Below are 230,686 nucleotides of genomic sequence, written 5' to 3'. Positions count from 1 at the left end.
ATCCGAAACCGATTGTCGTCTTCACTTCAATAAGTGTAGGTTTGTCTGTACTTTGTTTGGCTTTTTCAATGGCAGCCGTCACTTCGTCAATGTTATTGCCGTCTTTTACATAAAGAACTTCCCAATTCATCGCTTCAAAACGATTCTTCACATTTTCAGAGAAAGAACGATCGAGGTCGCCATCTAAAGAAATGTCGTTTGAATCATAAAGAACAATTAAACGGCCTAAGCCTAAATGACCAGCAAGTGAAGCAGCTTCAGAGGAAATGCCCTCCATTAAGTCTCCATCTCCGCAAATGCTGTATGTATAGTGATCCACAACATTAAAGTTGTCTTTGTTATACGTTTCTGCAAGATGTCTTTCTGCAAGTGCCATTCCTACAGCCATCGCAATCCCTTGTCCTAAAGGACCTGTTGTCGCATCTACGCCCTCAGTATGTCCAAACTCAGGATGTCCAGGTGTTTTGCTTCCCCATTGGCGGAATTGTTTTAAATCTTCGATGCTCAGATTGTATCCGCTTAAATGAAGCATGCTATATAAAAGCATAGAGCCATGTCCCGCAGATAACACAAAACGGTCTCTGTTAAACCAATTTGGATTTTGCGGACTTACGTTTAAGTGATTCGTCCATAAAGCGTATGCCATTGGTGCAGCGCCCATCGGCATTCCAGGGTGACCGGAATTCGCTTTTTCAATTGCGTCTATGGAGAGAGTACGTATTGTTGCAATAGATTTCAATTCAATCGTTTCCATATAAATCCCCTTCCGTATCTTGTGTACACCATTATCATAAATCTACTGTCCTTTTTTCACAACTATTTCACGCCGAAAAAGAAGGATTTTGTCACATTTAGTTTATCGATCACCTAAAAACTTATACAAATATGAAAAAAGATGAGAATATTCCTCCCATCTTTTCAAAAATCAAGAAATGATGACCTTTAATGAAGATTCTGGTCTCTTTCTCTTTTTAATTTTTCTGGTGTGACATCGTTTCCTTCTGGATCGACGATTTTCACGGTTTTAAGTGTATTTTTCATAGAAGAACGAAAAGCCTTTAAATATTCCTCTCTTAATTGCTTTTGTTCTGTTTTCTCAGCGTCCGACAAACCGGCCTCTTTCGACTTTTTTGAAAGCTCATTGATTCTTGCAAGCTGTTCTTTAGAAATCATGACAAACTCCTTTAAAACATTTTCTCTACATACTACTAAATATCAGTCATTTTTACAACAAATCACGCTTTAAGTCGCAAGCCCTTTTTCATATTCTTGGTACCTTCTATGGACGGTTGCTTTTGAAATGTCAAAACCAAGTGCCTGCAATGTCACTGCAATTTCAGCGAATGTCATGTTATTTTTTCTTAATCGAACAATTTCAGAAATCGGTACTTCAATACGTTCGCGGCCAGGCGCCTGTTCTTGGTGTTTTAAATTCAGTTCGGGTTGATACCCTCGCTCAACAGCTTTTTTCATCCCACGCTTAATTTTCAAATTATGAATTTTCCGCTGATACTCTTCTACAACGCCTACAATTTCAATGACCATTTCGTCTGCTTCTGAAAGCTCAAGCTCTCCTCTATGAAATACGCTGTACACCTTGACTTTCTCTTTAAACAGACAATGAAGAAGAGCGATTTTCGCCTGCCCTCTTCCAAGGCGTGTCTCATCTTGAATGAGAACAGCATCGATTTCTTCCTCTTTCAGCGTAGCCAGCATGTCAAAAACACCGTCACGATCAAGATCGTATCCACTCGCTTTTTCTTTAATCACTTTGACTACATTCATCTTGTGCGCTGCAGCTAAAGCAAGCAGTTCTTCTTCTTGTCTTTTAAGCGAGGTTTCTTGCTCTTCTTTGGCAGTACTTACTCTCGCATAAATGATTGCATTCATGTCTTCAATCGACCTTTCTACTGTACTGTTGCAAGTTGATATACGACTGGATGCTCTTTTTTAACTGGAATCACAAGGATATCTCCCGGCTGGATGTCAGTTGAAGCGAGATCATTGTGTTCAGTTACCCAGTCAATAAAAGCATTTTTATCGATCGATTTACTGTCGTTTACTTGATCAGCTAATCCCCAAAGAGTATCACCTGATTGAACCTCTATTTTAACATATTGATTTGGATCATTATGGCTAGTGACTGCAATAAGTGAGAGAAATATGCCAACGATGAATGAGAATAGCCCAATAAAAATAATAGATTCCTTTAACCTCATAATGTCATCTCTCCTAATAGAATGTGTGTTCGTTCTTTATGACACTCATTATAAATACGAACAAACGTTTCTGTCAAACGTTTTTTTCGAACCTATGTTTGTACTGTTAGGAAAAACATGCTATAATTTCTTTAAAATTGACGTTTTGAGGTGCAAAAGATGACGAAGCTATCAAAAAGACAACTCGATATCCTGAAATTCATAAAAGAAGAAGTAAAAAGCAAGGGTTATCCCCCATCCGTTCGTGAAATTGGCGAAGCTGTCGGTCTAGCATCAAGTTCAACTGTCCATGGACATTTAGCTAGACTAGAAACGAAAGGTTTAATTAGAAGAGACCCAACGAAACCTAGAGCGATCGAAGTACTAGATGAAGAGGAAATGAATATTCCAAAGAGCGCTGTAATGAATGTTCCAGTCATCGGAAAAGTCACAGCAGGCTTGCCTATCACGGCTGTTGAGAATGTAGAAGAATATTTCCCACTTCCAGAAACTTTTGCAGCGCCAGATGAACAAGTATTTATGCTTGAAATTATGGGAGAAAGTATGATCGATGCAGGTATTTTGGACAAAGACTACGTCATTGTGCGTCAACAAAGCACTGCCAACAATGGAGATATTGTGGTGGCTATGACAGAAGAAGATGAAGCAACAGTGAAACGTTTTTATAAGGAAGATACACACTTTAGATTACAGCCCGAGAATCCATCAATGGAACCGATTATTTTACAGAATGTGAGTATACTAGGTAAAGTGATTGGCGTATTTAGAAATATTCATTAAAAAAAGCCGGTATTTCATCAACGTTTGATGAGAGCCGGCTTTTTCTTTTATGAACAAGAATATGCAAGAATACTAGAGCTTGGGAACGAGCCAAATGTAAAGTTCGGCCATATGAAACCCGTTGTACGGCCAAAAGGCTGCGAGGAAAGAACATACATGAGAAATACTTGACCGTTTCTAAGGAACACAATGGTCCACCTTCTATTACATCCAGCTGCAAATTGAACCGTTTGCTGGCTTCCGCCTACACTCTGCCCTGCAATGAGCGGCTGCATACTTTGAGGCTGAGAAACTGCTTGTTGATATTGCGAGATGATATGCTGCGGCGGGGCTGGCGGGACCGACTGTCCTCCTGCACCTTGCCCTTGCCCAGTCCCTCCGAATGGCAAGCCGGGAAATCCTCCAACTTGAGAAATAGGAAACGCTGGCATGCTTTGTACCTGCCGATCGTACAAGTATCCATTCCACGTACCTTCATATGGATTATACATACTAAACACCACTTTCTTAGACATTCATCACGACAGTATATGTCATACATAAAAAAAGAGTGTTGAGGAGACAAATAGAAATCTTTCCAAAAGACGTTTTATTCTCCTTTAGAACGGTTAAATACTAATGAGGAAGAAAAAAATAAAAAAATGAAAACTTTTTGTCTCCCTCAAACGTTATATAGATAGAAAGAAAAGAAATAAAAAACATTTAGATTTAATACTTGTAATATCTCTGTAACTATTGTAACATTTGTAACATAAGAAGTTTTCATTGAGAAAAGGAGGCAATCGCCTTGAAAAAATTATTTGTTTTATTAACCGCTATTATGCTTATGATCTCATTACAAACAACAACACTGGCCGCTTCCAAAAAATCAGCCGCTTTGACAAATAAAGAAGCGTTACATATTGCCCTTGATGCAAGAGAACACTTTTGGAGTGCGATGTCAGGCTACAACATTAAAGAGCATTCAGATTACAAATTAAAATCATTTACTTATAAAGATATGACTTACAACTACCTGTCTAAAACATTTGACACAAAGAAAAAACTAAACAGCTATCTATCTCAAGTTTTCACAAAAGATGCCATTACTCACGGTTTAAAAGACTATCAGTTCATCGTTCATAAAGGAAAAATGGCTGTGCCAGTTGGTGACGGAGACAATATGCTTAATTGGGATAAGGCAACACCTAAACTCGTCTCTAAGAAAAGTACAATCCGCACATACGAATTCACAGTTCCAACACTTGATGGACGCAAAGTAAAACGTACTGTCACTTTCGAGAAAGTACAAAACGAGTGGAAAGTAACAAAAATTGACGCTGTGATCTAAATAAAAACCAGGCCGTTCACTAGGCCTGGTTTTTATATGGATGAAAATTCAGTCATACGATCTAAAGCGTGAGCAAGTGATGAAGCCGTTTGAAATTCATTAAAAGGAAGTCCAAGCTGTACAGCCGTTTGAGCAATTTCTGGTCTAATGCCTGAAATGGTCGTATCAACCCCAATTAACCGAAGTGACGTGACAAGATCAAAGATTTGATGTGCTACCATCGTATCAATGATGACGACACCTGATAAATCAATACATAAATGTTGAACACCTTTTTGCGAACACTGTTTTAATGTATTTTCTAAGATAATCTTTGCTCGCGCAGTGTCAATATCTCCAACTAAAGGCAATAAGGCAACATGACTTTTTAACACAATGACTGGGGAACTCAGCTCATAAATCATGTCTCTTTGTGCAACGAGTTTTTTGGTGGTATTTTTCACATATTGCTGAATAAAGACATGAATTGAAATGTTAAATGCCTCAGATATCAAATCATACCAATAAAATATTCGGTCAATGTCAATATCACCTTGATGCTGTTTTATAAACTCTTTTAAGTAATGAAGAACCACTCTTTGATTGGACATATATTCTCTCACGACGTAATCTAATGGTGTGTTCAAGTGCTTCGGATCACTTGCTAAGTCTTCAGACCATTTTTTAAATTTCGTATGTAAATACGTCTTGTCTTCAATAAGTGCGCGGATAAAATGCTGATAATAATCTTGATTTTGCCGTTTTAGCTCTGCTATGATGCTGGAATCTGTTGAACGATAAATGGATTCTGGATCATCATCCTCAATTGATTCATACCATGTTTCAGTCAGTTTCTCTGCATGTTGCATGAAAAAATCGTATAATGCACGGTTCTTTTCCATAAGCATATGTCCCTTCACATTTTCTACTTGTCAGTCTTTGTACCTGATGGATTGATTGTACCACTGAATCTTTTGTACCTGCTAGCTCGAATACGCTCCTGTTGAACAAAAAAAGCCCCCTCAAGGAGCCTCTTGTCTATGTTTATTTGACAATAAATAAAATTCGTTTCCCGTCAGGATACCCGCTGATTTGATGCCCGACCCATGAACCAGCGCCTCTATTATCTGATGGACTGACATATTGAACGCTCGCCCCCTTTCCTCCTTCAAGACACACTGCCATCGGCCATTCATCCCGGTCAAAACCAGGTTTTGTGGGAATTCCTTTTAATGATTCTTGTCTGCGGGCATCTGCCCCATTTCGGTCAATGGTACACACATCTGAGTGCCCTTTTCGAATAGCTTCTTGAATATGACTGCCTGTTTCAGGATACCGTTCCTTAGGAAATTGAATCACATGATCATAACGATCTGCCCCTTTTGCGGAACGATCCTCTCCAAAACCACCTAATAACGCACCCATCCAAATGACAAAACAAAGAACGACAGCAGCGATCCAGCCTTTTCTCATCTTCAAAAGCTCGTGACCTCCTCATACTTTTGATGAAATGATGTTGACTTGAAGGAAATGAGTCATTTTTAATGTATGAGTGGCTGCGTGATGACATGTGAAAAACATGAGCTGAATCTGCCTAGCAAAAGATTCATAAGAAAAAGCGAATGATTTCTTCATCATTCGCCTTGTTCTACTTAAGATATTTCATCTACTCTATATAATGTTTCGTTTTGTGAAGACATCTTGGACGGCATCCCCTCTTCAGCTGATGAGGATCGTTTATATTCTTTAGATGAGATGACTGTACCATGTGATTTAATCCAGCTCACCAATTTGCTGTTAGCTGATGACTGATTGTCTGGTAATAAAAAGTATTTCACCTTTCCTTGTTGAATAAGTGCTTTTAATTTGTTGACATTCAAAATAGGATCTGTCCCATTAAAACCGCCTAAGGCCATGACATTCTCATCTTCATCAATGATATATGGCGCTGCGGTAACAGTCGTAAGCGTTGCAAATAAATACGTTTCTCCTGTTTGATGCGCCTTTAAATAAGTGAGTAAGCCTTGATCGACACTAGATGTAAACATGTTCCCTCCTCGTGAACTAGCCAGCTGTACACCTGCCTCTGGAAGAACAGCATTTCCACCATATATGATTGGGGTGGCGGACCAAAAACCTGGAAACAGTAACAGCGTTGTCAAAGCAGTGATGAGCAGTCGTTTCATGATCAATTGTTTTTCTCTATACATCAGCAATAGGATAGCAATACTTGTTCCCGCAATCGCAATGGCATACATCCAAATACTACTGATTTGAGTCGTATAGTTACTCAAAATATACCCTTGGAAGATGGCTGTAACAGCGATTGCTGCTGGAAGCAAATACGCAGATACTCCTTTGTTAGCCTTAAATAACTCTCCCAGCTTCTTAGCTCCTATGCCGCATAGTGCTGCAATAGGCGGGGCAAGCATAATGAGATAGTAATGGTGAAAGAAACTCGCAATACTAAAGAATCCGGCAGCAGGAATCAGCCATGCTGTCCAAAACATCGTTTGTTTCCATTCATTTAATTGAGCTTTTCTCTCCTTCCACCAACTGATGATCATCCCTAAAAGCCCAAACAAAGCAAACGGCAGCATCCAGCTGATTTGACCTGACAATGCAGATTGAAATAAACGAAATATACCGGGATTCCCCGTGCCATACATATTCATACTTTGTTGACCTACAGCACTTCCAGGCGGAGAACCACCATCTGGACCATGTTGAGGTGGCGTCATTTGATTTTGGGGTGGCGGCGGCTGATTTCTGTTTGACTGATCCTCTGACGAATCGCCTAATCCAGAATTGTCTGGCATCACCATACCTGCTTGCTGGTTCATGTCACCAAAGGATTTCCCTGTCGTCTGACCAAGCAGCCGTTCCGTGCCGTTATACCCAAAGGCAAGTTCTAACACTGAATTTGTTTGACTGCTTCCCACATAAGGGCGCTCACTTTCAGCTGTCATATCTACAGTAACTGCCCACGATAGAGATAAGCAGGCTAATACGACGATCGAGCATAAGAGCGAGAAAATTTTCTTTTTTAACGGTACGCGAGCAGCAATAAAATAGTAGAAAATAAATGCTGGAACGACCATAAACGCTTGCAGCATCTTCATATTAAATCCTACCGCTACCAAAGCGAAGGCCATAAGAAGCCAGCGCATCTTTCCGCTTTTTACAGCACGCATTAAGAAATACGTACCCGCAAGTAATGTGAAGACGAGCATACTGTCTATATTGTTTGTTCTGCTCACAGCTGCGGCAATTGGCGTGAGAGCCATAACGGCCGCTGACACCCTTGCAGCACCTTGACCGAAAGCCGGTTTTATCATGAGATAAAGAAGAAGAACAGATCCCACTCCAGCAAGTGCCTGCGGCAATATCACACTCCATGTATGAAAACCAAAAATAAGTGCACTGATGGTTTGAATCCATAAAACGACGGGTGGTTTATCAATTGATACGAATCCAGCTGCATCAAATGAGGCATAAAAAAAGTGATGGAAGCTTTTGGACATACTTTTGACTGCAGCTAAATAATATTGATTGGCACTGTCATTCTGCCAAATTTGATAAGTGTAGAGAAAAGCTGCAATCAATAAAATCAACAACAATATCATATCTATTTTTTTATTTTTCACTCATATCTCTTCTTTCTTTATCATTTATTTCATTCAGCATAGCTTTTAAATATGAAATAGTGATGAACAAAAAAAGAAACTTTTCTGCATTTGACGATAAAAAAAGCCTGTCCCCTGTAAAGGAAACAAGCTGATTGTTCTATTTTTATTGCGCCTTCGCATAGTTGATAAATTCAACAAAGGCAGCAGTCGCTTTTGGTCCGCCGTTGATCGTTCCGTTTGAATAACCCGCATTATGGACCCCGACGATTTGTTGGTTCTGATCTAGCATCGCAGAGCCAGAGTTTCCGCTAAATGTATCGATCGTATAGTATGCGAGATTCGTATCTTCTCTCGTGACTGGACCTGACATTTCCCATTGTGACACTTTGCCAGTCGATCTCATTTTATCACCTGGATATCCAGAAATTTTAATCGTTGTACCTGTTAGATTTGTCACTTGACGAATAGAGCGATAGCCGACCGTATTTCCAATGTTCGTATCTGTTTTAATGACGGCAAAATCATATTGACTCGCCCCCGTGTTGATATATCCACTTGGTACATAGAATTCGGTCATGTTTGCTGAGCCGTTCACGGCCGTGCTGTCATTCATGCCTGGGTAGACAGACCCTTTTGCACTATAGCTTCTTGTGGCTGTATTGTAGACGCAGTGTCCGTTTGTCAATATTTTGTTTGGAGCAATGAGTGTTCCTGTGCAGCTAGATCCACCAAATGTAATATAAGCAATAGAATTATAGGGTGCTACTCTTGTATTCGTCACTTTTGTTCTACCATCGTCTCCAATGACTACTTTTGTTTGAAAGTCTTTTAAATATTTTGTGAGTGGTTTTACTTTTTCGCCAATAGTAGAAGAGAGATCATCCACTTTGTCAAAGGATGAGGGGGTTTTCAAATCGTTGTGGAAGTCAGCTGAAGAAATCACCTTTCCGTCAGAAGTCACCATGTCATAATCAGACGTAAGTACTGAATCAGATGCTGCATGGGCAAAACTAGGCACACTTAAAGCACCAAAAACGAGTAGAGAAGGGATTAATTTTTTCACCTTTTTCATCATATTCCTCCTTTATGTCCTATATCAAAAATGATACGATTGTTTCATATTGGAGTAAATGAGAGAATATTCTTATTTTTTACAAAATATTTCATTTGTAAATTAGGTGTTTCGTATCTTCCAAATATTTATTCTAGCGATCTCTCTATAAAAAAAGAAAAACCGCCAAAGTGGCGGTTTTAAGATTGTTGACAAAGGGCTAAAATGTGATTTATTTTAGCCCTTTGTCTTCTTTTCAGCGTGATCAGCTCCATACATCTTTTACATATCTGTTGTCATTGGCTAGAGATGTCAGCCATTGTTCAGCTGTTTCTTTCGCACACTGTTTCTCAGTCTGATACAGTTCAATAAGTGTTGCCTCGACATCTGGTGCCATGACCTTTCCATCCCCGCAAATATACAGGTAGGCGCCTTTGTCGAGCAATTCAATGAGCTTGGCTCCATCATTTTTAATGAAGTGCTGGACATACACTTTTTGCTCCTCGTAGCGAGAGTAAGCACGGTGGATGGTGACGACTCCTTTTTGTTCTGCAAGCTGCATTTCGTCATAATACAGATCATCTTCATGCGGGTGGCGGCAGCCAAAATAAAGATCGGCTTCACCTAACGGCTTCCCTTCATTTTGCCATGTTTCCCTTGCCTGAATGAACCCTCTAAACGGGGCGATACCTGTTCCTGGTCCAATCATGATCATTGGTATTTCAGGAGAAGGCGGCAATCCGAATCCTGCTTGAGCTTCATGAAGGAAGCAGGCCACTTCATCTCCTTCTTGCAGTCCGCATAAATAGTTTGAAGCGACACCTGCGTATTCACCGCGTCCGCTCCATGATTTTCCTTTCACAACAGCTACTGTGATACTAAGCCTCTTTTCATCCACCTTTGGCGAACTGGAGATCGAGTAATAACGAGGCTTCAATCCTGGTAAAAGGGCTAAAAAATGAGCAAATGGCAGTTCACATGCTTCGTATTGTTCTAGTAAATCAAGCATGGTCACACGCTTCTTTAATATAGCTTCTTGATAAATTTCTCCCGCCATTTGTTCAAGTTCAATACGATGAGGTGGGCATACCGTATATTTTGCAAGATCTCTTAGCTGAGTACGTGTCACAGGCTCTTGTAGCTCTACATGTGACGCCAGCAATTCTCCGACTTGAATTGGCTGATTTAATGGTAAATGACTTGCTTCTTTTTCCGAAGAGAGTATCATGTGCTGCTTGGGATCCAGCTTAAAACGATCGGTCACTCGCTGAACGAGTGTTGCACTATTTTTTGGCACGATTCCGATATGATCTCCTTCTTTATAGTGCTTGCCTTCAGGTAATTGAAGTTCGATATGCCTTGTTTGGCGGGTACTTTTTTCAGATTGTAATTCTTGATTTTTCAATACAACAGCTGAAAAGGCACCGTATGTTTTAGCTACAGGACGTTCCACTAGTTCATTCGTATATGCAATGGATAGGTTTGGCTTTTCTTGGCGTTTCTCCTGCAAGGTTAAATTGAATTCTTTTGCAAGCTCATCGAAGACTGTCTTCTGGAATGTTTCTTTATCTTCATCCATATCACCGCCCGCATCGCCTTCACCAATATCCGTTACACGCTTCGCCCCTTTTCTTTCAAGTGCTTCATCAATCAGACGAGGAATACGCTGATACGTGCTCGCCCAATTTCGATCCCCGCACCCAAAGACTGCAAATGTCACGTTTGATAGATCTTGCTCCTCATCCTGCGTCACCCAATCCACAAACTGTTTCGCATGGTCAGGCGGATGACCGTTGTATGAAGCCGTTACAATTAAAACTGCGCCTGACTCTGGTAACTTTCGAGTATAATCATCAAGGGGTGCCGTTGTCACGTCAAACCCTTTTGCTTTTCCGTCTTCAGCAAATTCGTTTGCCATCTGCTTTGCTGTGCCCAGATTTGATCCGTACAAGACCAATAGCGGTGTTCCATGACTCGCTATTTTTGCTTCAGCAGAGGCCGTGCTTTTTGTTGGTTCTTCTTTCGGAGGCGCCATAAAGAATTGCTGCTTTCTTGGCCGCACTTTGATTTTAAAATCATTCGGCTTAATCGTCAGGGATTCTTTTAAATCCAGTTCATACGACGTATGGTCAATCAGTTCAAGGTTGTGCAGAACCATCGCCAGAACCATCGTGGCTTCATGAAGGGCAAATTGCATCCCAATACATGCACGCTGGCCATTTCCGAACGGTTTATAGGCATGCTGTGGAATCTTTTCAGGATGCATAAAACGTTCAGGCTTGAATTCTTCTGCATCCTCCCCCCAAACCGCTTGATCCCGATGTAATTTAGGAAGCAGCACATTGACACTTTGGTTTTTTTTGATCGGATATTTCCCTCCAATGACTGTATCCTCTTTCGCATAAAGAGAGAACGTAGGCGCCGTCGGCCAGAGGCGAAGTGCTTCATTTAAGACCATACGCGTATAACTTAGTTTTTGAACCTGCTTAAATGTCGGCAGTTCGCCTTGTAGCACGTCGTCTGCTTCTTGTACGGCTTTTTTTAATTTGTCTGGATTCTTTAGTAAAAAATAAATCGCAAATGACAACAATCCACTTGTTGTTTCATGACCTGCTATTAAGAAGGTAATGATTTGATAACGGATATTTTCATCTGACAGGCGTTCACCTGTTTCAGGATCCTTTGCATGTAGCATGAGAGACAGTAAATCATTGCCCGTTTTATCTTGTTTTTTCCGTTCTTGAATAATGTCATCTACTAATTGCTTCATAAAATCAACATTTTGTTCAAATTCTTTTCTTCTTTTGATCATTAATTTATCTGCGACCGGCAATCTACTTGCTTGATCCATCGCTTCATTTAAACCATTCAGCATGCTTTCAATAAATGGATGCTGATTTTCTTTGTAAAAGCTGTTAAATCGAAAATCAAAACCGCATAGCCCGATCGTATCTAAAGTGAGCTTTGTCATATCTTCTGCTACTTCAATTTCTTCATCACGGCCCGTTCTTTGCCATTTTTGTACAAGCTGTGTGGCAATATCGAGCATCATCTCATGATAGCCCTTCATGGCCTGCTGGCTAAACGCCGGCATCAAGATGTGATGAGCCTTTCTCCAATTCGGCTCTTCTGTCCAACTTGTGAATAACCCATCCCCTGAAAATGTTCTCACTTTATTGAGACTGCTTCCAATGAATTTATCAAAACGCCTCTCATCAAATACTTCTTTAGCAAGTTCATGGCTGGAAACAAAAATACTTGTTGCTTTTGAAAATTCAAACTGAAAGATCGGCCCTAATTCATCTGCCAGCCGCCAAAAGGTTTGAGAAAGCTCTCCTTTTTTGATATGAGGAATATTTTTTAAAGGTCCGTATGTTTTTGGTTTTGGAATGATTGATGTTTGTTGCATGTGCCCACTCCCTTTATTTCTTTATGATGCAACGCTAATGGCACGCCATAAGCATTGCTCAATATCTTCTAAAAATTCAATCGTTGGTTCAATTTCCTCTGCTAGAATCTGTTTATGAAGCTGAACGAACGCTCCAAATACAATGGATAAAATCGTTCTCCCTGAAAGATTTGGATGAATTCCATCCTTTTTGCCTTCTTCAAAAATATGAAATAGCTCATTTAATAGCTGCTGCATCTTCTCTTTACTTTTCTCATCTAAATAGTGTGAGCGTTTGTCAATTTCTAAGAAGTACAGACCACTTGGATTCTCTTTTGTAAAGAGCACTAAGCAATAAAAGACATGTTTGAAATAAGCCCTAATGCTTGCTTTAGGGTCTGGACTGTTTGTATTCACCTTGTCGATAAATGCAGTCAGGCTTCGCTGGTATAAAATGTTCACAAGAGCCTCTTTACTATCAAAATAACGATAAATGGTTCCTGCTCCAACATTGGCTCTTTTCGAAATCATCGGCATCGTTGTACCGTCAAAACCCCGTTCAATAAATAAGTCCAGAGAAGCCTTCATAATCTGCTCCTGTTTATCAGTAGTTGCTGCGGGCATTTCATCCTCTCCTTTCGTTTTATCAGGAATGAATATTCATTCCGCTTGGTGTATATTATATTAATATTTTAAATTCTTCTATTTATACTTAAACATACTTATTTTTCTCCGTCACTACATTTTCTGAAAATAATAATAATTGAGAAATGATACCTAGATAGATGACATCCAAACGACTTATAAATATTGGCAGTTCTGTGACGCGCGGGTGTCGTCTGAACTATATGTTCATTCTTGGTCAATTGGAGAATGGATGTGATCGTCATATGTATCAATATATAAACTGCCATTACTTGAACGAACCGCATAAACAATGTCTTTTAAAGACAGCTGCCTTTTTTGAATTTCTTCATATATCCACTGCTCCGTTAATTGGTTTTCATGAAGGTTTTTCAAAATGAGCTTTCCGTCCATAATGACTTCAATGGGCATGTAACGCTCTGCCTGCATCCATAGGTTAAGATCTTTTCGCGTGACATAATCAAATGAAGGGTATTTTTTCACCGACATATGCCCATCTGTTTCAATCATTGCAAATTCAACTTCACTAATGTCAAACACATTCTTTTCTCTGAGCTGTTGATTTAAATAATCAAGTGTATACCTCATTCCTTTCATATTCTCTTCAAGGATTTTGCCATTTTGAATCACAAGCGTTGGTTTACCGGCCATAAAACCTCTCACCTTCCGGCTTCTTAAAGCAAGTAAAGAAATCACATAAATAATGATCACAAGTGTAATAAAAGAAATGGTTGTGTGATGAAGCGGAAGCGTAGTATTAAACGCCAAGTTCGCCGCAATTGAACCTAGACTGATCGCCGCAATGAAATCAAAAATATTCATTTGTGCAATGGTTTGCTTTCCAAGAAGACGGGCACCGCCGAATAAAATAGCAAAAGCAAATATGGTTCGAAGTATGACTTCAATATGATCTGGCATTTCAGCTTCCACCTTTCGATTTCATGAAAAAAAGCCTTTTCTCTAGAAAAGACTCTTTGTTAGACTATGCATTTATTCCGTCATTATTCAAATGGCCCGCTTCCGTTTGCTCAAATTGTGAACGCAGCTCAATGATTGAGCTGTTTCTCACGTTTACTGGATCTTGCTCGAGTAGCCATGTATAAAATCTTGCTTGCTCTGCTGTTTGCAAAGCCTGCATATATTTTTGGGTGGAGCGCTTATCTGCAACACGCTGTTTAATGGATCGCATTTGCTTCCAAAATTGATAATAAGGAAGCTTTAACTTGGTCATAAAGCCGCTATTATCCTCAATGACATAGCCTTCTTCTTTGATTGTGTCATCATGTGATACAGATTGATACCATTTATAGAAAGAGGTCCAATCATGAAACACTGCCACTTGCTGTTTGCACCGCATGCCAAGCTGTTCACTGAGCCTTTTCACTTCAGCAAATGGTTCTTTTTCATAGCTCAGCTGACGCTTCACGATATCAAGTAAAATGAGTTGATCATGATCATATGTGATAATATGCGGATCTTTCCCTGGCAAAATGACTTCAAATACAAGGGATACATGGTTGTCGCGTACGTATGATTTGATGTAATCGACCTGCACATCGTCAAAGGTCGCATAAAATAGCTCTTCGACCCAAGCAGCATGCTGATTTTGCTTCACATGTGACGTATACGATTTGGACGTAAACACCAGCTCATCTTTTATGTCGTTAAACCCAACCGTGCCTAAGTATCCATTTGCTTTATCAAAGACCGTCACAGGAAATTGAAGATGATTCACTAAATGCTGCATTCTGGTTTCAGGACGTTCATCAATATTAAAGAACTTATTATAACTTCTAGACACAATCTGCTTTGAAGTCATATTGATAAACAACCCTCTTGCTTTGACATTTATTTCATCCCATTGTCTTTCACTAAATGCTTTTTTGGTGAAATTAAAAGATGAAATATCGTGTGGCAGCTTTAATTCCTGTACATATTCATGCTGATCTAAATGGGCTAAAAAATCATCCAGCGTCACATTGGGCTGAACAAAGACCGGTTGCTTGTTTTCAGAAGCTCTGTAGACAGGATTGTCAATTTCATGTGTCTCAATCCCGCCTGCTGTGATTTTTAACACACGCAGCTGTCCGCCAAATTCAACCTGACCTTCGAGATTATAAGATCTATCCGCCGCTTGGATAGGCAGTCTATATAAATTGCGATGACCATGAATTTGAATGATATCTAATCCAGAAGTGTTTTGCACAAATAAGTGGTCAATGTCATCTGAATATTCACCTACTCCGTGAATAAGCTGCTGCGTTGAGACATGCAGAAGCTCTTCTGGCAAATGAGCAAGCCCACCATGGGTGACAAGAAATGTCTGACCATGATACGTAAAATAGGTGAGCTGATGAAATGTTCTGACAAACTTCCTTAATTCTTTTAGGTCAAAACCTGCTTCCGCAATTTCAGGCGCAGTATGACGGTTAAACATATTACTTCTCACTTTTTCTTCATGTGCATATTTGTAAAGATGCTGATCATGATTTCCTTCAATGACGATCACATTGCGGCATTCTCTATGTGCCAGCATCCATTCTAACACTTCCTTGTTTTCTATTCCTCTATCAAGCAAATCACCTGCAAAGATATAAAGCTCGTTTTCTTTCAAGTCTCCTTGCAAATAAGTATTTAGAGCTGTGTAACAGCCGTGAATATCACCGAAGACGTGAATGGCTTCATACTGATCAAAAGACCTAGGCTGATACGTCATAATGACTGGATATTCCTCAGGCGTCAAAACGGTTACCCATGAAGGCACCTTCTCTGTATTTAACCGTTCATTCATTTGATATAACACAGATTCCTTCACTACTTTGTGCGGCTCTCGACCGCGATTTTGCAGCAGGGCTGTTTCAAGAGGCACTTGCGTAAAATCGACGACATACACTCTATAGCGATATGAAGTAGCTAATGATTTATACTGCGAAATGGACTTACTTGTGACATGTGTTGCATCAATGACAGTAAAGTCTCCTCGTTCCATTCGGGCTGTGAGGAGTTCAAATAATAAAGACCAGACTTTATGATCATGTTTGCTTGAAATTTCCGGCTTCCCATTGACTGATAACTGCGGAGGCTGGGTTAACAGACGGATCTGATCCGCTGATAATGTATATGGTTCTAAGCCTTGTTCTTTGATCCAAGTTGATTTACCTGCACCTGGGAGACCTCGTAAAAGGACTAAAGTTCTCATAATGGTTCTCCTTTAATGAGTGATATTTTACCTATTATAGATAAATTATGGATAAATCTCAATCTTTTATTGATGATGGTAATATATAGATATAAGGAGGGTTACACATGCCTAAAGAAGCGAATACTGCATTCAACATTGGGGATATCGTATTTCAAGTATTTTCTCTTCTATTCATTGCATTGATCGTGACCATCGTTGTCATCGCGATTCGAATGATAAGAAGAAAACAAGTGGAATTAAAGAAAGTAGAGGCTAGATTAAACAAAGTGGTTGAAAAAAATCATTTAAAAGAGTAAAAAAATCCGGGAGTTAACCGGATTTTTTTGTTTTCATCACGATTCCTTGTCGCTGCTGCATCAAAAAGAAAAAGACACCTAAAAGGACAAGAAGACCACCGAACATTTGCAGCAGCGTGACTTTCTCTCCAAGCAGTAAAACAGCGAGTATCGTTGCCCCAACAGGTTCGCCTAGAATACTCATTGAAATAGTTGTCGCATTCACATAGGTTAACAGCCAGTTGTTAATGACATGGGACATGGTAGGGATAATGGCGAGCAGTAAGAAAATCCCCCATTCTTTACCCGAATAGCCTACAAAAGGCGTTTGCTGTATAAGGTTAAATAAAATTAAAAAAAGGCCGGCAAAACCAAATACACAAAAACTATAAATCCAATGAGATATCTTTCTCACAGCTTGTTGACCGATTAATAAATAACAAACAACAGCGATTACACTGAAAAAGGATAAAATGTCTCCTATAAAGGCGTCTTGGTTATGTCCAATATCCCCCCATCCAATCATGAGCGCACCAACAATCGCCGCACACATTGTGAAAATGGCTGACTTCGTTGTTCGTTCACGAAAAATGAGAAATCCGCCTAATAATGACACCATCGGTTGAAGTGCAATGATGATTGTAGAGCTCGCCACTGTGGTGAGCTTCAATGAGCCGAACCACAAAACAAAATGGAGCCCTAAAAAGAAACCTGACATACATAAGAAAAACCAGTCTCTCCGCTTTAACGAGACAAACTCTTTTTGACGCGGCAGAATAAAGGGAAGCATCAAAACCGCCGCAAATATCATTCGATACATACTTAAAATAGCAGCAGGCGCACTTGACCACTTCACAATAATGGCCGAAAACGAAATCGCAATGATGGAGATCACAAGCGGCACCGCAATCGACTTCTTTGGAGCATTTGTCTTCATTTCCATTAGCAGCTTCCTTTACATCAGCAGTAGATGAGCTTCTCACCTTGTATGACGTCATCTTACTATGACCATTCGCCTAGAGGCAAGATGAATTTTAAGAATGTTTACATAAAAAAGGCTTTCTTCACGAAAGCCCCAGATTGTTGACAAAGGGCTAAAATGAACTTGATTTTAGCCCTTTGTCTTCTTTTCAGCGTGATAGAAAACCTTTGCAGTCCTAGGAAGGACGAGCATCGGCGCGGAGCGAATTTAACATTCGTGAGCACCGAAGCGCAGGACTGACACCGAATGCGAGGGTTTGCCTACACGCTGAAGCTTTCTTCACGAAAGCCCTTATTCATCATCTATTAATACATAAACAGCCCGCACCGGCCCATGAACACCAACGACTAAATTCATTTCAATATCGGCAGAATTACTTGGACCTGATATAAAATGAATGGCGCCTTTCGTCTGCTCTCCTTCTTCTACTAGGCGATGAAGAGCTGAAACAGCATGAATCATCCGCGGGACAATTGTGCTTTTTTCAATACATACGATATACATCATCGGTAAAAAATGAAGTGCTCTCCCTTGACCTTGATGGGAGGAAAGAACAACGGTTCCGGATTCTGCAAGTGTGTAATCGCTGAATACCACTGCATATTTCGCTTGTTCTGCCTGCCTTATATTTTCTTCTCTTGATGTATCTACATTCCAGCTAGTGACTGAGATTCCTTCTTTCTGCAAGGCTTGAAACATTGGATGACATTCATATTGTGCAAAACGCCTATCGCTCGAAGTCATCACAGGACCTTCTCCATACTCTTTCATCAATAGTCGTAACGTTGAGGGTGCTTCTTTTGGCGTTGTTTCTACCACTCTCGTATGAATTTGCTGACATTGCACCTTCAATTGCTCTACCAATTCTTCTTTCGACAGACCTTCATTTGTTTCCCAATTGACTCGATGCTTCCAAACCGGACGCCGAATAGATGCAGGCTTGGAGGAGCTTTTGCCTAATTGTTGCTGGATATGTGCTAAAAATGGATCTCGATGAGAAATGGTTCCTTTCATTGCCGCTCCTCCTTTTGTTTCTTTTTAAACCAATCCCGAAACCTTTCTTTGCTTGGCGCTGGGAGGTCACGAATTTCTGTCCAATTCTTTAAAGGACCCGCACCTTTTGAAATCTGTCCGTTTGAAGCCATACGTTTCAAGAGCACAGGGGCTGCTTTTGTTCCAAATCGATACATTCTAGGAGTGGATGCGCCCATTCCGAACATTTTCATTGCCATCATTTCCGCTTTAGGCGCTCTCCCCTCTTTTTCAACGATGACTTGTCGATGTTTGATTAATAATTCGTGAAGTGGAATTTTCACTGGACAAGCATCTGTACAGGCTGCGCACAAACTTGAGGCGAAAGGAAGCTCTTGGTAGTCGTCATATCCTCCAAGTAGCGGCGAAAGAACAGCGCCAATCGGACCCGGGTAAATTGATCCGTACGAATGACCGCCAACATGCCGATAAACGGGGCACACATTGATACAGGCTGCACACCGAATACATTGCAAAACTGGCTGAAATTCCGTCCCTAATATGTTTGACCGTCCGTTATCCACAATGACCAAATGGAACTCTTCTGGCCCATCAACTTCTTCTTCTCCTTTTGGCCCCACGACAGAGATATAGCTTGTTAACTTTTGACCTACTGCGCTTCTGCACAATAGACCGACAAGGACATCGAGCTCCTCCATCGTTGGTACAAGCCGCTCCATCCCCATGACTGCGATATGTGTCTTTGGAATAGACGTGACAAGATCCGCATTCCCTTCATTCGTCACAAGACAAATCGATCCTGTGTCAGCCACAGCAAAGTTACAGCCCGTCACACCAATATCTGCTTCAAGAAATTTTTCTCGTAACAAAGCTCTTACAAATTTGGTCATTTCTTCAGGAGTCTCTGACATATCATATCCAAGCTTTTCGTGAAAAACTTCCCGTATTTGTTCTTTCGTCATATGAAGGGCTGGTGCCACGATATGTGAAGGTGGTTCATGGTCATCAACTTGAAGAATATATTCTCCAAGATCGCTTTCAACTACCTCGCAGCCAATCTCTTCTAGCGCTTCATTCATTTCAATTTCTTCTGTGACCATTGATTTTGATTTCACGATCTTTTTTGCTGCTTTTTTTTGTGCGACATCTTGAATGTACGCCGATGCCTCTTCCTTTGTTTTTGCAAAAAACACATGACCTCCACGTCTGCTCACGCTCTCACTTAATTGATATAAGTAGTCATCAAGGTGGGCAAGTGTATGCTGCCTAATGTCCTCTCCAAGTTCACGCCACTTTTCCCAGTTTCCAAGCACTTCACTTGCAGTCATCCGTCTTTTATACAGACGCTCTTGTGCAGAGGAAACAGCTCCTCTCATCACAGCGTCTTCTAATCCTTCGCCGATCCGCTCTTTAAAAGCCTTCTCTCCAATTTTCATACTCATCTGCCGTTCCCCCTCTTAGCTTCAGCGGCTATTCAACACTTCTGCGATATGCATCACTTTAACTGGCTTATGAAGACGATTCAGCCTTCCTCCGATATTGAGCAGACAGCCACAGTCAGCACCAATGATATATTCAGCGCCTGTCTCCTCTATGCTTTGTACTTTTTCATCGACCATCTGCTCAGAAATGGGTGTCATTTTGATTGAAAAAGTTCCTCCAAATCCGCAGCAATTTTCAGCGCGAGGCAATGGTTCCATCACCAAATCTTTGACATTTGACAACAGTGTGAAAGGCGCTTCCTTAATTCTAAGCAGTCTCGTCATATGGCAGGAGGTATGATAGGTGGCTTTTCCTTTCAGACTCGCACCTACATCTGTTACATGTAATATATCAACAATAAATTCCGTTAATTCATATGTTTTCGCAGCAAGTGCCTGAGCACGGGCGAACCACGCTCGGTCTTCTTTAAAAAGGTGCGGATATTCTAAAAACATGGCCTTACAAGAACCTGATGGTGTGACGACATATTCAGCTGATTCAAAGGCTTTCATCATATTTTTGGCCGCTTTGATTGTTTCTTTTGTATAACCGCTGTTAAAGGCGGGCTGCCCGCAGCACACTTGTGCTTCAGGGAATTCCACTTCAACACCAAGCCGCTCTAACACCTCAACAGTCGCCTTTCCTACATGTGGCTGCATAGTGTCAATTAAACAGGTGACAAATAAACTGACTCTCATCGGCGAACTTCCTTTCTTTTGCTGCACCTTGATTTATGTCCGGTCATCTGATGACTGAATAATGGACCTTCATTTCATTTTAATCCCAAATTTCTGAAATTTCAACGAACGGATTTGTCTAAAATTTGGACATCATGCTTGTGTAGATACATGAAAAAAACGCCCTTTTACAGGGCGTTTGAGAACATTCATGTTTCTATTTCTTCATACTACCGAGGGAAATGTCGTTCACACAAACCGCCTTCACTTCATGATTTTCTTTATGTGATGAATTCGTTTTCCAAAAGAAGGATGACTTTCACGCCATTCAGATTTTCTTCCGTCCTCTCCATCTTCTTCAATCAAATGACTTAATTTTATCAAAGTATTGAGGTATAGAGTTTGATTCTCAAGGTGGCGAACAGCAAAGTGATCCGCCTGAATCTCAAATAACCGACTCATTTTCTTTGGCAGCCACTCCGTCATAAATATCATGATCAATATCCCTGCTGGGAACAACAGAATATATTGCCACCAACCATTGGCAAGCATCACCTGTCTGGCATAATACATACTGATTCCCATAAGTAAGGTGACAATCACAGTGAGATAAATGGTGAAATGCGCATGTTTTAATTTTACATGTCCCATTTCATGGAATAAGATCGCACGAATTTCCTCTGTATCAAACTTATCTATTAACCCTTCCGTCACATATAGATTGACTTTTCTTCTAAATGGAAGTTGAAATGAATATATCCAGGCATTCACATCATGTTGTGAGTCTTTTTTTACCCATATATTTACCTTTTGGTTCGTTTTATGCTCAATATCTTTACAAATATTTATGAATTCGTCCGTCCGTAAGACTTCATACTTATTTATCATTTTTTGAATGAATGAGTAACCCATAATAAATAAGATGACTAGGGCGAAATACCAAGCACAAAATAGAAAAAGGTGATCCATAACCTTCGCTTGAAACGCCAAAGGCATGACTAAATAAGAGCCGAAATATATCAAGGATAATGTGATAGCACCAAATAAAACGGCTTGCTCCCTAACGTTCAGGAAGAATGAATTTCCTAAAGTGTCTTCATTTTCTCCTAATACATCAGAAGAATCTTTTGTCACATACTCAAATGAATAAGCTGTCAATAAGACTGACAGGAAACTAGGCAATAGTATAGAGAGAATCATACTCAACACATAAGATCCTGTAACTGATAGCACGTATCCCATTAAGAAATAATAATTTAATCCCAAGGGAAGAAAAATGGCTAGAACAAAGGGAATGAATAATGTGAATAGGTTTTTCATCGATTCATGAAGGTTAAAAAGGAAAAATAACAAAGCGGGCAAAAGAATTCCCATTAAAGTCATGAATGTAACAAATGTGGTGCTATACTTAAAGTTTGTGTTGATCTTAGTTGTTTCTGTTAGATTCGTTAGATTGTATGTAGAAAAGAAGGGATTTTGCGTTACCTGTTCCATCATGATCGTATCATCATGGATAGGTACAAAGCCTTTTCTTAGAAAAACCAATGCCTTATCATTCTTTATTTTGTCTGTTTCAATCTTACTGATTCCATTCGCAGATGGGATCTGTGTGAGATTTATGTACTTTCCACTTAATTGAAAGGATGCTTCTGAAGAGCCATTGAAAGAACCGTCTTGATAGGTTAATAAAACGTCACCCTGATATAGCGAATGAGCGACGAATACTTTTGGATTGCTTTCTTTGTTCGAATCAAGTAAAACAAATGGTGAAACAACGGCTGAACGAAAACCGAGTTCAATCATAATGACGATGATTGTGATTATACTGGCAGTGAGATAAGAGAGGAAGGCTTTGCGTAACATGTCATCACATCCTGCTGTTTAATAGGATTAAAACAAAATGAATATCTTGAATAATGTATTTCATAATAAAGTAAGCGTCATTCATTTGCTGGAATCGTCTCATAAAATTCTAACATCTACATACAAGAATATGTACGACAAAATGGACATTACACCTATATTTTCAAAATAACGGATCAACAAGGATAGAAAAAACGCCCTTTTTACAGGGCGTTGTTAATTGTTTAGTTTGACATCATTTCTCGTATTCTATCTTCAATAGGTGTTAAAGAGCGGCCTAATAGTTTTTCGAAATCATGGCTTTCGACTGCTAATGCCCCATCGCGGATTCCGCTTTGCATCGCTTTGACAAATGGAACAGCTTCTTTCGGTACACCATTTGACGCTAAAAATTCTCCAAATGTATCTACATCCATGTGCTCTACTTTGATTTCTTTCCCGCTCACTTTGCTGACCATTTGTGCAAGTTCAGTGTGTGTGCGAAGCGGTCCTGACAATTCATAGATTTCCTGATCATGTGCCGGCAGTGTTAACGCATTTGCTGCTGCTTCTGCATAGTCATTTCTTGTTGCCCAGCCGACTTTACCTTCACCAATTGGGCTGATAAACGGCGCTCCGTTGACTGATGCCAGAATCGTATCTTTTTCATTTTCCACATACCAATTGTTTCTTAGAAAAACATGAGGTATGCCAGAGGCCAAAATTGCTTCTTCTGTTTTTGCATGGTCATGTGCTAGGTTAAGCTGACTTTCTCTTGCATTGACAACACTTGTATAAGCAATAAATGACACATTCGCTGCTTTCGCTGCTTGGATGGCATTGATATGCTGCTTCACGCGGTCTCCATCCCCAGACGAAATGATCAAAAGGCGATCAATCCCTTGAAACGCTGATTGAAGTGTATCCGGCTGTGTGAAGTCTCCCTTGCGCACATCCACCCCAGCTTCCTTTAGATGGACTGCTTTTTGCGGATCTCGAACACTGACCGCCAATTGTTCAGCTGGTACTTTTGCGAGCAAATGTTTGACGACGAGCGATCCAAGTTGTCCTGTTGCACCTGTCACTAATAATGTCATTGATTTGACCTCCTCATTTTTCGTTCAACGGTGATGTTTCATGTATGAAGCAGCTGGTTTCTTGCATCAGATCATTCGTTATAATCAAAATGGTTACAACGAAGGGGTAAAAAAAGCTCTATGTATGAGCTTTTTCTACTCTGCCTCGATTAATAATTGCTTAATTGTCACTTGTTTAAGGTGATGCTCAAGTGCGGACTGTGCTTCTTTAAGTTCTTGCCGCAGTCTCGTATCCATGGCTTGACCAATTGGACATGCAATGACTGGTTGATGAAAGCTAAATAACTCTTCATCTGCGCTTACATCCACAGCCCGGTACACATCTAGTAGAGTAATGTCCTCTGCCGGCCTTTTTAAGGAAGCACCGCCAACTCCTCGGCGAATCTCAATGAGATCCGCCTTTTTGAGCATAGCCATCATTTTTCTGATAATGACTGGATTTGAATTGACACTTTCTGCAATAAAATCCCCTGTGCACTCTTTTGAAACACCCGCAATAAAAGACAAGATATGAACAGCAATGGTATACCTGCTGCTAATTTGTTTCACATTCCTTCACCACCGTTGTAATCAATATAGTTACAATAAGCGGTTTTGTCAATCAATAAACGGATGTTTCTTTCTTTCCCAATCTTCAAATGTCATCATCTCATGATGTTCTCCTGCATCAATTTCAAGCGGTGCAATGCATTCAAGCAAATTGCCATCTGGGTCAAGAAAGTAAATGGCGGCATGAAATTGTGGCGGATTATCAAGAACTAAAGGCTGCTGCTCTTCCGAAAAACCAAACATCGGATGAATGCTGATCCCTTTTTCTATCAGCCATTCTTTGATCTGGTCAATGCTGGATGTTTCTATTTGGAAGGCGACATGTCGCGTCGCTGGATGATATGGAACAGTGGACATATCAACCTTCCAAAGGCCGAGCCAGCTCTTTCCTTTCTCAATCCACAAAAAGGCCACTCGTTCATTTTCATGAGCAAGTGTTAATTCCAATTTTTCATAAAAAGAAATGGATGCCTTCAAATCACTCACAGGTAAATGTGCTTCATACAAGCCTTTCATCATCATTTCAATCACTCCTTTACTATCTTCTATTGTGCAGGAATTGAAAACATTCTTCCTCAGCAAAACGATGTATTTCAACCAAGCCATTGGATTGAGATGGTTAAATGTTTGATCCATTGCATATGGGGGAAGGTGTTCAAATAAAAGAAAGGAGCGTTCAATATGCCTTGGACAATGGAAGATTATCCAGCTTCATTCCAATCACTAGACAAAGTCATTCGAAAAAAAGCACTTGAGATTGCCAACAAAATGGTGCAGGAAGGCTATGAAGAAGGTAGAGCGATTCCAATTGCGATCAATCAAGCGAAAGAGTGGAAAAAGAATGCGACGGAAAAAGAAATGGAGGACTTTCACTCTCATGGTTCTGTGACTCCTTCTAAGAAAAGCAGCTCTGCACGACCTGAGCTCATGGATCATGCGCAGCATGTCGTGAAACATGATGAAGGCTGGGCGGTTCAAACTGAAAAAGCGAAGCGTGCAAGTGAGGTAAAAGAAACGAAACAGGAAGCCATCGACCGCGCGAAAGAGATTTCATCTAAAAAAGGAACAGCAGTTGTCATCCACCGAACAGACGGGACGATTCAGGATGTGGTGAAGCCCAAATAAGACCGCCCTTTGGGGAGCGGTCTTTTCTTTATGCATTCTTTTCTTTTTTAGCGGGTGCTTTTCTTTTCTTAGGTGCTGCTTTTTTCGTTTTTTCTGGTTTTGATCGATCGATAGAAGCCTGCAAAGCGGCCATCAAATCAGTGACATTGGATGAAGCCTCTTTTTTACCTGTCGTTGCTGGTTGAACGGTATGTTCTCCAGAAATTTTGTCTCCAATGACATTCATCAGCTGCTCTCTGTATTCATCCCGATATGCGGCTGGATCGAATGTGGTGGTCAGCTGCTCAATTAAAAGGAGCGCTGTGTCTAACTCTTTCTTCACGATGTTTTCCTCTTGCGGGATATTCGGGACGTCTGATACTTGCCTAATTTCGTCAGGAAAATGAATGGTTTCCATTAATAAAATATGTTCGTAGCACCTAACAATCGCTAATTGCTCCTTTGAGCGAATCATGATCTTGGCTACACCGATTTTCCCAGATTCTTGCAACGCTTTTCTTAATAATGAATAAGCCTTTGCTCCGCCGGTATCTGGAGATAGGAAATAACTTCTTTCATAATAGATGGGGTCGATTTCTTCTATCTTCACAAAATCAATGATTTCGACGGCTTTTTCTTCATTTTCTTTTCTCAGCCTTTCGAGTTCTTCCTCATCCAATTCAATGAATTTATTTTTGGCATACTCGTACGCTTTTACAATTTGCTCTGGCGCTACCTCCTCGCCGCAGTTAGCACAAACCTTTTTGTAGTTAATCGGCGTATGGCATTCTTTATGAAGCTGTCTTAATTTAATATCTTTGTTTTCTGTAGCGGTAAACAGCTTGACTGGAATATTCACCAGTCCGAAGCTAATGCCGCCCTTCCATACTGTATGCATCGTAACGCCTCCGTTCTTTTCTCCTTACTATGTAATGTTTTCATCAGAGTTATGTATGTTTATGAAAATTTCATCCCACCATAAGAACACATGATGTAAGGAAGTGAAAAACACAATGAAACCGATGCGTTTAACGTCTGCACATGATATTCCTGCTGGAGCAGACTGGCTGTATGAATTAAAATATGACGGCTTTAGGGCCATTCTTATTTGGGAAATAGACACCATCCATTTAGAGAGCAGAGCGGGAAAACGATTAAACAAACAATTTCCTGAAGTCATTGATCAGTGCCAGCAACTAACAAAGCAGCTTGCACCTTTTTTACCGCTGACCCTAGATGGAGAATTGGTCTTTTTACTGAGTGAACAAGAAAGCGACTTTACAAAGGTTCAGCAAAGAGGCCGCCTGAAAAACACAGAAACCATTCAACGCCAGGCTAAGCGGTTTCCATGTCATTTGATTGCATTTGATCTATTGAGATGCAAAGGGAAATCCCTCGTTGATTTACCGCTGATTGAAAGAAAAGCTGAGCTGCATGAGGTGTTCCAAGCAGCAAATCTTCCTCCCTCCGTTCAGCTGAATCACCCCTCTCTTCTTCAAATCATCCAAACCGATAGCAGCCCTGATGACATGAAAAAAATCATGCTGACCTATTTAGCGGAAGGATTAGTTGCTAAAAAGAAGATGAGTAAATGGCAGGAGCATACCCGCTCGAAAGAATGGCTCAAAATCAAAAATTGGCGGTATGTATCTGTCATCGTGACTCGTTTTGATAAAGACAATGGCTATTTTCAAGGATGTCTTTATCAAGAAACGAATCTCTTAGAGGTTGTCCAATTTAAGCATGGTTTTTCTAAAGAAGAAGAACAAACCCTGCGCACCTTATTTCTAACCAAAGGTCAAATGACTGGAGCATCACATTATGAAATCCCACCATCCATTGTCGCAAAGATTGCCTGTATCTCTTTTGATGGATCAGCCTTACGAGAGCCCCGGTTTTCTTCGTTTTTATTCGCTGCAGATCCAGCAACGTGTACCTTTCAACACATGCTCAAACAGCTTTATCCGCTCCCAGCTTTGATTGACGTCACCCACCCAGAGAAACCGGTTGTACCTGCCCTTCATATCACAAAGGCAGATTACTTACTTTATTTGAGGCAAGCCGCTCCCTATTTATTGCCCTTTTTACGTGAAAGACGTCTTACGTTAATACGCTTTCCTCATGGCACTGGTGGAGAATCTTTTTATCAAAAGGCAACGCCCGATTATGCGCCTGATTTTGTTGAGACAGATCAAGCGCACGATATGTCTTACACAATCTGTAATGATCCTAATACGTTGCTTTGGCTTGGTAACCAGCTGGCGATGGAATTTCATATTCCTTTTGAAACGAGAGATACAGATCGGCCTGTAGAAATTGTATTTGATTTAGATCCGCCTTCTGTTAAAGAGTTTCACCTAGCAATAGAAGCAGCCAAACGAATCAAGGCCATTTTAGATGGACTCTTTCTCACCGCATTTATTAAAACAAGTGGTGGGAAAGGGCTACAAGTTTATATCCCATTGAAGAAAAATGCCTTCACATATGAACAAACTAGACAATTCACTGCGTTCATCTGCCAATTTTTATGCGAACAAGCACCCGAGCTGTTTACGCTAGAGCGTCTAAAGAAAAACCGCGGCAACCGTTTATATTTAGACTACCTTCAACATGATGCTGGAAAAACAATCATCGCCCCGTATTCCCCGAGAGGAAACGAGCTCGGACTTGTTGCAACACCGATTGAATGGGAAGAATTAAATAGCGAAGACTGTCACCCTTCTTTATTTACGATGCCGGCTGTTATGAAACGTCTAAAGGAAAAAGGCGATCCATTCCGGAAAATGAGGCACCATGTGAATGATGATTCTTTTCGACAAGTTTTATATCAGCTGCAGGACATGTTACCAGCTCATAAAATGGACATACGCGGTCATTAAGCGTTACACTTATTCATTAGATAGGAAGAAAGGGATGACTATTTTGACCGCACACTCAATACGAAACATTGCCCTGATGTTCTTATGTCTTACCGCAGGAATAGTGGATGTTATTGGCTATTTAAGCCTGGGGCATGTGTTTACAGCAAATATGACGGGAAATATTGTACTGCTTGGCATTGCAGCAGGCAGTTCATTGCAGTTAACCGCTCTTCATTCCATCACGGCACTTAGCGGATTTGTTCTAGGTGTTTTACTAGCTGTTGTCATAGGTGGAAAACAAGAAAAAACATTTTGGCCAAAAGCCGTTACACGCATCTTTATCATAGAAGTCATCATCTTGCTTCTATTTGCTCTTATGACCATTTTTCCTTATACGCAAGGTGCTTATTTTATGCTGATTATCCTTTTAAGTATGGCGATGGGCATGCAAACGGCGGCCGCACGCAAATTAAATGTCGCTGGCATTTCTACAACAGTTTTAACGAGTACACTTGCTAACTTATTTGAAGATTTGGCGCAGCGCTTATCAAATCGGGAAAAAAGAAAAGCCCCTATTCAACATGTGAGCTTGCTGCGAATCGGTTCTATTGTCTTTTACTGCCTAGGAGCTGCTTTAGCAGCATACACAGATGCGTACGATCCGTTTATCATCATTTGGCTGCCTATTTGCATCCTAGGGGTTATCGTGATCACAGCTACATTTAAGCACTTTCACCAATTGAAATAGCCAATCTTAGATGGCTATTTCAACCACTGTGATAAAACATTAATAACTTCTTACATAAAAACCAGGAGGACGCCCCATAATGAATGTGGAGCCATATGGAGAATATCCAGAAAACGTCCCGAACCCTCCATATCCAGGGTAACCTCCTAAGCCCGAGAATACGCCAGGGCTCACATAATACCCGCCAAAGCCAATATGAGGGCCCACTGCACCTCCGCTAAAACCGCCGCCATGAAAGCCTCCATATACCCGAGGATCCATACAATCACCTGCCTTCAACTTACACTTCATCTCATCATATGCGTGACAAATGGAGCGGTGTTCCCACTTTTGTAACAATTTCTATGTACTATAGACCAATTTGATGAAATTTGAATGAAAAGTCCTGCAAAAAATTAAATTAAGCAAAGAAAGGTGACCTTTTTAACTTGTTGCTCTGCCCTATATTTATTTAGAATAATGGAGCAGGTAACAAATTTGCACACCCCCTTTGTTGCGAATTCTTCTTATTAAACGTTCTTGCAGCGTTTAATAAGAAGAGCCTATTTTCACACATATAAAAAACCCTTGCTGATCATCATCAACAAGGGCGAGAAATGATTGGGTGATTAACCACCAATGATTTTTTCTGCTACTTCGAAAGAACCCGCTACATTTTCAGTTAAAACAGCCGCAGCGACCGCTAAACCCACAACGAATAATACTTTTAATCCTGTTTTCATCTTATATCAACCCCATTCTTTTCATATGTAAATCCGCTTCTAAACTTTTATTCAAGTAAAAAACAGACTGCTCATAAAGTGCTTGCTTTTCACAATACTTTGCAGCAAAGTGAGAAAGCTCTTTCACTTCATGATATTCATTCTTTTCTTCTAACTTTCTTAATTTCTCATTAATTTGCTGAAATCTTTGTGGCACATTCGTTAAGTAAAGATCATGTACGATGCCTATTTTGAGCTGAAACACTTCATGAGAAGCTTCTTTCATTCGGGCATATGCAGCATCTATATACTGACTTGCACGCTGCTTTTCACCAATCACACAGAGTTCCCGGCTGATCAGATACGTAGAATGGAAAAAGAAATCTGAATCATAATACTCTTGATGAGACAATGCTTTTTCAAGATGTCGTATAGATTCTTTCGGTTTATTCCAAAATGAATATAAAATGGCGACATTATGATGGTGCTGAGCCAGCATAAAATCATCCTGTTCGCTCGTCAACACCTCTTCCGCCAAACGATAATTCTCAAGCGCTTCTTCGTACCTGCCAATCTCTGTAAGGTTGGCTGCAATAAGAGAATATGAAAGTGCAGTTCTTCTTTCATAGTGCTTGTGACGTTTATAGACGTGTAGAGCCCTGCGAATATAACTTAATGAAAGCATGATATGACTCAGGCGATAGTAAAGCCACGCGACCTTAAAATCGAAATCAGCGCGTTCGATTTCACTTGGAATTTTATCTAAGAGCTTTTCCGCACTTTGATACATCTGTAATGCAACCTCATAATTCCCCTGATGCTGTTCATACACACCCTCATAAAAATCAAAATAGTAAGCAAGGCGATTAGACAAATCATCATCTTTTTTCCCATAATGGCCTTCTTTACTTTTCGTTGAAACATTGCCTTTTTGCCCTCTTAAATTGTACATCAGAATATGATGCCTTTTCTCAAGAAGAGAATAATACATGAGGATGTCAGCATCATCAATTTCCTCTACTGCTTGTTTCGCTTTAGCAAATAGCCGTTCTGCCTCATCTGCATGATCTTTTTTGATTTCCATGTTCCAGTCATTTAATAGTGATGCCAATTCCGCCACAGGAACTTTGCTCATTCTACACCCCCAATCACCTTCAGCTACACCACATGATTTCACTAAATATGGAACTTCTATTAGCAATTGCTAATTCGTCCATTTGACATCATTTTAATATGAATCACTTGAATCTTCAATAACCGATTCCTTTGTTATTGCGTTTCTTTCTCCTAGTCAATGATGCATACACTAAAAAATCCGTCTTTTTTCTATTAAAGGACACGGTTGAATTGAAAAAAAGCCCTTATTGGGCTTTTTGGATTTATTCCAATCTGATAATGGTTAATGCCGCTCCAACAGATCCCCCGCCAAGTAATACTACGGTTGCGACTAAACCGAATATTTGAAGAGAAATTTGATTCCCTGCTGCAAGTGTTGTAATGAGAGATACATTGTAGGTAGATGTAGATAAAGCAGGTGTTAAAATAGACCCTGCTATGGGGGTTCCGTTGTTAATTACTCTTGTTCCTGCCAGAAGTGCAGCGTTTGTATTTACTTGATACGTGATGAAATATCGTCCTGAAACAGGTACAGTAAACACCGTATTACCACCACTTACGGTAAATCCATCTAAACTTTGGTTATTAGGCAGCGTCACTGCCGTTCCGCCCAAAACAACCAGCACCGTACTTCCCGACGTATTGGATGCGTACATCGAGTTAGTTGTTAAACTAGTACCGGTTGGACCTGTGTCACCTGTGGCTCCGGTTGGACCAGTTACTCCTGTTGGACCTGTGGCACCAGTTGTGCCCGTTGCACCGGTTGAACCCGTGGCTCCAGTCGGGCCGGTTATTCCTGTTGAACCCGTGGCTCCCGTTGGGCCAGTTACTCCCGTTGGGCCAGTTACTCCCGTTGGACCCGTCGATCCCGTTGAGCCCGTGGCTCCCGTTAAACCCGTCGATCCCGTTGAGCCCGTGGCTCCCGTTGGACCGGTTATTCCTGTTGAACCCGTGGCTCCCGTTGGGCCAGTTACTCCCGTTGAGCCCGTGGCTCCCGTTGGACCAGTTATTCCTGTTGAACCCGTGGCTCCCGTTGGACCAGTGACTCCGGTTGAACCCGTGGCTCCCGTTGGACCAGTGACTCCGGTTGAACCCGTGGCTCCCGTTGGGCCAGTGACTCCCGTTGAACCCGTGGCTCCCGTTGGACCAGTTATTCCTGTTGAACCCGTGGCTCCCGTTGGGCCGGTTACTCCCGTTGGACCCGTGACTCCGGTTGAACCCGTGGCTCCCGTTGGGCCAGTGTTGAACCCGTGGCTCCCGTTGGGCCCGTGGCTCCCGTTGGACCCGTGACTCCCGTTGGGCCAGTGACTCCCGTTGAACCCGTGGCTCCGGTTGAACCCGTGGCTCCCGTTGGGCCAGTTACTCCCGTTGAACCCGTGGCTCCGGTTGAACCCGTGGCTCCCGTTGGGCCGGTTACTCCCGTTGGACCCGTGACTCCGGTTGAACCCGTGGCTCCCGTTGGACCAGTTATTCCTGTTGAACCCGTGGCTCCCGTTGGGCCGGTTACTCCCGTTGGACCCGTGACTCCGGTTGAACCCGTGGCTCCCGTTGGGCCAGTTACTCCCGTTGAACCCGTGGCTCCGGTTGAGCCGGTTACCCCCGTTGGACCAGTTACTCCGGATGAACCCGTGGCTCCCGTTGGGCCAGTTGCACCGGTTGGACCGGTTACTCCGGTTGAACCCGTGGCTCCCGTTGGACCAGTTACTCCTGTTGAACCCGTGACTCCGGTTGAACCCGTGGCTCCCGTTGGGCCAGTTGCACCGGTTGGACCGGTTACTCCGGTTGAACCCGTGGCTCCCGTTGGACCAGTTACTCCTGTTGAACCCGTGGCTCCCGTTGGGCCAGTTACTCCCGTTGAGCCCGTTGCACCGGTTGGACCAGTTACTCCGGATGAACCCGTGGCTCCCGTTGGGCCAGTTACTCCCGTTGAACCCGTGGCCCCGGTTGGACCAGTTATTCCTCCACACATATTAAGTTGGGCGCACATGTCTCTCACTACTTTCAAACTGTGGAATCATCAAGACATACACACTAATACTGATAATTGAGAGAAAACGAAACGACAATACTTCCAGTCGAGGTTCCACCAGTAGCTAAAATCCCAATTGAGTTCAGATCACTGAGCGTAATGGATCGACTCTCTCCTGGCGGTACCGTGAAATCAGGAACAGCTGTACCGTTTACCTCTAAAGCCACGGTAGGTGCCACAGCCACAATCCCATTGTTTTCCACCATGATGGTTCCGTTTATGACATAAGGTGTTCCATCTGTCCAGACGACAACTGCATCAGCTGCTGCTGCTAAATCAAGTGTGAAGCATACTGCATCATTTACAAAGCCCGCTTGTTCATTACTACATCCGCCTAAAATAGCCATTTTAACCCTCCTTCAACCTAATCTTGATAGACTATGATCCATTGATATTGGATGATTGTGCGATTATCACAGCTTCAAAGCTTTATTTTTCTTCTTTGCACCATGTTGATTTGCATGTCTAATCGTGCTTGCACACTTTCAGTTGATGGAGATTTCAAGATAAATTTCACATCTTTCACAGTAATCGCACGACTTTCTCCTTTTTGGACAAGAAGATCATAACAAAATGTACCAGTTTGAATCCTAATTGCGACTGGTACATCCTGATGATCTTGATGATGCAACACAACAGTTGCCGTATTGAGAAATTTTGTTCCATTCCGCCATACTTCCACCGAACTGGACGATGTGGAAAAACAAAGAAAGATGTGGTGAGATTCTATGTTTTTTAAAATAAGCGCATCATATACAGGAAGCTCTACTTCAATCATTCCACATAAAAAAGAAAGATCGACAAGAATTTTCGAACTAGATCGATACAAAACTTTTTGACAGCATGTTGATCTATTGCAGCACGGTACAAGAAGTTCCAACAGCACACAATTTTGCTTTTCATTGATAGAGCTCAAAGAAAAATAGCAAGTCTTAAACACACTTCTTTCAAAAAACACCCATGAGTAAAAAGGTTCCCCATCTTCCATGGTGAGCAAAAAGGGAGAACTCATCGAACGTTTGTGAGTAAAGCCTTCTAATTTTGTTTGATTGTTTATCTCTTTTAGTTTACTCATCAACAGGTTTGTCACTTACAATCAGCCCAATTCCATGCTGTATACATAACTATATGGTCTTTTATCATATGTGCCTTTGACTATTTTGTGCGCGATTGGATTAGATGATGAGCATAGCTTTTCATTTTTCAAGTTTCTCTATATAATATGAACAAGAACTTCCGTGCCTCAGTAGCTCTAGAAGGGAAGAGCGCCGTAAAACAATTGTAGCTGGCGGGTCGCAAGGCAAGGGTTTCAGAAGCACCGAAAAGCAAATGAGCTGAGACAGGTGAAACTCCTGTCGGTGAAATTCCGTAGGGAAGCGTGTTGCCCCCTAGCCTATGCTTACGAAAGGAGTGCGGGTTCGAATCCCGTCTGAGGCTTGATGTATATGGAGGATGAAAACAATGCAGGTTTTTGAAGAATATGTAAGCAACATCGGTCATCCAGAGCTGAAACAGCGCATGCAAGACATCTTACAATGGATTTCAGACACATTCCCTCAATTAGAGCCCAGAATTGCTTGGAATCAGCCCATGTTCACAGATCATGGCACATTTATTATCGGATTTAGCGTCGCAAAACACCACATTTCTGTCGCACCAGAAGGAAAAGGGATTGATCACTTTTCAGCAGATATTGTACAAGCTGGTTATGACCATGGAAAAAAGATGTTTCGGATGAAGGAAAGCTTACCGATTGACTATCCTCTACTTAAAAAAATCATTGAATTTAACATTGAAGACAAAGCAGATTGTTCCACATTTTGGCGAAAATAATAAACACCCCGATCTGATTTCATAACAGATTGGGGTGTTTTTTCGTGGACTTACATTTTATTTGGTTCTCTCTCCTGCCCATTTCTGCTCCACCCATTCAAAGCACGACAGAAGCAGGCTAACGCCCTTTTGGAATAGCGGCAAATAAACAACCGTTACCGCCGTTAAACAAGCGATCACAGCACCTGCCAGCACATCAAATGGATAATGAACACCTACCCAAATCCTTGAAAATCCTACAGCGCAGGCAATGAAAAGCCAATAAATACGACGCTTGTGAAAAAGCCATAAGACTATACAAATGGAAAAAATAAAAATGGTGTGATCACTCGGAAAAGAGTTGTTCACTTCCTTTTCGATTAAAAGATTAACATGATTCAATTCTGCAAAGGGCTGCTGATTGGAATAAAAGAGCCCAGCGACTTTCCCTAACATCTCTGCCAAGATAAAGGTCAACCCAGCAGATATCATCATCCATCTGTTTCTTCTGCTCCGATTTTGAAACCACATGATCAAAAATATGATCGCAATGAACATCACTGAATATTCAGCCAATCCAATAAGAACTGGATTTAAGACATCGTGATTCATACTAAGTTGATTAATCGACCGAAATACCCGTTCATTAAACTCCTGCATCTCATTTCATTCCTTTTGCTTCGTTTAGGAAAAGGATAAATGAAAAAAGAAGACCGTGACATCGATCGAGCGAACAAAATAAAGGGATCATCTCACATTTTTGTTACTTCGTTGTCATTCGGATACCAAGAAACAAAGCACTATTTAGAATGATACTGCTCCCATTCTTTTTTCAGCAAAGCATATTGATAGGTGTTTTCATATTTGAGGGTGCCATCCTCATTTGTAGTAAATGAAACAAACTCAAGAAAGAAGCCTTCTTTCCTCATGCCTAAACGTTCGCATAATGTTTGAGATCGATCATTGTCATCCTCTACATATGCATATAAACGCCTTGCTCCTTGATTGACAAAAAGATATGACAAGAGCGCTTCAGCACTTTCACGGGCATATCCCTTTCCTTCATATGACGCATGAAAATTCCAGCCAATCGAATACGTATCCGGCTCATCTTTTAGATAAAACAGTTCACCGATAATCAACTGACTTTCTTTTAAACAAACCGCCATATAAGAGTGATCTGCTTTTCTTTTTTGCACCTTAGCTACCGCTTCTTCTAATGTAGAGATTTGATCATCCAGAAAACAATTCACTCTTGGTTGAGACAAGTATGCAAGCATTCCGGGTGCATCTTCATCACGAAATGGTCTAAGAATTAACCGATTTGTTTCTATTTTATCCATAAGACTCTCCTTACTACTTTTTCTTTATCTTTCACTATTTTAGATGTCATGGACTGTTTTTGCCAATTTGATCGTATGAACGTATCCATTTTTTTAAACATAATGTCATCAAAACTGATATAATAGAACATAAGTTTGCATTTTATTGAAAAGGGATGACTTGAAATGATCAAAACGGTAGAAGGCAATATCTTAGACGCAGAAGAAGACATCATCTGTCACCAAGTGAATTGTAAGGGTGTCATGGGAGCAGGGTTAGCAAAGCAGATCAAAAGCAAATATCCAAATGTGTATAAAGACTATAAACGGTTATGTGCAGAACAAGGAGATGATTTATTAAGCTCCGTTCAGCTCATCACAACGAGCGACGGAAAAACCATTGCCAACTTATTCGCCCAAGTTGGATACGGAAGAAAAACAAAACAAACAGATGACGACGCATTACGCAGCTGCTTTGAACATCTAAAACAGACAGTGACAAATCTAAATGAAGAGCATCCCCTTCATTCTATCGCCATTCCTTATGGGATCGGCTGCGGCTTGGCAGGCGGCGATTGGACGATTGTTCGAGAGATGATGGAAGAGGTTCTTGGCGATTGTGAAGTGACGGTTTATCGGTTTAAATAGGTGAAATGAGAAATTCTGATGAAAACAAATATTACAAAAACCCTCCTTCATTTATTTGGAGGGTCATTTGCTAATTGCTATTTGTTATTTTTCAAATAATTTAGCACAGCTTCTTTATCTTCCTCATCTTCAGGTAGAAATCCGAACGTTTCGTATTCCCAAACGGCTATTCTTTGTACATTGTCTATGCCTAATGAATAAACATCATCGTATCCATACTCAATAGAGAATTCCCCTTTATGATCTAATTGGAGGGTAGCTGTTGTCCAAGCACCTAAATCATTTTGTATATATGCCTTTTTCAATGCTTCAAAAATTTCACTAAGTTCGTATAATAAGTGGATGTATGTTGACTTATTTACACTATATTTATGAGGAATTTGATGTCCATTAACATATTCATTTCCATTTTGTTCTTTAAAATAAAACACTATCTCAGCCGAATCATCAAGTATTTCTGCATACATCCAAACTTTATCCCAATCACATGGTATTAATTCATTAATTGATTCTGCTATTTGTTTATAATTTTTTTCTAATTCTTCCATTGGGTTTTAACCTCCAGGTTGATTCTTAATAAATACTTGAGAATAACGTTCTCCAATTTTATACTCCACAGAGAAACTAACAGGTCGTAATGAATCTCCCTTATAGATAGGTTCAATGTTCACTGCTACTTGTTTAGGTGGGTTTGAATTCAAAGCTTTCAACCACCGTTGTTCCATGGTGTACCATTTCCCGCCGCTTCGATTAATCTGTGAATTCATCGGAAGTAGGTTATCAATATCCCCAGACCCTTTAAAAATAGATGCAATTAAATGCCCTCCATCATCATCCAGCAATCGATCCGGCTTACCTGAATTGGATTGAGCATATTGATTTCTTTTGACTTCTCCGTATTTTAAATCACTTGCTTCGACTTTGACAATGCGGCCATAGTGATCTGTTGTGTAGGTGTAACCTTGCTTTGTTGAATAAACGACATTCGGTTTTAATACCTTTTTGCGTTTCCATCGCACATAGTGCTCTCCGTAACTGACAACAGTCAGTGGTGATTTTGGTGCCGGTAAGCGTCTGCCTGTCTTAGAGATTCCGTATCCTGAGTTGTTGTCTAGACGCTTTGCCATGGAGAGGAGTTTATTTTTGAGATTTTCTCCGTCAAACACGTTATAAGGGAGTTTCCCTCCACCAGCCATTTGAAACTTTGGTGAGTATGGCAATAGATTCGGAATAGAGACTCTATCTATTGATTTTGCCCCTTGTTCAAGGCCTTTCTTCACTGTTGTTTTGGCAGCTGTTGTCCCTGTTTTTGTGATGGCTCCTGCCCCTTTAGAACCAAAGACAATTTCTGCAAGAGAACCAGTCGCATAGGCGAACCAGTGTGACCGTGAATACGCGTCACCATTTATGACTTCTTTTTGGAATGAGTCTGAAATCGATTTTCCAATCGCTTTCGATGTTTCAATTGGATGTGAAACAGCCGTTACAACTGATTCCACAGCCCCACCAGGGTCAGTGACAAGATCATAGATTCCGGTCACTGTATCTTTTGCCACATCATATAGACCAACTGCAGCACCTTTTACACTATCAATGAACACCTCCGATGCTTCTTCCTGTGCTTTGATGTGGAGAAGCTGACTGTAATACATTTTTTGATCATATGTGAGATTCTCATAACCGATCTCATCTACAATCTCAAAGTATTTCGCTTCTGATAGACACGAAGGATCATTGAGCTTTTCTTTCAGTTCTTTGATTCTTCTTTTTTCTTTTTCTTCTTTTTTCACCTTTAAATAGGCTTTCACTTGAGCATCAATCTGATCATGGTTCTTGTACACGTCTGTCTCATGAAATGCTTTTGCATCATAATACATTGGCTGAGCATTTTTTCCTTTTCCAGTAGCAGCCATCATCTTTGCATAAAAAGTGTTGAGGTGGTTCTCAACCGCTTCTGACTTTGCGTATTCCGTTTTTAAATCATTGTCTATTTGATGTAAAACTTCAATGGTCTCTTTTCTTTTTTTGTTCGCATCGTCTAAATGTTCATTGACCTCTTTACTTGAAAAAGTATGTAATTCAATTAAATCACTGATATCGTCAAAAATAGTGGAAAGTGCCTCTTTTTGTTCTTTGACCATATCTTTATTGTTCTGAATCCCTTGTTTCAATTGAGTGTCTAAAAAGTGCTCATCAATAAAAGTACTCCCGCCTAATGATTCATCATCAAGCTTTCCTTTCACCCCATCTAAAAAAGCTTTCTGCATATCGATAAAATCAAGATATGTGTCTGTGTACAGCGCAAGATCCTCATAAAAAGATTTGATATTGTCTGCACCTTTTCCAGTAAATTCATCACCTAAGCCCGACACACTTTTTAATGCTTTTTTCACAAGTTTCATTTCTTCTTGAAGCTCATGATAGGCCTTTGATCTCTGTTCTACAGCTGATAGTAAAGATGGAGCATCTAATATTTTCATATAAAAAAGACTCCTTTTATGGCATATTCTTTTACTAGAATACCATAAGGAGCCTGACACTTTAATCCACTTTATCGTTTTTTAACCAATTTTGAAGAATTTGAACATACTCATTGAATGAGATGCTGTTATCAATAGGAATTAATAAGGAATCCTAATAAAGAGAAGGGCTTCCCTCTTCTCTTATCTATCTCCATATACAAAGCTATATTCTGTAACTAAATCATCTCCCCAACTATCACTAAAACTTATTGAAGCTGGGCCAACACTAATGGAAATACCATTTATTGTTGCATAAGTGTGATGATATTTTGTGATAATATTTGCAGGATCTCCTTTTTTAGACTTTGGAACAAGTACATCTCTATCCATTGTTATAAATTGAGTATCTCCATAGCCAGGTGAAAGAATAACTCCATGACCATAATTTTTGTATGAGTCTGTATCAGCTGATAGTTGTTTATCTTCTGTTACATGTGTGAGGCCACCTTTACCATCAGCAACGGCCTTTTGTTGCTGCCAATACCCCTCAAAAGTACCTGATAAAGGGACTGCAGATGTATCCCAAGCTACTGCAAACGCATCTTTTTTATGGTTAACAGGCTTTTTAAACCATTCGGCATAAGAATGATATTGATATTTATAATTAGTTCCAGATGTACCTTTATAAAAAACTTGTTGAGAAATAAGCAGTTTGCTATTTGTTGCCGGATCGGTTGGCGGTAAAGATGATAAGGTATGTATTTTATCAGATTCTCCTAAATCACCATTATCTTTCAACCCTACATCTTCGTATGAAATACTTTTTCCTGTGAGCTTTTTATACTTCTTTATGTCCTCTAATTTTGTTTTTGCAATCCGCTTTTCATTCTCAGAATTATATTCAATTCGTTCTCCATCTAGTGAATTATAATATGTAGTAGACTTGACAACTTCAAGTTTGACTGAATGTTCTTGGCTTGTATTATCTTTAGTTTCCTTACTTTTTGCACTTGAAATACCCCCAAACATTGTCAATGAGAATACGAAAGCTAGTAAAATGAGTATGAACCTGATTTTCATCCCAAACACCTCCGCCCACACACTACCATATAAAGAAAAAATCGTAAATATCTCAAGTATGGTTTTTATTATTATAAGAAAATACAAAGATTAGAATTAACCAAAAAGACAATACTTCAAACAGTCCACTGTTGTATATTTTTGAAAAAGGTAAAATCAAAGTAAAATAAGTTAAAATGATGGCTCCTAACAACATATATAATGTGCGTTTCATTTACATCCCCCCAACAATTTTTTCTCAACGATATCATATTTTTTAAGACCTTTCAAAAATGATTTAGCAAAGTTGCTCTTATAGTCTACACTTCGGTAGGCAGTACTCACATAGATTACTTTCACGTTCAAACTCCATCACAACTTCATCAAATTATGATAGCAATCATTAAGACACTTATTAATTTTTTGCATCTCAAATCACTTGGGGTTGTAATGCCACCCTGTAATATTCTGTTTACCATTTATTTATTTTCACACCTACATAACTTTCTCCATCCCTTACTCCAAGTAAACACAAAGCTAAAAAAGGTGAAACTATACTCCACTAAAAAAAGAAAAACCCTATTATAAGAGTTTTTCTTTTTTGGAATCGTAGTCTTTAATAATATCAATTGGATCAATCGCATCATCATCTTGTGTATATTCCTCTACATAAGGAGTAATTAATTTCTCAAACTGCTTTTCATCATCCACTAGAGCAATACAAGTTTCATACCCTTCAAAATCAGATGGGTATAAATTTGCAACAGCACTACCATTTTTCAAAGCCTGATCTATCGCATTTTTTAATTCCAATAGACCCTTCCTGTTTCCTAAAATCAGTGCTTCTCTGTGATGAGTTTCTTGAGCATATATATTACACATCTCTAAAACATCATCATCATCCACTTGAATAGACATATAAAAGCACCTCCGAAGTTAAATTTAGTTCATTATATAATTCTTAATGTCAACATGCTAAAGAGCCATGACCTCAAACGTCTGATCCAAATAGTGATTGCGTACACCGCAAACAAAAATAGCTCAAACTACTTAACGGTACTTTACTCCTTTTTATATTTCATTACTTTTATAATTCTATAAACTATTACAGCAACATAGCACACAACTAAGGTAATCAGATATTCAAAAGGAAAATCTCTTTGTACACCTTGATAAAGAAAAATTGCCAAAAGGACTGTAAACAAAACTATTTGAAAAACTTCTTTTTTTATCATACAAATCCCCCGATATACTTTCACTTACGTTTTATACTTTTAATTACGTTATGTTACCGTGAAATTATAAAACAATCAGTCTTAACATTCTACAGTCAGTTCCATATTTAGGATTTAAGTAACAAAATTGAAAGTATGTACTATATTTGTTTTTACCTCCAATTGTTTTCTTCTCTTTCTTCATAAAAACATCCTGAAATTCTTCATACATTTTTTCAGCTTTTCAGAATCCCATACTTTATACAGCTCTCGCATATATACAGTGAAATTGGGTAATACCCAGATTCCTCTAACGGACACTGAAAGTTTCCTCTTTAAAAATCTTAAATAATTCATTTGTTTTTCTAGTATCTCTATACGCTACCATCAAAGCAAATGGAGCATCTAATATAAAAAAGACTCCTTTATGGCATATTCTTTTACCAGAATACCATAAGAAGTCTGACGCTTTAATCCACTTTATCGTTTTTTAACCAATTAACCTCCAGAGCTACCTCTTGATGCAACTGTTTGGACATCTTCATGTAGAGGTTGAGTCAAACCGTTTGTAAAGAAAAGTGTACCTAGAGCTATCACAACTAGTGAAAATGTAATAAAAACCGACTTCTTCAATTAATTCACTCCTTTTCCTACATACTGGCTTGCGAGTAAGGCTCTTTTATAGTAATTTAATGATTGTTTCAGCAAGCCTCTCCCCTCTAAATATTTCGCCACATCAACCAGAATTTCCTCTAAATCAACCCATATTCTTTTCTCTTCAAGCTCTAAACACAGATTGTTTATATTGTTCAATTGAGATTGATTTTTTTCATACAATAGTTCTTTTAACAATTTAAATTTTATTTGAAAAACGTTATGGTTGACTTGTTCTGATAAAGAAATGCCTAGATCAATCCATTCAATCGCGTCATTACTTTTACTGGAGATTTCTATTCTAGAAAGTTCATATAAACATCTCAGCTTCAATAAATCTTGATTTTCGATCTCTTTATAACTCAACGTGCGCCTAAATAGTGCTGATGCTTCTTCTAAATTTTCTTTTTTGCTTTCTAGAAAACCCATATTGTAATATAGATGAATGATTAAATGATTGTCATTAATACTTTCGATCATATTCTCAGCTTCACTAAAAAGAGCTCTTGCTTTATCATATTCAAATTGATCAATTAAGTTTAGCGCATGTAGCATCCTACAGTTAATCTGTCTTTTGATATATGTTTCATGCGCATTAAATGTGTCACACGCAATTTGTGCATGATATTTTGATAAAAAGGTCATTTTCAAATCATAAAATAGAACTGCGATTTTATAATGAAATTCAGCTTTTTCTATTTCATCATCAACATAAGCCAACTTTTTTTCAGCTATTCTGAAGTAACTTAATGCCTTATCATAATCTTGCAAGTAGTCATGATAGATCCCATTATAAAAGTAGAAGTAATATGACATGAGTTTATTTGTTTTTTCTTCTTTTTCGTCTGGAGCATTCCGCTGAAAGAATGGCTTATCTAAATTTCTGCTAATATTCTGAAGTTTCAGCTTAAGCCTAAAGCTCAAAAGTTGATAATACAAAAGAATATCTTGATTTTCTTCCATTAAATCAATTGCCCTGTCTATGTCATCTTGCATTTCTATAGCTGCCGATAAATCCCCTTTTTGTATCGCAAGATTCCAAGTGTTTAACATGTTCCCTACCTCCTGAGAGGCAATTAATCCTGACATTCCTTTACCCCCTTCTAAACAAATCCCTAGTATAATTCTAACACGCATTTTACAACATATGTAAAGTGAATCTGCTCATAATAGAAATTTTCGGTATCCCGCAAATATGATAATAATTGAATGGTATGCAATTATAAGAGTTGGTTAAAAGAGAGAGTAGCCAGAAAGGACTTGATACTTATTTCTTTTAGATTGACCACCTTCATTTTTTAAAAAGAAATTCACAAAATATTGTTTTGAAATTGATATAAAAAGACCTGACTGAGTTTCAGCCAGGTTCATGAAGGGATCAATCTAAATTATATTATAATGAAATCAAAACAAAACAGATAATTAAACATCCGTTCTCATTCACTCTTTGAAAATTCACCCTATACAGTACACTCTACATGCTCTAATTTTGCCTTAATCTAAAAAATCAATATTAACAGCGAAATTTCCAGCTGTTACAGTTATCTGAGGAATTTTAGTTTTTTCAAAAATGTCTACAATTTCAAATAATGTCTTTTTTATAATATCGTTACTTGGCATTGTATCTACTCTTAATATAAGGATTGTTTCAATGCTTCTAGCTACTTCAAAAAGAACGTCTTCTTCTTTAACAGATTCAATGTAGCTTTTTATTCTTTTAAAGAACCACTCTACTTCTTCTAAATCTTGTAACGGATATTTAGTAATTTGATGAATATCGGCTGGATTAGGTGCTTCTTTCTCTAAGATCGCTTCAAGTTCTGCTTTAGTTATATATTCCTCCTCCTCTTCTTCGTATTCACCCTCTGCTGCTTCCTCGTCAACACTGTACTCAACTGTATAAAGCCCCTCAATGAATTCATCAAAGGAATCTGCTAACTTAAAGTCTTCTTCCATCTCAACATCAAAATAATGAATTGTAGGATTCTCTTTCGTTTTTCGATAATCCATTGCTACCCAAGTATGTCCATCCCCGTTGATCAAAACAAGCCCTTCTGGCAGCTCCCACTCTTTTATTAAATAGGCACTATCCATAATTCCTTCATCTTCAGCAATTCCCAGCAGGTGATTAAATTGAATATGAGCCTCAGCCCATGAATTAGAGTGAGTGGTTGGAAAAGCATTATGAATGGTATAACCACCATTCTGTTCTAATATGAGCTTTTTATATGTATCTGGCAAAGTGACACCAAGTTTCTTTTCAGCTTTAGCTATTTCTGCTTCGTTGATCTTTTTTAACGTATAGTAACCTTCCTCGTCTATTTCCCAAAATGATTTCAAGATGAATGCCTCCTAGTAAATTATGCACATAAGTATACCACCTTACTGAGTATATTTAACAATTTAGGCAAAATAAAAGAAGAATATTAGTTACTTAGTCATTCACGCTGTCTATTTTTGTCGAAACGATAGTAAAAAGAAGGTACTTCATGTAAAATTTCCTTTGCATCTAAAAATCAGGAGGATCCAATATGAAGAAATTATCTATATTCATTTTTATTTGTTTAATGATGCTAACAGCTTGCAGTAGCGCAGCATCAAATGAAAAACAGCTCACGACAGCCAATATTATTGAAGCTTTTAAAAGTGCTGGGCTTGAAGCAGAAAAACCATCTGATCTTAAACAAAAAGAGTTTGGAAATATAAGAGAAGAAGGAAAAAGAATTCTCGTTCCTTCCTTAGGTGAAAATGCTGGTGGAAGGATTTTTAAATTCGGAAATGAAACTGATTTACAGCAGGCGAAATCCTATTATGATGAGTTAGGCAATGCTGGATCTATGTTCTTCTCTCACACCTATTCAAAGGGGAATTTTCTATTACAAATGAACGGTGAAATGAAAGATTCTGAATTTGAAAAGTATAAGAAAGTAATGGATGAGGAAATAAGATAATTTCATATATTTTTAAAAGAAGGAAGGTCAACAAATGTCATCATTTTGGCTGCTAACAGTTATTCTTACGATTGTTATACTGGGTGTTTCTTTGATCTTTAAAAGAAAGAATGCACCTTTACAGTATGGAATTCCATCAATTCTCATCTTCATCAGTATTATCTTATTATTAATCAGTTTTTTCGTAGGAAAGTGGGAAGGTTTAGGACTGGGTGCAATCAGTATATCTTTACTGGTTGCATCTGTGATCACTTTAATTATTAATAGTACCTTGAGTTATTTTAGTCATAAATAACATAGAGCCACTTCTGCATAAGAAGTGGCTCTTTCGATTAATTAAAAGTGAAATATGCATGAAAATATCACAAGACCAACTAATTAAATAAAATCCCCCTGAAGCCAATGGCTTCAAGGGGTTTCTTGATTAATACTGAGACATATACTGATCGCGTTCCCACGGATGTACTTGGGTTCTAAACATATCCCATTCGATTTCTTTTGATTCGATGAAGTGCTCGAATAAGTGATCGCCTAGTGCGTTGATCATGACTTCGTTTGACTTGAGCAGCTCAAGTGCTTCTGCAAGTGTTGCAGGTAAGTCAGCGATGCCGTTTTCAAGGCGCTCTTCTTTGTCCATGACATAGATGTTTCTGTCGATTGGCGCTGGTGCGTCTAGTTTGTTTTTGATTCCGTCTAGACCTGCTGCAAGTAATACGCTTAGTGCAAGGTATGGGTTTGCAGATGGGTCTACACTGCGTACTTCTACACGTGTGCTAATGCCGCGTGATGCTGGAATACGAATCAATGGGCTGCGGTTTTGTGCACTCCATGCTACGTAGCAAGGTGCTTCATAGCCAGGAACAAGACGTTTGTAAGAGTTCACCGTCGGGTTTGTGACCGCTGTGAAGCTTGTTGCGTGCTTCACAATACCTGCGATAAAGTGTCTAGCCGTCTCGCTTAATTGTAAGTCTGCTTTTTCATCAAAGAATGCGTTTTTACCATTTTTAAATAATGATAGGTTACAGTGCATACCAGATCCGTTTACACCGAACAATGGTTTTGGCATGAATGTCGCATGAAGTCCGTGCTTTCTCGCAATTGTTTTCACAACGAGTTTGAACGTTTGAATGTCATCACAAGAGCGGATGGCGCCTGCATATTTGAAGTCAATTTCATGCTGTCCAGGTGCTACTTCGTGGTGAGACGCTTCAATTTCAAAGCCCATTTCTTCAAGCTCAAGCACGATATCACGGCGGCAGTTTTCGCCTAGATCTGTTGGTGCAAGGTCAAAGTATCCACCTTTATCGTTTAGTTCGAGCGTTGGCTCGCCTTTTTCGTCTAATTTAAATAAGAAGAATTCTGGCTCAGGTCCAAGGTTGAAATCACTAAATCCTAGTTCTTCCATTTCCTTTAAGATACGCTTTAAGTTGTTACGAGGGTCTCCATCAAATGGTGTTCCGTCTGGCTTATAAATGTCACAAATAAAGCGTGCAACTTTACCTTTTTCTGCTGTCCAAGGGAAAATAACAAACGTGTTTAGATCTGGATATAGGTACATATCTGATTCTTCGATACGTACAAACCCTTCAATAGATGAACCATCAAACATACATTTGTTATCGAGAGCTTTTTCTAACTGGCTCACAGGAATCTCAACATTTTTAATTGTTCCGAGAATGTCTGTAAATTGCAGACGGATGTACTTTACGTTTTCCTCATTTACTAATTTTACGATATCTTCTCTTGTGTACTTTGCCATTTCGTAAAACTCCTCCCCTACAAAAGGTAAAATGTGTATAGCAATGCTTTTGCTAATTGGTTAACGGAAGAACCTTGACATATCCCCCTGCCTAAAGGTCGTTCCTTGTTGGAAACGTCCAGCCTGAATGAGTTCCTTCTTCAGTAGCTTCCTGAGTTCATCATCTGTCAAGTTGTGCTTCGCTGTGGTTTTCTCTTCTGTCTTTGTTTCAGACGATGGATTTTCTGCCTCAGCTTTGGCAAAAAGTTTTTTGATTCCTGCCATGTTTACACCTTGTTCGATGAGGTTTTTGATTTCTAGTAATTTATCAACATCATGGAAAGAAAATAATCGGCGATTCCCATCACTTCTCGCTGGAAATACTAAACCATTTTCCTCATAATAGCGAATTTGTCTTGCAGATAATTCTGTTAGCTGCATGACAATCCCAATTGGGAATAAAGGCATTGAGCGGCGAATGTTATCACTCATCTCAACTGTCTCCTCCTCTTTGCTTAAATTTATTATATGTCATGTTATATTATGTGTCAACGAAATGTTAGGAATATTAACATGGATTTTTTTATCGAGCAGGCACTTCAATAAAACCTTGCTCTAATAAGGCATCTACAGCACTGCAAATGGCATTTTTCACATGGGCATACGTGAGACCGCCCTGAACATAGGCTGTGTACGGCGGTCTGATCGGACCATCGGCTGATAATTCAATGCTGGCTCCTTGGACAAATGTGCCCGCTGCCATAATCACATCGTCCTCGTATCCCGGCATATAGCTTGCATGCGGTGTGACATGACTGTTAATCGGTGATGCATATTGAATCGCCTGACAAAATGCAATCATTTTTTTAGGGTCTCCAAATTCTACAGATTGAATCAAGTCGGTTCTTTTCGCATTCCACGATGGGTTTGTTTGGAACCCGAGTTTTTCAAGAAAACGCGCTGTAAACACGGCGCCTTTTAAACTTTGTGCAACAACATGCGGTGCTAAGAAAAATCCTTGATACATTTCTTGAAGCGCATACAGCGATGCACCCGCTTCACTGCCGATGCCTGGAGATGTCATTCGATAAGAGCAAGCTTCTACCCATTTTTCTTTTCCGACGATGTAGCCACCCGTTTTGGCAAGGCCGCCGCCTGGGTTTTTAATGAGAGAACCTGCCATAAGATCTGCGCCCACATGACACGGCTCTTGCAACTCAGTAAATTCACCATAACAGTTGTCAACAAACACAATGATGTCCTCATTGATGTCTTTCACAAATGAAATCATTTGTTCAATTTCTTCTATTGTAAAGGATGGTCTTGACGCATAGCCTTTAGAACGCTGAATCCCGATGACTTTTGTTTTTTGGGAAATAGATTCTTTGACTTTGTCGAAATCGACAGATCCATCTTGACGCAAATCAATGGCTTTGTAATCGATCTGAAAATCTTTTAATGAGCCTGTCCCTTCTTTGCCGCGAATCCCGACAATCTCTTCTAGGGTATCGTAAGGTTTCCCCGTCATGTAGATCAATTCATCACCAGGTCTTAGCACACCGAATAAGGCGATGGAAATGGCATGTGTTCCAGAAATGATCTGCGGGCGTACAAGACCGCTTTCCCCTCCAAATACATCCGCATAGATCTTTTCTAACGTGTCTCTTCCCATATCATCGTAGCCATAACCAGTTGTAGGGTTAAAATGAGAGTCACTGACTTTATGTTTCCGGTAGCTTTCAAGAACCCGCCACTCATTTTGTTCGCTCTTTCGATCAATTTGCTGATGTATTTGTGAAATGTCTTGTTCTGCTTCTGCTGCTATTTTTTCTAAAATGGTGCCATGTTTTAAAGTGTGAAACATCGTGATTTAATTCCTTTCCTACAACATATACTTCTTGATTTGTCCTAATATGGTTTGCTCTTCACCACTAAATCCAGTGATGTCATAAAGCTCTGCTTCCTTTTGAAATTCCAGTGATTCCACCAAGGTTTCTGACTTTAAGGCAGATATGAGTTTTCCTTCATATGCCGGAATCCTTACATGATATGGCTTTAAAAAATCTTTTTTCAGTTCAGCCATGATATCCGCTTTTAACCGCTTCACATCTTCCTCGCGCCTAGCACTGATTAAAATGTGGCGCTGCTTTGAGGAAGGGATAAAATCCGGCCGGATTTGGTCTTTTTTGTTATAGACTGTCAGCATCGGAATACGGTCAGCTTCTAATTCTTCTAAAAGCTTATGAACCGTTCGTTCATGCCCTTCATAATCCTCATTCGAAGAATCGATCACATGAAGCAAATAGTCTGCTTCTTTTACTTCTTCAAGAGTGGAACGAAATGCTGCAATCAGTGTGGTTGGAAGGTCTTGAATAAAACCAACTGTATCGGAAATCAGTACACTGTAGCCAGATTCAAGTGTCATTTTACGCGTCATTGGGTCAAGTGTGGCAAACAGCAAATCTTCTTCATGGCTATCCGCTTCTGTTAACTGGTTAAACAATGTTGATTTCCCGGCATTTGTGTACCCGACAATAGCGATTTGGAATACGCCATTTTTCTTCCGTCGTTCCCGGTATCTCGTGCGATGTTCTTTGACTGCAGACAGTTGTCCGTGAATTTCGTGTATGCGGTTTCGAATATGACGTCTGTCTGTTTCAAGTTTTGTTTCACCTGGACCTCTTGCGCCAATTCCGCCGCCTTGTCTTGAAAGGCTGATCCCTTGTCCACTCAGTCTCGGCAAGGCATACTGAAGCTGGGCAAGCTCTATTTGCAGCTTCCCCTCTCTTGTACGGGCTCTTTTGGCAAAGATGTCTAGAATCAATTGCGTACGGTCAATGATTTTCACATCTAAGGCAGTCGCCAAAGCTTTTAACTGGCTAGGCGAAAGCTCGTCGTTAAAAATAATAACATCACAGTCTAACTCGTCGCAAAGCACTTCAAGCTCTTCCACTTTCCCTTTCCCGATGTAAGTCGCGCTGTCTTGTCTATTTCTTTTTTGCGTCATGATGCTGACAGCTTCACCGCCAGCTGTTTTGGTTAAGGAAGCTAATTCTTCCATAGAATATTGAAAGCGTTCATCCGTTATATGCGGCAGTTGACAGCCGACAAGGATCGCTTTTTCGATCATTTCATGTTCATTCAACGTCAGTTGTTTCCTTTCTGTACTTAAGTTTCAGTAGTACCATCATACCAAACACACCACACGTATACCACCATTCGGAAGGTTTAATTTCTTATCTCTTTACAAAAAGGATACGCCATTTCAAGAAGGCGTATCCTCTTTCATTTGCAGATCATGGCTTTTAATCGTAAGTAAATCTTTTTTATCATAATGATCCACAAGAAGCAGCCTCATCGCCTGAGTTCGGATCGCTTTTTCAATGGTGTTTCGCACAAAACGGCCGTTGCTGAATTTGGCAGGACTCGTTGTGCTCTTGATGTGCATTAAATAGTCTCGCAGTTTCCATTCTGCCTCTTGGGTAAAGACATATTCCCGATCGGCCATCATTCGTTTTGCAATATCCATCAGCTGATCGACCGTATAATCAGGGAAGTTGATATTGATCGGAAATCTCGATTGCAGACCAGGATTTAGAGAAAGAAAATGATCCATTTCCTTGGAGTATCCAGCTAAGATGAGGATGAATTCATGCTGCTTATCCTCCATATGTTTTACAAGGGTATCAATGGCTTCTTTCCCGAAATCCTTCTCTCCTCCACGGGCAAGAGAATAGGCTTCATCGATGAACAAAATGCCGCCTAGTGATTTTTTAATCAAATCTCTTGTTTTTTGAGCTGTATGTCCAATGTACTCTCCAACCAGATCTCCTCGTTCTGCTTCAATTAAGTGCCCCTTTGAAAGAACATTCATTTCAAAGAAAAGCTTCCCGACAAGCCGTGCAACCGTTGTTTTCCCTGTGCCGGGATTTCCTTTAAACATCATATGAAGCGCTTGCTTTCCTACCTTTAATCCTTGTTCTTGTCTTTTTTGATTGACAAAAATCCAAGCATAAATTTCTTTTATGTTTCGTTTCATTTCATCCATCCCGACAAGGCTGTTCATTTCTCGTTCTATTTCTCGTAAGATGCTGTGTTTGGCCTCATTTTTTTGCAAGGCCTCTAAGTATTCTGCCTCTGAATCTGCATCAACCAATACTTGCTTCTGTCCATTAAGTATAATGTTGATTTGGCCGTTATTTTTATATGTGACAGCTCGCTCCAACGTATTCACCTCTCGCTCTTCTCTCTTTAATCTATTCGGGTGGAGCTGTAATCGTGACAATCGCCCGCACTAGCATCGGTTTACTGTCAAAATGACCCGAGATACCGGTTATTGTAGGGGATTGTGCGGTTTCCCAGGAAATGATGTGCTATTTCCATTGTATTCATCCATTTCGGGCGGACAAACCAACAATTTGTTTTTTCTTAGAAAAATGGCGCTTTTTCATCACAAATTGTGCAGAAAAGAGTCTCGATGATTTCCGCATTTTGTACAGGCAATTTTTCTATTTCCTCATAAAATAAAGACGAGGTGATGAATAGATGGTGAAAATTTTTATTGATCCTGGCCACGGAGGAACAGATTCTGGAGCTGCTGCTAATGGACTTTTGGAGAAAAATATCACACTGCAAATTGCGCTTTTTCTGAGGGATATGTTGATTAGTGAATATGATGGGGTTTCCGTCCGCTTAAGTCGTTCAATTGACCAATCCGTCACGTTATCCCAGCGTACGAATGCGGCAAACAGCTGGGGAGCTGACTATTTCGTGTCTATTCATATTAATGCTGGCGGAGGCACAGGTTTTGAAAGTTATGTGTACCCTGGCGTTTCAGCACCAACCACCACGTATCGCAATGCCCTTCATGATGAGATTGTCCGCTCCGTTGATTTTGCCGACCGCGGCAAGAAAACGGCGAACTTCCACGTTCTGCGGGAAACTTCTATGTCTGCCATTTTAACTGAAAACGGTTTCATCGATACGGTAGCTGATGCAAATAAGCTCCGTAACGCTACTTTCCTTCAAGGGATCGCTCGTGCTCATGCCACTGGATTAGAAAAAGCCCTTCAAATGAAAAAAAAAGCAAGTAACCTATATAAAGTGCAAGCAGGGGCTTTCAAGGTCAAAGCCAATGCGGATGAGCTAGCAGCTACACTCAGATCCAAAGGATTTGAAGCGCTGGTCGTACTGGATAGCGGCATGTACCGAGTCCAAGCTGGCGCTTTCCGTTCAAAGCAAAATGCAGATGACCTCGTCGCTCGATTAAAGCAGGCCGGTCACGACGCATTCGTTTTTCAATAATCTAAAAAACAAACCGGCTCAAGTCATCTTTAGAGCCGGTTTGTTGTCTATCCAATTATGCTAAAATGTTCACGACAAATTGAGACCATGTTTCAAGACGATCGAAGTACTCAGGCTTTTTCAAATCTGTTACTTTCATCCATTTGCCTGAGATTTGATCTGTTTCTTTTACTTCTACATGAGCACCCGGCGATAATTCAAGTGCTGATAACAGTCCGATGTGCACACGGCCGACACTATTGTCATCATCATTAATGAGTCCAAGGGTTTTCATCTCAAGTTTGTCTTCTTCTTGAATCGAAAGTTCCTCGTCCAGTTCACGATCGGTATTTTCTTTTAGAATCTCAGCAAATTTTTTTCCTTCAATGAAATTCATATGACCCCCAAAGCCAAGAGATAACTTATGATGTAAGCGAGTCTCTCCCCCGCCTTGAAGTCTTTCATATACATACACTTCGTCCTCACGCTTAATGACAACATATGGAATTGGCTGCTTAAAGTCAGGATTTTCTTCTGCATCGCCTCTTCGCATTTGCTCGAAGTGCTCTTCGATTTCTCTCATAATGGTGCTGATTGTTTTCTCTTCACTATTCACACCATTAAACGCAAGTGTTTCGTTTTGGAACACGCGTGCGCGCGGTGCAACTAAAATAATTTCGTCCATTTTTCCCATGTTCGGTAACCTCCAGTATGTAACACATTGTTAGAAATGGCAAAAAGCCAAAACGAGTGATGCGTTTTGACTTTTACGCTTTCCTTATGATTCATCTCCAAAGAAGAAATCATCATCTTTTAACGGCTCAACTGTTGCCTTTTTGTAGCCGTTCCCTTTCATTGAGAAGAAGTCATGTGACTTTGTTTTTGTATTGAGTCCGTTCAATACAATTGGGTTGATCTCTTCTTCTTCAAAGTAAGGGGCAAATCCAAGGTTCATTAACGCTTTATTGGCATTGTAACGAATGAACTTTTTCACATCATGCGATAAATTGACTTGGTCATAAATATCCTCAGTGTAATGAAGTTCATTTTCATAAAGCTCATTAAGCAGATCGATAGAGAAATCATAAAGCTCTTTTTGCACGTCAGGTGTTTGTTTGTTGTAAATTTCTTGTGCTAACAATCCAACATACACACCGTGAATCGCTTCATCGCGCAAAATCAAGTTAATGATTTCACCACTTTGCATGAGCTTTCCTTGACCGTAGAAATATAGCGGGTAGTAAAAGCCGCTATAGAATAGGAAGCTTTCTAAATACACTGAAGCAACCATTGCTTTAAATAAGGAAATCGGGTCATCCTTTTGAATGGAACGGTACAGACCTACAATCATATCTGCTTTCTTTTGCAAGAATTTATTTTTCTTGACCCATTCAAATACTTCACTAATCGTTTCAGTCGGTGCAAGCGTCATGAAGATATTTGAGTATGATTTTGCATGCACGGCATTTTCCATCATGGCCATAAAGTTTAACACGGCTTTACGCTGATGACCGTCCACATGTTCAGCCACTATCGGCATTCCTGTATTTCCTTGTTCTGTATCAAGTAACGTCAGTCCAGCCAGTACCTTCATGTACGTATCTCGCTCTTCTTCACCTAAATATTTCCATGTTAAGAGATCCCCGTTTAAGGAAATCTCTTCTGGAAGCCAGAATTGCTTGACGTTTTGGTTGTAAAACATTTGTGTAAAATCATCTTCGTGTTTTGACCAGTTGGCTGCATCATAAATTTTTGTCACGTTAAACTCTCCTTTAATCAAACAACACAAGAAAGACAGCCTTCCTGCCCTGTATCCTTCGTTCTTGCATAATAAAGTGTCTTAATGCCTTTATGGTGTGCATAAAGATCGATGCGGTTTAAGTCACGCGTTGTCATCGTATCTTTTAGGAATAATGTAAAGCTAATTCCTTGATCGACGTGCTGCTGAATGGTTGCGATCATATCGACTACTTTAAACATGTCCATATCGTATGCTTCTTTATAGAAGAACCAGTTTTGTGCTGAAAGTCCTGGCATTGGATAATACGTTTTGCTGTTTCCGTATGTTCTTTCTTCGATACGTTCCATAATTGGCATTACAGAAGCTGTTGCCGATTGAACATACGAAATAGAACCTGTTGGCGCAATACATAATCGATAGCTATGGTACATGCCATTTTCCGCTACAAAGTCTTTGAGTGCTGCCCAATCTTCTTTTGTTGGAATGTGCATGCCTTCAAATAGCGCAGCCGCTTTTTCTGTTTTTGGAGTGAAATCATTTTCTACGTATTTATTGAAGTACTCACCTGTTGCATAACCAGAGCCCTCATAACGGTGGAATGTTTCCCCTTTTTCTTTTGCAAGCTCACTTGAACGCTTAATGGAGTAATAGTTCACCATCATAAAGAACGTATTAGCAAAATCTCTTGCTTCTTCACTTTCATAAGCGATTTGGTTTTGAGCTAAATACCCATGAAGGTTCATCGCACCAAGTCCAATTGACTTCATCGCTTTGTTCGCTTTTCTAACAGCTGGTGCATTGCGGATATCTGTTGTTTCAGACACAAGTGTGAGTGAGTCCGTTGCAAGCTTAACTGTTTTTTCAATGGATTTGTTTTTCATCACGTTCATGATATTTAAAGAACCAAGGTTACAAGAAATATCAAGTCCGATCTCATCATCTTGATCATAGTCCGTGTAAGAAGAGACTTCTGAAGCTTGAAGTACTTCTGAGCAAAGGTTTGAGAATTTCACACGTGAAATATGGTTCAGAGCGTGCTCTCTATTCACATTATCTTGGAACATGATATATGGATAGCCTGATTCTGAGCGCAGAACAGCTAATTTTTCAAGAAGTTTTCTTGGATTGACTTTTTCTTTTTTGACTTTCGGGTTTTCTACAAGCTCGTCATACATTTCTTCCATATCCATCTCATCAAGATGCTGTCCATAAGTTTTATAAACTGTATGAGGATAGAATGTATAAGCTGTTTTATCTTCTCTAGCAAGCTCGATAAATTTATCTGGGATGACGACACCGATCGAAAGTGTTTTCACACGAACATCTTCATCCGCAGAGATTTTTTTCGTATCTAAGAAATCGTTAATATCTCTGTGGAAAATATTCAGGTACGCACTTCCTGAACCTTGTCTTTGTCCCATTTGATCTGCATATCGGAATGCATTATCAAGAAGTTTCATGACGCCTACGACACCTTTGGTCGCATTTTCTACATCTTTGATCGCTTCACCTTTCGCACGAAGCTTTGAAAGGTTCAAGCTGACGCCGCCGCCTAATTTAGACAGCTGCATGGAAATATCAATGGCTCTTGAGATATCGTTTAATGAGTCATTCACTTCAAGCAAGAAGCAGCTCACCAGCTCACCACGTCTTTTACGGCCTGCGTTTAAGAATGTTGGTGTACTTGGCTGATACTCTTGGTTGATCATCAGTTCCACAAACTCAAGTGCTTTCTTTTTGTCTCCGCCCGCAAAGAAAAGAGCCACAACTGAAATGCGGTCTTCATAGCGTTCAAGGATTTTCTTTTTGTCATTTGTTTTCAGTGCATAGTCATTGTAAAACTTAAACGCACTCATAAATGATGGGAATCTAAATTTCTTGGCATATGCAGCTTCAAATACTTCTTTAATATCTGACATGCTGTATTGTCTTAAAAATTCTTCCTCATAGTAGTCGTTTTCTATTAAGTAATCAATCTTCTCTTCTAGATTATGAAAGAAGACCGTGTTTTGATTAATATAATCTACGAAATAACTATGTACAGCTTCTTTGTCCTTGTCGAACTGAAACTTTCCTTCTTTTTGAATCATAATCTCGTTATTTAATTGTATCCACTTTGGAACCTGATTTTGTGACAATTCTTTCTACCTCCTGTGTAAACAATTCAACATCCCTTTTTGTTCCGCTTAGTTCAAAGGTGTGCAAAATAGGAACTTGATATTGTTTAGAAATCGTATCGGCGCTTTTGGCAAAGTTATCTCCCCACACTTTGTTCCCACTCACCGCTACACCTAGTAAAAGGTGCGCATTTTTCTCTAAAAATGACTGAGTGGTACCAGGGACTTGTCCAAATCCTGTCGTAAAGGTGACGAGAATAAACGGCGTATCCAAAAACTCTTCTCCAGTCAATTTTCGTTTGTCTGTAAAAGGGGTCTTGTCCAAAAAGCGTTGAACATTTCCTGTTTTTGAATCAAATACGATTTGAATCAATTCCATCACGACCTAGTTTTTAGTATTGTTGATCATTCCGCTATTCACTATATATAGTATACTATGTTTTTTCAAAACACAACATATAGATGCTCGAAACGAAAAAAATCAACCAACCCGGCCGAACATTCATAGCCGAACTCGTACGTTCAAATAAATAGAGCAGAGCAGGTTCTAAAAATAGACTGCCCTACTCCCTATTCAACTGAAACCGAAATCTATCATAACACGAAAAAAAATCGCTTAGTAGACTAGACTTTTTGTTTTATTTTTTGTAGGCATCGCACTGTAAATCTTCTGACACTTCTGTTATTTCCACTTCAACACCTAATTCTTTCAGCACCGCTTCAAGCGCAGAGACGATCGAGGCTTCTCTTACTAACTCTTTCCCGTTTACAGAAACGCTTGTTCCATATTCGAAACAGGAGTCATCTTCACAAGTTTGTTCCCAATGATTAATTTTAATTTTGTGTGTCATGAACTCATCCTTTTCTGTCTAGATGTCTGATGCATGTTTATAGTGTAGCGACTTCACATTCATTTGTAAATTTACGTGCTTACTCTTCATCAAAGTCTTCACTATCACCATCATCTTCATCCCATTCATCTATGTACTTTGTCGTAATGAGCGTCAGCTCTCCTTCTTTTTCATCAAACCGGTATACATGTACTTCATCATCTTTTACAACAGCAATGTGATTATTTTTTAGCGCAACAGATGATGGTAAAAGACCATCAACATGGCTCCCATCATGCTCACCAGAATGGTTATGCCAACTTTCTTGTCTCGTTTCGATGTTCGAGATGGCGCATGATCCAAATAAGACAACGATTCCAATCAAAAGAAGGATCACTCGAATCCTTCTCAATTCAAGCTCTGCATTTTCCATATAAATCCCCTCACCTTTTAAATGTCCAATAAGGATTTATACGCAACTTGGACAGAAAAGTTTCATGGCATGCAAAATAGCCCCTCTGCACTGACAAAAAACGTAGCGGGTTTCGGCCGGTTTATTCGCAGCTGCATGGGGCTATTGGTGAAAACGGGTGTTTATTCTAATTCAAGATTTACATTTTTTTGAGGTGCAAATGTTGAAATCGCATGTTTATAAATAAGCTGCTGCTTCCCTTCTGTCTCAAGCAGCACCGTGAAATTGTCAAATCCCTTTACTTGACCGCGAAGCTGAAAGCCATTCAGTAAAAATACTGTGACAAATGTATTGTCTTTGCGGATCTGATTCAAAAATTGGTCCTGAATATTAATCGGTTTCATGTTTCGTCCTCCTTGATTCTGATAACTACAGTTTCGCTTTAAGTCCAAGCTTTCCTGCTATATATGCGAAAATTTCCTCTTTTTTGTCCGAAAAGTGGCAAGGTGGTGTCATATCAAACCAGGTGACATCCATTTTATTACGGAACCACGTAAACTGACGCTTCGCATATCTGCGGGAATTTTGTTTTAATTGCTGGATGGCTTCATCAAGTGAGCAGTTGCCTTGAAAATAGGCATACAACTCTTTATAACCAATCGCTTGAACAGACTGACAATCTTTCAAACCAGATTGATAAAGTGCGCTCACTTCTTCAATTAAGCCTTCATCTAACATCATATCAATTCTTTGATGAATGCGCTCGTACAAAAGCTCTCGGTCCATTTTCAGCCCAATGAAGGCAGTGTCATACAGAGGAACTTCTTGATGCCCGTTTTGCATATCAGACATTTTCTGACCTGTTGTATGGATGATTTCAAGCGCTCTGATCACGCGGCGGACGTTATTCGGATGAATCGCTTTTGCAGCGTCAGGATCGGCTTCTTTTAGCTTTTCATACAGTTTGATCGGTCCATGCTGCTGCTTAAACAGCGTCATCTCTTCTCTAAAAGCAGGATCACTTTTCTCATCAGTAAACGTGTAATCATATAAAACAGACTGAATATATAGCCCAGTTCCACCAACAATCATGGGCGTTTTTCCTCTCGCAGCAATCTCTTTGATTTTTAAGCGGACAAGCTGCTGAAATTCAGCTGTAGAAAACGATTCATCCGGTTGTTTAATATCGATTAAATGGTGCGGAACGCCATTCATTTCTTCAGGGGTGATTTTCGCTGTACCAATATCCATCCCTTTATAGATCTGCATGGAATCCCCGCTGATAATTTCTCCATTAAATGCTTTCGCTATATCAATGCTCAGCTTTGTTTTTCCGACAGCCGTCGGACCTACTAATACAATCACTGGTTGTTTTTTCATAACATCACTCTCTTTTACAAACTGCCTACAGTATAGCATAACTTCTCTTTCTCTCCTATATCCTCCCGTCACCAGCCAAGTGGTTCATTCCCGACCACTTCATATGTCTTTCCTTTTAAACGGTGCTTATGCGTTGGCCTTTCTTCATCTGGACTGTAAACGACTCCCCCGTATGGAATCGGGACAGAGTCGATATAGGCAGAAAACGTGACTTCCTCAATTTCATGGTAGTGCGTCCCGTCCACTCTTGGGATAGCAGGTCCAGTGACGCCATAATATCTATGAAAATGCCCTCTTTCAAATGACGTGATCCCCCGGTAATAATGAGTATGTCTGTCGGTACTGCTTCCATTGACAGGCTGAGAAATACCTTCTATTAAATGATAATGTTCTTCGGTTACATCCGTTCGCGCTTTATAAGCATGTGCATGAGGTGGACATTTAGCCCAATCAGACGGATACAGGCCCATTTTTTACATTCCTCCTTATTTTAGGCATTCACCCAAACACAAGTGGGCCACTCGAATACACTGATGTCAGTTACAGTGATTTTATGTGAAAGGAGTCTTTTTTTATGAATTATTTTGACGCACCGTTTGTTCAAGATGAGATGAGAAGACCTTTTGGTTTTGGAAGACCTGGGTTTGGGTTTGGGCGCCCTGGTTTTGGCTATGGGAGACCTGGATTTTTTGGACCGCCATTTTTAGGTGGTTTTGCTGGTGGGCTTCTAGCTGGGTCGCTTCTTGCTCCAGGATATGGCTATGGTTATCCTTATCCACCCCCATACCCGCCATATGGACCATACCCTTATTATTAAATATGACGATTTAGTGAAAACATCCTCTTATAAAATGAATCGATTGACACGTTTGTTTTTCATAGGTTAACATTTACTTTACCGACCGTTCAGTAAAGTAGGTGTTTTTTTTATGTCTAAAACGAAAAAAGAACAAATTTTTGAGGCAGCAGCTCACACCATTCTAAAAGAAGGATTGAGTCAGCTCACCCTTCAGCAGGTGGCAGAACATGCAAATATGACCAAAGCTGGGCTACTGTATCATTTTTCAAGCAAGGAAGACCTGATCCAGCAAATGAATGAGCATGCGGTTGCCTCTTTTCGTCAGCAGCTTGACACGTATCAGGAAACATACAAAAACGAAAAGGCGCCCTATGTACGTGCCTATATATTGGCCACATTAAATGATCTTGATAGACAAAACACCACACAGCTATGTACAAGTATGCTGGCAACCATGTCATTTGATGAAGCGTTATTAAATCCTTGGCGTCATTTTTATGCGGAATTTAAAGAAAAAGCAGCCGAGGAAATCAATGACCCTGCACTTAGCCAATTGATCCGTCTTGCCTGTGATGGCATATGGTTTTCAGAAATGTTTCAGCTTGAACCATTGAATCGAAAGGAAAAAACCCTTTTACTTCATCGGATTTTACACATTTTAGAGGAGGGATGATGATGATCCTCGGATATCTTTTTTTGGCTATCGCCATTTTTTCAGAAGCGATTGGGGCAGCGATGCTGAAACTATCAAATGGTTTCACACGCTTTAAACCTAGCGCTGTCGTTGTCGCTGGCTATACACTTGCTTTTTACATGCTGTCATTGACCCTAAATATCATTCCACTTAGCATGTCTTACGCCACATGGTCTGGGGTAGGTACCGTCCTCACGGCTTTTTTTGGCGTGCTCTTTTTCAAAGAAACCTTGAACCGTCAAGCACTTATTGGAATGGCAATGCTTGTTTCAGGGGTCGTACTATTAAATATGTCTTAAAGGATGTGAAGTGATATGAAAGGAATGCTTTATTTAACAGGAGCCATTTTGACAGAGGTGTTTGGCAGTACGATGCTGAAGCTTTCGCAAGGTTTTACACAGGTGCTGCCGAGTATGGGGGTGCTGATCGGATTTGGGTGCGCCTTTACCTTTCTCAGTTTGGCACTCAAAACAATTGAGCTGTCATCTGCATATGCCACATGGTCTGGGGTCGGTACAGCACTTACTGCTCTTGTGGGCCTCGTACTATTTAACGAAACCATTCATATGAAAGGATTCATTGGTCTTGCACTTGTCATATGCGGCGTCATTGTCTTAAATCAATCCAAAAAACAAAAGAAAGAACCCTTCGATCAAACCGAATGGACGTCATAAAAAAAGTCATTTTCTCCATTAATCAAGAGAAAATGACTTTTTTATCTTAATAACCAGCTTTGATGGTTTCTTCTAAGGAAATATGGACATTCCCTTGCACAGCTCTAGAGATCATACATGAGCTTTCCGCTTTATGTGCCAGCTTACGAGCTCGTTCTATGTCCTGTGCTGTAGCAGACTCTTTGAGAATGATGACAGGACGGTGAATGATTTTCTCATATGTAAACACACCGTTTGTCACATCGACAACTGCCTCAGAGCTCATCGATAGATCCTCTTTCTCTAATTGACTCCGCTCCATCATGGCTGCAAGTGTAATGATATAACATGTGGCTGCTGCACCTAGGAGCATCTCATCTGGATTTGTTCCAATACCCGGTCCATCCATTTCTTTTGGAATGGAAATCTCCGTCTTTAACTGTGCACATTCGATTGTCCCCACATCGTTACGCAGACCAGGCCAGCTTGCCTGAAGATGAAAATGATGACGCGCCATATCTGTCTCTCCTTTTGTTATCACTTTTTATAGTGTAACAAGAATTCACCTTGCTGTCTTAAGATGTGCACCATCCTTACGTATATTCTTCATCCAGCACCGTGCGAATCGCCCTGACATACCGGTAGAACGTCTCGTTTTTTGTACTCGATCGATACCGAAAATCGAAACTGTCAAATAACGCTTCCCGTTGACTTCTACTAATCTCAAGCTGTACACTTTGCCCTGTTTTTGTAAGATTATTAATATTATGATTGCTCGTTCCGCTTAGGGTTGCGTGTGCAACTGCAAGTTCAGCAGAAAAACCGTTGCGCTCTAATGAGTTCACAATTTTTTCAGCACGGTCATAGTCTGTTCCGCCAACAAGGGTGTGGTCAATTCCCGGCTCCCCTTTATATCCATGAACAGCTAATACATAATCATGTGCTTTTGCCTGTGCGACTCCGATTGGTTCATCGAAGTTTGTACTTGTAATATGAAGTTCTGATGCATTTTCTCTAAAACCTTCAAATAAGTACGTAGAAAAATCGTTATCAAAAAAATGGACAATCTCACTAACGCCGCCTTCGATTCTCCCGCCATGAGGCGACATCACTAGAAGACGGCTGCCGGGCACTGGATTGGATGTGATTTGATAATGATCTGTTGATTCATTCTCTTCCAGTTCTTTAAAATTGCGATACATATCATTTGAACCGCTTTCGTCTTCTCCACCTGATGACACTGGCTCATCATGTTCCTGTGCTTGCATGGTATAATAGACGCCCCATCCGATGACAAGCAGGAGAAGCAAAGCAAAAAACTTCTTCATTCCCGTTCTCCTTTAACAGATTTCTAAGCCGTTTCTATGATTAATATTGAATCATCATTTCTTTTCATTTTTTCCACATTTTCTCTTCAAATTTGATCATAACACTCTAGATCATGAGATTCCTCAAAAATAAGATAATTGCATTTATATACACAGAAACGCCTTTCCTGATTGAAAACAGAGTTAGAATAGTATGACAAACAAATGAAGTTATGTTTAAAATGACCTAGTCCTACCCAGTCTGTTTTCTTTAATTCGTCTTTTTTTTATGCGAATTTGATTTTTTTCATCTGGAATGAATCACATTTGTATGAGCATTGACCCTGTCTAGAACCCCCCTTTTTTCTGCAGAATCCTCTGTTTTACTGGTTCTCTAAGAAGAACTCTCCCACCTATCATCGGCAGTTTTAATATGATTTCCACCTTTTTCTATTATTTTACAAAATGTAAGCGCTTTTCTTTTTAAAGGGAATGAGTCAGCCGCCAATATGAACAAAAGAAGGGACAAGAATCCGAACAAAGATGCTGTCATGTTCATAACGTAAGAGTGTACGAGAATGGATAGCTAGAATGGAGGGCATCACATGTTTGGATTTTCCATGGTACAAATGGTCAGAACACATGCTAGTAAATTGGATCAGCCTTTAAGAGAGACCGTCCTTCACCTCTATAAGCCTTTTAAGTGGACGCCTTGTTTTCTTCATCGTTTTTTTGAAGGAAGGTTAAAGAAGAGCAAGAAGCTTCGGGTCATCATTGAATTTAAAGAAGATGCAGTCGAAGCAGGTATTCAAAGCACAAAGCAGCTAATGAAAAAAAGCAGAAAAACAAACATCAAAAAACATTTTTCACATATTAACTGCTGCGCAGCTGATCTTACCCCTGCTGCTTTAGAGGAACTCTTAGCAAATGGGGAGCATATTCGCAAAATATATTTAGACAGACAGGTACATGCACTGCTGGATGTGGCGACACAATCAAGTCATGCGGATGAAGTCGTTCGAAATGGCACAACCTTAACCGGTGAAGGCATTACGGTAGCGGTCGTTGACACAGGCATATACCCACATGAGGACTTAGATGGAAGAATTCGCGACTTTGTAGATTTAGTCAAACAAAAAACGAAACCTTACGATGATAACGGTCATGGAACGCATTGCGCTGGGGATGTGGCTGGAGACGGAGCTGCCTCAGACGGCTTATACAAAGGACCCGCTCCAAAAGCCAATATCATTGGGGTAAAAGTGTTAAATAAACAAGGCGCTGGATCACTTTCTACTATTATAGAAGGTGTTGAATGGTGCATACAGTTCAACGAAGACCATCCTGATGATCCAATTCACATTATCAGTATGTCGCTAGGCGGCGATGCGCAGCGTTATGATGACGAACAAGACGATCCGATGGTGCGCGCTGTCAATGCAGCTTGGGATCAAGGGATTGTTGTATGCGTTGCTGCTGGGAACTCCGGTCCTAACAGTCAAACAATCGCAAGCCCTGCCGTGAGTCAAAAAGTCATTACGGTCGGAGCCTATGATGATCGAAATACGCCAGAATCAAGTGACGATGTCGTGGCACCATTTTCGAGCAGAGGTCCAACGGTCTACGGTGAAACAAAGCCCGACCTCCTCGCACCAGGAGTCAATATCGTCTCTCTTAGATCACCAAGATCATTCCTAGATAAACTAGATAAATCAAGTAGAGTCGATGATGATTATACGACGTTATCTGGCACTTCGATGGCGACACCCATTTGTGCCGGTATCTGCGCACTATTATTAGAGCATTCACCAGATTTAACACCTGATGAAGTCAAAGCCTTATTAAAAGAAAATACAAGCAAGTGGTCTGGAGAGGACCCAATGATTTACGGAGCAGGTGCCATCGACGCAGAAAAAGCCATCCAAGAATAAATAAAAAAGCCCTTTACGTTTTTCGTAAAGGGTGTTGTTTTGTCTGTTTTTATGTGTGAAGTCTTTCTTCTACTTGAGCAGCTGACATGTTATGCTTCGTTCTCATACATCTCATCTCCTTTTTGAATGTGCGTACGCGCTTCGATCACAATTTCAAAAAAAGTGGAAGATTCCTTGTACATGTCGCGTTCCTTATAATAATTAGCCGCATCAAGTGCCAATTCCTCTAAATCAGCAAACATTTTTTTGTTTCGTAGTCCCAAAAGGGCTGATCTCAATTGTTCAGAGCTGTCTGTTTCTATATAGAGTGCCTGTAAAAATTGGAATTTCAATTGATAAATTTCATCTCCCAATATAGATGCCTGATTCATGCCTTCCTTTATAGCCTCACTCGCTCGCTCCATATCTTCGAGTTTAAAACAAGTAAGAGCCAGTGAAAACAATGATTTGATCATCGTTGCAGCTTGATCTTTTTGATAAAGTGAAATGGCTTGTTCAAAGAAGACCGTCGCTGTATGATAGGTTCCCATACTATAATGACAAGTTCCTAAGTTATTGAGGGCCATCGCCTTAAAATAAGATGTGCATTCTTTTCTTTCCATTGCTTCACACACTTTTAAAGCTTTTTCTAAATACGGGAGCGCTTTTTGATGCTGACTTACATCAATCCAATTACCTGCCATCACAAAATCGCATTGAATGCTTCTTTTTCCATAAAGCTGATGTTTCTTATAGATGTCTCTCGCTTTTTTCGCATAATGCATAGAAAAATAGGTTTGTTTCATATGATAGTATACTTCAGCAATTTTATAATAAAATTCCGCTTTTTCGATCTCATCTGTCACTAAGATCAGCTGATGTTCCGCATGCTTATAATAGGAAATGGCTTCGATATACCGGTGCTGGGTAAATGCATACATTCCATGGAAAAAATGAAAGTAATAGCCCAATAAACCCGTCATCTCATCTTCTGCCTCTTCAATATCTTTTGGAAAAGAAACCGCTTGAAGCGATTCATTCCCTGCATGGACTGGCGTTAAGTGCTGAAGCATCATTTGATGGCGAAAATCCATGAGAGAATAATAGAGTAATAAATCTTGATCTTCTTCCATCTCATGAATGTCTTCTTCAACAAGGCGCTTCATATCGTTTGCCTGATCAACTTCAAATTTGCAAATATGTGTGTACCATTGATTGATTTTTACACCTACTTCGGAAGATGGTATTTTGTGTGCCATCCACTTCAGCCCCATTCTATCATATCAAACTGATAACTATTATTTTACATAATTTATGATTTTAAGGCAAATTGTCATTTATTTCATATTTTATGTTGATTTTGCACATTTCTATCTTTTTTACCAAGTTTAAAGAGAGTACTTTTGCCCATCAAAACCTTTTTTCTACGAAGAAGGGTCGAATTCTCTAAGCACTTCTTTTAAACCACTGACATAGCGACTAAATGCTTTTTTCTTTCCTTTTCTTGTATCAAAGTTGTCAAAAAAGGCTTTTCTCTGCGCCGTACTAATTTCTAATTGGACACTTTCGCCACTTGCATTTTGATTATTAATGTTGTTTGGATCCGTTCCAGAGAGGCGCTCGCCTTTTTGCACGAGCTCTGCGGAGAAGCCCCTGTCTTTTAGTTCTCGCACAACCGCTTCTTGCATTTTTTCGTTTGTCCCGCCCACAAGTGTATGTCTTCTATCACTTTTATAGCCGTGGATAGATATAGAAAAGGGATATGTTTTAATCATTTGAACCAAAATCGGTTCATCGAATTTTGTACTAGTGATATGCAAATCACGATTGTTGTCTTGTTTTGTCCCTTCAAATAAATACGTAGAGTACTTCTTTTCAAATGCTTCTACAATTTCACTTGTTCCTGGCTCAATTTCACCGCCGTGAGGAGAAAAGACAAGTAAGTCACTTCCTCCTTTTTCATGAAACTCTATCTCATAGCCGTCTCTTTCATGCCGTATAAGCTGTTTAAAACTTTCATATTGATCCCCTTTTTTTCGCTCTTTCTTATACTTTTCTACTTCTTCATAATGTTGTTTTTGCTCTTTATTTTCTTGGATAGAATGGCTGCATTTCACCATTAAAAGAGCACACAGGATGAGAAAGATGAATCCACTTATGAGTAGTCTTTTCATTTCACCGCTCCTTTTCATTCTCTTCGATGTCATCTTATCGCATTATTTTACTATCAATCGCTAAAAGAATTCAAAGAATGTCCGGCTCCTTTTCATGAATCAGGAGAACTTACCTGTTTTTTTATGGTGCCCTAGGTATTTTCGGCTTCTTTAAAACGGTTCTTGTCCAAGTAAAAACTAAATCCTATGACCTCATTTTAGTTTTAGTCAAAAACACCTACAAAATTGGGAATTTTCATCTTTTTTTCAAATAAAAAAGCTGTAAACAAAAGGAATATCTCCTTCTGTTTACAGCCAGTCTCTGTATATCCAGCATTAAACTCTTAATTCATTCTCTAATGCTGTCAGCACTTCATCTTGCGACATGCCTTGTGCAAGTGAAATTTCGCTCACTAACATGCCCCGTGCATCTTCAAGCATCTTCTTTTCACTAGAATTTAAGGCTTTTTTCTGATTACGTCTCATCAGATCTTTGACAACGTCTGCGCCATCTTCAATCGAACCTGTTTTTAGCTTTTTCAGATTTTCATCATATCTTTGCTTCCAAGTAAGCGTGTCGTCGTTTGTTTCTTCTGCAAAATTGTTCATCACAACTTTCAGCGTAGCTTGATCAGCTACCGGACGTATACCTAGTTGATTGATTCTGCCTTTTGGGACCATCATCTGCATATTCGGCATTTGAATCAGAAAATATTCCTGCGTCTTACCTAAAATCTCTTTTTCTTCCATTCCTTCAATCACACCGGCTCCATGCATTGGATAAACAATTTTATCACCTATTTGAAACAAATCCGCCACCTCCGAAAGTATTCACAATATCATTATAACACATTTCAGCAGAGGATAAAAATTTATATTTTATCATGTTAATTTAGCACTAGTCAATTCTTTTTATTTGAGTTTTTAAAGAATTAGCCTTTTTTTACAAAAGGAGCGCCACCATCCAGTCCTCGTACACCTTTCTTGCATATACTAGCATTGAGTCACATTTAGGAGGGATGACAATGTGCAAATGCAAGAGCAAACATTCCCACTCAAAATGCTATAAAAAGCATGACGATCATCACCATATGGATCCGTGTGAAAAAAAGAAGTTTTATCATAAAAAAGATGATTGGTTTGAGAGCGATTTTTGGGATACTTCAAGAAGCTACGATCCCCATTATTTTCCTAAAAGTGTCTGCAGCAGATGTAAGAAGCGTCGCAGAAAAAGACATAGCTTCTCATTTTAGTGTTTGACGCTACACCTGCTTTTTGTTTTCCCGGCTGAAAAGCCGGTTTTTTTGTTACATGTCGTTCTTTTCTTTCATATGGATAGGCTCATGAAACAGGTGCAGCTCATAGGATATGGCAACCTGAAAAAAAGGATGAGATACAAAATGAATAATATGAATAACCAAACCAACCATTACCATCAAGGAAATCCCTATCACACGTTTGAAAATGTGTATACAGCCAATCATGAGCATATGATCGCACCAAACATGCATGACCATATGAATATGCCAAATCATTATCATACCGGTAAAAAAGATGCTTATAGCGGACACCACCCGCATCATCATTCAGCCTATTCCCCTTTTACGAAGCAGTATGATCCCTATTCAAATGTACAGATGAACGATCACCATCACTTCGGTCACTACGGCGGTTATGGTATGGCTCCCCACCAGCCATACGGCTATCATGATATGCAGATGATGATGCCAGCAAATCATCATATGACAGGAAATGCTTACGGAATGAACCAACCAAATGCATTTCTACCCCGTTATTACTAAAAAACAAGCAAAATAAGGGTATAAAATACCATTTAATGACATATAGGAATATGGTAACCTTATAGGTAAATAATGGATGTAATCATCTATTATTTACCTATAATCAACCAAGGGGGAAGGAAGAAATGAAGAAAACATGGACAATCATTATGATGGGGATGCTTACATTGGTCATGGCACTCTCAGTACCGCTAGCCGCATCAGCTGAAGGGGCTAAAACAGAGGAAAGCAAAGCTTCAACGAATGCAAGGCCAGCTGCACTTTATGCAAAAATCACAGGAGCAAGTAAACAAGAATGGTCTTTTTCTGACATTGACCTGACTTACCGTCCAAATTCTGTTCTTAGTATTGGTGCAGTTGAATTTACTTTACCAGCAGGTTTTCAAGCCACAACAAAAGATATTATCAACGGAAAAGCTTTAAAAGACAGTTACATTTTGAACAATGGAAAAACTGTTCGCATTCCAGCTCGTTTCGATTTATTCGGAAGTTCCCAATATACATTACAACTTTCTCATAAAGTACTTCCTGCTGCAGGTACATATACGTTCCGCGCAGAAAATCGTGCGATCAGCATCGGTTCCACATTTTATGCAGAGGATACGATTGATATTAATAAACGGCCAGTTGTCGTCACACCGCCAAATCCTTGCGGATGCTAAACAAAAAAGCGCTCTTAGAGCGCTTTTTCTCATTTATTACATCTCTTGCCACTGTGCTTACTGCATTTTATATAATTGTTACACCATATCTCATGATGGTCTGTCATCATTAGTTGGCAAACCCATATATGGCGTTTTTTATTGTTATTTTTGCTCTTTTAGTTTTTTAAAAATCACAAATTGATATACGCCAAATAGTAAGGTTAGAATCATCATTGCGGTAAATAGTTGATCGACTGGAAGCAAAAAATATACGACAAAAAAAGATAAAAGCAAAACAAAGTAACCTATATTGAACGCTTTTTTAAATGTCATCATATTCCCTCCTTTTTACAATCATATCACGCTTCACCTAATCGTATAACCAAATAACAAAAACCCCTATCCATTTGAGGAAAGGGGTTATCCTTACAACATGACAGCGGATGTTTATCTTCACATCACAACAACAGGAACCAAACTATCGGATTGAAAAATTAATTGGTGGGCAAACCGATTCACCCACCAGCTAAAATCCTGCTACATCACCCGTTTAAACATCTTTTCCATTTCATAAGTGGAATGATGAATCATAATCGGCCGGCCATGCGGACATGTAAATGGGTCTTGTGTTTGCCGGAGTTCATCTAATAAGGCTTTGATTTCATCGTTACGCAAATGACGATTTGCTTTAATCGAGCCTTTACAGCTCATCATGATCGCCGCTTCTTCTCTCAGTTTCTTGATATCCACACGCTTTTCATCAAGTACTTGCTGAATGATTTCTTCGATGAGTTCAGCCTCTTCCCCTTTAGGAAACCACTGCGGATGCGATCGAACGATATAGCTACCTGATCCGAATGGCTCTAAGAAGACCCCTACTTTTGCTAAAATATCGATATGCTCTTCAATAATCAACATATCGTTTTTTGAGTAGTGAAAGGTTAATGGAACAAGCATTTCTTGCACTTCCTGTTCAATGTCTCCTACCTTTTCACGAAAGTACTCATACTTGATTCGCTCTTGGGCAGCGTGCTGATCGATGATATAAAGACCGCGTTCATTTTGGGCCAAAATATACGTTCCATGCATTTGTCCAATCGGATACATCACAGGGACACGTTCACTTTCAGCCTGATGCTGGGCTGCACTCTCTTCCAGTATCACTTCGTCATGTTGTTCATGCGAAGCTGCAGATTCCTCTACATATACATGGTCAAACGTTTCTTCAGACGATGCTGGTAAAGGCGCTTCCGTACTTTCCGGTTCACGCACCCCGTATGTGTCGTTCTGACTAGTCTCGTATACAGCCGATGCGAGTGAGTCCGGCTCATAGGAAACAGGTGTTTCCATTCGGCTTTTCATTGTTTGTTTAGAATCAAAAGATAAGGACTGTTGCTCATTTTTCACTGCTGGCATTGGTGCTTTTTTTGACACTGAAGCACTTGGAATGAGCTGTTGCTTTTGAAAGACGTCCTTAATCCCTTGTTTGATCAACTCATGAAGTTCTTGCTCTTTACTTAGTCTGACTTCAAGTTTAGAAGGATGTACGTTCACATCGACTAAAATGGGGTCCATCTTCATCTCAATAAATGTAATTGGATGGCGTCCGATCGGGAGCAGTGTATGGTATCCTTCATGAATGGCTTTCACCAGCGGGAAATGCTTGACATATCTACCGTTGACAACAGAAGACATATAATTACGTGATGCCCTTGTCACTTCTGGTAAGGAAATATAGCCTTTCACTTCAAAATCAAGTGATTGTACATGTAGTGGCAGCATTTTTTTGGCCACTGCCGTTCCATAAATGGCCGCAAGCACATGCCGCACATCTCCGTTTCCATTTGTTTGAAGCAGCACTTTTCCTTGATGTCGCAAACGAATCGACACTTCTGGATGAGCAAGTGCAATTCGGTTCACAACATCAGAAATGTTGCCAAGCTCCGTATGAACAGTTTTCATGTATTTTAGACGGGCTGGCGTATTATAAAATAAATTGGTGACCACAATTTCGGTGCCGCGACGGCCAGTGGTTTTTTTCTCCGAAATGATCTTCCCGCCTTGGAGAGCTAAGTGTGTTCCAGCACCTTCACCGGTACTTGTCTTCATTTCTAAGTGAGAGACGGAGGCAATACTTGGCAGCGCCTCCCCCCTGAAACCGAGCGTCCTGACACGAAACAGATCATTTTCATCTTTGATTTTACTCGTCGCATGACGCTGAAAGGCGAGCTTACAATCTTCAGCATCGATTCCCACCCCATTATCAATAATTCTAATAGAAGAAAGTCCTGCTTCTTCTACATCGATTTCAATGACAGTACTACTAGCATCGATCGCATTTTCCACGAGCTCCTTCACAACAGAAGCCGGGCGTTCGACCACTTCACCAGCTGCAATTTTATTTGATAGGTCATCGGATAACTGAATAATCTTTGCCATTTCTTGCTCACCTCACTTTACATTATAATTTCTTTTGCAATTCATATAGCTTTGTCATCGCTTCAAGCGGTGTCATATCCATTAAATTAAATGACTTCAATTCTTCGATCACTGCTTGATCTTTGTTTTTCAGCACAGGTTTTGTTTGCGGTTTTTCTTCCACTTCAAAGAAAGAAAGCTGCTGTTTTTCCTCAGCCATTTCTTTTTTCGGGGCTTTAGAGACGCTCGGAATCACTTCATGTGATCCGCTCTCAAGCTCCGTTAAGATGGTCTGGGCTCGATCAATGATCGCATCAGGCAGTTCAGCAAGCTGCGCTACATGGATGCCGTAGCTTTTATCCGCTGCACCTTCTTTGATTTGATGTAAGAAAACAACTGTTCCTTCATGCTCTTCAGCTCGCACGTGGACATTTTTCAGTTCGCTTAATTGGGATTCCAGTACCGTCAGTTCATGATAATGAGTGGAGAAAAGGGTTTTGGCACCAATATGATCATGCACAAATTCAATGATTGCCTGTGCAAGAGCCATTCCATCATAAGTGCTTGTCCCGCGTCCAATTTCATCAAATAAAATCAAACTGTTCTTTGTCGCATGTACCATCGCATTTTTTGCTTCAAGCATCTCTACCATAAAAGTACTTTGACCAGAAATCAAATCATCTGCTGCCCCAATACGTGTAAAGATTTGATCAAAAATCGGAAGGGTTGCCTTTGATGCTGGCACAAAACAGCCAATTTGCGCAAGAATCGAGATCAATGCCATTTGTCTCATATATGTGCTTTTCCCTGACATATTCGGACCAGTAATGAGCAAGGTTTGTCTCCCTTTGCCCATTTGGCAGTCATTCGGCACATACTCTTGATGATCCATCACTTTTTCAACAACAGGATGACGACCATCAATGACTTCCACTTCATCTGATGAAAATTCAGGGCGAACATAACGCCGTTTTTCACTCACAGTGGCAAAGCATTGCAGCGCATCAAGCTCACTCATTTGTTTTGCAAGCAACTGTAATCTAGGAATATAGGCTTTTACTTGTTCCCGAAGCGCAGAAAATAGTTCATATTCCAATTCACTAATATTTGATTCCGCCTCAAGAATAAGGGCTTCTTTTTCTTTCAATTCAGGTGTAATATACCGCTCTGCATTGGCAAGGGTTTGTTTTCTTTCATAACGGCCTTCTTCTAATAAATGCGTATTTGCACGGGTCACTTCGATATAGTAGCCAAACACTTTATTAAAGCCGACTTTCAACGATCGAATGCCTGTATATTCTCTTTCTTGCTGTTCAAGACGAGCGATCCAATCTTTCCCGTTTCGGCTCGCATCACGATATTCATCTAATTTTGCATTGTAGCCATCTTTAATCAAATTGCCTTCTTTTAACGTCATCGGCGGATTCTCATAAAGAGCATCTTCTAATAAATTAAGTAAATCACCGCATGGGTCAATGTCATTTGCTCTAGATTTCGCCATTTCCTCCGGGAGAGAATGGACAAGCTCTTTAATAGCCGGCACTTGCTTGAGAGATTCTTTCAATTGAATAAGATCTCGGGCATTCACATTTCCAAATGCCACACGGCCTGCTAGACGTTCAAGATCATACACTTGCTTTAAACGTTCTCGCAGATCCTCTCGCTCAAAGAAATGTTCCATCAAAATTTGCACCATTTCCTGGCGTTCTTTGATTTGTGAAAGGCGGATGAGCGGACGATCAATCCATTGCTTCAGCAATCTTCCGCCCATTGCCGTTTTTGTTTCATCTAAGAGCCATAATAAAGAACCCTTCTTGCTTTTTGAACGGATGGTTTCTGTTAATTCAAGGTTTCTTTTTGAGTAAAGATCAATTTTCATCGTTTGTTCAAGCTGAAACACTTGAACTTGCTGAAGATGATCAAGACTCCTTTTTTGCGTTCTTCTTAAGTATGCATAGAGTGTTAAAAATGCTATTTTCAGATGTTCGTCAAGATGAGCAACGAGTCGTTCAGCTTCATCTATTAATTCAGCGCTATCTTCGTATGAGATGGTCGCTTGGCAGCGTTCCTTCAGGGTTTTCACCGTTTCTTCATCAAGCTGCTTTGATACCACAATCTCTTTTGCACCGACAGAATAAATTTCAGACACAACTTCATCTAACCGTTCAATGAAAGCCGCCATGTTTTCACCTGTTGATAAATCGGAAAGCGCAAGACCGTAGCCATTTTGAAAGCTGGAAACAGACGCGATAAAGTTATTTTCGTTTTCATTCAGTCCTTTGCCGTCCATGACCGTACCTGGTGTAATCAGTTGAACGACCTCTCTTTTGACCACACCTTTTGCCGTTTTAGGGTCTTCCACCTGCTCACAAATGGCGACTTTATAGCCTTTTTCAATCAGTTGTTCTATGTATGCAGACGCAGAATGATATGGAACACCACACATTGGAATCGTGCCGCCATCCCTGCTTGTTAACGTAATTTCTAATTCTTGTGCTGCTTCTTTTGCATCATCAAAAAACATTTCGTAAAAATCGCCTAAGCGAAAAAATAAAAAGGCATCTTGGTAATCTGCCTTGATCTTTAAATATTGCTGTATCATGGGCGTATAACTTGCCATATTTCTAATCCCTCACTATATTACTTTCGAATTCATACCATCTTTCATTATAGCATAAAAATTCACCTTTTTTCCCTAGATCAAAGCACAAAAAAACTAGGGGGATATGCGCCCTAGTCATCAATTACTCTTCTGGATCACCCGCGAGGAATTCTGGATGAATATCTTCTAATTCCTCATCCACTTCTTCTTCCCATTCGTGATCATCTTTTTCTTTCCAGCTTGAATTGACTTCTACAACAATTTTGGTTTCCCCTACTACTTCAGCAATGAATTCACGCTCTGCTTGAACGACAATTTTATTGCCATTTGGAGAAATGGTGACTTCTAAGCAATTGGGCTGCTGTAAGACTTTCGCAATCACTTCGTGCTCATCATCAAGGAAGTTTTTATCTTTATATCTCAGTTTGATGATATCTACATATTTTACACGTTCTGTGACCACTTCGGTTTTCGTGTTGTCTGCGTAAGAATACCACACGTTAATATCAAATGTACCTTCAATCTCAACTGTTTTACCGACTTTTTCAGCATCGTACTTATGATTAATGATCCAACCGCCTAGGATGCTGGTTGGTTTTTGCGATGGAGAAATGGTGTGTGTGCTTTGGGTAAATTTCCTCCCTTTTGCGACCACCGCTTTTGTAATAATTTCTCTGTATTCAGACATTCCGGCATGCCTCCTTGTTCTTGATCGTTTTATCTTATGCTGGGCATTCGTCTAGTGTGTCACGATTTTGAGTCTCATGTTCAATTAAATTCATTTCTGTTTCAGTGTATGCATGGTCGCCCATAAACTTGCCTTGAAAATTGGAAAAGTTGGAGAATGAGAGATTGGGGTTGATGGAAGCTGAAGGAGAAAGAAGGTATGCAATTCTTACATCAGAAAACAAAAAACCCCGCATCTGCGGGGTTTTCTCATTTAATGGAGCAACTTGGGGATGAGTTTTTCACTTTTGAACCGGTTTCTCCTAATAAGAGGTCACCGCCGGTTGAAAGAATGATTTCATCCGTTACTTGATTAGAAATCGTGTGCGCTACAAGCTGAAGCAGGGAATTAACCTCTGTTTGTGATTCTTTGAATTCTTGAATCACTGGGATCTCATCCAGTTCTTCTTGCAGGGCATCAATTTTTTCTTCCACTTGTTTTAAGGCTTCATGTTTGCCATAATGCTTTAAATTCACAGCTTGCTTTTGAAGCGCCTTAATTTGATTAATGATCGCTGCAATTTTTGTATTTTCATTGATTTGCGCTTCTGCTTTTTTGAAGAAATCAACTTCTTCTGTTTCAGAAATCATTTTCGCGAGCTCTCTTGCGCGCTCGACAATCTCTTTCTTTGAATAAAGCGTCATTTTAATTCACCTCGATAGCTTCTCCAACCATTTCTCCGTCAAGAGACCAAGTTTTGGCTTGTGTGATTTTCACTTTGACGATGTTGCCAATCGCTTCTTTTGGTGCTTTAAAATTCACAAGCTTGCTTTTACTTGTATATCCGGCTAGGATCTCAGGGTTGTTTTTACTTTCACCCTCTACTAATACTTCGACAGTCTGCCCTTCATATTCCTTCATTTTTTTCGCAGAAATTTCATTTACGAGTGCATTCAGGCGCTGCAGACGTTCTTTTTTTACACGCATTGGCACGTTGTCTTTCATATTGGCTGCTGGTGTTCCTTCTCTTGGAGAGTAAATGAACGTATAAGCCGCATCAAACTCAACCTCACGATAGAGGGAAAGCGTCTCTTCAAACTGCTCATCTGTTTCATTTGGGAACCCAACGATAATGTCCGTTGTTAATGAAGCATTTGGCATTGCCTCTTTGATTTTGCGCACTAGGTCAAGGTAACGTTCACGGTCGTATTTTCTTGCCATGAGTTTCAGCACAGAAGAACTTCCTGATTGAACCGGCAAATGAATATGGTCGAGAAGGTTTCCGCCTTTGGCAAGCACTTCAATTAAGTGATCATCAAAGTCACGCGGGTGGCTTGTTGTAAAACGGATACGTGGAATATCGATTTTACGCAGCTCATCCATGAGGTGACCAAGACCATATTCCATGTCTTCAAAATCTTTTCCATACGCATTCACGTTTTGACCAAGAAGGGTAATTTCTTTATATCCTTCTGCTGCTAAGCGTCTGACCTCTTGAATAATTTCATCCGGACGGCGGCTTCTTTCCTTACCGCGCGTGTAAGGGACGATACAGTATGTACAGAATTTATCACAGCCGTACATAATATTCACCCACCCCTTAATTTTTCCTTGGCGGGCTCTCGGAAGATTTTCAATCACATCGCCTTCTTTAGACCAAACCTCAATGACCATTTCTTTTGAAAGGTAGCATTCAGATAATAGCTCTGGCAGGCGGTGAATGTTGTGGGTACCGAAAATCAAGTCAACAAATGGGTGTTTCTTTAAAATACGGTTAACGACAGATTCTTCTTGTGACATGCATCCGCAGACGCCTAAGATTAAATCTGGCTTTTCACGCTTTAATGCTTTTAAATGACCAAGCTCTCCAAACACTTTGTTTTCTGCATTCTCACGAATGGCACAAGTGTTTAATAAGATGACATTCGCATCTTCAGTCGAATTTGTTGGTTCATAACCAAGCGCCATAAAAATACCAGCCATCACTTCTGTGTCATGCTCATTCATTTGACAGCCATATGTGCGAATATAAAACTTGCGGCCGTTCCCTAACCCTTGAAACCGCTCGTCAATTTGAAATTGATTGTATTCGACTTCTTCTTTACCCCGTTTTTTTGCATCTTTTAAGGAAGGCGGAATGTACACAGCTTCAAAATATTGGCTGTAGTCCTTCTCGGATTTTTTGTCCGATGAACTTACTTGTCCGCTCGCTTTTCTCTGCTCTTCATTCATGAATTTGTACTCCTTTCAAACCAAGCTCCACCCTACAGTATAGACTATTTTGTCGTGAATTGAAAATAAATTCATATGTGTCCACACTTTTCAATCAACACGAATTTTACATGAATATTGAGTAGGCTTCAGATGGAGATCGTCTTTTCCTAAAGGATTTTGTATTTCTTTGACAATCTTCATCTGCTGTGTACCGACACTCTCAACTAAAGTAATTACATATGATTCTTTTTCTTCTTCTGCTACCATTCTTTCTTGTTCAGATAAGAAGAATGGAAAGTCATGGTGAGTCAGTTTAGATCCTTTTACTTCTATAAGCTTCTCTTTTCCATCGGGGTAATAAGATTTGATATCAAATCCGTGACCATCTTCTGTTTCAGCTACCCAAACGACAGCTTCCGCTAATTGTTCACTTCCCACTGCTTTTAATTGCTCTACTTCCTTATGATAAACAAATTGCTCTGCTATTCTACCCGTCTCTTCGTTTTGCTTTGATCTTTCTTCTCTTAATTGTTTATAAACATCTCTATGAATGATTCTTTTTCTTTTAAATTTATTCTGATGTTCCACTTTTGGAATAAGGTCCTGATCCAAATATACTTCGTAAACAAAATCATAAAAAAACTCATTTAAAGAATTGATATCTTGTATTAATTGGTGATGGTCAAAATGATCAATATTATACTTTTTAAAAACCAATGAGCTTGCTACATATTTTTTAGGTCTTAATGATTTACCTAAATGAAAATCACCTATATGAAAGCCATCTAGTCTTTTATGATGCTTTAATTCAGGCTGTAGCCTTTCCCTCCAAATGGCTGTCTCTTCCTTAATTTCAGATAGAGATAAATTTTCAGTTCCAGTTTCAATTGTTAAATAAAAATCTTCCCCGTTCTCAGCGAATAAAATAACAATAAATATTCCTTTTTGTGTCGTTGTTTTTTGGTAATTAGGATTTGTGGTTAATCTCTTGTCTAAAAGTGCAATCCAAAAACATTCTGCAACTTTTCCATTTCCTGTAGATGCTTTAATATCGATCCTATCCAAATTCCTCATATGGCGTTTTTCTAATTCATAACGAATGTTGTTTGGGATATCTTTATTAAACATGTTGTGAAAAGGGTGATTTTTATCTGTTCTCCCTTTGTTCTTATAATCTAAAAATTGTTCATGAAAATCTTCTTTATTAAATAACATTTGTCTCACCACTTACCTCAATAGATCTTTTTACATACATTATACATAACAAACGGTAGATTTGATGAAATATGGAAAGATTAGCGCAAAAGAAAAGAGAGCCTCAGCTCTCTCAATCAAGTATATTCAGTTTTTTTGCTTCTTCTTCGATGATTGTCAGTGCACGGTCAAGCTCTTCTTTTGTGTGCTCTGCTGTGATGATGGCTCTAATTCTCGCTTTTCCTTTCGCTACAGTTGGAAAAGCAATGCCTTGAGCGAAAACGCCACGCTCGATTAATGCTTTTGAAAAACGGAAAGTAAGTGCCTCGTCTCCAATCATCATTGGAATAATAGGCGTTTCTGTTGGTGCCACCTCAAATCCAAGACCGATGACTTTTTCTTTAAAATAGGCCGCGTTCTCCCAAAGTGTTTCAATGCGTTCCGGTTCGTCTAACAGCACTTCAATGGCTTCTTCACAGGCTCTTGTGACAGCCGGCGGATGTGAGGTGCTGAATAAAAACGGTCTTGCTTTATGCTTTAAGTAATCGATTAAAACGGCAGAACCAGCGACGTAACCGCCTAACACACCAACTGCCTTACTAAGTGTGCCAACCTGAATATGCACTCTGCCGTCAAGTTGAAAATGATTCACTGTTCCGCGCCCATTTTCACCAAGTACTCCAGACGCATGGGCATCGTCTACCATCACAAAGGCATCATATGTTTCTGCAAGTCTTACAATCTCAGGAAGCGGTGCAATATCTCCATCCATTGAGAACACACCATCTGTCACGATAAGACGGACGCGGTAATTCATCGATTTCTTTAAAATTTTCTCAAGCTCTTCCATATTAGAATGAGCATATACTTTTTTATCTGCCTTTGTTAAGCGAATCCCATCGATGATTGAGGCATGGTTCAGCTCATCTGAAATGACAATATCATCTTTTGTGAGAATACTGGATAAGACCCCTTGGTTGGTCGTAAAGCCTGATTGGAATACAAGGGCTGCCTCTGTCTTTTTAAAAGCTGCGAGCTTTTTTTCAAGCCGTTCATGCATTGTCATCGTTCCAGCAATGGTTCGTACAGATCCTGTTCCAGCACCGAATTCATCAATCGCCTCTTTTGCCGCTTTCATCAGCCTTGGATGTGAGGTGAGCCCTAAGTAGTTATTTGAAGAGAGTTGTATGACGGATTGTTCATTTAATGTCACCGTGGAAGATTGTTTGGAATCGATTTCTTTCAGTGTTTGATGGGTGCCTTGTTGCTTCATTGTGTCTAATTCATCTTGTAAATACGTAAATTCTTTCATCATTTCGTCCCCCTTTGATATGATGGCATGATCAGTACGACCTTCCCGCACGTACCATTTCTCATGAGTTCAAATCCCTTTTCAAAATCTTCAAATGGCAGCGTATGGGTGATAACCGGCTTTACATCAATGGTATTCGTTCTTAAAAGTTCAGATACTTGACGCCACGTCTCAAACATTTTTCTCCCCGTGATCCCTTGCACGGTTAATCCCCTAAAAACAATTTGATTCGTAATGTCAATGGTTACCGGCCGCTCTGGCAAACTTAGTATATTCACTTTCCCTCCATTTGCACAAGCTTCGAGTGCTTGATTAATCGCAACGGGATGTCCTGACATCTCACACATCACGTCTGCCCCTTCCATCCGCGTGAGCTGCTTGATCATGGCAACAGGATCATCTTTTCCGATATCCACGATATGATCTGCACCCATTTTACGGGCAAGATCCAGTCTGTATTCATTTTTATCAACAGCGAACACTTGGACAGCCCCGGAGGCTTTTGCAACCGCAATCGCCATTAAACCAATGGGACCGCAGCCAAAAATCGCCACTGACTTTCCGGAAACAGGTGTATGCAGAACTGTATGAACAGCATTTCCAAGCGGTTCTTGAATAGATGCAAGTTCCACTGGCATTTGAGCTGGATTATGCCACACATTTTGTTCTGGTACTTTGACATATTCAGCAAAACAGCCGTCAATGTCTACCCCTAAAATTTTCGTTTCGCTGCACAAATGCTGCTGACCCGTTAAACACATATAACACTGATTACAGACAATATGCGTCTCAGCCGATACAAAATCCCCTACTTTTGCTCGTGAGACTTGGTTCCCCGTTTTGACAACTTCCCCTGTGAATTCATGACCAAAAATGTACGGTGCTTTGACTCTCCCCTTCGCCCAATCATCCCAATTATAAATATGCACATCCGTTCCGCATATCGATGTAGCCTTTACCTGGATGAGCACTTCATGATCACTTATTTCTGGAATCGGCATTTCCATCATCGCCGCTCCGTAAGCGCTTTCTTTTTTAACAATCGCTTTCATCGTTCCACACATGACGTACAACCCCTTTGTTAAAAAACTTCTCCCAATCCGATCTTATCATGTCTTATTTTAGACGTAAATACCGCTGTCTTTCAGGAGAAGACAAATGAACACTCCACATATTTTTTTAGATATTTTTCTAAAAAAAAAGCAAATCTCCTTTTATTCGGAGATTTGCTTTTAAGTTGTCAGCGTTTTTTTGAAACGGCTACATATAAAGCCGGCACAATCAGTAGTGTCAGAATCGTTGAGAAAAAGACACCTGATACGATGCAGATCGCTAGCGGCTTAAAGAGTGGGTCATTACTTAAAGCAACGGGCATAAGAGCGACAAGTGCTGTAAATGCTGTCAGCAAAATAGGTCTAATCCTTGCTCTCCCCGCTTCAATCACAGCTGCCTGTTGATCGAGACCTTGCTTGCGCCTCTGTTCAATAAATTCAAACAAAACGACCGCATTTCGGACAACAATACCTGCCAATGAGACAATCCCCATTGTGGCCATAAAGCTAAACGGCGTTTGAGTGACAAATAGTCCAATAATGGCGCCGGATATCGCTAAGTAAACCGTTCCAAGAACTAAAAGCGGAAGCAGGAGTGAATTGAACTGGAAAGCGATGGTCACATAAATGAGCAGAAGGACTACCCCAAATAAGAGACTAATTTCAATAAAGAATTGAGTTTGATCTTCATTTTCTCCGCCCTGAGAAATGGTCAAATTCTTCGCCGCATCGCTTTTCCCAACTTCATTTACGACTTCCGTCATATCGTCTTTAAACGTATCTGATGCACCAGGATATGCCTTTAACGTGATCGTCGGCATCCCGTTTTCATGAGGAATGCTTTCAAATTGCTCTGTTTCTTTTTCTTTTACGTATCGGCTAAGCGGCTCAAGCTGAGGCATGCCCTCCTCATTTGCACTCACAGGCACCTTGATGTCTTTTAGCTTCAGTCCGTTTTGATGTGTGCTCATGTCTTGTTTCACTACGAGGTCGATGTCATCTGTTCCTTGTTTAAAGGTGCCTAATGGAATTCCTTCTGTAACAAGGCCGAGCTGTCTGCTGACAAACTGAGCAGTGAGCCCATCCTCTGCCATTCGGTCACGATTTAATTCAAATGAGATGGTTTTCACCGGCTGATTGACATCGTCTGTGATCAGGCTCGCTCCGCTTTCTTTCATTTCTTTTGTGAGCTTCTCTTTCACATCAACGAGTTTTGAAAATTGTTCTCCTGCAACAGTGACGGTCACAGGCGCTCCCGTTGGTGGTCCTTGAACAATGGTTTTCATAAAGATATCAGCATCTTTAAATTTCTTTCGCAATGGCTCTGTCATACGATCGATCAATGCCTTGCTTGTCATCTGCTCATTGTCTACTCTGACAACAACCTGACCCGTATGATCACTTGCGTTTGAGATACTTTCATTAAACAAGTTCGGCACTCCGCCGCCTGCAAAAATGGCCGTCTCTTCAATGCCTTTTTGCTGTTTGATCTCTTGTTCAATTTTCTCTAATGTTTCATTCGTTTTATCTAAGGTTATTTCACTTGGCAGTGTCACAGTGACAACCACCTCTTTCTTATTCGCCGCAGGGAAAAACTCAAATGGTGTGGCGAAAATAAGCAAAAAGGCAAGTGTGGCAACGAGCAAACCACTTAATCCAATGAGAAGTGGTCGCTTCACGATGTTTGTCAGTATTCGATCTGCATAAAAATCGGCTAATCTTTTTAATGGTTTGCCTAAAAAGCCCGGTTCTTTTTGAATCTTCTTGTTCTTTCTTTTTCGGTTTGCTGTATATTGATACACGGGCACAAGTGTCAATGAAATGACCATTGACGCAAGTACAGTTGTGACTAGAACAGACGGTAACGCTCGAATAAATGAACCGTTCGCACCAGAAAGGAAAACAAGCGGCAAGAAGGCAAAGACAACAGCCAGTGTTGACGTCAAAATGGATCCAGCCACTTCTTTTACACCTGCAATTGTTCCTTTAAGCGGACTTTCGTATTTTTTCATCTGCCTCAAAATATTATCGTTGACGACAATGGCGTCATCTACAAGTATCCCTAGCGCAATGATAAAGCCAATAATTGAAATTTGATTAAGGTCCACTTGTAAAAACGGTAGCGGGATGGTTCCGATCGTTATGGATAGCGGAATCGCAAGTGAAACGATAAACGCACCACCAATGGTTAGACCAAGTGTGGTGACGACAATGACGGCGATGACGGCCACGATCGCTTCTTTGATTAAATCGTTAAAAATGGCATCTACTTCACTTTTTTGTGAATAGTAGTCTATCCAATCCACACCATTTGGCAGCTCTTTCTCTTTTCCAATGACCGCACTGACTTTGTCATACATTTTAGGAATATCCAGTCCCGGCTTGATATTGACTGTAAATGAATAGGCTGGCTTTCCGTTATATGAAACGATATCACTTTTCTCTTTTTCTACTTCTTTTAAACGACCAAGCTGACCGATTGTAACAGGCTCTCGGCTCGTTTTTGAGAAAATCTCAATCTTTTTAATTTGATCTAAACGATCATAAGCATCAATGGACAGCTTGACCTTTTCTCCATCTGCCTGGACGTCACCTAGAGGGGATGTGCCAAATTCTTGATTGATGGCATTTGTGACATCGGTCACGTTTAACCCGTTATCCTCCAGTTTACTTGAATCCAAGTTCAATATTGCTTGTTTGTCATTGAATCCTTTGATGACAACTCCATCAACACCTTTGATGTCCTCCACTTTTTCTTTTAACGCACGCAGCGATTTATGACTTTTTGCTAAATCAGATGAGTTACTTGCTACAATCATATAAGAACCAACTGGCACATTGCCAAACTCATCCTTTACATCTGGCTCCATCACACCATCTGGAAAAGAAGAGGCGGCATTTGTGGTTTCACTCTTGATTTGACTTGCCACCTTTTGAAAATCGGCTTGATCATCAATTTCAAGCACAATATTTGAGAAACCAATAGCAGAAACAGAGCTTGTCTTCTCTACACCATTGATATCAGAAATGGCCGACTCGAGCTTATTGGTGACATCACTTTCTACCTGTTTTGCATCAGCACCAGGGAAAACAGTCGAAATGGTTACAATATTTGCTTGAAACTCTGGCAGTTCTCGTTTAGGAAGCTGTGTAAACAAATAACCTCCAGCAATGAGAACGATAAAAAATAAAATAAAAACAAGCTTTCCTCTTTTTAAAAAAGCTTCGATCATTATTTCACCTACTTAAATATTTATTTTTGATGAAGTATTTTCAACTTAATCTTAATTTATCATCATGGTGAAAAAATGCAAGCTCCAATATGTCATTTTCTATCTATTTTGTGAAAGAAATATGTTATATGAGAAATGTATAGCGGTAAACAAAAACAACCTGCTTACATGATGTAAGCAGGTTGAAAATAATAAAATTAGAATTATCGTGGTTCAACAATCAGTTTGATTGCTGTTCTTTCTTCTCCATCGATAAGAATGTCAGTAAAGGCTGGAATGCATATCAAATCCACTCCGCTAGGCGCAACAAATCCCCTTGCAATGGCGACAGCCTTGACCGCCTGATTCAGTGCTCCAGCGCCGATAGCCTGTATTTCCGCTGCACCGCGTTCACGTAAAACGCCGGCTAATGCTCCTGCTACTGAATTTGGATTTGACTTTGCTGAAACTTTTAAAATTTCCATTTTTGCTCCCCCTTAAATTTACAATGGATAAGTGAGTGTTCATTAGAACAATCTTTGTTAGATGTTGCTATTTTTTTGAAAATCCATCCCCAAAATGTTTTTCAAAAATAGCAGGCTACCTACCATTTTTACTATATTCACGATAGAGGGCGCATATTCCTTCTTTCTGATTAATATTTTTCTGAAATAAATATGTGAATATTTATTCAAAGAAAATATGGTCATCATTTATCAAAATTCGATCAATTTTGACAGCTTTTTTCGACGATTCGTCAATTTCTACGATCACTGCACTTAATGTCGTGCGGCCTTCTGCAATTTCAAAACGGACAGGAAGGCTCGTTTTAAATCGTTTAATAATCGTTTCCCGATCAACACCTAAAATACCGTCATAAGGACCAGTCATGCCAACATCCGAAATATAAGCAGTTCCTTTTGGCAATACACGGTTATCTGCTGTTTGAACATGTGTATGTGTTCCAACGACACATGATGCACGGCCATCTGTATACCAACCCATTGCTTGCTTTTCACTTGTGGCTTCACCATGAAAATCAATAAAAATAAACGGTGTACGTTTTGAAGCTTCTGCTATGAGCTCATCTACTTTTTGAAATGGGCAGTCAATCGGAGGTAAAAATGTGCGGCCTTGCAAGTTGATGACAGCTAGTTCTTTACCTTGTTTTTTAATAAAAGTAAGCCCTTTCCCTGGTGTACCTTGCGGGAAGTTTGCCGGACGAACAATATGGGGTGCATCATCGATGAAATCGAAAATGTCTCTTTTATCCCATGTATGGTTCCCCATCGTGAGCACATCAGCCCCAGCTTGAAGCAGCTCATGATAGATTTTTTCAGTAAGACCTTTCCCATGAGCCGCATTTTCTCCATTGACAATCGTAAAGTGTGGCTGATATTTTTTCTTTAGCTTTGGCAAGTATTCTTTCAGTGTATCTCTGCCAGGTGAACCAACGATATCTCCAACAAATAATATTTTCATACGTTTTGAACCCTTTCTCTTATAAAATGATCTTCTTATCAGTGTTGCATATTTACACAAAAAAATAAAGCGGCGCTAAGCGCACCGCTCTATTTTGCATACTCTACTGCGCGAGTTTCTCGAATAACTGTCACTTTAATGTGACCAGGATAATCGAGCTCGTCCTCAATCCGCTTACGAATATCCCTTGCTAGACGGTGAGCTTCAAGATCATTAATTGAATCTGGCTTCACCATAATACGCACTTCACGTCCAGCTTGTATCGCAAACGATTTTTCAACACCTTCATAAGATTCAGAGATGTCTTCTAATTTCTCAAGTCTCCGAATGTAATTTTCAAGCGTCTCACTTCTTGCACCAGGGCGTGCTGCAGATAATGCATCGGCTGCCGCAACAAGAACAGCGATAATAGATGTCGGTTCTTGGTCACCATGGTGAGATGCAATACTGTTGATGACAACAGGATGCTCTTTATATTTCGTCGCAAGCTCAACGCCAATTTCCACGTGGCTTCCTTCTACTTCATGATCAATGGCTTTTCCAATGTCATGCAGAAGACCTGCTCGTTTTGCAAGCTTTGCATCTTCTCCAAGCTCTGAAGCCATGAGACCTGCAAGATGTGCAACCTCAATTGAATGCTTCAGGACATTTTGTCCATAACTTGTACGGAATTTTAAGCGACCGAGAATTTTGATGAGATCCGGATGCAAACCGTGAACTCCGACTTCAAATGTCGTTTGCTCACCCATCTCGCGGATATAATCATCGACTTCACGGCGTGATTTTTCCACCATTTCTTCAATTCGTGCAGGATGAATACGTCCATCCTGGACTAGCTTGTCCAGAGCTATCCTCGCTGTTTCACGTCTTATCGGATCAAAGCCCGATAAGATGACAGCTTCAGGTGTATCATCAATGATCAGGTCAATACCTGTTAACGTTTCTAACGTACGGATATTTCGTCCCTCACGTCCGATAATACGACCTTTCATCTCATCATTTGGAAGATTGACTACAGATACTGTTGTTTCAGCTACATGATCAGCTGCACAACGCTGTAACGCAAGTGAAAGAATGTTTTTCGCTTTTTTATCAGCCTCTTCTTTCGCCCGGTTTTCAGATTCTTTCGTCATGACTGCAATGTCGTGGGAAAGCTCATTTTCAACTTGATCCAGAATGATTTGTTTCGCTTCATCTCGAGTTAGACTAGAAATACGCTCCAACTCAGCTTTCTGCAAACGAATCATATCATCCACTTTGCTTTCCATCTCTTCAATATGTTGTTGTCGTTCATTCAGAGAATGATCTCTCTTCTCTAACAGGGACTCCCGTTTATCTAAAGATTCGTCCTTGCGATCAAGGTTTTCCTCTTTTTGAAGTAAACGGTTTTCTTGTCTTTGAAGCTCATTACGTCTTTCACGAACTTCTTGCTCCGCCTCTACACGAAACGAATGAATTTCATCTTTCGCTTCTAAGAGTGCTTCTTTCTTCAATGCTTCCGCATCACGCTTTGCATCCTCAACAATTTGTTCGGCCATGTTTCTTGCGCCGGATATTTTTGCTTCTGCAATGGTTTTACGAACAAAGTAGCCAACAACTAAACAGATTAGGCTCAGCAAAATGGAGATGATCGTAAACATCGTAGGCGACATATTTTCACCTCCTCTTGCTATGAACTTGGTTTTACAAATAAAGTGTCGGCATGTACATTGTTTGGTGTCTCAACATACAGGGCCTTCACAGGGAATGAGATCCTCACTGCCCTTGTCAAGTTTAAATTAGTTATCAATCATGTTAAGAAAAACAAGTGATACATTCCCATTGTAATTGTGTCGGAAATACTTGTCAAGCTAGTCAGACTAAGGCGTAAGTCGTTATTTCAAGCAAAGACAGAACTTTTGACCCGCTAGCTGTTATGTAATTGTAAAAAAAAGACGCTTTTCAGCGTCTTTTTAGTCATTCAATTCCAATTCTTCTTGTCCTTCTTCGTCAGTTGATTTCACTCCGTTTGTATCCAAACCGTAGTGCTCCCTGATCTGCTCTTGAATCATAAGAAGAATGTCTTTATTCTCTTTTAGGAATTGCTTCGCATTTTCACGTCCTTGTCCAAGACGTTCCTCTTGATAAGAATACCAAGCCCCGCTCTTTTGTACGATATCTAGTTCGCTTCCAAGGTCGATGATTTCTCCCTCTTTCGAGATACCTTCACCGTACATAATGTCTACTTCGGCAATACGGAATGGCGGTGCCACTTTGTTTTTCACAACTTTAATTCTCGTTTTGTTCCCCATGATGTCGTTCCCTTGTTTCAACTGTTCAGCACGGCGTACTTCTAAACGAACAGATGAATAGAACTTAAGTGCACGTCCACCAGGCGTTGTTTCAGGATTACCAAACATAACCCCTACTTTTTCACGAATTTGGTTAATAAAGATCGCAATTGTTTTTGATTTGTTGATAGCACCAGATAGTTTACGAAGTGCTTGAGACATCAAACGTGCTTGAAGACCAACGTGTGAATCTCCCATGTCTCCTTCGATCTCTGCTTTTGGTACAAGAGCAGCTACTGAGTCAATGACAACAATATCAACTGCACCACTACGAACAAGTGCTTCTGCAATTTCAAGTGCTTGTTCTCCTGTATCCGGCTGAGAAAGCAATAACTCATCAATGTTGACACCTAATTTTTGAGCGTAAACTGGATCTAGCGCATGCTCCGCATCGATAAATGCAGCTTGTCCTCCCTGCTGCTGAACCTCAGCAATCGCATGAAGTGCTACTGTCGTTTTACCAGAACTCTCTGGACCATATACTTCAATAATACGGCCGCGAGGGTATCCACCTATTCCAAGCGCAGTATCAAGTGCTAACGAACCACTAGGTACTGTTGAAATACGTGTATCTGTTTGCTCTCCTAGTTTCATAATAGAGCCTTTACCAAACTGTTTTTCTATTTGTTTAAGAGCCATATCTAAGGCTGCTTGACGATCACTCATTCTATTGTTTCCTCCTTTATCAATTCCACTATCTATACTATACCTTGTTTTACGTCATTTGCCAAGAAAAAAACGAACACATATTCGATTTTTTCTTGGCAGATTATTTAAGAAAAGAGCTGTTTCTATTAGAAAAAACGCTCTTTTATAAAGGAGTAAACCTCATAAAAACCAAAATTAACTTTCTTTTAATAATTTGAGAAGGTGGTGCAAACCATATTTCACAGCACGCTTGCGAATGCCTGATCGACTGCCAGTAAACATCCATTCAAACACGTCTGTCTGATCTTTTGTCGATAGCCCGATAAATACTTTTCCAACCGGCTGTCCTTCATGTGGTTCAGGACCTGCCACACCTGTAAAGCTAATACCGATATCGCTTCCCGTCAGTTTTCTAACGCCTTCTGCGAGCTCTAACGCACACTCTTTGCTGACAGCACCATGAGAAGACAATGTTTCTTCACGGCAGCCCAGCACTTGCTGCTTGACTTGATTTGTGTAACAAACCACACTACCGTTTAAAATGGATGATGCCCCTTCGTGATCTGTCAGCCACTCTGAAAACATACCACCAGTCAGGCTTTCAGCCGCTGCTACTGTTTTCCCGTGTTCATGCAAGGCCTTTGAAGCTTCAAAGGCAAGAGATGTATCACCATATCCGTAGAAGTACTCGCCGACCCGTTCTAAAATTTGTGCTTCTGTTTCTTTTAACAGACGCTCTGTTTCTTTTTCATCCTCATGCTTGGCTGTCAGCCTTAGCGTCACTTCCCCGTCAGCTGCAAGCGGTGCAATCGTTGGATTGGTCTGTGCATCAATTAAATCTTCAAGATCTGTTTCCAGTTGAGATTCACCGATGCCAAAGAAACGCAAGACAACAGACACGATTTTTTCCTTTAGGCCAAGTTTTTCAGAAATAAGCGGCTTCGCTTCGTTTTCAAACATCGGGTGCAATTCACTTGGCGGTCCAGGGAGCAGAATGTAAAACGTATCTCCCTCTTGTATAAACATACCAGGTGCCATTCCGAAACGGTTTACGAGCACATCAGATCCCTCTAGAACGAGCGCCTGTTTACGGTTGTTCGGCGACATATCACGTCCGGTTTTACGGAAGTACTCTTGAATAGACTCAAATGCTTCTTCATTTAGCACAAGCTCTTTACCGAGCGTACTCGCAATGGTTTCTTTTGTTAAATCGTCTTTCGTTGGTCCAAGACCACCTGAGAAGATAATAAAATTCGATCTTTCCTGTGCCACTTGAATGGCCCTTTTTAAACGCTCTGGATTGTCACCAACTGCTGTGTGGTAATAAACATTCACACCAATTTCAGCTAGTTGTTTGCTGATGAATTGTGCATTCGTATTCGTAATTTGCCCTAGCAAAAGTTCGGAACCGACTGCAATAATTTCTGCTTTTCTCTCTGACTTCAAAGCGTACACGTCCTTTTTAGTTAGAATTCTTTAAGGCTTCCCAGTTTTTCGCAAAGTAATCCCAGCCTGAGACAACAGTGAAGAACACCGCTACCCACATAGCAAGATCACCAAATGGGAATGATACAAGTTCAAACGGCAGGTTATGCAAAAGAAGTGCCGAAATCGCAATGATTTGCGCCCACGTCTTCACTTTTCCAAGCATATTGGCTGCGACCACTTCACCGCCTCCAGCTAAGACAAGCCTTAGGCCTGTTACAGCAAATTCACGGCTAATGATCACAATTGCCATCCATGCCGGTGTGAGATTGTATTGAACAAGTATAATTAAAGCCGCTGAAACAAGCAATTTATCTGCAAGCGGATCTAAAAACTTACCAAAGTTTGTGACTAAATTGAGCTTACGTGCATAGTAACCATCAATCCAGTCGGTTGTCGAAGCGACAATAAACAAGATCGCTCCAACAAGGTGAGTGACTTCGATGCTGACGTCACCAAAGCGCGCAACACCCCAATCTAATGGAGCAAGCATAATCAACATAAACACAGGAATCAAGGCGATCCTAGAAAGAGTAATTTTATTCGGTAAGTTAAACATGAATTCCAATCCTCCAATAAAGCATTTTTTTATGTATATAATAGTAGGAACAAAAGAAAAGTCATCTACTTGCTTAAGATGACTTTTCCTTTCCTTTATTCACAATCACAATGTTTTGTGTCATGGTGTTTTTAGGGTCTAATTCGTACTTCAGCGTTTCGTCATTGACTTTAATATCGATTCCCGATGCATTTCCTAAGCGGATATCGACTTGGGAAAGATCAGTTAAGTCTGTTTTAAACGATTCGCCATCTTTCAATTCACCCATCTTCAGCACTTTTCCAGATTCGTCTCTCACACGAAGCCATGAAGCTTGTGAGGCAGAAATGGTTAGCTCCATCTCTTCTGCACCTGATACTTCATACGTTGTCGTAGAACCCTCTGTATTCGTCGCCTTCAAAGAAACATCTTTATCGTCTTTAGATGAATCCTTTGAGGAATCGTCTTTTTCAGATGATTTTTCTTGATCATCTGACGAAGCTTTTTCCTTTTTCTTTTGATCCTTTGCAAGCGATGAATCCTTAGACACTTCGTATTTTGATTCTGATTGCTGAGGAGCCGCCTGATTATTTTTCTGTCCGCTATCATGATTAATCGCTTGAACGATCACATAAATGATAGCGATCACCACAAGGATCCCTCCAATGATTAAAATCGTCGGAAGCAGCTCCAGTACCTTTGAGGCAGGCTTTGGCAGCTCTCGTTGCGGTTTAATATTTGATAATTTATCAGACACTTCATCGTTATACGTGCTTGGTACATCTTTACGAAACTCTTCGAACAATTGTTCAGGATTCAGTCCAACGGCTTCGGCATATTGTTTAATAAACGCTCTGACGTAAAATTTACCTGGAATGATATCATAGTTTCCTTGTTCTATTGCTAGCAAATAGCGCTTTTGGATTTTGGTAGCCGCCATCAAATCCTCCAGCGACATCCCTTTTTCCTCTCTGGCCTCAACGAGCCGTTTTCCCAATTCAGTCAAAACAAACACCTACCATTACCATATTAAAAATCGAAGCCAGAAAAACCAGAATGATCAAATACTTGTGGTTCTTCTGCGTGCTCGTATGTAATTTCTTCGTCTGCACTATTACGCAATTCAATGATGTAGTCGAAATCATCCATTGTATATTCTGAATTTTGAATAAAGATATCTGGATGCTCTACCACCTTTGTAGCAGGCAGTCTCATAATTTCTCTTAAAAGCTGCAAGTGCTTTTCAGAACCTCTTCTTGTCGACACAATCCCATCAATAATAAAGACGTTATCTGGGCTGTATTCATCTGCAATCAGCTGACTGCGAATGGTCTGTTTCAAAAGAGTCGACGATACAAACAGCCACCTCTTACTTGCACATACACTTGAAGCAACAATTGATTCTGTTTTTCCAACCCGCGGCATTCCGCGAATTCCAATCAATTTATGTCCTTCTTTTTTAAATAATTCAGCCATAAAATCGACAAGTAGACCAAGCTCGTCCCTTTCAAAACGGAACGTCTTTTTGTCATCCGCATCACGCTGAATGTATCTTCCATGACGAACAGCTAAACGGTCACGAAGTTTTGGCTGTCTTAGTTTCGTTACTTTTATCGTTTCCATTGTATTTAAAATTGATTCAAGCCGCTTAATTTGGTCTGTGTGGTCACATCGAAGAAGCATGCCGCGTCTTGATACATCAACACCATTAATTGTCACAATATTAATTGAAAGCATCCCCATTAAAGAAGAAATGTCTCCTAAAAGTCCGGGACGGTTCACCTGTATCTCATATTCAAAATACCATTCGAGCTTTGCCAAATGATATTACCCCCTTCATTGTGGCAAATTTTTACCTTCCTTTATCATAAAGCATTTTCACATTTTTAGAAAGCACAATGTTGCTAAACGGTTAAAATAAAAAGAGAGGCACAAACGACCTCTCTTTTTGTTTAGTGCGAGCTATTATTTTCAACTAGCTTGACCATCATGTTTGCAATGGCACGCTGCTCATCTTCTGATGCAACGCTCCAAAGGTCAGAAAGTACTCTTTCTTGCTCATTCTTTGCTTCAACTTCATTAGCCAGGTATCCGCCAATTTCATACGCAAGGTTATTGATGGTATCATCTGATAAACCTTTATCCTGTGCATGATTTAAACGGTCACCTAAAAAGTTTTTCCAATGGTCCCAGCTCTCAAGTACAGACATGTCGATTCCTCCATTCGAAAAGATGAATTACAGCCATAGCTTTTGTCATGGAGAGACGAATTATACACGTTTTTTAACAGTACCAGCCGCCATTGACAGATAAAATTTGACCTGTGATATAACTTGACTGCTTGGAGGCAAGAAACCAAATGGCATCGGCTATCTCTTCAGGTGCGGCAAGACGGCCTAGTGGAATCTCCTCTTCCATCATCGCAAGGTCTTCTTGTGTGAAGCTTTTCATCATATCAGTCTGAACCGCACCTGGTGAGACTGCATTTGCTCTAATTCCACTTGGGGCAAGCTCTTTGGCAAGCCCCTTAATGAAGGCATTTTGAGCACCCTTGACCATACTGTACAGTACTTCACACGAGGCACCCGTTTCCCCCCATATTGAGCTAACCGCAATAATATGTCCTGACTTTTTTTGAATCATGGCAGGCAAAATGGATTGGGTAAGCTCATATGGACTTGTCACATGAAGCTGCACCATGCTGGCTAGAACTTCTTTTTCAGTATCTGTCACTAAACCAACATGACTCTTTCCGCTATTTAAAACAAGAATATCTGGATCAAGCGGCAGGCGGCTGACAAGCTCTGCTGCTCCGCCTGTTTTCGCTAAATCAGCTTGAACGACGTACGTTTCTACTTGATATGTTTCTTTGAGATCGGCGGAAAGACGATTAGCCGCTTGTTCATTTTGATGATAATGGAGCATCAGATGGCAGCCTTCTTGGGCAAGCTTTTTGGCTGTCGCCTGCCCAATTCCGCCACTGGCACCAGTAATCAGTGCCCAACGACTCATACTTTGTTCCTACTTTCTTTATGGAATCCTTATTCTTTTCGTTTAAATGGGAACCAATTCGCTGATCCGAACAATTTGACCATCACAGGTACGAACAATGGTAGCACAACGAGTGCATACAATAAAAGTCCAGTTAGAACAAGTGTTGCAATTTGTAAGAGTGACAATACACCTGAAGGTAGCATCGCTGCAAATGTTCCTGCCAAAATGACGGCAGCAGACATAATAACAGATCCCATATTTTTCATTGATTCAGTCATGGCAAACTGGATGTCTTTTGTTTTGTATTCATTGAAACGTTCCATTAAGAAAATTGAATAATCGACTCCAAGCGCCATTAAGATGACAAAGCCAAAGAATGGAACAGCCCAGTTGATGCCCGGATATCCGAAGAAATGGGTGAAAATAAATTCGGTTATACCAATGGCGGTAAAGTACGTTAAAATCAGCGATCCAACTAAGTAAAGCGGCATCACGAGCGAACGGAAGAGAATCACTAGTATTAAGAAAATACCGATCATCATGTAAAGAACCGTCTTATTGAAGTCTTGGTCTGACAGCTGTTTTAAATCAGCGTTCATACTTGATACACCAGATACGCCAAATGAAACATCTTTTAGGTTTGTTTCAGGAAGTGCACGTTTGACCGAAGCTTCTACTTGTTTAATTGTTTTCATGGCGTCGTTTCCATATGGATTGTCTTCTAAAATGACGTCAATCTTTGTCATTTTGCGGTCATCCGACATATAGGAATCGAACACTTGCTTGAAAGCTTTATTTTTTAGGACATCTTTTGGAATAAACCAACCGGCCATGTCTTGATCTGGCGCGTTTTTCAGTTCATCTAAGTAGTCTCCTGCACCCATTAAGCCGTTTGAAATTTTCTCAAGTCCTTCGACACTTTTGTTTAGACCATCTGTCAGCTTGGTCAGATCGTCACCAAAGCCGCCAATTTTTTCTTTCATTTGTTTTTGACCATTAATGATGTCGCCGGCTCCATTTGCAAGTTTAGGCATACCATCAGCTAACTGCCCTTGGCCTTTAGACGTTTGATCTAGCCCGTTTTCAATGGCTTCTAAGCCAGCAATCAGCTCATCAATTTGATTTGTAAACACTTTTTGCTGCTCTGAAGCTTTTGCGATAAAAGCATCTGCTGCTTCAAGCTGTTTTTTTGCTTCTTTTGCTTGTTTTGCATAGCTGTCAGCCTGTTTGGCTCCTTCTTGCAAGGTAGTAGAAAGTTCCTTATATGAAGCTTTGATGGCTTGATATGATTGATTTTCTTTCACTTGCGGAATTTGCTCTTCAAGTGTACTGAACTGTTTATTCGCTTGACTGATCAAAGCTTTCACATCCGCTGCGGCAGAGGATGACGTATCGACTTGTGCCAATGCTGCTTTTAATTCTTTGGAAATGCTTTTATACAGTGCCACTTGCTGATTCACTTGTGCGACTTGATCTGTTAATTCCTTTTTCGCACCCTTTATTCTTTCTTTAATTTCAGAAACGCCTTTTTTGTTTTGATCGATATAGGTTTGCAGTTCTCTCATCGTTTTTTCGACGTTTTGAATACCTGATTTTACGGATTCGGTTCCAGAAATCAATTTGTTAATGCCTTTTCCTGATGCTTTAATTTGTGGTGTTTGATCCTCGATGGATTTACTCATGGTTGTAAGAGCATCTTGGATCTTTTTCAACCCTTCGTTACTTTTATCAAGCCCGCTATTTAGCTCTTTGGCTTGAGATTTCACGTACAGATCATTCAGCCCTTTACCAACAGGACGAGTGGCACTTCTCACTTTACTCACGCCATCTGTTTGTTCAATCGCACGGCTTAGTTTTTCAACAGCAATCAGACCTTCGTTATTGTCTAAAAGATCGGATGATTTCACGACAACGGTTGCTGGAAGAGCTTCACCTGGTCCAAATTTGTCAGAGATCGTATTAAATGCATTGACGGATTCGTATTTATTGCCGATTTCGTCTAGGTTGTTATATGAAAGTGTTCCTTTATACATAAGAATCGCTGGAAGGGTAATAATTGCAACGATTAGCAAGCTGAGAAGTGGTTTCTTAAATGAAAAACGACCGGCTGTTTCCCACATTTTCGATTGTGGGTGGGCAATATCGCCTTTGATCGGCCAAAATAACACTTTTCCTAAAACCGCCATAAAGAATGGAACGACAGTGAGCAGTGCCACAATTAACACGGCAACACCAACCGCCACGGCGACAGCTGATTTATACAGTTGGAATTCAGCTAAACCGATACATGTAAAACCAATGAGGACAGCAATTCCGCTGAATAAAACGGTTTTACCTGCCGTCTTATATGTTGTAATAATCGCCTCAATCTTATCTTTTCCGTGAGATAGTTCTTCTTTAAACCGGCTTAGCAACAGGATGCAGTAGTCGGTTCCAATCCCAAACATGATGGCGACCATAAAAATTTGGGTAAAGGTCGAGAGCGGAAAATCAACATACTTTACTAGGTAAGCCACAATGGATTGACTGACCAAATAGGAAAGCGCCACGGCCACTAAAGGAACGAACGGTGCCACTGCGGATCTAAAGACAAGCACAAGAACAATTAAAATAAACCCAATTGTAATGAATTCTGTTTTTTTCAGACCTTCTTGTGAGCTTGTGATGACATCATCGTCGATTAGCGGCTGCCCTGTCATTTCAAATTTCAGGTTCAGGCTCTTAAGCTTTTCATTGACTCTTTCTTTAAAATCGGATGCTTTGATTTTGTTCGAGTCGTATGTAACTGGAACAAGAAGTGTTGTTTGATCTTTAGAGAGCATCTGTTTTTTAATATCTTTGTTTGCATCAAAATAAGAAGTGATGTCTTCAACATGGAGATCTTGATCCTTTTCTAAAATCTCCATCGCTTTCTTTAAAGAGGCTTCTCTTTCTTTGACGATATCCTTACCTTGAAAGACAATGACGATCGATTTTTCCGTATCCCCATTTTCAGACATGTTCTTTAATAATTGATCGGCGTAGGAAGAAGGATAACCATCAGGAACAGAAATCTGCCCTTTTTCTTTTGTTAATTGCGCCATATTAGGAGCGGTGATTAATAATACAGCCGCTAGTACGACCCAAAGGATCGTGATCAGCCATCTACCCTTTATGATTGCTCTCATTACTATGTTGTGCCTCCTCTTCGATGATAATCTGATAAATCTTTTCATATGTTTGAATAAATGATTCGATTTCTTTTTCATCAAACTTTTCTAAATATGACCGAACAAGATCCTGAAGCTGCTTTTCCATTCGGCTGACCACGTCTTTTCCTTCGGGCGTCACATAGAGATGAACATTTCTTCGATCAGCTTGATCATGCTCACGATAAATATAATCTTTATTAAAAAGACGATTGGTCATAGATGTCACAGCACTTTTGTTGACATTACATTCGATGGCAAGGTCTGTTGATGTACATCCTGGGTGTAAATTGATGTATCGAAGCGAGTAATATTGATCAAGTGTCAGTTCTTTATCGAGCTTTTCCGTGATCATACTCGATACTTTTTTCTCCATCATGAGATAGACGTCCGCATATCTCTGGATGAGCTGGGCAATTTTATTTTGTACCATATGCTGCTCCTTTAGTTTGATTGTTTAACTATTAAAGAGTTTAACTAATACCCAAAACAATTGTCAATCAATATCTTCGCATATAAAGCGCTTTCTTTAGCTGGACACAAAAAAGACAAACTCTTATACGTTGAGTTTGTCTTTTTTTCATTTATTTTGCTTTCGGTACGACTTTAAAAACTGACATTCTTTCTTCATCAATTTCTTCGTCTAAGATTTGCTGAATATCTGTTAATTGGATTTGCTCCAGTACTGGCACGACATCAAATAAGCTCATTTCTAAGAATGCGTATCGAGTGAATTGATTGGCGATGTACTCCGGGGAGTTCATCGCTTTTAAAAAGCTGCCAATTTTTTTCTTGCGAGCAAGTTCAATCTTTTCTTCTGTGATCAGGCTTTTTGCTTGAAGAAGCGTTTCTTTTAATTCATCTGCGAGTTGATCAGGGTCATTTGTGTCTCCGCCAACTGAAGTGAAGCCAAAACCGCCTTCTTCCGTATAATCGTAACTGAATGTCTCATCAATCAAGCCTTTTTCATACATACGCTCATATTGCAGAGAACTTTTACCAAACAATGTCTCTAAAATAAGATTCATGCCAAGCTCATGTTTGAGGAGCTGTTTTCCTTTTTTATGCGGGTTTTTCGTTTTCAAACCAAACATACATTTAGAACCTTGTACATTCATTTTCAGTTCGTATTCTTTTCGGTATACACGATCAGGTTCATTGATCTCTTTCCGCTGAATATCCGGCTGATCGGTAAATGGTTTTTTTGCCTGATTCGCTCTTACTTGGTCTAAAATTTGCGCCGGATCAACAGGACCCACTACAAAAAGAAGCATATTGCTTGGGTGATAGAACGTTTCGTAGCATTCATATAAATGGTCTTTCGTAATTGGCGCAATGCTTTCAACGGTTCCAGCAATATCAATTCTCACTGGGTGCTCTTGATAGAGGTTTTCGATCAGACCAAAGAATAAACGCCAATCTGGATTGTCATCATACATGTTGATTTCTTGACCAATGATGCCTTTTTCTTTTTCGACCGTTTTTTCAGTAAAATAAGGCTCTTGCACAAAATCAATGAGTGTTTCAAGATTCTGTTCGACATTGGCCGTGCTTGAAAATAAGTATGCCGTTCTCGTAAACGTCGTAAATGCGTTTGCGGCTGCTCCCTGTTTACTAAATGTATGAAACACATCACCATCTTCTTTTTCAAACAGCTTATGCTCTAAGAAATGGGCAATTCCATCAGGCACTCGGATCATGTCTTCTTTGCCAAGCGGCACAAATTCATTGTCAACAGAGCCATATTTTGTTGTGAAGGTTGCATATGTTTTGTTAAACCCTTGTTTTGGCAGCACATAGACGTCAAGTCCGCTGTCCATTTTTTCGTGATACACCGTCTCTTGCAGCTGATCGAATTGAATTGTTTTCACTGTCATGAAGCACCCTCCGTTCCTTTAAGAAAATAGGTCGTATCCCATTCGATTTTTTGACCCACTTTGATGATGTCCTCTTTTGTCACTCTGTCTAACGCATCTAAAAAGGAATCGAGGCTCTCCCCTGTTGGCACGACGGCATGCTGATATAAGTATTCCGCTGTTCCATAAGACGTATCAATGGTTTCGAGCAACTGATTTTTGACGACAGCCTTTGTCTGTTCAATTGCTTCATCAGAAAAATCGCCTTTTTGCATGGCATCAAATTGTTCTTTGATAATGTCTACTGCCTGCTGATAGTTGCCGACTTCAATTCCTGACATGACCATCATCAAACCTTTAAAGCTCTCAAGTCTAGAGACAGCATAGTACGCAAGACTTGCTTTTTCCCGCACATTGATAAATAGCTTTGAATGAGAGAAGCCGCCGAATATGCCATTAAACAAATGCAGCGCCGGATAATCTTCATCCGCTATCGTTGTATGTGTGCGAAAGCCAATGTTCAGCTTTCCTTGTTTTACATCCTCTTCATCAATGACTTCTTTTGGCTCTATTTGTGATCTTGATGATTCGGTATTTTGTTTGACCGGCTCTCTTTCACTTGTTTTAAAGTATTGCGAGACCATTCGATTGATGTCTTGTTCATCAACGTCTCCCACAACATAGAGATCCAGCTGGTTGGACTGAAGTGCATGCTCGTATGCTTTAAAGAGCGCTTCTGACGTAATCGCTTCGACGTCTTCCATTTCACCATTGACGTGCAGTGCATATGGCTCACCTTTACACATTTCCTGCACAAGTCTTAAGTTTGAATAGCGCATTTTGTCATCATAAACGGCTTGAATGCGCTGTTTCAATGTTCGTTTTTCTTGCTCAACGTACAATTCATGAAATACCCCGTTTTCCACGTACGGGTGGAATAATAGTTCAGAAAGTAAGGCAATCCCTTTTTCTAGTAAAGGGGTTTGATCCTTTAAATATTTTTCATTCGCCATTTCTAGACGGAAGGTAATGATGTGATTTTCACCTTTTTTCGCCATGTCTGCGGAAACGGTCGCCCCATAGAGCTCGTCGAAATAAGCACGAAGCTCTCCCGTTTTCGGCATTTTTTCTGTTCCTCTTAATAGCACATGCGGGAAAAGAGAACGCATGGTGACGTCATCTTTGGATAAAGGCGCAAGCATTTTAAAAAGGATCGTCACGGTTTTAAATTTTTCTGTTTTGACAATATGAGTATGAAGACCAGGTGTATCAAATGTCTTCTCTTGTAAGTACGTCATGAGAAACCTCCTTTGTTCATCCTATTTATTATGTATTAGAACATAGCTGATATATACGTGAAACAGCCATTTAATAGTCATTATATCAATCAGAGGAAAGGATAGGAAATAAAAACGCCTCTGCTAAAAGCAGAGACGCAAGTTGTTATTTCATTCTAAACGGCCACCAATTCCATTTTCCAAAGATGCGAACCATGACCGGGATAAAGAGTGGTAGAACAACAAAAGCATATAATAAAAGTCCAATGAGTACGACCGTTGCAATTTCAACTAATGATAATACACCCGAGGGCAGCATCGCAGCAAAAGTACCCGCTAAAATAGCAACTGCTGAAATAATGACCGACCCCATATTTCTCATCGCTGATATCATGGATGCTTGAACATGCTCTCCCTTCCATTCATTAAAACGATCCATGAGGAAGATCGAATAATCAATGCCGAGGGTCACAAGGATCACAAAGCTGAAAAATGGAACAGCCCAGCTGACACCATCGTAGCCAAAGAATGTTTTGAAAATCCATTCTGTTAAGCCAATGGATGTAAAATACGTTAATATGAGTGACAGTGTTAAGTATATCGGCATGACGATTGATCTTAATAGTATAACTAAAATAATAAAGATACCAATTAACATGAAAATAACCGTTCTGATAAAGTCACCGTCTGACGTTTCTTTTAAGTCAACATTTAAACTGGAGATACCAGATACACCGTAGTTGGCGTTTTTCAAACCACTTACAGGTAAGTATTGATCAAGGGTTTCCTCGATTTTTGCAACACCTTTCATTGCTTCATTGCTGTATGGATTTACATTTAAAATCACTTCAAAGGTTGTTAATTTACGATCTGGGGACATATACGTATTAAATATTTTCTTAAACTCATGGCGTTTCAATACTTCTTCTGGTATAAACCAGCCCGTTACTTCTTCATCTGGTGCTTCCTGAAGCTGTTTTAAATAGCTGTCCGCCTCGGTAAAGCCGCTTTTTACTTGCTCAAGTCCGGAAATACTTTCATCTAATCCATCTGTTAATAGTGAGAGTTTAGATGATAGCTGGTTAAACCCTTTTTTCACGGCTTTTTGGCCATCTGTCAGCTGATCTGCGCCGTCTTCAATTTTAGGCATTTCTTTGATGAGCTGTTTTTGTCCTTTATTCGTTTCATCAAGACCATCATAAATTTGATCTAAACCTGTCATCAGCTCCTTTACTTGTTGTTTGATTTCTTTTTGCTTGTATGAGAACGTTTGAATGACTTGATCTGCTTTCTTGATCTTTTGTTTAAAGGCAGTTGCTTCCTCTTCATAGACGCTCATTTGCTCTCCAGCTTGATCGATCATTCCTTTTGTGTCTTTGAATACTTTTTTGATTTCTTTATATTCATTCATATCTTTGATTTCTGGAAGCCGGTTTTCAAGCCCTTCAAATGATACGTTTTCGTAGGATTGTTTCACTTTCTTAATCGTTGTCATCAGTTGCTCATTTGATGTTGCGTGACCTTCGAGTGTGCTTACGACTCGTTCAAGATCTTGAATCATGGTTTCACTTTTGCGATATTCTTGCTCTAATTCTTTTTTCGCTTGTTTGATTTCAGTGCGAATGGTTCCTACGCCCTCTTTACTGCGCCTCACACCATCCTCTAAAGAAATGAGTGATTTCCTCACTTCTCCGATCCCACCTTTGATGGCTTTTGTCCCATCAATCAATTGATCAATCCCTTTAGCGGATTCTTCAATTTTTGGTTTTTGTTTGAGAAGTGCTAAGTTTGTTTCGGTCAAGCCATCTGTAATTTTCCCGATGCCCTCATGACCTTTCCCAAGCTCTCCTCCCAGCTCTTTCGCTTGAGAGGTAACGTAGAGCTGACTTAACCCATCTCCAACTGGGCGAGTGACACTGCGAACCGCTTTTACTTCCTCAATGTCATTTAACTTACGGGTCAGTTTTTCAATCATGACAATCTTTTCTTGATTATCGAGCTCATTGTCACTTTCGACAAGCACATTCAGCGGCAGCGCTTCACCAAAGCCAAATTGCTCAGATATCGTATTAAATGCAGACACTGACTCATACTTTGTCCCAATCTCATTTAAACTATTATAAGAAAGAGTGCCGTCATACATCAGAATCGGAGGAACAGTGATGAGTGCAACTACACCTAAGCTGATGAGCGGTCTTTTAAATGAAAAGCGCCCAGCCCATTCCCAAATCTTACTTTGTGGATGACGAATGTTTTCTCTTTTAGACGGCCAAAAAAGGGATTTTCCGAAAACCGACATAAAAAAGGGAACGATTGTGACAAGTGCAATGAGCAGAATGCCAACGCCTACGGCAACGCTGACGGCTGATTGGTACAATTGGAATTTTGCGAAACCAATACTTGAGAAGCCGACTAACACAGCTAAGCCGCTGAAAAAGACCGTTTTCCCTGCACATTGATACGTGATGATAATCGATTCTTTGACATCACGCCCCTGACCAATCTCCTCTTTAAAACGGCTTAAAAGTAATATACAATAATCCGTTCCTATACCGAACATAATAGCTACCATAAAAATCTGAGTGAAATTAGACAGAGGAAATGGTGTATATTCTACGAGAAAAGCCACAATACACCGGCTGACAGCATAAGAAATGCCAATCGTAATAAGCGGGACAACAGGTGCCAGTATCGATCTGAATACAATTATTAAAATAAAGAAAATAAAAATCATCGTGATAAGTTCAGTTTTCTTCAGACCTTGTTGAGAGCTTTTAATGACATCTGAGTCCACAAATTTTTGACCTGTCATTTCATATGAAACGTTGTAGGGCTTTAAAACTTCCTCAATTCGTTCTTTAACCTTCACAGCTTTTGTTTCGTAGTGGTCGAATTTGAATGGAACAAGAAGTGTACTTTTATCCTTTGATAAAAGTTGTTTTTGAATGTCACGTTCTACATGAAAATACGAAGTAATTCCGTCAATGTGGAGTTCTGGGGCATGTGTCATGAGTGCAGCTAAAGCCTTTTTTAATTCCTGCTCTTTGGCAGGGAACAAATGTTGTTCGGAGAATACAATCACACCAGTATCTTTTTTCCCATTATGATCTGAAAGCTTATCCAATAAGTGAAGTGCCTCAGCTGTTGGTGTCCCCTCTGGAACCTTTAACTGCCCTTTTTCTCTTGTTAATTCCTCTAAATTGGGCGCAGTAATAAACAGAATCACAGCTGTTATCATCCACACCATTAATACAATCCATCTTGCTTTAATTATTTGCAACATAGCTGCTTCAAGCTCCTTCTAGTTCATCAATCAATTTGCTGTTTTTGAGCGTGTCTGAAGTGCTGACTTCGTCTCCATCAACGTGCTAATGGCAGGATGACCTATTCAATTGTCCTTTCGTGTTGAAGAAACGCATATCCATCATCAGCCACGAGCTCAATTTCTGACTTAAAACAAAGACAGAAAATGAATGTTTTTGAACACCTCCTATTTGGGATAATTTAAAAGATATTACTATACATTAGTTTAACTATCAAAATTTTACATGTCAATTTATAAAAAAGAAAAAAGATGGCAAAATACCGTCTTTTTTCTATGTTTAAACCGTTTTCAATTGTTCACTTTCATCCTTTTCATCTGGCTGGATAAAAAAGAGGACCAAAAATAATGAAATGAGACTACATATGGTCGATAGAATAAAAACGATGGAGTCTCCTTTATCCATAAGAAATGCGTAAATTGGAGGTCCTAAAGCAACACCGATAAACCGCATGCTGCTATAAAATGACGTAATGGTTCCGCACTGCTCTTTTTCAATACCTTCTGTTATCAACGCATCAAGTGCTGGAAGCACAATGCCAATCCCTACGCCACCAATACTTAAGCAGACAAACAACACGTAAAAACTGTGATTCCACCATAAAAATATATACGAAAGTGATAAAAGAGCCATACCAACGATGAGAAATATCCTCATTTTCCCCTTTTCTTTCCCGATTGTTTTCCCCGCAATATACGAGCTGATTGATAAGAAAAGGAGCGGGATGCTTAGCAGCAAGCCTTTTTTGACACCCGTTATTTGATACGCTGCTTCTAGGTTATCTGATAAATAAAAGAGCACGCCAAAAAGAAGAAACATAATAAAACCGCCAATAGCAAAAATGGCATAAAGCCAGCGCCCTTCATGCTTAAAAATCGTCTTTGTTGATTTTAAAAACTCCTTAAATGTAGGCGGATCTTCCTCTTTCTTTGCGGATTCAACCATAAACAGTACCATCACAAAGCTGATGATTGAAAAGAATGGAATGAACCAAAACGGTACAAACCAAAACCAAGAAGCGAGAAGTGCCCCAATAATAGGACTTAGTACCTTTCCAGCTGTATTAGAAGTTTCAATGGCTCCAAGTCCCGCACTTACCTCTTCATCATCATGAAACAAGTCGCCAATAAACGGCATAACGACAGGTGCTGCCCCAGCTGAGCCAACTCCTTGAAGGACCCTGCCAAATAAAATCCACATGTAGGGTTCTTTCATGATGGTTGAGGCAACAGCTGCCACAGCTCCTCCAAGTCCTGCGATTAAAAGGCACGGCAAAAGCACCTTTTTTCGCCCAATTCGGTCAGATAAATAACCGGCAATCGGAATACACAAAATCGCCACAACGGAGTATACCGTAATAATGAGTGACACTTGAAAGGAAGTGATTGAGAGTTTCTTTTCGATCTCTGGTAATACGGGGATTAGCATCGAGTTCCCAAGTGTCATGATTAGAGGCACTGATGATAATGCAATAATATTCTTTTTACTGACAGTTTTCTCGCCCAACATCATTCACCCAATTCTATATACTGTTACGTATTAGTGTGGCATGTTTCACGGGTTTTATGTATGGGCAAACAAAAAGCAACCGCCTATGGAAGCGACTGCTTTGTTAAAATCGTTTACGTATGACATGGAAGCTGAATTTATCCGCTCGAAAATAATTGAGCGAGTATAAGACCGGCTGATCATCTTGATCATAGTGCATTTGTTTCAGTAATAGTAAGGCTGTTTCTGGGTCACATTCTAGTATCGGTGAAACCTGATCGTGATAACCAATCGGTTCGATGTCTGCCACTGCATATTTAATTCCGCTGTGCGGTTCTCTGCCAAACAGCTCAAAAAGCGATTCTTCCTCATGAGTAAAAGAAGCGGGAAGATGTTTGACCGGAATTTTATCTAAACAATAGACGACTGGCTGTCCATCTGCTGTTCGAACGCGTTCCATTGAAAAAACCTTCTCGGATTCATCACACTGAAAACGAATGACATCATTCTCTGTCGGCTCTCCTTCTTGTGAGGACAAAAAGATGGTACCTGGCGTCATATTGACCTGTTCAATCATTTTTGTGACACTTGTCAGCTGTTCAATGCCAGTAGAAAAAAGCGGTCTTGAGTTGACGAAAGTTCCCACACCATGCCTTCTAATTAAATACTTCTCTTCTTCTAATATACGAAGGGCTTCACGAAGGGTCGCTCTGCTAACGCCTAAAAGCTTTGAGAGCTCAAACTCAGAAGGGAGCTTTTCTTTTTCGGCATATACACCTGTTTGAATATCTTCTTTAATACGGTCAATCACTTTCAAATATAAATGGCGATTGTCTGTTTTGGTCGACATGTTTTCCCTCCGTCTAATCAATGCAAATGATAAGATGAGAAATCTCTATTCCGAGATAAGATGAACATAACTATATCATGTTTTTGCAAATAAATAAATAGTCTGACAACCAGTTAACATAATCAATATATCGTTAACTTCATGTTATGAAAGCTCTCTTCGAATTATGAAGAGAGCTCGTCATGTTGTTCTTTTGAGAGGAGGACTTCTCTCGGTTTACTTCCTTCATATGGTCCGACAACCCCGCGCTCTTCCATTGCGTCAATAAGACGTGCAGCACGAGTATAACCAATGCGGAACCTCCTTTGCAGCATAGAAACAGAGGCCGTCTGCATGCCAATGATCAGTTCAACTGCTTCATCATATAAGTCGTCGTCCACAGCCCCAAGCTGATCTTGCGTTTCTTCACTCGGGATCATTTCTTCTTGATATTGTGCTTTTTGCTGCGTGATGACATGATCAACGACATGTTCCACTTCTTCATCTGATAAAAAGGCGCCTTGTACACGAACTGGTTTGTTCGCACCGACAGGTAAGAACAACATATCCCCTCTGCCCAGCAATTTTTCTGCGCCTCCCATATCAAGAATGGTCCTTGAATCGGTTTGTGACGATACGCTAAATGCAATGCGGGATGGAATATTGGCTTTAATGACACCTGTAATGACATCAACAGAAGGTCTTTGTGTAGCAATAATTAAATGAATCCCCGCAGCACGTGCCATTTGAGAAAGCCTTGTAATGGAATCTTCTACATCAGAGGAAGCAACCATCATTAAATCAGCAAGCTCGTCTACAATGACGACAATATAAGGGAGTTCTGGCTGCTTCGCCTCTTCTGATTGATTCATTCGTTTAATGTAATCATTGTACCCTTCAATATTTCTTGTGCCCGTATGAGAAAACAATTCGTAACGGCGCTCCATTTCACTAACCACTTTTTTAAGTGCCTGTGAGGCTTTTTTAGGATCGGTCACAACTGGAGCCAACAGATGCGGGATGCCGTTATAAACATTTAATTCAACCATTTTCGGGTCAATCATCATCATTTTTACTTCATGAGGTTTTGCTCTCATGAGAATGCTTGTGATAATACCATTGATACATACACTCTTTCCGCTTCCTGTCGAACCAGCCACAAGTAAATGCGGCATTTTGTTCATTTCAGCCAGCACAGCTTCACCAGAAATATTTCGGCCGAGTCCGATGAGTAGCTTGGCATTTGGGCGGTCATTTTGTTTCGATTCTAAAACCTCTTTTAAAGAAACCATCGCAATTTCTGCGTTGGGAACTTCAATTCCGATGGCGGATTTGCCAGGAATCGGCGCTTCAATTCGAATGTCTTTTGCTGCTAATGCAAGGGCTAGATCATCACTCAAGTTGACGATCTTACTTACCTTCACGCCGACATCAGGGTATACTTCATATTTTGTGACGGCCGGCCCTAAATGAACTTGTGTCACTTTTGCTTTTACACCAAAGCTTTGGAAGGTCTTTTCAAGCTTTCTTGCATTTTCATAAATATTCTTCTTATCTGTTTGCTGACCTGAATGCTGCGGCTCAGCTAAAATATCAAGCGATGGCAGCTCATAATCCTTGTTTTCAAGCTCCGTAAACGTCATAGGCGGAGCTTCTTTCGGTTCATCCCCTGTATCATGAGACGGAGTGCCTTGTACAGTTTCTTGAAGAGGATCTGGCTCATTGACCGGCTGATCTTTTTGAACTTGCTGTGTGAGCATGTCATCTCGATCAGCAAAACTTGAGATAATCGGCTGACGATTGTCAGAAGCTTGCTCTTCTTCCTCGATCAAGATATGATCATGATCTTCTTCGGTCTCTTCTTGCAACCGTGAACGTTTTTTCTTTTCACTTGTTTTCTGCGCAGGTGCATTCTTTTTCGCCTGCCTTATGCCTTTCATATCTTCAATAAATGCTTTCCACTGCTTCACCAAAAATTGTGATACAGGCAGCGTCACTTTTTTGACCATTTCTTGCAGTGACCGGTTTGTGATCAGCACAATTCCGATCAGCATTAGCACAATGGCCATGATTTGCGACCCTGCTTGTGCAAACAAGAAATAGGAGGCCGCAAATAATACAGCACCGATCATACCGCCTCCTAAATCGGGCGAGCCTGTCTCACCTTTCATATCCATTAAGAATAACTCAAACGTATTTCTGATTACACTTTGAGAACCTATCACGCCTGCAGCTGAAAGATGCTGAAAAAGCTTCACATGGGACAAAAGCAAGATACTCGCAATGATGCAGTATAAACCTGCTTTTCTTCTTGTCAGTAAATCAGGAATTTGTTTTTTCCAAAAGATCGTCACACCAAAAAGAAATAATCCGATAAGGCAGAGAATAAACCATTCACCTGCAAAGAATCGGAATAGATATACAAAGGTTTGTCCAACTACACCTAGCTGTAAAATGGCAATGATCGCTATGGCAATACAGACTAACCCATTTAGTTCATATTTCAGTTTTAGCTGTTTATTTTGTTTTTTTCTTGTTTTACGTTTTCTCTTTTTCGCCATACTCATCACCTTACTACAAAAGAAAATATAACCTACGAAAAGATCAGAAAGAAAGCAGCCTGGTTTTGGCTGCATCTTGTTGTAAGTTTTCCCTTTATTATAGCATAGAATCATTCATATGAGTCGGTTTGATTGGTGCCTAAATGTAACTTCAATCGCTTACCTGGTGCAAGCTCCTGATTCAAAAAATCCATTGGATTCGTACTCATTACTTGAACGATTTCCGCTTCATCTTCTTTCATTTCAACCATCACTGGCACGCCCTGAATGTATACCTGCTGGAGTTTGCGCTCTCCTTGTTCCTCAGCGTAAATGGCTTCATAAGGCATAGTTGTATATAAAATCATTGGATCAGCCCCTCGTTTTGTGCAGCCCGTTCGCCAATAAGCTCGTTCAGCTTTTTAATCGCTTGTCCAACGCCGCCGACTTCATGCATCAGTCCGTATTCAGCCGCCTCATGACCAACGACATTTGTCCCGATGTCTCTTGTTAAATTGCCTTTAGAGAACATAAGCTCTTTAAATTTCTCTTCTGTAATGTTTGAGTGACTCGTGACAAAATTAATGACTCTTTCCTGCATTTTATCTAAGTATTCAAAGGTTTGCGGAACACCAATGACTAGACCGGTTAAGCGTACAGGGTGAATGGTCATCGTTGCTGTTTCGGCAATGTATGAATAATCACACGATACGGCGATTGGGACCCCAATAGAGTGGCCGCCGCCAAGCACAATGGATACAGTCGGTTTGGATAAAGAAGCGAGCATTTCCGCAATGGCTAGTCCTGCTTCTACATCACCGCCGACTGTATTTAAAATGATTAGAAGTCCTTCAATTTTTGGGTTTTGTTCAACTGCTACGATTTGTGGAATGACATGTTCGTATTTGGTTGTTTTATTTTGTGGCGGCAGCTGCATGTGCCCTTCAATTTGTCCAATAATGGTGAGGCAATGTATGTTTGTATCTTGTGACAACTGCGGGACGGCTGTTTCACCAAGCTGTTGTATTTTGCTCATAATGCTATCTTTTTCTTCTGGTTTTCGCTCAGGCTGCTGTTCATTCTGTTCGTCCATTTGTCTCCATCCTTTCCTAAAAACTCTCCTCCTATTATGAACAAGATCGTCACATTCCATCCGCATTCATCATGTCACATTAAAAAACCCCAAAGAGCTTGTGCTCTTTGGGCTTTTCTCATCACACTTCCATAATAATTGGAATGATCATTGGCTTGCGTTTTGTTTTTTCATATAGGAATTGATTTAGTACATCGCGCATGGATTGTTTCAGTGTTGACCATTCAACAATTGAGTTTTCCGTTTGCTCTTTCACAATCCCTTTGACCATTTCTGTTGCTTTCACAATCAGCTCTTCGGATTCTCTTACATAAACAAATCCTCTTGTGATGATCTCAGGTCCAGAAATTAATTGTTTCTTTTGTTTATCGAGCGTAATGACCACAATTAAGATGCCATCTTGAGACAATAGGCGTCTATCACGTAAGACAATATTCCCAATATCACCAACACCAAGACCGTCGATCAAAATGTTCCCTTGATGCACTTTTTCACCGATTTTGACGTTTTGTCCTCTAAATTCTACAACATCGCCTTTATCAATTAAGAAAATGTCGCTTCGTTTCATTCCCACTTCTTCAGCAATACGAGAATGTGCTTTTTGCATGCGATATTCGCCGTTTACAGGAATTAAATACTTCGGCTTCAGTAAGTTCAGCATAAGCTTTAACTCTTCTTGACAGCCATGTCCAGATACATGCACACGTTTTTGAGCAAAAATCACTTGTGCTCCGCTTCTTGTAAGGAAATCCACCGTTTTTGAATAGGTGAGTTCTTGTCCTGGAAGAGGTGTAGAAGCAATCACAACCGTGTCATCTTTTTCAATATGAAGCTGTTTGTGATTTTGTTTCGCCATTTTTGTTAAAGCAGCGAGAGGCTCACCGTGGCTTCCTGCTGTGAGAATGACCACACTGTTTTTCGCCATTTTTTTCACTTCTTGGACTGGAACAAATAATTCTTCGTCTGCTGTCACATAACCAAGTTTGATCGCAAGCTGAAGAGTTGTCATCATATTTTTCCCTGCTACTGCAAGCTTACGGCCATTTTGGTTTGTGGCATTAATGATCTGCTGTACACGGTTAATATTTGATGAAGATACAGCGACAATCACACGATTTTCAGCATTGTACATCGCATTTGAGATTTCGTCTTGGACGAGCGCCTCAGAAGGTGTATAGCCTGGTTTTTCAGCATTTGCACTGTCTGAAAGAAGTGCTAAAACGCCATTGTTTCCAATTTTCGCAATCTCTCCGATGTCACAGGCTTGGTTAAGCGCTGGGGTTTGATCAAATTTAAAATCACCTGTGCATACGATTGAACCAAGAGATGTTTTGAAGCTGATTCCGACTGAATCAGGAATACTGTGATTCGTTCTAAAGAATGATACCTTTGTTGTTTCAAATGTAATGACTGACTTTGCATGAACCTCTCGCAAATCAGCTTTTTGATTGAAGCCGTATTGCTTTAACTTTTCTCGAAGTAACGCAAGGGTTAGCTTCGTGCCGTAAACTGGTACAGACAATTTGCTTAAGCAATGGAATACGCCTCCGATTGCTTCATCATGTCCGTGGGTAAGAAAAATTGCTTTCACCCGATCAGCTCGTTCTGTTAAATAAGAGATATCAGGAATGACCACGTCAATGCCTAGCATTTCGTTTTCTGGATGCATGAGTCCTGCATCTACAACATATATGTCGGAATCAATCTCAATGACATATAAGTTTTTCCCGATTTCTCCAACGCCTCCCAGTGCAATAATTCTTACGTTCTCTGTATTTTTCTTTTTCAAAATTCTTATCCTCCTAGTCTCAAGCCCGTCCATCATCGCTTAATGCTATTATAACTGAATCTAATTTTAGAAAACAAGATGAAGTCACATTTTAAGAAAGTGTTTATGTATAAAAAACGGTCATACTCAGGGACATCTGAGAATGACCGCTTACGAATTTTTTTGTTTTGATCAGCTGTTTAATACGCTGCTTAAATTCAGTCTCTCTTCTTCTGATAAAGGTAAAAGCGGGAGTCGAACAGATCCGACATCTAATCCTTTCAGCTGAAGAGCTGTTTTGACAGGCGTTGGATTTGGCGCTGAGAACAGCTGGTTCATGATCGGCACCAGCTTTTGATGAATCAATGCCGCATTCGCTGTTTGTCCTGAAGCGTAGCTTTTTAGCATTTGCTGCATATCAAGGCCTACGATATGAGAAGCCACAGAGACGACTCCTCTTGCACCAATCGCAACCGCAGGAAGCGTTAGGCTGTCGTCACCAGAGTAAACGTCAAAATCTTCTGGTGTCTCTGCAATGATTTTTGTCATGGCATCTAGATCACCGCTTGCTTCTTTGATTGCGACAATGTTCGGTATTTGCGCAAGCTTAATCGTTGTTTCTGGTGCTAATGAAGCAACCGTTCTTCCTGGTACATTGTAAAGCATGACAGGAAGAGATGTAGACTCGGCAATTGCTTTAAAGTGTGCATACATGCCTTCCTGTGATGGCTTGTTGTAGTAAGGTACGACAAGCATCACTGCATCAACGCCCGCTTCTTCTGCTTTTTTCGTTAGTTTAATAGACGCATTTGTGTTATTACTGCCTGTTCCTGCAATGATTTTACAACGACCATTTGCTAATTTCACCGATTGCTGAAAAAGAGCGACTTTTTCTTCAGTCGATAAAGTTGGCGATTCGCCTGTTGTCCCTGCAACGACTAAAGAGTCACTGCCGTTTTTTAACAAGTAATCAATGAGAATTGATAGCTTTTGGAAATCAATGTTGCCCTTTTTATCAAAAGGTGTAATCATAGCTGTTGCGATATTTCCGAAATTCATTTTTTTCACCTCATCATGATTCAATCACATTTATCTTGAAAGTTCAAACACTTCATGAAGGGCATTGACAGCCGCTCTCATGTTTTCTTCGTTCACTAACACCCAAATCGTCGTATGACTGTCAGCGGACTGTAAGATCGGAATATTTTGCTCAGATAGTGCAGATACAATTTTAGATGTGACACCTGGTACACCCATAATGCCTGCTCCAACAGCTGATACCTTTGCACAGTTTGTCGTGACAATCGGCGTATAGCCTAGATCTTTTAGGATCGCCGTTGCTTTTTCAGTCATTGCACCTGTCACCGTATAGACGATTTCGCTCGGTGTAATGTTGAAGAAATCGACACTGATTTGGGCATTTGCCATTGCTTTAAAGACTTCTGTTTGTACGCTGTACTGTCCCTCTTTAGCTGGGACTTTGATTTGTGTGACATCATTGACATGTGCAATACCCGTAATCAGGCGGTCGTACACATCATGACTCATTTTATCTGAGTAGTGTGATGTCACGAGTGTGCCCTCATCATCAGAGTATGTTGAACGGACCCTCATTGGTACTTTTGCTTGCATGGCAATTTCAACAGCTCTAGGGTGAATGACTTTTGCCCCTTGGTATGCGAGGTTACAAATTTCTGTGTATGTCACGACTCTCAGTGGTTTTGCATTTTCTACGATACGGGGATCTGCTGTCATGACCCCTTCTACATCTGTAAAAATATCGATGAAATCTGCCTGCAATGCAGCGCCTAACGCAGCAGCTGACGTATCACTGCCGCCTCGTCCGATTGTTGTCACGTCTCCATTTTTTGCAGCGCCTTGGAATCCAGCTACGACAACCACATCATGCTCTGAAAGTGCCGCCTCAAGACGTTCACACTTCATGTCAATAATTTTCGCATTTGTATGTTCTTTATCCGTCACAAAGCCTGCCTGTGATCCAGTCATCGCAACAGCCTTTAGCCCGTTTTCATTCAGCATACTTGAAAAAACAACAGCTGAAATATTTTCTCCGCAAGACACGAGTAAATCTTTTTCTCGGTTTGTCATATGCTGCGCACTGCCGTAAAGCAGACCTAGCAGTGTATCTGTCGCATAAGGATCGCCTTTTCGTCCCATCGCAGACACGACAACGACCGATTTATAGCCTTTCTCTTTTGCAGATAAGATATGTGCAAGTGCCCTTTTTCTCCCTTGATCATCTTTGACAGATGTACCGCCAAATTTTTGGACAATTATTTTCACTGTTTTCACTCCAAGTTCATTCTGACGTAACAGAAGAGAGCAGGCGAAAGATGCCTAACTCTCTTCTATTCGTCCTCATCATCCATTGAATGTTAAACTAATTTTAATGCTCGTAAGCTTTCTGCAATTTGAACGGAGTTCCATGCAGCGCCTTTTAGCAGGTTATCAGATACAATCCACATATGGAAGCCATTTGGACGATCCAAATCCTTCCGAATGCGGCCGACAAATACGTCGTTTTTACCAACAGCATCTGCAGGCATTGGATAAATTTGCTGAGACGGATCATCTTGTAATGTGATGCCTGGTGCATCTTTTAGGATAGACTTGATGTCATCAACCGTTGCGTCATTTGATTTAAGTTCAACGTAAACCGATTCTGAATGACCCGTTTCAATTGGCAGTCTCACACATGTTGCCGCTACTTCTAGCTCTGGCAAATGCATGATTTTTTTCGTTTCATTGATCATTTTCATTTCTTCAAATGTATAGCCATTATCTTGGAATTTATCAATTTGCGGAATCGCATTAAAGGCAATTTGATAAGGCATGACTTCTGGTTTCACATCTTCTTTATTTAAAATGGCTTGCGACTGGCTGTACAGTTCGTCTATGGCTTCATGTCCTGCACCTGATACTGCTTGGTAAGTAGACACAATGACTTTTTTCATGCCATACGCTTGACGAAGCGGTTCTAGCGCCGCCACCATTTGAATCGTTGAACAGTTAGGGTTTGCAATGATCCCTTGATGGTCATGCAAATCTTTTTCGTTTACCTCTGGTACGACAAGAGGGGTATTTTCGTCCATACGAAAAGCACTTGTATTATCGACAACAATTGCACCTCGTTTGACTGCTTCAGGAGCTAGCGCTTTGGAAACATTTCCTCCCGCACTGAATAGTGCAATATTGACCCCTTCAAAGCTTTCAGGTGTTGCTTCTTGAACGGTATACTCTTGACCTCTGAATGTCACTTTTGTTCCAGCAGAACGTTTTGAGGATAGTAGGGTAAGTGTATCCATTTCAAAATCTCTGTCAGCTAGTGTTTTTAACATTTGTTGACCGACAGCTCCAGTCGCTCCAACTACAGCTACATGCAATCCTCTTCCCATCAGTAAAACTCCTTCCGACCCATCCATGATTCTTTTCTTTCGGATGGCCATCCTATGACTTTTTACATTTTATTTTACCATAGAAAAGCAAGGCTTGAAGTACCTTTTTTGAATCTTTCATGATTTTCTAGTGAATCTATTATTCGTTTGCTCCAATTAAAATGGGCTGAATTTGTCTATGCTCGAGCGCCTCTTCTACCGTTTTCGTCAGTAGATCCATATGCGCTACCATGGAAGTCGGTTTTTTGAATGGATCATCTTGGCCGAATGGAATAAAGAAAATGTTCTTTGTCGACATGAGTCTCATGAGATTTGTACCATTTAAACCTAATGCATCATTGGTGGAAATGCCTAAAACGACAGGGCGGTGATTACGAATGGTCGCCTTAGCAGCCATTAAGACTGGACTGTCTGTCAGTGCATTTGCAAATTTCGCCATTGAATTGCCTGTTAAAGGCGCAATGACCATACAATCAAGTGGAAGTTTAGGCCCGAGTGGCTCTGCTTTGACGATTGAGTCAATCGCTTGAAATCCTGTCAGCTTCTCAATCCGCTCAATCCAGTCCGCTCCTTCTCCGAATCTCGTATTTGTATTTTGCACCGTATACGACACGACAGGACGCACTTCTGCCCCTTCTTTCACGAGTGATTCGATTTGCGGAAAAACGGCTTCGTACGTGCAGTGGGAACCTGTTAAACCAAAGCCGATTCTTTTCCCTTTTAGTGTTGTCATGATTCCATCCCCCTTTTTTCCTCCGCAAGTTCACATAAGAGCCCAGAAAGCACTTTTGCAATGATCTGCCCGGCTGTCTTTGGTGCCACAATTCCTGGAAGTCCTGGTGCAAGAAGCGCCTTCACTCCATGCTTTTGTGCAAAGTCAAAGTCTGTTCCACCTGGGCGGGAGGCGATATCCAAAATGAGTGTCTTTGGTGTCATGCTGACGATGACAGATGAATCTAATACTAAGCTTGGAATCGTATTGATGATGATGTCGACATCCGTTACTTCATCTTTTAAACGGTCCATTGAAAATGGATCAAGTCCCATCTCAAAGGCTCGCGCTAAATGGGCTGTATCCGCAGCACCAACTTTCACTTCCGCACCTAGCGCCCGAAATGTGCGGGCAATGGTGAGCCCTGTTCTACCAAGCCCGAGAACAGCGACATGTGACCCATGAATCGTATAATCCGTTTGCTGAATGGCCATCATGATAATCCCTTCAACTGTTGGAATAGAGTTATATATGGCAATATCATCTCGCTCAAACAGCTTCACAAGCTTCCGGTTCACCTGCTTTGCCATATTGTCTAAGTACATATTAGAAATACCTGAGTACAAGGTACAATGTGCAGGGGTTCTTTCTAAATATTTAGCTTCTAGCACGACCTTCTCATTTGAAAAAACGGTGGCAACGACCCCTTCGTCTGTAGCACCTGATACCGGAAGGATCATACTGTCTACCTGCTCAAATGGAAGCTCTGACATTTTCAGCTTTTCAGCACCAATAAATCCATGATCCAGCTGATCAAAACCGACCAAAAACACTTTGGCATGCTGCTGTGACAGCTTGCGAATGATTTCAAGCTGCCTAGCATCTCCCCCGATCACCGCAACCGTTAAACCGCTCAACATACTGACCGTTCACCTTCTTTATTTAAAAAAGTCTGTAATATTTTCCGAATCTCCCTTTCAGCATATGAGGAGAGGATTCAGCCTGTGAACAAATCGGGAAGAGAAAAGAAAAAGAGCACCCTTTTATGATGGGTGCTCTTTTTCTCCGTGCGGCTGAAGTTCTTCAGGCACATCGAGAATGATCATATCTGATCCTATTTTTTGAATGTGATTCCACGGAACGCGGATGTCATTTCCTTGTTTTCGAAAGCCAAACCATTTGACGGAAGGTATGATGAGTGCTGTAATTTGACCGTCCTGTTCATTTATTTCAAGGTCGGTTTGTCCAAGCACGCCAAGCCGCTCCGCTCTTTTAATATCGACGATCTCTTTTCCTGACAGCTCACTCAGCCTCAAAATCGCATCACTCCCCTTCCATATCATATATGCAGCACTGAGGGGGAATAGACCGGGCCATTCTATAGGTCACGAATGAAGCCTATCTACATACCAAACTGGTATAAGTTGAGTAAAACGATTATGGTCTGACAGTATTCTCTCCACTCGATTCACCATATCTTTTACATGTCCCGGATCATGGGATAACGTCCAAACAATAGAAGAAAAGCAACTCATAGCTGTATACATGGAAAAAAGAAGCCAAAAATTACGTGTTACCTGCGTGGTGCTTAAATAGGCATCCAATTGCCCGGCTGAAAATGGAATGCTGCTTTCTCGACTAAATAAAGACAGTTTATAAAAGTCATGAATCGGATCACCCCAGTCGGATTGATCAAAGTCGATCGCCCCAGCATATTGATGACGCTGTATAATGATATTCCCTAAATGAAAATCATCATGCTGGAACTGGTTTGGCCTCCCTTTTACCGCATCAGCATGTGACTGAATAAAATCTAATACGAACTGATCATGGGAAAAGGTCACTCCGCTTGATTGATAGGCATGTACATACCGTTCATGTTTCGCTAATACCTTCTTATCCCAGGGGGCTGCATAAAAAGGGGCATCGCATGTATGCATGATACTCAAGTCTCTGCCTGCCCGCCTTCCGATTTCATACTGCTCTTCTTCTGTGAGCAGATGAATAGATGCTCTAGCAATCTCTCCTTCGATAAATGGAAAAATACGAAAGGTACAGTTTTGTTCAGCACTCACTCCGACCTCCATCACTTCAGAACAAATAACGCCTCGATTTTTTAACTTCTGCTGAATGGACGCTTTCTTTTTCAAACTGGCATATTTCTGAATGTCTGATAGCTTGAGTACTAGCTTTTCACTAGGCGTTGTGACCAAAAAGGTGCGGTCTCCCGAAAATCCAGATGTCATCGGCCGGAAAGAGATGGCTTGTTTAAGAAGCGGAGATAGCTGTTTCAGTTTTTCGTGTTTCATGAACGCAGAGCCCCTTTCTTCTTGGTATACAATAAACGGCAGACCTCTTTAGAAGTCTGCCGTGTTGTTTACATTATGATGGCTGATCACCCGTTGGACTAATAAGCGAGAGAGCATAATCTTCTGTAAAGATTCTTTTCGATAAATTGTTCACGCCGTCTAATGAGACGCGATTGATTTCATCAATAATTTCATCAAGCGTACGATGTTTGCCAAGGAGTAATTCATTTTTACCATTTCGGCTCATCTTGCTGTTTGTGCTTTCAAGACTAAGCATGAGGTTGCCTTTCATTTGCTCCTTAGAGTTTTCAAGTTCTTTCTGCGTAATTCCCTCACGTTTTAAGACGTCTAATGTTTGTAAGATGGTTTCAGATAGCAGGTTCAGCTGCTTCGCTCCAGTTCCACCATAGATCGTCAGCATTCCGTTATCTGCAAATGAACTATGATAGCTGAATACAGAATACGCAAGTCCTTTATCTTCTCTTACGTCTTGGAACAACCGGCTGCTCATGCTACCGCCTAGAACATTATTTAAGACGATTAAGTCATAGATGCCCTGATCTCCAGCAGGAAGTCCGTTAAAGCCCATGCAAAGATGCGCCTGTTCTGTTTCCTTTTTGCGTGTCAGTTTGTCATAGTGGAATTGCGGGGCTTCGACAGGCTGCTTTTTCCCCTTTCCTTCATACGAGCCAAATAATGTTTCGACCTCACGAATGAAGGTGTCATCGACGTTCCCTGCAACAGAGATGACGACGCGATCTGGCGTATAGAATTCATCCATATATTTTCGAAGGGAATCACCGTTAAAAGTAGAGAGTGTTTCCTCTGTCCCTAAAATCGGATAACCTAATGAATGATCACCGTAAATGGCTTTACTTAACAAATCATGAACGATGTCATCAGGAGTATCTTCATACATTTTAATTTCTTCATAGACCACATTTTTTTCTTTCTTCAGCTCTTCTTCGTCAAAAGCAGAGTTGAAAAACATGTCACCCAACACATCGAGGGCATACCCAGCATGTGAATCAAGTACTTTTGCATAATAGCAAGTATATTCTTTTGACGTAAAGGCATTCACTTGACCACCAATGCGGTCAAAGGATTCTGCGATATCACGTGCAGATCTCGTCTTTGTTCCTTTAAAGAACATATGCTCTAAAAAGTGTGAGATCCCATTTACTTCTGGTGTCTCATGTCTAGAACCTGTTCCAATCCAGACGCCAATTGCGACAGACCTTACAGTGGGATTGTTTTCAAGTACAATTCTTACTCCGTTTTGGCATGTATACGTTTTGACCAAGTTTTGCTCCTCCTATTCAACAAACAGATCGCATCACGGATGTCTTTTTTCACTTAGGAGGTCAGAAACCGTTCCTAATTCATATCCTCTTTCTTTGATTTGAGTGATAAGTGCGTCAAGACTTCTCGCTGTTGCGTCTGTTGGATGCATTAATATCATCGCCCCATTGTGAATTTTCCCAAGCACTCGTTTTTGTAATACAGCTGGTGATGGTTTTTGCCAGTCGATCGTGTCTACTGTCCACATAATGGTTTCCATTCCTTCTTGTTTCGCAAGCTTTACTGTTTCTTCTTTAAAGCTGCCACTTGGAGGCGCAAACCATATCGGTTTTTTCCCAAGGGATTCTTCAATTTGGCGATTTGTTTTAATCATCTGCTCTAATGCTCGTTCTCTTGTCAGTGTGCGCATATCTGGGTGATTGTATGAATGATTTCCAATTTCATGACCATCTGCCACGATTTTTTTAGCAAGGTCTGGACTGTTTTTCACCCATTTGCCTTCTAAGAAAAAGGTTGCCTTCACTTGATGCTTTTCTAGTGTATTCAACATCTTTGTTAAATGCTCGTCGCCCCAAGCTACATTGATCAGGAATGCATTCATCTTTTTGTCTGGATGTCCCTTATAGATAGGTTCAGCACCAAGTTCATGTAAATGGACAGATGGTTTTGTTTCTTTAAAAACAAGCAGCTTTTCATCGAAAGAGCCCTGTTTTTTCATTTTTTCGTAAGAAGCATCGATATCGACTGTCTGTCCATTTAAACCAGGCATCTTTTTCCACACTTTATCAATCTTAGCATTTTGCGGCTTCTCTTCATAGTCAGAAGACTTCGATTCGATCTCTTGATACAGAATATGTTTTGAAACAGATGCTACCTCGGCGTGCTCTTTCATTGAATTCATATATGTAACAGCAGCCGGCTGCTTCATCGTTTGATATGACACGAGCAGTAAAAATACAAACACAAAGAATGGTATCGTTTTTTTCAATGGTTGTCCCTCCCCTTTACCACAAATTATGATGGGGAGAAACAAGCTAGAACTATAGTTACGCGCAAGAAAAGAAAGAAGCCTGGCACGGATACCTGGCTTCTAACACATTTTATTTGTTCTCATTAAGACTGCTTTTCTTCTTTTTCCTTTTCTTCACGTAAAACAGCTTTACGAGAAAGGTTCACACGGCCTTGTTTATCGATCTCAGTGACTTTGACGAGTAGCTCGTCACCAATCTTCACGACATCTTCTACTTTGCCAACACGTTCAAGTGCAAGCTCAGAAATATGAACAAGTCCATCTTTGCCGCTGAAGATTTCAAGGAAGGCACCGAATTTTTCAATTCGTTTTACTTTACCTAAGTAAAGTTGGCCAACTTCAACTTCTCTGACAAGATCTTCAATGATTTTCTTCGCTTTTTGGTTCATGTCTTCTTCAGTAGAAGAGATAAAGATTGTACCGTCTTGTTCAATATCAATTTTCACACCGGTATCTTCAATGATTTTATTGATTTGTTTACCGCTTGGTCCAATGACATCGCGAATTTTATCTGGATTGATTGTCATCGTTAAGATTTTTGGTGCATAACGCGACAATTCTCCTCTAGAAGCTGGAATCGTTGACAGCATGCTGTCTAAAATTTCCATTCTTCCTTTTTTCGCTTGTTGAAGTGCTTCTTCTAAAATGTCTTTTGATAGACCATCGATTTTAATGTCCATTTGAAGCGCTGTTACACCTTTAGATGTACCTGCTACTTTAAAGTCCATATCTCCAAGTGCATCTTCCATTCCTTGAATGTCTGTCAGCACTGTGTAGTATTCACCAGATTTAACAAGTCCCATTGCAATCCCTGCAACTGGTGCTTTAATTGGAACACCGGCATCCATCATCGCAAGTGTGCTCGCACAAATACTTGCTTGTGAAGTAGAACCGTTTGATTCTAACACCTCAGACACAAGGCGAACCGTATAAGGGAAATCTTTTTCAGATGGAATGACTGGCTCTAATGCACGTTCGCCTAGCGCACCATGTCCAATCTCACGACGGCCTGGACCACGCATTGGGCCGGTCTCACCAACACTGAATTGTGGGAAGTTATAATGGTGCATGAATCGCTTAGACTCTTCAACACCAAGACCATCAAGAATCTGTACATCACCAAGTGCACCTAATGTACAAATACTGAGTGCCTGTGTTTGGCCCCTTGTAAACAATCCTGAACCGTGAGTTCTTGGAAGAAGTCCTACTTCTGAAGAAAGTGGACGGATTTGATCGACGCCGCGTCCATCTGGACGTACTTTCTCTTCAGTAATAAGGCGGCGAACTTCGTTTTTCACAAGCTTGTTTAAGACATCCTTCGCTTGTTTAATCGTTGCTTCGTCACGCTCTTCTTCTTCAAATTTTTGAACGACAGCTTTTTTCACAGCACTGATGGCATCTTCACGAGCATGCTTCTCATGTACTTGAATCGCTTTCAGTAGATCCGCTTCAGCAAGTTGTTTTACTTCCTCTGCTAATGCTTGATCGACTTCATATAAAGGAATATCGATTTTTTCTTTACCGACAGCTTTTACAATTTCTTCTTGGAATTCGATTAAGCGTTTGATCTCTTGATGGCCGTACATGATAGCTTCAAGCATTGTTTCTTCTGGTACTTCATCAGCACCAGCTTCTACCATGTTGATTGCATCTTTTGTTCCAGCTACAACAAGGTTGATATCGCTTTGTTCAAGCTGCTCAACATTTGGGTTGATGATGAGTTTTCCATCTACTCGTCCTACTGTCACGCCAGCGATTGGTCCCTCAAATGGAATGTCAGACACACATAAAGCTAAAGATGAGCCAAACATTGCAGCCATTTCAGATGAACAATCTTGATCCACACTCATGACAATACTAATAACTTGTACTTCATTTCTAAATCCGTCTGCAAATAGTGGACGGATCGGTCTGTCAATTAAGCGGCTCGCAAGGATTGCTTTTTCACTTGGGCGGCCTTCTCTTTTAATGAAACCACCAGGAATTTTACCAACTGCATATAATCTTTCTTCGTAGTTTACAGTGAGCGGGAAAAAATCAAGTGGTTTTGGTTCTTTAGAAGCTGTTGCTGAGCTAAGCACAGCCGTATCTCCGTAGCGTACGAGAACCGCTCCGTTTGCTTGCTTTGCAAGCTGGCCAGTTTCAACTGTCAGTTGACGTCCAGCCCAGTCTATGGTGAAGACTTGTTTCTCTTGTCCCATTCTGTGATAAACTCCTCTCTTGTCGTAAAGTTTTTAGGTTATTTCTTATTATGAACAAAATGATTTTCACATATCAATGTGAAAGCTGTATGTAGAAGGGTTTTTGCCATTCTTTCAACATTTTAACCATAAAATATTAGTGATTATACGATAAAAAAGCGGGAATCCTCCCGCTTTTTACGATTATCGACGTAAGCCTAGTTTGTTAATTAACTCACGGTAACGAGTTACGTCTTTATTACGTAGATACGTAAGAAGATTACGACGTCTACCTACCATTTTCAAAAGACCGCGACGTGAGTGGTGATCTTTCTTATGAGTACGTAAATGCTCGTTCAAGTTGTTAATTGATTCTGTTAGGACAGCGATCTGAACTTCTGGAGATCCAGTATCAGATTCGTGTGTTTTGAACTCATTAATTAATTGAGTTTTACGCTCTTGAGTAATAGCCATCCTGTTTCACCTCCAAATCATGTTAGCCCCATCTACCTCGCAACCGTCGGTGAAGTCGGCCTGCCAAGTAAGTGGTTTTAAAGCTACAGGAATTATCATACTAAAAATATGCCGATTTTGCAAATGATAGAGCGGTTTTTCTGCGATTTTTTTGTTTAATGAAGATGATTTTGAAAAAACTGAATCGCTTCTTCTTTATCTTGACTAATTTGAGCCGTTAATTCTTGGATACCGTTAAATTTTTGTTCACTGCGAATCCGTTTGTACCACTGTAATTTAATCGGTTCACCATAAATTTCTTCGTTAAAATCAAAAAGGTTCACTTCAATCGCAGGCTGATCAGGACGTTTTTCATAAAATGTTGGTTTGTAGCCAACGTTACAAACACCGTCATACACCTTGCCTTTCACTTCCGCTCTCACTGCATATACGCCTGTTGGCGGGATGATGTATTCAGCAGATAAACCAACATTGGCGGTTGGAAAGCCAATCGTGCGTCCTCGTTTATCTCCATGAATCACAATGCCTCGCAGCTGATACGGTTTGCCTAAAAGCTCACTCACATATTCAACGTCTCCATTTTTCAATGCGGAACGTATCAGGGTCGAGCTGACTTTCCGGTCTTGGTTGGAAAGCTTAGGTACAATGGTCGCAGCAATCCGCCCTTTCCCGTATTCGTCAAACGTTTCCATTGTGCCTGCGCCAAACCGGCCGAATGTAAAATCGAAACCAGCGACTGCATGCTTCACATTCAGTTCGTCCAAATATTGATCGACAAAGTCTTGAGGAGACAGTGCTGCAAAGCTTTCGCTGAATTGCACAATGTATAAGTAGTCAGCACCTAATTGTTCGATAAAATCAATCTTATCCTCAAGCGGTGTGATTAAGTCTTTTGGTTCACGTGCTTTTTGCAGAACATGTGATGGATGCGGATGAAAAGTCATGACAGCTAGAGCTAAACCCTCTTTTTCCGCAATGTTTTTCGCTGCATCAATCACTTTTTGGTGTCCGAGGTGAACACCGTCAAAATACCCTAAAGCCATCACAGACGGGACTTGATCCTTTTGATTCAATGTATGTGGGTGTGAAATATGTATAGTCTTCACGAGATGGTCACCTTTTCTTTAAGATTGCTTGTCCTGTGATAAAATCTTCGCCGGCTTCATCAGGTTCTGTTTGGTCGGGTGCTTCATATAAATCGCCATACAATGGCCTGAAGGAGCAAAGACAGCGACACGATCTTCCTCTGCAAAATGAGCAAATTCATCAGGCATAGGTAGGACTGCACCGTTTTCCACTTTACTTGCTAATGTATCATTTATCTCCCATTTCGGCAAATGATTGAGCGCACGCTCGATCGGCACAAGATGTTCCTCAACCGTTCCTTTCTCGCTGATCTCCCGCAACTCATCAAGAGTGATACATTCATCTAACGTAAAGTCACCAGATCCTATGCGAATGAGGTGAGACATGTGGGCTGGAAACCCAAGTTTTTTTCCGATATCGACGGCTAACGTTCTCACATATGTGCCTTTTGAACACAGTACGGTGAATCTAAATGATACTTTACCATTTTCAAATGTGACAGGTGTTGTCCGCTCGATGCGATGAATGGTAATTTCACGGCTTGGACGTTCAATTTCAATGCCTTGCCTTGCATATTCATAGAGCTTTTTTCCGCCAATTTTCACAGCAGAAAACATCGGAGGGATCTGTTCAATGGTTCCTTCAAATTGTTTCAACGCAGCATCAATGTCATCTTCTGACATCGGTACCGGCACCTTTTTTTCTTCTACTACTTCACCTGTTTGGTCTTCTGTCGTTGTAGAAAATCCAATGGTGATTTCCGCATCATACGTTTTCGATTTATCTGTTAAGTACTCCACAATTTTTGTCGCTCGTCCAATACAAATAGGCAGAACACCTGAAACCTCTGGATCGAGTGTCCCTGTATGTCCCACTTTTTTTGTGTGTAAAATCTTTCTCACTTTAAACACACAGTCGTGAGAGGTCATGCCTCTTTCTTTATGTAATAAAAGAACACCGTTTTGCACCTGCGTTCTCTCCTTTCATAAACGATGAAAAAGGACAGACGATCATCGCCTATCCTTATTTCAACGTCTTATTCGTGATCTTTTGTGTTTAGTTCAGCAATCAGGCTTTCAATTCGGTTACCGTAATCTACAGACTCATCGAATTCAAAGTGAAGTTCTGGTGTTTTGCGAAGTCTGATTCGATTGCCAATTTCAGAGCGGATATACCCTTTCGCCTTTGCAAGGCCTTTTAAGGTTTCCTCTCTTTTCTTCTCGTCGCCAAGAACAGAAATATAGACTTTAGCAATTTGCAAATCACCGGATACTTCAACATCCGTTACAGTCAAAAAGCCGATTCTTGGATCTTTTAGCTTTCTGCCAAGGATGTCGCCTAATTCTTTTTTCATTTGCTCACCCACACGGGTTGCTCTCATACTCATGATCTTATCACCTCTAATTAAAACCACTCAGTTTTCGTGATCGTTCGTTCAATTTCCGGAAAAGAATCAATAAAGCTTAACACACGCTGAAGTTCCTTTTCCACTTGAACCCGGGAGGAGGAAATGACGGCGATTCCGATCGAAGTACGCTGCCATGTATCCTGATAGTCCATTTCAGCAATGGTCACATTGAATTTATGGCGCGTTCTTGTCATGATACGCTGCAGAACCGCACGTTTTTCCTTCAGTGAGGATGCATCATAGATCATACACTCACACTCGGTATAACCGATCATTTTCTTTCGATTTCTTGCATAACGAATGATTCCATGACATCACCTTCACGGATATCATTGTATTTCTTAATGGTAATACCACATTCATAGCCTTGTGAAACTTCTTTCACATCGTCTTTGAATCGTTTTAATACGTCGACTTCACCTTCAAAGATGACGACGCCATCACGAATTAAGCGGATACCACTGTCTCTAGTAATGGTACCTTCAGTGACATAGCCACCAGCAATTGTACCGATTTTTGATACTTTAAACGTTTGACGAACTTCAACTTGACCGATGACTTTTTCTTCATATTCAGGGTCAAGCATCCCTTTCATCGCAGCTTCAATTTCATCGATGACTTTGTAGATGATGCGGTGTAAGCGGATATCTACGTTTTCTGTTTCAGCTGTGCTCTTCGCATTGCCATCAGGACGTACGTTAAATCCGATCACAATCGCATTAGAAGCACTTGCTAAAATGATATCAGATTCTGTAATCGCTCCAACACCCGTATGGATAATTTTCACTTTTACGCCTTCTACTTCAATTTTTTGAAGAGCTGCCGTCAGTGCTTCAGCAGAACCTTGTACGTCTGCTTTTACGATTAAGTTGATATCTTTCACATCACCTTGTTTGATTTGCTCAAATAGGTCATCGAGAGATAATTTCGCTTTGTCTGAACGTTGTTCATCAAGTTGTTTAGATGCACGCGCCTCACCGACTTGACGAGCTGTTTTTTCATCTTTGAATACGAGGAACTGATCCCCTGCATGCGGTACATCATTTAAACCAGTGATTTCAACAGGTGTAGATGGTCCTGCTGTTTTCACGCGGCGTCCGATGTCATTGACCATTGCACGTACACGGCCAAATGTATTTCCGACAACGATTGGGTCACCTACTTGAAGTGTACCAGTTTGAACGAGAAGGGTTGCAACAGAACCTCTTCCTTTATCAAGCTCAGCCTCGATCACAGTTCCTTTTGCCGCACGATTTGGGTTGGCTTTTAGTTCTGCTACTTCGCTGACAAGAAGGATCATTTCGATCAATTCGTCAATGCCTTCGCCTGTTTTTGCAGATAAAGGAACGAAAATGGTTTCGCCGCCCCAAGCCTCAGGTACAAGACCATGCTCAGTTAATTCCTGCATCACGCGGTCAGGGTTCGCTGTTGGTTTGTCAATTTTATTGACAGCCACAATGATTGGCACCTCTGCCGCTTTTGCGTGGTTGATCGCTTCAATCGTTTGCGGCATGACACCATCATCTGCTGCAACGACCAAGATCGTCGTATCTGTTACTTCAGCACCGCGTGCTCGCATCGTAGTGAAAGCTGCGTGTCCTGGTGTATCAAGGAACGTGATTTTCTTACCGTTTTCTTCAATTTGGTATGCACCAATATGCTGCGTGATTCCACCCGCTTCGCCTTCAACAACTTTCGTTTTACGAATGCTGTCAAGAAGCGTTGTTTTCCCGTGGTCAACGTGTCCCATGATCGTTACGACTGGAGGGCGTACTTGCATATCTTCTTCTTTATCTTCAACTTCATACTTTTCAAGTTCAGTTTCTTCTAAAATGATGACTTCTTCTACTGGAACACCATATTCAGAAGCAATTAATTCGACTGTATCTTTATCGAGCTCTTGGTTGATCGTAGCCATGACACCAAGCATCATCAGTTTTTTGATGATTTCAGCAGTTTCTTTGCCAAGCTCGTCAGCAAGCTGGCCGACTGTCATTGAATTTGTAAATTCAATTTTTTCAGGAAGCTCTTTTTTCGGCTTCACAGGTCTTGCTTGCTGATGCTGCGCCTTGTTGTTGCCGCCGCGTTTATTTTTGTTTTTGTTTTGGTTGTTGTTTTTTTTGTTTTTATTAAATTGATTATTCTGCACGTCATTCTTCTTTCTATCATTGTTTTTGTTAGATGATTGTTTTTTTTGTTCTGCGGGTTTCTCGTTAGCTGTCTCTTTTGCTTTGGCTTTTTTATAGATAGCGTCTAGCTTTTTCACAGTGTCGTCTTCAAGCGTCGCCATGTGGTTGTTCACTTCCACGTTCATATCCTTAAGCGCTGCTATAATATCTTTACTTGAAACATCTATGGCTTTTGCGTATTCATATACTCTCACTTTAGCCATTCGTTCACCCCCAAATAAATTAATCGAGCAAGCTTATGAGCTTCTTAGCGAAGCCTTGGTCAGTGACAGCGACAACTACGCGAGCTTCCTTCCCTATAGAACGTCCGAGAACGGAACGGTCTTCAACTTTTCTAACCGGAACATTGTAAAATTTGCATTTGTCAGATACCTTTTTCTCTGTGTTGGATGAGGCATCTGCTGCAAGAAGAACCAGCTTAGCACGCGCATGTCTAATTTCTTTGATCACCAGATCTTCTCCTGACACGACTTTACGAGCTCGATTTGCTAGACCAAGCAAAGGATACCATTCAGATTCAGTCATTAGGTTTTTTCACCTTTTCAGCTAGTTCTAGTAATTCTTCAAAAATGTGTTCGTCAATCTGTGTCTGAAATTGCTGCTGTAAACTACGTTTGTTCTTCGCCGCAAGAATGGTTTCTTTATCGAGAGAAAGGTAAGCGCCGCGCCCGTTCATTTTTCCGGTTGCGTCAACAGACACTTCACCTTCTTTTGAACGAACAACGCGAATCAGTTCTTTCTTTGGTTTCATTTCTCCCGTCACGACGCATTTTCTAAGCGGGATTTTTTTTCGGCTTTTCACCTTTTATATCACCTCTTATTCGTCAGATTCCTCAGCTACTGGTTCAGCCTCTAAGAAAAGAGATTCAGAGTCTTCAGTTCTTGGGAAAATACCGAGTTCTCTTGCATCTGTTTCGCTTTTAATGTCAATCTTCCAGCTCGTTAATTTCGCTGCAAGACGCGCATTTTGACCTCTTTTACCAATGGCTAATGACAGCTGATAATCAGGGACAATGACAGTTGTCGCCTTATCTTCTTCATTTACAATGACATCAAGAACTTTTGATGGACTTAACGCATTGGCAACAAATTCAACCGGGTCATTCGACCAATGAACAATGTCAATTTTTTCGCCTTTCAGCTCATTGACAATTGCTTGTACACGCTGACCTTTAGGTCCAACACAAGAACCAACTGGATCAACATCAGGATCATCTGTACGAACAGATATTTTAGAACGGTCCCCTGCTTCTCTAGCGACAGATTTAAGCTCTACAGTACCATCATAAATTTCTGGCACTTCGATTTCAAATAAACGCTTTAAAAGACCTGGGTGTGTTCTTGATACATAAATTTGTGGTCCTTTTGTTGTTTTTTCTACTTTCGTAATGAACACTTTAATGCGGTCATGTGGTTTGTAGTCCTCATTTGGCATTTGTTCGTTGACCGGAAGAAGGGCTTCGATTTTGCCAAGTGACACGTAAATGAATTTACTGTCAATTCGCTGAACGATTCCCGTCATGATGTCTTCCTCACGATCGATAAACTCAGTGTAAATCACACCTCGCTCTGCTTCTCTCACTCGCTGCGTCACGACTTGTTTCGCTGTCTGAGCTGCAATGCGTCCGAAATCTTTTGGTGTGACTTCAATTTCAACCACGTCACCAACCATGTAATTCGGGTTGATATTTGCTGCATCATCTACAGAGATTTCAAGGCGAGAATCATACACTTCATCTACAACATCTTTTCTTGCGAATACGCGAATCGTTCCCGTTTCACGGTTTAAATCAACACGCACATTTTGTGCTTGATTAAAATTACGCTTGTATGCAGAAATGAGTGCAGCTTCTATCGCTTCAATAATAATTTCTTTACTAATGCCCTTCTCTTTCTCAAGAACAGTCAGGGCATCTAACAACTCACTACTCATTTTTATGGTTCCCCCTTATATCAATGAAAAGGTTAATTGAACGAAACTGCTAATCTTGCGTTAGCAATTTTTTCGTATGGAATATTGATCTCTTTCTTTCTTGTCTTGATCTTCACTGTCACTGTTGCAATCTCACCATCAAAGCTTGTAAGCTCACCTTCAAATGCCTTTTCACCATCAATTGGTTCGTATGTTTTCATGAAAACATTTTTTCCAAGTGCTTTTTCAAAATCAGCTTTTTTCTTTAATGGGCGCTCCGCTCCAGGAGAGGACACTTCAAGAAAGTAGTTTTGGCTAATTGGATCTGCCTCATCAAGCTTTTCGCTCAAGGCTTCGCTCACTTTGGCACACTCCTCGATATCGACGCCTTTATCAGAGTCAATAAATACGCGAAGGAACCAGTTTTGACCCTCTTTGACAAATTCAACATCAACGAGTTCAAGCTGTAAGCCATCTAAAATTGGCTGCACCATGTCGCTTACGATATCCACTACTTTTTTGCTCATTCTCTTCCTCCTTGTGCTTTCGATAAACGCTCTTATCAATCATTCTGCATAAAAACCCTGCTTTATTGTGAGCAGGGGGAGCAGAAAACGGATGAATAATGTCGAGACAAAAATTGCCTGTTCAATACAAAAGAGCGGGTTTCCCCACTCTTGTCTCGGTAATCGTTAGCATTTCCATAAAAACTATACCATATCCAATTTTTTTATGCAAATGAAGTTCCTTATAAACAGGCATTCTTCATCAGTTCTTTTCATTCATTCTTTTGGCGTGTTCACGAATAATTCCTGCCTCCCGGCTCTCCTTTAAAACTCGAAAACCATCATAATCCGGGTAGAGGGAATCATCGTCTTGAATGCTTGTTAAAATCCAAAATTGGCTACCTGCGCCTCCGAGCTGTTCAATTGTCTTCAGCCAGCTATCATATACATCAGGACGGGCTGCTTGATTTTGATAGCCAAACTCTTCTAATACAACAGGTTTTCCGATTGCGTTTCCTCGGGTGATATGATCTTTGATCCATTTCACTCCCCATGCAGCAGACTGATTCCAGTGATCTGGGTATAAATGATAGGTTCCATAATCAATATGAGGGAGAGCAGTCAAACGATCCCAATCAACACCTTCTCCTCCACTGTAAAACCAATCATCATGACCTGTCATGCGAAAGAACCCTTCGTCTCCTACAGCAACAAGATGATTCGAGTCGATTGATTTGATCCATGCACTCATTTCATCTGCCCAGTTTACTAGTATATCTCCCGAAGGGTCTGACTGAGCGCGCGGCTCATTGGCGAGCTCCCATGTCATAATAGCAGGATCATCTTTATATTGAACACCTGAGTACGTATTGGTTCTCTCTAATACATAGCGCACATAGTTTTTGTAAGCTGTTTTAATCCGAGGATCTGTATAAAAGTGATCATGTGACCCTGCCTGAAACCACTTCACATATTGATTCATCCCGCCAAAGTCATCCCAATTGTTCACGAGTGGGATGACCAGCTTGATTCCTTCCTGCCCTGCTTTATAAATCGCATAGTCTAGTTTTTGAAAACCGGATTCTTCATAAACACCTGGACGAGATTGTAAGACTGAGTTTTCTTGAGGGGTACCATCGTGAAATCCCCAAATACGAATAACCTTTAAATCCATTGCCTTCATATCGTCAAAAACAGCATCTACCATCTTTTTTGATTTGTAATGGAAATAATAATTATTTGTGCCAGCAAAGTAAAATGGGTGGTTGTTCAATACAAAATGTGTACCAGATGTTTGCACATAGGAGGAGGCCTTTACGGTCAGAGTGAACCAACCCGCCCATAAAGTGATCAGCAGCATAAAACAAGCCACCTGTTGAACCCATTTTTTCATTTCATTCTCCTCACAATCTCTTATTCTACTGGTACGATGATATCTAGTTGAAGCGGTGTTTGTTTAGTTGAATCAAGTTCAATCGTCTGCTGCTGCAACATTTTACTTTCTTCACCAATTCGAATCTCATACGTCCCGTGAAACGCTGGACATGTCACTTGGCCATTCGCATCTGTTTTTTCCACTCTTTGTGTCGTCCACTCCTGTAGAAGCTTTTCATAACGCCTGCCTGCTTCATTTAACGACCAATCATGATTCACGATGGCTGCGTGCTCACCTCTCCAATGAGCACCCGCCCAAAATCCCCACATCAGCACACCTTTTACGGCTGGATGACTAAAGGCAACCCGATATAAAGCTTCTAAGTTATCCGCTCGTCTATTGGCATCCGGATGAACAGAGTCATACTCTGTCACCCATATCGGTAGACCAAGCTCAGCAAGCACATCTAGTCTTTGTTTTACAACAACTGGATCCACTCGATCTTCAAAGTGACCTTGAACTCCAATGGCCTCAACTGGTGCCCCCAACTGACGAAGTTCATTGATATGTGCTTTATATGCGTGATGTTCGCCGTATGAGATTACATTATAATCATTGACAAACAGCAAGGCTTGAGGATCAATTTTTTTCGTTTCTTCATACATCCATTTCCAAATCTGTTTCCCAAACCGGTCTTTAAAAAATGAACCATGCATCATTTCGTTGTTTACATCCCAATGACGGAATTTCCCTTTGAAATGATTGCCTGCATGCTCAAGCCGCCTTTTCATGGCTTCATATACTTCATGATTCGGTAATGATTTCAGCCAGTTTGGATTGGCATCCTCTACCTCCCAAAATAAGGCGTGCCCCCTCACTGGAATTTGGTGTCTATTGGCAAAATTCAGCATGGCATCTGCTTTTTCGTAGGTTATTTTCCCTCTTTCAGGCTCATTTGCATACCATTTTGCCTCATTTTCAAACACAGCCCAATTAAAATGTTGAACAAAAAAATCAGCATACGTTTGATTGAATAGAACTTGGTCATTCATTGCTGAACCAAATGCAAATTCATGTCTGATTTGTTTTATTTCCACCTCTATTCCGGCAACTGGCTTTTGTTCCTTATTGATGACGTTTATGACAAGCTCTCTTTGTCTATGTTGTAAGATTCGATTATTTGCTTCTTTTCTCCAGCTTTGATTTTCTTGTTCCTGTGATCCGCCATTCGATGAATGATTCATAAATTCTTTCTTATTAACCATGATGACATCACCTTTGCTTTCATTTCATTTATCTTATTAGGAAACCGCCGACTAAAAAAGCCGGCAGCTGTACTACGTTCTATTCGTTTATGAGACGATGGTATTCTGCATAAGCCGTAGCCATATCAACTTGCGACCAGAAACGGTGATAGGTGAAACTTGGCGCTCCGTTTTCCCATTTGCCTGTTGCTTCATTAAAAGATGATTGATATTTACTCTCCAGGGCTGACCAAGCTGGGTCTTGCTTGATTTTCGGACGAAGATCTGCAAAGCTCGTATACACTCCGTTACCTCCTCGCTGCGGGTCAGAAGGAATGGTGCTGGAACCAGGAATCTGATTTCCTTGACCAAATGTTCCGTTCCAGCCATTTGGGAAGTACACTTCTTTTTTAAAGAAACGGTGGTAGTCTTCTCTGTCTTCCTCTGTCACAATCCCTACACCATCATTGTAATTCCAAGCGACCTCAAGGAGCTGTGCCGCTGTCTCTTTTGCTCTTATGCCAAGTGCTGTGTAGTTTCCTGTCTCTTTCTGTGTTGCAGCAGCAAAGAATGTGAGTGCTTTGATTAGACTGCCCAGTACACCAGTATCTTGAGTAGGATCTTTTGTAACTGCCGTTAAATTTGGATTACCTGTTGCAGATTGGAACCCGCTCCAAGTGTCAGGCTGGCCGCTCCATTCTATATTCCCAGGAATCCAAAAATCTCCAGGTGCACTCGTCGTAGCAACAGCAACATTTGTCCCCCCTAGAATCCTTTGACCCTGACCATCTAAAAAATACCCATCTTGATCCGACACAGGACGAGTGCCAATAAAAATATAATCTAGTGAATAGTTGACCCATTTTGTGATGACAGATTTGGCCATTTGGAAATTTTCAGATGTTTTGTCGCCATCTTTTGCAAAGATATAATAAAGCTCTGCTACACGCTCAATCGGCCATGCTTGCATTCCAAACCAGTTATTGGACGGAGGATCATGGTAAACAGGCGCATCTTCATAAGCCATATCATAAAATGTGCTTCTTCCTGCTGGATAAGCGCTATAGTCTCCATTCCAGCTGTTGGTAGCACCTCCTGCAATCGCTCCCTCTTTTGATTGAAGCCAGACGTAAAATTCAAGCTGTCTCTTTAACGTCTTTTCCCAATCACTTGCACCAGTCGGTGACGATGGCTTTAAGCCTCCCTTATCTGAGGATAAAGCGTAGGCAGCGACTGGGTTTTGATACCCTTGATGACAATGGCTCGCTCCGATACGCCATGACCAATTCGCATATTCTCCAAGTCCCCCGCCCCAAGAGGTATACCATGCCATTAAGTGATGACATGCACTTTTTCCATTTCCAGGATACGGATTACCTTGCTTGCCGCTTCCAATTGTTTGAAAATATTTATCGTACATTCCGTAACGAAGGAAATCCCCCATCTTTTTCGCTTTATCAAGATAGGCTGAACCATTATAGCCAAGTTCCTTTGCCCAATACATTGCCTGTATCGCACGTGCATCAGCGTCCGTCGCATTTGTGTAGCGCCACTGGGCGGCTGGCGCTTGATTTTCTTTTGTGAACAAGCTCATGAAACCTTCATTGGGCTTTCCGGCCGTTTTATCATCTTGTGATGGATGAGGGATGGCCTCCCATACGGATTCTTGCGGCCCCCGCTGGAATGTGTTTACATATGCGGCTGTATGTGATGGATTGAGCAAATTCCCATATTCATACCAGTTGTCTACATCAAGAAGCCAGTGCATTAAATACGTTTCATTCGTTCCGTAAGTTGACCTCAGTTCATGATCAATTGGATCTTGACCAGCAGGGCGAGCACCCGTCAACTGGCTCGGATATTGATCTGGATATGGTTTTTCTGAAGCGTATGTGGCTGGGCTAGATGGATTGTAAGAGCTCATATGCGGCTGTTCGTCATGTCCATCTTCGTTTACTGGAATGATAAACTTCTCCATATTATCCCAAGCCGCTTCTAGTTTGCTCCAATCGCCTGTGTAATGCCCATACAATACTTCAAGCCATAACCAGTAGCTGTAAGCTTCTGAAGTTGTCATATGCCCGTAATCAGGTGCCTCACAAATGAGTGTCTCAACGGAATGATACGGAATGCCTTCTTTTGAAAAATATCCATTCGTCTCGTTTTTCATTTGATGATAAAGCGCTAAAAACCGTTCTTTATTTGTCATGTCCTCACCCTTTATATTTATTTATTCGGAAGCGTACCAAATACTAAATCACCTTGATCAAAAACAGGAATTCTCGCTGTTTTTTGCATATTGGATGTTAATCCTTGAAAGGAATAATCATTTGAGGCATCCCATATATTCGCACCATTTGGCGCAGATAACCGGAACTGTATTTCCTTCTTATGAAGCGATTCGCCTCCTGGAAAAATAGCTACGCCAGTAAAATCGATTTCTGTAAAATAGATATGGGATGATGCGTCATACACCGTTAACGGAGATAAGGAAGCGCCTTCATTGTAGACAGCTGTCACTTGAATATCTTTATCAGTGAATCCCTTCGCAAATATCTCGCTCAGATTGACATAATATCTAAAAGAAAGTGATTGACTACTTCTTGCCGGCCAGCCTGATCGATTGTATAGAATGGCTTTGATCTGAGTAGATGTTGTATCGTTACTCATGACAGCTGCCTCTACAAAAAACTCATCTTCCACTTTTTCTTTAGGCGGAAAATTCGGCAGCTTTGACTGCCCCTGACCAAACAGCTGCACCATTTTGGCTACATTTCCAGTAAAGGCGGCATTATAGTCTGTTGCTACCTCGTTTGATACATAGTCAGAGATGTCATCGGTATACTGATCCTGTGCATTAGGCCCACCAACAAGCGCTCCATAAAGCGTGTGCCGATGAGAAGAAGGAGTTGTCAGCTGATTAGACCATGAGCCATGTGCAGTTCGATGGTGTGGATGCATCGGCGGATTTTTGCCAAACCCAACGACATAGCTTCTATTTTGCGGATTATCCCCTAACATATAGTGTGTTTGCCTGATCGCAAACGTTTGGTATCGATTCTTTTTTTCTTGATCAGAGACCCAATCTGCGTACACAAACGCTAAAAATGCAGCATTTGCTGTATAACGAAGTGAACCCCATTGATCTAACCACGCTAGTCCGCCAGGCGTATAAGTGATTCTTTCTACTTTTCCATTTTGAACAAAACCCGTCGACCAGTAATCGAGATTACGCTCCGTCGATTCGATAAACCTTTTCTCCTTTGTGATTCTCGCAAGTAAAATTTGCGAAGCAAAAAAGGTATTGTCCCACGACATCGTAAACGTATAGTCCCAATCCTTCGGCCATTCTTCTACTGCTTTTAGTGCTTTGTTTAAATAGGTCTGGTCATTTGTCGCCAAGTACAGCCATATTCCACCCCAAATGAGCTCATCCATATAGCCGCTCCAAGAGTTATAAAATGGCTGCGCATTGGTGACACAATCTGTATACTCACCGCGATATTGGTCAGCAAATGCATAAAGCTGCTTTGCATGGGTGAGAAGCTTTGCTGCATAAGGCGCATCAGTTTCTTTAAAAATAATTGAACCTGCTGCTAAAGCGGCTGCGGTTTGGGCGGCTACTTCTGTTCCTGGACAATGTTCATCAATTTTAAATGCCGGCCGGTTCATCGGCATCACTTCTGCTGGACCCCACCAGCCATGATCCGCGTTCCCATCGCCTACTTGTGCCCAAAATTCATTTGGACCTGTATGGGCTTTCAAAAAATAATCGGTTGCCCACTTGATTTGATCTAACATATCATCAAGCAGCTCTGCCTCTTCGTAAGCTTCTCGGTATTCATAGACTGTCCATGCAAGCACGGCTGCCGAGTAAGCCATCGGAAGTCCGAACTTCACATGATCACCAGCATCGTACCAGCCGCCTGTTAAATCATGACTAACATCTTTCCCATCCTCTAGTCCAGAATCCCCTCGCCAGTTAAGACGATTGCTTTCAGGAAGCTTTCCGGAACGCTGGGCTTCGTAAAACAAAATGGATTTTTGAAGCACCTCTACATAGTTGTAATCTGACATGTACCTACTTCTCACCCCTTCTTTTTTCTTAAACGTGAAACATTGAACAAAAAATGACCACCTCCTTGTCATTCCGTACGTGTTTTGTACAGTGTTGAAAAGAATCAAGCGTGTTTCAAAAATGTGCATAGTAAACAGCCATCAGCTTGACGCTCACCGAAGGTTTTCTCCTGATTCTTCATGTGACTGTACCCAAAATGATCATATGTCGTATGAGAACATTTCAGACGGCTAAATTCTCTTTTTTGCTCTATTTGGGTAGAAAGAATGACATACAATCTCTTCTCTCAAAACACGACGTTAAATCAAGATATATGAACCAACAAGAAAATAATTCCAGTTAAAATATTTTAGTTTACATAATAAATTTATTGTATATATAAAAAGAACGCCCTTTAAGGGCGCTCTTCATTTTTCACATTAGAACAAAGAAAGCTGGTTTTGATCAGGAAGTGCTTCTAAGCAGCCTTGACGATCCAAATACTCAAGGATGGTCTTAGACACTTTTCCTCGTTTTTGTAAATCTTCTTTTGAAAGGAATTCACCATCTTGGCGTGCGCGTACAATATTTAACGCAACGTTTGTTCCGAGTCCAGGGATGGAGTTGAATGGCGGGATTAGCCCGTCTCCATCAATGATAAACTCAGTGGCACTTGATCGGTATAGGTCTACTTTTTTAAAGTGATAGCCTCTTTCACACATTTCAAGTGCAAGCTCTAGTACAGTTAATAGGTTCTTCTCTTTCGGTGATGCATCAAGACCTTTTGAGTTAATATCGTCCATGACCGCTCGAATCGCATTCGATCCTTTTGTCATCGTTTCGATATCAAAATCATCAGCACGAACGGTAAAATAAGCCGCATAGTACAGAAGTGCATGGTGCACCTTGAAATAAGCAATCCGAACAGCCATTAATACATAAGCAGCCGCATGGGCTTTAGGGAACATGTATTTAATCTTTTTACAAGAATCAATGTACCAGTTCGGTACGTTATTATTCTTCATTTCTTCTTCCCATTCAGGAGGAAGTCCCTTCCCTTTACGAACAGATTCCATAATTTTAAAGGCAAGTGACGGCTCTAACCCTTGATAAATCAGATAGACCATAATATCATCACGACATCCAATCACTTCGCTTAGTTCACACGTTTTATTATGAATCAGCTCTTGGGCGTTGCCGAGCCATACATCTGTACCGTGAGATAGACCAGAGATCTGAACAAGCTCCGAGAAGGTGGTCGGTTTTGTATCTTCAAGCATCTGACGAACAAACCTTGTGCCAAACTCTGGGATCCCAAGTGTTCCCGTTTTACATCCAATTTGTTCTTCTGTGACCCCGAGAGGTTCCGTTCCTTGGAAGATTTTCATGACCTCAGGATCATCTGTCGGAATCGTTTTTGGGTCAATTCCGCTCAAGTCCTGAAGCATCCGAATGACCGTTGGATCATCGTGTCCAAGAATATCTAGTTTCAGCAAGTTATCATGGATTGAATGGAAATCAAAATGCGTCGTTTTCCAATCAGAACCTGTCGCATCTGCTGGATATTGAATTGGTGAGAAATCGTAAATGTCCATATAATCCGGCACGACGATAATACCGCCTGGATGTTGGCCCGTTGTCCGTTTGACGCCCGTACAGCCCTGTACGAGCCGGTCAATTTCAGCACCTCTCATATGAAGGTTATGATCTCCTGCGTAGCCTTTCACATAACCATATGCCGTTTTTTCTGCAACGGTACCGATTGTACCTGCGCGGTATACATACTCTTCACCAAACAGCTCTTTCGTATAGTTATGGGCAATCGGCTGATATTCTCCTGAGAAGTTCAAGTCGATATCGGGCACTTTATCTCCTTTAAAACCTAAGAACGTTTCAAACGGAATATCGTGTCCGTCTTTTTTATACGGTGTGCCGCATTCAGGACAGTCTTTATCAGGAAGGTCAAATCCTGAGCCAACCGATCCATCATTAAAGAACTCAGAGTGCTTGCAACTTGGACATACATAGTGCGGCGCAAGCGGGTTCACTTCTGTAATCTCTGTTAATGTTGCAACGAGGGATGAACCAACTGATCCCCTTGAACCAACTAGATATCCATCATCAAGTGATTTCTTAACAAGCTTATGAGAAATTAAATAAATAACAGCGAAACCGTGACCAATAATACTCTTTAATTCTTTCTCGATCCGGTCTTCTACAATTTTCGGTAAATCGTCACCGTAGATGCTGCGAGCCATGTTATAGCTCATTTCCCGAATTTCTTCATCTGCACCTTCGATTTTTGGTGTATAAAGATCGTCTTTGATTGGTTTAATACTTTCAACCATCTCAGATACTTTTTGCGTATTCGTCACGACAATCTCTTTCGCCTTCTCGTCTCCAAGAAAAGAGAAGGCTTCTAGCATTTCATCAGTTGTTCTAAAGTGAACTTTTGGCAGTTCATGACGATTGAGTGGATTCGCCCCGCCTTGTGATGAAATTAAGATTTTGCGATAAATTTTGTCTTCTGGATGCAGGTAGTGCACATTTCCAGTCGCCACGACTGGTTTATTCAGTTTTTCACCAAGTTTTACAATGTTTGTGATGATCTCTTTTAATGCACGTTCATCCCGAACAAGCTCCAGCTGGAGTAAATGCTGATACACTTCTGGCGGATGAACTTCTAAATAGTCGTAAAATGCGGCAATGTCTTCTACCTCATCAGGTGACTTCTGCATCATCCCTTCAAACACTTCACCCTTATCACAAGCAGACCCAACAATTAATCCTTCTCGATATTTCTCAAGCTGTGAGCGCGGGATACGCGGCACGCGGTAGAAATAATGAATATGGGAAAGTGAAACAAGCTTAAATAAATTCTTTAGACCCGTCTCATTTTGTGCAATCACCGTTGCATGGTAAGGACGTGAGCGCTGATACGCATTGGACTGCCCCATGTTTTCATTCAATTGATCGTGGTAGGCAATCTCTTTTTCAGCCGCATCTTTTAGCATCTTCAGCATGAGGTAACCAGTTGCTTCTGCATCATAAATCGCCCGGTGATGCTGCGTGAGTTCAATATCGAACTTTTTACACAGCGTGTTCAGCCGGTGATTTTTAAATTCAGGATAAAGGAATCGGCCGAGTTCTAGTGTATCAATGACAGGGTTTGACGCTTTATCTGTTTTTAACAGTCGCTTATATGCTGCATTTAAAAAGCCCATATCAAAGCTTGCATTGTGAGCAACAAGGATATCTTGTCCAATCCACTCTTTGAAATCCCGAACAACATCGACCACATCTGGTGCATCTCTCACCATGTCATCCGTGATACCGGTTAGTTCAATGGTTGTTGCTGATAACGGATGATGAGGGTTTGCAAATGCCTCAAAGCGGTCAATGATTTCCCCGCCTTTGATTTTCACGGCTGCAAGCTCAATGATCGTATCATACACAGCAGAGAGTCCTGTTGTCTCAACATCAAATACGACAAACGTCGCATCTTCTAACAAGCGGTGCTCTGGATTATACGCAATCGGTACCCCGTCGTCGACTAAATTGATTTCCACCCCGTACATCATTTTGATGCCATGCTTTTTACTTGCTGCATACGCATCTGGAAAGGATTGTACAACGGCGTGATCTGTCAGGGCAATGGCCTCATGCCCCCATTTTTTTGCTTGTTCAACAAGTTTACCGATGCCAGTGACAGCATCCATCTGGCTCATTGGCGAATGCAAATGAAGCTCAACACGCTTTTCTCCCTCAGGTGCAGTATCTTCTTTCAGCTGAGGTTTCATTTCATTGACGTCATTTGCGATCATGACAAGATCTCTCACAAACGTATCGTTTTGAATGCTTCCTCTTGCTTTGACCCACATCCCTTTTTTCAAGGATTTCATGAGCTGAGCATCTTCTTTTTCTCTCGCAAACATTTTGATCAAAATACTATTCGTATAATCGGTAATTTTAAAGATACAAAGGGTTCTACCGCTTTTTAGTTCGCGCGTTTCTGCATCGAACACGTACCCTTGGACGGTGATTCGTCTTTCTTCGTCCATAATACTATCAAGCGTACGTATTTCTTCATTGTCTTTGATTTGATAGCCAATCATCAGAGGGCCAGAAGGAGCTTCCTCTTGATCCTCACTTTCCTTCTTCTCCATCTCAACAAGGGCTTGCATGGCTCTTTCTTGATCTTCAGCAAGTTTTTGTTCTCTGAACTTCTGAATCTCTTGATCTGATACAAAAATTTCTGTATCAAATTGAAGTTCTGGAAAACCAACTTGTTTAAATGCAGCCTGAAGCATTGGGCTATATTTCTTCTTGATGGCTAGAGCCTCAGTTTCGCTTTTTGTTTTGATGATGATCTTATGTCCAGACAGCGCTGGTTTTTGCTGTTGAAGCAAGCTGATGATTGGGGGAGAAATCCCTTGAAGCTCTTCCACACAATGGGACCAATACGATTGAACGAGCTCTTCAGATATGTGCGGATCATTGACTTCAATCGTACAAGTAACTTGTGCAATATGAGAAAATGCATTTGTCAGCCTGCTTAAAAACATTGCATATACTTGGTAAGGCAAAAGTGCCTTAAATTTAAAAAGGAAATGCCACGTTTTTGCCGCCTTATGCACCGTCAATTTGACGATCTCGCCTTCTTCAAAGTAACGACTGAGGTCATCATCTGTCATTTGAATCTGATTGAGTAATATATGAAATTGCCGCCGGGTAATCGGTAATTGTTCATCCAAGACAGGACCCTCCTTTTGCAAATCAGAAAGGTACCTCTTTTTTGCAGGAGGTACCTTCATTTTTTTGTTCGTTTTTTATGCTTGGCGTATAAATGAAATCAGTTCATCAACAGATACTTCGTGTGATTCACCTGATTTTCTGAATTTCACTTCGACAATACCTTCTTCTGAACGTTTCCCGCAGCTAATGCGAATTGGCAGTCCAATTAAGTCACTGTCGGCAAATTTAACGCCTGCACGCTCTTGGCGGTCATCGAAAAGGACATCATAGCCCTCTTCCTGTAAACGCTCATACAGCGTTTCAGCCAGTTCCTTTTGTGCATCGTTTTTCATATTTAAGGCAAGTAGATGAAGATCATATGGCGCAACTGTTTCTGGCCAAATAATCCCCTTGTCATCATGATGCTGTTCAACAATCGCAGAAAGAGTTCTAGAAATTCCGATGCCATAGCAGCCCATGATCATTGGCTGCGCACGTCCATTTTCATCGAGGTATGTTGCATCCATTGCCTCTGAATAACGCGTGCCTAGTTTAAAGACTTGTCCTACTTCAATTCCTTTTGCGAACTGGATTGTGCCTTCACCATCTGGAGAAACGTCTCCTTCTTGAATCAAGCGAAGATCTGTATATTCCTTCACTGACAGATCACGAGCAGGATTAACATTGACATAGTGATAATCCGATTCATTTGCACCTACAACTGCGTTTGTCATTCCTTTTACAGCGTGGTCTGCATAAATCGTTACTTCCGCTTCAAGCTTCACTGGTCCAACAAATCCTGGTTCTGTTCCGATCACGTCTAGTACTTCCTCACGTGAAGCAAGCTCAACAAGCTGTGCTCCAACTAAGTTTTTCACTTTCACATCATTTACTTCATGATCGCCTCTTGTCAGGACAAGTACATACGCATCGTCCGCTTTAAACAAGACAGATTTGATACATGTAGAAGGAGCGACTTCTAAGAATGCCGCAACATCTTGTATCGTCTTTACCTGCGGCGTGTGTACTTTCTCAAGTTCTTTGAAGTCCGCAGGGTTTGCTTCTTCTCCGTGATACACAACCTCAGCCATTTCAATGTTCGCAGCGTAGGAAGATGTGTCAGAGTATGCGATTGTATCTTCTCCTACTTCTGACAGTGCCATAAACTCATGTGTATCTTTTCCTCCCATTGCCCCAGAATCGGCAATGACGGGTCTAAAGTTAAGACCTACTTTTGAAAAGACATTCGAGTAAGCTGTAAACATTTTGTTGTATGTGTCATCAAGGCTCTCTGGTGAAGAGTGGAATGAATAGGCGTCCTTCATAATAAATTCACGTCCGCGCAATAACCCAAAGCGAGGTCTTTGTTCATCACGGAATTTAGATTGGATTTGATATAGTGTCAAAGGAAGCTTTTTATACGATTTTACTTCACTGCGTACGAGTGATGTGATCACTTCTTCGTGTGTTGGGCCAAGTGCAAACTCGCGGCCGTGACGATCTTTCATACGCATGAGTTCTGGACCGTATGTATACCATCTTCCTGACTCTTGCCACATTTCTGCTTGCTGCAGCACTGGCATTAACAGTTCAGCTGCTCCCGCCTTTTCCATTTCCTTGCGAACAATGGATTGAATGTGCTGAATCACTTTATGTGCTAACGGCAAATAATGATAGATACCGCTCGTGTTTTGTCTAATAAATCCAGCTCTTACTAATAGCTGATGACTTTTTGCCTCAGCATCTGCCGGCACCTCTCGAAGAGTTGGAATGAAAGTCAGGGATTGTCTCATGTCGTTACACCTCATTTAAGAAATAGGACTTCTCACAAAAACTCTTGTTTCCCAGAATGAGAAACAAGAGAGAATGGTTTTTATAAAAATAATCGCTGGATGTCATTCCATGTCACTACTAGCATTAATAGCATGAGGAACGCAACACCAATGAAGACAACAAGTGCCTCTTTCTCACGATTAATTGGTTTGCCGCGAATGGCTTCAACGAATAGGAAAAGTAATCTTCCTCCGTCTAATGCAGGAATCGGTAATAAATTCACGATCCCTAAGTTGATACTAAGAAACGCAGCAAACTGCATTAATGTTAACACACCTTGTTTCGCTACTTCTCCTGTCATGTCATATATTCCAACAGGACCTGCAAGCATATCTAACGAAAATTGCCCTGTGACAATCTTTTGCAAGTTCGTTAAGATGAGACCTGCTGTAGATATCACTGTAGTGCCTGAGGATGAAATGACTTTGAGAAAGCCATTTTCCGTTGGCGGATAAGAGCCAAAACGGCCAATGGTTTTTCCTTCTGCCTTCACAGCTTCCGGTACAACCTGAATGGTGCTTTCTTTGCCATCTCGGTCAATGACGACATTCATTTTTTTATCTGGGTTTTTTTGAACCGTTTGAACAACGTCTGTCCAAGAATTCATTTTATCCCCGTTAATTGAAACGATATGATCTCCCTGCATAAGCCCAGCTTGCGCTGCCCGGCCGTCTTTTGTCAGCTTACCAAGTACAGGATCATCCACGGTTACACCTTGAATAAATCCTAAAGCCACAAGAATCACATATGCCAAGATAAAGTTCATAATCGGTCCAGCTGCAATGGCTTTAATGCGCTGCCATACTGTTTTTGAACCAAACTGACGGTTGTATGGTGCAATTTGAATTTCTTCACCATCTGCAATATAGAAGCTTGTTTGGCTTACATTGTAGCCAGTAAGGATGTCTTCATTTCCAGCCTCATATCCTGAAATTCTCATCGCATGATCTAAATCAATTTGTTCAACTTCAATGACAAGTGCATCAGGATATTTCTCTTTATCATTTAAAATGATTTTTTCTACTTCATTTTGCTCATTGAATAAGAGCCCCACTGTATGACCCGGTTTAATTTCAATGACTTCAGGATCTTCTCCAGCCATTTTAACAAATCCGCCGATTGGCAGAAGTCTGATGGTATAGACGGTTTCTTTTCGTTTAAAGGAGAAAATCTTCGGTCCAAAACCAATTGCGAACTCGCGGCATAAAATGCCTGCGCGCTGCGCCATAATTAAATGGCCAAGCTCGTGGAAAAAAACGAGCGTTCCAAAAATAATAATAAACGCAATCACTGTATTCACGAACATACCACCTTATGCGAGGATTGATTGAACAAAGTCTCGTGTATCTTTGTCCACTTCATGGATATCTTGCAAACTAGGCGTTGAAATCACATGATGTCTGTTCAGTGCCTTTTCAATCAATTCTTCAATTTGCAGGAACGTTACTTTGCCTTTTAGAAATGCATCAACAGCAATTTCATTGGCTGCATTAAGCACAGTAGGCATTGTCCCTCCTATTTTACCTGATTCATAAGCAAAATGTAAGCAGCGATACCTGTCAAAATCCGCTTTTTGGAAATTTAATTGTCCAATCTCCCAAAGGTTTAATGATTTCGCTTCTTTTAATGGCGCTCTATCAGGGTAAGTGAGCGCGTATTGAATCGGAACCCTCATGTCAGGTGTACCTAACTGAGCCATGACACTTTTGTCATGGAATTCCACCATGGAATGGATGATGCTCTCTTTATGTAACAGCACATCAATTTGATCGTATGGGATATCAAACAGCCAATGCGCCTCAATCACCTCAAGCCCCTTATTCATCATGGTCGCTGAATCAATCGTGATTTTTGCGCCCATGGACCAGTTTGGATGATTCAGCGCTTCTTCAACCGTGACACCTTCAAGCTCCGTGCGTTTTTTATCTCGGAAACTGCCGCCTGAAGCTGTGACGATTAAGCGTTCAATGTTTTTAGCTTGTTCACCTTGCAGGGATTGAAAAATAGCGGAGTGTTCACTATCGACAGGAAGTAATGGCACGTCATACTTTTTGGCGTACTCTTTTACTATATGACCAGCTGTCACAAGTGTTTCCTTATTTGCAAGTGCGATCGTCTTTTTTTGTTCAATGGCTTTTAATGTCGGCACAAGTCCGACACTTCCTACCAGTGCATTGACCACAACATCCACTGCATCATAGGTCGCTGCTTCGATGTTCGCTTCATCACCCGCAGCCATTTTGACATCGTATTGAAATGAATGACCTTTTAACGTGCGATAGGTCTCTTCGTCTACACATCCAACGAATTCAGGCTGAAATTGTTCAATGATAGGGATGGCCTTGTCTATATTTCGGCCAAACGTCATCGCTTTCAACTTGAATTTGTCTGGATGCTGCCTGATCACATCTAATGTTTGTTCTCCAATTGATCCTGTTGCGCCTAATAGCGAAATATATTTCAAATTGCCACTCCTTCTCTCGTTCAATTAGTTTCTATGAGGTTAGCTAGCAAACGTGGCCAGCAATAAATATAAAAACGGCAGAACGAATAAAAAGCTGTCAAACCTGTCCAAAATTCCGCCATGACCTGGGAGTATTGTCCCTGAATCCTTCACATGGTAATGACGCTTTAAAGCAGATTCCACAAGGTCGCCAAGCTGTCCAAAAATACTGAGCAAAAGAGTAATAAACATAACAAGCAGATATGATGGCAAAAATCCTGTAACCGCCTGGAACACAAGTGACAGCACAACCGCTGTGACGATTCCGCCGATAAATCCTTCTACTGTTTTGTTTGGGCTGATCTCTGGCCAAAGCTTTCGTTTCCCCATAGATTTCCCAATAAAATAGGCACCTGAGTCAGTGGACCAAATAATCACCGCTGCGAAGAAGATCGCACTCATGCCATACAAGCCTCTAATTTGAATAAAATAATAGAAACTAACGCCAATATATAATGTGGCTAATATAACAAAAGCAACCTCATCGAATGTGAAAGAGTTTTTGCTCAGAACTGTATAAGTTAAAAGGATTAAGACTGCAAATAAAGCAATCTGCATTTTTGATGCGTCTACGTTCGGGAAGAAGCTATTTTCTCCGCCCATTAAAAGCCAAAGCAATATTAAGCTGACAATGCCAGGAAAGCTGAAAATCGAAATCTTTTTCATTCTAAGAAGCTCAAAGAGAGCGACACTTCCCATTAAATAAATCAGCAGGGTAAATGGCATTTGTCCATAAATCACTGCAAGTAAAAACACTGCAGCTGCCAGAACACCCGTCAAAATTCTTTGTTTCATCTGCACCACCCTCTAAATTCCACCGAACCTCCGGCCGCGGCGCTGGTACTCTCCGATAGCGCCTATGAGATGCTCATCAGAAAAGTCAGGCCAAAGCACATCCGTAAAGACAAACTCGCTGTATGCAATTTGCCAAAGCATAAAGTTGCTTAATCTAATTTCTCCACTCGTGCGAATAAGCAAATCCGGATCTTGAAGAGATTCTGTCATTAAATAAGCTGAAAACATCTCTTCTGTGATGTCTTCTGCTCGAAGCTTGCCTTCTTTGACTTTTTCAGAAATTTGTCTGCATGCAGAAATAATTTCTGTCCGTCCTCCATAATTGAGCGCAAAATTTAAAATGAGTCCGTCATTATTCGCCGTACTCTTCACTGCGTTCTCTACCGCTTTTTTTGTATGTTGCGGGAGGCCGTCTGGATCACCTGTTAAACGTACACGGACATTTTCCTCGATGAGTTCAGGCAGATAGATGTTTAGAAACTCTTCAGGAAGCTTCATTAAAAAGTCTACTTCTAGTTTTGGACGTTTCCAATTTTCTGTAGAGAAAGCATACAAAGTCAGCACTTTGACATTCAGCTCATTTGCAAGCTTGGTCATGCGCTTGACAACTTTCATTCCTTCATGATGTCCTGCTACCCGTGGAAGCGCACGTTTCTTCGCCCATCTTCCATTCCCATCCATGATAATGGCGATATGTTCAGGAATTTCTCCATTTAATATGTCTTCTTTTGTCAGGCTTTCTAAGTTGGAAGCTGCTGTTTGCTGATTCTTCCAATTTTTGAGTATATTGAGCATGAGATTCCTCCATCACCCAAAAAGGTTGCGTTCCCGCTAATAATATAGTCCTCAACAGTATTAACAAAAAAACCCCCTGTAAACATGAAGAGGGTCTTTTCACTATTATCTATTGTACATAGTTTTTTCTTAAACTTCCATGATTTCTTTTTCTTTATCTTTTGTCACTTCATCAATTTTAGCGACATATTCATCTGTCAATTTTTGAACATCCTCTGTAGATGATCTTAATTCATCTTCAGTGATCTCCCCATTTTTCTCTAGCTTTTTCAATTCATCGTTTGCATCACGACGAACGTTACGAACAGCTACTTTTGCTTCTTCTGAGTATTTTCTCACAACTTTTACAAGTTCTTTACGTCTTTCTTCTGTTAGTGCTGGGATCGCAATACGGATCACGTTTCCGTCACTTGTTGGTGTGATACCAAGATCAGACTTTTGGATCGCCTTTTCGATATCACCGATCGCTGTTTTATCGTAAGGTGTGATAATCAGCATACGTGCTTCTGGCACTGTAATTGACGCAATTTGGTTTAGTGGTGTTTGCGCACCATAGTAATCCACTGTTACTTTGTCTAAAAGGGAAGCATTAGCTCTGCCCGCACGGACAGTTGCTAGTTCACGTCCGTATGCTTGAACGGCTTTTTCCATTTTTTCTTTTGTTTGGTTCAACACTTCTTTTGACACGTTATTTCCCCCTCACGATCGTTCCGATTGATTCGCCATTGACGGCACGTTTAATATTTCCTTCTTCCATAATAGAGAAGACGATTAATGGAATGTCATTGTCCATACATAATGAGGACGCAGTAGAATCCATTACAGCAAGCCCTTCTTTTAGTACATCAAGATATGAAAGCTTATCATATTTTACTGCATCCGCATCTGTACGAGGATCAGCACTGTAGACACCGTCTACATTGTTTTTCGCCATTAAAATGACATCTGCTTCAATTTCAGCTGCACGAAGTGCTGCTGTTGTATCAGTAGAGAAATAAGGGTTACCAGTACCTGCAGCAAAAATCACGACACGTTTCTTCTCAAGGTGACGGATCGCTTTTCTTCTTATGTATGGCTCTGCAACCTGTCTCATTTCGATAGAGGTTTGTACTCTAGACTGAATACCAAGCGTTTCTAGGCTGTCTTGTAATGCCAATGAATTCATCACTGTTGCAAGCATCCCCATATAGTCTGCTGTTGCCCGGTCCATTCCTAAGTCACTGCCTGTCTTACCACGCCAAAGGTTTCCTCCACCTACAACGACTGCAACTTCAACATCAAGTTCTGCAATTTCTTTTACTTGCTTTGCAATTGATTGAATGACAGTTGGGTTAATTCCATTTCCAGCATCACCAGCTAGTGCTTCTCCACTTAGCTTCAGTACAATGCGATTATATTTCGGTTTGCTCATGATAACCTCCAAGTGTAAACTATACCGTCTCTTATTATGCGTAAGAAACCGCCTTTTGTAAATCAATATCCTCTAAAAAATAGGGAACACAGTGCTTGTGCTCCCTAAAAAAGCCCCAGAGAGCTTTTCAAACATTATTTTTTCACTTGGCTCATAACTTCTTCAGCAAAGTTGTCTTGACGCTTTTCGATACCTTCGCCCACTTCATAGCGAACATAAGTTTGAACAGTTGCGTTTTTCGCACCTACAACTTGTTTCACTTTTTCATCTGGGTTTTTAACGAATGCTTGGTCAAGTAAGCAAATTTCTTCGAAGAATTTGTTTAGACGGCCTTCTACCATTTTAGCAACGATATTTTCAGGCTTTCCTTCTTGAAGCGCTTGTTGTGTTAATACTTCACGCTCACGGTTTGCTTCTTCTTCAGACACTTGGTCACGAGAAATGTATTTAGGGTTTACAGCAGCAACGTGCATTGCGATGTCTCTCGCAAGCTCTTCATCAGTTGTTCCGTTAAGAACCGCTAATACACCGATGCGTCCGCCCATGTGTAAGTAAGAACCGAATGCAGCGTTATCTTCTTTTGTGATGACTGAGAAACGGCGCAGCGTAATTTTTTCTCCGATTTTCGCAATTGCAGAAGTAATATGTTCTTCAACTGTTGAACCATTTTCCATTTTAGAAGCATGTGCTTCTTCAATTGTTGCAGGTTTCGCAGCAAGTAAATGATCAGCAAGTTCGTTAAGAAGATTTTGGAATCCTTCGTTTTTCGCAACGAAATCAGTCTCAGAGTTCACTTCTAGGATAACGCCAGTGTTGCCGTCAGTTTTAATAAGAGTTAATCCTTCTGCCGCAATACGGTCTGCTTTTTTCGCAGCTTTTGCGATCCCTTTTTCTCTTAGAAGATCGATTGCTTTATCGATGTCACCATCAGTTTCTGTTAACGCTTTTTTACAGTCCATCATACCTGCACCAGTTTTTTGACGCAGTTCTTTTACTAATTGAGCAGTAATTGCCATTTTACATTTCCTCCTTCTATGTTAAAACACGGATTACTAGGTGAAAAAAAGGTGATAAAAGGCAGTTCCCTCTTATCACCTTTTGAATAGGTTACGCAGTTGTTGTTTCAGTTTCTGTCGTTTCTTCTACAACAGCTTCTTCTTCGCCTTGTTTAGACTCAAGAATCGCATCTGCCATTTTAGCAGTTAGAAGTTTTACAGCACGGATTGCATCATCGTTTGCAGGGATCACAACATCAATTTCGTCTGGATCACAGTTTGTGTCAACGATACCGATAATTGGGATATTCAATTTACGAGCTTCTGCAACTGCAATACGCTCTTTACGAGGGTCGATAATGAAAAGTGCATCTGGAAGACCCTTCATGTCTTTGATTCCGCCTAGGAATTTTTCAAGACGTTCTAATTCTTTTTTCAGTTGAACGACTTCTTTCTTAGGAAGAACTTCGAACGTACCGTTTTCTTGCATTTTTTCAATATCTTTTAAACGTTTGATACGTTTTTGGATTGTTTCAAAGTTTGTTAACGTTCCACCAAGCCAGCGTTGGTTTACATAGAACATACCAGAACGGATTGCTTCTTCTTTCACTGAATCTTGTGCTTGCTTTTTCGTACCAACGAAAAGGATTTTTCCTCCATCAGCAGCAAGGTTTTTCGTGAAGTTGTAAGCTTCCTCTACTTTTTTCACCGTTTTTTGAAGATCGATGATGTAGATACCGTTACGCTCTGTAAAGATGTAACGCTTCATTTTTGGGTTCCAACGGCGTGTTTGGTGACCGAAGTGAACACCAGCTTCTAGCAATTGTTTCATAGAAATAACTGACATGTTGTTGCCTCCTAATATAATGGTTTTTTTTCCTCCGCTTAAGTCATGTTCACATAAAACTGCGCCACGGCAGCACCTTCATACGAATCATTAAGCGTGTGTATTTAACACCAAGAAATAATATAACACATGATGGACTGACAATCAAGAATCCTTTACAGCTTTCCGCTAAATTTTAATAAAAGCTCGATTTCTGTCTTGCCCGTTTTTAATTCTTTCGCTATTTCTTCTAATGATAGCCCTTGATCATATAAGGCCTTTACTTGATCCTCAAATGTTTCTTCTATTTCACTTTCAGAAGGCGCAGAAGCTTCTGTTTCGAGACTTGAAACGGGTTCGTTTACCTTCTCTTCCTGCACCTCAACTTCGCTAAGGAGAGCCGACAGGTGCTCTGGAACTGGATCTTCACTTTCTACCGAATGCAGGGATTCAATTGGTGGTTGTGGCTGCTTTGGTGTCTGAAGATCCGATTTCAGCTCTTCAGCAGAAAAATCAGGGGAAGTGGCTGCAGCTTTTGATAGTTTTTCATTCTCTTCTTTGACTTCCATCAAAAATGCAGCCAGGGTATTTTCCGTTTCTTCTAAAAGCTCTCGCTGCTTTTGTTCTGTTGCCTTCAGCGAATTCATTCTCGTGTATAAAATGATCACAAAATAAATAAGTGCAGCATGAAGCATAAAGCTAATCAGCCATAGCATATTTTTTCACTCACTAACTCTTTAAGATTGAATGGCTTTATCAAGCAGATGCTTAAGCTTGAACAATGCCTTTGAATGAATTTGCGAAATGCGGGAGGTCGATAAATTAAGCACTTGACCAATTTCCGTTAACGTCAATTCCTCTTTATAGAAAAGACTAATCACAAGCTTTTCTTTTTCCGAAAGCTCTGTCATTTTTTCGGCAAGCTGTTCAATTAATTCATCTTTCAGCATTTTTTCTTCAGGTGTCACAGTCTTTTCGTCGCGAATCATGACTTGAACGTTTTCTCCGTCTTCTTGATCATGCAGCTTCTCATCAATCGAGAGCAAATTCGCAAAGAACCCTTCATTCATCGTTGTGACCACATCTTGTTCACTCATGCCGAGTTCTTCAGCAACCTCTGTTGGTGTCACATTTCGCAAATATCGCTGTTCAAGCTTTTCAATTGCCGCTTCTACTTTTTTTGTTTTTTCTCTTGATGTACGAGGCAGCCAGTCCTCTTTACGAAGACCGTCGATGATGGCCCCGCGAATTCTGAAGGATGCATATGTATCAAACTTCAGATCTCTTCCGGGGTCAAATTTTTCAAGGGCATCATATAAACCGAGCATCCCTAGACTGATCAAGTCTTCTTTGTGCACTGACTTCGGGAGACCGATGGAAATTCTTCCAACATGATATGTGACGAGCGGCATATAGCGGCGCATAAGATCATCTCCAGCAGCTGGGTCCTTCCACTCTTTCCATCTAGCCCATAGCGCCTGATCTTCGTAATTTAAGGATTGCATCTTTCTCCCCCTATACTTCCTTAGTTATATCTTCATAATGCCTTGTTTCACAGTGCGGATCTCAAGTTCTGTTGTAAGCGGATCGAATTCAATCGTGCGTCCATTGTTTCCGCCCGTGTCCTCACTAATGATCGGGATATGATGAAGAGACAGATGTTCTTTCACAGCTGATACATTTCTAGGTCCAATTCTCATCAGATCATTGGTTGACTTAAATTTAAACATTTCTGCGCCGCCGGCAAGCTTCGCTTTTAGCGCATGTTTGCGCGCTCCTTCTTTTAAGAGCAGATCAATTGTATGCTTGACACCTGTATCTGCATACTTAGCCAAGTTCTCTACCGCTCCTTTTGAAAGAGAGGAGTCTGGAAGCATGACATGGACAAGTCCTGCCAGTTTTTTTTCTTGGTCAAAAAGGACAAGTCCTACGCAAGAACCGAGACCGGATGTCCGAATACGGTCCGGTGTTTTCACAAGCTGAACATCCGCTATACCAACCTTTACAACTGCCGGAATCTGCACGTTCATTATAGGTTACCTAATGCTTTGAACAGTTTTTCAAACGATTCAAAGTCTGGTAATAGAAACATATTTCCTTTCAGCTCTTGCTGATTTTGATCATCAAAAATAGATGTATCAATCACAATCGCCTGATCGCCGAGAGGGCTAAACTGCATTAATCCTTCACTAATGACAGCCCCAAACATGTCGAGCGTGACATCTGGAACACTTGGGTGAAGCTGCAGTTTTGTTAAATCGGCAAGTGCTGATAAATAAGAGCCTGCTAAAATATTTCCTAACTCATGAAGCGCTGATGTTCCTAGCATGTGTTCATGAATCGTATCAATATCAAATGCTGGGTCCTGAACAAGCTCTCTTACAAATTGTTCAGCTTGTTCAAACGGCATAATGAAAAAGATTGAACCGGTAAGATCACCCTCCATTCGCAAAAAGATACTGGCAACTGGAAGGTCTGCTCCACCAAAGAAATCCATTAAATCTTCAAACGAGAGAACTTTGACAAAAGGAACAGCCATATCAATTTTGCGATTCAATAGGCTGGCAAGAGCAGACGCTGCATGGCCTGCTCCGATATTCCCAACCTCACTTAATATATCTAGCTGTTCATCTTTAATTTCATTGAAAATGCTCATCTCACATCCCCCTTAATGAACAGGTGCATCTTGCACGCTCTTGTCGAGGACCGCACCAGCATGAATGATATTGAATAGACGCTGATCATGCTTAATAATACCTGTCACCCATGACAGTCCTTCTTTTTCAGCTGTATCAGTAGAAGATTCTACCTCTTCCTGATGAACAGTAATGACATCATTTGCTTCATCAACAATCCAGCCGACTTCAATGTCACCAACTTGTACAATAATCATTCTTGTTTCGTCTGTAATCTCGTTGTCAGTTGATCCAAGTCTCACTCTAAGGTCAATGACAGGTGTCACGACACCACGTAGATTAATGACACCGCATATATAAGGGGCAACGCCAGGAACTCTTGTCGGCTGCTGCCATTTTTCAATGGACTTTACTTCTGATACTGAAATGGCGTATTCTTTTTTGTTTACGATAAACACAATCATCTTTTCGCCAGTTTTGATATCTGTACTCATTTCAGACCGCTCCTCTATTGTTTTTTACTTAATCAGTGCATTACAGTCAACGATGAGTGCAACCTGACCGTCACCTAAGATTGTTGCGCCTGATATCGCAAATACGTTTGGTAGGTAATCTCCAAGTGATTTCAATACAACCTCTTGCTGACCGATAAACGAATCGACCACAAATGCTGTTAGCTTGTCTCCTTTACGGACAACAATAATGTGCAGTTCTTCTTCTAAATCATTCGCATTTGGTACGTTGAACTGTTTCTTCAAGTACACAACCGGTACGATAAATCCACGGAAATCAATGACTTCACGATCATGCGTTTGAAGGATGTCACTCTTCTTAATGACAGCCGTTTCTATAATAGAAGAAATCGGAATAGCAAATGTTTCTTCCTCTAGTTTCACAAGAAGTACGGAAATGATCGATAATGTGAGTGGAAGCTGAATTGAGAACAGTGAGCCTTGACCTTCTGTTGAGTTAATACTCACAGAACCACCTAATGATTCCAGCTTGTTTTTCACAACGTCAAGACCTACACCTCGGCCCGAGATATCAGAAATCGTATCAGCTGTAGAGAACCCTGCTGCAAAGATCAATGAATCAATTTGGTGATCTTCAAGCGTTTCCGCTTCTCTTTCTGTAATAACTCCGCGCTCTAATGCTTTTTCAAGGACCTTTTTACGGTTAATTCCGCCGCCATCATCTTCGACTTCAATGAAGACATGGTTTCCGCTATGATATGCTTTTAAAAGAACAGTTCCTTTTTCTGGTTTGCCTTTTTTCACACGTTCTTCTGGTGATTCAATCCCGTGATCGAGACTGTTTCTAAGTAAGTGTAAGAGCGGATCGCCAATTTCATCGATCACTGTTCGATCAAGCTCTGTCTCAGCACCTTCAATGATCAGTTCAATTTTCTTATTGAGCTCTTTCGTCAATTGACGAATCATACGTGGGAATCTGTTAAACACCGTTTCTACAGGCACCATTCTCATGTTTAAGATGATCGATTGCAGGTCTCCAGAAATACGGGACATTCTTTCCACTGTATCCGTGAGTTCGTTGTTTTCAAGTTCTTTGGCAATCTGTTCTAAACGCCCTCTATCAATGACAAGCTCTTCAAACAGGTTCATAAGTGAATCTAGACGATCAATGTTGACACGGATCGTTTTCGTTCCGCCGGCAGCTGCACCGTTATTGCCATTTGCTTTTGGCGCATCGTTTGCTGGCGCTTTAGCAGCAGGCGCTGCGGCTTCTTCATTTTTCTGCTCAGGTTTCTCTGCTTTTGTTTCAGCCGGAGCCGCTTCTTCAAAGGCAGAGACTTCAGAAATCTCCACTTGTTCAACCTCTGAGATCGCTGTCACGATTTTTTTCACTTCTTCCATCGGCTGTTTCGATAAGTAAGAAATGCTGAATTCAGATTCAAAATCTTCTGATTCTAAAAGTTCTGCATTCGGAACCGTTTTGACAACTTCTCCTGCTTCGTTCAGTCTTTCAAAAATCATATAGACACGAACGGCTTTTAATAAGCATGCGTCACTTAATGTCACGTTCAGCTCATAACATTTAAAGCCTTGTTCTCTCGCTTCATCAAGAACTGTTCGTTCAAATTCGTTATAGTCTAGGTCGCTTGCAGCTGATGATGCTTCAGCAGTCTCAACGGCAGATGCTGTTTCTGCATGGCTTCCTGTCACATCTAGTTTTTTACTAATCTCCGTGACATCACGTTTTCCATCCCCGCCCTCTGCAATCGATTGAACCATTGCTTCAAGGTGATCGAGTGCTTCAAACATCGTATCCATTGATTCAGGAGTGACAATCATTTGTTCGTTTCTGATGGCATCAAACATGTTTTCTAAATGATGTGTTAATTGAGCCATATCATCAAAGCCCATCGTTGCACTCATGCCTTTCAGTGTATGAGCGGCTCTGAATATATCATTCACTAGCTGCAAGTCTGTTGGGTTCTTTTCTAATTCAAGAAGTTTTTCATTACAAGTTTGTAAGTGTTCTCTGCTTTCATCTAAAAAGATATCTAAGTATTGGTTTACATCCAACGTGTTCACGCCCTCTCTTTTTTCATGGAGCTTATAATTGCATGTGCGATGTCATCCACATGCCTTGTTTCATGTGCAAGGCCTGCTTTAATGACTGATTTAGGCATTCCGAAAACAACACATGATTCTTCTTTTTCTGCAATGACTTTTGTATGACCGCTTGCGACCATTTTTTTGACACCTTCTGTGCCGTCACTACCCATTCCTGTCATAATGACAGCGATTTTCTCGTAACCTTTTATGTTGCTGATGGATTCAAATAAATAGTTAACAGAAGGTTTGTGACGGCTGTCAGTGTCTTCTGGGGACAGCCTGATCACTAAAGCTGCCCCTTGTTCATGAAGTGACATATTCAATCCACCAGGAGCTATGTAAGCCACTCCATTTTTAGCGATGTCTCCATCTTGAGCTTCTTTGATCGTAATTTGTGATAAATGATCTAATCTAGTAGCCAGCGATGCCGTAAATCCTGCCGGCATATGCTGCACAATCAAAATCGGCGCCTCTATGTCTTTTGGCAGCTTCGTGACGACTCGTTGAAGCGCCCTAGGCCCTCCCGTAGAAGTTCCGATTGAAATAATCTTTCGGAGTGATGAGCCGCTTCTTACTTCTTGCAGGCGGGGAGCGGCCGCTGGAATTGGACTTGGCGGCTTCATGAACGGCTTAGGAGAAACTTGTTTCTCAGTACGTTTTCTGGACAGGCCTGCCGCAAGTACCCGCTCTACAATTTGACCTCTTACTTTGTGTAAATCGAGCGAAATACTTCCTGAAGGCTTTGTCACAAAGTCAAAAGCACCGAGTTCTAAGCAATGGATGGTTAATTCCTTCCCTTGCTTCGTCTGGCTTGACACCATAATCACAGCAAGGTCGTGTTCAGCCAGAATTTGTTTTAATGCTTCTGTTCCATTTAGAACAGGCATTTCCACATCAAGTGTGACAACATCTGGATTCAATTCCTTAATCCGCTTTAAGGCATCTTCTCCATTTCGCGCCGTTCCGACGACTTCAATTTCTTGCTCGGCACTTAGGAAATCACTGATGAGTTTTCTCATAAAAGCCGAGTCATCTACTACAAGCACTCTAATCATGAGTCCACCTTCCTCCTTTTAAAAAAAGAGGACAACTTATCTATAAACGTATGCTGCTCTCTCTGTGCCTCTCTTATCTGCTGATGATAAAGTGTTTCAGCCAGCATTTTAATGGTTTTACTTAGCCTTGAATGAGGCTGCTTCATATAAAATGGCATTTGTTCAGTGACTGCTTTAGGAACAGCAGGATCATCAGGTACCGCACCAGCAAATACAAGCTTTCGGTGTAGAAAGGACGTCACCACTCCTGCTAATTTCCGGTACGTTTCAGATCCTTCCGAAGGGGTTTTACACCGGTTGACAATGATTTGAACAGACTGTTCAAACTGATGAATGGCTAAGTGCTTAATTGCGCTGTAGGCATCCATGATGGATGTTGGTTCTGGCGTTGTCACAACAACCACTTCTCCTGCCGATAAGACAAAAGGGAGTTGATCTTTTGACAAGCCTGCACCCATATCAAAGAATATACAATCAAAGTCATTCAATATTTTCTCCATCTCTTCTAAAAAGAACGACCATTGATCTTTGTCTAAAGAAAACAGCTGTTCAAGCCCGCTTCCGCCAGAAATGTAATACAGATTGTCCGTTCCTTTTGTCATAGCCGCTTGGAAGGATTTTTTCCTAACAAGCACGTCTAATATAGAGCTGGTCGATGTTTTCCCTAGTAAAATATCAATATTCCCCATGCCAAAGTCGAGGTCGATGATGAGCACTTGCTTGCCCGTACTTGCGATAGACAGTGCCATATTCAGCGTCAAATTCGATTTACCTACTCCGCCTTTACCGCTCATGACAGCAATGGTTTTCGCTTGTCCATTCGCACGAAGAGAGTTCGGTACAATCAGTTGGTTCTGCTGAACAAGCTTTCTTAAACCTTCGGCTTGGTCAGGCTTCATCATTGTAAGACCATCCTTGTCAAATCAAGGGGGGAACTCTCAAGAATATCCTCAGGCACATTTTGACCATTTGTTAAAAACCCGAGCCCGATTTGAGATTCTGCAATGATTTGAAAGATCGTTCCCATCGTGTCTGTTTCATCAACTTTTGTGAAAATAAATTGATCGATTGGAACGTGTTCAAAACGTTTGACCATGGCTTTCATATCTTGATATTTCGATGTCGCACTCATGACAAGAAAACTTTGAATGCTTTCATCAAATGGAATGATATCTGTCAGCTCTTTGATGTACGCCTCTTCTTTAAAGTTACGGCCTGCTGTATCGATGAAAATATGATCATAGTCTTTAAAGGTCTTCTGTGCTTTCACAAAGTCCTCTCTTGAATAACAAACCTCAAGAGGTGCATTCAGCAGTTCAGCATATGTTTTTAGTTGTTCAATCGCTGCAATCCGGTACGTATCTGTTGTGATAAAAGCAATTTTCTTTTGCTGCTGAATAGCCGTTTTCGCAGCCAGCTTTGCAATCGTTGTCGTTTTACCAGCACCAGTTGAACCAAACAGCACAATGTATTTCGAACGAATCATCGGCTCATCAGAAGTGTGAGCCGGCAGCATCCCTGTGAGTAATTTTTCAAGTTCTTTTTCAATCTGCTCTTCTTTCACAGCACCCTTTGTTAAAAGACCCTTTAAGCATTCATCTCGAATCTCATCATCAAGACCTTGATCCTTTAGCTTTTGATCCATTTTCATGAGAGAATCCGGCAAGATCCCGGCATGGCGTTCGTTTCTTGCATATTCTATAGGCTGAGAATGAGAAGGCGCTGCTTTGACTGCTTGAGCAGCAGCCGGCAGCTCTTGTGTAAGGTGTTGAGTCTGCTCCTTTTTCGGTAACACCGGGATAGGCGCAGCTGCTGGTTGTAATCCTTTGCCGGCTCTTTCTTCAAAATCTTGATCCAGCACTGCAATCACTTCGACCATTTGCTGTTTCTTTAAACCGAACAGCTTTCGTTTGACAACGGTTTTCGAATTTAATATGACGGCATCCTTCCCAAGCTGCTGCCTGATTTGGATCGTTGCCTCCTGCATAGAATTCGCTGTGATTTTTTTCATTTTCATTAGATATCCACCACTCCGATGCTCTGTACTTCCACATTTGCTTCTAGTTCGTTATAAGATAGTACCGGTAAATCTGGGAAATATCTTTCTAACAACTGTTTGACGTACATTCTTATAGGAGGTGAGCATAATAGAACCGGCGTTTCCTGACGAAGCGAAAGCTGTTCAATTTCTCTCGCCACTGATTGAATCACACTTTCAGAGGATTCTGGATCTAACGATAAGTAGTTCCCATGCTCTGTTTGCTGCACGCTGTCTGCAATCACCTTTTCGACTCGGCCTGAGCATGTCACGACTTTCAGTGATTCATTTTCTCTTGCATACTGTGCAGTAATCTGTCTTGCAAGTGCCTGTCTAACATACTCTGTTAGCAAGTCTGTATCAGTCGTTAATTTTCCGTAGTCTGCAAGGGTCTCAAAAATGGTCACAAGGTTTCGAATGGAGACCTTTTCTTTCAGAAGCTTTGCAAGTACTTTTTGGATATCCCCGACCGCTAGTGGATTCGGTGTTACCTCATCTACTAGAACTGGATAACTTTCTTTCAGATGATCGATTAATTGCTTCGTTTCTTGGCGTCCAAGCAGTTCATGGGTGTTTTGTCTAATCTTCTCTGTGATGTGGGTAGACACAACAGATGCTGGATCGACCACTGTATACCCAAGCATTTCAGCCTGATCTTTTTCTGCTTCTGATATCCATTTTGCCGGCAGGCCAAAGGATGGTTCGATTGTTTCAATTCCTTCAATCGGATCATCATCAGGCGTTGGAGACATCGCTAAGTAATGATCGAGCAGCAGCTCTCCTTTTGCCACTTCGTTCCCTTTTATTTTGAGCCTGTATTCGTTCGGGTTCAGCGCAATGTTGTCTCGAATACGGACAACTGGAATAACAAGACCTAGTTCAAGAGCAAGCTGCCTTCTGATCATGACAATTCGGTCTAGCAGGTCTCCGCCTTGATTGGCATCTGCAAGCGGGATCAACCCGTAGCCAAATTCAAATTCAATGGCATCCATTTGCAGGAGATGAATGACGCTTTCTGGACTTTTCATCTCTTCTACCTCTGCCTGTTCTTCCAGTACTTCTTCAATCTCTTCTTGATCCTGTTTGTTTTTCGACATCATGTACGCACCGAGTGCAAGTAAACCTGCGATCGGCCCTGTCAAAAGTACGCCAATTGGCGTAAACAATCCAAGCAGGAAGATCGTACCTGCTGTGACGTAAAGCATGGCAGGGAAGGCAAAGAGCTGACCCGTAATGTCTGAACCAAGGTTTCCGTTAGAAGCCGCTCTCGTGACAACAATCCCTGTCGCTGTTGAGATGAGAAGTGCAGGGATTTGCGACACAATTCCGTCCCCTACTGTTAAAAGAGTAAAGTGGGAAGCTGATTCTTGAATCGACATTCCTTGCTGAATCATCCCAATAATGATGCCAAAAATAATATTGATAATAACGATGATAATACCTGCGATGGCATCCCCTTTAACGAACTTACTTGCACCATCCATCGCACCATAAAAGTCTGCTTCTCTTGCTACTTTTTCACGGCGGTTTCTAGCTTCACTTTCTGTCAGCATTCCTGCATTCAAATCTGCGTCAATACTCATTTGTTTACCTGGCATCGCGTCGAGTGTAAATCTGGCCGCAACCTCTGATACACGCTCCGCCCCTTTGGTGATGACAATAAACTGAATGATGATCAGAATAAGGAAGACAACCAGACCAACGAGTATATTGCCCCCAACAACAAATGATCCAAACGTTTCTACAACCTTACCAGCATCTCCAGTTGATAAAATAGAACGGGTTGTAGAGATGTTAAGCCCTAAACGAAACAGTGTTAAGAGCAAAAGTAACGATGGAAAAATGGAAAATTGCAGTGGTTCTTGCATGTTCATTGTGGTGAGAAGCACGATAAGCGCAAGAGAAATATTAATAATAATTAAAATACTTAATAGGACGGGCGGAAACGGTATGACCAGCATCGCCACGATTAAAATAACACTGAATAAAACAGATAAATCTCTTGCTGACATGCCTGTTCTCTCCTTTTAAAACCAAAAATTCATAAAATCTTTTGTTTCGTTTTATATACGTAAGCCAAAATTTCTGCGATCGCCTTAAAATATTCTTCCGGCACCGCTTGGTTGATATCCACTTGATCATAGAGAGCACGGGCGAGCGGCCGGTTCTCTACAGTCATGACATCGTGTTCTTTCGCAATTGTTCTAATTTTCAAAGCCAAAATATCTGTTCCCTTTGCCACAACAAACGGCGCGTCCATCTTTTCTTCGTCATATTTCAAGGCAATTGCGTAGTGGGTCGGGTTTGTAATGATGACGTCCGCTTTTGGGACTTCCTGCATCATCCGTCTCATGGCCATTTCCCTTTGCCGCTGTTTAATTTTTGATTTTATGAGCGGGTCACCCTCTGATTTTTTATACTCATCTTTGATGTCTTGTTTAGACATCCGTAAGTTTTTTTCATAATCAAATTTCTGATACATGTAGTCAAGCCCGGCTAAGATCAGAAGAGCACCTGCTGCATATAGCCCCATAATCAAGGTCATATTTGCCACGAAATGAAGGGTTTCCTCTGCAGTGAGTAGAGGGAGCCGCAAGATTTCGTCAAAGTGCATCCATAGAGCGATAAATGTCGCAAAACCAACAAAACCAATTTTTAAAATGGATTTTAATAGCTCAACGAGTGCTCGAATACTGTATATTCGTTTAAACCCTTTGATTGGATCAAGCTTTTCTAATTTGGGCTTGATCACTTCAGTTGAAAAGAGAAATCCAACTTGTAAATAGTTACTGATGATCCCTGCCAGCATCCCAACACCAAGAATTGGCATGAGGAGGAGACCTGTCTCTTGAAGCAATTCCAAGAATAACTGGTGAATATTAGATGTGCTAACCTTCATTAGCATCGTTGTTGAATAAAAACGTTCAATGAGCGCAATAATACGCTCTTTCATAAAAGGCCCAATAAAAAAGAATGATAAAAAGATTAGTAGAAATGAGATGGCTGTATTGACGTCGGTACTTTTGGCAACCTGCCCTTTTTTACGTGAATCCCGTCTCTTTTTCGGTGTTGCTTTTTCTGTTTTTTCACCTGCGAAAAATTGCAAGTCGAGTCTAAGTCTTGTCGTCATGACGAACCACCGACCAATGCTAAGAAATTCCTCATGGTGAGCACAATCGTTTCAAATGTATTTTGGACGACCCCGAAGATGACACCCATACAAATGATGATCATAATAAAACTCACGCCCATTTTAATGGGAAGTCCAACGACAAATACGTTCATTTGCGGAACTGTACGTGCCACAATTCCTAATGCCAAATCGACTAAAAACAAACTAGCCACAACAGGTGCTGAGATTTGAAAGGCTATGATGAACATTTGGTTGAAGCTCTTTGCAATAAAGTAAGCAAAGGATTCACTACCGAAGTTCAGTGCATACTGATCAACTTGAATATATTGAAAACTGTAATAGATTCCATCAAGCAGCAAATGATGTGCATTTGTTGCCAGCATCAGCAGCAAGGTCACCGTATAAAAAAACTGCCCCATCAGCGGCGTTTGCGCCCCTGTTTGTGGATCAATAATATTGGCGATCGCAAAACCCATTTGAAAATCGATGAATGAGCCGGCAATTTGAACTGCGGACACCATGATATATGCAATCAGTCCAAGAAGAAGTCCGACCATTGCTTCTTTCACGGCAAGCATCATGTAAAGACCGTCGATATCGAGTGCTGGCGGTTCTTTAATGGTGCTAAAACTAATGACAGCCAAAAACAGTGAAAAACCAACTCTGTGAACTGCTGGTATCGTTCGATGCGCTAATAGCGGCACTGTCACAAAAAAAGCGGTGATCCGAATGAAAACGAGAAGAAAGGCAGGAAATAATTCTATGATTGACATCTCTGATTAACCTGCAAATCGATCTAAATTCGAGAACAGCTCTGTTGTAAATGACACAATTGTTGAAAGCATCCACGGACCAAACACAACAAGTCCAATGAGCACTGCAACAATTTTTGGAATGAACGCAAGCGTCTGTTCTTGGATTTGGGTTGTCGCCTGAAACACACTGACAATTAGTCCCACGATTAGTGCGAGCGCAAGAAGCGGCCCGCTGACAAGTAAAACAACATACACTGATCTTTCAGCCATCGTAATGACAAATTCTGAACTCATGTTTTAAGCACCTACTCTAAAAGCTTTGCAGCAAAGATTTAACAATCAAATACCATCCATCAACTAATACAAATAACAATATTTTGAAAGGGAGCGATATCATAACCGGCGGAAGCATCATCATCCCCATCGACATCAGGACACTTGCGACCACCATGTCAATAATTAAAAATGGAATAAAAATCATAAAACCAATTTGAAATGCCGTCTTTAATTCTGAAATTGCAAATGCTGGTACCATCGCCGTTAAGGGAATATCTTTAATCGATTCAGGGGTATCCATTTTTGCGTAACTAAGAAATAAAGCCAAGTCTTTCTGTCTCGTATGTTTACTCATAAACTCTTTAATTGGCACTTCGGCTTTTTCATAGGCCTGATTTAACGTAATATCATCATTTAAAAGCGGCGTGAGTGCCTCTTTATTAATCTCTGAGAACGTGGGTGCCATAATAAAAAATGTGAGAAACAAAGCAAGTCCTACAAGCACTTGGTTTGGCGGCATTGAGTTGGTTGCAAGTGATGTTCTGACGAACGAAAGAACAATCACAATCCGTGTAAAACAGGTCATTAAAATAAGAATGCCTGGTGCAACTGAAAATACAGTTAACAATAAAAGAAGACGGACAGATGTGCTAATATTCCCTGCGCCACTGGAATTAAATAAATCGATAAACTCATTCATTTTGTTTCGGGCCTTTCTTTCTGACTTCTGATTGGGTCTTTTTCAATTCGGCTAGCTGCGCCTTTAAATTGGCTGAAAAAGAAGAAGTGGTCGGCTGATCGTGTTTCTTCACTTGCGATGTCAATTTTTGCATCATTTTCGGTAAGTCAGTCTTACTTTCCATCGCTTCTTCGTATTGTTTCACAATCGCTTCGCATTCTTGTTCATCATCGATTTCTTTTAGCAGATGGATTGAGTCTGCTACACCAACAACTAACACTCGTTTGCCCACTTTGATTAGCTGAACTGAACGATTTTGACCAACCGTCGTTCCGCCAATATTTTCAACATAGCGAAATGGCTTGAGTAAGCGGTTTTGCTTTCCAACAAATCTCACCAATCCGTAAATGAGCAGGATGACAAAAAGTAAGGCACCAATCATTTTGACAAAATCCATAATGGAGACAGAAGAAGAGGGAACTTCTTCTGCCGGATTCGTTTGATTGTCAGTGGTTTTCTTTTCTGTATCCTTTTTGCTTTCTTTCTCATCTTTGATCCAATCATTCACCATGCCATTTTCAGGATCTTTTGTTTCAGCAAACAGTGAGGCGGGCTGCGCTGTCAAGAAAAGCATAAAACTGATCATTGCTATAAATATCAAACGTTTTTTCAACAAGTCTTACACCCTTTTTTAGCCTAACGTTTTATTAATTGCTTCAAGTACACGGTCTGCCTGGAATGGCTTCACGATAAAGTCTTTTGCACCTGCTTGAATGGCATCTATAACCATTGATTGTTGTCCCATCGCTGAGCACATAATGATTTTTGCAGAAGCATCGATTTGTTTAATTTCTTTTAATGCTGTGATCCCGTCCATTTCTGGCATTGTGATATCCATTGTGACTAGATCAGGAGATGTTTCTTTATATTTTTCAACAGCTTGTGCGCCGTTTTCTGCTTCTCCTACTACATCAAATCCATTTTTTACAAGAATATCCTTAATCATCATTCTCATGAATGCTGCATCATCTACGATTAATACCTTAGTAGCCATTTACTTATTCTCTCCCTATATGTTTGTTTATTTTAAATTAGAAAGTCTTTCAGACTGACTTAAAATGTCAGTCACACGTACACCAAAGTTCTCATCAATGACAACAACTTCTCCTTTGGCGACGATTCGTTTGTTGACCAGAATGTCGACTGGCTCACCTGCAAGTTTGTCCAGTTCAATGATACTTCCAGCGGAAAGTTCAAGTACTTCTTTCACACTGCGCTGCGTTCTTCCAAGCTCCACTGTAATGGAAAGTGGAATATCCATCAGCATATCAAGATTACCGAGCTGACTTGTTGTATGCTGAGGCTCACTAAATGCCTCAAATTCAACTGGCGCCACATTGACAGGTTCTGCCGGCTTTGGCTTCGCCTGTCTTTTCGGCGGTGCCGATTGCTGCATAGGAGCAGATTGTGCTTGCGGAGCAGCCTGCTGTGGTTCAGGTGCACTCTGAGGTGCTTCTTGAACCGGCTCTTCTTCCGCTGGGTCTGTTAATTCTGCAATCAAATCTTTCGCAAACGTAATAGGGTAAAGCTGCATAATATTTGAATCTATGAGTTCACCTATCGTTAATCTAAAGGACACTTTGACAAGCATCTCTTCAGCTGGAATGCGGTCTGTGCCTTCTCCTTCTTTCACATCAAGCAGCTCAACGCGAGGCGGAGAAATATCAATCTTTTTATTAAAGACTGTTGACATGGACGTCGCTGCTGAACCCATCATTTGGTTCATCGCTTCTTGTACTGCACTTAAGTGAATTTCACTTAACGACGGGTCAGCATTTGTTCCATCTCCGCCCATCATTAAATCCGCAATGACTGCCGCATCGGTTTGCTGGATGACAAGCAAGTTACTAGCGCTGAAGCCTTCCGTATAATTCACTTCAATTGCGACATACGGATGAGGAAATTCCTCATTCAGCTTGCTTTTTTGAATCACTGTGACAGTTGGAGTTGTAATCTCCACTTTTTGACTTAATAGGGTTGAAAGTGCTGTTGCAGAGCTTCCAAATGATATATTTCCGATTTCCCCAATGGCATCTTGTTCCATTGCAGAAAGGAGTGTATCAGGCTCTATATCGTCATTGCTGCCTCCTTTAAGGAGCGCATCGATTTCATCTTGTGATAATTTACTTCCGTTATTCTCCATCTTCTTCACCTCTTATGTCGTGATCTAGAATTTGAATCGCCTGTTTCCGATTCACGCGGCCGGCCTGTCCCAAGAATTTCGGTTTATTTCCGACCATAACAGTAAGAGGCGCATTTACTGGTTTGTCCAAGGCAATACAATCACCAATTTCCAAATTCAAAAACTCTTCCACCGTCATTTCCGATTGTCCAAGCTCTGCGACTACCGGTATTTTCGCCGTCATAATCCGTTTTTCAATGGCCTTTGTTTCTTCTTGTTTCGGTTCATTTCGTTCCGATTGCATCCAGTAGTGTACAGACAGCTTCGGAATAATAGGCTCTAATACTACGTGAGGAATACAGAGGTTAATAACCCCGCTTACCTCACCAATTTGTGTATTAAGAGAAATGACGACAACTGTTTCGTTTGGTGACACCATTTGAACAAACTGGGGATTTACCTCGAAATCTGCCATTTCTGGCTCGATGTCGGTTATGGACTGCCACGCTTCTCTGTAGTTTTCCAAAGCTCCCTCAAACATGTTTGAGATAATCTTTGTTTCGATTTCTGTCAGTGATTCTGTCTTATTATGACTAATGCCAATCCCACCCATCAGCCTATCCATCATGGCATAGCCAATCGTTGGGTTCACTTCAAGCATGATTCTTCCTTCAAGCGGGCTGACGTAAAATAAGTTTAATAATGTCATATTAGGAATCGAACGAATAAATTCTTCATATGGCACTTGGTCAACCGAGCTGACAGAAATTTGAATATATGATCTTAGCTGCGCTGAAAAGTGTGTGGTAAGCAGTCTAGCGAAGTTATCATGAATTCTTGTTAAACTTCGAATCTGGTCTTTTGAAAAGCGCAGTGCACGTTTAAAGTCATACACTTTCACTTTTTTCGTCGTTTCTTCTTTTTTCAGCTCTTCTGCATCCATTTCGCCTGTTGATATGGCGGATAATAATGCATCGATCTCATTCTGGGAAAGCACTTCTCCTGACATTTCTTCACCTCCATCGTGTCAATTAATCGCCTCTATTGCAGATTAAAGGAGGTTATATAAACTTCTTTCACCTTGCCATCTTGCAAATAGTTATTCACTTTGTTTTTGACCTGTGTTTTAAAATGTTCTCTGCCTTTTTTGCCATCAAGTTCATCTGCATTCGTGTCTGATAAAATGTCAATCACGGCATCTTTCACTTGGAAGCTTCTTTTTTCAAGCTCTTCTTTGGCTTTTTCTGAATCTGTTTCAATATTTAGTACAAGTTTAACCGCATTTCCTTCAGATTTTAAATTGGTCACAATCTCAGGAATTTCAACAGAAGCTTTTACGACTTCATCTGCTGTTGGCTCTTTTTCTGCTTTTGCTTCGTCTGACCCATTCACCAGAAAGACAATACCAGCTCCAATTCCGACGATAGCAATAATCATGATTAGCATTACTACGACTAATTTCTTCTTCATTCAAACTCCTCTATTCCTTGATTCAATGAAATGACTTGGATTTTTCTATAGAAAGAAATGATTTTCTCCTGAAGCTGCTCTTCATCTTCTTTCACAACGAATTTCTTTCCATTGGCGAGTGTAATGGTCGTGTCTGGAAAGCTTTCGATTTGCTCGATATGGAGAGCGTTGAGCATAAATCCTTTGCCATTTAATCTTGTCACTTCAATCATATTAAGCAGAGAAGCGATAAACCGCTCCCCCTACCTCCTATCGTTTCAGATTCACAAGTTCTTGCAGAATTTCATCAGATGTTGTGATCGTCTTTGCATTCGATTGGAATCCACGCTGTGCGATAATCATTTCTGTAAACTCGTCTGTTAAATCAACGTTTGACATTTCAAGTTTACCTGTTTGAAGTTCACCTGTTCCTTGAGTTCCAGGAGCCATGGCATTACTTGGTGCACCGGAACTGAGTGTTTGGCGATATAAGTTATCCCCAACTTTATCTAGTCCTCCTGCATTACTGAAAGACACAAGTGATACTTGTCCAACAGTACGAGAAACGTTGTTCTCAACTACAGAAACGGTCCCATCTGGCCCAACACTAACACTTGACACATTGTCTCGTGGAATGTTGATTCTTTGCCCATCCATCCCAAGAAGATAGTTTCCATCAGATGTTATCAGATCCCCATTTGAATCAGGTTTGAAGTTCCCTGTTCTTGTAAATAGGATTTCACCTTGCTTTTCAATACGGAAAAATCCATCTCCATTAATATAGAAATCATATGGTTCGTCTGTATTTTGAGAAGAACCTGATGTCATGATTTTATCAATAGAAGATAAAGCTGATCCTAATCCAACTTGTTTTGAGTTGATTGAACCAGAGTTATTCGTCGGTCCACCAGAACTTGCAATGGTTTGACTGACCATATCTTTAAACGTGATACGGCTTTTTTTGTATCCGTGTGTATTGACGTTGGCTACGTTATTGGCTACAACATCTAATTTTGTTTGGAAGTTTTTCATTCCGCTAATTCCTGAGTAAAGTGAGCGTAACATTTATTTTCCTCCTCGATTTGCTTACGATTTTTCTCCAACAGTTGTAACGTCCCAAGGGCTGATTTTCGTTCCATCTTCTAAATATAGGAAGTATTCATTGTTTATGTTTTTCACAGACTTCACAATGCCAGATATGTCTTTATCATCTTGTTTACCCTCTACTTCTTTACCAATCCAGCCTACATATGTCGTAAATGGATCTTGGTGTGCAACGAATGTAGACATGATCTGATTCATTTGAGTGATAGATTCGTTCATATTCATTTGCTGTTCTAAAGAAGAAAATGTTGCAAGCTGTGTGACAAACTCACGGTCATCAATCGGGTTTGTCGGATCTTGGTTTTGAAGCTGCGTAAGCAAGATTTTCAAGAACTGATCTCGGCCAAGTGTATCTGTTTTCTTTGCTGCGTTTGAAGAAGTGTCCGCTTGTGCGGCTGTTCTATTCGTCGCATCAACAGTTGCCATTAGATCTCCTCCTCTTCTTCTTCTGATCCAACAAGCGCATCCAGTACATCTTGGAATTCAGCTTCCTGTTCATCAGGCTGCTGGAAACTTTGTCCTTTTGATGGCTGCTGCTTGCCTTCCTCATTAAATTGTCCAAAAGACGGCTGATCATTTGACTGAAGCGGTATATGGAAACGGTCAACTTGAACCGACATATTCGGTAGCGCCTGCTTGAGCTGCGGCAGATGATGCTCGAGCAGCTCTTTTGCTGCTTGCGTTGAAGCTGTAATTTTACTCGCATACATTCCGTTTTGTTTCGTTAGCTGGATGGTAATAAACCCTAGATTTTCTGGATTTAATCGTACGGTAAACCGTCCGCTTGAATTGCCAAATGGTGTGAACTTCATTTGTTTCCACGTATTTAAAATCTGCTGATCAACCGTGCCTGGCTTTTCGTCAGTTGTTTGCGTCTGCTGCACAGGAGCAGCTAATTGCAGTTGGAAGAACTGTTTATGCCCTGGAAGCAGCGTATGGGTGATTGTTTTTTCAGAAGCAGGTGCCGTAGTGCCTTGACCTTTGGTGACTTCTTTTTTCATAAGCCATTCAAGTGAGGCAGCACCTTTTGCTGGAGATGAGAAGGAAGATTCTTGCCTCGGAGCAACCATTTCTTTTAACTCTCCTAAGGAAATTTTCCACTCTTTATCTGACCCTTTCGCATTCGCCATCATATGATCGATTAACTGATTAAAGTGTTTCAGCTCGCTTTGCGACATATTATTCAGCTTAGGTGCCGATCCTTGCGAGAAGAACTGCTCTTTTACTTGTTGAATGAGCTTTTCATCTGCTCCGTTTTTCGTTAGAAACTTGATGAAATCTTCACCTTTTGCTTGAATATCCTGTACAAGTTTTGCATCAAAGCTCACCGGCTGCTGATTCAGTATTTGATATAAGAAAAAGTGGACTTGTATGAGCTGTTCACTATGTTCAGCAACTGGCTTCTCATCCTGATCGCCATAGATAACCGATTCCATCTTTTGAAATAGCTCTTCAAGTGACTTTAAGTCAGCCCCTTCAAGCTTTTGACCTTGCAGCGCCTGAAGTGCCGCAAGAAGATCTCCATCTATTCCTTCTTCAGGTGATTGCATCCATTTTTCAATGATTTGCATCGCATCATTCATGGATAGATTGGTTTCCGCCGGCTGAGAAATAGCTGGACCACTTTGAATACCTGCGCCATTTAACAATTGTTTAAACAGGCCGCGAGCAGATACTGCCCCCTCTCCCTTTAGTCCCGAGAGACCTTGGGAAGATTGCTGTAAGGCTCCAATGTCCAATAGCTTCACTTATTGTCCACCTCCATTTTCACTTTCTTCTTTTTTGGCAAGCTCCTTCGTGAACGTTGCTGCCTTCTGAGGTGTCAGTTTTGCTAATATGTCCGTCAGCTTATTTTTACTCAGCTCTTCAAGGATCTTCAAAGCTTCTTTATCACTTAGCTCTGATAGAATTTTGGCAGATTTCCCTGCATCCATGCTTTCATAAATGCTGGCGACCTTTCCTTTTGATTGCTGATTAGAAGATGCTGACGAATCAGAGGAAGATCCTGATGCGTTATTACTTGATGATGTACTGTTTGATGAACTGTCACTTGCTGACGTGTTCTCTTTATCAGATGTTTTTTCAAGTGAATTGATTTTTTGATTCAATCGTTTAATCTCTTCATCACTTGTCTTCAAGTCTTTTTGAGCAATTTCAAGTTCATTCTCTTGTTCTTTAATCGTCTTTTTCAACGCTTTCAACTCTGTATCACGTTGATCGTTATTTGAAGATGACGTTTTTGATGTGTCATCTGATCCAACCAAGCTGCTAATCCCCGGAATGTTTTGGAGCGGTTTCTTTAGATCATAACCTGCCATATAAAGGATTGTGCCCGTTACAATCACAAGCACAACCAATGGGATAATGACAATAAACAAGATCCATTGAAATTTACCGCCGCCGCTTGATTCCTTTGTTTTTTCCTTCTTAGGCATTCATCTCGACTCCTAATGTCCTTGAAACATGAATTGGCTGATAGAGATATCATCCATTTCTTTCATTTCAATTGCCTTATGTTCAAGGGAGAACTTTTCAAATTGCTTTTCTTTCATTTTTTCAAACTTTTTAAACTCAATATTTTTTTCAGTTAAATCAGATTGCTTTTCATTCATTTGATGGCGTTTCATGATCACAAGCTGCTGATAATGATGAATGGTGTTATCTAAGTTCGTCACAAATTGTTGGTAATGACGCATTTCTTGAACACTCATCCCACTTCTCAGCTTTTCTTCTTTGCTCTTTTCCATTAGCTCTTTTTTACTCATATTTTCATAGAGTTTTTCAGCGGCTTGCTCAAATGCCGAAACGGATTGTTGATACGCTGCGAGTGATTTGTCTTTTTCACTTTCTTTCAATTCTAAGAGCTTTTGAAATTTGTATTGATATCTCACTGTTTTTGTCAATCCTCTCTATTCATCAAACTGAGCAATATCCTCACGCTGTCTTCAATCGATACAGCCTCTTCAACGTCCTGCTTCAAAAATGAAATCAGTTGTGGGTAAGCTTGCATGGCCTCATCAATATCTTTAGAGGAGCCTTTTTTATATGCTCCAATGTTAATGAGGTCTTCAGCGTTTTGATATGTGGATAAAAGCTGGCGGAACCGGTTAGCCGCTTCCTTGTGATCATGACTTGCGATATTACTCATGACACGACTGATACTTTTCAGAATATTGACAGCTGGAAACTGTCCTTTGTTGGCCAGTGCACGATCAAGTACTATGTGGCCATCTAAAATCCCCCGCACTGTATCAGCGATCGGCTCATTCATATCGTCACCATCAACAAGCACTGTGTAAAACGCTGTGATGGAACCAAGTTGATTTGTACCAGTTCGTTCTAACAATTTTGGCAGTATAGCGAACACTGAAGGCGTATATCCTTTTGTTGTTGGCGGTTCGCCTGTTGCAAGTCCTATTTCTCGCTGTGCCATGGCGACCCTTGTGACAGAATCCATCATAAACATGACATTTTTGCCTCTGTCTCTGAAATATTCAGCAATGGCCGTTGCAGTATAGGCTGCTTTTAATCTTGTCAGTGCGGGCTGATCTGAAGTTGCGACAACAACAATCGAACGCTTCAGTCCTTCAGCTCCTAAATCTTTTTCGATAAACTCGCGAACTTCACGTCCACGCTCTCCAACAAGTGCAATGACATTGAGATCCGCTTCTGTCTGCTTGGCAATCATCCCCATCAAGGTACTTTTACCAACACCGCTTCCCGCGAATATGCCAATTCTTTGACCAGTGCCGACTGTGAGCAAGCTGTCAATCACTCTGACACCAACGCCCATTTTTTCACGAATAGGCGGTCTGTCCATCGGGTTTGGAGGAGATTGTTCTGTTGAGACAGGTGCAAGTCCTTTAGGAAGCATGCTGCCGTCCAGTGGATCACCGAAGGCATCAACAACCTGCCCGATTAAACCAGTTCCTACTTTGACCTTTAACGACTCACCTGTTGCTTCAACAAGACTGCCTGGTGAGATGTTAGAGGCTTCTACGTAGGGCATGAGCAAAATGTTTTCATCTTTAAAGCCAACGACTTCTGCTTTGATCGGATGATTCTTGCTCCCTTTTTTGTGAATCAGACATACATCACCGATTGAGCTTTCTGGCCCCTTGGACTCGATCATCAGTCCAACAACTCGATTGACTTTACCAAAACGTTTATAAGGATCGGCAGTTTCAATCGTTTCTTTTAGCACATCTATGTTCATTTGTGATCACCTGAATCAATGACTTCTAATAACTTTTCTTTTAACTGATTCATTTGGGTATCAACACTCGCTTCCACTTTTCCAAAGCTTGTTTCGACGTAACAAGTACCTTTTGGTGCTTTTTCATCCGAGTAAATGGCAAGATGTGTATTCTTTTGAAGGATTCTATTTAATTCATCTTTATATTCCATCACATGCTCGTAATGTGCAGGGTCGACATAGATGGAAATATCGTCATATTCTTTCACTTCTGAAATGACCTGCTTCACTAGCGTTAAAAATTGTTCTTTTGTGTCCTCAACTGCATTCCATACTCGTTTAGCGAGCTCAAACGCAAGTTCGACAATTTCTTCAGCAGAGCTTTCGATTTTTGCTTCATAGTCCTGCTTTGCAAGGCTGACAATGTCATTCGCTTGATCAAGAATCGATTGATACTGTAAATTCGCATCTGCTTCGCCCTTTTGAAAACCATCTTGATATCCTGTTTGTTTTGCTTCTTCAATGAGCTGTACTCTTTCTGCTTCAAAATCAGCTCGCCGCTGATTGATTTCAGCCATTGTTTGTTCCAGCTCACGATTTGCTTTTTCTAAAATACGGCTTGCTTCATCTTGTGCATCACTTAATACAAGCTGAGATGCTTCTGTCTCGTTGACAAGCTCTTCTTCGTGATGTTCTCTTTTGAATTCCACTTGCTGTAAGGGAATGGTTTGACGGCCTTGTTCAGGAATAACAGATGTTTCATGTTTGATAATCCTAGACAATGATATCGTCTCCTCCACCTCGAGCTATGACGATTTCTCCAGCCTCTTCAAGTCGTCTTACGATACTGACAATACGAGTCTGTGCTTCCTCGACATCTCTAAGCCGGACAGGTCCCATAAACTCCATTTCTTCTTTGAACGTTTCGACCATACGTTGCGACATGTTGCGGAAGACAATTTCTTTGACTTCTTCGCTTGCCACTTTGAGTGAAAGCAGTAAATCGTCATTTTCAACATCTCGAATCACGCGCTGAATGGCTCTGCTATCAAGAGTGACAATGTCTTCAAAGACAAACATACGTTTCTTAATTTCATCAGCAAGCTCAGGATCTTGAATTTCCAGTGTATCTAAAATGGTTTTCTCCGTTGCACGGTCTACACCATTCAGGACTTCGACTACCGCTTCGACTCCGCCCGTTTGGGTATAATCTTGCGTAAAGGTTGAAGACAGCTTTTGTTCAAGAATACGTTCCACCTCATTGATGATCTCTGGAGATGTGCGGTCCATTAAAGCAATTCTTCTTGCAACCTCGGTTTGTACTTCCTCGCCTAACTCAGATAAAATCTGTCCAGCCTGTACCGGATCTAGGTAGGAAAGAATGAGCGCAATGGTTTGTGGATGCTCATGCTGGATAAAGTTTAAAATTTGCTCTGGGTCAGCCTTTCTAGCAAAATCAAATGGTTTCACTTGAAGTGAGGATGTTAAGCGATTTAAGATGCTGTCCGCTTTGTCCTCACCAAGCGCTTTTTCAAGCACTTGTCTTGCGTACATCAGACCGCCTTGTGATATGTAGTCCTGCGCGATGGCAATGCTGTGAAATTCTTCGATGATCTCATCTTTTTTAGCAGTATCTACACTTCTTACATTGGAAATTTCTAATGTTAATTTTTCTATTTCGTCTTCAGACAGATGTTTGTATACAGATGCTGACACGTCTAGCCCTAAGGAAATCATTAGGATTGCTGCTTTTTGTCTGCCTGTTAGTCGATTTGGATCTTTTCTCGACATGTGTATTCCTCCTAATCCTCGGACAGCCAGCTGCGTAGCAATTTAGCAAAGTCTTCTGGTTTATCTTTTGCCATTTTTTCAAGCTGATTTTTTCTCACCATTTCTTCTGTTTCTGGCTCAGTATCGATATCAGGAACATGAATTGGTGTACGTTCATCAAACTCAAACTCTTCTTCCTCATCTTTTCTTCGCTTACGTACGAGAAGGATAATGAGAGCGATAATGGCAAGTAGTAGCACACCGCCAACAATATAAACCCAAATCGGAATATTGTTTGAAGGGTTTTCTGCTGCCGTTTGCTGTTTACCGTCTAATTTTGATACAGATAAAACGATTTTGTTATCTAAGTCTGCTTGAGTGAGCGCTTGACCGTTTGTGTATTCTTTATCAATCGATGTACTGATGATGGTTGAAAGAATTTTTTTGATATCATCCTGCCTTTCAGCAGTTAATGAGGTCGGATCGTTTGCAGTAGGTGGTTCAACCAGTGCCTGAATGCCAACGTCTCTGATTTTATAAGGACTTTCTTTGATATCTTTATGAATGCGGTTGACTTCATAATTGATACGATCTTCGCTCTTTTCGTAATCTCCGCTTCCATTCGTTCCATCGGCACCTTGATAATTTGTGACATCATCGTCACCTGTTCCAGCGGTGCCTCCAGCTGCTGCGCCATTACCTGAATAAGTTTCAGCAATCTTTTCAGCGCTGACAGCAATTCCTTGCATGTTTTCTTGATCAACTGGTTCGACAAGATCTTCTTTTCTTTTTTCTTCAGTAAAATCAATGTCTGTAGTGACCGATACGGCAACTTTCTCTTGACCCATCATCGTTCCAAGCAGCTGTTGAATTTTTCGTTGAAGATTCTTTTCAATCTCCTCTTTTTTCTGCTGCTGTGCATCCATTCCACTTGCATAGGAATCTGAGCTGCTGTTTAAGTCATAGTAGTTGGAATCTTGGTCCATAATGACAATGTTTTCTGTTTTTAAATTCGGCACACTTTTTGAAATAAGATGATAAAGGCCTTTTACTTGTTGCTGAGTAAGCGTGTAGCCTGGTTGAACTTGCAGCACAATTGATGCTGATGCATTACTTTGCTCTTCTCCAACAAAAACGGAATCTTTTGGCAGGTTAATCATAACCTTTGAATCTTTAATCCCATCAATCGTGTTGATCAGATTGGATAGTTCTGTCTGAGTTGCGTCTACTTTCAGAACATCAAATTCATTATCTGTTAAACCGAAGCCGGAATTGTTCGCAAAGAAGGAGTAGTCAATATTCCCCGTTTTAGGAAGTCCTTCTGATGCGAGTGTGACTTTTAAAGTGTCTGCTTGCTTTTCTGGAACTAAAATCGTCGTTCCGTTATTTGCAAGTTCCGATTTAACGTTTTTGCCATCCAGTTCCTGTTTGATTTGTCCTGCTTCTGCCTCAGACAAATCTCTAAACAACGGAACCATTTTTTCAGAAGAAGCAAAGATGCTAACAACCGTAATAATGATTGCTAGGGCAGCTACGCCGCCAATCATGAGTATTTTTTGTAATTTTGATCGATTTCGCCAAAACTCAACTGTTTTTGTTCTTAATTGCATTAAAGTACGATTCATCTTAACCCCCGGTCATTCCATTCAGTCTATTTTTTGTCCACCAGCACCTCCTACATCTGCATTCTCATAATCTCTTGGTACGCTTCGACTGCTTTATTCCGAAACTCGGTTGCAGCTGTGAGTGTCACACTCGCTTTTTGTGAAGCAATCATGACTTCATCGAGATTGACATCTTTCCCTTGTGCGAGAGCATTCGTATACTGGTCTGATTTCAGCTGTGATTGATTTAATGCCTCAATGGAATTCTTCAGCACATCAGAGAAATTCGTTTGACTTTTAGGTGCAGCCGCCTGCACAGACGATGCATTCGTCAATTCACTTGCTTGCTGAGCGGTTTGAAGCTGGAAAGGAGATATTGCGTTAACCAATTCTTTTCACCTTACTTTCCTATTTCTAAAGCTTTCATCAGCATGCTTTTATTCGCATTCAGCGCAGTCACGTTTGCTTCATATGATCTTGAGCTGCTGATGAGATCAACCATTTCCTTTAATGGATCAACGTTTGGTGTTTGAACATATCCATTTTCATTGGCATCGGGATTTGTAGGATCATATTGAAGGTTGAATGGAGTTTCGTCTTCAGTAATTTTCGTTACTTTGACGCCGTTTCCTAATTTGCCGCTCGAATTCATGCTTGAGTTCAATATAGATGAAAATGATTCACCTGACGGCTGTAATGTGACGAGCTTGCGTCTATAAGGCTCCCACTCGCCATCAACCTGTTTAGCTCTTGTTGTATCCATATTCGCAAGGTTTGAGGATACAACGTCCATTCTGAGCCTCTGTGCTGTTAATGCTGAGGCCGAAGCGTTAACGCCTGAAAAAATTGACATCACTTACCTCCTGTCAAAACTGTTTTAAGAGAATTGAACTTTCCGCTCATTCTTTCAACCAACGCATTATACTGAATTTGGTTTTTAGCGAGTTCACTCATCTCTTGATCAATATCGACATTATTTCCGTTTTCTTGATAAGAAGTACGGTTACTCGAAACAACTGAATAATTAGACCCTGTTTTAGAAAAATCAATGTGACCTTGGTATGTTTTTTTAGCATCTAATTTGATTGACGCATCATTTAGCATGTCGTGGAATGCAACTTTTTTAGACTTGTAGTTCGGTGTGTCTATATTCGCGATATTATTGCTTATGACTTTTTGCTTAACATTCGCTCTGCCCAAGGCATTCTCAAGGTTGCTTATCGTTCCAGAAAATATATCCAAAACCATATACCTCCAATCATATGTATTTCATTCCATTTAATCATGTCGAGATTTGTAAAACCATATGTTCATTGTAAGAAATAATAGGATTAAAGTCTATGATGTAATTGTAAAAAAAACTCGTAATATATATCTATTTTACGAATAGGTATAAAGACCTAGATTCAAAGCACTACAGAATTGTAAGGGGTTTCTTGGAAAAAAGAGTGTCATTTTTCGGACAAATCCTCTTTTTTTATACAAAAAAACCCTTTTCAGCGTTTATTTCGGCCGAAAAGGGTTTTTTGATTAGTGAGATTTTAAATTTTCAAGTTCAATTAAAAATTTGTTGTTTAATACTTTGATGTATGTTCCCTTCATTCCAAGAGAACGAGATTCAATAACGCCTGCACTTTCTAATTTACGAAGTGCGTTTACGATCACTGAACGAGTGATTCCTACACGGTCAGCAATCTTGCTTGCCACAAGCAGCCCTTCGTTTCCATCAAGTTCTTCAAAGATATGCTCAATCGCTTCAAGCTCACTATATGAAAGAGAGCTGATCGCCATTTGAACAACCGCTTTACTTCTTGCTTCTTCTTCAATTTCTTCCGCTTTCTCGCGAAGAATCTCCATTCCAACAACTGTTGCGCCGTATTCAGCAAGAATTAAATCATCATCTGTGAATGTATCTTGCAAACGAGAAAGGATTAACGTCCCTAAGCGGTCTCCGCCTCCGATGATTGGCACAATCGTTGTCAAACCTGATTGGAATAAATCACGGTTCTCAATCGGGAAAGCTGTGTACTCACTGTTGATGTCAAGGTTTGAAGATGTTTCAGGGACATTGAATAAGCTTTTTGTATATTCTTCAGGGAACTGACGATCTTCCAGCATTTTTTTCATACGTGCATTTTCAATCTGCTGGTTAATGGAGTAGCCAAGAAGCTTCCCTCTTCTGCTTAATACGAAAATGTTTGAATCAATGACATCTCTCAGTGTTTCTGCCATTTCTTTAAAATTAACCGGTTTCCCCGCTGCATCTTGCAGCATCGAGTTAATAATCCTTGTTTTTTGTAGTAACGCCATAATAATGATCCTCCTAGATTACTTTATTCATTTGTTAAAGTATAAATTGACTTAAGTCTTTGTTATTTGCAATCTTTCCTAGCTTCTCTTCTACATACTGAGGGGTAATAGTCACTGTTTCCATTGTAATATCAGGCGCCTCAAATGAGAGCTCTTCTAGCAGCTTCTCAAGTATGGTGTGAAGCCTTCTTGCACCGATGTTATCCGTCTCCTGATTGACGTGATAAGCCACTTCGGCAATCTTATGAATAGCATCGTCAGAAAATTCAAGAGATATACCTTCTGTTTCAAGTAAAGCCTTATATTGCTTTAATAACGCGTTATCTGGTTCCGTTAAGATTTTCACAAAGTCTTCTATACTTAATTTATCTAATTCTACACGGATTGGGAAGCGCCCTTGAAGCTCTGGAATCAAATCCGAGGGTTTCGCCATATGAAAAGCGCCTGCTGCTACAAATAGAACATGATCTGTTTTCACAGCCCCATACTTCGTCATCACAGTGGAACCTTCTACAATCGGTAAAATATCACGTTGAACCCCTTCACGAGAAACATCTGCAGACGATGCACCACCGCTTTTGGCAATTTTATCGATTTCATCGATAAAGATGATTCCTTGCTGCTCTGCTTTTTGCACGGCTTCCTGACCGACTTCATCCATATCAATCAGTTTTGAAGCTTCCTCAGCAGTTAACGCTTTTCTCGCTTCTCTGACGGTCAGCTTTCTGCGTTTTTTCTTTTTAGGCATGAGATTGCTAAGCGCATCCTGCATGTTCATACCCATTTGCTCCATACCCGAGCCTTGAAGCATATCAAACATGGAAGGCTGCTGCTCTTCAACTTCAATCGTGACGTAATGGTCTTCAAGTTCACCCATCGCCAGCTGGTGCGCAATGCGTTTTCTCGTCGACTCAAGCTCTACTTCTTCACTTGAGTGATCTCGATCACTTTCATCAGCATCAGAACCACCAAACAGCATCTCAAAAGGATTTTTCACAGACTGACTTTTTTTCTTTCCAGGAACAAGTAGATGAACAAGCCGTTTGTTTGCTTGTTTTTCCGCTTCTTCTTGAACATCCTTCATTTTTTCTTCTTTGACTAGTCTGATTGCTGTTTCCACTAAATCTCTGATCATTGATTCTACGTCACGTCCGACATATCCAACTTCAGTAAACTTCGTCGCTTCCACTTTAATGAAAGGTGCACCAGAAATCCTTGCAATTCTGCGGGCAATTTCTGTTTTCCCCACACCTGTCGGACCAATCATTAAGATGTTTTTAGGAACGACTTCATCCTTTAGCTTATCATGTAAAAGACTTCTTCTGTAACGGTTTCTTAAAGCCACCGCCACTGCTTTTTTCGCATCAAGCTGACCAATAATGTACTGATCGAGCTTTTCAACTATCTCTCTTGGGGTGAACGGCTTTTTCTCCATACGTCTCATGTCCTTTCTATTCAAGCTCTTCTAAAGTGATTTGATCGTTCGTGTAGACACAGATTTCTCCGGCCGTTTCAAGAGCCGCCTTTGCAATCTCTCGAGCTGAGAGATGGTCACCTGCATGTTTTTTGAGTGCTCTCCCGGCGCTAAGCGCGTAGTTACCGCCTGACCCGATAGCCAAAATGCCATCGTCTGGCTCGATGACCTCTCCTGTTCCAGATACGAGCAGGATGCTTTCTTTATTCATGACGATCAGCATGGCCTCAAGCTGTCTGAGCATCTTGTCACTTCGCCATTCTTTCGCCAGTTCTACAGCTGCTCGTTTTAGGTTACCACCGTATTCTTCAAGCTTCGTTTCAAACTTCTCAAAGAGTGTAAATGCATCTGCAACTGAACCAGCAAAACCTGCGAGTACTTTGCCTCCGAAAAGACGGCGCACTTTTTTTGCTGTGTGTTTCATGACGACAGCCTGCCCAAAAGTGACTTGACCGTCCCCAGCCATCGCACTTTTCCCTTTATGTTGAACGGCAAAGATTGTGGTTGCATGAAATGATGACATGAAAAAACCTCCTTTTAGGATCGTTTAAAAGCCCTTGGGTGATGAGACATGTACGTTTTTCTTAAAGAATCTTTTGATACATGCGTGTACACCTGTGTTGATGATAAATTTGAGTGACCGAGAAGTTCTTGAACACTTCTTAAATCCGCTCCCTCGTTTAAAAGATGCGTAGCAAAGGTGTGCCTTAACATGTGAGGATGGATATGTAATGTGCCAGATGCCTTTTTCATTAATTCAGTGAGAATGAATCGAACGCCTCTGTCTGTAAGAGGAGCTCCGCGCTGATTCAAAAACACATGTGAATCAGCACGATCCTTTCCCTTCACTTTCAGCTTCTGCCTTCCATCCTCTAAATATGTGGAGAGCGCTTCATGTGCATAAGAGCCGAAAGGTACATACCGCTGTTTGCTGCCTTTCCCATGAACAAGCACTGTATCCATCGATAAATCAAGATCAGATTCTTTTAATGAACATAACTCACTAACCCTCATACCTGTTGCATAAAGAAGTTCTAAAATGGCTTGATTTCTTTGACCAAGCGGTGTATTTACATCAGAAACTGTAAATAGCTCTTTTAGTTCCTCTTCATACAAAAATGAAGGAATTCGCTTATCCTGCTTTGGTAAGCTAACGAGTAAAAAAGGATTTTCTTTCACAAGCTGTTCTCTTAATAAAAATTTATAAAAGCTGCGAAGTGCAGAGACTTTCTTACTAATCGTTCTTCTTGTAAGGCCTTTTTCATAAGCTTCTGTTAAATAAATTCTCGTATCTTGATAGGATACCTCTTCAAAACCGTCTATTCCTTGAATGTTCATAAATCTGACAAACTCTTCAATCGCCTCAGTATAACCTGAGATCGTTAAAGCTGAATAGTTCTTTTCAATCTGCAAATATTCAATGAATAAGTGGACAAGACGCTGTTTATCTGTCATTTTTACACCTCTTTAAGGCTTTTAAATGGTATCACATATCTTGCTTCCCGTGCAATGTTTTACTACAGAGATTTCGAAATAGTTTGAATAGTTTCGATTGCGCGTTTAGCGTACTCTGCATAGCGCTCTTGTTTGTTTTTAATTCGAACGCCAAGATCTTTCAGCAAGCCAAAGTTTGCATTCATCGGCTGGAAGCTTTTCTTGTTTGTTGATGTGATGTAGTAAGCCATACTGCCAATCGCTGTTTCTTCTGGAAGTGTCACAAGCTCTTCTCCTTTAACAAAACGAGCTGCGTTGATTCCAGCCACTAGTCCTGAAGCCGCGGACTCAACATATCCTTCAACACCAGTCATTTGTCCGGCAAAGAATAAGTCGTCTCTATTTTTAAATTGATACGTCGGTTTTAGAAGGCTTGGCGAGTTAATAAATGTATTACGGTGCATCACACCATAACGAACAATCTCTGCCTCTTCAAGACCTGGGATCAAACGAAATACTTCCTTTTGATCGCCCCACTTCAGATGTGTTTGGAAACCAACAATATTATATAAAGTACCTGCTGCATCATCCTGTCTTAATTGAACAACAGCGTAAGGTCTTTTTCCTGTTTTCGGATCTTCAAGTCCAACTGGTTTCATCGGTCCAAAGAGCATGGTTTTTTTCCCTCTTTTGGCCATGACTTCAATGGGCATACAGCCTTCGAAGAAGATTTCTTTTTCAAACTCTTTTAACGGCACAGTTTCAGCCGAAATGAGCGCCTCATAAAAACGATCGAATTCTTCTTCTGTCATCGGACAGTTTAAATAAGCCGCTTCCCCTTTATCATAACGTGATTTCAAGTACACTTTATCCATATCGATGCTGTCTTTCTCGAGGATCGGCGCTGCTGCATCGTAGAAATATAAATACTCTTCACCTGTTAAAGATTTCAATTCTTTTGAAAGTGCTTCTGATGTAAGAGGACCCGTTGCGATAATCGTCGGACCTTCTGGAATGCTTTGCACTTCTTCTTGAAAGACGGTCACATTCGGGTGATTTTTCACACGGTCTGTGACGTTAGCTGCAAATTCATGACGATCTACTGCAAGCGCTCCACCAGCAGGAACCGAGCTTTCATCTGCTGCTGCGATGATTGCTGAATCTAAATGACGCATTTCTTCCTTTAAAACACCGACTGCGTTCGTTAAAGCATTCGCACGCAATGAGTTACTGCATACGAGCTCCGCAAATTTATCAGTGTGGTGAGCTGGTGTTTGTTTGACAGGTCTCATTTCATACAGATGGACTTTAATTCCGCGCTTGGCAATTTGCCATGCCGCTTCACTTCCTGCTAAACCTGCTCCGATCACATTTACAAATTGACTCATTGTACAACTCTCCTATTTCGTAAGTTCTATTTAATGACATAAAAAAGCAGGTGAACAAGGCTGCTCACCGCTATTTTTGTTGTTCCTCTTTATAATCACAGTTCACACATTGAACTTGAATGCCTTTTTTCAGCTTTTTCTCTACAAGCATATTTTCGCATTTTGGACACTTTCTTTCAATTGGTTTGTCCCAAGAGACGAATTCACACTCTGGAAAACGATCGCAACCGTAAAAAATGCGGCGCTTCTTAGATTTCCGTTCAACGATATTTCCTTCGTGACAAGTCGGGCATTTGACACCAATATCTTTGACAATTGGTTTTGTGTTACGGCAGTCAGGGAAATTAGAGCATGCCATGAACTTACCGTATCTCCCCATTTTGTACACCATTGGATGACCACACTCTTCGCAATCAACTCCGGCGTATTCAGGCTCGATCTCAACTTCCTGCATCTCTGCTTCTGCTTTTTCTACCCTTTTTGCAAAATCTTGATAGAAACTGTCGATAATGCGTACCCATTCAATCGTACCTTCTTCAACGCTATCAAGTTCTTTTTCCATTTTCGCAGTAAATTCTACGTTAATGATTTCAGGGAAGAATTCAATAATTAAGTTGAGCACAATCTCTCCAAGCTCTGTTGGAATAAACCGTTTGTTATCAAGTGCCACGTAGCCGCGCTTTTGAATGGTATCTAATGTTGGTGCATACGTCGATGGGCGGCCGATACCTAGCTCTTCAAGGGTTTTGACAAGTCTTGCCTCAGTGTAACGTGGAGGCGGCTGCGTGAAGTGCTGCTCTGGTTCAATATCTTTTGAAAGAACGGTATCCCCCTCTTTCAGATCAGGAAGCATTTTGTCCTTTTCTTCTAACTGGTCGTCCTTCCCTTCAACATATACTTTCATAAATCCAGGGAATTTCACCTTACTTCCATTTGCACGGAAAGTAAGCCCGTTATTTTCAAGATCCACACTCATTGTATCAAGAACAGCTGGTGCCATTTGGCTTGCCACAAAACGTTCCCAAATCAATTTATAAAGACGAAGCTGATCTCTACTTAGCACGTGTTTGACATCTGCTGGTTTTCTTAGCGTAGAAGTCGGACGGATGGCTTCGTGAGCATCCTGTGCATTTTCGTTCTTTTTGGCAGTACGTTTTGTTGTATTCAAGAAATTCTTGCCGTACGTTTGATCAATGAAAGCAGATACTTCTTCAATTGCCGTATTGGAAATACGTGTTGAGTCCGTTCTCATATATGTAATGAGACCTACTGTACCTTCTTTACCAAGATCAATTCCTTCATATAATTGCTGTGCAATCATCATCGTTTTCTTCGCACGGAAGTTTAGTTTTCTCGCTGCCTCTTGTTGTAAGGTAGATGTTGTAAACGGAACAGCTGGGTTGCGTTTACGTTCTTTTTTCGTCACTTTTTCAACAGAAAACTTGCTTCCTTTTAATTTCGCAAGGATTTCTTTTACATCTTCTTTTGTTTTTAGCGGATGTTTTTTGCCATTTACGCCAAAGAAACTCGCTTCAAAACTTTCTTTCCCTTTTAGGAAGGTGCCATCAATTGTCCAGTATTCTTCTGGTTTGAATTCATTAATTTCATTCTCGCGGTCAATAATCAGGCGGAGTGCAACTGATTGAACACGACCGGCGCTTAAACCCTTTTTGACTTTCTTCCATAAAATCGGGCTGATTTTATATCCAACGAGACGATCTAAAATCCGTCTTGCCTGCTGCGCATCAACCAAGTCCATATCGATCATACGTGGATGTTTAAAGGAATCTTTAATTGCATCTTTTGTAATCTCGTTAAAGACAACGCGGCAATCTGAAGAGAGGTCAAGGTCAAGGCTGTGGGCTAAATGCCAAGCAATCGCTTCTCCCTCTCTGTCGGGGTCAGCTGCGAGATATACTTTTTTTGCTTTCTTCGCTGCTGTTTTTAATTCTTTTAAGACTGGACCTTTTCCTCGAATCGTAATATATCTCGGTTCGAAGTCATGCTCAGTGTCAACACCAAGCTGACTTTTCGGTAAATCCCTTACATGCCCCATTGAAGCCTTTACTTTATACTTTTTTCCTAAATAACGCTCAATCGTTTTCGCCTTTGCTGGCGACTCAACGATGACTAAATAATCAGCCATACTCAAAATCCCCCTTAAGAGGTGTTCTCTCTTTATCCATTTCACAAATTTATATTTATGTTAATTGCACCTATCTAACAGGCAATCGTTAAAAATTCTTTATGATGAACATCATTATAAACACGAAAAACAAAGTGTAAACTTAAATCCTCACTATTATTAAATATTCCGATGTCTTTTGTCAAACGATATTTTTATGGGAGTTCAGTATATTGAACACCGCTCAAGGAGAATTCCTCTAAAATATCCTTCGTTGAATGAACAAGCTTGGCACCTTGCTGAATCAGTCTAGCTGGACCTATAGAATTAGAATCAAAGATCGATCCTGCAACAGCAAACACTTCTTTTCCTTGCTCTAATGCCTGATAGGCTGTAATAAGCGATCCGCTCTTTTCTTTGCATTGAACCACGATGGTTCCTCTTGTCAGGGCACTAATTAATCGGTTTCTCATTGGAAAATGCCATTTTTCTGGTTTGATATAAGGCGGATGCTCTGACAACAGTAAATGATGTTCTCCCATATATTGAGCCATTTGCACATGTTCTTTTGGATATACATGTTGAAAGCCACCAGCTACAACACCAATCGTTTTTCCTTTTTTTCTTATGCACTCTTTGTGTGCAAGTCCATCAATTCCTTTTGCTAAACCGCTCACAATCATCCAATCTTCCTCTACTAGTTCTCCAACAATTTTCTTCACGCACGCTTCTCCATAACAGGATGGCACTCGTGTACCTACTACACCTAAACTTTTTTCTTCATTTAAATAGGTAACGTTTCCTTTTAGGAATAATACTGGGGGAGGATCATAAATGTGTTTTAGTGAGCTGGGATATAAAGGTGATGTGATGGGAATCATGTGAATATTTTGCTTTAAATAGGCTTGAACGATGTGTTGAAAAATGGGGAATTCATTTTCTTCAGCTTGTTGTAAGCGGGTAAAGTCGATCTTTTGTAATGATCGATCCTGTTTGAAATGATGTGTTTCTTCATTTATATATAGCTCAGGATCGACTTTCCACCATTTTGTTAACAAAGAGGGTGAGATGAGGCCTTTTAAGCGGTGAAAAATCATTCTTTCGGACACGTTGTACATACCATTCCTCCAGTTTAAGATAGAAAGAAGAAGACTTGTCAAAGAACAAGTCTTCTTGTGTCATTAATGCGTTTTACAAGCTTCGAAGAGATTCTTCTCTTTTAACACTTTAATTAAGGTTTCTCCCATGACAGATGGTGTCTCTGCCACTTCAATTCCACATTCACGCATTGTTTTTACTTTTTCATCAGCAGTTCCTTTACCACCAGAAATAATGGCACCAGCATGTCCCATACGTTTTCCTGGAGGCGCTGTTTTACCGCCAATAAAGCCAACAACCGGCTTGGTCATATTTGCTTTTACCCATTCAGCTGCTTCTTCTTCAGCAGTACCGCCGATTTCACCAATCATGATCACAGCATGCGTTTCAGGATCTTCATTGAAGGCTTTTAATACATCAATAAAGTTCGTACCATTGACAGGGTCGCCGCCAATTCCTACAGCTGTTGATTGACCAACACCAGCCTCTGAAAGCTGATGTACCGCTTCATATGTAAGCGTTCCAGAACGAGACACAACACCAACATGACCTTTTTTATGAATGTAGCCAGGCATGATGCCAATTTTACATTCTTCAGGTGTAATCACACCAGGACAGTTCGGTCCAACAAGTCTTGTCTTCTTACCTTCCATATAGCGTTTCACTTTAACCATATCCAGAACTGGAATGTGTTCTGTGATACAAATCACTAGATCCACTTCTGCATCAACAGCCTCTAAAATGGCGTCTGCTGCAAATGGTGCTGGTACATAGATAACAGAAGCATTTGCTCCAGTTGTCTGTACTGCTTCAGATACAGTATTAAATACAGGAACTCCCTCTACTTCAGTTCCACCTTTTCCAGGTGTGACACCGCCAACGATATTTGTTCCATACTCAATCATTTGTTTTGTATGGAATAATGCGGTTGAACCGGTAATCCCCTGAACAATTACTCTCGTATTTTTATTAATAAATACACTCATTTAGGTTCCCTGCCTTTCTGCTCTACTTGACTAAAGATACAATCTTTTCTGCCCCGTCAGCCATAGACTCAGCAGAAGTGATATTTAAGCCTGAATCACTCAGGATTTTCTTCCCTAATTCAACGTTTGTTCCTTCAAGACGTACAACGAGTGGTAATGTTAAGCCGACTTGTTTCGTCGCTTCAACAACACCTTCTGCAATGACATCACATTTCATGATGCCGCCAAAAATGTTCACGAAAATCCCTTTGACATTTTGATCAGATAAGATGATTTTAAATGCTTCCGTTACTTTTTCAGCAGTTGCACCGCCGCCAACATCAAGGAAGTTTGCAGGGTCCCCGCCGTAATGCTTGATGATATCCATTGTAGACATCGCAAGGCCTGCTCCATTCACCATACAGCCAATATTCCCATCTAGTGAAATGTAGCTTAGGTCATATTTAGATGCTTCAATCTCCTTTGGATCTTCTTCATCAAGGTCACGGTATTCTAATATATCTTTTTGTCTATATAAGGCATTGCTATCAAAGTTTAATTTTGCATCAAGTGCCATGACTTTTCCATCACCTGTTACAACAAGAGGATTTATCTCGGCAATTGAACAATCCTTTTCAATAAACGCATTGTAAAGGCTTGTCATAAACTTAACAGCTTGACCAACTAATTTTGTTGGAATATTAATTTTAAACGCAACTTCTCTCGCCTGATAGGCTTGGAGACCAATCGCTGGGTCGATGACCACTTTCACGATTTTTTCTGGCGTTTTTTCTGCTACTTCTTCAATTTCAGTACCGCCTTCTTCAGAAGCCATCAAAACAATTCTTGATGTCGCTCTATCCAAAACGAGTCCTACATAGTACTCTTTTTGAATATCGCAGCCTTCTTCAATAAGTAAGCGTTTTATTTCGCGCCCTTCAGGCCCTGTTTGATGTGTGACAAGTGTCTTGCCGAGCAATTCCTCTGCAAACCCTTTCACTTCATCTTTTGTTTTTGCAATTTTTACCCCACCTGCTTTACCACGGCCGCCTGCATGAATCTGTGCTTTTACGACATATACAGAGCTTCCAAGCTCTTCTGATGCTTTCACTGCTTCATCAGGTGTAAATGCTACTTTACCATTTGGAACTGAAACCCCATATTTTCTTAGGATTTCTTTTCCTTGGTACTCATGGATATTCATTTCCCATCCTCCCAACATATGTAGAAACAAAAATTATAAAATAGACTGCGCTTTCATTTTAAAGAATAAAAAAGAGAATGTCTAGGGTTCTATGTAAAATCGTAAAATCCTTCTAAACATTCAAACTTTTATTTTATTAAAAATATAAATTTTTCAGTCAAAACACTTATTTTACCTTATTTTTTCATTTTTTGATCCAATCGATAGATAAATGAAAATATTTCTGCTACAGTATCGTATAACGCTTCTGGGATTTCCTCATCGAGCGTTAAGTGGCGCATCAGTTCTACTAAATTACGGTCTTCTTGAATAGGGACTCCAGCTTTTTGAGCTTCTTCAATAATATGATCAGCCACATAGCCACTGCCTGTTGCAACGACTTTTGGCGCTTTTTGTTTTTCTTCATCATAGTGTAGAGCGATCGCTCTTCTAAGCGGTTTTGAATCTTTCATACTCGTAAGTCCAGCCCTTTCTCGCTGATTTTATGAAAGTGTTCATCTAGAAAGTCAGACGGATCAATTGGCTCTTCTCTCTTTTTCGCTGTAATCCCCGTCAAACTATACCCTAGGGCATTTAAATTCTCTCGAACAGCTGGAATCATTGGATTAATGGTCCCTTGCAGTTCGTGAGCCGTCTCGACTGTAATTGACATCACTTTTTGCTGAATCGTACAGTCTATTAACGTTTCTTCTAAGTTTTCCATGTTTAAATAAAACATTAAACGGCACTGAGAAATATCAATAGAGCCATCTTTTTTCTTATGCCCTTTTAGAATAAAGGTTAAATCTTGAACACTATGTTTTGAGAAAAGAGGGTAAGAAACCATCATTTGACTAACTGTTTGGTTTTCCTGATGCACTAGTAACTGCCCATTTAATCTATGGAATAATTGATCCACTTCTTTTTTTACGGGCTCGGGAACATCAGCTTGCCTTGCATCATTTAAAACCATCTTTAATTGGTGAAGCTCTTGGCTTTTGACATCTTGGCTGCCCTTTTCCAGTAATTTCAGCATCCCAATTTCATCTCGTACACCTATCGCTTTTTTCATCGTCATCAGTAAATTGAGTACATCGGTTTTATTGCCTAATGCTGGTTCAGTCTGCTGAATGACCTTTACCAATGCGTTCGCCTCTGTTTTTGAAAGAAACGGAAATTCCCTTTGAAGCACGGCTGCCTTTGCGTCAGCCTGTGGCCCTGCCTGCTGGACTGCTTGAACCAGTGATGTGAGTTGTTTTACATCAAGCTGCTGCTGTCCGTCTGTACCTTGCTTTGTGATGCTCGTCAGAATGCGTTCTATTTGCTGAAGCGGGAGCTGTTTTGGACTTAATAATTGCTGCACGCTGTTCTGATTCACTGTATCCGCCTGTCGCCCTTGTTGTATAGCGGTGGGCTGGCTCTGCTTTGTTTGCTGAGCCGGATTGACATGAGGCTGCACTTGCTGCAAGCTTTCTCCTTGCTTCGTTTGACCTTCTTTTGCTCCTAGAAGCACCGATAAGAGCTTTTCTGCATGAACGGTTGTCTCAGCATTTACAACCGTACGAACGGCCTGTGTAAGAGCCTGTGTGGCTTCTGATTGCTTCGGAAGCTGTGTTAATCGATCTAGCAGTGCTGTCACATCCTGATGAAGTGCAGAGGGGGATTTCATCGCTAATATTGATTGGAGCACTCCTTGTTGAATCGGCAAATCTTTCTTTAAAGCAAAAAGAAGTGCTTGCAGACCTTTTTTGATATCCGCACCTTGAAGTTGTTCAATCCATTTTACTGCCGTTTTTAACTCTGCTTCGTTGATGACCGGTTTTTCTTTTAAAAAAGCTGTAGCTGTTAACATTTGTTCAAGTCCATTTTTAAGCGACAGACCTTCTAGTAGTTTAGCTGCGGCATCCTTTAATGTTTTAGGATCTTGGTCAAATTGCTGAACAGGTCTTAATTTACTCAGACTGCCTCCACCTTCTTGTTCTAATTGGAACCAGTAGAAAGAATCGGCTTTGAGCTGAGCCGCTAGCTGCGCTTTGATTTTGGTCGAACCTATTTGAACAAGTGCTGTATCATCCCCGAGCATTTTCAGTACTTTGCCGAGAATGAGCCGGTGAATATTTTCCTTTCCTTCCGTGTTAAGCGGAACAGATTCTGCCGTATTCAGCCGACTATTCAGTGCAGTATGTATATCTTCAACTCTTGTCATCACAGGCAGCCTCCTTGTGTCAAAATATTTATGAAATAACAGATTTCACTGGTGCAAATGATAACCGGTGGATAGGTGTGGCGCCATGTGTTTGAATGGCAGCAAGGTGCTCTTTCGTTCCATACCCTTTATGTTTTTCAAATTGATACTCAGGGTACTGGCGTCCATACTCTTCCATCATTTGGTCCCTTGTCACTTTGGCAATACATGCACCAGCTGCGATGGATGCGCTTTTAGCATCTCCTTTGATGATATTCTCCTGTTGAGTAGGAAGCGGGAGCGTCATCGCATCTATGAGTAGATAATCAGGTGTGTGAGTGAGCTGCTTTACAGCCCTCACCATCGCCAGTCTTGATGCTTCGTATATATTGATTTCGTCAATCGTTGCCGCATCAACAATGCCGATGCCGATGTCGAGCGCTTCCTTTTGAATGAGCTCATAATAGGTCATTCTTTTTTTCTCAGATAGCTGTTTTGAATCATTTAAACCGAGTAGGACGGTATCTTCTTTTAATATCACAGCTGCCGCAACCACTGGGCCAGCGAGTGGTCCTCTTCCTGCTTCATCTATGCCTGCAATATAAGTGTATCCTTGCGCTTTTGCTTTGGTTTCAAATTGCAGCATTTGCTTCCATGCTGCATGTAGTTCTTGCTGCTTTTCTCTCTCTTTGTTCCATTTGTCCATCAGCTTCTGGACACTTTTTCTTGTATCGTCTTTCAATAGTTCACGAATGTATGACTCGTCGTCAGCATGTTGTTCTATTAATGCTTTTATTTGTTTGACCGTGTACATTGGCTTTTCCGCAGCCTCCTTCTTTATATCGGCAGTTTTTCGCAAAAAATAAAGACCCGCATGAGCTGCGTGTCTTTTAGCTTTCAGGCTTCTCAAAAGTGAGGGGACCAAATTTTTCCGTTCGAATATCCCGAATGATGATTTCGGTCGTTTTGTCGTAATTAATGAATCCTCCACTCATCAGACAGCCGCGTTTTGTGCCAATGGCATCAAACAGCTCAACTGTATCTTCAGGTATTTCTGCTAGATCATAGCGTTTTTTTAATCGCTCTGGATAGTGCTCTTCTAAAAAGCGTAGCGCATAAACGGCGACATCCTGCAAGTTGATGATTGAGTCTTTAATCGCTCCGGTGACGGCCAGCCTAAGACCTACTTGTTCATCTTCAAATTTCGGCCAGAGAATTCCGGGGGTATCGAGCAGTTCAAGTTCTTTTCCTACCTTCACCCATTGCTGTGACGTCGTAATACCAGGTCGATCTCCTGTTTTCGCAATATTTTTCTTTGCCAACCGATTGATCAGCGTTGATTTGCCGACATTGGGAATTCCGATAATCAAAGCTCGAATGGCACGCGGCTTAACACCTTTTGCTTTCATTCGATCGAACTTTTCTTTTAATATTTCTTTTGATGTCGTAATGATTTGATTTAACCCTTGTCCATCGACAGAATTAATGGCAAGCGACCGTACACCTTGCGCTTCAAAGTGTGCCTGCCACTCTTTTGTCATACGAGGATCTGCTTTATCTGCTTTGTTCAAAAGCATAATTTTCGGTTTGTTTTGGAGGATTTCTTCAATCATTGGGTTTCTAGAGGACATCGGAATCCTTGCATCGGTTAATTCAAATACGATGTCGATGAGCTTTAATTTTTCTGTGACTTCCCGTCTTGCTTTTGCCATATGGCCTGGAAACCATTGAATTGTCATATGTGCACCTTCTCTCTTCTAACGGTTGTCTCTATACATTGTACAAAAAAAGAGCCTGTTACAGGTAACAAGCTCTTTCCTTTGATATCATTATCGTCTGATTTCTTTGATACGAGCCGCTTTACCGCGAAGTTCACGTAGGTAGTAAAGTTTCGCACGACGTACCTTACCGTGACGTACAACTTCGATCTTAGCGATTTTTGGTGTGTGTACAGGGAATGTACGCTCAACGCCTACACCGTAAGAGATCTTACGAACTGTGAAAGTTTCGCTGATTCCACCACCACGACGCTTAATTACAACACCTTCAAAGATCTGGATACGCTCACGAGTACCCTCGACAACTTTCACGTGTACACGTAAAGTGTCACCAGGACGGAACGCAGGAAGATCAGTGCGTAATTGTTCTTTTGTGATTTCTTCAATCAATTGTTGCATCGTTTTCAACTCCTTCCAACAGATGCTCATGTCCTCTTTCTTCATTGCAGCGGAACATCGTTTTCAAACTTGAATCGGCAAGCCGTCCAAGTCACAAGTAGTATCATACCACACCTGTATACCTTGTGCAATACAATCTAGTCATTATGAAGCTGCCAAAGCCATCTTTTTTCTTCATCCGTTAATGTTTTGCAAGAATCGATCAAATCTGGCCGTCTTGTATAGGTTCGCTTCAACGATTCTTTACGCCGCCACTCTTCAATTTTGGCATGATTTCCAGAGAGAAGCACATCTGGTACTTTCAATCCTTTATAATCAGCTGGTCTTGTATAGTGCGGATGCTCAAGCAGACCTGTACTAAATGAATCTTCGATATGAGACGCTTCTTTTCCAAGCACATGAGGCAAAAGCCTGACCACACTGTCTGCAATCATCATCGCCGGCAGCTCTCCGCCTGTGAGAACGAAATCTCCGATTGAGATTTCATCTGTGACAAGATGCTCCCTGATGCGCTCATCGTAGCCTTCATAGTGGCCGCAAATGAACATAAGATGCTCTTCTTTTGCAAGCTCTTCTGCTTTCTTTTGTGTATATCTTTCTCCTTGAGGACAGACAAGAATAATGCGGGGCTTCTTGTTTGCTTTTTTCGTTAAATCTTCTACCGCATCAAATACAGGCTGTGCTTTCAGAACCATGCCAGCACCGCCGCCATACGGATAGTCATCCACTGTTTTATGTTTATGATCGGAATACTCCCTAAAATTCACGACATCAAATGAGACCGCATCTTTTTCCTGAGCTTTTTTTAAGATCGATGAGTGAAGCACCCCTTCAAACATTTCAGGAAACAGTGTTAAGAAGTCAATTTTCATTCGTCAATGAGTCCTTCCATCACTTCAATGTGTACTTTCTTGGATGAAATATCAACTGTTTTGACGACAGATGGAATATAAGGGATGAGGGCATCTTTTTTGCCTTTTCTTCCAACCACCCATACATCATTTGCCCCTGGCGTTAAAACTTCTTTGATTTGACCAATCAGTTTGTCCTCTTCATCATATACTTCACAGCCGATGATTTCGTGGAAATAGAATTCCCCTTCATCTAATGAACCAAGATGTTCTTTTTCTACTTTTAAAATCGACTCTTTTAATTGCTCAGCTTCATTTAACGAGCCGACTTCTTCAAATGTCAGTAAATCAAATTGTTTGTGCTGTCTATGTGATGCGACAGTCACTTTTAGCGGTTCTTTTTGATTTTGTTTGAAAATATAAAGGACGCTGCCTTTTTTGTAGCGTTCTTCTGGGAAATCAGTCTTTGACACAACACGTACTTCTCCGCGCACTCCATGTGTATTGACGATCTTTCCGACATTCAACCATTCTAGCTCCATGTTCTCAATCACCCCTGACGTATTTCCACAATGGTGCCGTCTTTCACGACGATGACATTGTCTTGCATTTTGTCATCCCATTTATCACCTATTTTTACTTCAATCAGCGCATCCACTTCTGTTTCTTTCATTTCACTGCCAAGAGGCAAGATATGAAGCTGCTCGACTTGAAAATCAATTTGCCTCATTTTCTCTTGTCTTTTTTCAATGGCTTTTTGAAATTGAGGGATGGCTTCTTGCTGATGTGGTTCTTTTTCATGCTTTTTTAGTTGAAAATATAGTTGATTGCACTCACGTTCTAGTCTTTCTTTTTTCTCCAAAAAAGTCGTTAACAGTTTGTCCTTACTGCTTTCAGTTAATACTTGCATGACGGTGACATGTTGAATGATCTGCATCTTCCTTTTTGTCCCCCTATCCGAAGGCATTTGTCCTCTACAGTATAACGAAAAATAGATTTAAACGTGTAAAAAAAGGGGAGGTCCTAAGCCCTCTCCCTTTTTAGTCAGCAATCTCAAGTTGAACTTTCTTAGAAGACTCTGCACTTGCTGCAAACATGACTGTTCGTATCGCTTTAGCTGTACGTCCCTGCTTACCGATCACTTTTCCGGTATCTTCAGCATTGACAGACAGTGTGTAAATGACCTGCTCATCTTTTTCTAATGAAGATACGTGAATATCTTCAGGGAAATCAACAAGTGGCTCGACGATGGACACAATCAATTCTTCCAAGGACAGCTCATTCATTATTTGCTGTTTTTCGCATTATGAAATTTTTCAAGAATTCCTTGGCTTGAGAAAAGGTTACGAACTGTATCAGATGGTTTCGCACCATTTTGAAGCCATTTAAGCGCTAATTCTTCGTTGATTTTCACCTCAGCTGGTGATACCACTGGGTTGTAAGTTCCAACTGTTTCGATGAAACGACCGTCACGTGGTGAACGAGAATCTGCTACAACAATACGATAGAAAGGAGATTTTTTTGCTCCCATACGTTTTAAACGAATTTTTACTGCCATTTTACTAGCACCTCCGAAAATATTTCAACAAGATAGTATATTAACAATGATAAAAGGGTTTGTAAAGTGTTTTTTCTTAACAACGGTTTTATCATGTATAACCAATTACATAAATGGTAATTTAAAGCCGCCTTTTTTCTTTCCTTTGGACATATTGGTCATTTGCTTCATCATCTTTTTCATTTCGTCAAATTGTTTTAAAAGGCGATTGACTTCCTGTACAGATGTTCCGCTTCCTTTTGCAATCCGTTTTCTGCGGCTTGCATTGATGACCTCTGGCTGTTCTTTTTCTTCGGTCGTCATTGATTTAATGATCGCTTCGATGTGATTGAGCTGCTTTTCGTCTACTTGGACGTTTTTGAGCCCTTTCATTTTACCGGCTCCCGGCATCATTTGGATCAGTTCATCAAGTGGACCCATGTTGCGAACCTGCCCAAGCTGCTCGAGGAAATCATCGAGCGTGAAGCTCATTGTCCGCATTTTTTGTTCAAGCTCTTTCGCTTTATCTTGGTCAACGTTTGCTTGTGCTTTTTCAATAAGCGTGAGCACATCTCCCATGCCAAGAATTCTCGATGCCATACGCTCTGGATGGAATGGTTCAATTGCATCAAGCTTTTCACCTAGTGCGGCGAATTTAATCGGCGTATTTGTGACTGCACGAATTGAAAGTGCTGCCCCGCCTCGCGTATCACCGTCTAGTTTTGTCAGAACGACACCTGTTAAACCAAGCTGTTCATTAAAGCTTTTTGCGACATTGACAGCATCTTGACCAGTCATCGAGTCAACAACGAGGAAAATCTCTTCTGGATTTGCGACTTCTTTTACTTTCTGAAGTTCATCCATTAAGTCTTCATCAATATGAAGACGTCCTGCTGTATCTAAAATGACATAATCATGATGTTCTTCTTTCGCTTTTTCAATTGCCTGTTTGGCAATTTCGACAGGACTAACTTGATCACCTAATGAGAATACGGGCATATCAAGCTGTTTCCCAAGCGTTTGAAGCTGCTGGATCGCTGCTGGTCTGTAAATATCAGCGGCCACCATCATCGGCTTGCGATTATGTTTTTTGCGAAGTAAGTTGGCAAGCTTTCCAGTTGTGGTCGTTTTACCTGCCCCTTGAAGACCAACCATCATAATGACAGTTGGAGATTTTTTCGCTACAGCGATTTTACTCTCTTCCCCGCCCATTAATTCAGTGAGTTCTTCTTTTACAACTTTAATGACCTGTTGTCCTGGGGTAAGACTTTGCATGACCTCTTGTCCAACTGCCCGCTCGCTTACTTTTTTCACAAAGTCTTTGACTACTTTAAAATTGACGTCAGCTTCAAGAAGGGCAAGGCGTACCTCGCGCATCATTTCTTTTACATCTTGCTCTGACACTTTTCCTTTGCCGCGGATTTTTGAAATCGTCTGCTGCAGTCGGTCGGCTAATCCTTCAAATGCCATACTGTGCCGCCTCCTAATCTAATTTCTCAAGCGATTCAATTAAAGCTTCTGCTTCTTCCTTTTGCGCGGAATCTGCTACAAGCTCTCTCATTTTTGTGAGAAGTTCTTTACGCTCTTTAAATTTCTTAAACAAGAGCAGCTTTTCTTCATATTGTTCAAGCATCGCTTCAGTCCGTTTAATATTATCATAAACAGCCTGTCTTGATACTTCATATTCATCCGCAATTTCACCGAGGGAAAAATCGTCTAGGTAGTAAAGCGACATGTAGCTCTTTTGTTTTGCGGTCAACAACGATTGATAGAAATCAAACAAGTAGTTCATTCTCGTTGTCTTTTCAAGCGTCATGGGCTCTCTCCCCTTTGTTAAGTTCATTCCCTTTACAACAACTAAGTTTACACGGTTCTGATCTATGTGTCAAGTTTTTATCTTGTCACTTCCTGCGGCGATATATAAATAAAAATGCCGGCAATTTTGCCGGCATCCCCAGATTGTTGACAAAGGGCTAAAATGAACTTGATTTTAGCACTTTGTCTTCTTTTCAGCGTGATAGAAAACCTTTGAAGTCTAGGAAGGACGAGTACTGGCGCGGAGCGAATGTCACATTCGTGAGCACCAGCACGCAGGACTGACAAAGAATGCGAGGGTTTGTCTACACGCTGAATGCCGGCAGTTTTGTCGGCATCTTGATTAGTCTTCTTGATCAATGATGTCTGAGAATAATCCGTACACATACGATTCAGCATCGAACTCTTGCAGATCGTCTACTTTTTCACCTAGTCCGACAAGTTTTACAGGGATGTTGAGCTCATTGCGAATGGCAAGAACAATCCCGCCTTTTGCAGTACCGTCAAGCTTTGTTAAAGCGATACCTGTCACGTTTGTTGCTTTAGAAAATTCCTTCGCTTGCGCCATCGCATTTTGACCCGTTGTCGCATCAAGGGCAAGCAGTACTTCGTGCGGTGCATCGGGCACTTCGCGTTCAATGACTCTCTTGACCTTCTCTAGCTCTTTCATCAAGTTGACTTTGTTTTGCAGTCTGCCTGCTGTATCACAGATCAGGACATCTGCTTTTTTGGCTTTAGCTGATTGAACGGCATCATAGATGACCGCTGCCGGGTCAGAGCCTGCTGTTTGTTTAACGACAGGAACACCAGAGCGCTCGCCCCATACTTCAAGCTGCTCAATCGCCCCCGCACGGAACGTATCACCTGCTGCTAAAATGACGGATTTCCCTTCATTTTTTAGCTTGTTTGCCAGCTTACCAATGGTTGTGGTTTTACCGACACCGTTCACGCCTACAAATAAAATGATATTTAAACGGCCGTCTTCAATGTTCAGTTCAGAGATTTGTTCCTCACCACTATTGTAAATCTCCACGAGTTTTTCAGAGATGACTGCTTGTACTTCACTTGGGTCTTGAATGTTTCTTAATTTCACTTCTTTTTTCAGCTCATCAATCAGTTCCATCACAGTCGTGAAACCGACATCCGCACCGATTAACACTTCTTCTAGTTCTTCAAAAAAGTCTTCATCCACTTTACGATAGCGAGAAATGAGTTCATTTACTTTTCCCTGAAACGAATTTCTCGTTTTTTCAAGTCCATCTTTAAACTTTTCTGATACTGAATCGGTTTGCTGCGTAAATTTTTCTTTTAATTTCTTAAAAAAGCTCATGGGTTCAAAAACCTCCTTTAATTACTGGACAAGCTCTTTCGTTTCCTCTAGTTTGACAGATACCAGTTTTGAGACACCTGACTCCTGCATCGTGACACCGTACAGAACATCTGCTTCTTCCATGGTTCCTTTTCGGTGTGTAATCACAATGAACTGTGTTTCTTGACTGTATTTCTTTAAATACTGGGCAAAGCGGAACACATTCGCTTCATCAAGCGCTGCTTCTACCTCATCTAGCACACAGAATGGAACTGGTCTCACTTTTAAGATCGAGAATAATAAAGCAATGGCTGTTAATGCTCTTTCTCCGCCTGAAAGCAGGCTTAGATTTTGCAGCTTTTTCCCCGGCGGCTGCGCCACAATATCGACGCCTGAGTTTAGTAAATCGTTTGGATCTGTGAGCTTAAGGTCTGCTCTTCCTCCGCCAAATAATGCTTGGAAAACAGATTCAAAATGCCTGCGGATTTGAGAGAATGTCTCAGAGAAACGTTTCGTCATCTCCTGATCCATTTCTTCAATGACTTGGAATAACGTATTTTTCGCTTCTGTCAGATCATTGCGCTGTTCAGTTAAGAAGAGAAAACGTTCATTCACACGTTCATACTCGTCAATACTGCCTAAGTTCACTGTTCCAAGCTCTTCAATGGCTAGTTTGATCAATTTCACGCGTTTTCTTGCTTCATCCGGCGATAGCGTCAGATGATACATTTCTTTTGCTCCTTCAAACGAAAGGGCATACTCTTCGTTTAAATAAGCGATGAGGTTATCAAGTTCAACTTCCATGCGGCCAAGCTTGATTTCTTCATCTTTTAAGCTTGTCGTGAGCTGTTTATACAGGCGTTTTTGCTCTTTCAGTTCACGTTCTGCGAATTCTAATGTTTCAGAAAGAGCCAGGCGCTGTTTGCGTCGCTCTGAGATAAGCGCTGTCGTTTTGTTTTTATGTTCCAGTTTCTCTTTTGCCGCTTCTTCCAGTTGTTCGGCGCCGCTTGAGCTGGATGACATTTCACTTGTTAAGAGGGACAAATCTTCTTTTGTTTCCGTCAGCGTCTTTTCAGCCTCTTCTAATTCAGCCGTTAAGCTCGATAGTTTTTCTTGTTCATTTGCTAAAGACTGCTCTTTTTTGGCAAGCGAGATTTTCAGCTCTGTTAATTCGGAAGAAATGGTTTCTTTCGTTGAGCTTTGGGTCTGCTTCCGTTTTGTTAACGTGTTGATCTCTTCGTCAAGAGAGGTCAGTTTCTCACCTATAGATGTTTCAAGGGCTGCCTGCTCTTTGTCCTTGATCGCAAGTTCGCTAGAGCGCTGCTGCAACTCTTCTTTTTCTTGATCATAGAGCTCTAGATGAGCGTTAATATTTTTTTCAGCTACTTGCAGTTCATATAATGTCCCTTTTAACTCTTGCTGCTTTTCTCGAAGCATTTCGCCGCGCTGACGCAGTTCATTTAATTGGACTTCGCTTTCGGCAATCGATTGCTTCGTTTCTTTTGTTTCTTTTTCAAGGATCGTTGTTTTTTCTTCCATTTCAACGAGTTGCTTTGTTAACGTTTCAATCTCTCGGTTTCTGGAGAGGAGGGAATTGTTCTTTTTCTTTACGCCTCCCCCAGTCATTGAACCGCCTGGGTTCACCACGTCCCCATCAAGGGTCACGATACGATAACGATGTCCAAGCATTTTCGCTAGCTCATTGGCACCTTTTAAGTCTTTCACGATTAGGACTGTTCCAAGCAAATTCCGAATGACTTTTTCATACTTTTCGTCAAAGGAAACGAGCTGACTCGCTACGCCGATAAATGCGTCATGCTGCTCAGCTGTTTGAATATCTCTGAACTGAATGGTTCGTTCTTTGATGACGTTCATCGGCAGGAAGGTCGCACGCCCAAAGGAATGCTGCTTTAAATATCCAATGGCCTGTCTGGCAGCCGCTTCATTTTCAGTAACGACATGCTGCGTGGCTGCGCCAAGTGCAATTTCAATCGCTGTTTCATGTTGCTGCTCTGTTTGAATCAGCTCTGCAATCGCCCCGTGAATACCGCCTAACCGGTCCTTTGCCTTTAAAACCTCTTTTACTCCTTGGAAAAAACCTGAGAAGTCTTCCTGCATCGATTCAAGCATTTCTTTTTTAGATTTTGCCTGCTGTACATATTGATAGGCTTGGTAAAGAGCCGTTTCTTTTTTCTCGTATTGACGCTTCATCTGCTCTAGCTTTTGTTCCGCTTCTCTAAAGCGTTTCACCTGAGCCAAAATGTCTTCTTCTCGTTCTGAAAGTTGCTGCTCGGCTTCTGTTTTCTTTTCCTTCACAGACACCCGTTCTTCGATATGTTTCTGATTATTTTGCGTTAACCGCTCTAGCTGCAAGGCTGCTTGGCGCTGCTGCTCTTCTAGTAATTTACGTTCGTTTCGGATAGAAGCTTGCTCGTTTAATAGGTCAAAATAATCGCTTTTCAGCTGTTCAATTTGCCCTTCCACATCTTCACTATGAAGAGACAGCTGATGCTGTTTTGTTTTCACTTCATCTTTTAGCTGCTGCACTTCTGTTTGCAGGCTGTCACGTGTGACTTTCTGCTGTTCAATCTTTTCCGTTAACAACGCCTGTTTTTCGGTTAAACGCACGAGCGTGTCTTCTAGCTGCCCTTGGTTAGCGGCCGCATTTTTTTTCCGTTCTTTTAGAACTTCTTTTTTCCCTTCAAGCTTTTCTAGTTCTTCACTTGTGAAAAGGAGGACTTCTTGGAGGTCATGAATCGAATCGTCAAGCGCCTGAATACGGTCTCTCGATTCTTCGATTTTGGCTTCCTTCGCTTGAATATCTGTGGACTGCTTCATTTCATCTTGTTTGAACCGCTCGACAGCTTCACCAAGTGTTGTCCATTTTTTGTGTAGTGCTTCAATATCATGGACGGTGAGAGCAATTTCTACATTTTCAAGTTCTTCTTTCTTTTGCAGATAGTCTTTTGCAATAGATGCCTGCATTCTTAGTGGTTCTACTTGATCTTCTAGTTCATGCAGAATATCTTCTACCCGGTTTAAGTTGTCCTGCGTTTCAAACAGTTTATTCTCGGCTTTTTTCTTTCTTGTTTTATATTTCAGGACACCCGCTGCTTCTTCAAAGATGCTACGTCTTTCTTCAGCTTTACTCGATAGAATCTCTTCTACCTTACCTTGGCTGATGATCGAAAAAGCTTCTTTTCCAAGACCTGAATCCATGAAAAGATCAATAATATCCTTTAAGCGGACAGATTGATTGTTAATGAGAAATTCACTTTCTCCAGAACGATAGACTCTTCTTGTCACACTGACTTCGTGAAAATCGATCGGCAAAAAGTGATCTTCGTTATCGAGCGTTAATGTCACTTCTGCTAAGTTGACTCGTTTTCTTGAGTCACTTCCTGCAAAAATGATGTCTTCCATTTTTCCTCCGCGGAGGCTTTTTGCTGATTGCTCTCCAAGTACCCAGCGGATCGCATCAGTAATATTACTTTTGCCGCTTCCGTTTGGTCCAACAACAGCTGTAACCCCTTTGACAAAGTCTACAGTCACCCGCTGTGCGAAAGATTTGAATCCTATCACGTCTAAACGTTTGAGGAACATGAGAGTGATCCTCCTTATGTATTTAAAGTACTATTATCTTACCATATGAACTGAAAAAAGATGATGGAAAACAGAGTGAAATCCCCCTGAATCACGAGGGGGATTTTATTGGTTCATATGATGTTTCTGTAATTTAGCAAGTGCTTCCTGTGCAGCATGCTGTTCCGCTTCTTTTTTTGAACGGCCATTTCCAATTCCGAGCACTTCACCTCTAAGGGATACATTGGCTTCAAATTCCCGGTTATGTGCTGGGCCTTTTTCATGCAGGATTCGGTATTCAAGTACACCTTTTCCATCTCGCTGAACAAATTCTTGAAGCTGGCTTTTAAAGTCCATGACATGTGAGAATGCCCCGTCATTAATTTTCGGGTATACATAGGCTTCTAGGAATCGTTCAACAGGCTCAAGTCCTTGATCTAAATAAAGCGCTCCGATAAACGCCTCAAATACGTCTGCTAAGAGTGCTGGGCGTTTTCTGCCGCCTGTCATTTCTTCCCCTTTTCCTAAAAGAACAAGGTCTCCGAAGGACAGCTCATGCGCTAATGACACAAGTGATGGCTCACATACGATCGCCGCTCTCAGTTTTGTTAAATCTCCCTCGCTCATGGCTGGGTACTTTGCAAATAAGAACTGTGAGATCGTCAATTCTAAAACAGCGTCCCCTAAAAATTCAAGTCTTTCATTATCCTCATAAGGTTTTTTACGATGCTCATTCACATAAGAGGAATGTGTAAAGGCTTGATAGAGTAGTTTTTCATTTTTAAAGTGTACAGAAATGCGCTGCTGAAATTCTCTGAATTGCTCTAGTTTTTTGCTCTGTTTCTGTTTGTCTTTATATTGTTTTGGCATAGCAACCTCCAGGTAGGCGTCATCGCCTTTAAGGATACTGATTATATGGAGTCTCTCTTTCTACATGCAAGGAAACCGTGCTCCTTAGCATCTGAAAAAGGCTGACAATTGATCAGCTGAATATGTTGAAACTAACATAAATTTTCAAAGTCCCGCCATGAAAATAGACGGGACTTTGTTACGCTTATTGCTGGTTATTTATGTAGTTCACAGCGTCACCGACTGTTGCAATTTTTTCAGCATCTTCGTCAGAAATTTCCATATCGAACTCATCTTCAAGTTCCATAACTAGCTCAACTACATCAAGGGAATCAGCGCCTAAATCTTCTTTAAATGAAGCCTCCATTTTCACGTCAGCCTCATCAACGCCAAGGCGGTCTACAATAATTTTTGATACACGCTCTAATACGTCTGCCATTGCCTTTCACCTCCCCTCAAAGTATTATAGTTGATTCGTTTTTAAAAAACTAGAGAAAACGTAACGAAATTTTGATATTTCTTAGGACATAACCATTCCGCCATCCACTTGGATGGTTTGGCCTGTAATATAACCTGCTCCTTCTGAAGCTAAAAAGACAACAACGTTGCTTATATCTTCAGGCGCACCAAAGCGTGCGAGCGGGATTTGCTTAAGCATTTCTGTTTGAACATTCTCATCAAGCTTGTCAGTCATATCAGTAGAAATAAAGCCTGGTGCTACGGCATTGACTGTAATATGACGGCTGGCCAGCTCTTTCGCTGTTGTTTTCGTTAAACCGATCACACCAGCTTTTGCTGCAACGTAGTTTGCTTGTCCAGGGTTTCCGCAAACGCCGACAACAGATGCTACATTGATGATTCTTCCGCTGCGCTGTTTCATCATTTGACGTGTCACAGCTTTTGTACAGTTGAAGACACCTTTTAAGTTTATGTTAATGACATCATCCCATTCATTTTCTTTCATTCTCATGAGCAGGTTGTCCTTTGTAATTCCAGCATTATTCACAAGAATGTCGATTGAACCAAATGTATCAACGGCTTGTTTCATTAATGCCTGTACTTCTTCTGCATTTGACACATCCGCTTTGACAGCAAAAGCCTGCTGGCCAAGTGCTTTGATCTCATCTACGACTTCATTTGCTTTTGCTTCGTTGCCTGAATAGTTCACCACAACATTGGCACCTTTTTTCGCCAAATCGATCGCAATCGAACGACCAATACCGCGAGATGCACCTGTGACAACGGCTGTTTTATTTGTAAGCATCAAGAATCCCCCTTGAGTGTTTGAATGGCTGCTTCAATTGTTGCTTGATCTGATACGGAAATGGTCGTCAGGCGGCGATTGACTTTTTTCACAAGACCTGAGAGCACTTTACCAGGACCAATTTCAATAAATGTTGTCACACCTAAGTCAATCAGGCGTTCTACACTTTCTTCAAATCGAACAGGAGAATACAATTGTTCAATCAGCTTCGTTTCAATTTCATTACGTGATGTCACGATGTCTGCTGTTACGTTTGAAATGACTGGCGTCGCGGCATCAGAAATGTCTAATTTAGATAATACATCTGTGAATTTTTCAGCTGCTGGTTTCATTAATGCAGAATGGAAAGGTCCACTCACTTCAAGTGGAATTGCACGTTTTGCGCCCTTTTCTTTCGCTTTCTCTGATGCAAGTTCCACACCTTTTGCTGTACCAGAGATGACGATTTGGCCCGGACAGTTTAAGTTCGCAAGTTCTACAAGATGACCGCTTTCTGTCACTTCTTTTGTCACTTCTACAAGCGCCGCTTGGTCTAAGCCAAGAATCGCCGCCATTGCGCCTTCTCCTGCTGGAACGGCTTCATTCATTAATTCGCCGCGCTTTCTCACTGCGAAAACGGCATCTTTAAACGAAAGAGCTCCCGCTGCAACAAGGGCCGTATATTCACCCAGGCTGTGCCCTGCTGCATAATCTGCTTTGATTCCGCTCTCTTCAAATTTCTTTAAGATCGCGATGCTTGTCGTTAAAAGAGCTGGCTGTGCATTATATGTCAGCGTCAGTTCTTCTGCATTTCCTTCAAAAATCATTGAAGATAAATCAAAACCAAGGGTCTGATCTGCTTCTTCAAACACAGCTTTAGATGCTGCTTCTTGGTCAAATAAATCTTTTCCCATGCCAATTTTTTGAGAGCCTTGGCCTGGGAATAAAAAAGCAATTTTACTCATGCTGCTCTACCTCCATTACGACTCATTCGTGTCTTCTTTTTGAACTTCTTGATGAATGATAGCTGAAACGTCTTTTTTAACGATGTCGCGCGCCTGACGAATGGCATGAAAAATCGCATTTTCATCAGAGGAACCATGCGCTTTAATAACCGGTGCTTTTAAACCAAATAATGCGGCACCACCATATTCGGAGTAATCCATTTTAGATTTCATCTGCATTAATTTTGGCTTCATCATACCTGCTGCTATTTTAGCTGTGAAACTGGATGTTAAGGTTTCTTTCAGCATTTTAAAAACAGAAAGGGCTGTGCCTTCGATCGTTTTAAGGGCGATATTCCCCGTGAAACCATCTGTGACAACGACATCAGCTACACCCTCTAATAAATCACGCGATTCTACATTTCCTACGAAATTCAAATCTGATGCTTTTAATAATTCAAAGGTTTTTTTCGTTAAATCGTTGCCTTTTTTATCTTCTGTCCCGACATTTAAAAGTCCAACGCGTGGATTGCTCTTCGGGAAGACATGCTCTGCGTAAATAGATCCCATCATGGCATATTGCACAAGATGCTCTGGCTTTGCATCAACGTTTGCGCCGACATCCAATAATAAGAACCCGCTGCCATCAAGTGTTGGCAACGTCGGAGCAAGTGCTGGTCTGTCAATGCCATCAATTCTGCCTACGATAAACAGGCCTGCTGTCATGAGTGCCCCAGTATTTCCAGCTGAAATACAGGCATCTGCTCTTCCTTCTGAAACTTCCTGCGCCATTTTCACCATAGAAGAATCCTTTTTACGTCTCACTGCACGCACTGGTTCATCCGTTGGTTCAATGACTTCTTTTGCATCTAAGATCGTGATGCGTTCATGATTTGTTATGTATGATTTGATCTTGCTTTCATCGCCGACTAGTGTAATCTCGATATCTGAAAATGCTTCTAAGCTTTTTTGCACACCGTCAATAATGGCTTTAGGGGCATGATCTCCCCCCATTGCATCGACTGCAATTCTCATGTTATGTGCCACCTTTTACTTTTGTTTTGAGCGATACATGACGAAATCGCCTGAGAAGACAACTTCCTCACCTACATAGCTGTTTACTTCAACTACGGTTCTGCCTTTTTCTTTATCATGTGAGGCAACTTTGGCTTTTGAGACGACTCTTTCGCCTTGTTTGACCTGCCTTGTAAACTTAATATTTGCTTTTGCTGTCAAAGCCAGTTCATCGTCGATGACGGCTACTGCCAGCGAATTTGCCTGGGCAAAAAGATGATGTCCCCTGGCAATTTGGTTACGGCTGAATACATGCTCTTTTCTTACTTCAAAAATGGAAATCGCTTGATCATCAAGCTCTACATCAATCATTTCTCCAATGACTTCATCCAGCGGAAGAGACTTCACTTCATCCTCTAATGTCTTTTCGGCCACGTGCTTAATTCGTTCGCGTAATTCAGGGATTGACAGCTCCAAACGGTCAAGACGAACTGTTTGAATGCTTACACCGAACTTACTTGCCAATTCTTCATCAGTAATGAACGGAGTCGAGCTGATCGTTTGCTGGAGAAGCCTTTGTCGTTCTTTTTTATTTAGTTTCATATGCAGACACCATCCGTACATTTATGACTAGGTACTAATAGTAGTATATAATCTCATAGATGATAAATCAATCCTTGTTTCAAAAAGACAAGAAAATTCCTCCAGCACTTGATCAGCTCAATTTATCTCCGCCTAGCACACCGCTGTCTACGAGTGTTTTCCTAAGTTCTTTGTATTCAGGGTCTGTCCAAAAGGCTTCAGACTGCACGAGCTCTGCCGCATCTTTTCTAGCGGTTTCAAGCGCTCTATAGTCATGAACCATATCTGCCACTTTAAATTCAGGCATTCCGCTTTGTTTCTTGCCAAAGAAGTCGCCAGGGCCTCTTAGTTCTAAGTCCTTTTCAGACAGTTCAAAGCCATCTGTTGTTTCAGACATGATCCGCATGCGCTCTTTACCGGTCTCTGATTTAGGGTCCGCCATTAAAATACAAAAAGATTGATGCTCTCCGCGTCCGACCCGGCCTCTTAACTGATGAAGCTGTGACAGTCCAAAGCGGTCCGCATCATAAATGACCATAATGGTCGCATTCGGCACGTTGACGCCAACTTCAACAACTGTCGTTGACACAAGGATTTGCACTTCATTGGAAGTGAAATCTCTCATCACTTGATCTTTTTCATCACTTGCAAGTTTCCCGTGCATTAAGCCGATCGACCATTTTCCGCGATACGCCTCTGTCAGCATGCTGTGAACATCAATCGCATTTTGGACATCCAGTTTGTCTGATTCTTCTATAAGTGGACAAATAATATACGCTTGTCTGCCTTTTCTGAGCTCTTTATCAACAAAAGCAAGAATCCGCTCAAGCATGTCATGCTTCACCCAATACGTTTCAATCTGCTTTCGGCCGGCTGGTAGCTCATCAATGACAGAGACGTCCATTTCTCCAAATACTGTGATGGCAAGCGTTCTTGGAATCGGCGTTGCGGTCATAAACAAAACATCTGGGTCCTGCCCTTTGCTTCGCAGTTTTTTCCGCTGTTCCACGCCGAACCTGTGCTGTTCATCTGTAATAACAAGACCAAGCTGCTGAAATTCCACTTCGTCCTGGATAAGAGCATGCGTGCCGACTAAAATATCAATATCTCCCTCTTTCAGACGTTCAAGCAGTTCTCTGCGGCGCTTTCCTTTCACTGAACTCGTCAAAAGAGCAATATTTAGCCCCCATTTTTCAAATAGCTGATACAGTGAATCGGCATGCTGTTCAGCCAAGATTTCAGTTGGCACCATCAGCGCACCTTGAAAGCCGGATAAATGAGCGGCATAAAGGGCAATTGCCGCTACAGCTGTTTTCCCCGATCCAACATCCCCTTGAAGAAGCCGGTTCATTCGATACGGGGATGCCATATCTGACATAATTTCATCCAGCACTCTTGATTGTGCTTTTGTCAGCGGGAACGGCAGGCTATGAACAAACTCAAAGACCGCCTCTTTTGCGAACGGATGCTGGATGCCTGATGTTTTTTCTCGTTCTTTTTTTCTGATCGCCTGCATCTTCAGCTGAAAGATGAGAAATTCCTCGTACACGAAGCGTCGTCTTGCATGCTTGAGCGAGTCTCTCGTTTCAGGGAGATGAATGGTTTTTAGTGCTTCTTGATAAGACATGAGTTTATAAGCAGCTACAAGCTGCTTTGGCAGTGGATCTTCAGCATGGTCTACATAGAGTGACAACGCTTGTTTTACAAATCGTCTCATCATCTTCACGGTTACATTTTCTTTGACTGAATAAACAGGTTCTATACTGCCATCTTGTTCGTGTGTTCCTTTTTTAAATTCCTGCACCATAATGGATTGCCGGTTTTTATCCCACTTCCCTGTAACTGATACCGTATCGCCTAAAACAAGACTTCGTTTTAAATAAGGGCGATTGAAGCATATAGCTGTAATCAAAAAACGACCGACAAGCAGCCTGAATGTCAGCCTGCTTCGTTTTTTTCCATAATAGGTGAGAACGGGCTCACTGTGCACTTTTCCTTCAACTGTGACACGTTCGTCATGCCTGACTTCCTCTAAGTTGCGAAGCTCATAGTCGTCATATCGATAAGGAAAGTAGCCGAGTAAATCGGCTACTGTGTAGATTCCAAGTTCATTTAGTGTTTTTTCTGTTTCTTCTCCAATCCCTTTGAGGGCAGAGATCTTATCTTGCAATTTCTGTATCACGAGATGAGGTCACACCTCCGAAAATCTTCTTTTCAAGCTCCCTTGCTGTCGGTGTTGCAGCAAGTCCGCCTTGTGCAGTCTCACGAAGAGCTGTTGGCATCGTTTGACCAATTTTGTACATCGCATCAATGACTTCATCACAAGGGATGCGGCTTGTAATGCCGGCAAGTGCCATATCTGCTGCAATCATCGCATTAGAAGCGCCCATTGCGTTTCGTTTCACACATGGCACTTCCACAAGTCCTGCGACTGGATCGCAAACAAGACCCAGCATATTTTTTAGGGTGATGGCCATGGCTTCAGCGGATTGCTGCGGCGTACCGCCTGCCATTTCTACAATGGCTGCTGCTGCCATACCTGATGCAGATCCTACTTCTGCCTGACAGCCGCCTGCTGCACCAGAGATACTTGCGTTATTGGCGACAACAAAACCAAATGCACCAGATGTAAATAGGAATCTGACCATCTGTTCCTTTGTTGGCTTTAATGTTTCTTTCACCGCAAAGAGCGTTCCTGGCACAACACCTGCTGAGCCAGCTGTAGGCGTTGCACAGATCGTTCCCATTGCTGCATTCACTTCATTTGTTGCCACTGCCTTACTCACGGCATCTAAAATGGTATGACCAGACAATGTTTTGCCTGATGCGATATATGCTTGAAGTTTCACCGCATCCCCGCCTGTTAAACCAGATAATGATTTCACACCTTTCAATCCGTTTTCAACGGCCTGTTCCATCACTTCTAGGTTGCGGTACATCTGCGAGAAAATGTCTTCACGTGACTTCCCTGTCACTTCCATTTCTTGAGTAATCATAATTTCTGAAATGGAGGTATTCCGTTCTTCTGTTAGCTGCACGAGTTCTTTGACGTTTTTAAACATCATACATAACCTCCTTGTTGTTACTCTGCAATTTGTGTGACTTGAATAATGTTTGGCAGCGTCTCAAGCTCTGTTAAAACCGCTGGATCAATATTCTGATCCACTTCAATCGTCATGAGAGCTTCTTGCCCGACCTCTTTACGTGCCACTTCCATATGACCAATGTTGATGGCGAATTTCGCTAACACATTGGCAACTGCTGCAATCGTCCCGTAGCGGTCGTTATGAACCACAAGAATGGCCGGATGATTCCCTGAGAGTCTCAGTTCAAAGCCATTTAATTCTGTGATTTCAATTTTACCTCCGCCAATGGAAATCCCGATTAATTCAAGGCTTCCATTCGCATCTGAAATTTCTACTTTTGCTGTATTTGGATGCGCTGGTACCGCATCTTCTTCTTTAAACTCAATGTCGATTTCTTTGCTTTTTGCAATATCAATCGCTGTTTTAATTCGTTCATCAAATGTATCAAAGTCAAGAACACCGCCGATAATGGCTACATCTGTCCCGTGTCCTTTATACGTATCTTTAAAAGAGCCATAAAACGACACAACAATTCGTTTCGGTTCCCTTCCGAACAAGCTGCGAGCCACTCTTCCAATACGAGCCGCACCCGCCGTGTGCGAACTTGATGGACCAATCATGACGGGTCCAATAATATCAAACACACTTCTAAATTTCATAGGTCTTCCCCTCTCATCACCAATCACAGATTGGTTTGTTACTCCCTTTAGACTAATGGATTCATTCGATTCCCGCAACTCATTTCATCGATGAACACATAGTAAAAAAATGCAAAAGAAGAAGAAGGGCTTCATGTGCCCTTCTTTCTTTATTCAACAGCCAAAATATATGAATAAAGCGGCTGTTTTCCATCGTGGACTTCAACTTCTACATCTTCAAATGTGTCTTCAATATATGCTTCTAAAGCTTCCATCTCATCAGATGATGCATCTTCCCCTTTGATGATTGTGACAATCTCATCATCTTCTGTCACCATTTGGGTCAAAAGCTCTTTTGCTGCATCTAATTGATTTTTAGCTGTTAAGGTGATTTTTCCATTGTATAGGCCCATATAGTCGCCTTTGGCAATGTCGATCCCATCAATTTGGGTATCTCTCACTGCAAAGGTAATTTGGCCGCTTTTCACATGATCAATCGCTTCTAACATCGCTGCTTCATTGTCTTCATTTGAAGCTGCTTCATTGAGAGAAAGAAGTGCCGACATTCCTTGAGGAACGGTCTTTGTCGGAATAACAACGACCTCACGACTTGAGACAGTTGCCGCCTGTTTAGCTGCCATGACAATATTAGAATTATTAGGTAAGATAAAGACGGTTTCGGCATGAATGCTATCAATTGCTTTGACAATGTCTTCTGTGCTCGGATTCATTGTCTGTCCGCCTTCAATGACGACGGATGCTCCGATACTTTTAAACAAGTCAGCAATCCCTTCTCCCATTGCGACACTCACTACTCCAAAACGCTGTTTTTCAGCAGCTGTTGCTTTTGGTGCAGCAGGCGAGTGATCTTTTTCTTCATTGACGATCGAGCTATGCTGCTCTCTCATGTTTTCAATTTTCATATTAATTAAGCTGCCATAGCGCTGTGCATATGATAAGACATCTCCTGGCTGCTCTGCATGAATATGAACTTTTGCAAGCGTATCATCAGATACCACAAGAAGTGAATCTCCGAATTCGCTTAATTCTTCTCTGAAGGCATTTTCGTCAAAGGACTGTTTGTCTTCTTCGAATTTCACCATAAATTCTGTACAATAGCCAAATTCAATATCTTCTGTGTTCATATGGCTTTGTGCACTTTTATGATGCTCTGCACTCACTAATTCTTTTAATGTTGGCAAAGAGGCCGTTTTAGGAGGAAGCTCTTCTCCTCTTAATGAAGCAAGGAAACCTTCATATACACAAAGAAGCCCTTTACCGCCGCTATCTACAACGCCGACTTCTTTTAAAACAGGAAGGAGATCTGGCGTGCGGTCAAGTGATGCTCTTGCTTCCTCAATCGTTAATTCAAGCACACGATCGATTTGGTCTTCTGTTGTTGAAACAGCAACCGCTTTCTTTGCTGCGTCTTTTGCAACCGTTAAGATGGTTCCTTCAATCGGTTTCATGACGGCTTTATATGCTGTATCAACACCGGCCTGCAAGGCAAGCGCAAATTCTTTTGCGTCAATTGTTTCTTTTTGTTCTATATTTTTGCTGAAACCTCTGAAGAGCTGAGACAGGATCACACCTGAGTTTCCTCTTGCCCCCATTAACAGCCCTTTCGACAGAGCCACCCCGACCTTACCAATGTGATCGGTATTTGTTTCTTCAACTGCTTTTGCCCCTGAAGTCATTGACAAATTCATATTTGTCCCCGTGTCTCCGTCTGGCACTGGAAAAACATTTAACGCATCAACAATTTGTGCGTTTTGAGAAAGATGGTGAGCACCTGCAAGAATCATTTTTGCAAATGAGCGGCCACCCAGATTTCTAATAGACAATATATTTCCTCCTTACTACGGGTTCGTAACTTTTACTCCTTGTACATAAATGTTGACTGAGTCAACTGAAAGTCCAATCGTGTGATGAATCGTATATTTGACTTTCGTTTGAACATTATGTGCGACTTCTGATATTTTTGTACCGTAGCTGACGATGATGTACATATCAATATGAATGCGATCTTCTTTTTGACGCACAAGAACACCCCGGCTGAAGTTCTCTTTGCGGAGAATATCCGTCAAGCCGTCCTTTATTTGATTTTTGGACGCCATGCCAACAATACCATAGCAATCGATCGCAGCGCCTCCTGCCACCATTGCAATGACTTCATTTGATATATCAATTTGTCCGTATTTCGTTCTAAGTTCAATGGACACATTGGTTCCCCCTTTTTGAGAAATTGCCCTGAGTTATCACTATTTTACTATAAGACCCTTCTTTTTAAAAGAAATCATTCAATCCGACCCAATCCTACTTATACTATAGCCTTGATTTTTTATCAAGATGTCAAGGTATTTTTCTTGAAAGAGGAGCAAACAATCCTTGCAAACCCCTTGAAGCTGTGGTAAATTATTAAAGTATCTTGAGGCATCTCTAAGTACGTATATGAAGAATATGATGATGTTTTCGCAGTTAGGAGGGAAACAAATGGCACGTAAATGCGTTATTACAGGCAGAAAAACAAAAGCTGGGAACAACCGTTCTCACGCAATGAACTCTACAAAACGTACATGGGGCGCGAACCTTCAAAAAGTTCGTATTCTAGTGGACGGTAAGCCTAAAAGAGTATATGTATCAGCTCGAGCTTTGAAATCTGGTAAAGTTGAGCGTGTATAAGCAAGAGTAAACGCCTGCTACATTTAACTGTAGCAGGCGTTTTTATGTGGAAATAAAGGAGATTACTCATTAATCTTTCTTAAATGAACCAAGCATCGCACGGACAATGCCGCCAAGAAATCTAGGCAGTTTGATTGTATAAAATTTCATTTTGTCCCCCTCCTAAAAGTACCGCTTGCAGCACAATTGAGCTTAATCAGCCATCCACATTGATAGGTTGGTCAATCTTTGCTTCTTACCATTATTAATATGCCTTCATGAAAAGAAAAAGTACCATTTGAGTGGATGAGTTCGTTACTAATACATAGTGTGGAACCAGGCTCAATATGACAATTTTTCAGAGGATATTTGAAACCTTTTAATGTCAGCTTTTCAACCGATGTACCGAAGGGCAAAAACGACACATATTTTTTATCCGGGTCTTGTTTGATTTCGTATGTACCAGGTCCAAACATTTGAATAATATTTTGTTTATCTACAAGGTTCATGCTCTGTTTGTGCTGAATGCCTTTATAAAGGAGATGGATATTCCCAAGAAAATGATCTGCTCTTCCGCCTGTGATGCCGTAAATTTGAATATGGGCTGGATTCTGACGCAAAGACCAGTTCAGCGCAAGTTCTAAATCCGTTTCATCTTTCTCTGCCTGAAATAGATTGAGTGCAGGCAATTTCTTTTTCAGTTCATGAAGCTCCTCTTCTGTCACACTATCAAAATCACCAAATGCTCTGTCAGGTACAATGCCATGCTCTAGTAAGAAAAGGGTTCCCCGGTCTACGCCGATCCAGAGAATGTCCTCCTCAGATGCTTCATGATCAAGCGGCGGGATGTACACAAAAGGACCGCCGGCCACGATATGTATGTGCATGATTACGCTCCTCTCCATTGAAAAAGAACCAAAGATCACAATGACTTTGGTTCTTTTTGTTATGCTTCTCGAATGGCCTGAATGGCCGCCGTGCGGTCTTCTTTCCCATATACCGCTGAGCCGGCAACAAGTAGATTAGCGCCTGCTTCTTTGCAGCTCTTTGCTGTCTCTACATTGACACCGCCATCTATTTCAATGAGTAAATCAGTTAAGCCTTTTTGTTCACTAAGTGTCTTTACTTCTTTTACCTTTGAGAGAACAGCAGGAATAAACGCCTGTCCGCCAAAACCAGGGTTCACCGTCATGAATAAGACGAGGTCAACATCCTCTAATACATGCGCGATTTGAGAAACGGGTGTGTGCGGGTTTAAAACAACCCCTGCTTTGACACCTTGTTCTTTTATATGCTGAATCGTGCGATGTAAGTGTGGACACGCCTCGACATGAACAGAAATAATATCAGCGCCCGCTTTTGCAAATGCAGGGATATACTGGTCTGGCTGCTCAATCATTAAGTGAACATCGAGCGGCAGCTTTGTATGCGGCCTGATCGCCTCCACTACATTTGGTCCAAATGTCATATTCGGTACAAAATGACCGTCCATCACATCAATATGAATATAATCCGCTCCACCTTGTTCCACATCACGGATATCTTTCGCAAGATTGGCAAAATCGGCTGATAAAATGGATGGGGCAATATAAACCATGATTTAGTACCTCGGCTTTCTGTCTTTAATTTCAGTTAAAAACTCTAAATAATGCTGATAGCGATACTCTCTGATGCGATCGTGTTCTACTGCCTCTTTTACTGCACATCCAGGCTCTTTTACGTGCAAACAGCCCCTGAATTTACATTCTGCACTCTTCTCTCTGATTTCTAAGAAATAGAGCCCTAAATCTTCCGCTTCGATACCTGTAAATTCAAGCGAGCTAAATCCTGGTGTATCGGCAATGAGCCCTTCAGCCGTTCGAATGAGTTCCACATGTCTTGTTGTATGTTTCCCCCTGCCAAGATGGGAGGAAATATCATTTGTTTTCAGTGCTAAATCAGGACTCATCGCATTTAAGAGGGAAGACTTCCCTACACCCGATTGACCTGCAAAAACAGTAATCTTGTGATGGAAATACGGGGTCAGCTTTTCAATTCCATCCCCTTCGATTGTCGATGTTAAATGAACGTCGTATCCAATTTGGCGATAGTCTTCTGCATAGGCTTGAATCGTTTCTCGCTCTTGCTCTGTTTTCAGCAAGTCCATTTTTGTGATGCAGATAATCGGTTCAATCTGGCTCTCTTCAACAAGCACTAGGAATCTGTCTAACAGCGATGTACTAAAGGTCGGCTCTGCTGCTGAGAAAACGAGCACCGCTTGATCAACGTTGCTAATAGGCGGCCGAATCAGCTCATTGGTCCGCTCTTTTACTTCCAGCAAATAGCCTTCCTTATCGTTATCTGCTTGATAGACGACATAATCTCCAACAAGAGGGGTTATTTTGTTTTTACGAAAAATCCCTCTTGCTCTACACTGAATTACTTTGCCACTTTCTAAAGACTCATCCAGCACATAATAAAATCCGCTTAATGCTTTAATAATTTTGCCCTCAGGCATAAAGTCCCTCCTTTATTCATCATCAGGGTATTCAATCGTTTTGGAGCTTACTACTTTATCATCCACAGTCACCTGATAGTATCCTTTTTGACCAGGTTCTATCTTAAATTTAATCGTTCGCTCAGTGGGCGCAGTGATTTTAAAGGTTTCATATAAATCAGAAATGCTATGTTCTGCATCGTCAATGGATATTTGAACATTCATTTCTTGTCCTTCTGTTTCTGGTTCATATGGGATCGCAATCTTTTCAGTCACTGTTTTGGCTGGTTTCTCTTTTGGTCCAAGGGAGAACGTAATTTTAACCGTATCACCAGGTTTAACAGCTGTCCCCGCTCCCGGTTCCTGCTTCATGACCTCACCTTTTGGCACATCGTCAGAATATGCTTCTTTTTCATCTAGCTTTAGTCCATTATCCTCTAAATAATTTGATGCGGCCTGTTTACTATACGTCGTTAAATCCCGTAAGGTAATATCGGCAGGGCCTATACTGACGGTCAATGTGACTTCTTCATCTGCTGCGACAAGTTCTGTATTCGCGGAAGGTTTCTGTTCCATGACAATGCCTGATTCTGTGTCATTATCATTCACTTCCTCTACAACAACCTGTTTAAACCCTTTTTTCTCTAATAGTTCTTTTGCTTTCTCGACCTTTTCACCTGTTACATCAGGTAATTCGGTTTTTTCTTTACCTGTACTTTGATAAAGCTGAATTTCTGTCCCTTCTTTTACCTTTGTTCCAATTTTCGGGTCTGTTTTGACAACCAGCCCTTTTTCAATCTTCTCGTCGGCAATATCAATGGGTTCAGAAGCGACGGTAAATCCGGCTTTCTTCAAGGTGTCTTCCGCTTTTTCAACCGTCATGCCAGAAACATCGGTTACCTCTACGTCTTTTGGAAAGAGTAATCCTGGGAAGACCGTGATCGCTAAAATGGTCGCAGCCGTCAAAACAAATAAGATCGACGCTACAATCCACGGCCATTTTTTCCGTTTTTTCTTCGGCTTTTGTTTCTCTTTTTTCTTTGGTTTTTGAACCGGGTGGACGGCTGTTTTTTCATTGTCTTGATCGACTTGATGATCTTTTATAATAGGAATGGCTTTTGTTGCTTCATGATCTTCTTCAATGACAAAGCGCTTTTCTTTTAGTCTTGCAGGGTCAAAAACCGTTTTTAAGTCTTTTTGCATTTCAGATGCATCTTCGTATCGATAGAATGGATCTTTGGCCATCGCTTTTAAAATGATGTTCTCCACGCTTTGTGGTACAGAAGGATTCCACCTTCTCACAGATGGCGGCTCTGATTGCAAATGCTTCAGTGCGACACTGACAGCGGATTCTCCTTCAAATGGCATGCGTCCTGAAATCAGCTCATAAAGAACAATACCAAGTGAATAAATGTCTGACTTTTTCGTTGCAAGACCACTGCGCGCTTGCTCTGGGGACAAATAATGCACGGAGCCAAGAACAGAATTCGTATGGGTAATGGTCGCTGAGCTAAGCGCCATGGCGATGCCAAAATCAGTGACTTTGATATTCCCCAAGTTGTCTATTAATATATTGTGAGGCTTAATGTCTCGATGGACGAGCTGTTTCGCATGGGCTTCTTCCATCGCCGCAACGACTTGCTCCATAATGCGAACGGCTTCTTTTGGATGAAGCGGTCCATTGGCGTGTATGTATTCTTTCAGCGTCATCCCTTCGACATATTCCATGACAATATAATAAATGTCATCTTCTTCTCCTACATCGTAGATACTGACAATATTCGGATGATCTAAGCTGGCTGCTGATTGCGCTTCTCTCCGGAACCGTCTAATAAAATCATCATCGCTTGCAAAGTCAAACCGTAAAATTTTAATCGCCACTTCGCGATCTAAAATCATATCCTCCGCCAAATAAACGTTGGCCATTCCGCCTCCGCCTATGGCGCGAAGAATTTGATAACGGCCGCTGATCCTTTTTCCGATCAACACTTGCTGTCACCCTCCTCTGTTTGGGAGGAGATTTCTAACAGTACTGCTGTAATGTTATCTTCACCGCCGTTGTCATTCGCTGTTTGAACTAACTCTGTTACTTTTTCATCTGGTGCGGTTGTTTGCGATAAAATCTGAATCAAATGTTCTTCTTCTACTTTATTCGATAATCCGTCTGAGCAAAGCAAAATTTGATCTCCTGGATCCACTTCAAAAGTTCGTGCATCAATTTGAACGTGTTTATCCGTTCCTAACGCTTTGGTCAGCACATTTTTTCTTGGATGATATTCTGCATCCGCTTTTGAAATCTCTCCTGTTTTCACTAACTCATTCACTAGTGAGTGATCATCTGTTAATTGGGTCAGCGCACCTTCTCTTAGCAAATAGCAGCGGCTGTCACCAATATGGGCAATTGTGACCGTTTGCAAATGAACGAGCGCACAAACGATGGTCGTCCCCATTCCTTGGCATTCCTCATTGTTTTTCGCATGTTCGTATACTTGGTCATTAATGTCGCTAATTTTTGAGATTAACCAATTTTCTTGATCGGCTGGTTTATTTGGAATTGAAGATGTTTCCTGCCAGTATTCTTTTAAAGAAGAAACTGCCATCTTGCTGGCTACATCACCAGCAAGATGACCTCCCATTCCATCTGCTACAACAGCTAGAAGTGTGTCTTCTTTTGCTTCAAAAATACCTGCATCATCTTCATTATGCTGACGGACTTTTCCTGTATCGGTTTGAAAGGCTGCCCTTATCAACATTCGTCACCTCGTCTCTTCCTGACGCTCCTTCGCTCTTAGCTGACCGCAAGCAGCATCAATATCATGGCCTTGCTCTCGTCTAATCGTTACGTTTACGCCTCGTTCTTTCAGCGTTTTTTCAAATAGGAAGATTTGTTCTCTTGGTGTTCTCACGTAATCTCTTTCTGGTACATAGTTCACAGGGATGAGGTTTACATGGCATTTGATTCCTTTTAATAAATCAGCAAGTTCTTCTGCGTGATGGACTTGATCATTGACTCCGCCAAACAGACCGTATTCAAAGCTCACGCGTCTGCCTGTTTTTTGAATATAGTATTCAATAGCTTCCATTAATTTTGGCAGCTTGTATGCCTTATTGATTGGCATGAGGCGGCTTCGAATGTCAGTATTTGGTGCGTGCAGGGAGACAGCAAAGTTGATTTGCATTTGCTCATCCGCAAATTGATAAATCTTTGGAATGATCCCGCTCGTCGAAACGGTAATATGACGTGCACCAATATTTAAGCCGTTATCATGGTTAATGATTTTAAGGAATGCAAGCATTTCATCAAAGTTATCAAACGGTTCGCCAATTCCCATGATGACAACTGAGCTGACGCGTTCATCTGTTTCATCAAGCGCCTGTTGTACTTTCAATACTTGGGCCACAATTTCTCCCGCCTCAAGGTTACGTTTCAAACCGCCAAGTGTAGATGCACAGAATGTACAACCAATTCGACAGCCAACCTGTGTTGTGACGCAGACAGAGTTGCCATATTCGTGGCGCATCAGCACGGTTTCAATGGTATAGCCATCGTGTAATTCAAATAAGAACTTGATCGTTCCATCTTGAGATGTTTGTTTTATCACTGTTTTTAAAGTCGTGATGGCGAATTGATCTTTTAATTTTTCTCTTAATTCCTTTGAAAGGTTAGACATTTCATCAAAGGACGTGACGCGTTTTTCATAAAGCCACTCAAAAATTTGTGTTGCACGGAAAGGCTTCTCGCCTTGTTCCTTTAACCAGTCTTTGATTTCATTTAGCTCGAACGAGTAGATCGACGGCATGTCTGTTTTCAGTTCTTTTCTTACTTTTTGTTTTTGTTCTGTCATTTTTTATCCCTTCTTTCTCATGCTGCAAATAAAGAAACCATCTGTTCCGAAATAATGAGGAAGAATTTGTACACTTCCGTTTTGAACAAACGGAGCAACCTGCTCAGGCAGCCGTTCATTAAGAGATAGATCGGGGTCGAAGTCTTGGTGTTCTTGTAAAAACGCATGAATCACTTGTTGATTTTCTGTTGGATCCATTGTACATGTACTGTATACAAGGGTTCCGCCTGGCTTTAGCAGCTGGGCTGTTTCATGCAAGATCGATTGCTGAATTGTCGCAAGTCTTGCTGAGTCTTCCGAGGACTTTGTATATTTCATATCTGGTTTTCGTCTGATGACGCCAAAACCTGAACATGGTGCATCAATGAGAATACGGTCAAACGAAGCATCATCATAATGGTCGGATACTTTCCTTGCATCAAGCGCTTTTGCCTCAATATGCGTTAAGTTCAGACGTTTTGCTGCCTGTTTGATCAGTTTTACTTTGTGCTCATGTAAATCAAGAGACACAATCTTCCCCTCATCGTTCATTCGCTCTGCGATATGTGTTGATTTACCACCAGGAGCGGCACAGGCATCAAGCACCATTTCTCCCGGCTGAGGATCCAGCGCTCTTGCGACAAGCATGGAGCTTTCATCTTGAATCGTGACAAAGCCCTCTTGAAAGAAAGGAGTAGATACGATAGATCCTTTCATGAGTTTGAGTGCATCCTCAGATAAGTCGCCGAGCTCTGTTTCCATTCCTGCATCCATGAGTTCTTGCTGCAGTGCAGGGCGGTCTTTTTTCATTCGATTGACACGCAATGTCTGCTTTGGCGGGACTAAATGAATACGGCACATGCTTTCTGCTGCTTCAAAACCGTACGCCTCCACCCATTCTTGTACGAGCCACAATGGATGGCTTGTCTCTATTGAAAGCCTTTTTACCGGATCTTTAATCGCATCAAATGCTGGCACGCCTTCTCTTTGCACGGAACGCAAAACGCCGTTGACTAGTGAAGAAATGCCTTTATGTCCGCGCTTTTTCGTTAGTTCCACTGCTTCATGGATGGCTGCACGATCTGGAATTTTTTCAAGATAAACCATCTGATAAAGAGACATACGCAAAAGCTGCATGACCCATGGAGCCACCTTTTGCGGTTTTTTCACAAAGGGTGTGAGCATATAATCAAGTGCTAGCTTGTTTTGCAGTGTACCGTATACAAGTTCTGTTAATAGCGGTTTGTCTTGATCGGAGAGTTCTTTCTCTTTCATCACTGACTGCAAAAGCAAGTTACTGTAGGCTTGATTTTGTTCGAGTTTGATTAAAGCGTCCAGCGCTACTTCTCTCACATTACTTTTCTTCATTGATTAACCCTAATTTCTGTCCAATTTCGATATTTGCGCCTCTTAAGAAGTCTTCACCGCTCATTTTTTTCTTTCCAGCGGGCTGTACACTCGTTAATAAAAGGCCTTGCTGATTTCCTGTTCCAACGACTGGTCCTTCTTTTTGAAGCTCAATCACTTTCCCAGGTTCTTCTGGTGCTTGAAGCGGCACTTTTTTCGCTTCCCATACTTTTAAGTTGGCGCCGTTCCATTCAGTATAGGCAACTGGCCATGGATTTAAGCCGCGAACTTGGTTGTAAAGCTCTTCTCCTGGTTTTGTCCAGTCTAACCTTTCCTGCTCACGCTTAATATTTGGTGCATACGTTGCTGCCTCTTCATTTTGCGGAATTGGCGAGATAGACCTGCTTAACACATTTGGAACGGTGTCTTTTAATAAGGCCGCACCAGCCACACTTAATTTATCGTGCAGTGTTCCGACGTTGTCTAATTCATCAATTTCTACTTCTACTTTGCTAATCATGTCACCTGCATCAAGCTTTTCCACCATATACATGATCGTCACGCCTGTTTTCTTTTTGCCTTGCAGGATCGCATAATGGATCGGTGCACCGCCTCTTAGTTCTGGCAGCAGTGAGGCATGAACGTTGATACAGCCAAATTCAGGTTCATCAAGTAATCTTTTTGGCAAGATTTGTCCGAATGCTGCTGTTACGATTAAATCTGGCTTTAACGCAAGCACTTTATCAATTTCTTCATCAAGACGTACCTTTTCAGGCTGTAAAACTGGAATGCCGTGTTTTAAGGCTTCTACTTTTACAGGAGGCGGCGTGAGCACTCGTTTTCTGCCTTTCGGGCGATCTGGCTGTGTGACGACCCCTACCACTTCGTATCCTTCTGTTATAAGTGTTTGCAGCACAGGTACTGAGAAATCAGGGGTTCCCATAAATACGATACGTGCCATTTTCTTCACCCTTCCATTTCCGCAAGTTCTTTTTCTGTATAGGTTTGAATGATCTTCGACGTGAATAATACGCCGTCTAAGTGATCAATTTCATGCAATAAAGCTCTTGCTAAAAATCCTTCTGCTTCTATTGTAAATGGTTTGCCTTTCTTATCAAAGGCTTTCACCTTCACATAATTTGGTCTTTCAACCGTTCCGTACAAAGATGGAAAGCTCAGGCAGCCTTCAATGTCTGTCTGGCTCCCTTCCACTTCAAGAATCTCAGGATTTACCAAGTCAATCCTCCCAGAATCTTCTCCGATATCGACCACGGCAATTCTTTTTGAGATGCCAATTTGCGGTGCGGCTAGGCCGACTCCATCTAGTTCAAGCATTGTATCATACATATCATCCAGCAGTTTTTTCAGTTTTTTATCGAATGTATCAACAAGCTCTGTTTGTTGTTCAAGCACGTCTGCAGGATGTAAGACTATCGGTTTGATTGCCACGAAAAGACCTCCGTTTTACATCATCATATATGGATTCATATCGATTGATATCATCAACTGTTTTTGTTCCATTTCTTTTTGATAATGATCTTGTATTTTCCGTAATAAACTTGCCAGTTCATTTTCCCTTTTGTATTTTATCACGCATTGATATCGATATCTATCTTTGATCTTAGCGATCGGAGAAGCAGCAGGACCGAGAATCCTTGTATTCGGTGCACAATTCATTTTCAGGAACTGAACAATTTTGTCTGTGACATGCGCTGCCTTTGTCACTTCTTCATGTGATACAGTCACCATCGCCAAAAAATAAAATGGCGGATAGGACTGATGACGACGGTGCAACATCTCCTGCTCATAAAAGGCTTCATAATCATGCTGTTTGGTTAATTCAATACTATAATGCGTAGGTGTATATGATTGAATAATGACTGACCCCGCTTTTTCATGACGTCCCGCCCGTCCGCTTACTTGTGTAAGAAGCTGAAACGTTTTTTCACTTGAACGAAAATCAGGGATGTGAAGAGACGTATCCGCACTAAGGACACCGACAAGTGTAACATCTGGGAAGTCTAATCCTTTTGCAATCATTTGCGTCCCAAGCAGAATGTCCGCTTCTTTGTTACCAAAGGACGTGAGAAGCTTTTCGTGCGCGCCTTTCCGAGAGGTTGTATCTACATCCATTCGGATGACCCTTGCTTCTGGCAATACCTTCGTCAACTCTTCTTCCACACGCTGCGTGCCTGTACCAAAATAGCGAATATGCTCACTATGGCATTCTGGACATTCTGCAGGTACAGGAGCTTCGTGACCGCAGTAATGGCACTTCAGCCGTTTTTGAAAGCGGTGATAAGTGAGAGAAATCTCACAATGTGGACATTGTTCCACATATCCGCAATCACGGCACATCACAAAGGATGAATAGCCTCTTTTATTTAGAAATAAAACAGCCTGTTCTTTTCTTTCAAGTACTTCTTTTAACCTGAGCATTAATTCTTCTGAGAACATGGAGCGGTTGCCGTTTCTTAATTCTTCTCTCATATCAATTAACGAAACGTGCGGCAGCTGCTGCTGATTGACGCGCCGTTTGAGCGTCAGCAGTGTATACACACCCTTTTTCGCACGCGCATATGACTCAAGTGAAGGCGTTGCACTGCCTAATACAACCGGACATTGGTGCCGCCCTGCTCGTTCAATGGCCACATCTTTCGCATGATACCGAGGCATTTCTTCTTGTTTATATGACGATTCGTGTTCTTCATCTATAATGATCATTCCTAGATTCTCAAACGGGGCAAAAACAGCCGATCTTGCGCCAACGACAAGCTTGACTTCCTTGCGGTGGATTTTCCGCCATTCATCGTATTTTTCCCCAGTCGATAAGCCGCTATGAAGAACAGCCACATTGGACCCGAAGCGCTCTTTAAAACGCTGGACCATTTGAGGCGTTAATGAAATTTCAGGAACTAGGACGATCGCTTCTTTTCCCTTTTGGAGGACATGATCAATCGTCTGTAAATAAATTTCGGTTTTACCGCTTCCTGTGACTCCGTGCAGTAAAAACGTTTCATGTTTGTCATCGCTCACTGCTTGATGAATGGGTTTTGCCGCTTCTGCTTGCTCTGTTGTGAGATCAAGAGGAGTAGATGGTGTAAACTCCTTATCCCGATAAGGATCTCGATAAATCTCTTCATAGCTTTCTGTTAACAGACCTTCTTGAATCAAGGCTTTTATCGTTTGAGAACTAGCACCTGTTTGCTGCTGCAAATCTTTTGCTAAAAACGTCGTTTCATTCGATTGAAGTAAAAAAGCAAGCAGCGCCTTCTGTTTCACCGCATTTTTCTTTAACTGTTCCTGCTTTTCTTCAAGTTTTTCTTTTGAAACAGCTGTCTGAAGTGTCCGCACCTTTTTCTTTCCGGATTTTTGCGAGACGTGATATCTGACTTCTAGATGACCTTTTTGGACATGCTTTTGAATAGGCTTCAGCTGTTCAGGCGGAATGTCAGCGTAAAGGATGCTCTCTTGCTGACCGAAAAGCTCTTTCAATGACTGCGGAAGTTCCTCAGCTGATAACACCTGAATTTCTTTTTCATATTTGGCTTTCATCGCTGCAGGAAGCATCGATTGAAGCGCCGTAATATGATAGGACAATGTTTTTTCCGTCAGCCAGTGGGAAAGCTCCAATAGCTCATCTGTCAGAACAGGAGATAAATCAAATAAATCGACAATGTCCTTGATGTTTCCTGACTGTACGTCTGTTTCTTCTTTGATTTTTGTCACAAACCCTTGAATCTTCCTTGGTCCAAAAGGAACTACTACCCTCATACCAGCCTTGACAAGGCCTTTAAAGCGGTCTGGCACACGATAGTCAAATGGCCTGTCAATGGCTTTCGTTGTGACATCGACGATCACTTCAGCAATCATGCTCGATCACGCTCTTTTGGCAGCAGCTGTTTTGCCTCCTGTAAGATTTCAAAGGCAAGGTCTTTTTTACTCATCATTGGCAGCTCTTTTTTTGTTCCGTCTGCTTTGATCAATGCTGCGACATTCGTATCTGTGCCAAAGCCTGCGCCCTCTGCTGCAACATTGTTCGCGACAATCATATCTAAATGCTTGGATTCGATTTTCTTTTTCGCATAGTATTCTACATCCTGCGTCTCAGCCGCAAAGCCGACTAGCACCTGATGTTCTTTTCTTTTCCCAAGCTCTTTTAAAATATCTTTCGTCCGCTTAAATTCAACCGCTAGTTCACCGTCTTGTTTTTTCATTTTATGAGAATACGTCGTGACAGGCGTATAATCGGCAACGGCTGCTGATTTAATCACTATATCTGCTTTCTCGTACACCTCTAACGCTGCTTGATACATCTCCTCAGCCGATTCCACTTGCACCACATTCACATGCTCAGGCGCAGTTAACGAAACAGGTCCTGAAATGAGCGTGACATCAGCCCCCATTTGCTCGGCAGCTTCTGCAATGGCATAGCCCATTTTCCCAGAAGAACGATTTGAAAGGAAACGAACAGGGTCGATCACTTCTCGTGTAGGGCCAGCTGTGACCACGACTTTTTTACCTGAAAGCGGCAAGCTGGTTGGCTCATCAAAAAACGCACGGATGTGTTCAACAATTTTTTCAGGCTCCTCTAAGCGTCCTTTTCCAATGTAGCCGCATGCTAAATAGCCTTCACTTGGCTCTATAAACCGGTAGCCGTCTTCATATAAAGTGCGGATGTTCCGCTTGACAGCTGGATGGTCATACATGTGCACATTCATAGCCGGTGCAACCCATACAGGAGCTGTTGAAGCAAGCAAAGTCGTTGTGAGCATATCATCAGCAAGTCCTGCGGCCATTTTACCAATGGTATGTGCTGTTGCAGGGGCAACAAGAATGAGATCGGCCCAGTCAGCTACATCAATATGCGCAATGACTTTTGGATTGTTTTCTTTAAATGTATCCACATACACCTCATGCCGAGATAGGGCTTGGAAGGTGAGCGGAGACACAAACTCACGGGCAGATTCTGTCATAATCACTCTTACGTTTGCGCCTGCCTGTACGAGTTTACTAGTGAGTGCAGCTGCTTTATATACGGCGATTCCTCCGCTGACGCCGAGTAAAATATTCTTTGACTGTAACATTTGTTTGTCCCCCTTAACGGCCTTTTTCACAAATTCGTCTACAATTCAAAAAAGTCAAAACCAATCATAGTTTTGACTTTTTTGAACGTATCGTATCTGCATAGCAGAAGCGATGTTATTCTTGCTCTTCTTTTTCAAATGTCAAAAGACCAGCATCGATTTCTTCAAGAGCTTTCCCTACAAATTTATAGGATTTTGTGTTTTCGATTTGTTGATCTTGATGGATTTGCATTTCACGTGCACGGCGTGCAGACACTGTGACAAGTGTATATTTTGAGTCAAGTTTGTTCATCAATGAGTCAATTGAAGGATCTAACATGGTTTATTCTACCCCCAGCATTTTTTTATATCTTGGTGCGACTCTGTCTCTTCGCAGGTGCTCTGCAAGGACGATCGCTTTAATTCTTTCACATGCAAGCTCGACATCGTCGTTTTCAACGACATAGTCATAAGCATCCATCATTTCAATTTCTTCTTTTGCAGCAGCCATTCGGTTACGGATGAGATCCTCAGATTCTGTCCCGCGTGTAATAATGCGGTTTTGAAGTTCTGAAAGACTTGGCGGTGCAAGGAAAATAAAGAGACCTTCCGGGAATGCTTCTCTTACTTGAAGTGCACCTTGCACTTCGATTTCAAGGAAAACATCTTTTCCTTCGCTCAATGTTTGTTCTACATAGTCAACAGGCGTGCCGTAGTAATTCCCGACATACTCTGCCCATTCTAACAGCTTTTTGTTTTCAATCATATGTTCAAATTCTTCCCTGGTTTTAAAGAAATAATCAACACCATTTCTTTCACCTTCACGCGGTTTGCGGGTTGTCACAGAAATAGAGTATTCAAATTTCGTATCTTCCTGGGAGAAAATGGCTTGTCTGACCGTTCCTTTTCCAACTCCCGAAGGTCCAGAGAGAACGATTAAAAGTCCTCTTTCTTTCATAATGGCGTATTACCCCTGCCCTTCATCTATGATTTCTTCTTTTACAGAAAGTCTTTGCGCGACAGTCTCAGGCTGAACGGCAGATAAGATGACATGGTCACTGTCCATAATGACAACAGCACGGGTTCTTCTTCCGTATGTCGCATCAATGAGCATGCCTCGATCTCTTGCGTCTTGTATCATTCGTTTAATCGGTGCTGATTCCGGACTGACGATTGAAATCATCCGATTCGCTGAAATGATGTTTCCAAATCCGATATTGATCAACTTTATGGTCATCTTCTTTCGTCCCCCTGTAATATAAACGTCTCTAGTCTCGCCGAAAGAGACGCACTGTAAACAGCATACACAATGACTATTCTATATTTTGCACTTGTTCTTTTATTTTTTCAATAGCGCTTTTCATTTCAACCACCAGCTTTGTTAAATGGTGATGGTTTGCTTTTGATCCAATCGTGTTCACTTCACGGTTGAGCTCCTGTACAAGAAAGTCAAGCTTTCGTCCGGCAGCGCCGCCTTGCGTCAAAATTTGCTGGAACTGCTGAAAATGACTTTTCAGCCTGGTAATCTCTTCTGTAATGTCACAGCGATCCGCAAAGATGGCCGCCTCTGTGATCAGCCTGCTCTCTTCAAGCGCCTCTCCGATCCATTCTTGCAATCTTTGATTCAATCGTTCTTTGTACTGACTCACAACCTCTGGTGCAAACACTTTGATTTCTTCTGTAAATGCCTCGAGTTCAGACAGCCTGAGTTCACAGTCTTTTTGAAGTGATGTTCCCTCCTGCTCTCTCATAAAGCAAAGCTCCTTGACAGCTTCTTCACAAGTGTCTATCAGCAAATGCTCCAGCTGCTCATTACGGCTGACTGACTCTTCCACCTGAACAGCCTGTTCCAGCTTCAGTAAGTCATGTGCATGCTGAATACCTGAAATATGATAGCGGTCCTCAAGGTCTTTTGCGGCTTTCATATATTCATCAAGCAGCGGCCAGTCAATTTGTAAAGACCGGCTTGCAAGTTTACCGCCTTCAATCGTAACAAACAGCTCAATTCGACCGCGCTGCACGTGACGAAGAATGATTTTTTTTAATGTATCTTCGAAATATAAAAGCGGCCTCGGCAAACGGGCATGAACCTCTTTAAAACGGTGATTGACCGATTTTAGCTCAACTGACACTGTCAGTTCACCATCCGTTTTACTCGCTTGGCCGAATCCCGTCATACTGCGTATCATGTGAAAACACCCAATTCTTTCATATTAATAAAATGAAAAAGGTAATAGCAGACACTATTACCTCAAAATTATACCATAACCAATTATTTTTTTCTTGTCAAAAGTGACCCCGCCAGTAAAAAAGTTGGCAATGCAGACATACCGATGATCAGAAGCCAATCAACTGGTGCGACTGCCACCGTTTTGAAAATCGGCTGAAGCGGCGGATAATAAATGACCACAAGCATCAGCAGAAGGGAAGACACAACGGCGCCGATCAAGTACATATTCCCGAATGGATTGCGTTCAAAAATAGACCGTTCACTGCGGCAGTCAAACACATGAATGAGCTGCGCCAAAACGAGTGTGCTGAATGCAACCGTCTGCGCATATTGAAGATTGTTCGGATCACGGTGATACACAAACATAAAGGCTAACAAAGTGGCAATCCCGATCAGAAACCCTCTTGATATGACCTTCCAGCCAAGCCCTCTTGCAAAAATCCCCTCTTTCATGTTGCGCGGCTTTCTCTTCATGACATCGCCTTCTGGTTTATCCATTCCAAGTGCCATAGCCGGCAAGCCGTCTGTGACAAGGTTTACCCACAAAATTTGAATTGGAACGAGAGGCAATGGAAGCGCAAGAAGCATCGCAAACAGCATGACCAAAATCTCTCCCACATTCGATGCCAGCAAATAGCGGACAAATTTGCGAATGTTTTCATAAATATTCCGGCCCTCTTTAATAGCGGATTTAATGGTCGCAAAGTTGTCATCAAGCAAAATAAGAGAAGAAGCTTCTTTGGCAACGTCTGTTCCGGTAATCCCCATGGATATACCGATATCCGCCTGTTTAATCGCTGGCGCATCATTCACCCCATCACCTGTCATCGCGACAATATGGCCATTTTTTTGATAGGCCTTCACAATTCTCAGTTTATGCTCAGGTGATACACGGGCAAAGACGTACACATCTTCTGCTGTTTGCTCCAGCTCTTTGTCGCTTAGCTGATCCAGAGCTTTTCCATCAAGCACCTTTCCTTGCTTCGGTAAGAGACTTAAATCTTTAGCGATCGCTTTAGCCGTTTCTACGTGATCGCCTGTAATCATCACTGTTTTAATGCCAGCATCCCGGCATTCTTTAATCGCTCGTCTCACTTCAGGACGAGGTGGATCAATCATGCCCTCTAGACCGATAAATGTGAGGCCAGTTTCTGCCTGCTGAACAGATGTGATTTTTTCTGTCAGGCTTACTTTTTTATATGCAATCGCAATGGTTCTAAGCGCTTGTCTTGCTAAACCTTGAATGGCAGCTTCTGTTTCTTGCCGGTGGGCCTTTGAAAATGATGCGGTGCGTCCGCCGTGCATCATATGACTTGAACGGTTCATCAGCACATCTGGCGCCCCTTTGGCAATGACATACCGCTCCTTCTGATTCGTTTCCACGACGACTGACATCATTTTTCTTTCAGAGTCAAAAGGGAATTCCTCCACCACACGAAATCCCGCTTCGATGAATTGCTCTGTAAAACCCGCTTTACGCGCAGCGGTTAGAAGTGCTCCTTCTGTCGGATCGCCATCAAGTCTCATCTCACCGTCTTTTTCAACAATGGTCGATGTATTACAAAGTGCTCCGTATAATAGCACCTTTTGCAGGCTTGGATGTTTGTCTACATGGACAAGTTCTCCATTTAAGGTAAAATCACCTGACGGCTCGTACCCAGTGCCAGAAATATTCCACGTTTTCCCCTCTGCCCATACATGTGTCACTGTCATTTTATTTTGTGTCATTGTGCCTGTTTTATCTGAGCAAATAATCGAGGCGCAGCCAAGTGTTTCCACAGCCGGCAGCTTTCTGACAATGGATTTTTGTTTAATCATCCGCTGCACACCTAGGGAAAGTGCGACAGTGACGATCGCCGGCAGCCCTTCTGGAATCGCAGCAACAGCGAGAGATACACCCGCTAAGAACATATGATACAAATCATGACCTTGCACCACACCAAGAACAACCACAAGCACAGTTAAAAATAATGCAGCCACAATTAAAATTTTTCCCAGCTGCTCAAGGCGTCTTTGCAGCGGTGTTTCCATATTACCTGCTGAATCCAGCATACCGGCAATTTGTCCCATCGCCGTATTCATCCCTGTACCAATGACAACCCCTACACCGCTTCCTCTTGTGACAAGCGTCCCCATAAAGGCCATGTTCGTCAAATCTCCAAGTGAGACATGATCTCGCGAGAGCGGACTCGCATGTTTGACCGCTGGGATGGACTCTCCAGTGAGGGCAGATTCTTCGATTTCCAAACTCTTTGTTTCTAGTAATCTGATATCTGCCCCAATTCGATCCCCACTTGAAAACTTCACAATATCTCCCGGCACGAGGTGCTTCGACGGGATCTTGACCCATTCATTGTTTCTCCTTGCATAGACATGCGGCGTTGATAATTCCTTTAGTGCTTGGAGGGACTTTTCCGCACGGCGTTCCTGATAAAAGCCAAGCACACCATTTATCAGCACAATCGCCACAATCGCCACAGCATCAATGTATTCACCTAAAAAGGCAGAAATAATCGTTGCCGCAAGCAGGATTAACACCATAAAGTCTTTAAATTGCGCTAAAAAAATAACGAATGCCGACGCCTTTTTCCCTTCCTGCAATTCATTTGGCCCATGCTTTTCAAGCCGCTTTTGCACATCTTTTTCTGACAGTCCGTCACCTATCGATGTATTCATTGTTTTTAATAAATCGGTTTGGTTCAGTTCATGCCAATTCATTTGACCTCGTCCACTCCTCTTTTGTTCTCTCTCTTATGCAGTGTTCTATAAGCCAGTTTATTCAGACTCGTCCTAAATCATGCTATAATAATAAGACTGCCTAAAGAACGAGAAAACGTAAGGTTCTTTCAGTAGATTTGTGTGAAAGAAGAGGGTGTATCCAACATGTCATTTGACGGCATTTTTACATACGGTATGACTAATGAATTGCAAGAAACATTAACTGGCGGAAGAATTTCGAAAATACATCAGCCATACAAGCATGAGCTGATTTTTCATATCCGGTCAAAGGGGAAGAATCATAAGCTGCTTTTATCCGCTCACCCGAGCTATGCAAGAGTACAGCTCACTGAGCACCATGATGATAATCCGAGCGAACCGCCAATGTTTTGTATGCTTCTCAGAAAACATCTTGAGGGTGGGTTCATTGAACGTTTTGAACAAATTGGGTTAGATCGGGTGATCGTGCTGCACGTGCGAAGCCGAAATGAAATTGGCGATGAACAAACCCGTAAGCTGTATATTGAAATTATGGGCAGGCACAGCAACTTAATTCTCGTGGAGGACGAAACGGAGCAGATCATTGACGGACTGAAACATCTTTCTCCATCTGTGAACAGCTATCGAACGGTGCTGCCCGGACATCAATATCTTCTGCCGCCGGCACAGCAAAAGCTGAATCCTTTTGACGTGACAAAGGAAGATATTTTAAAGCATTTACGTTTTCAAGAAGGGAAAATCGCCAATCAAATTGTCGATACATTCTCCGGGGTTTCTCCGCTGTTTGCTAAGGAAGCTGTCCACAGGGCCGGTCTTGCCAATCAGGAAACGATTCCAAGTACATTGCTCGAGATGTTCCAGCTCATTCAGGCGCATTCTTTTACCCCTCAGCTCACGAGAAAAGATGGGAAAGAGTATTTTTATTTATTAGAACTTCAGCACGTCGATGGTGACATGAAGACGTTTGATTCTCTTAGTGAGCTACTTGACCGCTTTTATTTCGGAAAAGCTGAAAGAGACAGAGTCAAACAGCAGGCGGCTGATCTTGAACGTTTTGTTGTGAATGAAAAAAAGAAAAATGAAAACAAGCTAAAAAAACTAACAAGAACGCTTGAAGAATCTCAAAATGCGCATAAGTACCAGCTTTATGGTGAATTGCTTACTGCCAATATATATGCAATTAAAAAAGGGGATAAAGAAGCGACTGTCATCAATTATTATGATGAAGAAGGCGGAGAGATCACGATCCCGCTCAAAACAAACAAAACCCCTTCTGAAAATGCACAAGCGTATTTTACAAAATACCAAAAGGCAAAAAATGCAGTAGAGGCCGTAAATGAACAAATCAAGCGAACACATGAAGAAATTGTTTATTTTGACGAGCTGATCCAGCAGCTGTCCTCTGCCTCACCAAAAGATTTAGAGGAAATAAGAGAAGAACTGGTGGAAGGAAAATATTTGCGTCCCAAACAAAAACGCAACGCCAAAAAGAAAAAACCATCGGCCATTCAGCTTGAAGCATATGAATCTTCTCAAGGTGTTCCGATTCTCGTTGGAAAAAACAACAAGCAAAACGAATATTTGACCACAAAGGCGGCAGCTCGTGATGACATTTGGCTGCACACAAAGGATATTCCTGGATCACATGTCGTCATTCGTCACAAAGCGCCTGATGAACAAACCTTGCTTGAAGCAGCACAAATTGCTGCCTACTTCTCAAAGGCAAAAGAATCAAGCTCCGTCCCTGTCGATTATACGAAAATCCGGCATGTGAAAAAACCAAACGGAGCAAAACCGGGCTTTGTCACGTATGATCAGCAGCAAACATTATTTGTGACGCCTGATGAGGATGTTGTCCTAAAGCTGAGAAAATAAAAAAGAGCCGATTAAATCTTTAGATGAGATTTTATCGGCTTTTTCTTTGTCTTTTTTTTCTTTCTATATAGAGCTCATCGAGTGCATCTACATCCTCTTGTTCAAGCAAGGTCTCAATGGCCGCAGCCAGCTGTTTAGTGCGGGCTGGGCTTGCACCACTCGTAGATATGGAGATTGTCACTTTTCCTGCCGTTACAACCTTTGGCACAATCACATTGCCTAGCTCTGACTGGCTCACACAGTTGACGAGCTGATGAGGAAGCGCTGATTGCGTCATCCACTCGTTTACTGAAGGGTCGTCTGTAGCAGCGACAATTAAAAATGCATCCTTTACATCTTCCGCATCCACTTTCTTTTTCTTCCAAGTCAGCTGATATGT

General features: G+C 41.1%; 222 protein-coding genes and 1 pseudogene (2 of these 223 running past the window's edge). 20 read left to right on the top strand and 203 right to left on the bottom strand.

Going from position 1 to position 230,686, the window contains the following annotated elements; genetic code table 11:
- The 4 genes from tkt to yneA form a co-directional block, all read right to left on the bottom strand.
- Nucleotides 1-754: the 5' end (the start) of a transketolase gene (tkt, locus tag NST01_RS08785; protein ID WP_025207397.1), read on the bottom strand. The gene continues 1,250 nt to the left of window position 1, outside the view; 754 of the gene's 2,004 nt are visible here — the first part of the coding sequence; its start codon is at nucleotides 752-754; its stop codon lies off the left edge, out of view.
- A gap of 188 nt (nucleotides 755-942) precedes the next feature.
- Nucleotides 943-1,173 (bottom strand): DUF896 domain-containing protein, encoded by a 231-nt coding sequence (locus NST01_RS08780; RefSeq protein WP_008343816.1) that lies wholly within the window; start codon nucleotides 1,171-1,173, stop codon nucleotides 943-945.
- Between the two features lie 69 nt (nucleotides 1,174-1,242).
- The gene (locus NST01_RS08775) at nucleotides 1,243-1,890 is read right to left on the bottom strand and encodes a YneB family resolvase-like protein (protein WP_025207396.1); all 648 of its coding nucleotides are present in this window, start codon (nucleotides 1,888-1,890) and stop codon (nucleotides 1,243-1,245) included.
- Between the two features lie 17 nt (nucleotides 1,891-1,907).
- Nucleotides 1,908-2,219 (bottom strand): cell division suppressor protein YneA, encoded by a 312-nt coding sequence (gene yneA / locus NST01_RS08770; protein ID WP_007499348.1) that lies wholly within the window; start codon nucleotides 2,217-2,219, stop codon nucleotides 1,908-1,910.
- 159 nt (nucleotides 2,220-2,378) lie between these two features.
- Here yneA and lexA point away from each other — a divergent pair, with 159 nt between their 5' ends.
- Complete coding sequence (gene lexA, locus NST01_RS08765) at nucleotides 2,379-2,999, top strand: transcriptional repressor LexA (protein ID WP_007499350.1); 621 nt, start codon at nucleotides 2,379-2,381, stop codon at nucleotides 2,997-2,999.
- Nucleotides 3,000-3,046: 47 nt separating this feature from the next.
- Here lexA and NST01_RS08760 read toward each other — a convergent pair whose 3' ends face one another.
- Entirely contained in the window at nucleotides 3,047-3,490 is a 444-nt protein-coding gene (locus NST01_RS08760; RefSeq protein ID WP_008343821.1) for a hypothetical protein, read from the bottom strand.
- Nucleotides 3,491-3,786: 296 nt separating this feature from the next.
- Between NST01_RS08760 and NST01_RS08755 the strand changes: the two genes are divergently transcribed.
- Complete coding sequence (locus NST01_RS08755) at nucleotides 3,787-4,329, top strand: IseA DL-endopeptidase inhibitor family protein (RefSeq protein ID WP_017359584.1); 543 nt, start codon at nucleotides 3,787-3,789, stop codon at nucleotides 4,327-4,329.
- Nucleotides 4,330-4,361: 32 nt separating this feature from the next.
- Here NST01_RS08755 and NST01_RS08750 read toward each other — a convergent pair whose 3' ends face one another.
- The 8 genes from NST01_RS08750 to NST01_RS08715 all read right to left on the bottom strand — a co-directional run bounded on the left by NST01_RS08750 (nucleotide 4,362) and on the right by NST01_RS08715 (nucleotide 16,220).
- Nucleotides 4,362-5,210 (bottom strand): STAS domain-containing protein, encoded by an 849-nt coding sequence (locus tag NST01_RS08750; RefSeq protein ID WP_017359585.1) that lies wholly within the window; start codon nucleotides 5,208-5,210, stop codon nucleotides 4,362-4,364.
- 142 nt (nucleotides 5,211-5,352) lie between these two features.
- Nucleotides 5,353-5,733, bottom strand: coding sequence for a NucA/NucB deoxyribonuclease domain-containing protein (locus tag NST01_RS08745; protein WP_224559893.1), 381 nt, complete (start codon nucleotides 5,731-5,733; stop codon nucleotides 5,353-5,355).
- Nucleotides 5,734-5,960: 227 nt separating this feature from the next.
- Nucleotides 5,961-7,955, bottom strand: coding sequence for a glycosyltransferase family 39 protein (locus NST01_RS08740; RefSeq protein WP_341041779.1), 1,995 nt, complete (start codon nucleotides 7,953-7,955; stop codon nucleotides 5,961-5,963).
- 145 nt (nucleotides 7,956-8,100) lie between these two features.
- Nucleotides 8,101-9,009 carry a trypsin-like serine peptidase gene (locus NST01_RS08735; RefSeq protein WP_025207394.1) on the bottom strand — a complete coding sequence of 303 codons (909 nt, stop codon included), beginning with the start codon at nucleotides 9,007-9,009 and terminating at the stop codon, nucleotides 8,101-8,103.
- Between the two features lie 244 nt (nucleotides 9,010-9,253).
- Nucleotides 9,254-12,397, bottom strand: coding sequence for a bifunctional cytochrome P450/NADPH--P450 reductase (locus NST01_RS08730; RefSeq protein WP_341041778.1), 3,144 nt, complete (start codon nucleotides 12,395-12,397; stop codon nucleotides 9,254-9,256).
- A gap of 21 nt (nucleotides 12,398-12,418) precedes the next feature.
- Nucleotides 12,419-13,000 (bottom strand): TetR/AcrR family transcriptional regulator, encoded by a 582-nt coding sequence (locus NST01_RS08725; RefSeq protein ID WP_017359589.1) that lies wholly within the window; start codon nucleotides 12,998-13,000, stop codon nucleotides 12,419-12,421.
- 228 nt (nucleotides 13,001-13,228) lie between these two features.
- Nucleotides 13,229-13,939 (bottom strand): DUF421 domain-containing protein, encoded by a 711-nt coding sequence (locus NST01_RS08720; RefSeq protein WP_163116589.1) that lies wholly within the window; start codon nucleotides 13,937-13,939, stop codon nucleotides 13,229-13,231.
- Nucleotides 13,940-14,003: 64 nt separating this feature from the next.
- On the bottom strand, nucleotides 14,004-16,220 hold the full coding sequence (locus NST01_RS08715) for an RNA ligase (RefSeq protein WP_076821656.1): 2,217 nt from the start codon (nucleotides 16,218-16,220) through the stop codon (nucleotides 14,004-14,006).
- 107 nt (nucleotides 16,221-16,327) lie between these two features.
- Between NST01_RS08715 and NST01_RS08710 the strand changes: the two genes are divergently transcribed.
- The gene (locus NST01_RS08710; protein WP_076821661.1) at nucleotides 16,328-16,519 is read left to right on the top strand and encodes a hypothetical protein; all 192 of its coding nucleotides are present in this window, start codon (nucleotides 16,328-16,330) and stop codon (nucleotides 16,517-16,519) included.
- A gap of 13 nt (nucleotides 16,520-16,532) precedes the next feature.
- Here the strand turns inward: NST01_RS08710 and NST01_RS08705 are convergent, their stop codons facing one another.
- The 8 genes from NST01_RS08705 to NST01_RS08670 all read right to left on the bottom strand — a co-directional run bounded on the left by NST01_RS08705 (nucleotide 16,533) and on the right by NST01_RS08670 (nucleotide 24,642).
- A complete protein-coding gene (locus NST01_RS08705) occupies nucleotides 16,533-17,441 on the bottom strand; it encodes a DMT family transporter (RefSeq protein WP_076821665.1) in 909 nt (302 codons plus the stop codon).
- Nucleotides 17,442-17,771: 330 nt separating this feature from the next.
- Nucleotides 17,772-18,494, bottom strand: a complete 723-nt coding sequence (locus NST01_RS08700; RefSeq protein WP_326114488.1) for a LutC/YkgG family protein — start codon at nucleotides 18,492-18,494, stop codon at nucleotides 17,772-17,774.
- A complete protein-coding gene (locus tag NST01_RS08695) occupies nucleotides 18,491-19,915 on the bottom strand; it encodes a LutB/LldF family L-lactate oxidation iron-sulfur protein (RefSeq protein WP_270107731.1) in 1,425 nt (474 codons plus the stop codon). The genes NST01_RS08700 and NST01_RS08695 overlap by 4 nt, the downstream gene beginning before the upstream one ends.
- A 21-nt stretch (nucleotides 19,916-19,936) precedes the next feature.
- A complete protein-coding gene (locus NST01_RS08690; protein WP_341041775.1) occupies nucleotides 19,937-20,653 on the bottom strand; it encodes a (Fe-S)-binding protein in 717 nt (238 codons plus the stop codon).
- 243 nt (nucleotides 20,654-20,896) lie between these two features.
- Complete coding sequence (locus NST01_RS08685) at nucleotides 20,897-22,495, bottom strand: M48 family metallopeptidase (protein ID WP_017367314.1); 1,599 nt, start codon at nucleotides 22,493-22,495, stop codon at nucleotides 20,897-20,899.
- Between the two features lie 224 nt (nucleotides 22,496-22,719).
- Nucleotides 22,720-23,571, bottom strand: a complete 852-nt coding sequence (locus tag NST01_RS08680; RefSeq protein WP_008343941.1) for an SDR family oxidoreductase — start codon at nucleotides 23,569-23,571, stop codon at nucleotides 22,720-22,722.
- Nucleotides 23,572-23,706: 135 nt separating this feature from the next.
- Nucleotides 23,707-24,120, bottom strand: a complete 414-nt coding sequence (locus tag NST01_RS08675) for an Rrf2 family transcriptional regulator (protein ID WP_017367312.1) — start codon at nucleotides 24,118-24,120, stop codon at nucleotides 23,707-23,709.
- Between the two features lie 48 nt (nucleotides 24,121-24,168).
- Nucleotides 24,169-24,642: a VOC family protein gene (locus NST01_RS08670; RefSeq protein ID WP_129548295.1), complete on the bottom strand. Its 474-nt coding sequence runs from the start codon at nucleotides 24,640-24,642 to the stop codon at nucleotides 24,169-24,171.
- A gap of 159 nt (nucleotides 24,643-24,801) precedes the next feature.
- Between NST01_RS08670 and NST01_RS08665 the strand changes: the two genes are divergently transcribed.
- On the top strand, nucleotides 24,802-25,245 hold the full coding sequence (locus tag NST01_RS08665; protein ID WP_007499382.1) for a DUF2188 domain-containing protein: 444 nt from the start codon (nucleotides 24,802-24,804) through the stop codon (nucleotides 25,243-25,245).
- A gap of 28 nt (nucleotides 25,246-25,273) precedes the next feature.
- On the opposite strand, the gene ku is transcribed toward NST01_RS08665, so the two are convergent.
- Nucleotides 25,274-26,122: a non-homologous end joining protein Ku gene (ku, locus tag NST01_RS08660; RefSeq protein ID WP_007499384.1), complete on the bottom strand. Its 849-nt coding sequence runs from the start codon at nucleotides 26,120-26,122 to the stop codon at nucleotides 25,274-25,276.
- A 115-nt stretch (nucleotides 26,123-26,237) separates the two neighbouring features.
- Here ku and NST01_RS08655 point away from each other — a divergent pair, with 115 nt between their 5' ends.
- Together NST01_RS08655 and NST01_RS08650 are read left to right on the top strand one after the other, a co-directional pair.
- Complete coding sequence (locus tag NST01_RS08655) at nucleotides 26,238-28,103, top strand: DNA ligase D (protein WP_341041773.1); 1,866 nt, start codon at nucleotides 26,238-26,240, stop codon at nucleotides 28,101-28,103.
- A 34-nt stretch (nucleotides 28,104-28,137) separates the two neighbouring features.
- Complete coding sequence (locus NST01_RS08650; RefSeq protein ID WP_008343947.1) at nucleotides 28,138-28,833, top strand: YoaK family protein; 696 nt, start codon at nucleotides 28,138-28,140, stop codon at nucleotides 28,831-28,833.
- A gap of 39 nt (nucleotides 28,834-28,872) precedes the next feature.
- On the opposite strand, the gene NST01_RS08645 is transcribed toward NST01_RS08650, so the two are convergent.
- The 5 genes and pseudogenes from NST01_RS08645 to NST01_RS08620 all read right to left on the bottom strand — a co-directional run bounded on the left by NST01_RS08645 (nucleotide 28,873) and on the right by NST01_RS08620 (nucleotide 33,754).
- Nucleotides 28,873-29,094 carry a hypothetical protein gene (locus tag NST01_RS08645; protein WP_008343948.1) on the bottom strand — a complete coding sequence of 74 codons (222 nt, stop codon included), beginning with the start codon at nucleotides 29,092-29,094 and terminating at the stop codon, nucleotides 28,873-28,875.
- A 462-nt stretch (nucleotides 29,095-29,556) separates the two neighbouring features.
- Nucleotides 29,557-30,669, bottom strand: coding sequence for a response regulator aspartate phosphatase (locus NST01_RS08640; protein WP_035391960.1), 1,113 nt, complete (start codon nucleotides 30,667-30,669; stop codon nucleotides 29,557-29,559).
- A gap of 244 nt (nucleotides 30,670-30,913) precedes the next feature.
- Nucleotides 30,914-32,637, bottom strand: a pseudogene (locus NST01_RS19360) (BclA C-terminal domain-containing protein).
- A gap of 44 nt (nucleotides 32,638-32,681) precedes the next feature.
- The gene (locus tag NST01_RS08625; RefSeq protein ID WP_008343952.1) at nucleotides 32,682-33,026 is read right to left on the bottom strand and encodes a DUF3992 domain-containing protein; all 345 of its coding nucleotides are present in this window, start codon (nucleotides 33,024-33,026) and stop codon (nucleotides 32,682-32,684) included.
- Nucleotides 33,027-33,100: 74 nt separating this feature from the next.
- Entirely contained in the window at nucleotides 33,101-33,754 is a 654-nt protein-coding gene (locus tag NST01_RS08620; RefSeq protein WP_017367305.1) for a CotZ-related putative spore coat protein, read from the bottom strand.
- Nucleotides 33,755-34,140: 386 nt separating this feature from the next.
- On the opposite strand from NST01_RS08620, the gene NST01_RS08615 reads away from it, so the two are divergent.
- The gene (locus NST01_RS08615) at nucleotides 34,141-34,512 is read left to right on the top strand and encodes an iron chaperone (protein WP_008343954.1); all 372 of its coding nucleotides are present in this window, start codon (nucleotides 34,141-34,143) and stop codon (nucleotides 34,510-34,512) included.
- 57 nt (nucleotides 34,513-34,569) lie between these two features.
- Here NST01_RS08615 and NST01_RS08610 read toward each other — a convergent pair whose 3' ends face one another.
- Nucleotides 34,570-35,151: an undecaprenyl-diphosphatase gene (locus NST01_RS08610; protein ID WP_008343955.1), complete on the bottom strand. Its 582-nt coding sequence runs from the start codon at nucleotides 35,149-35,151 to the stop codon at nucleotides 34,570-34,572.
- A gap of 140 nt (nucleotides 35,152-35,291) precedes the next feature.
- A complete protein-coding gene (locus NST01_RS08605; RefSeq protein WP_017367304.1) occupies nucleotides 35,292-35,834 on the bottom strand; it encodes a GNAT family N-acetyltransferase in 543 nt (180 codons plus the stop codon).
- A 165-nt stretch (nucleotides 35,835-35,999) separates the two neighbouring features.
- Here NST01_RS08605 and NST01_RS08600 point away from each other — a divergent pair, with 165 nt between their 5' ends.
- Complete coding sequence (locus NST01_RS08600) at nucleotides 36,000-36,461, top strand: macro domain-containing protein (RefSeq protein ID WP_017367303.1); 462 nt, start codon at nucleotides 36,000-36,002, stop codon at nucleotides 36,459-36,461.
- A 77-nt stretch (nucleotides 36,462-36,538) separates the two neighbouring features.
- On the opposite strand, the gene NST01_RS08595 is transcribed toward NST01_RS08600, so the two are convergent.
- From NST01_RS08595 to NST01_RS08570, 6 genes are all read right to left on the bottom strand, one after another.
- Nucleotides 36,539-37,009, bottom strand: coding sequence for an immunity protein YezG family protein (locus NST01_RS08595; RefSeq protein ID WP_074042019.1), 471 nt, complete (start codon nucleotides 37,007-37,009; stop codon nucleotides 36,539-36,541).
- Nucleotides 37,010-37,015: 6 nt separating this feature from the next.
- Complete coding sequence (locus tag NST01_RS08590; protein ID WP_129548293.1) at nucleotides 37,016-38,941, bottom strand: T7SS effector LXG polymorphic toxin; 1,926 nt, start codon at nucleotides 38,939-38,941, stop codon at nucleotides 37,016-37,018.
- A gap of 183 nt (nucleotides 38,942-39,124) precedes the next feature.
- Complete coding sequence (locus NST01_RS08585; RefSeq protein WP_008343961.1) at nucleotides 39,125-40,003, bottom strand: hypothetical protein; 879 nt, start codon at nucleotides 40,001-40,003, stop codon at nucleotides 39,125-39,127.
- A 561-nt stretch (nucleotides 40,004-40,564) separates the two neighbouring features.
- A complete protein-coding gene (locus NST01_RS08580) occupies nucleotides 40,565-40,900 on the bottom strand; it encodes a hypothetical protein (RefSeq protein WP_065460402.1) in 336 nt (111 codons plus the stop codon).
- 929 nt (nucleotides 40,901-41,829) lie between these two features.
- A complete protein-coding gene (locus tag NST01_RS08575) occupies nucleotides 41,830-42,939 on the bottom strand; it encodes a response regulator aspartate phosphatase (protein ID WP_079920567.1) in 1,110 nt (369 codons plus the stop codon).
- A 405-nt stretch (nucleotides 42,940-43,344) separates the two neighbouring features.
- Nucleotides 43,345-44,190 (bottom strand): SMI1/KNR4 family protein, encoded by an 846-nt coding sequence (locus NST01_RS08570; RefSeq protein WP_129548292.1) that lies wholly within the window; start codon nucleotides 44,188-44,190, stop codon nucleotides 43,345-43,347.
- Nucleotides 44,191-44,381: 191 nt separating this feature from the next.
- Between NST01_RS08570 and NST01_RS08565 the strand changes: the two genes are divergently transcribed.
- Nucleotides 44,382-44,801, top strand: a complete 420-nt coding sequence (locus tag NST01_RS08565; protein ID WP_182489165.1) for a stress protein — start codon at nucleotides 44,382-44,384, stop codon at nucleotides 44,799-44,801.
- A 34-nt stretch (nucleotides 44,802-44,835) separates the two neighbouring features.
- Entirely contained in the window at nucleotides 44,836-45,096 is a 261-nt protein-coding gene (locus tag NST01_RS08560; RefSeq protein WP_025207372.1) for a YesK family protein, read from the top strand.
- Between the two features lie 129 nt (nucleotides 45,097-45,225).
- On the opposite strand, the gene glnA is transcribed toward NST01_RS08560, so the two are convergent.
- The 5 genes from glnA to spoVK all read right to left on the bottom strand — a co-directional run bounded on the left by glnA (nucleotide 45,226) and on the right by spoVK (nucleotide 50,764).
- Entirely contained in the window at nucleotides 45,226-46,560 is a 1,335-nt protein-coding gene (glnA, locus tag NST01_RS08555) for a type I glutamate--ammonia ligase (protein ID WP_007499421.1), read from the bottom strand.
- A gap of 60 nt (nucleotides 46,561-46,620) precedes the next feature.
- The gene (locus NST01_RS08550; RefSeq protein ID WP_007499423.1) at nucleotides 46,621-47,031 is read right to left on the bottom strand and encodes a MerR family transcriptional regulator; all 411 of its coding nucleotides are present in this window, start codon (nucleotides 47,029-47,031) and stop codon (nucleotides 46,621-46,623) included.
- 91 nt (nucleotides 47,032-47,122) lie between these two features.
- On the bottom strand, nucleotides 47,123-48,403 hold the full coding sequence (locus NST01_RS08545) for a methionine gamma-lyase family protein (RefSeq protein WP_007499425.1): 1,281 nt from the start codon (nucleotides 48,401-48,403) through the stop codon (nucleotides 47,123-47,125).
- 18 nt (nucleotides 48,404-48,421) lie between these two features.
- Nucleotides 48,422-49,684, bottom strand: coding sequence for a GTPase HflX (gene hflX, locus NST01_RS08540; protein ID WP_017359031.1), 1,263 nt, complete (start codon nucleotides 49,682-49,684; stop codon nucleotides 48,422-48,424).
- A gap of 120 nt (nucleotides 49,685-49,804) precedes the next feature.
- Nucleotides 49,805-50,764 carry a stage V sporulation protein K gene (gene spoVK / locus NST01_RS08535; RefSeq protein ID WP_008344008.1) on the bottom strand — a complete coding sequence of 320 codons (960 nt, stop codon included), beginning with the start codon at nucleotides 50,762-50,764 and terminating at the stop codon, nucleotides 49,805-49,807.
- A 320-nt stretch (nucleotides 50,765-51,084) separates the two neighbouring features.
- On the opposite strand from spoVK, the gene NST01_RS08530 reads away from it, so the two are divergent.
- On the top strand, nucleotides 51,085-51,843 hold the full coding sequence (locus NST01_RS08530) for an N-acetylmuramoyl-L-alanine amidase (RefSeq protein WP_025207369.1): 759 nt from the start codon (nucleotides 51,085-51,087) through the stop codon (nucleotides 51,841-51,843).
- Nucleotides 51,844-51,898: 55 nt separating this feature from the next.
- On the opposite strand, the gene NST01_RS08525 is transcribed toward NST01_RS08530, so the two are convergent.
- The 9 genes from NST01_RS08525 to NST01_RS08485 form a co-directional block, all read right to left on the bottom strand.
- Nucleotides 51,899-52,516 carry a hypothetical protein gene (locus NST01_RS08525; RefSeq protein ID WP_341041771.1) on the bottom strand — a complete coding sequence of 206 codons (618 nt, stop codon included), beginning with the start codon at nucleotides 52,514-52,516 and terminating at the stop codon, nucleotides 51,899-51,901.
- A gap of 84 nt (nucleotides 52,517-52,600) precedes the next feature.
- On the bottom strand, nucleotides 52,601-53,581 hold the full coding sequence (gene nrdF / locus NST01_RS08520; protein ID WP_008344010.1) for a class 1b ribonucleoside-diphosphate reductase subunit beta: 981 nt from the start codon (nucleotides 53,579-53,581) through the stop codon (nucleotides 52,601-52,603).
- A 17-nt stretch (nucleotides 53,582-53,598) separates the two neighbouring features.
- The gene (gene nrdE, locus NST01_RS08515; protein WP_019743850.1) at nucleotides 53,599-55,701 is read right to left on the bottom strand and encodes a class 1b ribonucleoside-diphosphate reductase subunit alpha; all 2,103 of its coding nucleotides are present in this window, start codon (nucleotides 55,699-55,701) and stop codon (nucleotides 53,599-53,601) included.
- Nucleotides 55,661-56,053, bottom strand: a complete 393-nt coding sequence (gene nrdI, locus NST01_RS08510; RefSeq protein WP_017359034.1) for a class Ib ribonucleoside-diphosphate reductase assembly flavoprotein NrdI — start codon at nucleotides 56,051-56,053, stop codon at nucleotides 55,661-55,663. The genes nrdE and nrdI overlap by 41 nt, the downstream gene beginning before the upstream one ends.
- A gap of 265 nt (nucleotides 56,054-56,318) precedes the next feature.
- The gene (locus tag NST01_RS08505) at nucleotides 56,319-56,531 is read right to left on the bottom strand and encodes a hypothetical protein (protein WP_003212415.1); all 213 of its coding nucleotides are present in this window, start codon (nucleotides 56,529-56,531) and stop codon (nucleotides 56,319-56,321) included.
- Between the two features lie 79 nt (nucleotides 56,532-56,610).
- On the bottom strand, nucleotides 56,611-56,943 hold the full coding sequence (locus tag NST01_RS08500) for a YmzC family protein (protein WP_025207367.1): 333 nt from the start codon (nucleotides 56,941-56,943) through the stop codon (nucleotides 56,611-56,613).
- 161 nt (nucleotides 56,944-57,104) lie between these two features.
- Nucleotides 57,105-57,326 (bottom strand): RNA chaperone Hfq, encoded by a 222-nt coding sequence (gene hfq, locus NST01_RS08495; RefSeq protein WP_003211269.1) that lies wholly within the window; start codon nucleotides 57,324-57,326, stop codon nucleotides 57,105-57,107.
- 25 nt (nucleotides 57,327-57,351) lie between these two features.
- Nucleotides 57,352-58,302: a tRNA (adenosine(37)-N6)-dimethylallyltransferase MiaA gene (gene miaA / locus NST01_RS08490; RefSeq protein ID WP_017359035.1), complete on the bottom strand. Its 951-nt coding sequence runs from the start codon at nucleotides 58,300-58,302 to the stop codon at nucleotides 57,352-57,354.
- Nucleotides 58,303-58,370: 68 nt separating this feature from the next.
- Nucleotides 58,371-58,772: a YmaF family protein gene (locus NST01_RS08485; RefSeq protein WP_045035121.1), complete on the bottom strand. Its 402-nt coding sequence runs from the start codon at nucleotides 58,770-58,772 to the stop codon at nucleotides 58,371-58,373.
- Nucleotides 58,773-58,876: 104 nt separating this feature from the next.
- Between NST01_RS08485 and NST01_RS08480 the strand changes: the two genes are divergently transcribed.
- From NST01_RS08480 to erbB, 4 genes are all read left to right on the top strand, one after another.
- A complete protein-coding gene (locus NST01_RS08480) occupies nucleotides 58,877-59,119 on the top strand; it encodes a hypothetical protein (RefSeq protein WP_025207366.1) in 243 nt (80 codons plus the stop codon).
- 112 nt (nucleotides 59,120-59,231) lie between these two features.
- On the top strand, nucleotides 59,232-59,774 hold the full coding sequence (locus tag NST01_RS08475) for a TetR/AcrR family transcriptional regulator (RefSeq protein ID WP_341041769.1): 543 nt from the start codon (nucleotides 59,232-59,234) through the stop codon (nucleotides 59,772-59,774).
- A gap of 2 nt (nucleotides 59,775-59,776) precedes the next feature.
- Nucleotides 59,777-60,094, top strand: coding sequence for an SMR family multidrug efflux transporter EbrA (gene erbA, locus NST01_RS08470; RefSeq protein ID WP_017367286.1), 318 nt, complete (start codon nucleotides 59,777-59,779; stop codon nucleotides 60,092-60,094).
- Nucleotides 60,095-60,109: 15 nt separating this feature from the next.
- Entirely contained in the window at nucleotides 60,110-60,469 is a 360-nt protein-coding gene (gene erbB, locus NST01_RS08465) for an SMR family multidrug efflux transporter EbrB (protein ID WP_017359037.1), read from the top strand.
- Between the two features lie 46 nt (nucleotides 60,470-60,515).
- On the opposite strand, the gene NST01_RS08460 is transcribed toward erbB, so the two are convergent.
- Entirely contained in the window at nucleotides 60,516-60,965 is a 450-nt protein-coding gene (locus NST01_RS08460; RefSeq protein ID WP_017359038.1) for an OsmC family protein, read from the bottom strand.
- A 76-nt stretch (nucleotides 60,966-61,041) separates the two neighbouring features.
- Complete coding sequence (locus NST01_RS08455; protein WP_017359039.1) at nucleotides 61,042-61,776, bottom strand: poly-gamma-glutamate hydrolase family protein; 735 nt, start codon at nucleotides 61,774-61,776, stop codon at nucleotides 61,042-61,044.
- 584 nt (nucleotides 61,777-62,360) lie between these two features.
- Between NST01_RS08455 and NST01_RS08450 the strand changes: the two genes are divergently transcribed.
- On the top strand, nucleotides 62,361-63,686 hold the full coding sequence (locus NST01_RS08450) for a S8 family peptidase (RefSeq protein ID WP_017367283.1): 1,326 nt from the start codon (nucleotides 62,361-62,363) through the stop codon (nucleotides 63,684-63,686).
- An 89-nt stretch (nucleotides 63,687-63,775) separates the two neighbouring features.
- Here the strand turns inward: NST01_RS08450 and NST01_RS08445 are convergent, their stop codons facing one another.
- The 3 genes from NST01_RS08445 to NST01_RS08435 all read right to left on the bottom strand — a co-directional run bounded on the left by NST01_RS08445 (nucleotide 63,776) and on the right by NST01_RS08435 (nucleotide 66,628).
- Entirely contained in the window at nucleotides 63,776-64,924 is a 1,149-nt protein-coding gene (locus tag NST01_RS08445) for a Rap family tetratricopeptide repeat protein (protein WP_008344020.1), read from the bottom strand.
- 165 nt (nucleotides 64,925-65,089) lie between these two features.
- A complete protein-coding gene (locus tag NST01_RS08440) occupies nucleotides 65,090-65,839 on the bottom strand; it encodes a poly-gamma-glutamate hydrolase family protein (protein WP_017367282.1) in 750 nt (249 codons plus the stop codon).
- A 315-nt stretch (nucleotides 65,840-66,154) separates the two neighbouring features.
- Nucleotides 66,155-66,628 carry a CarD family transcriptional regulator gene (locus tag NST01_RS08435; protein ID WP_007499456.1) on the bottom strand — a complete coding sequence of 158 codons (474 nt, stop codon included), beginning with the start codon at nucleotides 66,626-66,628 and terminating at the stop codon, nucleotides 66,155-66,157.
- 590 nt (nucleotides 66,629-67,218) lie between these two features.
- Between NST01_RS08435 and NST01_RS08430 the strand changes: the two genes are divergently transcribed.
- Together NST01_RS08430 and bslA are read left to right on the top strand one after the other, a co-directional pair.
- Nucleotides 67,219-67,620: a hypothetical protein gene (locus NST01_RS08430; protein ID WP_008344023.1), complete on the top strand. Its 402-nt coding sequence runs from the start codon at nucleotides 67,219-67,221 to the stop codon at nucleotides 67,618-67,620.
- Between the two features lie 125 nt (nucleotides 67,621-67,745).
- On the top strand, nucleotides 67,746-68,282 hold the full coding sequence (gene bslA, locus NST01_RS08425; RefSeq protein WP_017367279.1) for a biofilm surface layer hydrophobin BslA: 537 nt from the start codon (nucleotides 67,746-67,748) through the stop codon (nucleotides 68,280-68,282).
- 144 nt (nucleotides 68,283-68,426) lie between these two features.
- Here bslA and NST01_RS08420 read toward each other — a convergent pair whose 3' ends face one another.
- From NST01_RS08420 to NST01_RS07770, 131 genes are all read right to left on the bottom strand, one after another.
- A complete protein-coding gene (locus tag NST01_RS08420; RefSeq protein ID WP_017359046.1) occupies nucleotides 68,427-68,597 on the bottom strand; it encodes a hypothetical protein in 171 nt (56 codons plus the stop codon).
- A gap of 204 nt (nucleotides 68,598-68,801) precedes the next feature.
- A complete protein-coding gene (gene mutL / locus NST01_RS08415; protein ID WP_341041767.1) occupies nucleotides 68,802-70,703 on the bottom strand; it encodes a DNA mismatch repair endonuclease MutL in 1,902 nt (633 codons plus the stop codon).
- 22 nt (nucleotides 70,704-70,725) lie between these two features.
- Entirely contained in the window at nucleotides 70,726-73,302 is a 2,577-nt protein-coding gene (gene mutS / locus NST01_RS08410; RefSeq protein WP_035700820.1) for a DNA mismatch repair protein MutS, read from the bottom strand.
- A 124-nt stretch (nucleotides 73,303-73,426) separates the two neighbouring features.
- Nucleotides 73,427-73,972, bottom strand: a complete 546-nt coding sequence (cotE, locus tag NST01_RS08405; RefSeq protein WP_007499466.1) for an outer spore coat protein CotE — start codon at nucleotides 73,970-73,972, stop codon at nucleotides 73,427-73,429.
- Nucleotides 73,973-74,220: 248 nt separating this feature from the next.
- Complete coding sequence (locus NST01_RS08400) at nucleotides 74,221-74,655, bottom strand: RicAFT regulatory complex protein RicA family protein (protein ID WP_008344661.1); 435 nt, start codon at nucleotides 74,653-74,655, stop codon at nucleotides 74,221-74,223.
- Nucleotide 74,656: 1 nt separating this feature from the next.
- Nucleotides 74,657-76,183: a tRNA (N6-isopentenyl adenosine(37)-C2)-methylthiotransferase MiaB gene (miaB, locus tag NST01_RS08395; protein ID WP_007499471.1), complete on the bottom strand. Its 1,527-nt coding sequence runs from the start codon at nucleotides 76,181-76,183 to the stop codon at nucleotides 74,657-74,659.
- 90 nt (nucleotides 76,184-76,273) lie between these two features.
- Complete coding sequence (locus NST01_RS08390; RefSeq protein ID WP_056704755.1) at nucleotides 76,274-77,380, bottom strand: MrcB family domain-containing protein; 1,107 nt, start codon at nucleotides 77,378-77,380, stop codon at nucleotides 76,274-76,276.
- A 112-nt stretch (nucleotides 77,381-77,492) separates the two neighbouring features.
- On the bottom strand, nucleotides 77,493-78,674 hold the full coding sequence (locus NST01_RS08385; RefSeq protein WP_123766738.1) for a glycine C-acetyltransferase: 1,182 nt from the start codon (nucleotides 78,672-78,674) through the stop codon (nucleotides 77,493-77,495).
- On the bottom strand, nucleotides 78,671-79,735 hold the full coding sequence (tdh, locus tag NST01_RS08380) for an L-threonine 3-dehydrogenase (protein ID WP_341041764.1): 1,065 nt from the start codon (nucleotides 79,733-79,735) through the stop codon (nucleotides 78,671-78,673). The genes NST01_RS08385 and tdh overlap by 4 nt, the downstream gene beginning before the upstream one ends.
- Before the next feature lie 176 nt (nucleotides 79,736-79,911).
- Nucleotides 79,912-82,956 carry an efflux RND transporter permease subunit gene (locus NST01_RS08375; RefSeq protein WP_341041762.1) on the bottom strand — a complete coding sequence of 1,015 codons (3,045 nt, stop codon included), beginning with the start codon at nucleotides 82,954-82,956 and terminating at the stop codon, nucleotides 79,912-79,914.
- Nucleotides 82,957-83,159: 203 nt separating this feature from the next.
- Nucleotides 83,160-83,420: a stage V sporulation protein SpoVS gene (spoVS, locus tag NST01_RS08370; protein WP_003211281.1), complete on the bottom strand. Its 261-nt coding sequence runs from the start codon at nucleotides 83,418-83,420 to the stop codon at nucleotides 83,160-83,162.
- Nucleotides 83,421-83,622: 202 nt separating this feature from the next.
- Complete coding sequence (locus NST01_RS08365; protein ID WP_008344680.1) at nucleotides 83,623-84,417, bottom strand: TIGR00282 family metallophosphoesterase; 795 nt, start codon at nucleotides 84,415-84,417, stop codon at nucleotides 83,623-83,625.
- An 89-nt stretch (nucleotides 84,418-84,506) separates the two neighbouring features.
- Nucleotides 84,507-86,069: a ribonuclease Y gene (gene rny, locus NST01_RS08360; protein ID WP_003211958.1), complete on the bottom strand. Its 1,563-nt coding sequence runs from the start codon at nucleotides 86,067-86,069 to the stop codon at nucleotides 84,507-84,509.
- A gap of 300 nt (nucleotides 86,070-86,369) precedes the next feature.
- On the bottom strand, nucleotides 86,370-87,413 hold the full coding sequence (gene recA / locus NST01_RS08355; protein WP_007499478.1) for a recombinase RecA: 1,044 nt from the start codon (nucleotides 87,411-87,413) through the stop codon (nucleotides 86,370-86,372).
- A gap of 177 nt (nucleotides 87,414-87,590) precedes the next feature.
- Nucleotides 87,591-88,841 (bottom strand): competence/damage-inducible protein A, encoded by a 1,251-nt coding sequence (locus NST01_RS08350; protein ID WP_341041761.1) that lies wholly within the window; start codon nucleotides 88,839-88,841, stop codon nucleotides 87,591-87,593.
- A 16-nt stretch (nucleotides 88,842-88,857) separates the two neighbouring features.
- Nucleotides 88,858-89,439 (bottom strand): CDP-diacylglycerol--glycerol-3-phosphate 3-phosphatidyltransferase, encoded by a 582-nt coding sequence (gene pgsA, locus NST01_RS08345; protein ID WP_008344688.1) that lies wholly within the window; start codon nucleotides 89,437-89,439, stop codon nucleotides 88,858-88,860.
- Between the two features lie 73 nt (nucleotides 89,440-89,512).
- Nucleotides 89,513-90,424, bottom strand: a complete 912-nt coding sequence (locus tag NST01_RS08340) for a helix-turn-helix domain-containing protein (protein WP_146270261.1) — start codon at nucleotides 90,422-90,424, stop codon at nucleotides 89,513-89,515.
- A 23-nt stretch (nucleotides 90,425-90,447) separates the two neighbouring features.
- Entirely contained in the window at nucleotides 90,448-91,239 is a 792-nt protein-coding gene (locus tag NST01_RS08335; RefSeq protein ID WP_003211480.1) for a DUF3388 domain-containing protein, read from the bottom strand.
- A gap of 131 nt (nucleotides 91,240-91,370) precedes the next feature.
- Nucleotides 91,371-91,628: a DUF3243 domain-containing protein gene (locus NST01_RS08330; RefSeq protein ID WP_008344693.1), complete on the bottom strand. Its 258-nt coding sequence runs from the start codon at nucleotides 91,626-91,628 to the stop codon at nucleotides 91,371-91,373.
- 73 nt (nucleotides 91,629-91,701) lie between these two features.
- Nucleotides 91,702-92,430 (bottom strand): elongation factor P 5-aminopentanone reductase, encoded by a 729-nt coding sequence (gene ymfI / locus NST01_RS08325; protein WP_046526665.1) that lies wholly within the window; start codon nucleotides 92,428-92,430, stop codon nucleotides 91,702-91,704.
- A 29-nt stretch (nucleotides 92,431-92,459) separates the two neighbouring features.
- Nucleotides 92,460-95,579: an MMPL family transporter gene (locus NST01_RS08320; RefSeq protein WP_341041757.1), complete on the bottom strand. Its 3,120-nt coding sequence runs from the start codon at nucleotides 95,577-95,579 to the stop codon at nucleotides 92,460-92,462.
- Complete coding sequence (locus NST01_RS08315) at nucleotides 95,557-96,033, bottom strand: MarR family winged helix-turn-helix transcriptional regulator (protein WP_007499493.1); 477 nt, start codon at nucleotides 96,031-96,033, stop codon at nucleotides 95,557-95,559. The genes NST01_RS08320 and NST01_RS08315 overlap by 23 nt, the downstream gene beginning before the upstream one ends.
- 151 nt (nucleotides 96,034-96,184) lie before the next feature.
- The gene (gene yfmH / locus NST01_RS08310; protein WP_008344700.1) at nucleotides 96,185-97,477 is read right to left on the bottom strand and encodes an EF-P 5-aminopentanol modification-associated protein YfmH; all 1,293 of its coding nucleotides are present in this window, start codon (nucleotides 97,475-97,477) and stop codon (nucleotides 96,185-96,187) included.
- The gene (yfmF, locus tag NST01_RS08305) at nucleotides 97,474-98,754 is read right to left on the bottom strand and encodes an EF-P 5-aminopentanol modification-associated protein YfmF (RefSeq protein WP_008344702.1); all 1,281 of its coding nucleotides are present in this window, start codon (nucleotides 98,752-98,754) and stop codon (nucleotides 97,474-97,476) included. The genes yfmH and yfmF overlap by 4 nt, the downstream gene beginning before the upstream one ends.
- Nucleotides 98,755-98,899: 145 nt before the next feature.
- Nucleotides 98,900-102,016, bottom strand: coding sequence for an MMPL family transporter (locus tag NST01_RS08300; RefSeq protein ID WP_224563409.1), 3,117 nt, complete (start codon nucleotides 102,014-102,016; stop codon nucleotides 98,900-98,902).
- A gap of 319 nt (nucleotides 102,017-102,335) precedes the next feature.
- Nucleotides 102,336-103,565: an MFS transporter gene (locus tag NST01_RS08295; protein ID WP_172793306.1), complete on the bottom strand. Its 1,230-nt coding sequence runs from the start codon at nucleotides 103,563-103,565 to the stop codon at nucleotides 102,336-102,338.
- A gap of 103 nt (nucleotides 103,566-103,668) precedes the next feature.
- Complete coding sequence (locus NST01_RS08290) at nucleotides 103,669-104,394, bottom strand: GntR family transcriptional regulator (RefSeq protein ID WP_008344706.1); 726 nt, start codon at nucleotides 104,392-104,394, stop codon at nucleotides 103,669-103,671.
- A 164-nt stretch (nucleotides 104,395-104,558) separates the two neighbouring features.
- Nucleotides 104,559-106,934: an FtsK/SpoIIIE family DNA translocase gene (locus tag NST01_RS08285; protein ID WP_341041755.1), complete on the bottom strand. Its 2,376-nt coding sequence runs from the start codon at nucleotides 106,932-106,934 to the stop codon at nucleotides 104,559-104,561.
- Nucleotides 106,935-107,044: 110 nt separating this feature from the next.
- Nucleotides 107,045-107,281 (bottom strand): YlzJ-like family protein, encoded by a 237-nt coding sequence (locus NST01_RS08280; protein WP_041090415.1) that lies wholly within the window; start codon nucleotides 107,279-107,281, stop codon nucleotides 107,045-107,047.
- Nucleotides 107,278-108,006 carry a ClpP family protease gene (locus tag NST01_RS08275; protein WP_008344713.1) on the bottom strand — a complete coding sequence of 243 codons (729 nt, stop codon included), beginning with the start codon at nucleotides 108,004-108,006 and terminating at the stop codon, nucleotides 107,278-107,280. Before NST01_RS08275 ends, NST01_RS08280 begins: the two co-directional genes overlap by 4 nt.
- A 121-nt stretch (nucleotides 108,007-108,127) precedes the next feature.
- The gene (gene rnjB, locus NST01_RS08270) at nucleotides 108,128-109,795 is read right to left on the bottom strand and encodes a ribonuclease J2 (RefSeq protein ID WP_008344715.1); all 1,668 of its coding nucleotides are present in this window, start codon (nucleotides 109,793-109,795) and stop codon (nucleotides 108,128-108,130) included.
- Between the two features lie 171 nt (nucleotides 109,796-109,966).
- Nucleotides 109,967-110,833: a 4-hydroxy-tetrahydrodipicolinate synthase gene (gene dapA, locus NST01_RS08265; protein WP_019744174.1), complete on the bottom strand. Its 867-nt coding sequence runs from the start codon at nucleotides 110,831-110,833 to the stop codon at nucleotides 109,967-109,969.
- Between the two features lie 30 nt (nucleotides 110,834-110,863).
- On the bottom strand, nucleotides 110,864-112,078 hold the full coding sequence (gene dapG / locus NST01_RS08260) for an aspartate kinase (protein ID WP_025207348.1): 1,215 nt from the start codon (nucleotides 112,076-112,078) through the stop codon (nucleotides 110,864-110,866).
- 92 nt (nucleotides 112,079-112,170) lie between these two features.
- On the bottom strand, nucleotides 112,171-113,190 hold the full coding sequence (gene asd, locus NST01_RS08255) for an aspartate-semialdehyde dehydrogenase (RefSeq protein WP_008344721.1): 1,020 nt from the start codon (nucleotides 113,188-113,190) through the stop codon (nucleotides 112,171-112,173).
- A 139-nt stretch (nucleotides 113,191-113,329) separates the two neighbouring features.
- Nucleotides 113,330-113,923, bottom strand: coding sequence for a dipicolinate synthase subunit B (dpaB, locus tag NST01_RS08250; RefSeq protein ID WP_008344723.1), 594 nt, complete (start codon nucleotides 113,921-113,923; stop codon nucleotides 113,330-113,332).
- Nucleotides 113,920-114,822, bottom strand: coding sequence for a dipicolinic acid synthetase subunit A (gene dpaA / locus NST01_RS08245; protein ID WP_017359065.1), 903 nt, complete (start codon nucleotides 114,820-114,822; stop codon nucleotides 113,920-113,922). Before dpaA ends, dpaB begins: the two co-directional genes overlap by 4 nt.
- A gap of 123 nt (nucleotides 114,823-114,945) precedes the next feature.
- Nucleotides 114,946-115,218, bottom strand: a complete 273-nt coding sequence (locus NST01_RS08240; RefSeq protein WP_008344726.1) for a YlmC/YmxH family sporulation protein — start codon at nucleotides 115,216-115,218, stop codon at nucleotides 114,946-114,948.
- A 69-nt stretch (nucleotides 115,219-115,287) separates the two neighbouring features.
- A complete protein-coding gene (locus tag NST01_RS08235) occupies nucleotides 115,288-116,211 on the bottom strand; it encodes an aminoglycoside phosphotransferase family protein (protein WP_048002816.1) in 924 nt (307 codons plus the stop codon).
- Between the two features lie 73 nt (nucleotides 116,212-116,284).
- Complete coding sequence (locus tag NST01_RS08230) at nucleotides 116,285-117,514, bottom strand: M16 family metallopeptidase (protein ID WP_008344730.1); 1,230 nt, start codon at nucleotides 117,512-117,514, stop codon at nucleotides 116,285-116,287.
- Nucleotides 117,515-117,547: 33 nt separating this feature from the next.
- The gene (locus tag NST01_RS08225) at nucleotides 117,548-118,501 is read right to left on the bottom strand and encodes a polysaccharide deacetylase family protein (protein ID WP_025207346.1); all 954 of its coding nucleotides are present in this window, start codon (nucleotides 118,499-118,501) and stop codon (nucleotides 117,548-117,550) included.
- 125 nt (nucleotides 118,502-118,626) lie between these two features.
- Nucleotides 118,627-120,744 (bottom strand): polyribonucleotide nucleotidyltransferase, encoded by a 2,118-nt coding sequence (gene pnp / locus NST01_RS08220; protein ID WP_007499522.1) that lies wholly within the window; start codon nucleotides 120,742-120,744, stop codon nucleotides 118,627-118,629.
- Between the two features lie 183 nt (nucleotides 120,745-120,927).
- Nucleotides 120,928-121,197 (bottom strand): 30S ribosomal protein S15, encoded by a 270-nt coding sequence (gene rpsO, locus NST01_RS08215; RefSeq protein ID WP_008354438.1) that lies wholly within the window; start codon nucleotides 121,195-121,197, stop codon nucleotides 120,928-120,930.
- A gap of 155 nt (nucleotides 121,198-121,352) precedes the next feature.
- Nucleotides 121,353-122,303: a bifunctional riboflavin kinase/FAD synthetase gene (gene ribF, locus NST01_RS08210; RefSeq protein WP_025207344.1), complete on the bottom strand. Its 951-nt coding sequence runs from the start codon at nucleotides 122,301-122,303 to the stop codon at nucleotides 121,353-121,355.
- 18 nt (nucleotides 122,304-122,321) lie between these two features.
- Nucleotides 122,322-123,251 (bottom strand): tRNA pseudouridine(55) synthase TruB, encoded by a 930-nt coding sequence (gene truB, locus NST01_RS08205; RefSeq protein ID WP_025207343.1) that lies wholly within the window; start codon nucleotides 123,249-123,251, stop codon nucleotides 122,322-122,324.
- 68 nt (nucleotides 123,252-123,319) lie between these two features.
- Nucleotides 123,320-123,670: a 30S ribosome-binding factor RbfA gene (rbfA, locus tag NST01_RS08200; RefSeq protein ID WP_007499525.1), complete on the bottom strand. Its 351-nt coding sequence runs from the start codon at nucleotides 123,668-123,670 to the stop codon at nucleotides 123,320-123,322.
- Nucleotides 123,671-123,687: 17 nt separating this feature from the next.
- Nucleotides 123,688-123,966, bottom strand: coding sequence for a DUF503 domain-containing protein (locus tag NST01_RS08195; protein WP_017359071.1), 279 nt, complete (start codon nucleotides 123,964-123,966; stop codon nucleotides 123,688-123,690).
- Complete coding sequence (gene infB, locus NST01_RS08190) at nucleotides 123,963-126,083, bottom strand: translation initiation factor IF-2 (protein ID WP_007499526.1); 2,121 nt, start codon at nucleotides 126,081-126,083, stop codon at nucleotides 123,963-123,965. The genes NST01_RS08195 and infB overlap by 4 nt, the downstream gene beginning before the upstream one ends.
- Nucleotides 126,084-126,102: 19 nt before the next feature.
- On the bottom strand, nucleotides 126,103-126,405 hold the full coding sequence (locus NST01_RS08185) for a YlxQ family RNA-binding protein (RefSeq protein ID WP_007499528.1): 303 nt from the start codon (nucleotides 126,403-126,405) through the stop codon (nucleotides 126,103-126,105).
- On the bottom strand, nucleotides 126,398-126,682 hold the full coding sequence (gene rnpM / locus NST01_RS08180) for an RNase P modulator RnpM (protein ID WP_008344742.1): 285 nt from the start codon (nucleotides 126,680-126,682) through the stop codon (nucleotides 126,398-126,400). Before rnpM ends, NST01_RS08185 begins: the two co-directional genes overlap by 8 nt.
- Nucleotides 126,683-126,697: 15 nt before the next feature.
- Nucleotides 126,698-127,813, bottom strand: coding sequence for a transcription termination factor NusA (gene nusA / locus NST01_RS08175; RefSeq protein WP_007499530.1), 1,116 nt, complete (start codon nucleotides 127,811-127,813; stop codon nucleotides 126,698-126,700).
- Nucleotides 127,814-127,845: 32 nt separating this feature from the next.
- Nucleotides 127,846-128,319 carry a ribosome maturation factor RimP gene (rimP, locus tag NST01_RS08170; RefSeq protein ID WP_008344744.1) on the bottom strand — a complete coding sequence of 158 codons (474 nt, stop codon included), beginning with the start codon at nucleotides 128,317-128,319 and terminating at the stop codon, nucleotides 127,846-127,848.
- A gap of 241 nt (nucleotides 128,320-128,560) precedes the next feature.
- Nucleotides 128,561-129,691, bottom strand: coding sequence for a glycoside hydrolase 5 family protein (locus NST01_RS08165; protein WP_019744171.1), 1,131 nt, complete (start codon nucleotides 129,689-129,691; stop codon nucleotides 128,561-128,563).
- A gap of 20 nt (nucleotides 129,692-129,711) precedes the next feature.
- Nucleotides 129,712-130,938 carry an endo-1,4-beta-xylanase gene (locus NST01_RS08160; RefSeq protein WP_148780424.1) on the bottom strand — a complete coding sequence of 409 codons (1,227 nt, stop codon included), beginning with the start codon at nucleotides 130,936-130,938 and terminating at the stop codon, nucleotides 129,712-129,714.
- Between the two features lie 79 nt (nucleotides 130,939-131,017).
- Nucleotides 131,018-133,126: a glycoside hydrolase family 48 protein gene (locus NST01_RS08155; protein ID WP_048002821.1), complete on the bottom strand. Its 2,109-nt coding sequence runs from the start codon at nucleotides 133,124-133,126 to the stop codon at nucleotides 131,018-131,020.
- Nucleotides 133,127-133,143: 17 nt separating this feature from the next.
- The gene (locus NST01_RS08150) at nucleotides 133,144-134,994 is read right to left on the bottom strand and encodes a glycoside hydrolase family 9 protein (RefSeq protein ID WP_341041752.1); all 1,851 of its coding nucleotides are present in this window, start codon (nucleotides 134,992-134,994) and stop codon (nucleotides 133,144-133,146) included.
- Between the two features lie 420 nt (nucleotides 134,995-135,414).
- Nucleotides 135,415-139,728, bottom strand: coding sequence for a PolC-type DNA polymerase III (locus tag NST01_RS08145; protein ID WP_048002823.1), 4,314 nt, complete (start codon nucleotides 139,726-139,728; stop codon nucleotides 135,415-135,417).
- A gap of 75 nt (nucleotides 139,729-139,803) precedes the next feature.
- Entirely contained in the window at nucleotides 139,804-141,501 is a 1,698-nt protein-coding gene (locus tag NST01_RS08140) for a proline--tRNA ligase (protein WP_048002824.1), read from the bottom strand.
- Between the two features lie 80 nt (nucleotides 141,502-141,581).
- Nucleotides 141,582-142,847, bottom strand: coding sequence for an RIP metalloprotease RseP (gene rseP, locus NST01_RS08135; RefSeq protein WP_007499546.1), 1,266 nt, complete (start codon nucleotides 142,845-142,847; stop codon nucleotides 141,582-141,584).
- A gap of 6 nt (nucleotides 142,848-142,853) precedes the next feature.
- Entirely contained in the window at nucleotides 142,854-144,005 is a 1,152-nt protein-coding gene (dxr, locus tag NST01_RS08130) for a 1-deoxy-D-xylulose-5-phosphate reductoisomerase (protein WP_019744167.1), read from the bottom strand.
- Between the two features lie 39 nt (nucleotides 144,006-144,044).
- The gene (locus tag NST01_RS08125; protein WP_007499550.1) at nucleotides 144,045-144,839 is read right to left on the bottom strand and encodes a phosphatidate cytidylyltransferase; all 795 of its coding nucleotides are present in this window, start codon (nucleotides 144,837-144,839) and stop codon (nucleotides 144,045-144,047) included.
- 12 nt (nucleotides 144,840-144,851) lie between these two features.
- The gene (locus NST01_RS08120; protein WP_007499552.1) at nucleotides 144,852-145,634 is read right to left on the bottom strand and encodes an isoprenyl transferase; all 783 of its coding nucleotides are present in this window, start codon (nucleotides 145,632-145,634) and stop codon (nucleotides 144,852-144,854) included.
- A 129-nt stretch (nucleotides 145,635-145,763) separates the two neighbouring features.
- Nucleotides 145,764-146,321, bottom strand: coding sequence for a ribosome recycling factor (gene frr, locus NST01_RS08115; RefSeq protein WP_008344764.1), 558 nt, complete (start codon nucleotides 146,319-146,321; stop codon nucleotides 145,764-145,766).
- A gap of 1 nt (nucleotide 146,322) precedes the next feature.
- A complete protein-coding gene (gene pyrH, locus NST01_RS08110; RefSeq protein ID WP_008344767.1) occupies nucleotides 146,323-147,045 on the bottom strand; it encodes a UMP kinase in 723 nt (240 codons plus the stop codon).
- 134 nt (nucleotides 147,046-147,179) lie between these two features.
- Nucleotides 147,180-148,061 (bottom strand): translation elongation factor Ts, encoded by an 882-nt coding sequence (gene tsf / locus NST01_RS08105; protein ID WP_007499558.1) that lies wholly within the window; start codon nucleotides 148,059-148,061, stop codon nucleotides 147,180-147,182.
- 91 nt (nucleotides 148,062-148,152) lie between these two features.
- A complete protein-coding gene (gene rpsB, locus NST01_RS08100) occupies nucleotides 148,153-148,887 on the bottom strand; it encodes a 30S ribosomal protein S2 (protein ID WP_007499561.1) in 735 nt (244 codons plus the stop codon).
- Nucleotides 148,888-149,042: 155 nt separating this feature from the next.
- Nucleotides 149,043-149,582 carry a hypothetical protein gene (locus tag NST01_RS08095; protein WP_048002825.1) on the bottom strand — a complete coding sequence of 180 codons (540 nt, stop codon included), beginning with the start codon at nucleotides 149,580-149,582 and terminating at the stop codon, nucleotides 149,043-149,045.
- Between the two features lie 21 nt (nucleotides 149,583-149,603).
- Nucleotides 149,604-150,371 carry a FliA/WhiG family RNA polymerase sigma factor gene (locus tag NST01_RS08090; protein ID WP_007499565.1) on the bottom strand — a complete coding sequence of 256 codons (768 nt, stop codon included), beginning with the start codon at nucleotides 150,369-150,371 and terminating at the stop codon, nucleotides 149,604-149,606.
- 24 nt (nucleotides 150,372-150,395) lie between these two features.
- The gene (locus NST01_RS08085; RefSeq protein WP_007499566.1) at nucleotides 150,396-150,896 is read right to left on the bottom strand and encodes a chemotaxis protein CheD; all 501 of its coding nucleotides are present in this window, start codon (nucleotides 150,894-150,896) and stop codon (nucleotides 150,396-150,398) included.
- Nucleotides 150,896-151,522, bottom strand: coding sequence for a chemotaxis protein CheC (locus tag NST01_RS08080; protein WP_007499567.1), 627 nt, complete (start codon nucleotides 151,520-151,522; stop codon nucleotides 150,896-150,898). Before NST01_RS08080 ends, NST01_RS08085 begins: the two co-directional genes overlap by 1 nt.
- 12 nt (nucleotides 151,523-151,534) lie before the next feature.
- On the bottom strand, nucleotides 151,535-151,996 hold the full coding sequence (locus tag NST01_RS08075) for a chemotaxis protein CheW (protein ID WP_007499568.1): 462 nt from the start codon (nucleotides 151,994-151,996) through the stop codon (nucleotides 151,535-151,537).
- Nucleotides 151,997-152,020: 24 nt separating this feature from the next.
- Entirely contained in the window at nucleotides 152,021-154,048 is a 2,028-nt protein-coding gene (locus NST01_RS08070) for a chemotaxis protein CheA (protein WP_007499569.1), read from the bottom strand.
- 5 nt (nucleotides 154,049-154,053) lie between these two features.
- A complete protein-coding gene (locus tag NST01_RS08065; protein ID WP_008344775.1) occupies nucleotides 154,054-155,136 on the bottom strand; it encodes a protein-glutamate methylesterase/protein-glutamine glutaminase in 1,083 nt (360 codons plus the stop codon).
- Entirely contained in the window at nucleotides 155,133-156,038 is a 906-nt protein-coding gene (locus NST01_RS08060; RefSeq protein ID WP_035392057.1) for a MinD/ParA family protein, read from the bottom strand. Before NST01_RS08060 ends, NST01_RS08065 begins: the two co-directional genes overlap by 4 nt.
- Nucleotides 156,035-157,153, bottom strand: coding sequence for a flagellar biosynthesis protein FlhF (gene flhF / locus NST01_RS08055; RefSeq protein WP_282900366.1), 1,119 nt, complete (start codon nucleotides 157,151-157,153; stop codon nucleotides 156,035-156,037). Before flhF ends, NST01_RS08060 begins: the two co-directional genes overlap by 4 nt.
- A complete protein-coding gene (flhA, locus tag NST01_RS08050) occupies nucleotides 157,153-159,186 on the bottom strand; it encodes a flagellar biosynthesis protein FlhA (RefSeq protein ID WP_035392063.1) in 2,034 nt (677 codons plus the stop codon). Before flhA ends, flhF begins: the two co-directional genes overlap by 1 nt.
- Nucleotides 159,187-159,215: 29 nt before the next feature.
- Nucleotides 159,216-160,304: a flagellar biosynthesis protein FlhB gene (gene flhB / locus NST01_RS08045; protein WP_007499576.1), complete on the bottom strand. Its 1,089-nt coding sequence runs from the start codon at nucleotides 160,302-160,304 to the stop codon at nucleotides 159,216-159,218.
- Nucleotides 160,301-161,080, bottom strand: coding sequence for a flagellar biosynthetic protein FliR (fliR, locus tag NST01_RS08040; RefSeq protein WP_007499578.1), 780 nt, complete (start codon nucleotides 161,078-161,080; stop codon nucleotides 160,301-160,303). The genes flhB and fliR overlap by 4 nt, the downstream gene beginning before the upstream one ends.
- A gap of 6 nt (nucleotides 161,081-161,086) precedes the next feature.
- Nucleotides 161,087-161,356, bottom strand: coding sequence for a flagellar biosynthesis protein FliQ (fliQ, locus tag NST01_RS08035; protein WP_003211206.1), 270 nt, complete (start codon nucleotides 161,354-161,356; stop codon nucleotides 161,087-161,089).
- Between the two features lie 16 nt (nucleotides 161,357-161,372).
- Nucleotides 161,373-162,038: a flagellar type III secretion system pore protein FliP gene (gene fliP / locus NST01_RS08030; RefSeq protein WP_007499580.1), complete on the bottom strand. Its 666-nt coding sequence runs from the start codon at nucleotides 162,036-162,038 to the stop codon at nucleotides 161,373-161,375.
- Nucleotides 162,031-162,690 carry a flagella biosynthesis regulatory protein FliZ gene (gene fliZ / locus NST01_RS08025; protein WP_046343533.1) on the bottom strand — a complete coding sequence of 220 codons (660 nt, stop codon included), beginning with the start codon at nucleotides 162,688-162,690 and terminating at the stop codon, nucleotides 162,031-162,033. Before fliZ ends, fliP begins: the two co-directional genes overlap by 8 nt.
- An 18-nt stretch (nucleotides 162,691-162,708) precedes the next feature.
- Nucleotides 162,709-163,071 (bottom strand): response regulator, encoded by a 363-nt coding sequence (locus NST01_RS08020; protein WP_007499584.1) that lies wholly within the window; start codon nucleotides 163,069-163,071, stop codon nucleotides 162,709-162,711.
- A gap of 27 nt (nucleotides 163,072-163,098) precedes the next feature.
- Nucleotides 163,099-164,220, bottom strand: coding sequence for a flagellar motor switch phosphatase FliY (gene fliY / locus NST01_RS08015; protein ID WP_007499588.1), 1,122 nt, complete (start codon nucleotides 164,218-164,220; stop codon nucleotides 163,099-163,101).
- Nucleotides 164,210-165,208: a flagellar motor switch protein FliM gene (gene fliM, locus NST01_RS08010; RefSeq protein WP_008354483.1), complete on the bottom strand. Its 999-nt coding sequence runs from the start codon at nucleotides 165,206-165,208 to the stop codon at nucleotides 164,210-164,212. The genes fliY and fliM overlap by 11 nt, the downstream gene beginning before the upstream one ends.
- A gap of 32 nt (nucleotides 165,209-165,240) precedes the next feature.
- Nucleotides 165,241-165,669, bottom strand: coding sequence for a flagellar basal body-associated protein FliL (fliL, locus tag NST01_RS08005; RefSeq protein WP_007499592.1), 429 nt, complete (start codon nucleotides 165,667-165,669; stop codon nucleotides 165,241-165,243).
- The gene (locus NST01_RS08000) at nucleotides 165,666-165,881 is read right to left on the bottom strand and encodes a flagellar FlbD family protein (RefSeq protein ID WP_008344794.1); all 216 of its coding nucleotides are present in this window, start codon (nucleotides 165,879-165,881) and stop codon (nucleotides 165,666-165,668) included. The genes fliL and NST01_RS08000 overlap by 4 nt, the downstream gene beginning before the upstream one ends.
- 37 nt (nucleotides 165,882-165,918) lie before the next feature.
- The gene (flgG, locus tag NST01_RS07995; protein ID WP_007499593.1) at nucleotides 165,919-166,713 is read right to left on the bottom strand and encodes a flagellar basal body rod protein FlgG; all 795 of its coding nucleotides are present in this window, start codon (nucleotides 166,711-166,713) and stop codon (nucleotides 165,919-165,921) included.
- A gap of 21 nt (nucleotides 166,714-166,734) precedes the next feature.
- The gene (flgD, locus tag NST01_RS07990) at nucleotides 166,735-167,178 is read right to left on the bottom strand and encodes a flagellar hook assembly protein FlgD (RefSeq protein ID WP_035392066.1); all 444 of its coding nucleotides are present in this window, start codon (nucleotides 167,176-167,178) and stop codon (nucleotides 166,735-166,737) included.
- The gene (gene fliK / locus NST01_RS07985) at nucleotides 167,178-168,500 is read right to left on the bottom strand and encodes a flagellar hook-length control protein FliK (RefSeq protein ID WP_048002827.1); all 1,323 of its coding nucleotides are present in this window, start codon (nucleotides 168,498-168,500) and stop codon (nucleotides 167,178-167,180) included. The genes flgD and fliK overlap by 1 nt, the downstream gene beginning before the upstream one ends.
- Nucleotides 168,501-169,187, bottom strand: a complete 687-nt coding sequence (locus tag NST01_RS07980; protein WP_017359089.1) for a MotE family protein — start codon at nucleotides 169,185-169,187, stop codon at nucleotides 168,501-168,503.
- 12 nt (nucleotides 169,188-169,199) lie between these two features.
- Entirely contained in the window at nucleotides 169,200-169,643 is a 444-nt protein-coding gene (gene fliJ / locus NST01_RS07975; RefSeq protein ID WP_024720352.1) for a flagellar export protein FliJ, read from the bottom strand.
- Nucleotides 169,644-169,651: 8 nt separating this feature from the next.
- Nucleotides 169,652-170,968 carry a flagellar protein export ATPase FliI gene (fliI, locus tag NST01_RS07970; protein ID WP_008344803.1) on the bottom strand — a complete coding sequence of 439 codons (1,317 nt, stop codon included), beginning with the start codon at nucleotides 170,966-170,968 and terminating at the stop codon, nucleotides 169,652-169,654.
- On the bottom strand, nucleotides 170,965-171,729 hold the full coding sequence (gene fliH / locus NST01_RS07965; protein WP_048002828.1) for a flagellar assembly protein FliH: 765 nt from the start codon (nucleotides 171,727-171,729) through the stop codon (nucleotides 170,965-170,967). The genes fliI and fliH overlap by 4 nt, the downstream gene beginning before the upstream one ends.
- Complete coding sequence (gene fliG, locus NST01_RS07960; RefSeq protein ID WP_017367244.1) at nucleotides 171,722-172,738, bottom strand: flagellar motor switch protein FliG; 1,017 nt, start codon at nucleotides 172,736-172,738, stop codon at nucleotides 171,722-171,724. The genes fliH and fliG overlap by 8 nt, the downstream gene beginning before the upstream one ends.
- Before the next feature lie 11 nt (nucleotides 172,739-172,749).
- Nucleotides 172,750-174,342: a flagellar basal-body MS-ring/collar protein FliF gene (fliF, locus tag NST01_RS07955; RefSeq protein ID WP_007499608.1), complete on the bottom strand. Its 1,593-nt coding sequence runs from the start codon at nucleotides 174,340-174,342 to the stop codon at nucleotides 172,750-172,752.
- A 50-nt stretch (nucleotides 174,343-174,392) separates the two neighbouring features.
- Nucleotides 174,393-174,710: a flagellar hook-basal body complex protein FliE gene (gene fliE, locus NST01_RS07950; RefSeq protein WP_007499609.1), complete on the bottom strand. Its 318-nt coding sequence runs from the start codon at nucleotides 174,708-174,710 to the stop codon at nucleotides 174,393-174,395.
- An 11-nt stretch (nucleotides 174,711-174,721) separates the two neighbouring features.
- Nucleotides 174,722-175,174, bottom strand: a complete 453-nt coding sequence (gene flgC / locus NST01_RS07945) for a flagellar basal body rod protein FlgC (RefSeq protein WP_008344813.1) — start codon at nucleotides 175,172-175,174, stop codon at nucleotides 174,722-174,724.
- A complete protein-coding gene (gene flgB / locus NST01_RS07940; RefSeq protein ID WP_017359092.1) occupies nucleotides 175,174-175,563 on the bottom strand; it encodes a flagellar basal body rod protein FlgB in 390 nt (129 codons plus the stop codon). Before flgB ends, flgC begins: the two co-directional genes overlap by 1 nt.
- A 288-nt stretch (nucleotides 175,564-175,851) precedes the next feature.
- Nucleotides 175,852-176,631, bottom strand: a complete 780-nt coding sequence (gene codY, locus NST01_RS07935; RefSeq protein ID WP_007499612.1) for a GTP-sensing pleiotropic transcriptional regulator CodY — start codon at nucleotides 176,629-176,631, stop codon at nucleotides 175,852-175,854.
- A gap of 34 nt (nucleotides 176,632-176,665) precedes the next feature.
- On the bottom strand, nucleotides 176,666-178,066 hold the full coding sequence (hslU, locus tag NST01_RS07930; RefSeq protein WP_341041747.1) for an HslU--HslV peptidase ATPase subunit: 1,401 nt from the start codon (nucleotides 178,064-178,066) through the stop codon (nucleotides 176,666-176,668).
- Between the two features lie 16 nt (nucleotides 178,067-178,082).
- Nucleotides 178,083-178,628: an ATP-dependent protease subunit HslV gene (gene hslV / locus NST01_RS07925; RefSeq protein ID WP_007499614.1), complete on the bottom strand. Its 546-nt coding sequence runs from the start codon at nucleotides 178,626-178,628 to the stop codon at nucleotides 178,083-178,085.
- A 14-nt stretch (nucleotides 178,629-178,642) separates the two neighbouring features.
- The gene (xerC, locus tag NST01_RS07920) at nucleotides 178,643-179,560 is read right to left on the bottom strand and encodes a tyrosine recombinase XerC (protein ID WP_007499616.1); all 918 of its coding nucleotides are present in this window, start codon (nucleotides 179,558-179,560) and stop codon (nucleotides 178,643-178,645) included.
- A 62-nt stretch (nucleotides 179,561-179,622) separates the two neighbouring features.
- Nucleotides 179,623-180,927, bottom strand: a complete 1,305-nt coding sequence (gene trmFO, locus NST01_RS07915) for an FADH(2)-oxidizing methylenetetrahydrofolate--tRNA-(uracil(54)-C(5))-methyltransferase TrmFO (RefSeq protein WP_007499618.1) — start codon at nucleotides 180,925-180,927, stop codon at nucleotides 179,623-179,625.
- A gap of 70 nt (nucleotides 180,928-180,997) precedes the next feature.
- Nucleotides 180,998-183,073 carry a type I DNA topoisomerase gene (gene topA / locus NST01_RS07910; protein ID WP_046526653.1) on the bottom strand — a complete coding sequence of 692 codons (2,076 nt, stop codon included), beginning with the start codon at nucleotides 183,071-183,073 and terminating at the stop codon, nucleotides 180,998-181,000.
- Nucleotides 183,074-183,267: 194 nt separating this feature from the next.
- A complete protein-coding gene (gene dprA / locus NST01_RS07905; protein ID WP_213406616.1) occupies nucleotides 183,268-184,170 on the bottom strand; it encodes a DNA-processing protein DprA in 903 nt (300 codons plus the stop codon).
- Nucleotides 184,171-184,233: 63 nt separating this feature from the next.
- Nucleotides 184,234-185,136 (bottom strand): succinate--CoA ligase subunit alpha, encoded by a 903-nt coding sequence (gene sucD, locus NST01_RS07900; RefSeq protein ID WP_007499624.1) that lies wholly within the window; start codon nucleotides 185,134-185,136, stop codon nucleotides 184,234-184,236.
- 22 nt (nucleotides 185,137-185,158) lie between these two features.
- On the bottom strand, nucleotides 185,159-186,319 hold the full coding sequence (gene sucC, locus NST01_RS07895) for an ADP-forming succinate--CoA ligase subunit beta (protein WP_008344824.1): 1,161 nt from the start codon (nucleotides 186,317-186,319) through the stop codon (nucleotides 185,159-185,161).
- Nucleotides 186,320-186,495: 176 nt separating this feature from the next.
- Nucleotides 186,496-186,771 (bottom strand): FlhB-like flagellar biosynthesis protein, encoded by a 276-nt coding sequence (locus NST01_RS07890; RefSeq protein WP_048002829.1) that lies wholly within the window; start codon nucleotides 186,769-186,771, stop codon nucleotides 186,496-186,498.
- Complete coding sequence (locus NST01_RS07885; RefSeq protein WP_050827260.1) at nucleotides 186,768-188,504, bottom strand: hypothetical protein; 1,737 nt, start codon at nucleotides 188,502-188,504, stop codon at nucleotides 186,768-186,770. Before NST01_RS07885 ends, NST01_RS07890 begins: the two co-directional genes overlap by 4 nt.
- Nucleotides 188,505-188,532: 28 nt before the next feature.
- On the bottom strand, nucleotides 188,533-189,297 hold the full coding sequence (locus tag NST01_RS07880; RefSeq protein ID WP_046526651.1) for a ribonuclease HII: 765 nt from the start codon (nucleotides 189,295-189,297) through the stop codon (nucleotides 188,533-188,535).
- 76 nt (nucleotides 189,298-189,373) lie between these two features.
- Nucleotides 189,374-190,222: a ribosome biogenesis GTPase YlqF gene (ylqF, locus tag NST01_RS07875; RefSeq protein WP_007499632.1), complete on the bottom strand. Its 849-nt coding sequence runs from the start codon at nucleotides 190,220-190,222 to the stop codon at nucleotides 189,374-189,376.
- A 90-nt stretch (nucleotides 190,223-190,312) separates the two neighbouring features.
- Nucleotides 190,313-190,660: a 50S ribosomal protein L19 gene (rplS, locus tag NST01_RS07870; protein ID WP_008344834.1), complete on the bottom strand. Its 348-nt coding sequence runs from the start codon at nucleotides 190,658-190,660 to the stop codon at nucleotides 190,313-190,315.
- A 137-nt stretch (nucleotides 190,661-190,797) separates the two neighbouring features.
- Complete coding sequence (gene trmD, locus NST01_RS07865) at nucleotides 190,798-191,532, bottom strand: tRNA (guanosine(37)-N1)-methyltransferase TrmD (protein WP_007499635.1); 735 nt, start codon at nucleotides 191,530-191,532, stop codon at nucleotides 190,798-190,800.
- The gene (gene rimM, locus NST01_RS07860) at nucleotides 191,529-192,053 is read right to left on the bottom strand and encodes a ribosome maturation factor RimM (RefSeq protein ID WP_008344836.1); all 525 of its coding nucleotides are present in this window, start codon (nucleotides 192,051-192,053) and stop codon (nucleotides 191,529-191,531) included. The genes trmD and rimM overlap by 4 nt, the downstream gene beginning before the upstream one ends.
- Nucleotides 192,054-192,061: 8 nt before the next feature.
- Nucleotides 192,062-192,448 carry a YlqD family protein gene (locus tag NST01_RS07855; protein WP_008344839.1) on the bottom strand — a complete coding sequence of 129 codons (387 nt, stop codon included), beginning with the start codon at nucleotides 192,446-192,448 and terminating at the stop codon, nucleotides 192,062-192,064.
- A 103-nt stretch (nucleotides 192,449-192,551) separates the two neighbouring features.
- Nucleotides 192,552-192,797, bottom strand: coding sequence for a KH domain-containing protein (locus NST01_RS07850; RefSeq protein ID WP_012009937.1), 246 nt, complete (start codon nucleotides 192,795-192,797; stop codon nucleotides 192,552-192,554).
- Complete coding sequence (gene rpsP / locus NST01_RS07845; protein WP_008344841.1) at nucleotides 192,797-193,069, bottom strand: 30S ribosomal protein S16; 273 nt, start codon at nucleotides 193,067-193,069, stop codon at nucleotides 192,797-192,799. The genes NST01_RS07850 and rpsP overlap by 1 nt, the downstream gene beginning before the upstream one ends.
- Before the next feature lie 105 nt (nucleotides 193,070-193,174).
- Nucleotides 193,175-194,518, bottom strand: coding sequence for a signal recognition particle protein (gene ffh, locus NST01_RS07840; RefSeq protein ID WP_008344842.1), 1,344 nt, complete (start codon nucleotides 194,516-194,518; stop codon nucleotides 193,175-193,177).
- 13 nt (nucleotides 194,519-194,531) lie between these two features.
- Nucleotides 194,532-194,864: a putative DNA-binding protein gene (locus tag NST01_RS07835; RefSeq protein ID WP_008344844.1), complete on the bottom strand. Its 333-nt coding sequence runs from the start codon at nucleotides 194,862-194,864 to the stop codon at nucleotides 194,532-194,534.
- Between the two features lie 342 nt (nucleotides 194,865-195,206).
- Nucleotides 195,207-196,193, bottom strand: a complete 987-nt coding sequence (gene ftsY / locus NST01_RS07830) for a signal recognition particle-docking protein FtsY (protein ID WP_007499644.1) — start codon at nucleotides 196,191-196,193, stop codon at nucleotides 195,207-195,209.
- A 21-nt stretch (nucleotides 196,194-196,214) separates the two neighbouring features.
- Complete coding sequence (gene smc / locus NST01_RS07825; RefSeq protein WP_326114430.1) at nucleotides 196,215-199,775, bottom strand: chromosome segregation protein SMC; 3,561 nt, start codon at nucleotides 199,773-199,775, stop codon at nucleotides 196,215-196,217.
- Nucleotides 199,776-199,880: 105 nt separating this feature from the next.
- Complete coding sequence (rnc, locus tag NST01_RS07820) at nucleotides 199,881-200,624, bottom strand: ribonuclease III (RefSeq protein ID WP_008344850.1); 744 nt, start codon at nucleotides 200,622-200,624, stop codon at nucleotides 199,881-199,883.
- 184 nt (nucleotides 200,625-200,808) lie between these two features.
- On the bottom strand, nucleotides 200,809-201,042 hold the full coding sequence (gene acpP, locus NST01_RS07815; protein ID WP_008344853.1) for an acyl carrier protein: 234 nt from the start codon (nucleotides 201,040-201,042) through the stop codon (nucleotides 200,809-200,811).
- 81 nt (nucleotides 201,043-201,123) lie between these two features.
- Nucleotides 201,124-201,867 (bottom strand): 3-oxoacyl-[acyl-carrier-protein] reductase, encoded by a 744-nt coding sequence (fabG, locus tag NST01_RS07810; RefSeq protein WP_008344855.1) that lies wholly within the window; start codon nucleotides 201,865-201,867, stop codon nucleotides 201,124-201,126.
- Nucleotides 201,867-202,811 carry an ACP S-malonyltransferase gene (gene fabD / locus NST01_RS07805; protein WP_206114322.1) on the bottom strand — a complete coding sequence of 315 codons (945 nt, stop codon included), beginning with the start codon at nucleotides 202,809-202,811 and terminating at the stop codon, nucleotides 201,867-201,869. Before fabD ends, fabG begins: the two co-directional genes overlap by 1 nt.
- 15 nt (nucleotides 202,812-202,826) lie before the next feature.
- On the bottom strand, nucleotides 202,827-203,825 hold the full coding sequence (plsX, locus tag NST01_RS07800; protein WP_017359101.1) for a phosphate acyltransferase PlsX: 999 nt from the start codon (nucleotides 203,823-203,825) through the stop codon (nucleotides 202,827-202,829).
- A 15-nt stretch (nucleotides 203,826-203,840) separates the two neighbouring features.
- A complete protein-coding gene (gene fapR, locus NST01_RS07795) occupies nucleotides 203,841-204,407 on the bottom strand; it encodes a transcription factor FapR (protein WP_008344859.1) in 567 nt (188 codons plus the stop codon).
- A 112-nt stretch (nucleotides 204,408-204,519) separates the two neighbouring features.
- The gene (recG, locus tag NST01_RS07790) at nucleotides 204,520-206,568 is read right to left on the bottom strand and encodes an ATP-dependent DNA helicase RecG (RefSeq protein WP_341041743.1); all 2,049 of its coding nucleotides are present in this window, start codon (nucleotides 206,566-206,568) and stop codon (nucleotides 204,520-204,522) included.
- Nucleotides 206,546-207,448 (bottom strand): L-serine ammonia-lyase, iron-sulfur-dependent, subunit alpha, encoded by a 903-nt coding sequence (gene sdaAA / locus NST01_RS07785; protein WP_024720342.1) that lies wholly within the window; start codon nucleotides 207,446-207,448, stop codon nucleotides 206,546-206,548. Before sdaAA ends, recG begins: the two co-directional genes overlap by 23 nt.
- A 20-nt stretch (nucleotides 207,449-207,468) precedes the next feature.
- Nucleotides 207,469-208,131, bottom strand: coding sequence for an L-serine ammonia-lyase, iron-sulfur-dependent subunit beta (sdaAB, locus tag NST01_RS07780; RefSeq protein WP_008344864.1), 663 nt, complete (start codon nucleotides 208,129-208,131; stop codon nucleotides 207,469-207,471).
- A 149-nt stretch (nucleotides 208,132-208,280) separates the two neighbouring features.
- Nucleotides 208,281-209,954, bottom strand: a complete 1,674-nt coding sequence (locus NST01_RS07775) for a DAK2 domain-containing protein (protein WP_048002836.1) — start codon at nucleotides 209,952-209,954, stop codon at nucleotides 208,281-208,283.
- A gap of 15 nt (nucleotides 209,955-209,969) precedes the next feature.
- Entirely contained in the window at nucleotides 209,970-210,332 is a 363-nt protein-coding gene (locus NST01_RS07770; protein ID WP_008344871.1) for an Asp23/Gls24 family envelope stress response protein, read from the bottom strand.
- A gap of 271 nt (nucleotides 210,333-210,603) precedes the next feature.
- Between NST01_RS07770 and rpmB the strand changes: the two genes are divergently transcribed.
- Nucleotides 210,604-210,792: a 50S ribosomal protein L28 gene (gene rpmB, locus NST01_RS07765; protein WP_003212514.1), complete on the top strand. Its 189-nt coding sequence runs from the start codon at nucleotides 210,604-210,606 to the stop codon at nucleotides 210,790-210,792.
- Nucleotides 210,793-210,861: 69 nt separating this feature from the next.
- On the opposite strand, the gene spoVM is transcribed toward rpmB, so the two are convergent.
- From spoVM to NST01_RS07680, 17 genes are all read right to left on the bottom strand, one after another.
- Nucleotides 210,862-210,942, bottom strand: a complete 81-nt coding sequence (gene spoVM / locus NST01_RS07760; RefSeq protein ID WP_008354550.1) for a stage V sporulation protein SpoVM — start codon at nucleotides 210,940-210,942, stop codon at nucleotides 210,862-210,864.
- 71 nt (nucleotides 210,943-211,013) lie between these two features.
- Nucleotides 211,014-211,658 (bottom strand): thiamine diphosphokinase, encoded by a 645-nt coding sequence (locus NST01_RS07755; RefSeq protein ID WP_050827256.1) that lies wholly within the window; start codon nucleotides 211,656-211,658, stop codon nucleotides 211,014-211,016.
- Nucleotides 211,659-211,717: 59 nt separating this feature from the next.
- Nucleotides 211,718-212,368 (bottom strand): ribulose-phosphate 3-epimerase, encoded by a 651-nt coding sequence (rpe, locus tag NST01_RS07750; protein WP_050827255.1) that lies wholly within the window; start codon nucleotides 212,366-212,368, stop codon nucleotides 211,718-211,720.
- Between the two features lie 3 nt (nucleotides 212,369-212,371).
- Nucleotides 212,372-213,268 (bottom strand): ribosome small subunit-dependent GTPase A, encoded by an 897-nt coding sequence (gene rsgA / locus NST01_RS07745; protein ID WP_041090545.1) that lies wholly within the window; start codon nucleotides 213,266-213,268, stop codon nucleotides 212,372-212,374.
- A 12-nt stretch (nucleotides 213,269-213,280) separates the two neighbouring features.
- Complete coding sequence (gene pknB / locus NST01_RS07740) at nucleotides 213,281-215,236, bottom strand: Stk1 family PASTA domain-containing Ser/Thr kinase (protein WP_341041741.1); 1,956 nt, start codon at nucleotides 215,234-215,236, stop codon at nucleotides 213,281-213,283.
- Nucleotides 215,230-216,000, bottom strand: coding sequence for a Stp1/IreP family PP2C-type Ser/Thr phosphatase (locus NST01_RS07735; RefSeq protein ID WP_034647887.1), 771 nt, complete (start codon nucleotides 215,998-216,000; stop codon nucleotides 215,230-215,232). The genes pknB and NST01_RS07735 overlap by 7 nt, the downstream gene beginning before the upstream one ends.
- Before the next feature lie 3 nt (nucleotides 216,001-216,003).
- Nucleotides 216,004-217,092, bottom strand: a complete 1,089-nt coding sequence (gene rlmN / locus NST01_RS07730) for a 23S rRNA (adenine(2503)-C(2))-methyltransferase RlmN (protein ID WP_007499669.1) — start codon at nucleotides 217,090-217,092, stop codon at nucleotides 216,004-216,006.
- Between the two features lie 3 nt (nucleotides 217,093-217,095).
- Nucleotides 217,096-218,439 carry a 16S rRNA (cytosine(967)-C(5))-methyltransferase RsmB gene (gene rsmB / locus NST01_RS07725; RefSeq protein ID WP_341041740.1) on the bottom strand — a complete coding sequence of 448 codons (1,344 nt, stop codon included), beginning with the start codon at nucleotides 218,437-218,439 and terminating at the stop codon, nucleotides 217,096-217,098.
- Nucleotides 218,426-219,379: a methionyl-tRNA formyltransferase gene (fmt, locus tag NST01_RS07720; protein ID WP_017359336.1), complete on the bottom strand. Its 954-nt coding sequence runs from the start codon at nucleotides 219,377-219,379 to the stop codon at nucleotides 218,426-218,428. The genes rsmB and fmt overlap by 14 nt, the downstream gene beginning before the upstream one ends.
- Nucleotides 219,380-219,384: 5 nt before the next feature.
- Nucleotides 219,385-219,867, bottom strand: a complete 483-nt coding sequence (gene def / locus NST01_RS07715; RefSeq protein ID WP_017359337.1) for a peptide deformylase — start codon at nucleotides 219,865-219,867, stop codon at nucleotides 219,385-219,387.
- A 15-nt stretch (nucleotides 219,868-219,882) separates the two neighbouring features.
- Nucleotides 219,883-222,291, bottom strand: a complete 2,409-nt coding sequence (priA, locus tag NST01_RS07710; protein ID WP_224559772.1) for a primosomal protein N' — start codon at nucleotides 222,289-222,291, stop codon at nucleotides 219,883-219,885.
- Nucleotides 222,288-223,505, bottom strand: coding sequence for a bifunctional phosphopantothenoylcysteine decarboxylase/phosphopantothenate--cysteine ligase CoaBC (coaBC, locus tag NST01_RS07705; protein ID WP_041090556.1), 1,218 nt, complete (start codon nucleotides 223,503-223,505; stop codon nucleotides 222,288-222,290). The genes priA and coaBC overlap by 4 nt, the downstream gene beginning before the upstream one ends.
- 115 nt (nucleotides 223,506-223,620) lie before the next feature.
- Nucleotides 223,621-223,824, bottom strand: coding sequence for a DNA-directed RNA polymerase subunit omega (gene rpoZ / locus NST01_RS07700; protein WP_008344896.1), 204 nt, complete (start codon nucleotides 223,822-223,824; stop codon nucleotides 223,621-223,623).
- A gap of 3 nt (nucleotides 223,825-223,827) precedes the next feature.
- Nucleotides 223,828-224,442, bottom strand: a complete 615-nt coding sequence (gene gmk, locus NST01_RS07695; protein ID WP_007499680.1) for a guanylate kinase — start codon at nucleotides 224,440-224,442, stop codon at nucleotides 223,828-223,830.
- Nucleotides 224,443-224,451: 9 nt separating this feature from the next.
- On the bottom strand, nucleotides 224,452-224,721 hold the full coding sequence (remA, locus tag NST01_RS07690) for an extracellular matrix/biofilm regulator RemA (protein WP_008344898.1): 270 nt from the start codon (nucleotides 224,719-224,721) through the stop codon (nucleotides 224,452-224,454).
- A gap of 76 nt (nucleotides 224,722-224,797) precedes the next feature.
- On the bottom strand, nucleotides 224,798-225,673 hold the full coding sequence (locus NST01_RS07685; protein ID WP_017359340.1) for a YicC/YloC family endoribonuclease: 876 nt from the start codon (nucleotides 225,671-225,673) through the stop codon (nucleotides 224,798-224,800).
- 83 nt (nucleotides 225,674-225,756) lie between these two features.
- Nucleotides 225,757-228,432 (bottom strand): calcium-translocating P-type ATPase, SERCA-type, encoded by a 2,676-nt coding sequence (locus NST01_RS07680; RefSeq protein WP_007499684.1) that lies wholly within the window; start codon nucleotides 228,430-228,432, stop codon nucleotides 225,757-225,759.
- A gap of 165 nt (nucleotides 228,433-228,597) precedes the next feature.
- On the opposite strand from NST01_RS07680, the gene NST01_RS07675 reads away from it, so the two are divergent.
- On the top strand, nucleotides 228,598-230,307 hold the full coding sequence (locus tag NST01_RS07675) for an Rqc2 family fibronectin-binding protein (RefSeq protein ID WP_341041738.1): 1,710 nt from the start codon (nucleotides 228,598-228,600) through the stop codon (nucleotides 230,305-230,307).
- A 31-nt stretch (nucleotides 230,308-230,338) separates the two neighbouring features.
- Here NST01_RS07675 and NST01_RS07670 read toward each other — a convergent pair whose 3' ends face one another.
- Nucleotides 230,339-230,686, bottom strand: partial view of a precorrin-2 dehydrogenase/sirohydrochlorin ferrochelatase family protein gene (locus tag NST01_RS07670; RefSeq protein ID WP_341041736.1) — the 3' portion only. The gene runs 156 nt beyond the window's last position; the window shows 348 of its 504 coding nt (coding positions 157-504); its start codon lies off the right edge, out of view — the gene reads right to left on this strand; the stop codon is at nucleotides 230,339-230,341.

The organism is Bacillus sp. FSL R7-0166 (assembly GCF_038008935.1).
Classification (GTDB): domain Bacteria; phylum Bacillota; class Bacilli; order Bacillales; family Bacillaceae; genus Bacillus; species Bacillus altitudinis.
This window is presented reverse-complemented; position numbering and strand designations above follow the sequence as displayed.

What these genes read in the sequence shown, in the direction of transcription:
- gmk (WP_007499680.1), bottom strand. Translation starts at nt 224,442, where the DNA reads ATGAAAGAAAGAGGACTTTTAATCGTTCTCTCTGGACCTTCGGGAGTT.
- fapR (WP_008344859.1), bottom strand. Translation starts at nt 204,407, where the DNA reads ATGAAACTAAATAAAAAAGAACGACAAAGGCTTCTCCAGCAAACGATC.
- rseP (WP_007499546.1), bottom strand. Translation starts at nt 142,847, where the DNA reads ATGTTCGTGAATACAGTGATTGCGTTTATTATTATTTTTGGAACGCTC.
- NST01_RS08420 (WP_017359046.1), bottom strand. Translation starts at nt 68,597, where the DNA reads ATGACATTTAAAAAAGCGTTCAATATAGGTTACTTTGTTTTGCTTTTA.
- NST01_RS08285 (WP_341041755.1), bottom strand. Translation starts at nt 106,934, where the DNA reads ATGGCGAAAAAGAGAAAACGTAAAACAAGAAAAAAACAAAATAAACAG.
- ylqF (WP_007499632.1), bottom strand. Translation starts at nt 190,222, where the DNA reads ATGACAATTCAATGGTTTCCAGGCCATATGGCAAAAGCAAGACGGGAA.
- NST01_RS08590 (WP_129548293.1), bottom strand. Translation starts at nt 38,941, where the DNA reads ATGAAAATATTAGATGCTCCATCTTTACTATCAGCTGTAGAACAGAGA.
- rny (WP_003211958.1), bottom strand. Translation starts at nt 86,069, where the DNA reads ATGTCGCCTACGATGTTTACGATCATCTCCATTTTGCTGAGCCTAATC.
- NST01_RS08760 (WP_008343821.1), bottom strand. Translation starts at nt 3,490, where the DNA reads ATGTATAATCCATATGAAGGTACGTGGAATGGATACTTGTACGATCGG.
- NST01_RS08780 (WP_008343816.1), bottom strand. Translation starts at nt 1,173, where the DNA reads ATGATTTCTAAAGAACAGCTTGCAAGAATCAATGAGCTTTCAAAAAAG.
- spoVS (WP_003211281.1), bottom strand. Translation starts at nt 83,420, where the DNA reads ATGGAAATTTTAAAAGTTTCAGCAAAGTCAAATCCAAATTCAGTAGCA.
- codY (WP_007499612.1), bottom strand. Translation starts at nt 176,631, where the DNA reads ATGGCGTTACTACAAAAAACAAGGATTATTAACTCGATGCTGCAAGAT.
- coaBC (WP_041090556.1), bottom strand. Translation starts at nt 223,505, where the DNA reads ATGTTACAGTCAAAGAATATTTTACTCGGCGTCAGCGGAGGAATCGCC.
- NST01_RS08165 (WP_019744171.1), bottom strand. Translation starts at nt 129,691, where the DNA reads ATGAAAAAATGGGTTCAACAGGTGGCTTGTTTTATGCTGCTGATCACT.
- topA (WP_046526653.1), bottom strand. Translation starts at nt 183,073, where the DNA reads ATGGCTGATTATTTAGTCATCGTTGAGTCGCCAGCAAAGGCGAAAACG.
- trmD (WP_007499635.1), bottom strand. Translation starts at nt 191,532, where the DNA reads ATGAAAATTGACTTCTTAACACTGTTTCCTGAAATGTTTGAAGGGGTG.
- rbfA (WP_007499525.1), bottom strand. Translation starts at nt 123,670, where the DNA reads ATGAGTATGAGAGCAACCCGTGTGGGTGAGCAAATGAAAAAAGAATTA.
- NST01_RS08330 (WP_008344693.1), bottom strand. Translation starts at nt 91,628, where the DNA reads ATGTCTGTACTTGAGAGCTGGGACCATTGGAAAAACTTTTTAGGTGAC.
- NST01_RS08185 (WP_007499528.1), bottom strand. Translation starts at nt 126,405, where the DNA reads ATGACTGAATCTGAATGGTATCCTTTGCTTGGTCTAGCAAATCGAGCT.
- NST01_RS08065 (WP_008344775.1), bottom strand. Translation starts at nt 155,136, where the DNA reads ATGATTAGAGTGCTTGTAGTAGATGACTCGGCTTTTATGAGAAAACTC.
- hfq (WP_003211269.1), bottom strand. Translation starts at nt 57,326, where the DNA reads ATGAAACCGATTAATATTCAGGACCAATTTTTGAATCAGATCCGCAAA.
- NST01_RS08235 (WP_048002816.1), bottom strand. Translation starts at nt 116,211, where the DNA reads ATGAAACACGAAAAACTGAAACAGCTATCTCCGCTTCTTAAACAAGCC.
- dapA (WP_019744174.1), bottom strand. Translation starts at nt 110,833, where the DNA reads ATGAATTTCGGAAATATCGCAACAGCTATGATTACACCTTTTGATAAA.
- NST01_RS07885 (WP_050827260.1), bottom strand. Translation starts at nt 188,504, where the DNA reads ATGACAAGAGTTGAAGATATACATACTGCACTGAATAGTCGGCTGAAT.
- recA (WP_007499478.1), bottom strand. Translation starts at nt 87,413, where the DNA reads ATGAGTGATCGTCAAGCAGCCTTAGATATGGCTCTTAAACAAATAGAA.
- bslA (WP_017367279.1), top strand. Translation starts at nt 67,746, where the DNA reads ATGAAGAAAACATGGACAATCATTATGATGGGGATGCTTACATTGGTC.
- sdaAB (WP_008344864.1), bottom strand. Translation starts at nt 208,131, where the DNA reads ATGAAATTTAGAAGTGTGTTTGATATTATTGGACCCGTCATGATTGGT.
- NST01_RS08075 (WP_007499568.1), bottom strand. Translation starts at nt 151,996, where the DNA reads ATGAGTACAGATATCAAAACTGGCGAAAAGATGATTGTGTTTATCGTA.
- trmFO (WP_007499618.1), bottom strand. Translation starts at nt 180,927, where the DNA reads ATGAGTCAATTTGTAAATGTGATCGGAGCAGGTTTAGCAGGAAGTGAA.
- NST01_RS08715 (WP_076821656.1), bottom strand. Translation starts at nt 16,220, where the DNA reads ATGAGAACTTTAGTCCTTTTACGAGGTCTCCCAGGTGCAGGTAAATCA.
- flgC (WP_008344813.1), bottom strand. Translation starts at nt 175,174, where the DNA reads ATGTCAATTTTTTCAGGCGTTAACGCTTCGGCCTCAGCATTAACAGCA.
- NST01_RS08485 (WP_045035121.1), bottom strand. Translation starts at nt 58,772, where the DNA reads ATGGGCCTGTATCCGTCTGATTGGGCTAAATGTCCACCTCATGCACAT.
- NST01_RS08300 (WP_224563409.1), bottom strand. Translation starts at nt 102,016, where the DNA reads ATGTTGCAAATAATTAAAGCAAGATGGATTGTATTAATGGTGTGGATG.
- tdh (WP_341041764.1), bottom strand. Translation starts at nt 79,735, where the DNA reads ATGTGTGGAACGATGAAAGCGATTGTTAAAAAAGAAAGCGCTTACGGA.
- ftsY (WP_007499644.1), bottom strand. Translation starts at nt 196,193, where the DNA reads ATGAGCTTTTTTAAGAAATTAAAAGAAAAATTTACGCAGCAAACCGAT.
- NST01_RS08700 (WP_326114488.1), bottom strand. Translation starts at nt 18,494, where the DNA reads ATGAAAGGAACCATTTCTCATCGAGATCCATTTTTAGCACATATCCAG.
- flhA (WP_035392063.1), bottom strand. Translation starts at nt 159,186, where the DNA reads ATGTCAGCAAGAGATTTATCTGTTTTATTCAGTGTTATTTTAATCGTG.
- rimM (WP_008344836.1), bottom strand. Translation starts at nt 192,053, where the DNA reads ATGGAGCTAGAATGGTTGAATGTCGGAAAGATCGTCAATACACATGGA.
- miaA (WP_017359035.1), bottom strand. Translation starts at nt 58,302, where the DNA reads ATGAAAAAACAACCAGTGATTGTATTAGTAGGTCCGACGGCTGTCGGA.
- NST01_RS08095 (WP_048002825.1), bottom strand. Translation starts at nt 149,582, where the DNA reads ATGCTATGGCTGATTAGCTTTATGCTTCATGCTGCACTTATTTATTTT.
- NST01_RS07675 (WP_341041738.1), top strand. Translation starts at nt 228,598, where the DNA reads ATGTCATTTGACGGCATTTTTACATACGGTATGACTAATGAATTGCAA.
- flgG (WP_007499593.1), bottom strand. Translation starts at nt 166,713, where the DNA reads ATGTTACGCTCACTTTACTCAGGAATTAGCGGAATGAAAAACTTCCAA.
- rpsP (WP_008344841.1), bottom strand. Translation starts at nt 193,069, where the DNA reads ATGGCAGTAAAAATTCGTTTAAAACGTATGGGAGCAAAAAAATCTCCT.
- NST01_RS08525 (WP_341041771.1), bottom strand. Translation starts at nt 52,516, where the DNA reads ATGGGAAAAATGGACGAAATTATTTTAGTTGCACCGCGCGCACGCGTG.
- NST01_RS08655 (WP_341041773.1), top strand. Translation starts at nt 26,238, where the DNA reads ATGAAACCGATGCGTTTAACGTCTGCACATGATATTCCTGCTGGAGCA.
- dpaA (WP_017359065.1), bottom strand. Translation starts at nt 114,822, where the DNA reads ATGTTGAGCGGTTTAACGGTTGCGGTGATCGGGGGAGATGCTAGGCAG.
- NST01_RS07850 (WP_012009937.1), bottom strand. Translation starts at nt 192,797, where the DNA reads ATGAATGAGCTGTCCTTGGAAGAATTGATTGTGTCCATCGTCGAGCCA.
- NST01_RS08545 (WP_007499425.1), bottom strand. Translation starts at nt 48,403, where the DNA reads ATGTTTCACACTTTAAAACATGGCACCATTTTAGAAAAAATAGCAGCA.
- ymfI (WP_046526665.1), bottom strand. Translation starts at nt 92,430, where the DNA reads ATGAGTCGTTGGGCACTGATTACTGGTGCCAGTGGCGGAATTGGGCAG.
- NST01_RS08475 (WP_341041769.1), top strand. Translation starts at nt 59,232, where the DNA reads ATGTCTAAAACGAAAAAAGAACAAATTTTTGAGGCAGCAGCTCACACC.
- NST01_RS08500 (WP_025207367.1), bottom strand. Translation starts at nt 56,943, where the DNA reads ATGGAAAATGCAGAGCTTGAATTGAGAAGGATTCGAGTGATCCTTCTT.
- NST01_RS08155 (WP_048002821.1), bottom strand. Translation starts at nt 133,126, where the DNA reads ATGACAAATAAAGAACGGTTTTTAGCGCTTTATCATCAAATGAAAAAC.
- NST01_RS08390 (WP_056704755.1), bottom strand. Translation starts at nt 77,380, where the DNA reads ATGTTATTTAATAAAGAAGATTTTCATGAACAATTTTTAGATTATAAG.
- spoVM (WP_008354550.1), bottom strand. Translation starts at nt 210,942, where the DNA reads ATGAAATTTTATACAATCAAACTGCCTAGATTTCTTGGCGGCATTGTC.
- NST01_RS08365 (WP_008344680.1), bottom strand. Translation starts at nt 84,417, where the DNA reads ATGAAAATATTATTTGTTGGAGATATCGTTGGTTCACCTGGCAGAGAT.
- NST01_RS08705 (WP_076821665.1), bottom strand. Translation starts at nt 17,441, where the DNA reads ATGGAAATGAAGACAAATGCTCCAAAGAAGTCGATTGCGGTGCCGCTT.
- NST01_RS08120 (WP_007499552.1), bottom strand. Translation starts at nt 145,634, where the DNA reads ATGCTCAATATACTCAAAAATTGGAAGAATCAGCAAACAGCAGCTTCC.
- NST01_RS08665 (WP_007499382.1), top strand. Translation starts at nt 24,802, where the DNA reads ATGCCTTGGACAATGGAAGATTATCCAGCTTCATTCCAATCACTAGAC.
- NST01_RS07890 (WP_048002829.1), bottom strand. Translation starts at nt 186,771, where the DNA reads ATGAAAGATTCAAAACCGCTTAGAAGAGCGATCGCTCTACACTATGAT.
- flgD (WP_035392066.1), bottom strand. Translation starts at nt 167,178, where the DNA reads ATGGCAACTGTTGATGCGACGAATAGAACAGCCGCACAAGCGGACACT.
- rplS (WP_008344834.1), bottom strand. Translation starts at nt 190,660, where the DNA reads ATGCAACAATTGATTGAAGAAATCACAAAAGAACAATTACGCACTGAT.
- rimP (WP_008344744.1), bottom strand. Translation starts at nt 128,319, where the DNA reads ATGAGCAAAAAAGTAGTGGATATCGTAAGCGACATGGTGCAGCCAATT.
- yneA (WP_007499348.1), bottom strand. Translation starts at nt 2,219, where the DNA reads ATGAGGTTAAAGGAATCTATTATTTTTATTGGGCTATTCTCATTCATC.
- sucC (WP_008344824.1), bottom strand. Translation starts at nt 186,319, where the DNA reads ATGAATATCCATGAGTACCAAGGAAAAGAAATCCTAAGAAAATATGGG.
- fabG (WP_008344855.1), bottom strand. Translation starts at nt 201,867, where the DNA reads ATGCTTACAAATAAAACAGCCGTTGTCACAGGTGCATCTCGCGGTATT.
- miaB (WP_007499471.1), bottom strand. Translation starts at nt 76,183, where the DNA reads ATGAATGAAGAGCAGAGAAAAGCGAGCGGACAAGTAAGTTCATCGGAC.
- NST01_RS08605 (WP_017367304.1), bottom strand. Translation starts at nt 35,834, where the DNA reads ATGGATAAAATAGAAACAAATCGGTTAATTCTTAGACCATTTCGTGAT.
- fabD (WP_206114322.1), bottom strand. Translation starts at nt 202,811, where the DNA reads ATGAGTAAAATTGCTTTTTTATTCCCAGGCCAAGGCTCTCAAAAAATT.
- lexA (WP_007499350.1), top strand. Translation starts at nt 2,379, where the DNA reads ATGACGAAGCTATCAAAAAGACAACTCGATATCCTGAAATTCATAAAA.
- rsgA (WP_041090545.1), bottom strand. Translation starts at nt 213,268, where the DNA reads ATGCCTGAGGGCAAAATTATTAAAGCATTAAGCGGATTTTATTATGTG.
- NST01_RS08060 (WP_035392057.1), bottom strand. Translation starts at nt 156,038, where the DNA reads ATGATGAAGCCTGACCAAGCCGAAGGTTTAAGAAAGCTTGTTCAGCAG.
- rpsO (WP_008354438.1), bottom strand. Translation starts at nt 121,197, where the DNA reads ATGGCTATTACTCAAGAGCGTAAAACTCAATTAATTAATGAGTTCAAA.
- rsmB (WP_341041740.1), bottom strand. Translation starts at nt 218,439, where the DNA reads ATGAAGAAAAGTAATGTGAGAGAAGTAGCGCTGGACGCTTTAATCAAA.
- NST01_RS08645 (WP_008343948.1), bottom strand. Translation starts at nt 29,094, where the DNA reads ATGGATCCTCGGGTATATGGAGGCTTTCATGGCGGCGGTTTTAGCGGA.
- NST01_RS08295 (WP_172793306.1), bottom strand. Translation starts at nt 103,565, where the DNA reads ATGTTGGGCGAGAAAACTGTCAGTAAAAAGAATATTATTGCATTATCA.
- NST01_RS08735 (WP_025207394.1), bottom strand. Translation starts at nt 9,009, where the DNA reads ATGAAAAAGGTGAAAAAATTAATCCCTTCTCTACTCGTTTTTGGTGCT.
- rnc (WP_008344850.1), bottom strand. Translation starts at nt 200,624, where the DNA reads ATGCCAAAACAATATAAAGACAAACAGAAACAGAGCAAAAAACTAGAG.
- erbA (WP_017367286.1), top strand. Translation starts at nt 59,777, where the DNA reads ATGATCCTCGGATATCTTTTTTTGGCTATCGCCATTTTTTCAGAAGCG.
- NST01_RS08290 (WP_008344706.1), bottom strand. Translation starts at nt 104,394, where the DNA reads ATGTCGACCAAAACAGACAATCGCCATTTATATTTGAAAGTGATTGAC.
- fliQ (WP_003211206.1), bottom strand. Translation starts at nt 161,356, where the DNA reads ATGAGTTCAGAATTTGTCATTACGATGGCTGAAAGATCAGTGTATGTT.
- NST01_RS08625 (WP_008343952.1), bottom strand. Translation starts at nt 33,026, where the DNA reads ATGGCTATTTTAGGCGGATGTAGTAATGAACAAGCGGGCTTTGTAAAT.
- sucD (WP_007499624.1), bottom strand. Translation starts at nt 185,136, where the DNA reads ATGAGTGTATTTATTAATAAAAATACGAGAGTAATTGTTCAGGGGATT.
- smc (WP_326114430.1), bottom strand. Translation starts at nt 199,775, where the DNA reads ATGTTCCTCAAACGTTTAGACGTGATAGGATTCAAATCTTTCGCACAG.
- NST01_RS08280 (WP_041090415.1), bottom strand. Translation starts at nt 107,281, where the DNA reads ATGATTTTATATACAACTATGCCTTATGAAGCCATTTACGCTGAGGAA.
- NST01_RS08775 (WP_025207396.1), bottom strand. Translation starts at nt 1,890, where the DNA reads ATGAATGCAATCATTTATGCGAGAGTAAGTACTGCCAAAGAAGAGCAA.
- NST01_RS08585 (WP_008343961.1), bottom strand. Translation starts at nt 40,003, where the DNA reads ATGAAAATCAGGTTCATACTCATTTTACTAGCTTTCGTATTCTCATTG.
- NST01_RS08195 (WP_017359071.1), bottom strand. Translation starts at nt 123,966, where the DNA reads ATGATCGGTTATACCGAGTGTGAGTGTATGATCTATGATGCATCCTCA.
- NST01_RS08430 (WP_008344023.1), top strand. Translation starts at nt 67,219, where the DNA reads ATGAATAATATGAATAACCAAACCAACCATTACCATCAAGGAAATCCC.
- rpsB (WP_007499561.1), bottom strand. Translation starts at nt 148,887, where the DNA reads ATGTCAGTTATTTCTATGAAACAATTGCTAGAAGCTGGTGTTCACTTC.
- NST01_RS08125 (WP_007499550.1), bottom strand. Translation starts at nt 144,839, where the DNA reads ATGAAACAAAGAATTTTGACGGGTGTTCTGGCAGCTGCAGTGTTTTTA.
- NST01_RS08550 (WP_007499423.1), bottom strand. Translation starts at nt 47,031, where the DNA reads ATGAGTGATAACATTCGCCGCTCAATGCCTTTATTCCCAATTGGGATT.
- ku (WP_007499384.1), bottom strand. Translation starts at nt 26,122, where the DNA reads ATGCATACAGTATGGAAGGGCGGCATTAGCTTCGGACTGGTGAATATT.
- NST01_RS07680 (WP_007499684.1), bottom strand. Translation starts at nt 228,432, where the DNA reads ATGAATTGGCATGAACTGAACCAAACCGATTTATTAAAAACAATGAAT.
- pnp (WP_007499522.1), bottom strand. Translation starts at nt 120,744, where the DNA reads ATGGGACAAGAGAAACAAGTCTTCACCATAGACTGGGCTGGACGTCAA.
- NST01_RS08385 (WP_123766738.1), bottom strand. Translation starts at nt 78,674, where the DNA reads ATGATGAAAGAATTTACGTATTTACAAGATGAATTAGACACAATGAAG.
- NST01_RS08680 (WP_008343941.1), bottom strand. Translation starts at nt 23,571, where the DNA reads ATGACATTATTAGTGACAGGTGCAACAGGACAACTTGGATCGCTCGTC.
- NST01_RS08595 (WP_074042019.1), bottom strand. Translation starts at nt 37,009, where the DNA reads ATGGAAGAATTAGAAAAAAATTATAAACAAATAGCAGAATCAATTAAT.
- NST01_RS08710 (WP_076821661.1), top strand. Translation starts at nt 16,328, where the DNA reads ATGCCTAAAGAAGCGAATACTGCATTCAACATTGGGGATATCGTATTT.
- NST01_RS07835 (WP_008344844.1), bottom strand. Translation starts at nt 194,864, where the DNA reads ATGACGCTTGAAAAGACAACGAGAATGAACTACTTGTTTGATTTCTAT.
- NST01_RS08080 (WP_007499567.1), bottom strand. Translation starts at nt 151,522, where the DNA reads ATGAGCATTTTCAATGAAATTAAAGATGAACAGCTAGATATATTAAGT.
- xerC (WP_007499616.1), bottom strand. Translation starts at nt 179,560, where the DNA reads ATGACAGATAAACAGCGTCTTGTCCACTTATTCATTGAATATTTGCAG.
- NST01_RS07685 (WP_017359340.1), bottom strand. Translation starts at nt 225,673, where the DNA reads ATGATACGCAGTATGACGGGATTCGGCCAAGCGAGTAAAACGGATGGT.
- rpe (WP_050827255.1), bottom strand. Translation starts at nt 212,368, where the DNA reads ATGGTTTATATTGCCCCATCCATTTTATCAGCCGATTTTGCCAATCTT.
- mutL (WP_341041767.1), bottom strand. Translation starts at nt 70,703, where the DNA reads ATGGCAAAGATTATTCAGTTATCCGATGACCTATCAAATAAAATTGCA.
- rpoZ (WP_008344896.1), bottom strand. Translation starts at nt 223,824, where the DNA reads ATGTTAGATCCTTCAATTGACTCATTGATGAACAAACTTGACTCAAAA.
- sdaAA (WP_024720342.1), bottom strand. Translation starts at nt 207,448, where the DNA reads ATGTTTAAAAACGTCAAAGAACTCGTGCAGCTAACAGAAGAACGGAAT.
- NST01_RS08690 (WP_341041775.1), bottom strand. Translation starts at nt 20,653, where the DNA reads ATGAGAGTCAGTTTATTTGTCACCTGTTTAATTGACACTATGCAGCCA.
- fliL (WP_007499592.1), bottom strand. Translation starts at nt 165,669, where the DNA reads ATGAAGAAGAAATTAGTCGTAGTAATGCTAATCATGATTATTGCTATC.
- flhB (WP_007499576.1), bottom strand. Translation starts at nt 160,304, where the DNA reads ATGACGACAAGACTTAGACTCGACTTGCAATTTTTCGCAGGTGAAAAA.
- NST01_RS08670 (WP_129548295.1), bottom strand. Translation starts at nt 24,642, where the DNA reads ATGATGATGAAAGGCTTGTATGAAGCACATTTACCTGTGAGTGATTTG.
- NST01_RS08580 (WP_065460402.1), bottom strand. Translation starts at nt 40,900, where the DNA reads ATGTCTATTCAAGTGGATGATGATGATGTTTTAGAGATGTGTAATATA.
- NST01_RS08610 (WP_008343955.1), bottom strand. Translation starts at nt 35,151, where the DNA reads ATGCAGGAGTTTAATGAACGGGTATTTCGGTCGATTAATCAACTTAGT.
- NST01_RS08530 (WP_025207369.1), top strand. Translation starts at nt 51,085, where the DNA reads ATGGTGAAAATTTTTATTGATCCTGGCCACGGAGGAACAGATTCTGGA.
- tsf (WP_007499558.1), bottom strand. Translation starts at nt 148,061, where the DNA reads ATGGCAATTACTGCTCAATTAGTAAAAGAACTGCGTCAAAAAACTGGT.
- NST01_RS08695 (WP_270107731.1), bottom strand. Translation starts at nt 19,915, where the DNA reads ATGAGTATGAAAATTGGAGAGAAGGCTTTTAAAGAGCGGATCGGCGAA.
- NST01_RS08400 (WP_008344661.1), bottom strand. Translation starts at nt 74,655, where the DNA reads ATGACGCTTTATTCAAAGAAAGAGATTGTCGAGCGCGCAAGAGAGCTC.
- fliR (WP_007499578.1), bottom strand. Translation starts at nt 161,080, where the DNA reads ATGTCAATCATAGAATTATTTCCTGCCTTTCTTCTCGTTTTCATTCGG.
- hslV (WP_007499614.1), bottom strand. Translation starts at nt 178,628, where the DNA reads ATGTCATCATTTCATGCAACCACAATCTTTGCCGTTCAACATAAAGGG.
- NST01_RS08445 (WP_008344020.1), bottom strand. Translation starts at nt 64,924, where the DNA reads ATGGCACACAAAATACCATCTTCCGAAGTAGGTGTAAAAATCAATCAA.
- NST01_RS08455 (WP_017359039.1), bottom strand. Translation starts at nt 61,776, where the DNA reads ATGAAGAAGTTTTTTGCTTTGCTTCTCCTGCTTGTCATCGGATGGGGC.
- NST01_RS07735 (WP_034647887.1), bottom strand. Translation starts at nt 216,000, where the DNA reads ATGTTGATAAGGGCAGCCTTTCAAACCGATACAGGAAAAGTCCGTCAG.
- fliY (WP_007499588.1), bottom strand. Translation starts at nt 164,220, where the DNA reads ATGGAGAATAACGGAAGTAAATTATCACAAGATGAAATCGATGCGCTC.
- NST01_RS08730 (WP_341041778.1), bottom strand. Translation starts at nt 12,397, where the DNA reads ATGCAACAAACATCAATCATTCCAAAACCAAAAACATACGGACCTTTA.
- remA (WP_008344898.1), bottom strand. Translation starts at nt 224,721, where the DNA reads ATGACCATAAAGTTGATCAATATCGGATTTGGAAACATCATTTCAGCG.
- NST01_RS08020 (WP_007499584.1), bottom strand. Translation starts at nt 163,071, where the DNA reads ATGGCTACTAAGGTATTAATCGTAGATGATGCAGCATTCATGAGAATG.
- erbB (WP_017359037.1), top strand. Translation starts at nt 60,110, where the DNA reads ATGAAAGGAATGCTTTATTTAACAGGAGCCATTTTGACAGAGGTGTTT.
- NST01_RS07755 (WP_050827256.1), bottom strand. Translation starts at nt 211,658, where the DNA reads ATGCACATACATATCGTGGCCGGCGGTCCTTTTGTGTACATCCCGCCG.
- asd (WP_008344721.1), bottom strand. Translation starts at nt 113,190, where the DNA reads ATGGGAAGAGGATTGCATGTAGCTGTAGTTGGAGCGACTGGAGCTGTC.
- ffh (WP_008344842.1), bottom strand. Translation starts at nt 194,518, where the DNA reads ATGGCATTTGAAGGATTAGCCGACCGACTGCAGCAGACGATTTCAAAA.
- plsX (WP_017359101.1), bottom strand. Translation starts at nt 203,825, where the DNA reads ATGAGAATTGCAGTCGATGCAATGGGGGGAGATCATGCCCCTAAAGCC.
- yfmH (WP_008344700.1), bottom strand. Translation starts at nt 97,477, where the DNA reads ATGACAGTGAAAACAATTCAATTCGATCAGCTGCAAGAGACGGTGTAT.
- NST01_RS08720 (WP_163116589.1), bottom strand. Translation starts at nt 13,939, where the DNA reads ATGCCAGATCATATTGAAGTCATACTTCGAACCATATTTGCTTTTGCT.
- NST01_RS08650 (WP_008343947.1), top strand. Translation starts at nt 28,138, where the DNA reads ATGACTATTTTGACCGCACACTCAATACGAAACATTGCCCTGATGTTC.
- NST01_RS08505 (WP_003212415.1), bottom strand. Translation starts at nt 56,531, where the DNA reads ATGACACACAAAATTAAAATTAATCATTGGGAACAAACTTGTGAAGAT.
- NST01_RS08745 (WP_224559893.1), bottom strand. Translation starts at nt 5,733, where the DNA reads ATGGGTGCGTTATTAGGTGGTTTTGGAGAGGATCGTTCCGCAAAAGGG.
- yfmF (WP_008344702.1), bottom strand. Translation starts at nt 98,754, where the DNA reads ATGACGTACTTACAAGAGAAGACATTTGATACACCTGGTCTTCATACT.
- acpP (WP_008344853.1), bottom strand. Translation starts at nt 201,042, where the DNA reads ATGGCAGACGTATTAGAGCGTGTATCAAAAATTATTGTAGACCGCCTT.
- NST01_RS08440 (WP_017367282.1), bottom strand. Translation starts at nt 65,839, where the DNA reads ATGAAAAGACTACTCATAAGTGGATTCATCTTTCTCATCCTGTGTGCT.
- NST01_RS08150 (WP_341041752.1), bottom strand. Translation starts at nt 134,994, where the DNA reads ATGTCAGATTACAACTATGTAGAGGTGCTTCAAAAATCCATTTTGTTT.
- NST01_RS08450 (WP_017367283.1), top strand. Translation starts at nt 62,361, where the DNA reads ATGTTTGGATTTTCCATGGTACAAATGGTCAGAACACATGCTAGTAAA.
- glnA (WP_007499421.1), bottom strand. Translation starts at nt 46,560, where the DNA reads ATGGCAAAGTACACAAGAGAAGATATCGTAAAATTAGTAAATGAGGAA.
- hslU (WP_341041747.1), bottom strand. Translation starts at nt 178,066, where the DNA reads ATGGAGAAAAAGCCGTTCACCCCAAGAGAGATAGTTGAAAAGCTCGAT.
- NST01_RS08275 (WP_008344713.1), bottom strand. Translation starts at nt 108,006, where the DNA reads ATGGACGAACAGAATGAACAGCAGCCTGAGCGAAAACCAGAAGAAAAA.
- cotE (WP_007499466.1), bottom strand. Translation starts at nt 73,972, where the DNA reads ATGTCTGAATACAGAGAAATTATTACAAAAGCGGTGGTCGCAAAAGGG.
- NST01_RS08085 (WP_007499566.1), bottom strand. Translation starts at nt 150,896, where the DNA reads ATGAACGTGCAGATTCCGGCAGTTGTAAAGGTTGGTATAGCGGATGTT.
- NST01_RS07880 (WP_046526651.1), bottom strand. Translation starts at nt 189,297, where the DNA reads ATGTACACGGTCAAACAAATAAAAGCATTAATAGAACAACATGCTGAC.
- NST01_RS07980 (WP_017359089.1), bottom strand. Translation starts at nt 169,187, where the DNA reads ATGCCTAAGAAGGAAAAAACAAAGGAATCAAGCGGCGGCGGTAAATTT.
- fliI (WP_008344803.1), bottom strand. Translation starts at nt 170,968, where the DNA reads ATGAACATAGATGTGCTAAAAGAAACGATTGAAACTGCCGATCCTTAT.
- NST01_RS08750 (WP_017359585.1), bottom strand. Translation starts at nt 5,210, where the DNA reads ATGGAAAAGAACCGTGCATTATACGATTTTTTCATGCAACATGCAGAG.
- NST01_RS08725 (WP_017359589.1), bottom strand. Translation starts at nt 13,000, where the DNA reads ATGCCCGCAGCAACTACTGATAAACAGGAGCAGATTATGAAGGCTTCT.
- NST01_RS08600 (WP_017367303.1), top strand. Translation starts at nt 36,000, where the DNA reads ATGATCAAAACGGTAGAAGGCAATATCTTAGACGCAGAAGAAGACATC.
- NST01_RS08615 (WP_008343954.1), top strand. Translation starts at nt 34,141, where the DNA reads ATGCAGGTTTTTGAAGAATATGTAAGCAACATCGGTCATCCAGAGCTG.
- fliM (WP_008354483.1), bottom strand. Translation starts at nt 165,208, where the DNA reads ATGTCAGGAGAAGTGCTTTCCCAGAATGAGATCGATGCATTATTATCC.
- NST01_RS08575 (WP_079920567.1), bottom strand. Translation starts at nt 42,939, where the DNA reads ATGTCAGGATTAATTGCCTCTCAGGAGGTAGGGAACATGTTAAACACT.
- NST01_RS07855 (WP_008344839.1), bottom strand. Translation starts at nt 192,448, where the DNA reads ATGCAGATCATTCAACATGTCACCGTCATGCAAGTATTAACTGAAAGC.
- NST01_RS08685 (WP_017367314.1), bottom strand. Translation starts at nt 22,495, where the DNA reads ATGTTACGCAAAGCCTTCCTCTCTTATCTCACTGCCAGTATAATCACA.
- NST01_RS08460 (WP_017359038.1), bottom strand. Translation starts at nt 60,965, where the DNA reads ATGGCGCGTCATCATTTTCATCTTCAGGCAAGCTGGCCTGGTCTGCGT.
- NST01_RS08320 (WP_341041757.1), bottom strand. Translation starts at nt 95,579, where the DNA reads ATGAGAGCAATCATAAAGGGTAGATGGCTGATCACGATCCTTTGGGTC.
- NST01_RS08640 (WP_035391960.1), bottom strand. Translation starts at nt 30,669, where the DNA reads ATGAGCAAAGTTCCTGTGGCGGAATTGGCATCACTATTAAATGACTGG.
- NST01_RS08315 (WP_007499493.1), bottom strand. Translation starts at nt 96,033, where the DNA reads ATGGTACAAAATAAAATTGCCCAGCTCATCCAGAGATATGCGGACGTC.
- NST01_RS08000 (WP_008344794.1), bottom strand. Translation starts at nt 165,881, where the DNA reads ATGATTGAAGTGACAAGATTAAATGGCAAAGGATTTATGCTCAACGCT.
- NST01_RS08160 (WP_148780424.1), bottom strand. Translation starts at nt 130,938, where the DNA reads ATGGTTAATAAGAAAGAATTTATGAATCATTCATCGAATGGCGGATCA.
- infB (WP_007499526.1), bottom strand. Translation starts at nt 126,083, where the DNA reads ATGGCTAAAGTGAGAGTATATGAATACGCAAAAGCCATAGATGTTTCA.
- priA (WP_224559772.1), bottom strand. Translation starts at nt 222,291, where the DNA reads ATGATTGCTGAAGTGATCGTCGATGTCACAACGAAAGCCATTGACAGG.
- mutS (WP_035700820.1), bottom strand. Translation starts at nt 73,302, where the DNA reads ATGGCAAGTTATACGCCCATGATACAGCAATATTTAAAGATCAAGGCA.
- dprA (WP_213406616.1), bottom strand. Translation starts at nt 184,170, where the DNA reads ATGTACAACGTGTCCGAAAGAATGATTTTTCACCGCTTAAAAGGCCTC.
- rpmB (WP_003212514.1), top strand. Translation starts at nt 210,604, where the DNA reads ATGGCACGTAAATGCGTTATTACAGGCAGAAAAACAAAAGCTGGGAAC.
- NST01_RS08560 (WP_025207372.1), top strand. Translation starts at nt 44,836, where the DNA reads ATGTCATCATTTTGGCTGCTAACAGTTATTCTTACGATTGTTATACTG.
- rlmN (WP_007499669.1), bottom strand. Translation starts at nt 217,092, where the DNA reads ATGACAGAACAAAAACAAAAAGTAAGAAAAGAACTGAAAACAGACATG.
- fmt (WP_017359336.1), bottom strand. Translation starts at nt 219,379, where the DNA reads ATGGCACGTATCGTATTTATGGGAACCCCTGATTTCTCAGTACCTGTG.
- pyrH (WP_008344767.1), bottom strand. Translation starts at nt 147,045, where the DNA reads ATGAGCAAACCGAAATATAATCGCATTGTACTGAAGCTAAGTGGAGAA.
- fliP (WP_007499580.1), bottom strand. Translation starts at nt 162,038, where the DNA reads ATGAATGAGTTTATCGATTTATTTAATTCCAGTGGCGCAGGGAATATT.
- NST01_RS08620 (WP_017367305.1), bottom strand. Translation starts at nt 33,754, where the DNA reads ATGAGTAAACTAAAAGAGATAAACAATCAAACAAAATTAGAAGGCTTT.
- NST01_RS08480 (WP_025207366.1), top strand. Translation starts at nt 58,877, where the DNA reads ATGAATTATTTTGACGCACCGTTTGTTCAAGATGAGATGAGAAGACCT.
- fliF (WP_007499608.1), bottom strand. Translation starts at nt 174,342, where the DNA reads ATGAATCGTACTTTAATGCAATTAAGAACAAAAACAGTTGAGTTTTGG.
- fliG (WP_017367244.1), bottom strand. Translation starts at nt 172,738, where the DNA reads ATGTCGAGAAAAGATCCAAATCGACTAACAGGCAGACAAAAAGCAGCA.
- flhF (WP_282900366.1), bottom strand. Translation starts at nt 157,153, where the DNA reads ATGAAAATGAAAAAAATCACAGCGAATTCTATGCAGGAGGCAACGATC.
- nusA (WP_007499530.1), bottom strand. Translation starts at nt 127,813, where the DNA reads ATGAGTAGTGAGTTGTTAGATGCCCTGACTGTTCTTGAGAAAGAGAAG.
- NST01_RS08140 (WP_048002824.1), bottom strand. Translation starts at nt 141,501, where the DNA reads ATGAGACAATCCCTGACTTTCATTCCAACTCTTCGAGAGGTGCCGGCA.
- pgsA (WP_008344688.1), bottom strand. Translation starts at nt 89,439, where the DNA reads ATGTTTAACTTACCGAATAAAATTACTCTTTCTAGGATCGCCTTGATT.
- dpaB (WP_008344723.1), bottom strand. Translation starts at nt 113,923, where the DNA reads ATGACAACACTAAAAGGGAAAAGAATCGGCTTTGGTTTAACAGGTTCC.
- NST01_RS08090 (WP_007499565.1), bottom strand. Translation starts at nt 150,371, where the DNA reads ATGCAATCCTTAAATTACGAAGATCAGGCGCTATGGGCTAGATGGAAA.
- NST01_RS08375 (WP_341041762.1), bottom strand. Translation starts at nt 82,956, where the DNA reads ATGATCGAAGCTTTTTTAAAAAGAGGAAAGCTTGTTTTTATTTTATTT.
- NST01_RS08565 (WP_182489165.1), top strand. Translation starts at nt 44,382, where the DNA reads ATGAAGAAATTATCTATATTCATTTTTATTTGTTTAATGATGCTAACA.